This window comes from Enterobacter sp. Y17, assembly GCF_019730495.1.
Lineage (GTDB): Bacteria > Pseudomonadota > Gammaproteobacteria > Enterobacterales > Enterobacteriaceae > Enterobacter > Enterobacter asburiae_B.
This window is the reverse complement of sequence record NZ_JAASKP010000001.1, coordinates 912856-1143027: the sequence shown is the minus strand read 5'-3', so window position 1 is coordinate 1143027 and position 230172 is coordinate 912856. Positions and strand designations below refer to the sequence as shown.

The following is a 230172-nucleotide window of genomic DNA, read 5'->3' as shown; positions in this document are numbered from 1 at the left end:
TGGAGGGGCGGGATAAATTCAACTGGCTTCGGTAAATCAGAGTCGTCAGCACAAAAATGGGTTCCGATGAGAAAGAGAGGTGCCTTGAAGCTACTATTTAACATACTTAATCAATGCGACCTAACATATTCACACCGCAGGGGAACGTTACTTTTCCCCGTTGCCAATTCGGCTGTCTATCCTCTCCTGCATATAGTCGTAGAACGGGTTCGAGGTGACCCGCATAAGCGCCTCTTTCCCGACGCTCAACACGGAGGTTTCGCCCCAGAGCGCAATCGTCTCCAGGCTGATACCGTAGCGGTTTTTCACCCGAGGCTCACGGCCATAGAGATCGTCATCCGGCGGGAACGGCACCGCAATATGCGACAGGGAATAGACATCCTGCGGCCAGGACTGCGCGAGCGGCACGACCGTCTCCCGGGTGCTGCCTGCCGGAGTGATTTTCGCTACCGTCGAGAAACTGTGTGCGTCCGCATTTGTGATAATCGTGACACCGTAACGTCTCTGCGCAACCGGCAGCAGCGCCGAAGTTGCCGTCCACGACGACGGTTTGAACAGCGGACGGAAGCTGGCTGCCTGATTGATGTCAAACACCACCAGATCGCTGCCGTTTGCCGGAAGCTGGTCAAACAGGCCGGTCACCACCGCACGGGTGCTGACCGTGGAATCCATCACCGACTGGAACGCCAGCACCGGCGGCAAATTCGCCAGCCTGTTGTCACGCGCCTCGCGGCCGATTTGCTCCTGCAGGGCCTTCGTCAGCAGCCATGACTGGCGGGCGGCGTTCACCGGGAACGAGTTATATTTGTACGGGTTATATTCCGGAGAGATATTCAGCCACGCCGCTTTGGCAAACGCCGGCAGCAGCGCCGGTAACCCGGCGAAACCGGCAAACCGCGCAAAGGCCGTCACGCCGATCATCGGTGAGAGCAGTATCACCTGCTGCGGTTTACGCAGCGCAGGCGCGTCCAGCGCATCGAGGGCATATTTCATCGCCAGCGCCCCGCCGTTGGAGTAACCCACCAGATGCAAAGGCGCAGCCTCGCCCGCCAGACGCGTCGCCTCCCGCACCGCAAGACGCGTCGCCGCGAGCCACATCTCCCAGTCGACGTCCGTCAGCGCGCCGGGCGCGGTGCCGTGCCCGGGCAGGCGCGGGACCACGGCCACAAAGCCGTGCTGTTGATAGTTCACGGCAAGGCGTCGGACGCTGTAAGGCGAGTCCGTCAGACCGTGCAGCAGCACCACCGCGCCGCGCGGCTTTCCGGCAGGCATCAGCACAAAGGAGCGGTTGGCATCGGGCGTAAACTGTCCCGGCCACACCAGGCTCTGGCGATAATAGCGGTTTAACGGCGTGCGTTCCTCGCCCTCTGTTTTCGCCGTCACCGCATTATCAAGATCGGCGAAAATGGCGTTTTCCCGGGCGATATACCGGGCAAAATCGGCGTTATCCATTTCGCGCACGGACATCTCATCGGCCCGCCAGGTATGCCACAGGTGCAGTTCCGGTCCCTTCTGTGAGAGATAGACCCGAACCGCCAGCAGGACGACCAGCACGATCCCTACGACCATCCCTATTTTCTTTGCAAGCGCCATCAGGCGCACGCTGACTCGCCAGGGCAGATTTGCCATGCCGGGATCCCTTTTATATTCACAGTACATCTATCTTATCAAAAATGTGAACGGACTGACGTATTCACCAAATTCATACCTGCCGCGTCAGACAGTGCACCAAAAGTGAACTACGCTGCACAAATGTTGATCATTGGTTAACTAAATATTGCATGAAGTTTACCGCGCAGCGGGTTTACGCTCTCCTGCAGACATGGCACGCGTCATGCATTGTTAACCAGGTAACAAAAATTCGGCCTTTGACAGCCTGTTAACAGCGAGGCGGTATGACGACGAAACCTGAGATGTTGAGCCGTATCGAAGCGACGTTCAGCCAGCTCACGCCCAGCGAAAAGCGGGTCGGAAGCTGGCTGCTGGCGCACGCGGCGCAAATCCCGTTTGAAACGGCGGAGAGCATCGGTCAGGCGAGCGGGACCAGCGGAATTACCGTCGGACGCTTCCTGCGCAAGCTGGGGTATCGCAACCTGGAAGATGCCAAAAAGAGCCTGCGCGATCCGTATCAGCCCTGGGGCATGAACGAGAGGCTGGACTCCTGGCAGCAGCAGCGCCCCCTTTCCAGCCGCCTTCAGCACGCCCTGTCGCTGGAAGTGGATGCCATCACGCAGGTGTACCAGCTGGCGCAAACGGACGCCTTTCGTCAGGTGGTGCACAACCTCGCCCACGCCGACGCGGTGTTTGTGCTGGGGATCCAGTCCACGCGCGGGATTGCCAACGCCTTCTTCAGCCACCTCGAGTACCTCCGCCCGCGCGTGAGCTATTCGGAGGGGGCTTCCGGCAGCTGGGTGGAATCCCTCAACTCGGGGTTTTCGCACCCGTACGTCGTGCTGACCGACACGCGCACCTACTCCGCGATGGCCCGCCAGTACTGCCGCGTCGCCAGCGAAAAAGGCATTCCGCTGGCCTTGATCACCGACATCTGGTGCCCGTGGGCGCGGGATTACCCGATGGATTTACTGCAGGTGAAAACCGATACCGGTCACTTCTGGGATTCACTTGCCCCCGTGAGCTGTCTGTTCAACCTGCTGCTGTCGGGCGTGGTGGAGGCGCTGGGTGAGGCGCTCCCGGCGCGTCTGGCGGTAAACCGGCAATTACAACAAGAGTTTGGTCAATTCGAACGCTAAAGGAGCGGAGCTATGCCCGAAGAGAGTGAACTGATTGATGTGGCGAAGACGTTTCCCACGCTGCATATCGATCTGAAGTACGCCACCGCCGACAACATCACCGGCCGTCCGATCTATCAGGAGGCGCTATGCCTGCTGCATACCGACGCGGCCACCGCGCTGGCAAAAGCCATTAGCATTGCCGCGCTGGCCGGGCTGAAGCTGGTGGTGTACGACGCCTATCGGCCGCAGCAGGCGCAGGCCCAGCTGTGGGATGCCTGCCCGAACCCGGAATACGTGGTCGACGTGGCGATTGGCTCCAATCACAGCCGCGGTACGGCCATCGACGTCACCCTGATGGATGAACATAACGCCGTGCTGGATATGGGTGCCGGTTTTGACGAAATGCACGACCGCTCGCATCCGTATCACCCTTCCGTGCCGCCGCACGCCCAGCGCAACCGTCTGCTGTTGAACGCCATCATGTTCGGCGGTGGTTTTGTGGGTATCAGCAGCGAATGGTGGCACTTCGAACTGCCGAACGCCGCCAGCTACCCGCTGCTTGACGACCGTTTTGCCTGTTTTCCCCTGACGCACACTTCTCTCTAAACCCGGAGCACTGCCATGAAAACATCGCTTCTCTCGACGCTGATCGCCGCCACGCTGGCCCTGAGCGCACCGCTGGCGCTGGCTGCCGTCCCGAAAGATATGCTGGCGATCGGTAAAGCCGCCGACCCGCAAACGCTCGATCCTGCCATCACCATTGATAACAACGACTGGACCGTCACCTATCCGTCCTACCAGCGTCTGGTCAAGTACAAGCCAGGCTCTACCGAGGTGGAAGGCGATCTGTCGACGGGCTGGAAGGCGTCTGAAGACCAGAAAGAGTGGACCTTTACCCTGGCGGATAACGCGAAATTTTCCGACGGCACGCCGGTCACCGCCGAGGCGGTAAAGCTCTCCTTTGAGCGCCTGCTGAAGCTCGGCCAGGGGCCGTCTGAAGCCTTCCCGAAAGACCTGAAAATTGATGCCGTCGATGACCATACGGTGAAGTTCACCCTCAGCCAGCCTTTCGCACCGTTCCTCTACACGCTGGCAAACGACGGGGCGTCCATCATTAACCCGGCGGTGCTGAAGGCCAACGCGGCAGACGATGCTCGCGGTTTTCTGGCGCAAAACACCGCCGGTTCCGGGCCGTTTATGCTGAAAAGCTGGCAGAAAGGCCAGCAGCTGATCCTGGTGCCTAACCCCCACTGGCAGGGTGAAAAGCCGCACTTTAAGCGCGTATCGGTGAAAATTATCGGTGAGAGCGCCTCGCGCCGACTGCAGCTTTCCCGCGGCGATCTGGACATTGCCGACTCCCTGCCGGTCGATCAGCTTGCGGCCCTGAAGCAGGAAGGTAAAGTCGCCGTCGCGGAATACCCGTCCCTGCGCGTGACTTACCTCTATCTCAACAACAGCAAAGCGCCGCTCAATCAGGTGGATTTACGCCGGGCCATCTCCTGGGCGACGGATTACCAGGGGATGGTGAAAGGCATTCTGAGCGGCAACGGCAAGCAGATGCGCGGCCCGATCCCGGAAGGCATGTGGGGCTTTGACGCCACGGCAATGCAGTACAGCTTTGACGAGGCCAAAGCTAAAGCCGCGCTGGAGAAGGTCAAAGACAAACCCGCCAGCCTGACCTTCCTCTACTCGGACAACGATCCGAACTGGGAGCCTATCGCCCTCTCCACTCAGGCCAGCCTCGGCAAGATCGGCATTAGCGTCAAGCTGGAAAAACTGGCCAACGCCACCATGCGCGACCGCGTCGGAAAAGGCGATTACGACATTGCCATCGGCAACTGGAGCCCGGATTTTGCCGACCCGTACATGTTCATGAACTACTGGTTCGAATCGGACAAAAAAGGGCTGCCGGGCAACCGCTCGTTCTATGAGAACAAAGAGGTTGATTCGCTGCTGCAGGCCGCGCTGAAAACCACCGACCAGGCGGAACGCACCAAAGATTACCAGCAGGCGCAAAAGGTGGTTATCGACGAGGCGGCCTACGTTTATCTGTTCCAGAAAAACTACCAGCTGGCGATGAACAAAGAGGTCAAAGGCTTCACCTTTAATCCGATGCTCGAGCAGGTGTTCAACATCGCCACCATGAGCAAATAACGGTTCTCGCCGGGGGAAAGCGTATGACGTTCTGGAGCATAGTGCGCCAGCGCTGCTGGGGGTTAATCCTGGTGGTGGCCGGTGTCTGTATTATCACCTTTATTATTTCACACCTGATCCCCGGCGATCCGGCCCGTCTGCTGGCCGGCGACCGCGCCAGCGACGAAATCGTGCAGAACATCCGCCAGCAGCTAGGGCTGGACCAGCCCCTGTATGTTCAGTTTGGCCGCTACGTGGACGCTCTGGCGCACGGTGATTTAGGCACGTCCATCCGCACCGGACGCCCGGTAGCGGAAGACCTGAAGGCCTTTTTCCCCGCCACGCTGGAGCTGGCCTTTTGTTCTCTGCTGCTGGCGCTGGTCATCGGCGTGCCGCTGGGGATTTTATCGGCGGTGTACCGCAACCGCTGGCTGGATCACCTGGTGCGTTTAATGGCGATGACCGGGATCTCCACGCCGGCCTTCTGGCTTGGGCTGGGCGTCATTGTGCTGTTCTACGGGAACCTGCAGATCCTGCCGGGCGGCGGCAGGCTGGACGACTGGCTCGATCCGCCGACGCACGTCACCGGCTTTTATCTGCTGGACGCGCTGCTGGAGGGCAACGGTGAGGTGTTCTTCAACGCGCTTCAGCACCTGATTTTACCCTCGCTGACGCTGGCGTTTGTTCACCTGGGGATCGTGGCGCGCCAGGTTCGCTCGGCGATGCTGGAGCAGCTTAGCGAGGATTACATCCGCACCGCGCGCGCCAGCGGCCTGCCCGGCTGGTACATCGTCCTGCGCTACGCCCTGCCCAATGCGATGATCCCGTCCATCACCGTCCTCGGGCTGGCGCTGGGCGATCTGCTTTACGGCGCCGTGCTGACCGAAACCGTCTTTGCCTGGCCGGGCATGGGCGCCTGGGTGGTGACGTCCATTCAGGCGCTCGATTTCCCTGCCGTGATGGGCTTTGCCGTCGTCGTTTCGCTGGCCTACGTGCTGGTTAATCTGGTGGTCGATCTGCTTTACCTGTGGATTGACCCGCGAATCGGGCGCGGAGGTGCCGAATGATGTTAACGCAGGAAACGCCCGTCCCGGCTAAAACCGCCGGACAACGCATCAACTGGGCAAAGCTGTTCTGGATGCTGCGTCAAAGCCCGCTCACGATCGTTGGCGGCGTCATTATGATTGCGATGCTCTTTCTGATGGTGGCCTCACCGTGGATTGTGCCGCATGACCCGAACGCGCTGGATTTGACCGCCCGCCTGCAGGCGCCGTCTGCGCAACACTGGTTTGGTACCGATGAGGTGGGACGCGACCTGTTCAGCCGCGTGCTGACGGGCAGCCAGCAGTCGATTACCGCCGGGCTGGCGGTGGTGGCGATTGCGGGCGGCATAGGCTCACTGCTGGGCTGTTTTTCCGGCGTGCTGGGCGGGCGCGGCGACGCCATCATCATGCGGGTGATGGACATAATGCTCTCCATTCCCTCCCTGGTGCTGACCATGGCGCTGGCCGCCGCGCTCGGTCCGAGCCTGTTCAACGCCATGCTGGCGATTGCGATTGTCCGCATCCCGTTTTACGTCCGCCTGGCGCGCGGGCAAACCCTGGTGGTGCGCCAGTTTACCTACGTCCAGGCCGCCCGCACCTTTGGCGCGTCCCGCTGGCATTTGATCCGCTGGCATATCCTGCGCAACGCCCTGCCGCCGCTGATTGTGCAGGCTTCGCTGGATATCGGCAGCGCCATTCTGATGGCCGCCACGCTGGGGTTTATTGGCCTGGGCGCGCAGCAGCCCACCGCCGAATGGGGCGCGATGGTGGCCGTGGGCCGTAACTACGTCCTGGACCAGTGGTGGTACTGCGCCTTTCCCGGTGCGGCGATTTTGATTACCGCCGTGGGCTTTAACCTGTTTGGCGACGGTATCCGCGATCTGCTGGATCCAAAATCGGGAGGAAAACAGTAATGACCGAACCGGTATTACGTATTGAGGACCTGCACCTGAGCTTCCCGATTTTTCGCGGAGAGGTCCACGCGCTGAACCACGTCTCGCTGGAGATCGGCAGGGGCGAAATTGTCGGCGTGGTGGGCGAGTCGGGTTCGGGCAAATCCGTGACCGCCATGCTCGCCATGCGGCTGCTGCCGGAAGGAAGCTACCGCATTCATCATGGTCAGGTGAAGTTACTCGGTGAAAACGTCCTGACGGCGTCCGAGAAGCAGCTTCGCCAGTGGCGCGGTGCCCGAGTGGCGATGATTTTTCAGGAGCCCATGACCGCCCTCAACCCGACGCGGCGGATTGGCAAACAGATGGTGGAGGTGATCCGCCAGCATCAGCCGCTTTCGCGGCGCGAGGCGCAGCAGAAGGCGATTACCCTGCTGGAAGAGATGCAAATCCCGGACGCGAAGCAGGTCATGGAGCGTTATCCGTTTGAACTCTCCGGCGGCATGCGTCAGCGGGTGATGATCGCCCTTGCCTTCTCCTGCGAGCCGGAGCTGATCATCGCCGACGAACCGACCACCGCGCTGGACGTTACCGTCCAGCTCCAGGTGCTGCGCCTGCTGAAGCATAAGGCGCGGGCCAGCGGGACCTCGGTGCTGTTTATCAGCCATGATATGGCCGTGGTGTCGCAGCTTTGCGACAGAATGTACGTGATGTATGCCGGGAGCGTGATCGAGAGCGGTGCCACGCAAACGCTGATCCACCGACCCGTGCATCCCTACTCCATCGGCCTGCTGCGGTGCGCACCGGAAAACGGCCAGCCGCGCGACCTGCTTCCCGCCATCCCCGGCACGGTGCCCAACCTCAGCCAGCTTCCGCAGGGATGTGCCTTCCGCGAGCGCTGCTTTGCCGCCGGGGCGAAATGCAGCGAAACGCCGCGCTTAGCGTCGAGTGGCGCAGAAGGCCAACAGGCCGCCTGCTGGTATCCACAACGGGAGAAACACCATGTCTGATGTACTGCTGGAACTGGATAGCGTGCACGTGAACTTTGCGGCGCGCAAAAACTGGCTGGGCCGCGTGACGGAACAGGTCCATGCCCTCAACGGGCTCGATCTGCAGATCCGTCGCGGGGAAACGCTGGGCATTGTCGGTGAGTCCGGCTGCGGGAAAAGCACGCTGGCCCAGCTGCTGATGGGCATGCTTAAGCCCAGCACCGGCGCGTGCCAGCGGGCGCACCACGCGGGCGGCATGCAGATGGTGTTTCAGGATCCGCTCTCCTCGCTCGACCCGCGATTGCCGGTCTGGCGCATCATCACCGAGCCGGTGTGGGTGCAAAAACGCAGCAGCGAGCGCGAGCGCCGCCAGCTGGCAGAAAACCTGGCGCTGCAGGTGGGCATTCGCCCGGAATATCTCGACAGGCTTCCGCACGCCTTCTCCGGCGGGCAGCGCCAGCGCATCGCCATCGCCCGGGCGCTCTCCTCCAACCCCGATATTATCGTGCTTGATGAACCCACCAGCGCGCTGGATATCTCCGTGCAGGCGCAAATCCTCAACCTGCTGGTGAACCTGCAACAGCAGCGTAATCTGACCTACGTGTTAATCTCGCATAACGTCTCGGTGGTCAGACACATGAGCGACCGCGTGGCGGTGATGTACCTCGGGCAGATTGTGGAGCTGGGCAGCGCCGCGCAGGTGCTTGGCGAGCCGCGCCATCCCTATACCCGTCTGCTGCTCGACTCGGTTCCCCGCACCGGTGAACCGCTGGATGAAAATCTGGCGTTGCGCAAAACGGAGCTTCCCGGCAATCGTCATCTGCCCGAAGGCTGTTTTTTCCGCGACCGTTGTCCGATAGCAGCGCAGGGGTGTGAACAGCCGCAGCCGCTACAGCCCTCACGCGAGGGCCGTAACGTGCGCTGCTGGCGCAGTCTGGGTTAGATTTGCGCCATCCCGCCGTCCACAAACAGCTCGGTGGCGTTAATAAAGCTGGCCGCGTCGGAGGCCAGAAACGCCACCGCTTTACCCACCTCGCCCGGCGCGCCTAAACGCCCCAGCGGTACCTGCGCGGCCAGCGCGTCGTACAGCCCCTGACGATGTTCTTCCGGCACCAGATCGCCGAGACCTGGCGTTTTGATCGGGCCCGGGCTCACCACGTTGACGCGGATCCCGCGGCCCTGCAAATCCAGCGCCCAGGAGCGGGCAAAGTTGCGCACGGCGGCCTTGCTGGCGCTGTAGACGCTGAAGTTGGCCGTCCCTTTAATGGACACCGTCGATCCGGTCAGAATAATCGACGATCCGGCGGACAGCAGCGGCAGCGCCTTCTGCACCGTGAACAGCACTCCGCGCACGTTGGTGCCAAAAATCCGGTCAAACTGCTCTTCGGTGATCGCGCCCAGCGGCAGCATATCGCCGCCACCGGCATTGGCGAACAGGATATCAAGACGGCCTTCTTCTTTGGCTATCCGGGCATAAACCTCATCCAGATCGGCAAGCTTTGAGGCGTCCGCGCGAATGCCCACTGCGGTTGAAGCAATTTCCGCCACCGCCGCGTCCAGCTCGGCCTGGCGACGACCGGTGATGTAGACCTTTGCGCCCTGTGCCGCCAGCTCCTGCGCCGTGGCAAGACCAATGCCGGTGCTGCCGCCGGTGACCAGTGCAATTTTTCCTGAGAGAGTCGTGTTCATGTCATTTACCTTTTGTTGGGTTTGCGGTGCGCGCTTTCGCTCGCGTTGGACAAACTTTAGCCCTTGCGGCATTTGTGAAAAACGGGCAAAAATGAAAATGACTATTCACATACAGAAATAATCCGAGGTCATCATGGACCAGCTCATGGCGATGCGCGCCTTTACGCGGGTCGTGGAATCCGGCAGCTTTACCCGTGCGGCGGACTCGCTGAATATGCCGATCGCCACGCTGAGCAAGCTGGTCAAATCGCTTGAGTCGCACCTGGAGATACGCCTTCTGCACCGCACCACTCGACGGGTGGTCGCGACGCCTGAAGGGATGGAATACTATGAAAAAGCGCTCAGGGTCTTGATAGATATCGAAGATATCGACACCTCGTTTCGCGTTTCCCGCGCGACGCCAAAAGGGCATTTGCGGGTTGACGTGGGCGGCTCCACCGCCCGGGACGTGCTCATCCCCCTGCTTCCGGAATTTATGCAGCGCTACCCGGAGATCCGCATCGACCTTGGCGTGGCCGACCGGCCGGTCGATCTCATCAGCGGTAACGTAGACTGCGTGATCCGCGGCGGTCCGCTGGACGACTCGACCCTCATTGCCCGTCATCTCGGTAACGCCGAAATGGTCACCTGCGCGACGCCGGGTTACCTGAAAAATCACGGCGTCCCGGCCTATCCGCAGGAGCTGCGCAACGGCCACAAGCTGATTAGCTATCTCTCGCCCGTCACCGGACGGCCGTTTCCGTTTCGCTTCCGGCAGAACGGCGAGGCGCTTGAAATCAACATTCCGCACTATCTCGGCGTCAATGAAAGTAATGCCCATCTGGCGGCTGCCGCGGCGGGGCTGGGGATCGTTCAGACCTTTGAGTATTCGGCAAAGGCGTATTTGCAGGCGGGCACGCTGGCGGCGATCCTGGGCGACTGGCGCCCTGCCGCGTATCCGTTTCATGTGGTTTACCCGCAGAACCGGCATTTGACGCACAGACTGAAGGTGTTTATTGCCTGGCTGGCGGAGGTGTTCCCCGCCGCGCTGAAGGGATAGCCGGGCGCAAACCCGGCTGCGGTTTAATTAAGCTTATAGTCCAGCGTAATCTCAGCTTTCAGAAGCTGCGAGACCGGACAGCCGGCTTTTGCTTTCTGAATAATGCCGTCGAACTGCTGCGGGGCGATGCCGGGAACGGTCACCTTGCTTTTCAGGGCAACCTTAGTGATGGCAAAGCCGCCGTCGGTTTTATCCAGAGAGACGTCCGCCGTGGTATCAATGGAATCGGCGGTATAGCCCGCTTCACCGAGCATCAGCGACAGCGCCATCGAGAAGCAGGCCGCATGTGCCGCGCCAATCAGCTCTTCGGGGTTGGTCCCCTTTTCGCCCTCAAAGCGGGTATTGAAACCATAAGGCTGCTGATTGAGAACGCCGCTCTCGGTGGAAACCGTTCCTTTTCCGCGCTTAATGTCGCCAGACCAGTGTGCCGAACCGTGCTTATGAATAGTCATTCTTGCTCTCCTTTTGGCTTACAAAGGGTTAAGTATAGACTACGCATCTGCCCGACCCTGGAACACAGACAATTCCAGGACTTTCACCTGCTGTACCGACAAAAAGGATAATGATATGGCCCTAAAAATCAGGATGGCCGTTGCCGTAACCACGCTGGCTCTGTCGCTCTCTTCACTGGCGAAAACGCCGGAGAACTTTATCTATACCAGCTCGGGCGATCTCGACGCGGCGTTCCCGCTTGTTGCGCGAAGCGATATCGGCGGCGTGCAGATCGTTTACAACTGGCGCCTGCTGGAACCCGAGAAGGACAGCTATGACTTCTCGCGGATTGAACAGGATCTGGCGCGCGTTAAGGCCGCCGGAAAAAAACTCTTTATTCAAATCCAGGACCGTTTCTTTGAGCCGGACGCCCGATACGTGCCGGACTATCTCATGCGCGACACACAATACGGTGGCGGGATTGCGCCGCAGTTCGATAACCCCGGCGAAGGCAAGCCGGTCGGTTCAGGATGGGTGGCGCGTCAGTGGGATCCCGCCGTGCGCCAGCGCTACCAGGCACTGCTGGCCGCACTCGCGAAACGCTTTGATGGCGAGGTGTATGGGGTAAACCTGCCCGAAACCGCCATTGATCTCGACGAAAAAAATCCGCCCGTCGGGTTTACCTGCGACGGCTATTTCGCGGGTGAAATGGAAAACCTGGCCTTTGCGCGAAAGGCTTTTCAGAAATCACACGTGGTGCAGTACGTGAACTTCTGGCCGTGCGAATGGGATAATGACCACAACTACATGGGGCGACTGTTTGCGTATGCCAGCGCCAACAATATCGGCCTGGGTGGGCCGGACATTGTTCCCAACCGCAAGGCCCACATGAAGAACGCCTATCCCTTCTTCAATAAAAATAAACAGACGCTGCCGCTCATCGCCATGGCGGTTCAGGAGCCGACCCTGACCTATAAGGATCCTCAGACCGGAAAACCGTTCACCAAAGCGGAATTTGTCCGCTTCGGCGAAAGTTATCTCGGTGCCGATATTATTTTCTGGAGCACGACGTCTCCCTGGCTAAAGGCGAAGTAATCCTTTCTTATGCCAGGTAGCGCGACAGTTCGTCAAGGAACACGCGCAGCGCGGCAGGCTGGTATTCCCGGGACTGATAAATGCCATGGATGGCAAGCGGTTTCGGCTCAAGCGCCTCCAGCACCGGCACCAGCAATCCCTTCTCCAGCGCGGCAGACGCTTCGCGCTCCGGCAGCATGGCGATACCGCAGTGCTTAATCGCCGCGTCCATCAACAGCGAAGAGATGCTGGCGCTCAGGTTGCCGCTGACGGCCACGCTCAGGCTTTCCCCTCCCGGCGTCACGAAGTGCCAGGACTGCCCGGCAAAAAAGCTGTAGTGCAGACAGTTGTGCTGCGCTAATTCTTCAGGGCTGACGGGGATACCGTGCTGTGCCAGGTACTCCGGCGAGGCGCAAAGCACCGAGCGACACTCCCCCAGCCGGCGGGCAATCATGCCGGGTTCGGGGTTGTCGGTAATGCGCACGGCGACATCAATGCGCTCTCCCACCAGGCTGACCGGGTGGTTATTCACGTCCAGCTCGATGCGCAGCTGCGGGTAGCGCGAGAGCAGACCGGGCAGGACCGGTGCAATCAGGTGCATGGCGGTAAAATGGGCGCAGGCCACCCGCAGCGTGCCGGACGGCAGATCTTTCTCCGACTGGCCTTCGATTTCCTGCGAAATCTGCGAGAGCGTCCGCGTTTTTTGCAGCACCTTTTCCCCTGCCGCGGTCAGCGTAAGCTTGCGCGTGGAGCGGTTTACCAGCCGCGTTCCCGCCCACTTCTCCATTTGTTCAAGGTAGCGGCTCACCATCGGTCGGGAAATGCCCAACGCGCGGGCCGCCGCGCTCAAACTGCCCAGCTCGCATATCCGGTTGTAGACCTGAGCGGCGATAACGCGATCCATATAAGCTCCATTTGCTCGATTTATGAAACTAAGCATGTCTTGTTTCAGGAATTCTGGCAAATGAGAATATCCGTACAATAGACACATTCCTGAACAACAGAGACAACAGCATGAAATTCACTCACCTTGCCCTGCTTTCCACCCTTTTCACTCCGGCGGTTTTTGCCGCGCCGTTGACCATTGATACCTATAACCCGCAGGAAAAAGGCATTTTCCCGGTCTCCTCCACGCTGGTTTCCGGCCCGAAAGAGGCGGTGCTGTTTGACGCGCAGTTCAGCGTGAAGGATGGCGAAGCGCTGGTAGAGAAAATTCGCCGCAGCGGTAAAACCCTGAACAAGATTGTGATCACCTCCGGCGATCCGGATTTCTATTTTGGCCTGCAGCCGCTGGTCAAAGCCTTCCCGAATGCCAAAGTGGTGGCCACACAGCATGTGGTTGACCATATTAAAGCCACCAAAGATGCCAAGCTCGCCTTCTGGGGGCCGCAGATGAAGGACGGCGCGCCAACGGAGCTGGTCGTTCCGCAGGTGCTTGCCTCCACCACGTTTATGGTTGACGGGGAAAAGATCGACATCGAACAGCCAGACAGCTATGCGGCCTATGTGTGGATCCCGTCGGCAAAAACGATCCTCGGCGGCACCGGGGTAGCCTGGGGTATTCACGTCTGGACGGCAGACACCCAGACGCCGGAAAGCCGCAAGCAGTGGCAGGAAACGCTGGAGAATATGGCCGCGCACAAACCTGAACGCGTGATCCCGGGCCACTACCTGGGCACTCCTCCAGCGGGCACTGGCGCGATTGAGTTTACCCGCGACTATCTGCAGCGCTTTGAAAAGGCTTTAGCCGCGCATAAAGATTCCGCAGGCGTTATCAGCACCCTGAAAAAACAGTATCCGGGCCTGGCGGATGAAAGCTCGCTGGAATTAAGCGCCAAAGTGAATACTGGCGAAATGAAGTGGTAATTTAAAAACGGCTCCTGCTATATTTCCGCGATAGCAGGAGCTCCACCAAAATATCCCCGCCGTTACCCGTCGATATAGCCACACCTTTTAAAAGCGCATAAAAGCATGCACTTATGTCATTTTTATTTCTAAGATGAATCTGAACCACAACCGGGAAAATATTTGCCATTCTGTTTATGAATTAAATTTTTTGCGAGCCGTACCATTAAACAGACAACGACACGGAGGCAGCATGTTTACTTATTACCCGGCTAATACTGCAGCAGCACAACCTGAACTCGTTAACGCGATTGCGCAGGGTCTTCACGCCGAGCACGGTGCTGTGACTGAAGATGACATTTTGATGGAACTGACCAAGTGGGTGGAATCCACGGATAATGACATCCTCAGTGACATCTACCAGCAGACCATTAACTACGTCGTCAGCGGGCAAAACGCACCCTTGTAAAAACCTGCTAAGCTGGATCTGCAACCTAAGGGGTTACATTTCGTTTGCGTGAGCAAACTGGTCCTTAAAACTATCAACAGGATTGAGGAGTTAACATGAAATCGAACCGTCAGGCACGCCATATTCTGGGACTGAATTACAAGCTTTCAAATCAGCGTAAAGTGGTGATTGAAGGCGACCACGAAACGCAGGTCACTCACGCCACCGGCAGAAAACGCCACGCCGGCAAGTAAGTTCCAGACTGAGATCCAGAACACCATCGGTAATCCCGATGGTGTTTTTGTTTATGTGTTGCGGTAATTAATATTTAGCTCCTTTATAATACCGCCTGACCGCACCCCATCGCACAGGCCAGAAAGATGACAAACAGCAGTGTCAGGGACGGATCTTCATAAAAAGAGTGAGTGACATGGACAACAAACTGAAAAAACATCGTTCCTTATACATCCCATACGCCGGACCGGTTTTACTCGAATTCCCCCTGCTCAACAAAGGCAGCGCCTTCAGCATGGAAGAGCGCAGCAGCTTTAACCTGCTGGGTTTACTGCCCGAAGTGGTTGAAACCATTGAAGAACAGGCGGAGCGCGCGTGGATCCAGTATCAGGGTTTCAAAACCGAAATCGACAAGCACATCTACCTGCGCAACATTCAGGACACCAATGAAACCCTCTTCTATCGCCTGGTGCAGAACCATCTCGAAGAGATGATGCCGGTGATCTACACCCCGACGGTGGGTGCGGCCTGCGAGCGTTTCTCAGAGATCTACCGTCGTTCACGCGGGGTATTCATCTCCTATCAGAACCGTCACAACATGGACGATATTCTGCAGAACGTGCCAAACCACAATATCAAAGTGATTGTGGTGACCGACGGCGAACGTATTCTCGGCCTCGGCGACCAGGGCATTGGCGGGATGGGGATCCCAATCGGTAAACTCTCTCTCTACACCGCCTGCGGCGGCATCAGCCCGGCGTATACCCTGCCGGTGGTGCTGGACGTCGGTACCAATAACCAGCAGTTGCTCAACGATCCGCTCTATATGGGCTGGCGCCATCCGCGCATTACCGACGACGAGTACTATCAGTTTGTCGACGACTTCATTCAGGCCGTGAAGCACCGCTGGCCGGACGTTCTGCTGCAGTTTGAAGACTTCGCGCAGAAAAACGCGATGCCGCTGCTGAACCGCTATCGCGATGAGATCTGCTCTTTTAACGACGACATCCAGGGCACCGCAGCCGTGACCGTGGGTACGCTTATCGCTGCCAGCCGCGCAGCCGGCAGCCAGCTGAGCTACCAGAAAATCGTCTTCCTGGGCGCAGGCTCTGCGGGCTGTGGTATCGCCGAGCAGATCATCGCCCAGACGCAGCGCGAAGGCTTAAGCGAAGAGCTGGCCCGCTCCCGCGTCTTTATGGTTGACCGTTTCGGCCTGCTGACCGACGCTATGCCGAACCTGCTGCCGTTCCAGAACAAGCTGGTGCAGAAGCGCGAGAACCTGAAAAACTGGGATACCGACAACGAAGTCCTTTCCCTGCTGGACGTGGTGCGCAACGTGAAGCCGGATATTCTGATCGGCGTTTCCGGGCAAACTGGCCTCTTCACCGAAGAGATCATTCGCGAGATGCACAAGCACTGCGAACGCCCTATCGTGATGCCGCTTTCCAACCCGACCTCCCGCGTGGAGGCGACGCCGCAGGACATCATCGCCTGGACCGAAGGTAACGCGCTGGTCGCGACCGGCAGCCCGTTCGACCCGGTGGTGTGGAAGGATAAAACCTATCCGATCGCCCAGTGCAACAACTCTTACATCTTCCCGGGCATTGGGCTGGGCGTGATCGCCTCCGGCGCGTCCCGCATTACCGATGAGATGCTGATGTCGGCGAGCGAAACCCTCGCGGGCTACTCGCCGCTGGTCAACAACGGTGAAGGGCTGGTGCTGCCGGAGCTGAAAGACATTCACAAGGTGTCGCGCGCGATCGCGTTCGCGGTAGGTAAAATGGCGCAGCAGCAGGGCGTGGCGGTGAAAACCTCTGCCGACGCGCTGCAGCAGGCCATCGACGACAACTTCTGGAAACCTGAATACCGCAGCTATCGTCGTACCTCGATTTAATCCGCTCCGACCGGTCCCTCTCCCTTCGGGAGAGGGACTTTCAATAAATTCATTAACCAGTAGCGATTCAGATTCTCAAAGCGAAATGATTAACTTGCAGCCACGCCCTGGTCCGGCTGTAAATCGCCGAGGCGTTTCCTGCAGGCCGGGGCGAGGCGCAGGGATGCGCCGAGAGGGCGGGCTTTACAGGGATGTTACCTCCGCCCATCCCCGATAAGCCGGAAGGAATAAGCCGAGGGCACCGCGAAGCGGCGATTTACCGCCGGGAGCCCGGGTCGCCAGGGTGGTGGCGACTGAGCCACCCTGGCACGTTCACAGGTCATGTCGTTACAGAGTAGCAAGGAACATAAAGTGAACGGAATGACCACTACAGCCGTATGTTCCCCTCACCCTAACCCTCTCCCAAAGGGAGAGGGAATTAGATTCGCCCCCCACTAGCCAAACCCCCTTTCCCCCGCTACACTCCCTTCATCCATTAACCTACTGAATATATAAGGAGGCCAATTATGCTGTACTGTGAAATTTTCAATGTTTCACATACATTTGGTGATCGCACCAGCTCAAGCGTTATCGGTATCGTGCTGCGATAACTTCTGCTTGAGCGAAGACACCAACCCCTGAAATCCCTTCTCTCGGGCTTACTGAGTTATCGTCAGCGATGTTTGACGAGGCATAAACATGCCTGTAACTCTTGGGTAAGCAACAATGAGCACTTTACTCACTGCACAATCTTTACGCGTTGATACGGCGTTTGGCACGCTCTTCGACTCACTCTCCTTTACGCTGAAAAAAGGCGACCGCATTGGCCTGCTGGGCGACAACGGCTGCGGCAAAAGCACGCTGCTGAAGGTGCTGGACGGCACTGACTCCCCCGCCGCCGGAACGGTTTCGCTGGCCGGGCACTGCCTGATGGCGCGCGTGGAACAACATCTTCCGGACGCCATTTTCCCGTTGACCATGCTGGATGCCGTACTCGCACAGCTGCCTTTAGCCGAGCGCGATAGCCTGCGCTGGAAAGCCGAAACGCTGCTGGCAGGCATGGGCTTCACGTCGCAGGATATGGCGCTGCAATCCGCCACGCTGAGCGGCGGGCAGCACACCCGCCTGCTGCTGGCGCGGGCGCTGATTCACGACCCGGATCTGCTCCTGCTCGATGAACCCAGCAACCACCTTGATTTGCCGACCATGCTCTGGCTGGAACACTTTCTGCAGAACTGGTCAGGCAGCTTCGTGCTGGTCTCGCACGACCGACAGCTGCTGGATGCCGTCACTAACGGCAGCTGGATCCTGCGCGATAAAACGCTGCACTACTTCGCCCTTCCCTGCACGGCCGCCCGCAAGGCGCTTGAAGCAAAGGATGAAAGCGACGCGCAGCGCCACAAGGCGGAGCAAAAGGAGATCGACCGCGTGACCGCCAGCGCGAAGCGGCTGGCGACCTGGGGCAAGGTTTACGACAACGAAGACCTGGCCCGCAAAGCCAAACAGATGGAAAAACAGGTCGAACGGCTGAAGGAGAGCCAGACGGCGCTCACGGCAGGCAGCCCGTGGACGTTAACCCTGCGCGGCGACGCGCTGCGGGCCGACCGTTTGCTGGAAATGGAAAACCTCGACGTGCCTCCTGCACCTGGCCTGCCGGCGTTGTTCAGCATCGAAATGGCGCGGCTAAAAAGCGGCGATCGCGTGGCGATTGTCGGTCGTAACGGCTGCGGCAAATCGTCGCTGATGAGGCTTATCTGGCAACAGTTTGCCGATGAGTCCACAGACAGCGGGTTGAAAATCCATCCGCGCGTGTCGCCAGGCTATTACGACCAGACGCTTCACCAGCTTGCGGACAACGCCACGCTGCTCGACGCGCTGGAGCCTTTCGCGCCGGATCCGCAGAACCGCAAAATGGCGCTGATAAGCGCGGGTTTCCCGTGGTCGCGTCACGGGCAAACGGTCAGCACGCTCAGCGGCGGAGAGCGCTCGCGCCTGCTGTTCGTTGGCCTGACGCTTGCCCGCTACAGCCTGCTGATGCTGGATGAGCCGACCAACCACCTCGACATGGAAGGCAAAGAGGCGCTGGCGCAAACCCTTCAGCAGTTTGAAGGCGGCGTTCTGCTGGTCAGCCACGACCGTCAGTTAATTAGCCAAAGCTGCAACCGTTTTTGGCTGATTGAAGAGGGAAAGCTGAGCGAGTGGCACGATGCAGAAGCGGTGTTTGAGCGCCTGCGTGAAAGCGCGGGGCTGGCGACATCCACCGCGCCCGCCATCGACGCTGCGACGGTTCAACCCTCGCCGTATGACGATCTGCTCGAACGGCTGGTCGCGCTGGAAACCCTGCTGGAAGACGATCTGGCGCGTAAGCCGAAGCATCAAAAGCCGCAGCTGCAGGCGCAATGGCGTAAAGAGATTGAGGAGATAGAGGCACAGCTGTAAGTCTGCGCCCGGCGAGTCTCTCGTCGGGCCAGTATTTTCCCCCTAAATTATTAGAGGAACGCCGTATTCTTATTCTGAAAATGGATTAAATAATGACATTATGTTGCCGTTGCCTTGCATTACAGCGCCAAACCACTAATCCTTGAGGGGTATTACACCTGCTATGCAGATACTCATCATGAACAAGGAGATACACATGAAGGCTGCTGTTGTCACTCAGGATCATCAGGTCAATATCACCGAAAAAACCTTACGCCCGCTAAAGCACGGGGAGGCCCTGCTGAAGATGGAATGCTGTGGCGTATGCCATACCGATCTCCACGTGAAGAACGGTGATTTCGGCGATAAAACCGGGGTTATCCTGGGCCACGAAGGGATTGGTATCGTAAAAGAAGTCGGCCCTGGCGTGAAGTCGCTGAAAGTCGGCGACCGCGCAAGCGTGGCCTGGTTTTTTGAAGGCTGTGGTCACTGCGAATACTGTAATACCGGCAACGAAACCCTGTGCCGCGACGTGAAAAACGCCGGTTACTCCGTTGACGGCGGCATGGCGGAAGAGTGCATCGTCACCGCGGATTACGCCGTAAAAGTGCCGGACGGTCTGGAATCCGCTGCGGCCAGCAGCATCACCTGCGCCGGCGTTACTACCTACAAAGCGGTGAAGGTGTCCGAAATCAAACCAGGCCAGTGGATCGCGATTTACGGTCTGGGCGGGCTGGGCAACCTCGCGCTGCAGTACGCCAAAAACGTCTTTAACGCCAAAGTCATCGCTCTCGACGTTAACGACGAACAGCTGAAGCTGGCTGCCAGCATGGGTGCAGATTTAACCATCAACTCCCGCAGCGAAGACGCCGCGAAAATTGTGCAGGAGAAAACCGGCGGCGCGCATGCCGCAGTCGTTACTGCCGTCGCAAAAGCCGCATTCAACTCAGCCGTTGACGCCGTGCGTGCCGGTGGCCGCGTGGTCGCCGTTGGCCTGCCGCCGGAAGCGATGAGCCTCGACATTCCGCGTCTGGTGCTGGACGGCATCCAGGTGGTGGGTTCCCTGGTCGGCACCCGTCAGGATCTGCAGGAAGCCTTCCAGTTCGCCGCTGAAGGTAAGGTGGTGCCGAAAGTCACGATGCGTCCAATCGAGGACATCAACGCCATCTTTAAAGAGATGGAACAGGGCCAGATCCGCGGCCGTATGGTGATCGACCTACGTTCATAATCGTTCATCTTTCATTACCGCTCCTCGCTGGGGCGGTTTTTTTATAGCCATTTTCCGGCAATCCTTATCTTAATTCCTTTGTTCCCTTGTTTTCCCCCGCGCCCGATGATGAATCCGACGCTAACAAGAAGATAACAAAGGAATTCACCATGCAAACCCCATTTCGTCTGCCGCTGCTGACGGCGCTGATTCTGGCGACAACCGCAGCCTGGGCCGCAGATGCGCCCGTCAAAGGCGGCACGCTGATTTATCTGGAGCAACAGGCGCACACCAACCTCTATCCGCCTGCCGGTGGCTTTTACCCGAACGGCGGCATTCTGAATCAAATCACCGACAAACTGACGTGGCAGAACCCAAAAACGCTGCAGGTGGAACCCTGGGTGGCCGAAAGCTGGACCACCAACGCCGATAAAACCGAATACACCTTTAAGCTTCGTCCCGGCATCACCTTCTCCGACGGCACGCCGCTGGACGCCAACGCCGTGGCGAAAAACTTTGATACCTACGGTTCAGGCAATAAGGCGCAGCGCCTGCCGGTGTCAGAAGTGATCAATAACTACGATCGCAGCGAAGTCATCGACCCGCTGACCGTGAAGTTCTACTTCAAAAAACCGTCGCCGGGGTTCCTGCAGGGCACCGCCACCATTGGCTCCGGTCTGGTCTCGCTCAGCACGCTGAAGCGCAACTTCGAAGAGCTGGGAGATGCCCGCCACATCATTGGTTCCGGCCCGTTTGTGGTGAAGGACGAGAAGCTGGGTCGTGAAGTGACGCTCGAAGCGCGCAAAGACTACCAGTGGGGGCCGAAAAATCTGGCGCAGCAGGGGCCAGCCAATCTCGACGGCATCAAGTTTATCGTGACCCAGGAAGACAGCGTGCGCGTGGGCGCCCTGCTGGCGGGTCAGGCCGACTTTATTCGCCAGGTGCAGGCGTATGACGAAAAGCAGGCGACCGATCAGGGCTATAAGATCTACGCCGCCCCGACGCGCGGGGTGAACGACAGCATCAGCTTCCGCCCGGATAACCCGCTGGTCTCCGATATTCGCGTTCGCCAGGCGCTGCTGCATGCCACCAATGCAAAACAGGTGGTCGAGACCCTCTTCTCGGCCAACTATCCGCAGGCGAAATCCGTGATTGCCGGTTCCGCCGCAGGCTTTGTCGATCTCAGCGACAAATTGACCTTTGACCCGGCAAAAGCCAACCAGCTGCTGGACGACGCGGGCTGGAAAGCAGGCGGCGACGGGATCCGCGCCAAAGACGGCCAACGTCTGGCGCTGACGGTGTATGAATCCCTGCCGCAGCCGCAAAACAAAGAGGTGCTGCAGCTGGTTGCCCAGCAGTGGCGCCAGGTGGGCGTGGCGCTGAGCGTCAAAGCCGGAGACGCAGGCAGCCGCACGCTGGATAACCTTGACCCGCTGAAAACCCCGTTAACCGTCTCCGAAGTGGGCCGCGCCGATCCGGACGTGGTGAAAAGCATGTTCTACCCGGCTAACCGCGACGCGCTGCTGCAAAAAGGCGGATCCAGCGACAAGGTCAAAAACTTCCGTGACGACAGGCTGAATGCGCTGCTGGTGAACATTTCGGCTGAGGTCGACCCGCAAAAACGCCTGCAGCTGACGGGAGACGCCCAGCGCTACCTGCTGGATAACGCCTACGTCATTCCGATTTTCGAGGAGCCGCAGGTCTTCGCCGGTGCGCCGTGGCTGAAAGGCGTCAATTTTGAAGCGGTAGGCCGCCCGTCGTTCTACGGCGCGTGGATTGAGAAACACTGAGGAGCTGACGATGCGCCACGCACTTCTTCAACGCTTTGGGCACGGGCTGCTGGTACTGTGGGCCGCCTTTACCCTCTCGTTCGTGTTGCTCCAGGTGCTGCCGGGCGACGCGGTGCTGATTAAATTTCAGAACCCGGACCTGGGCTTAAGCCCGGCGCAAATCGAGGAGATGCGCGTGGCCTACGGCGCGGACAGCCCGCTGTGGCAACAATACGGCCACACGCTGCTGGCGATGCTGCGCGGGGATTTCGGCTATTCGCTACAGGCAGGCGTGCCGGTCAGCGAGCTGATTGCCAGCAATCTGCCGGATACCCTGAGCCTCGCCCTGCCCGCGTTTGTACTCGCGGTCCTGCTGGCCTTTGCGCTGGCCTTTGCATCGCGTCTGCCGGGTCTGCGCTGGCTGAGCAATACCCTTCAGTCTCTGCCGGTCCTGTTTATCTCCTTACCGACGTTCTGGCTGGGGATTGCCCTCATCCAGCTCTTTTCTTTTCAGCTGCGGCTGATCCCGGTGATTAACCCGACGCCGCTGCAGGGGCTGATCCTGCCGATCGTGACCGTCGCGATCCCGATCTCCGCCCCGCTGGCGCAAATTCTGATGCGCAGTCTGGACCAGGTGGCGACGCAGCCTTTTGTCGCCGTCGCCCGTGCCAAAGGGCTGAGTGAAACCGCCGTCCTGTGGCGTCACGTGACCGGCAACGCCCTGCTGCCGGTCCTGAACATTGCCGGGCTGCTGCTGGGCGAGCTGATTGCCGGGGCGCTGATCACCGAAACCGTTTTTGGCCGCAGCGGGCTCGGACAGCTGACCCAGCAGGCGGTGAATAACCAGGATATCGCCGTACTTCAGGCGGTAGTGATGATTTCCGCCCTCGGTTTTGTCCTGATCAATCTGCTGGTGGATCTGCTGATGCCGCTGCTGGATCCCCGTCTGCAAACCGTTACCGGAGGTGCATCATGAGTCTGGTCGATTACGCGGCCGCCGCGCGAAAACGCGTTCCTGCCTGGCAGGGCGTGGAATGGCAGCCGGGACTGTGGCTGGCATGGGGGGTGATTATTCTCGCCGCTTTTGCCGCCGTAGCGCCCGGCCTGTTAACCCACTACAGCCCGATTGAGGGCATCGCCGGGGCACAGCGCCTGGCACCGCAGGCCGGTCACTGGCTCGGCACAGATCAGCTCGGCCGCGATGTTTATACGCGTATCGTTTATGGCGCGTCACACTCCCTGAGCGCGGCGCTGGCCGCCGTGACGATGGGGCTGGTGGTCGGTACCGGTTTAGGGGTGATCGCCGGGACGTTCGCCGGGCGCGTCGAGTCTCTGCTGATGCGCTTCGTCGACGTGTTGCTCTCCATCCCGTCTCTGCTGCTCTCGCTGACGGTGATTATTCTGCTCGGGTTTGGCACCTTTAACGCCGCGATTGCCGTCGGCGTTGCCTCCATTGCCAGCTTCGCCCGCCTCGCGCGCGGTGAAGTGGTGCGTATCCGCCATACGGATTACGTCGAGGCGGCGTTTGGCAGCGGCGGGACGTTTTTCGCCGTGCTGTGGCGACACATCCTGCCCAACGCGTTAACCGCCGTCCTGGCCTTTGCCACGCTGCAGTTTGGTCAGGCAATCCTGGCGCTCTCCACGCTGAGCTTTCTCGGCTACGGCACCCCGCCGCCCGTGCCGGAATGGGGCTTACTGATTGCCGAAGGCCGTAACTATCTCTCTACCGCCTGGTGGCTCACCACCTTCCCCGGCGTGGTCGTCATCGCCGTGGTGCTGGCCACCAACCACATCAGCCAACAGTTCAGCGGAGGTCGCTAATGACCGTTCTCTCAGTGGAAAATTTGACGATTAGCTACCGTACCGCGCGCCAGTGGCGAGAGGTGGTGCATAACGTCAGCTTCACGCTCGGACGAGGGGAAATGCTGGCGTTCGTCGGCGAATCCGGATCCGGCAAGACGACCACGGCGCAGGCGATCATTGGCCTGCTGGCCGATAACGCCCGGCGCGATGCGGGAAAAATATCGCTCAACGGCGAGGAGATTAGCCGATGGTCCGCGAAGCGCCTCGATACCCTTCGCGGCGCGCGAATTAGCCTGGTACCGCAGGATCCGGGTAATTCGCTCAACCCGGTGAAGACCATCGGGGCGCAGGTCGGAGAGATCGTTCAGCTCCACCAGAAGGTGACCCGCGCCGAGCGCGACGAGCAGGTGCTCGCCCTGCTGACAAAGGTCGGCCTGAGCCACCCCGAACAGCGCATGACGCAGTATCCCCATCAGCTCTCCGGCGGGATGAAACAGCGCGTGCTGATTGCCATCGCGATAGCGCTGCGCCCGGACGTGATCGTTGCCGATGAGCCCACCAGCGCGCTGGATGTGACGGTGCAAAAACGTATTCTCGATCTGCTGGATATCCTGCGCCGGGAGTCGGGTACCGCCGTTCTGTTTGTCACCCACGATCTGGCGCTGGCCGCACAGCGTGCGGACAGGCTGCTGGTGTTTCGCGATGGCGAGGTTCAGGAACAGGGCAACACCGCCGATATCGTCCGCACGCCGCAGCACGCCTACACCCGCCAGCTGTTGAGCGATCTCCAGGGCCAGCGCCTGACCATCGCCCCGGTAGCCGGTCTCCCGCTCGCGTCCCCGGCCATTCGCGCCCGCGCCATCAGCAAGCAATTCTCCCTGGGCAAAGGTCATCAGCTTCAGGCGCTGGATCGGGTGACGTTTGACGTCAGGCGCGGCAGCACGAATGCGCTGGTCGGGGAATCCGGCTCCGGGAAAACCACCCTCGCCCGTATTTTGCTCGGTTTTGAACAGGCAGACAGCGGACAGGTCATCATTGATGATATTGATGCCACCGCGCTCAGCCGCGAGGCCCGCCGTCAGCTGCGCCAGAAGATCCAGTTCGTCTACCAGAACCCGTTTGCCTCTCTCGACCCGCGTCAGACGCTGTTCGAGATCATCGAGGAGCCCCTGAAGAACTTTTCTCGCCTCAGTAAGGCGGAGCGAAAGCTCCAGGTGGAGACGGTGGCGCAGCGGGTTGCCCTGCCCGTCGAACTCCTGACCCGCACCGCCCGGGAGCTTTCAGGCGGACAGCGGCAGCGCGTTGCCATTGCCCGGGCGCTGATCCTGGAGCCGACCATTCTGGTGCTGGACGAAGCCACCTCCGCGCTGGACGTCACCGTGCAGGCGCAGATCCTGGCTCTGCTTCAGCAGCTGCAGCAGCAGCTGGGATTGACCTACCTCTTTATCACGCACGATCTGTCTACCGTCCGCCGGATCGCTCACAGCGTCACGGTGCTGCGCGGCGGTCAGGTGGTCGAACAGGGCGACGTCGGAACCTTATTCGCGTCGCCGCAGAACGACTATACCCGCGAGCTGATTGACGCTATTCCCCATTTTTCACCCGCTACGGAGGAGTTCGCATGACGCGAAAACGCCTGGGATTTTTCACCCGCCTGCTTGACGACGCTGCGCCAAAGGAGCGCTATCGTCTGGCAACTGAACAGATCCGCCACGCCGAACGCCACGGTTTTGACAGCGCCTGGATTGCCCAGCACCACTTCCACGAAAGTGAAGGTGGCCTGCCGTCGCCGCTGCTGTTTCTGGCGCACGTAGCCGCGCATACCGAAACCATCCGGCTGGGCACGGCCATCATCACCCTGCCAATGGAAAACCCGCTGCGCGTCGCGGAAGATGCCGCCGTGCTCGATTTACTCGCCGATGGCCGTCTTGAGGTCGGTTTTGGTTCGGGCGGCACACCGACCTCATTTCTGCCGTTCGGACTGACGTTCGAGGAGCGCGGCGCGGCGTTTGCTGACCATTTGCATGTGATCCAAAGCGCCTGGCGCGGGGATTCGCTTACCCATCCGGATAACCACCTTTACCCGCCTGCGCCACAGCTGGCCGATCGTATCTGGATTGCCACCTTCTCTGTTGACGGAGCCGTTCGCGCCGCCCGGGCCGGACACGGTTTAATGCTCTCCCGCACGCAGCCGCGCCCGGCAGATCGGCTGGATTTAACGCTCGACGAGATCCAGAACCCGATTGTGGATGCCTACCTTGAGGCGCTGCCTGCGGGCATCGCACCGCGCATTCTGGCCTCCCGTACGGCGTTCGTCGCCGACAGCGACGACTATGCGCTCAGGGTCGCAACGCCGGGCCTCACGAAACAGGCCCAGCAGCATCGCGCTGCCGGGCACGTGGTTAAAGGTGACAACGTCACCGATTATCGCCGCCAGTTTGACGCCCATATTGGTTCGCCCGATACGGTGCTGCATTCGCTGAATGCCGACTCCATTCTCAGGCGCGCCACGGATATCTCATTCCAGGTCCATTCGGTCGAACCCTCGCATCGCGACACGCTGCGGTCCATCGAACTGATCGCCGAACGTATTGCCCCCCACATCCTTTGAGGAGACACCTATGTCGTTAAGTCAGGACATTCTCGCCGAGCTGGCGGAAATTAAACCCGGTTCCCCTCTGGCAGAGGCGCGCGCCACGCGTGATGCCGCCACGCGCCACGCGCAGGGCAGCTACGAAATTCTCTTTAGCCAGCAGAATGCTGATTTTGCACTCGACGAGCGTTTCGCCGTGGCGGCAAAAGTCGCCAGGTGGCACAGCGCGGAGGCGCTGGCCGCGCACTATGCGGGGTTTGGCCTGGCCGACCCCACCTCAGAACGCCTGACCCCGGCGCTGAATTTCGCGCGGCTGCTGACGTTCTCCCCCGTCGAAGCGACGCCCGCAGCGTTAAGGGCGCTGACCCAGGCGGGATGGAGCAAGGAAGGCATTGTTACCCTGGCGCAGCTTATTGCGTTTGTGAGCTTCCAGAGCCGACTCATCACCGGGCTGCGGCTGCTGAATGACAGGCCTGTCGCCAAAAGCGATGCGCCGGTGGCGGCAGGCATCTGGCACACGACCGCAACAACGGTCACCGGAAAGGCGGCCCCCGTCGCGTTCACCCAGCAGGAGCTGGGATGGGAACCGTGGATAGCGGCCAAACCGCTGGCGGATTTCAGTGACGATGAGGTTGCCATCCTGGCGAAATTTGGCCATACCGATTCCGAGTACTTCCGCCTGCTGGCGCGCAACCTGCCGGTGCTTGAACAGCGCACGTTAACGGATAAAGGCATTTTTTATACATCGGGGGGATTGCCGCGCGCCGAGCGCGAGCTGGCCGCAACGGTCGCCAGTAAAATCAACGGCTGCATTTACTGCGCATCTGTCCATGCGCGTAAAGCCAGCCAGCTGTCAAAGGATGACGCGGCGGTAGAGGCCCTGCTGGCCGTGCGGCCGGGGCGGTCCCTGAGCGAGGGGCAATCCGCACGCTGGCAGGCGGAAATCGATTTTGCGGCGGCGCTGTCGGTCACGCCGCCTGCCGCCACGCCGCTGCACCTGGCCGCGCTGGAAAAAGAGGGGCTGGATACCTTAGCGCAGCTCGATCTGGTGCAGTCCGCCGCGTTCTTCGCCTGGGCCAACCGCCTGATGCTGACCCTGGGTGAGCCCTGGCTTGCCTGAAGCCTGTCAGGCTAGCGCGCGAGCGTTAGCCTGAGCCCGTCTGGCCCGCAGGTGACCGTAGATCAGCAGTGCACTCATGGCTGAGAAAGAGAGTATTGCCGCCGGCAGCGTGACGTAACGCCAGCTAAAGCCGAGGACGATCGTCATCCCGCCAAAGTACGCGCCAATCGCACTGCCGAGATTAAACGCCATCTGTCCCCCTGCCGCCCCCAGCATCTCACCGCCCTTCGCATTTTGCAGAAGCAGAATTTGTAGCGGCGCAGAGAGCGCGAACAGCCCGGCACAGCAGATAAAGCCCATGATCAGCGAGGCCGTTTTCAGTTCACCAAAGGCGAAAAGCAGCAGCAGCGAGGCGACAATCACCATGTCGGTGGTGGCCGCAATGCACAGAGGGCTAAAACGCCCCGAGAGCTTACCGCTCAATAGATTGCCCAACACCATGCCAAGCCCCATCAGCATCATGATGGCCGTCATCATCCCTTCTGAATAACCGGAGACGTTGACCATAAACGGCTTAACGAAGCTGAACCACGCGAACACCCCGGCGTTGCCAAACATGGTGGCGGCAAAGATCAGCCAGGGTTCTGGTTTTTTCAGAAAGTGGAACTGCTCGGTTAATTTGATTTCTGATGTGTCGCGGATGTCCGGCACCCAGAGCAGAACCGAAAGGATCACCAGCGCATCGAACACGGCAATCAGAAAAAAGGTATAGCGCCAGCTGAACTGGTGCCCGAGCCAGGTCCCCAGCGGAACGCCCATCAGGTTGGCCACGGTCATACCGGCGATCATCCCAGCCACCGCGACCGTCACCTTACCCGGAGGCGCAATTTTAGACAGGATAATCGCCCCGACGCCAAAAATAGCCCCGTGCGGAAAGCCGGAAATCAGCCGCCCCACCGCCAGCCAGAAATAGGACGTGGAAAACGTAAACAGGGCATTGCCGACAGCGGACATCGCCACCAGAAACAGCAGCGTGGTCTTTAACGAAAACTTGCCTGAGAACAGCGCCACAATCGGGGCGCCAATCACCACGCCGAACGCATAAAACGAGATCATATTCCCGCCGGAGGGAATCGAAATACCGGTGTCATGTGCCAGCTCGGTTAACACGCCCATAATGCCAAATTCGGCCATTCCGAGGCCAAATGTGCCAAGCGCCAACGAAAAAATTGTCTTTTTCATACTTCAACCACTGGTTAATCACACGCGACGGACATTATTGAATAATCTTGTATGGTGAGCCAGTTCAAATCCGTTGGCTGGCAGGTTAATCCATTAATTCAGGAGTTTTCTCCAATTGCTACGCGGCGGGAATGGCAAACAAAAAGCCCCGACTGGTGTCAGGGCTACAAAGGTTTTAAGGTTTAGCTTTTACAGTTCGCTTTCTGCCGCTGATTTAACGCGTGTAATAGCGCCAGCATTGAAAATTGGGTGCTCGTGATTGTTCGTTATGTCACGAACACGGTAGATTTTCCATGCATCACCTTCACGACGAAGAAAGACTTCAAGATGTATGCTTCTTCCATCACCCGCCCCCTCAATGACCTGGACTACTTCACCGTTTAAAAATGGTCTTGCGTTCCCCACTCGCAACGCAGGTATCCATTCGCGAGAGTAATCCTGGGTATACGTAAAATAATCAGATTCGATTAACTCTTGTTCAGAGATTTCCTGAATGGTGTTAATGCGAGCAATAGTATCAGCAGAAACATATTTACGCAGTGCGTCGGCAGGATAAGGTCTGGCTTCATCGCTGCCGAATGCGGAAAGATAGGATTTATAAAATGATTCGGTAGCGTCTTGCGCACTCTGATCTTGACTGACAGCCGAACTACATCCCACCAGCAGCATAACGAATGATAAAAATATCCTTTTCATCAGTGCATCCTGTAAATTTTAAAGGATGGTTGCATTTTGCGGTATCCAGGCCCCGGATACATGCTTTTTTGAACAAAGTCAGAAATCCACTGTGTACCGTCATACATAGTCATGTGACCTATGCCATTTCCGCCAGGATACGGCTGTATCACAGCCACATCGCCAGAAATTAAAGTAGAACCGGGCGGCAGTTCACTGAACCCAGCACGTAATAACTGCACCCCATAATCTTTTGCATAATCTGTGTTCGGCACCTTAACGCCTCCAGCCAGAATGGCCAGGCGGGTAAACTTAGCACATTCACTATGAGAGTGCCCCAGAGCGTGTGAACGGAGATACGAAACCGCAGCTTCTTTATTCCAACTCATTCTTAGTTCCTTTAAGTAAATAAGAACGAAATTATCACGATAACCACATTTAGCGTGTGGGATTAAACGTGCTGATTTTTCGCATCCGTGACGTTCTAAAAGGGGAACGGGTGCTAAGCACCTTCGTGAATACCTAAGTAACTGCTTGAAAAAGTGTTGTTAAATTAATTACCTAAAAACAATACGTATAATATCAGGTGGATTACACTTCATAGTGCGGCCTCGCTTTTTTCCGCGCCGGACAATCTGAGGATGACCATCATGGGAAGCAAAAAGAAAACCAGTGTCGCTGTTGATGTCGTAAAGAATGCTCCGTTAAAGACCAAAGAGTATGAACAAGAGCTACGTCGCCTCCACGTTGAACTGGTTAAGCTCCAGCAGTGGGTCGTCGCCAAAGGGCTAAAAGTGTGTATTGTTTTTGAAGGACGCGACGGAGCGGGTAAAGGCGGCACCATTAAAGCGATCACCGAACGCGTCAGCCCTCGCGTGTTTCGCGTTGTTGCCCTCCCTGCACCCACCGAGAAAGAGAAAACCCAGCTCTATTTTCAGCGTTATGTTCCCCATCTGCCTGCCGCCGGGGAGATCGTCATTTTCGACCGCAGCTGGTACAACCGCGCGGGTGTCGAGCGGGTAATGGGATTCTGCACCCCCGAGCAGGTTGAGAAGTTTCTTGATGGTGCGCCGGTGATGGAAAAAGCGATGGTGGATGCCGGGATTATCCTGCTGAAGTACTGGCTGGAGGTCACGCCTAAAGAGCAGGAGCGCCGCCTGCGCGACCGTATTAACGATGGTCGTAAAATATGGAAGCTATCGCCGATGGATATTAAGTCCTTTAACTTGTGGGACGAGTATACTCTCGCGCGCGACGCCATGTTTGAAGCGACAGATACCGCCTGGGCGCCGTGGTTTGTAGCGCGTTCAGAAGATAAAAAACGCGTGCGTCTGAATATTATTTCTCACCTGCTCACCCAAATCCACTATAAAGAAATTCACGTCGAAAAAGTGGATTTACCGAAACGTAAAATTGGTAAAGTCAAACCCACAAAATATCCGTTCCGGTATGTGGAGGAGCGGTTCTGAAATTACTGGAATACGCCTCGCAGAATGTAGATTACCAGGGGATACGGTATTGTTTTTTGTTGGCTGCGGTTGATAATGACCGCACCAACAAAGGAGATACTATGACATACCCAGCAGAGCACACACCCTCCCAACGCATAAAATCGGCAAAACCGTCGAGCAACACCGCACCAGACTCCGCTGACCCGCGTCAGCCATCAGAAGCGGATCGTTCATTTATTCGCTCAATGAATGAGTTTGTCGAAAAACATGGAACCATTACTGATGATGAGTTTTTCAGGGTGCTTTAATGCTGAGACAATTTAATGTTTTCCGAAATACATCTGCGGCCACCCGGGATAAGCTTCCCTATTATATGCTCATTCAGGATGATTGTTATGATGATCTTGCCACGCGCGTCATTGTGCCACTCGCGAGAAATAATAAATTACCGTTATGGCAGAGCCATCTGGCTCCAGGCGTAAATATCGATTTTGAAACATTTCTGATTTATTCGCCAATGATAACCAACCTTAACAATAACAAAATAAATCCTAAAGACTTTGTTTGTAACTTACGCCACGCACGTCATGACGTTATAGCGGCAGTTGATCGTTTATTGACTAACACATGACGCCAGCCGGTCAGGCATTTGCCCTGTCCGCGCAAGCGCAGCGCCGCCGGGCAAAGCCGACGGCGCAGGTCTTACTTCATTCCTTCCGTGCTTTCCTGTTTCGCTTCCAGTCGTTCCACATCACGATACCAGCGCGGGTGGTGTTTCTGCGCCCAGCGGCGGCTCACCTTCCCTTCAATCATCCCTTTAATCGATCCCTTTACCCAGAACGCCATATACATATGGATCAGGATGGCGTGGATCAGAATGATGGCCGAGGTGGCGTGGATCAGCAGCGCGTAGCGAATCACCTGAATCGGGAAATAGTGCGCAAAATACGGACGCCAGATAATCACGCCGGTCACCAGCAGCACAAAAATCATGCTCATGATGGTCCAGAACATCATCTTCTGCCCGGCGTTGTATTTTCCCACCTTCGCGACCTTATGCTCGTTGCCCTTCAGGACTTCGACGATCCCTTTCACCCACGGGATATCCTGCTTGTCCGGGATGTTGTGGTGGACAAAGCGCACGAACATAAACATCAGCACCACGAAAATCAGCACGCCAAAGAACGGGTGCAGAATGCGCCCCATCTGCGGCGTGCCGAAGGTTTCGGTCAGCCACTGCAGCGTCGGGAAGAAGAACGAGATCCCCGACACCGCCACCAGGAAGAAGCAGATCACCACCGTCCAGTGACAGGCGCGGTCAACAAACTTCGTGCGCACGATCGTTTTCGACTTACTCATGATGCTCCTCCTCGTCCTCATCCACCTCTTTGTTTGGCCCGATACCGATGTAGTGATAAATCAGCCCGGCAAAGGTGGCGATAAAGCCCGCCGCCGAGAGCGGCTTAAGCGCCCCTTTCCACAGGTTGATGGAGGTATCGATCGCCGGATCCTTCGGCAGGTTGTGGTACAGCTCCGGCTGGTCGTTATGGTGCAGCACATACATCACGTGCGTACCGCCCACGCCCTGCGGGTTATAAATGCCCGCATTCTCGTAGCCGCGCGCTTTCAGCTTGTCCACGCGTTGTTGCGCCACGTCCAGCATCTCTTTTTTGGTGCCGAAGTGGATCGCCCCGGTCGGACATGTTTTCACGCACGCAGGCTCCTGCCCGACGCTGACGCGGTCCACGCACAGGGTGCATTTATATACCCGGTTATCCTCTTTATTGAGGCGCGGGATATTAAACGGACAGCCCGCGATGCAGTATCCGCAGCCGATACAGTTGTCCTGCTGGAAGTCGACGATCCCGTTGGCGTACTGGATAATTGCGCCGGCAGACGGGCACGCCTTCAGGCAGCCCGGATCTTCACAGTGCATACAGCCGTCTTTACGGATGAGCCATTCCAGCCTGCCGTTCTGGTCGGTTTCGCTAAAGCGCATCACCGTCCAGGATTTGGCGCTCAGATCCGCTGGATTGTCGTAGACCCCAACGCAGTGCCCCACCTCGTCGCGGATATCGTTCCACTCCGAGCAGGCCACCTGGCAGGCCTTACAGCCCACGCAGGAGGAGACGTCGATAAGCTTGGCGACCTCTGCCTTGTAGTCCCGAGCGCGGGGCGCGGGGGTAATCGGGTTGGTCGCGGAGCGTTTGATAACGTCTTGTGTTTCCATCGCCATTTAATCGCTCCTTACGCTTTCTCGATGTTGACCAGAAACGCCTTGTACTCCGGCGTTTGCGAGTTGGAATCGCCGACGTTTGGCGTCAGGGTATTGGCGATGTAGCCTTTCTGCGCCACGCCCTCAAAGCCCCAGTGCAGTGGGATCCCGACGGTTTCCACCTGCTGGCCGTGCACGTTCAGGCATTGAAGACGACGGGTCACCACCGCCACCGCGCGAATAAAGCCGCGCTTACTGCTTACCTTCACGCGGTCGCCGTTGGCGATGCCTTTCGCCTTCGCCAGCGTCTCGCTGATCTCCACAAACTGTTCCGGCTGCGCGATGGCGTTAAGCCGCGCGTGCTTGGTCCAGGTGTGGAAATGCTCGGTCAGGCGATAGGTCGTCCCTACGTACGGGAACTTGTCCTTTTTGCCTAAGCGCAGGACGTCGTCTTCGTAGATACGCACCACCGGGCTGGAGACCACGTTCGGATGCAGCGGGTTGGTGCCGAGCGGCGTTTCCATCGGCTCGTAGTGTTCCGGGAACGGCCCTTCCGCCAGCTTGTTGAGGGCAAACAGGCGTCCCAGCCCTTCCGGCTGCATGATGAATGGCCCGGTGTTGCTGCCCGGCGCGGCGGTGTTGTAGTCCGGGATATCGTTCCCTGCCCACTTCGCCCCGTTCCACTGGATCAGCATGCGTTTCGGATCCCACGGCTTGCCGTTTACGTCTGCAGACGCGCGGTTGTACAGCACGCGACGGTTCAGCGGCCACGCCCATGCCCAGCCCAGCGTATTGCCCAGCCCGGACGGGTCGGCGTTGTCGCGGTTGGCCATCTGGTTGCCCTGCTCCGTCCAGCTGCCGGTGTAGATCCAGCAGGACGACGCCGTCGTGCCGTCATCACGCAGCAGCGCGAAGCTGTTCAGCAGCTGGCCTTTCTTCGCCACCAGGTTGCCGCTGGCGTCATAGAGATCCGCCAGCGCCACGCCGTTGTTCTCTTTGGCGACTTCCTCTGACTCAGGATGGTCAGGCTGCTTGTAGCTCCAGCCCATCTTCAGCAGCGGCTCAGCGCCCTTGCCGCCTTCGGTGCGGTACATTTCGCGCAGGCGATGGTAAATCCCGGCCAGGATTTCGCCGTCGTTACGCGCTTCGCCCGGCGCATCCTGGCCTTTCCAGTGCCACTGCAGCCAGCGGCCGGAGTTGGCAATCGAACCGTCCTCTTCCGCAAAGCAGGTGGACGGCAGGCGGAACACTTCTGTCTGAATCGACGCCGGATCGACATCGTTCGATTCCCCGTGGTTCTGCCAGAAGGTGGACGTTTCGGTCACCAGCGGATCGATAACCACCATGTACTTCAGCTTGCTCAGGCTGCGAACGACTTTGTTCTTGTCCGGGAAGGAGGCCACCGGGTTAAAGCCCTGGCAGATATAGCCCGTGACGTCGCCCTTATCCATCATGTTGAAGTACTTGATGACGTCGTACGCCTGGTCCCACTTCGGCAGCCACTCAAAGCCCCAGTCGTTCTCCTTCTGCGCCGCGTCGCCGTAGAAGGATTTCATCAGGCTGACGTAGAACTTCGGATAGTTGCTCCAGTAGTTCACCTGGTCCGGCAGCGTCGCTTTCGGCGTATTGGCCTCAAGATACGTTTGCAGGTCGGCCTGCTTTTCCGACGGCAGCGTCAGGTAGCCCGGCAGGCTGGTGGAGAGCAGACCGAGGTCGGTCAGCCCCTGAATGTTGGAGTGACCGCGCAGCGCGTTTACGCCGCCTCCCGCCATGCCCATGTTGCCGAGCAGCAGCTGGATCATCGCCATGGTGCGGATGTTCTGCGCGCCAACGGTGTGCTGCGTCCAGCCCAGCGCGTACAGGAACGTGGTGGTTCTGTCGGCGGCGCTGGTGGAGGCCAGTACTTCACACACCTTCAGGAAGTCCGCTTTCGGCGTGCCGCAGATGTTTTCCACCACCTCCGGCGTATAGCGGGAAACGTGCTGTTTCAGCAGGTTCCACACGCAGCGCGGGTGCGTCAGGGTTTCATCACGCAGCGCGTAGCCGTTTTCATCGAACTGATAGTTCCAGGACGTTTTATCGTACTGGCGTTTTTCGGCGTCATAGCCGCTAAACAGCCCGTCATCGAAGGCAAAATCATCCCGCACCAGCAGGTTCGCGTTGGTGTAGTGCTTAACGTATTCCGCGTTAATTTTGTTGTTTTCGATCAGGTACAGCAGCACGCCGGACAGGAACGTAATGTCCGTACCGGAGCGGATTGGCGCATAGATATCGGCCACCGATGCCGTACGCGTAAAGCGCGGATCGACGACGATAAGCGTCGCATCGTTGTTGTTTTTCGCTTCCATCGCCCAGCGGAACCCCACCGGATGGGCTTCCGCGGCGTTACCGCCCATCACCACCACGACGTTAGCGTTTTTGATATCAACCCAGTGGTTGGTCATCGCACCGCGACCAAATGTTGGAGCAAGACTTGCTACCGTTGGTCCGTGTCAGACGCGCGCCTGGTTGTCTACCGCCAGCATGCCGAGAGAGCGCACAAATTTTTGCGTCAGCATGCCGGTTTCATTACTCGCCGCAGAGGCGCACAGCATCCCGGTGGAAAGCCAGCGGTTAACCGTTACGCCCTGGGCGTTCTTTTCAATAAAGTTGGCGTCGCGGTCGGCTTTCATTAATTTGGCAATACGGGAGAAGGCCTCATCCCAGGAGATACGCTGCCATTTATCAGAACCCGGCGCGCGGTATTCCGGGTAGCGCAGGCGATTTTCGCTGTGTACATAGTCCAGCAGCCCCGCCCCTTTCGGGCAAAGCGCTCCGCGGCTCACCGGATGATCCGGATCCCCTTCAATATGGTATATCGCTTCTCTGGCGTTCTTCGCGCCATCGCCCAGGCTATACATCAAAAGCCCACAACCTACGGAGCAGTATGTGCAGGTGTTACGGATCTCTTTCGCGCGCAGCAGCTTATAGTTGCGTGCCTGAGCCAGCGCCATTTTGGGAACAAATCCCAGCATGGCTGCCGTTGTTCCGGCCATACCGCCCGCGCAGATTTTAAAAAATTGTCTGCGGCTGACGTCCATTGTTGTCCTCGTGTTCGAATAAGACTTCGCGCCGCAAACTAACAGCAAAGCCCCTGTTTTTTTTGCGTCAAATCAAGGTCATCTGCCTTCACCCCCTTAATAGTCACCCCCGGAACCTTTAAATACTCCTTTTTGATTAACGGTTTAAGAGAATAATTGGCGACAGCGTCAGGATGAATGCGATACATTTTTCCTCTGATTTTTATTGCAATGGCGAAGTAATGGACAGAAAGAGAGCAACGCTTATTGGGCTGGCGGCAATACTGTTATGGAGCACCATGGTCGGCCTTATTCGCAGCGTGAGTGAGGGACTGGGCCCGGTAGGCGGTGCGGCGATGATCTACACCCTCAGCGGATTACTGTGTCTGGTGACGGTAGGATTTCCTGATATCAGGCGGTTTTCACCCCGCTATCTTATTGCCGGCAGCGTTTTATTTGTCAGCTACGAAATATGCCTGGCGCTGTCGCTGGGCTATGCCGCAACGCGATCGCAGGCGATTGAAGTGGGCATGGTCAATTACCTTTGGCCAAGCCTGACCATTGTGTTTGCCATCTTGTTCAACGGGCAGAAATCGACCCTGTGGGTGATCCCCGGCTTAGCCGTCTCATTGCTGGGCGTATGCTGGGTATTGGGCGGTGAACAGGGTTTACATCTCGATGAAATAACCCGCAATATCGTCTCCAGCCCGCTGAGCTACGCGCTGGCGTTTGCCGGGGCATTTATCTGGGCCGCCTACTGCACGGTCACAAGTAAATTTGCGAAAGGACAAAACGGCATTACGCTGTTTGTTTTGCTGACCGCGCTGAGCCTGTGGGTGAAATATTTCCTGAGCGATCAGCCCGAGATGGTGTTCACGCTTCCGGTGATGGTGAAACTGGTCATGTGCGGTATTGCGCTTGGGTTTGGTTACGCCGCATGGAATATTGGCATCCTTCACGGTAACGTCACGGTACTCGCTGCCGTATCCTATTTTACCCCTGTCCTCTCCGCCGCGCTTGCCGCCGCAGTGCTGAGTTCGCCCCTCTCATTCTCGTTCTGGCAAGGCGCGCTGATGGTCTGCGCCGGGTCGTTGCTCTGCTGGTACGCAACAAGAAAATAATGCTTCTCTAACGGCCGGGCGAATTTCAGCCCGGCAACATAATTAACATAAATTTAAAGTGTGATCGCTCCTCGGAATATTTATCATAATTATCGCATTTCCGTTTAAATTCGGTTTATATTTGCCGTCTTCTGTAAACGGCCGAAAAGATAATTGACACAAACTGACAACACCATGAAATTAATTAACTGCGAATATTAACGTCATGGATAGCATTAAATGCAATAATTCATTTCTGACTGTTCATGGCAATATTCGCAATATACGTCGTGATTTACCCCTAACCTACTGTTCTTAAGTCAAAACAATAATAATAACCCTCTCAAAGCATCGACAATACCGAAATCTAACGCAATAGACTAAAACACGCAGAAATTATAGCGATAGCAATAGTCCCGCAGAATACACAATTATTAATCGTATGAAATTCGGTCGCATTGTTTGAATAATCGCCTTTTTGCACGATCGAGATCACACTAATTGAAATTATCTATAATATTTTGAAACTTATTATTGAAATAAGACTACGAGATTTTTAAAAATAGCATGCCATTGACGAACAGCCTCGTTTAGAAATCGTTTACAGTGGTTCAGGAAATACTCAAAAAAAAATTATAAGGAACATTTAAGATGAAACTTAAATTAGTTGCAGTGGCAGTCACTTCCATGCTGGCAGCAGGCGTTGTTAACGCTGCCGAAATTTACAACAAAGACGGTAACAAGCTGGATCTGTACGGTAAAGTAACAGGTCTGCACTATTTCTCTGATGACGCTGGCGCAGATGGCGATAAAACCTACATGCGTATCGGCTTCAAGGGCGAAACTCAGGTTAACGACCAGCTGTCCGGCTACGGCCAGTGGGAATACCAGATTCAGGGTAACAAAGACGAAGGCGACAACCAGTCCTGGACCCGTGTGGCGTTTGCCGGTCTAAAGTTTGCTGAAGCAGGCTCCTTTGATTACGGTCGTAACTACGGCGTAATTTACGACGTGACCTCCTGGACCGACGTTCTGCCAGAATTCGGCGGCGACACCTACGGTGCCGACAACTTCCTGCAGTCTCGTGCAAACGGCGTTGCGACATACCGTAACCAGGACTTCTTTGGTCTGGTTGACGGCCTGAACTTTGCTCTGCAGTATCAGGGCAAAAACGGCAGCGTAAGCGGTGAAAACACCAGCGGTCGCAGCCTGCTGAACCAGAACGGCGACGGTTACGGCGCGTCCCTGACTTACGATCTGGGTGAAGGCTTCAGCGTGGGTGGCGCAATGTCCTCTTCACGTCGTACCGCTGACCAGAATGCGGCTGGCGTATACGGTGAAGGCGACCGCGCTGAAGTGTACAGCGGTGGTGTGAAATACGACGCGAACAACATTTACCTTGCTGCACAGTACTCTCAGACCTATAACGCAACCCGCTTCGGTACCTCTAACGGTAATCGCAGCGACATCTACGGTTTTGCAAACAAGGCGCAAAACTTCGAAGTTGTGGCTCAGTATCAGTTCGACTTTGGCCTGCGCCCATCCATCGCTTACCTGCAGTCCAAAGGTAAAGACATCGAAAACTTCGGCGACCAGGATCTGGTTAAATACATCGATGTTGGCACGACCTACTATTTTAACAAAAACATGTCCACCTACGTGGATTACAAAATCAACCTGCTCGACGACAACCAGTTCACTCGCCAGGCAGGCATCGGTACCGACAACATCGTTGCGCTGGGTCTGACCTACCAGTTCTAAATCTTGTCTGTACAAAAGCCAGCTGAATAAGCTGGCTTTTTTTTATCCGTCACTTTTACCCGGATGACGGCTCCCCGCTCGCCGCCCGGCGCAGCCAGTTTTGCAGCAGCTTACCGTCCTCGGTCATCTCCGAATCCGAACGCACGCAGAGGTGATAGTCGCGCCCGTCATCGATGGGTAAGTCAAATATCTTCACCAGCTCGCCGCTCTCAAGATAAGGCGCGATCAGCGGCTCGCGCATCAGCGCGCAGCCCAGCCCGGCCTGCACGCCCGCCAGCGTTAACAGCCCGTCTTCAAACAGGGGGCCGCTGCGCCGCAGAGCTCGTTTTACCCCCTGCAGCAGAAACCACTGCGGCCACGTGGTGCGCTCTTCATCATGCAGCAGCGGCATTTGCAGCAGTTGCTCAGGCGTGTCGATATGGCCATGAATGCGCAAAAACGCGCGGCTGCACACCGGCACCATCTGTCCGGAAATCAGCTTTTCGCTCTGATAGCCCGCCCACTGGCCGTTACCAAAACGAATCGACATATCCGACGCATCGCTCAGATAGTTACGGTGGTTGGCATACACTACGTTGATCTCGGTCTGCGGATTGGCACGCATAAAATCAGGCAGACGCGGGATAAACCACCCCATGCCAAAAAGCGGGATCAGGCTGATGGTGACCTGACGCGTTTGCGCCTGCTCGGCCAGATGCTCCGTTGCCTGGCGCAGCACGTTAAACGCCGCACGGATCGAACGGTAATATTCCCGTCCGTGCTGGCTCAGCACCAGCCTGCGCCCCTGACGCGCCGTCAGCGGCATTTGCAGATACCCTTCGAGCACCTTGAGCTGATGGCTGACCGCCGACGGTGAGATATCCAGCTCCTGCGCGGCCAGCGTAACGCTGCCCAGCCGGGCGATGGCCTCAAAGGCACGGACGGCCCGAAGCGGCGGATCGTTTGCCAGGCGACTGTCTGCATACGCAGGCAAACCCGCCGATTGTTCTGTTTTATTCATATATTGATTTCTTTAGGCTTTTCACCAGAGAACGCGATTACATTATCTTTATATAAATCATTAAGATAAAACAATAGCGGTTTATCATAAGAAATAATATATGTGTATTTTACAATTAAATTCATTTATCGGATGGTAGCCGCAGAAAGAAGACTTTGCGGGAACAGACGTTGGATACACTCATACAACAATTGATCAACGGTGTGATGCTGGGCAGCATTTACGCGCTAATCGCGCTGGGCTATACCATGGTGTATGGCATCTTGCGCATTATTAACTTTGCTCACGGCGATATTCTGATGGTCGGTGCGCTCACCACCCTTTCCGCCATTAACGCCCTGAACACTACCTTTCCTCACATGCCGCTGCTGTTGCAGCTTGGCGTTGCCCTGGCGATTGCCATGGCCGTTTGCGCCCTGCTGGCAATGGCCGTAGAGCGCTTTGCCTACCGTCGACTGCGCAACGCCCCGCGCCTGGCACCGCTTATCTCAGGTATCGGCGTCTCGGTCCTGCTGCAAACCGTGGCGATGATTATCTGGACGCGCAATCCGCTGATGTTCCCGCAGATCCTGCCCATGGAACCGATCGCCGTAACGTCGGGAAGTGAAATGCATCCCCCCGCCATTGTGACCGTCACCGGCATTGTTACCGTGGCGCTGGCGCTTGCGGTGATGACGGGGCTATGGCTGCTGGTGGAATACACCCGCCTGGGCCGCGGCATGCGCGCCGTGGCGGAAAACCCGCGCGTTGCCACGCTGATGGGGGTTAACCCCAATGCCATTATTACCCTGACGTTCGCCATTGGCGGCGTGTTCGCCGCGCTGGCAGGCGTCATGATGGCCAGCAACTACGGCAACGCCAGCTTCTCGATGGGCTTTTTGCCCGGGATCAAAGCCTTTACCGCCGCCGTGCTGGGAGGTATTGGTAACATTCGTGGCGCCATGATTGGCGGGATCCTGCTCGGCATTATCGAAGCGCTGGGCGCAGGTTACCTGGGTGAACTGACCCACGGCGTCTTTGGCAGCAACTATCAGGACGTTTTTGCCTTCATGGTCCTGATTCTGGTGCTGGTTTTCCGTCCGGCAGGCCTGCTGGGCGAGCGCGTAGCGCACAGGGCGTGAGGGAAACAATGACAACGCTTCAACTACAAACCCCGGCGGCGACGCGCAAATTCTGGTCAGGCATGGTCCTGTTCTGCCTCGCGCTGCTGATTGCTCCCGTGGTGGCCACGCAGCTTGGCGGCAACTACTGGGTGCGCGTTATCGACTTCGCCCTGCTCTACATCATGCTGGCGCTGGGGCTTAACATTGTGGTGGGCTATACCGGCCTGCTGGATATGGGGTTTATCGCCTTTTACGCGGTCGGCGCCTACCTCGCAGCACTGATGGCCTCGCCACACCTGCTTGAGGTTTTCCCGATCCTCAATGTCTGGTTCCCGGACGGGCTGCACACCTCATATCTGCTGATTATTCCGCTGGCGGCGCTCGTCGCTGCGGTCTGCGGCATTTTACTGGGTGCTCCCACGCTGAAGCTGCGCGGGGACTACCTGGCGATAGTGACCCTCGGCTTTGGCGAAATCATCCGCATCCTGATGCGCAACCTCGACCGTCCGGTGAACATCACCAACGGTGCAAAGGGCATTACCGGGGTGGATACGCTGAATCTGTTCGGCCTGAAGTTCAGCGGCGTATACCACTGGTTTGGTTTCAAAGTGCCCGCCCTGTGGCTGTGGTACTACCTGCTGATGCTGGTGATTGTGGCGATTATTTTTGTCTGCCTGCGCCTGCAGCATTCCCGTATTGGCCGCGCCTGGCACGCCATCCGTGAAGATGAGGATGTGGCCCGCGCGATGGGCATCAACGTGCGTAACTATAAGCTGCTGGCCTTTGCGATGGGTGCCTCTTTTGGCGGCGTGGCGGGTGCCCTGTTCGGCGCGTTCCAGGGCTTTGTCTCCCCGGAATCCTTCACGTTACAGGAATCCATTGCCGTACTGGCGATGGTGGTGCTGGGCGGGATGGGACACATTCCGGGCGTGATCCTCGGCGCGATACTGCTTACCGCCCTGCCGGAACTGTTGCGCAGTCAGGCAGCTCCGGTTCAGCAGGCGCTGTTCGGTACGGTACTGATTGACCCGGAAGTGCTGCGTCAGCTGTTCTACGGCCTGGCGCTGGTGCTGGTCATGCTGGTGCGTCCTGCCGGGATCTGGCCGGTACGCCACAAGGAGGTGAATACATGAGTCTGTTAACCGTACGCAACATGTCCAAACGCTTCGGCGGGCTTACCGCCGTGGATGACGTTTCGATCGCCGTGAACAAGGGCGAGATCTACGGCCTGATTGGTCCTAACGGGGCGGGAAAAACCACCTGTTTTAACCTGATCACCGGGCTTTATCCGGCGGACAGCGGTGAATTTTCCATTGCAGATAAGCCCTATTTCCCAAAGCACATTGAGAAAGTCACCGCCGCCGGGATCGCGCGCACCTTCCAGAACGTGCGCCTCTTTAACGACATGTCGGTGCTGGAAAACGTGATGGTGGGCCGCCACGTGCGCACCCGCAACGGCCTGTGGGCCGCGCTGAGCCGTCACAAACGCGCTCGCGAAGAAGAGAAACAGACCCGGGAGCTGGCCTGGCACTGGCTGGAGTACACCGGCATTGCGAAGTTCGCCCACTACCGCGCCTGCGATCTGGCGTATGGCCATCAGCGACGTCTGGAGATTGCCCGCGCGCTGGCAACGGATCCGCTGCTGCTGGCGCTGGACGAACCCGCCGCCGGGATGAACGCTGCTGAAAAAGTGGCGCTCGGCGAGCTGCTTATCCGCCTTCGCGATGACGGCAAAACCCTGCTGATGATTGAACATGACGTCAAGCTGGTGATGGGCATCTGCGATCGCCTGACGGTGCTTGATTACGGCAAAACGCTCGCCAGCGGCACGCCGGAGAGCGTGCGTCGCGACCCGGCGGTGATCGCCGCCTGGCTTGGAGGCAACGCCCATGTCTGAATTACTGAAGGTGGAACGTCTGGACGTGCATTACGGCGGCATTCAGGCCGTACGCGATGTCTCTTTTACCCTGCGCGAGGGCGAACAGGCTACGCTGATCGGCGCTAACGGCGCGGGGAAAAGCTCCACCGTGCGCGCCATTACCGGGCTGGAAAGCTTTAGCGGCCGTATTGAATTCAACGGTAAAGCGGTGCGTAAGCACAGGCCCGAAACCCTGCTCCGTGACGGTCTGGTGATGGTCCCGGAAGGCCGGGGGATCTTCTCCCGAATGACGGTGCTGGAAAACCTGCAGATGGGCGCCTGGCTCAGGCGTGACACTGTCACCGTTAAGCGTGAGATGAACGAGACCTTCGAGCGCTTCCCGCGCCTGGGAGAACGCCAGCATCAGCTCGCTGGCCTGCTGTCCGGCGGTGAGCAACAGCTGCTGGCCCTTAACCGCGCCCTGCTCAGCCGCCCGCGCCTGCTGATCCTCGACGAACCCTCGATGGGCCTCGCCCCGAAGATGGTAGAAAACATTTTTGCCGTCATTGCCGGCCTGCGCGAGCGCGGCGTTGCCCTGCTGCTCATCGAACAAAACGCCCGTCTCGCGCTGGAGGTGACCGACAGCGCGTGGGTGATGGACAGCGGCAGCATTGTTCATCATGGCGAATCGAAAGCGCTGCTCAATGACGACCAGATTGCACAGATTTATTTGGGCGAAATGCCCGTTTAACAACACCAGCCAACATCAGGGAAATACAATGAAAACAGTAAAAATCAGTGCGCTTAGCGCCGCTATCCTCCTCGGCAGCTTTGCCTCGACGGCCGCGTGGGCAGCCGACGGTGAAACCGTGGTTATCGGCCTGGCAGGCCCGCTCACCGGCCCGTCTGCCCGTATCGGTAAGGATCTGGAGAACGGCGCGCAGCTGGCCATTGACGACATTAACAAGCAGCACCCGACCATCGGTGGCAAAGCGGTGACCTTCAAACTGCAGTCCGAAGACGATCAGTCCGACCCGCGCACCGCCGTGGCCGTGGCGCAGCGTCTGGTGGATAGCGGCGTGGCGGGCGTTGTCGGTCACTGGAACACCGGTACCAGCATTCCTGCCGCACGTATCTATCACGATGCGGGCATCGCACAGGTGGCACCGGTCGCGACCGGTCACGCCTATACCAGGCAGGGTTTTGATACCAGCTTCCGCGTGATGGGCCACGACGACGACGGCGGTCAGTTTGCCGGTCAGTACGCGGTCAATACGCTGAAAGCCAAACGCATTGCGGTGATCGACGACCGTACCGCCTTTGGTCAGGGACTGGCGGACCAGTTCATTAAATCCCTTGAAGCGCAGGGCGTGAAGGTTGTCGATCGTCAGTACGTGGATGACAAAACGGTGGACTTCAGCGCCGTGCTGACCGCCATCCGGAGTAAAAACGCCGATCTGATCTTCTTCGGCGGCGTCGACAGCCAGGCCGCACCGCTGGCGCGTCGTATCAAACAGCTGGGCATGAACGCCACCCTGATGGGCGCAGGCGGATTTGTCAGCCAGACCTTCCTGCAGCTGGCGCAGAAAGAAGGCGAAGGCGTGGTGGCGCTGGAGCCGGGTCTGCCCGTTGACCAGATGCCGGGTGGAAAGGCATTCGAACAGGCCTATCAGTCCCGCTACCACACCCATATCGAACTGCACGCCCCGTTCGCCTATGACGCCACCCGCGTGCTGGTTGCGGCGATGGAAAAAGCAGACTCCGTTGAGCCGTCCGACTATCTGCCCGCCCTGCGCGCCATCAGCTACTCCGGCGTCACCGGCCAGATCGCGTTTGATAAAGAAGGTAACCTGAAATCGCCGTCGTTCACCGTTTACAAAGTTGTCGACGGCAAATGGCAGCCGCAGACCGTGCTGGGTGGCGCAAAAGCGAAGTAACGCAGCGAGGGCAATGTGATGAGTGATAATAACGAGCTGGGCATTCTCGCCCGCCGCAAAATTGAAGCAGAAATTATTAAGCCAATTTATGAAATCCTGGTGCGCGAGATAGGGAAATCCCGCGCCCAGGCGGTCATTGGCGAGGCCATTGAGCAGGCCGCGATTGACGCTGGCAAAGCGTTTGCCAGGAAAGAACCCAACGGCGCGGACGTCAAGAGCTTCATCGCCCTGCAGTATCTGTGGGAGAAAGATAACGCCCTGGACGTGAAGGTGATCGACGCCGACGACCAGCAGTACAACTACAACGTAACCCGCTGTCGCTACGCGGAGATGTATCACGAAATGGGGCTGGGCGAGATTGGTCATCTGCTCTCCTGCGCGCGCGATGAAAAATTCATCGTTGGCTATGCGCCTGACGTGAAGCTGACCCGCACGACCACCATCATGCAGGGCGGTTCGTGCTGTGATTTCCGCTACCGCAGCAGTAAGGACAAAACATGATCCGCGTCAACGCCGAACGGCTGTGGTCAACGCTAGAGATGATGGCGCAGATCGGCGGCACGCCCGCCGGCGGCGTGACCCGCCTGGCGCTGAGCGAGGAAGACCGGATTGCCCGTAACCTGCTGCGCGACTGGGCGCTGGACGCGGGTTTCACCTGCGAGGTCGACAGCATGGGCAATATGTTTATCCGTCGCGCGGGGAAAAACCCGCAGCTTGCCCCGGTCATGACGGGTTCACATTTGGATACCCAGCCGCTGGGCGGTAACTACGACGGTGTTTACGGCGTGCTGGCCGGGCTGGAGCTACTGCGCACCCTTAACGATCATAACGTTGAGACCGAGCGTGACGTTGTGCTGGTGAACTGGACTAACGAAGAAGGCGCGCGCTTTGCGCCAGCTATGCTCTCTTCAGGGGTCTGGACGGGACAGTTTAGCGAAGCGTACGCCCATGCCCGCGCGGATAACGATGGCATCACCGTGGGCGAAGCGCTGGATAGCATTGGCTACCGGGGTGAAACCCCTGCCCGCGCGTTTCAGGTTCACGCCTGCTACGAACTGCACATCGAACAGGGCCCGATCCTGGAAGATGAAGCCATTGATATCGGGTTAGTCCGCGCGGCAATGGGCCAGCGCTGGTTTACCCTGACGCTGGACGGATTCGCCGCCCACGCGGGCACGACGCCGATGCACAGCCGCCGCGACGCGCTGACCGCCTTCGCAGAGCTGGCGCTGAAGGTGGAAGAGATTGGCTACCGGCATGCGCCGGACGGACGCGCGACGATCGGTATGGCGAAGGTTACGCCAAACTCGCGCAACGTCGTGCCGTCTCGCGTGGAATGCAGCGTTGAGTTTCGCCATCCTATGCAGCAGGCGCTGGAAGCCATGGAAGCTGCGCTGCATAAGGTGGCTGAAAGCCTCAGCCTGCGCGGCGTCGCGGCTGCCGTTGAGCGTATTTTCGACTACGCGCCCATCGCGTTTGACGCCGAATGCCTGGCGCGTTCGGAGAAGGCCGTGGCGGAACTGGGCTATTCGTCGAAACCGATGGTCTCCGGTGCGGGACATGACGCCTGCTATGTCAGCAAAATGGCGCCCGCCAGCATGATCTTTATCCCCTGCGTGAAAGGCATCAGCCATAACGAAGCGGAAAGGATCCTGCCAGAGTGGGCGGAGAAAGGGGCGAACGTGTTATTGCATAGCGTCCTGTCCGCGTCCCTTGAGAGATAGAACGGTGCGAAAGCAGAGGACCTCTGCTTTCGCCAGAATCTACACGGCAACGCGTCGGCTGATTTCGACAACCCGATCGCTGGGAAGGTGATAGTGGTTGATGACGTGCGTGCAGTTGCGCTTCATGAACGCAAAGATGTGCCGTTGCCAGGCCGCCATCCCTGCCTCACCCTCGCCTGCCACAATGGTTTCATGCCCGACATACCAGGTGGCGTCATCCGTGGCGAAAAGCGCGTTAATCTCGCTGACACCCTGCAGCAAACGCGGGATGTCCGGATGTTCCATAAAGCCATACTGGGCCACGCCGTGCCAGTAGCCCGGCGCGCGCTGCTCTACCCTGATGCGTTGTTCTTCCCCCACGTAGGGCACATTCAGAATATCAATGGTAAGCGACAACACATCCTGCTGGAGCGCCCGGTTTCGCGCGACGTGCCAGCGCATGACCGGCGGGATATTGTTCTGCGTACGGGTCAAAAAGACGGCGGAGCCCGCCACTCTGGGCACCGTTTTTTGCTGAAGCTGGGCAAAGAACGCATCCACGCTGACGCCCTTCTCGCCCACCGATGCGGATACCGCCTTAATGCCGCGGTGCCAGATCAGCATCACCGTACAAATAGCGGCGGCCATCAGCAGCGGAATATAGCCGCCCTCCAGGACCTTAATCAGATTGGCAAACAAGAAGGTGGCATCAATCACCAGAAAACAGAGGGCAATCACCGCGCTGCTGGCGAGGCTCCAGCGCCACACTTCGCGCATTGCCACAAACAGCAGCCCCGTGGTCATCAGCATGGTTAACGACACGGCAATGCCGTACGCGGCGGCGAGCTTATCGGAGGATTTAAAGAACACCACCAGCCCGATGGTCACCCCCATCAGCAGCCAGTTGATTATCCCGATATAAATCTGGCCGTAGCTTTCCGCCGCCGTCTGCTTGATGCGCAATCGGGGTAACCAGCCAAGCTGTATGGCCTGGCGCGTCATGGAAAAAGCGCCGGTAATAATCGCCTGACTGGCGATGATCGTCGCCAGCGCGGCAAGAATGATGAGCGGAACCTGCAGCACCGGCGGACAGAGCGTATAGAAAAGGTTTTGTTTGCTGTCGGCACCGGCCAGAATCAGCGCTGACTGGCCGGCATAGTTGAGCAGCAGCGAAGGAAAGACGATGCCGTACCAGGCAAGCCAGATGGGCTTTTTGCCAAAATGCCCCATGTCTGCATACAGGGCCTCGGCCCCCGTCACGCAGAGAAAAACGCCGCCCAGGACCAGGAAACTGGTGTACCCGTTCGAAAACAAAAACGCGATGCCGTACGCAGGGTTGAGGGCCAGCAATACCGAGGGGTGTTGTACGATCCCCCGCACGCCCAGGGCAGCAATCGCCAAAAACCAAACCGCCATGACCGGGCCAAATATTTTCCCTATTCGCGCAGTGCCAAAAGGCTGAAGAAGAAACAGCCCCAGCAGAACCGCCACCGTCAGGGGTAATATGTACGGCTGAGATTCAGGAATGACCATCTCCAGCCCTTCAAGGGCAGAAAGCACGGAGATAGCCGGGGTTATCGCGCCGTCACCGTAAATTAAAGCGGCGCCGATAAGGGCGGAAAAAATAACCCAGCGCCCGCCTTTGCCTTTCTCCACCAGAAGCGACATTAAGGCCATGATGCCTCCCTCGCCATGATTATCAATTCGCATGGCGAAGGCGGCATATTTTATGGACGTTACCAGGATGAGTGTCCAGGTAATCAGGGAGAGCAGGCCCAGTATGACGCCGGGCGTAGGGTCATGCTCAGAGAGCGACAGCACCGTGCGGAAGGTATAAAGCGGGCTGGTGCCGATATCACCAAAAACTACGCCCAGCGCGCCCCCTGCAAGCAGGGTTAACCGGGAGAGCGGTTGGGACGGTTCACTGCTGTGGCGAGGGCTCATATTTTCCAGCAAGAGTCAGATAATCCTTTAAAAAACATAGCCCATCTGCCCCACCCGTGCCAACCGCGCGCCCTGTATTACTGCGGCTTGACCCTCGCCAGGCTGAACCAGATCCCCACTGCCAGCAACAGCAGCATTCCGCCCGCGCTGCCCAGCGCCACGCTGTGCGAGGTGATAAACGCGCTTTTCGCCGCCTCAATCACCGACTCCGCCAGCGTCGGGGTCAGATCCTGCGCCACCTTCATCGCCTCACCAATGGATGACGAGGCTTTATCTGCGAGCGAGGCGTTCAGCCCCTGCGGCAGGTCAATCGACGCCGAGAAGCTGCGGGTCAACAGCAGACCAAAGATGGCGATCCCCAGCCCGGCGCCCAGTTCATAGGACATGGTTTCAATGGCCCCCGCGGCGGCGGCTTTCTCTTTCGGCGCAGCGGCCATAATCGCCGAGGTCGAGGCCAGCAGCGCGCTGGCGGCGCTGAAGCCGAGCAGCACCATCAGGGCAGAAGCCAGCAGCTGCTGCGTGCTGAAATCAAGCATCGACAGGCCGATAAAGCTAACGGCGCTGAGCCCCATTCCGCCAGCCGCGACGATGCGTAGCCCTAATCGCCCGACCAGCACGCCCGCGATCGGACCGCTAAACCCGCTCGCCACCATCAGCGGCAGCATGAACATTCCCGCTTCAAACGGCGTAAAGCCATGAACAAACTGCAGCTCCTGGGCCATCAGCAGCTCAAACCCGACCAGGGCAATCATGGCGGTCATCGCCATCACCACGCCGCTCAAAATGATGCGATGGCAGAACAGACGCATGTCGATCATCGGCACGCGGGCGCGGAGCTGAATACGCACGAAGATAAACAGCAGCACCGAGCCGGTAACCAGCGCGGACGCGACCACCCACGGCGACAGTGCGCCTTTGAGGGCTGTTTTTGCGCTGTAGACCAGCAGCAAAATCGCCACAATCAGCATAATGGCATGGCTGATATTCAGCGGCTGCTCCGGGCGTCCCTGCTGAGGAGGCACAAAACGCGCCGCCAGCGAAACCACCACCAGCACGATCGGTACGTTGATTAAAAACACCGAGCCCCAGTAGAAATGCTCGAGCAGCATACCGCCAATCAGCGGGCCAAACGCCGCGCCACCGGACCCCACCGCGGCCCAGACGCCGAGCGCAATATTACGATCCCGCGCGTTGATAAACAGCGTGCGGATCCCAGCCAGCGTAGCCGGAATAATCATCGCCGCGCCGATTGCCAGCGAGGCGCGCGCCGCAATCAGCCACCCTGCTGACGGGGCAAACGCTGCCGCCAGCGACGACAGGCCAAACAGCGTGCTGCCAATCATGAGCAGTCGTTTAAAGCCAATGCGGTCACCCAGGGCGCCCATCGGCAGCACCATTCCCGCCATCACCAGCGAGTAAATATCGATGATCCACAGCAATTCATTGCCGCTGGCGCCCAGCGTCATGCTCAATGTCGGCGCCGCCACGTGCAGCACCGTCGCGTCGATCGCCACCGGGATATACACCAGCACGATAATCACTAACGCTAACCACTGACGAAACATAAATTTCCTTTTCTTTTAAAACATGGACACATGTCCAGGATGCGATCCTACGTAAAGTTGAACGCATGTCCAGCTTTTTGTTACACTCGTTTCATTCCCATTGAGAGTGAGTAAACATGCGATATCTGAGCAAGGATGAACGGCGGGAAGCCATCTTACAGGCTGCCATGCGCGTGGCGCTGGCTGAAGGACTGGCGGCAATGACGGTACGCCGTATTGCCGCCGAAGCCGGAGTCGCCACCGGCCAGGTGCATCATCATTTTACGTCCGGCGGCGAGCTAAAATCGCTGGCCTTCGTACGGCTAATTCGCGAGCTGCTGGATGCGGATGTCGCGGGTAGACAGGCCGGCTGGCGGGAACAGCTTCATGCCATGCTCGGCAGCGATGACGGGAGGTTTGAGCCCTATATTCGCCTGTGGCGTGAGGCGCAGATCCTCGCCAGCCGCGATGCCGATATCAAAGGCGCCTATGTGATGACCATGGAGATGTGGCACCAGGAAACGGTGGCGCTTATCAAAGCGGGAACGGAGGCCGGGGCATTAAATCCGGGCGATCGGGCGGAAAATATTGCCTGGCGCTTGATTGGTCTGGTGTGCGGTCTTGACGGAATGTATATCTTAAACATGCCCGAAATGGACGAAGCCGCCTTTAATAACCATCTTGATAAATTAATCACGCTCGAGTTGTTTAATACGCCGTCTAAGCAGTGATGTTGCCGGGTAGCGGCGACGCCTTACCCGGCCTGCGTATTATTTCCCGGCCTGAGGATGTGTATCAAAGCCCGCCATTACCGCCGTCAGCTCCGCCAGTGAAAATCCGTGTTTTGCATCGTCAACGCCCAGCCCAAAGCGTTCCTGCATCAGCTGGTAAAGCGCCTCAGCATCCGGCAAATGGATCTGCTCTTCTACGTGACCGTTCTGCCAGTGGGTAAAGTTGAAGTTGGTTAGCGTCAGCTTGCCGCCGTCCGGCAGATGGCGACACATCAACAGATGATGACGAAAATGCGACTGCGGCCAGTGCGCCGACCAGAAATTCCCCATCACGTAATCGCTGAAATACTGCGTCGTCAGGTCAAACTGGTACATCGACTGCCAGTGCTCGTGGTGACGGAACTGCAGCACCCAGTCGTTCCCCTCGCTCAGCAGACGATACAGCCCGTGCGGCGTCTCCTGTTCTTCATTAGCGAGCAGTCGAATCGGCGCCGTCAGCGTCTGGCCGCCAAACCCCACATCGGCAATCCAGCGCTCACCGTTAAGCTCAACCAGCAGCAGACGGTGCGTGCGCGGAGGCATTTGCGGCGGATTCGCTAATACCACGCGCCCCAGCACGCTACGCACCGTAAACCCGACTTCACGCAGGACGCGCTCGAACAGACCGTTTTGCTCAAAGCAGTACCCTCCGCGACGTGCGGTGACCAGCTTGTCGACCAGACACCGATCGTCAAGCTGGATTTCGCGTGGCAGAACGACATCAATATTCTCAAAAGGGATGGCACAGTTGTGATGTAAATGCAGCGCGCGCAGGGTATCGATATCCACCCGCGTCGGTTGCGCCCAGCCGATGCGGGCAAAATAGGCGGTCAGAAATGGGGACATGCATCAGTTTCCTTTGATTGAGATGTTCTGTTTATAAACTAATTTTACGCATCCACTTTGATTTACGTGCTTTTTCGTCATACTACATCGGTGTAGATGAGGAGATCCTATGAGCCACTTTCGCCCCGTTGAATTACGTCATGCCAGCCGTCTGCTGAACCACGGCCCAACTGTGCTTATCACCAGTCGGGATGAAAGCCTCGACAGACGCAACGTGATGGCCGCCGCATGGTCAATGCCCGTTGAGTTTGAACCGCCGCGCATCGCGATAGTCGTGGATAAAAGTACCTGGTCACGCGAGCTGATTGAGCGCAGCGGGAAGTTTGGCATCGTCATTCCCGGCGTGGCGGCGGCCAACTGGACATACGCGGTCGGTAGCGTCAGCGGGCGCGATGAGGACAAATTCAACTGCTACGGGATCCCGGTCGTGAACGGTCCTGAACTTGGCCTGCCGGTAATTGAAGAGAAATGTCTGGCGTGGATGGAGTGTCGGTTATTACCCGTGACCTCCGCGGCTGAGAAATACGATACCCTGTTTGGGGAAGTGGTTTCAGCGGCAGCCGATGAACGCGCGTTTATCGCCGGGCGCTGGCAGTTTGACGGGGATAAGCTGAATACGCTGCATCATCTTGGTGCCGGGACGTTTGTCGCGAGCGGGAAGATGGTGAAGGCGCTGGATTGAGAAAACCCTCCCCCTACAGGGAGAGGGTAACCGTATTACTTCGCACGTCGTGAAATAATCTCATCCGCAACATTCCGCGGGGCTTCCGCAAAATGATGGAACTCCATCGTATACGTCGCGCGTCCCTGGGACATCGAGCGCAATGTCGTGGCATAACCAAACATCTCTGCCAGCGGCACGTCAGCGCGAATAATCTGACTTCCGTACTGCTCTGCCATCCCCTGCACCATGCCGCGGCGGGAAGAAAGATCGCCCATAATGTTACCGGCATACTCCTCCGGCGTTTCCACCTCCACGTGCATGATCGGCTCGAGAATCACCGGATCCGCCCTGCGGGCGCCCTCTTTGAAGCCGAGGATCGCCGCCATGCGGAACGCCATCTCAGACGAGTCGACGTCGTGATACGAGCCAAACGTCAGCGTCGCTTTGACATCAACGACCGGATAGCCCGCCAGCACGCCGCTGTTCATCGCTTCCCGCAGCCCTTTCTCAACGGACGGGATATACTCGCGCGGCACCACGCCGCCCTTGGTGGCATCTTCAAATTTAAAGCCACTCCCGGGCTCCAGCGGCTCCAGGCTCAGCACCACATGGCCGTACTGCCCTTTACCGCCGGACTGACGAACAAATTTACCTTCGATATCCTTCACCGTTTTACGCAGGGTTTCACGGTAGGTTACCTGTGGGCGGCCAATGTTCGCCTCAACGCCAAACTCACGCTTCATGCGGTCGACGATGATCTCAAGGTGTAGCTCACCCATCCCGGAGATAATGGTCTGGCCGGACTCTTCGTCAGTATGCAGGCGGAAAGACGGATCTTCCGCCGCCAGACGCTGCAGCGCGATCCCCATTTTCTCCTGATCGCCTTTGGTTTTCGGCTCGATCGCCAGCGAGATAACCGGATCCGGGAACTCCATGCGTTCAAGCGTGATCACGGCATTCGGATCGGTGAGCGTGTCGCCGGTAGTCACATCCTTCAGCCCAACGCAGGCCGCAATGTCTCCGGCGCGCAGTTCGTCCACCTCGTGGCGATCGTTGGCATGCATCAGCACGATACGCCCGATGCGCTCTTTCTTCCCTTTAACCGGGTTGTACACCGCGTCGCCTTTGCGCAGCACGCCAGAGTACACGCGGATAAAGGTCAGTTGACCGACGTACGGGTCGCTCATCAGCTTGAATGCCAGGGCCGAGAACGGCTCATCATCGCTTGGATGACGCTCCGCGTGCTGCCCTTTTTCATCCACGCCATCAATGGCAGGCACGTCCAGCGGCGACGGCATGAGCTCAATGACCGCATCGAGCATGCGCTGCACGCCTTTATTTTTGAACGCGCTGCCGCACAGCATCGGCTGAATTTCACCCGAGATGGTGCGAATACGCAGCCCTTTGATAATTTCCGCTTCCGTCAGGTCGCCGGTTTCCAGGTATTTGTCCATCAGCTCGTCGCTGGCTTCCGCCGCCGCAGAGACCATTTTTTCCCGCCATTCCAGGGCGGTACTGACCAAATCGTCCGGCACGGGCGCATAGGTAAACACCATGCCCTGCGTCGCGTCGTCCCACAGAATGGTGCGCATCTTGATGAGATCCACCACGCCGGTGAAATGATCTTCTGCCCCCACCGGGATGACAATCGGCACCGGATTGGCCTTCAGGCGCTCCTGCATCATCCGCACGACGCGGAAGAAATCGGCACCCGGCCGGTCCATTTTGTTGACGAAGGCCAGACGCGGAACGTGATATTTATTGGCCTGACGCCAGACGGTTTCCGACTGCGGCTGCACGCCGCCCACGGAGTCATACACCATCACGGCGCCGTCGAGCACGCGCATGGAACGTTCCACCTCAATGGTGAAATCCACGTGCCCCGGGGTGTCAATGATGTTGATCCGGTGCGGCTCATAGCCTCTGTCCATACCCGGCCAGAAGCAGCTGACGGCCGCGGAGGTAATCGTGATCCCGCGCTCTTGCTCCTGCGCCATCCAGTCAGTGGTTGCCGCGCCATCGTGTACTTCACCCAGCTTGTGGCTCATCCCGGTGTAAAACAGGATGCGCTCAGTGGTGGTGGTTTTACCGGCATCGATATGCGCGGAGATACCGATGTTGCGATAACGTTCGAGAGGGATGGGTCGGGGCATGATATTTCCTTAGTCACTATGACTTGTCTGTGACGACCAGGATGGTCGTGCATTCGTTCGTTTGCTATAATAGTCCTATTGTACGAGTATTATCGAACTATTTTTTAACGGTTGACCTATTGTTGATATAGCTCAATCTGACGCCAAACGCAGGAAAACGATGATCCCAAACCACCCTGAAACTGAACAAATACTGCTGGAAAATGTGCTGTTTGCCCTCGGCAACCCGCTCCGGCTTGCGATCATTCGCCGTCTGGCCGATGGTAGCGAACTCAGCTGTAACGCGCTGCGCCCGGAGGATGTAGTGAAATCGACAATGACCCACCACTGGCGCGTACTGCGCGACAGCGGCGTTATCTGGCAGCGCCCGCAGGGGCGGGAGAACATGATTTCGTTGCGAAGAGAGGATCTGGATGCCCGTTTTCCAGGGCTGATGGAGATACTTTTACAAGCTAAATCATAAGGATATACCTATTACCCCCTGAAAAATGCCCCGTAAAGATGTAAGGGGCATAATGTCAGCAGAGGGGTTTATCTTACGTGCATACGATATTCAATCATTCCACTTTTCTTCGCAATCCAGTCGTACAATCGTTGCCCGCGATAGTTGGCTTCATGCGTATGCCAGTAAAGGTGACTGGCATGATGTTTTCTGGCTTCTCTCTGAACATATTCTATTAACTGTTTGCCAATGTGTTTGCCCCTTACGGCTTCGCAGACGTATAAATCTTCGAGGTAGCAGTAATCGCTCTCAGCCCATGTCGAACGGTGAAAAAGATAATGCGCAAAACCCACTACGTCTCCATTACATCGTGCCACCACGCAGAATAGCGGCTCAACGGGGCTGAAAAATCGTTGCCAGGTTCGTTCAGTAATTGCCCCGGACAGATCGACGTTGTAAAACGCCTGATATTTTCCCCATAGCGGCATCCAGCTTTCAAAATCACGTTCTTTAACTGCCTCAATTATCACACTCGTATTATTCATATTGCCTCTTTGCTTATCCGTTTATTCGTTTCAGGAAGAGTGTATTCGCTGAATGGCACGTTTTGCCCCGCCAATTCTCGCCATCAAGGCAGACCAATTTTTCATCCTGCTGCGTGCACTATTGCTTTAGAATCAAGAGATACAGAGGGAAAGTGGACAACGTAATGTTTAAGCACGCGCAGCTAGAAACGGTTAAGGCATGGATTAACGACCCCGCTAACGGATCGCTACCGCTTCATGAAAGGATCCAGAGAGCAATACGAATGCTGATACTGGAAGGGATATTATCTCACGGTAAGGCCCTTCCTGCTTCACGCGCGCTGGCGGCTTCTCTCAGCGTTTCCCGGGACACCATTGAAGCGGCCTACTCCAGCCTGCATGCCGAAGGTTTTATTGAGAGACAAACAGGCAGAGGGAGCTTCGTCTCTTCCAGCGCGCGTTTTTTAAAACCCCGTCCTCGACAGCATCAGCCAACCGCTGAGATACGAAAAGCAAAACTCAGCGTCCGGGGAAAGATCGTTTATGAAAGCGGCGGGATCCGCGAGTTTTCTTCACCTCGCCCCCTTGCGCCCGGCATTCCTGAAACCCGCATGTTTCCCCTTCCGATCTGGGAGCGTCTTCAGCGACAGGTACTGAAGGAGTTTCAGCACCAGGCGTTAGAGCAAAGTCCACCCCAGGGTATAGAGCGCCTGCGACGGGCAATTGCGGAATATGTCAACCTTGAGCGCGGAACGCGTGCGAGGGCAGAACAGGTCATCGTTCTGACAAGTTCTCAACAGGCGCTTGCGCTCTGTTCCCACGTGCTGATGGACGCCGGGGATGGCATTGTCATTGAAGATCCCTCCTATCAAGGGGCACACAAAGCGTTCAACGCTGCAGGGCTTCGCTGTATTCCGGTTCCTCTTGATGAAAAAGGCATCTCGGTTGACGGGCTTAATTCTCTGACCGAGCCTGCCAGGGCGATCTACCTTACGCCTTCTCATCAGTACCCCACCGGGGTGACGCTCTCTCTTGACCGACGACTGGCAATTGTTAAATGGGCAAACCGTTACGGAGCCTGGATTATTGAGGATGACTATGACAGCGAGTTTCACTACGAAGGTAAGCCTATGGCCAGTCTTCAGGGGCTTGATACGTATAACCGGACAATTTATATCGGCACGTTCACCAAGTCTCTGTTCCCTGGGCTACGTATTGCCTACATGATCGTTCCCTCAGAATTGACAGAGCCCTTTACCATGGCGAGGACGTTAATGGATGGTCACACCGCCTCAATAACCCAGCTGACGCTGGCTAAATTTCTGGAGGGAGGCCATTTTGGCGCCTATGTTCGTAAGATGCGGAGTATTTATGTTGCTCGTCGCGACACGCTGGCAAGCATGATGGACGAATATCTCTCCGAATATGTTACCTGTGAAACGCCTGCGGGGGGAATGCAAATGCCTTGTCACCTGAAGCACGGCATATCCGAGAAAGAAATAGCCACCGCCGCCCGACGCGCGGGTGTTGATATACTTGGTCTTACCAATTTATATGCAGGTCCCCCCGCGTCCACCGGTTTTTTGATGGGATTTGCTGCTTACACGGAAAGGGAAATAGAAGACGCTGTAAAAAAACTGGCCGCAATTTTCCGTCATGTTTGATGCCGTCGACCGGTCAGCGGCGAATACTCATTCCGGGCGAGCAAGGCTATAAACAGGGATCCGCCGGGTTGTTTTGGTGAGCGTATCAAACACCTCGGCGTCGGACGTCACGATCCTCATCCCCGTTTTGCGTAATCTCTGCACATCGGCCGCGATGCGCTGAATGCCAAACCAGAAAAGCCCGTCGAGTGCCGTCACCGACAGCCCGTTTTCCAGCGCCAGCCTGAGGCGTTCCTTCGGGGCTTTAACCTGCTGGGCAATTTGCCGGTAAGGCAGTTCATTGCATCCTGTCGCGTCACTGCGCTGGATACGCGTTTTCAGCTGATAGGTAAATTCGTCAGGTATTCCGCCGAGATCCGTTTTAAGGCTATAGACGCAGCCAAAGCGCTTGCCGTTAAACAGAACATTTTTCTGACTGAGCTGCAGCTCTTTTCTAACAACGTCTATCAGCTGGGGCGCACGGGTAAGGAGCAGCCTGAAGGGCAGCTCGAAGCTGGTGACGTAATCCACATTGAGCAACGCGAGGCGCAGCCGCTCCTCTGCACCGGACTGTTGCTCACGACACTCCTCCATCACCTCTGCCCACTGGCGCGTCAGGCGCTCCGGTTCGGCGGCTTCGGTAAGGAGGTATTTTTCAATCTGATAATCAACTCTTCCGGTCATCGTGTGGTATCCCGTCGCTGTGGGTGCGGTAATTCTATACAGCGCGGTGAGTTTTATAAAGGACTGAACCGCAGCGGCACCCTGAAAATGTCGTTGCGATTCAGCATCCTGACGTTTCGGATCAGTGCGCCATTATCCAGCCCATCAGCAGCGTGGCGAAAATCACCGTCGACGCGCCGCCGATGCGGGTGGCGATCTGCGCGAACGGCATCAGCGACATCCGGTTAGACGCGGACAAAATGGCCACGTCCCCCGTTCCGCCCAGCCCGCTGTGGCAGCAGGTCACAATGGCCGCTTCCACAGGATACATATTCAGACGCGAGGCGATAAAGTAGCCGCTCAGCGCCATCGCAATCACGACCGAACCGCACACCACCACGTATCCCACCGAGAAGACCGACACCACGCTTTCAAGCGGCACGTATAACATCCCGAGGCCGATCATCAGCGGCCAGACCAGCGCAGCCGAGACGAATTTATAGCAACTGTGCGCGCCCTGCTCCATTGAGGCCGGGATAACCCTGAAGTATTTACACAGGACGGCAATCAGGATCATCAGCACCGGGCCGGGAATGTGTACCAGTTTTTCAAACAATCCGCCGACGATGAAAAACGCGCACACCATCAGCAATCCGCCCCCCATCAGATGAAAATCCGTCTGCTGCGTGCTTTGCGCCCCGGCAAAAAGGCTGGCGTCGTCTTTACTCCGCGTAAGCATGCCATTTCCCGAAAGCGCAGGGCGTTTCGCGCCGAGACGCGCCAGCGAGCCCGCACAAATAATGGCGAAGATATTCCCGACGACCGCAGCGGGTGCCAGCTGTGCAACGTAGACGTCCGGCGTCTGCCCCAGTATTGCCGAATAGGCCAGGGACAGCGGCAAAATCCCCTCGCCAATCCCGCCGCCGATGATGGGCACAATGATGAAGAAGAAGGTGTGGTAAGGCGTATAACCAAACAGTGAGCCCACAATGAGGCCGCTCAGCACGGCCATGCATGTTCCGGCCACCAGCGGAACAAACATGCGCATCATCCCCTGGATCAGCAGCACCCGGTTCATCCCCAGAATGCTGCCGACCACCAGGCAGGCGATGACGAAATAGAGCAGATTCGCCTCTTTCATCAGCAGATGCACGGTATCAAGGGTATGTTTCCCGAATACGCCAAAATAGACCAGCACGGAGGGGACCATCAGGCACAGGATCGCCGGGCCGCCGATATCTTTCAGCACCGGGATTTGACGCCCTACCTTGGCAAACGCGAAGCCGAGGGTCATGATGACCGCGAGTCCACCAATCATATTTTTTGGCAGCAGCCCTGCCCAGGCGGACGTCGCCACAATCGCGGCAATCCCGACGAACAGCATCAACGGGACCGTGCCCACCTCGGTATTGTTGAGCCCAAAGGCAAAACGCGAGGTCGACAGTTCAGAAGTGGGTACAGGATTATCTTTCATATAATCACCTGAATTTGTGTTCGGATAAACAGAGAAAGGAATAACTGAAACTATTCCTGATACGAATAAATGTTTTTAAATATAAATAAAGACTTAGATGGCCTTTTCTAAAATCAGGCTCAACATGAAATTAGCACGGGCCTGCCGGGAGAAATGTGAACAATTCGGCTCTTTGCGTTTAAATAACTTAATTCAGCATTAAGTAACTAAAGTTATTTATGGCGACCATTGTCGCTTTCTTGCGTCTTATCAATATTTGACGAAAGTATTAGTTATCCAACTAATGCAATCTTTTTGAAATTAATAAAACCAGAGAGAGTGTGACCCTTGTCACTCCTGCCCTGCTTTCTAAGCGCTAGATTAGCGCTGCAATAAAACACATAAAATACCCTACAGGAAATACTATGCCTTCATTACTATTACAGTCACTGTTTCCGCTCGTCTTTATAATGTTACTTGGATGGCTAAGTGGAAAGCTGGGATATTCCCGGCGTGAAGATGCAAACGTTATGGCAACCGTGGTGATTCGTTTCGCCCTTCCTTTCCATCTTTTTATAGGCGCATTGCATACCGACCCGAATAAAATTAAGAACCTGACCTTTATGGCCGTTTTAGTTGTCGGTTTAATGGGGTCGTATTTACTGACGCTATTTATTTCACGCTACGTTTTTCGCCACGATATCAAAACCAGCGCCATTCAGTCTCTGGTTTGCGCCTTTCCCGATATGGCCTACTTTGGCGCACCGGTCCTGGCGGTCTTGATTGGGCCGGAAGGATTTATCGGCGTGCTGATTGGCAATATTATTACCAGCGTTATCATGATCCCTCTGACTATCGTCCTGATTCGTATGGGTGATAAAAACGGTCAAGATGGCCTGGAGGCGCTGCACCCGGGCGCGATGATCGTACAAAACCTCATCAAGGCGGCGCGCAATCCTATCGTCTGGATCCCGGTCTCCGGCGTATTGCTCAGTCTGGCAGGCGTGCAAATTCCTTCTATTCTCAGCATGCCTATTGAGATGGTTGGAAAGGTTTCAGGCGGGCTGTCCCTGTTTGCCCTCGGCCTGTTGTTTTACGGTGAACGTCCAAAACTGAACGTGCAGACGTTTACCAACATCAGTATTAAAAACCTTATTCAGCCGGCAATGATGGCCGCCGCGGGGATCGCCTTTGGCCTGAGCCATACCTTACTGCAGCAGGTCGTCATTATTGGCGCAACGCCTTCCGCGATTGCCGCGGGGATGTTTGCCTTACGCAGCGATACCTATATTGATACCGCATCCTCTTCCATATTAATTGGCACTGCCGTCGGGGTCGTGACCGAAGGCATTATGATCTATTTTATTTCTTAATCTGCTTTATATAAAAAATTCAGGAGTTAACCATGTCCCGGAAAGAAGTTCTGTACACCCCCTATAACGGGGCCGTATTGCTGGAAAACCCGCTGTTAAATAAAGGGCTCGCATTTATTAAAGAAGAGCGTGACAATTTTAATCTGCACGGGTTATTGCCGCACAACGTTGAAACCATTGAAGAACAAACCGAGCGCGCCTGGGTGCAGTTCTGCCATTTTAAAAGCGATATTTCGCGTCATGTTTACCTGCGAAATATTCAGGACACCAATGAAACGCTCTTTTATAACCTCCTGCGTTCGCATCTCAAAGAGACGTTACCGATTATCTATACCCCGACGGTCGGTGAAGCCTGCGAGCATTTCTCCACGATTTATCGACGCGCGCGCGGCCTGTTTATTTCATGGCCGAATCGCCATCGTATTGATGAAATGCTGCAAAGCTTTTCGCGCAACGACGTTCGCGTGATTGTGGTGACGGACGGGGAACGTATTTTAGGGCTTGGCGATCAGGGTATCGGCGGAATGGGTATCCCAATTGGTAAGCTGTCGCTGTATACCGCCTGCGGAGGGATCCATCCGGCCTCTACCCTGCCGATTATGCTGGATGTCGGCACCAATAATCAGCAGCACCTCGACGACCCGATGTATATGGGCTGGCGCCACCCGCGCATCAGCGACGACCAGTACGCTGAGTTTATGGATATGTTTGTCAGCACCGTTAAAGCGCGCTGGCCCAATGTGCTCCTGCAATTTGAGGACTTTGCGCAGAAAAACGCCACCAGGCTGCTTCAGCGCTACCGCGACCAGCTGTGCTGCTTCAATGATGATATCCAGGGCACGGCCGCCGTGACCGCCGGTACGCTGATGGCGGCGGCCCATGCCGCGGGCACGCGCATTCGCGACCAGCGCGTGGTATTCCTGGGCAGCGGCTCTGCCGGATGCGGAATAGCTGAAAAAATTGTGGCGCTAATGGTGGATGACGGCCTGGCCGAGCCGGAAGCGCGCAGCCGGATCTTTATGGTCGATCGCTTCGGCCTGCTGACCGACGACATGACCAACCTGCTCGATTTCCAGAAAAACCTGCTTACCGCGCGCGACGCCGTATGCAGCTGGCAGGTTGACGCGAAGAACATGTCCCTGCTGGACGTGGTGAAGAACGCGCATCCCACGGTGATGATCGGCGTTTCGGGCCAGCCGGGGCTGTTCAGCGAAGAGATTGTCAAAGAGATGCATCGCCACTGTCCGCGCCCGATCATCATGCCGCTCTCGAACCCGACCTCGCGGGCGGAAGCCCAGCCGCAGGATCTTATCGCCTGGACCCAGGGTGCCGCGCTGGTGGCCACCGGCAGCCCGTTCGCCCCGGTATTCTGGGAGAATGAACACTACGAGATCGCCCAGTGTAACAACGCCTATATTTTCCCGGGCCTGGGGCTGGGCGTGCTGGCCTGTAACGCGCGCCGGGTGACGGAAGAGATGCTGATGGCAGCAAGCCGCAGCCTGGCCGCGCAGTCTCCGCTGGTCACCACGGAAAAAGGCGGATTGCTGCCGCCGGTAGATCAGATTGAAACGGTTTCACGCCAGATTGCCGTTGCCGTCGCCCGGGCCGCGATTGAACAGGGCGTGGCTCCGGCGATAGATGATGAGACGCTGATGGCGCGTATTGAGAAGACCTGGTGGCAGGCGGACTATGCGCCGTACCGCAGGTCTGCGCTGTAAGCCTCGATCCAGCCCTCACTGCACGGTGAGGGCTGGATTGCTGCCTTAGTGCTGGACGCCCGACCGGTCGGAAAGATCGGCGGCGGACAGGATATCAGCCCGTGGTGCCACGCTCTTGCGGCGGGCATACCGGTCAGGCTGACCTTCAGGACGCGTTTTGAAGCGCCGGTGCAGCCACATATACTGTTCTGGCGCCACCCGTACCGCCTGCTCAATCGCCCTGTTCATCTGCGTCGCAACAGATTCTTTATCGCCCCCCTGCAGCGACTCGCTGATATCCTCCAGAATAATCAGTTCGTAGCCGGTACCGTCCGCCCGGCGGCGCGGCACAAAGGGAATGACGGCAGGCTTAGCGCTTTTGACCAGCATATAGCTTCCAGCGGTCGTGGCGGCATCCGCAACCGCAAAGAACGGCACAAAGACGCTATTGGTTTTGCCATAGTCATGGTCCGGGGCGTACCACAAAATTTCATTCTGCTTCAGCGAGCGGATCATGCCCTTTAAATCATGACGATCGAGCATGGTTTTATTGGAGCGCAGGCGCCCGCGCGTCTGAAGCCAGTCCAGCAGCGCGTTATTATTCGGACGATACACCCCAATGCCGGGGTTGAGCATGCCAAAGATCCGCGCGCCCAGCTCAAGGGTGAGAAAATGCATGCCAACGAGCACCACGCCATTTCCCTTTGCCCGCGCCTTTTCCATGTGCTCATAACCCGTCACGGTAAAGCATTTCTTCACCCGCCACGCAGGCCAGAACCATGCCATCCCGGTTTCGATTACCCCCATTCCTACCGATTCAAAATTACGCTGCAGCAGTGACTCTCGCTCCGCCTTTTTCATCTCCGGAAAACAGAGTTCCAGGTTGCGGCGGGCAATCTCAACGCGGCGCGGAAGCAGGCGCATCGCCAGCCGTCCAAGACTGTGGCCGATTCGGAACAGCAGCGGATAAGGGAGCAGCATGATGAGCCACAGCGCGGCGATGCCAGCCCAGCTTAGCCAGTAACGAGGGTGAAGAAAGGCGAGTGAAAAACGGGGTAATTTTGTCATGAGAAAATTATCCTTTAGCGTGTCTGTCCTTAACTGATTCTGTTTGAGATCTTTCCTAAGGATTGATGGGCTGTCAGCCAGAAACGTAAAGTGTAACGGATAAGATAAAACGCATTTTTATCGATTTTTGCGAAAAAGCGGGAAGACGAGGCGGGGAAAAACCGGGGAGAAGAGTTCCCCCCGGCAATTGCGCTTACATTGAATAGCCTGGCTTTTTGATTAATTCGTCCAGCTTCGGTCCTATTTCGGTATCCCAGACCTGCGCTTTCCAGTCCTCCTGGTTCACCTGATTCAACGCAACGGACACCGAGCTGTCTTTGCTGTTGAAATGGCGAATAATGACCTCAGCAATATCCTCGGCCAGTGCGGTTTTTTGTTCGTCGTTCAAATCGCGGGGAAAACATTTGATATCTACGTGTGGCATATGCAGGCTTCCAGTTGTGAGTCAGGGCTCCACGTTATCAGATAATACCGTTGGCCTTTAACACCTTGTGCAGTTCCGGCAGCTGACATACGGTGTCCGCAATAGCCGTAAACCTCAGCGTATTGGTTGCAAACCAGTCATGGCGTGGCCCCCAGGTGCGCGCCACCGCGATATACACGTCCAGCAGCGACAGCCGTTCCCCCAGCGCAAACGGGGCGGCCTTGAGCTGAGTTTCGAACCACAAATAGAGGGACTTCCGGTATTCGATGCAGTTTTTCTGCAGCTGTTCAGGCGCATCCGGCGCCCAGCGTTCGGGATAGTCCGCATACGTAAACGTGGGATAGACGTTGGCCACAAACCAGATCAGCAAGCGCTGAAACTGCTGGCGTTCGGCCTGCCCCACGGGCGGCGCGAGATCGGGACATCTGTCGAGCACCATCAGGGCAATCGCCGCCGTTTCGGTCATGATGGCGCCATTTTCCAGCTCCAGCGTGGGCACCTGACACAGCGGGTTAAGCTTTTGCAGCAGCTCACGCTGCGGACCGGGCTGGTCAAACCCGTCCACGTTGATAAATTGATAAGGGATATCGGCCAGGGTTAGCATCACTTCACCGATTGCCGAGCCCCAGCCGGGTACGCCATAGAGTTTAATCATGTTGCCCCCTGCGGGATGAAAACCCTAAGTGTAGAGCACCATTAGTAGGTTATCCCAGGCGGGTTGACCTCCGACTGCGCCACCGCTTCGCCCTGCTCGCCCCAGCGCGCCAGCACCTTCTGGTAATCACCCCGCTTAATCGCGCCGTCCAGCGCGGCCTGCAGCGCGTACACCAGCTCATTGCCTTTTTTGGTGGTGGTCGCGACATAGGCTTTTTTCGGCCCTAAACCGACCACGCGGGTTTTGCCCGTGAGCGCCGCTTTGTAGGCTGAAACCGACTGAGGGCCAAAGAACACATCCGCCCTGCCGGACTGAATATAGAGATTGCCCGAGGCATCGTCGTGGAGATAGACCGGCAGCGCAGGCGCCCTTCCCGCCTTTTTGTTCTCTTCGTTCCAGCCTAGCAGAATGCGCTCCTGATTCGTACCGGAGCCGACGATCACCTTTTTCCCGGCCAGATCTTCCGCGCTTTTGATTGACTGAATCTCGCTGGTGGATTTCACCGAAAACGCCAGCGAATCGACGCGGTAGGTCGCAAAATCAAACTTCTCTTTACGCTGTTCGGTCACCGCAATGTTCACCAGCGCCACGTCGTAGCGCCCGGAGGCGATCCCGAGCGGCCAGTCTTCCCACGCCGTCGGCACCAGCTTCAGCTTTAGCCCCAGGCTGCCCGCCAGCAGGCGGGCGATATCCGGGTCGCTGCCGATGCGCGTGCGGTTATCGCTGGCCAGCAGCGCCAGCGGCGGAGAATTCAGCGCCGAAACGGCAACCGTCAGCGTACCCGGCTCAACGAATTTGTAATTGGCGGGGATCTTCGCCACGGCCTGCCTATCCACCGTCACCGGCAGCGGCTGCTCGTTGGCTTTCAAATCAATGCTGGCGTGGCTCGCCGTCGTGAAGACCAGCCCCGCCAGAAGTCCATATTTCATTGGCACTCCTTACAAGACTTTGGAGAGAAACTGGCGCGTTCGCGCATGTGACGGACGGTTTAATACCTCGTCACTGCTTCCCTGCTCGACGATTTTTCCGTCGACCATAAACACCACCTGATCCGCCACTTCCCGGGCAAAGCCGATCTCGTGGGTCACTACCACCAGCGTGGTGCCGGACCGGGCCAGCTTTTTGATCACGTCTAACACTTCCCCCACCAGCTCCGGATCGAGCGCCGAGGTGGGCTCATCAAACAGCATCACGCGGGGACGCAGCGCCAGCGCGCGGGCAATGGCAATACGCTGCTGCTGCCCGCCGGAGAGATGACGAGACCAGGCATCGGCTTTATCCCGCAGCCCGACCACGTCCAGCAGGCTGTACGCCCTTTCCACTGCCTCTTTTTTGCTGAGCTTTTTATGCGCGATGGGCGCCTCAATCAGGTTTTCCAGCACCGTGAGGTGGGGAAAGAGATTGAAGTTCTGAAACACGTAGCCCACGTTGACGCGCTGCTTGAGGATCTCCTTCTCCTTCAGCTCATACAGCCTGTCGCCCTCACGGCGATAGCCGATGTAGTCTCCGTCGATCTGAATAAAACCTTCATCGACGCGCTCCAGGTGGTTAATGGTGCGCAGCAGCGTCGATTTGCCGGAGCCGGACGGCCCGAGGATCACCGTCACGGACCCGGGCGGGATCTCAAGCGAAACGTTGTCGAGCGCCTTATGGCGACCGAAATACTTGCTGACGCCGGTAATCGAAATATGTCCTTCAGGAGAGGCTTGCATGGACGGGCTCCTGTGCTGGCGTGGTGGTGACAGAACGGGTGCGACGGACAGCACGGTTCTGGTTAACGGCAGAGCGGCGTTCGCTGCGGGCAAGCGCGCGCTCGACGCCATACTGGATAGCGGACAGGACGGTGGTGATCGCCAGATACCATGCGGCACCGACCATCAGCAGCGGGATCACCTCCTGCGTGCGGTTGTAGATCATCTGGATGGTATAGAACAGCTCCGGCATCGCCAGGACGTATACCATCGCCGTACCCTTGGCGAGGCTGATGATTTCATTGAACCCCGACGGCAGAATGGTGCGCAGCGCCTGAGGCAAAATGATGCGCACCGTGCGTCGCCAGGCCGGCAGACCGAGCGCGGCGGCGGCCTCATACTGGCCGTGATCGACCCCGAGGAATCCGCCGCGAACGATCTCGGCGGTATAGGCGCTCTGCACCAGGGTGAGCCCCACCACGGCGGTAGAAAACTGACCCAGCACGTTGATGGTTTCAAAGCTGCCCCAGGTGATGCCGGTGAACGGCACGCCGAGCGAGAGCGTGTCGTAGAGATAGGAGAAGTTGTAGAGAATGATCAGCACCACGATCAGCGGCAGCGACCGAAACAGCCAGATGTAGGCCCACGCCAGGCTGCTCAGCAGCCAGGATGAAGAGAGTCTCGCCAGCGCCAGCATGCCGCCAAGCACCACGCTCAGCGCGGTGCCGATCAGCGTCAGCAGCAGGGTCTGCCCGACACCTTCGAGGATCACCGGGTCAAAGAACCAGCGGGCAAACACCGTCCACTCCCAGCGCGGGTTAAAGGCCACGGACTGAATCACGACCGCCAGGACAAACAGCGCCACCGCGGCGCCGACGGCCCGCAGCGGATAACGCGCCGGGACCACCTTAATGGTTTCAACGTTGCTCATCGTCGTTCCTCATGCGGTTTTACTGAACGCTTCGCGTACCAGCGTTTTGGTGAAGCGCAGCCGACCATCAAACGGCGGCTGGCTGTACTCTTCCGGATCGCGGTTCAGATCGAACTGCGCCTGATAGCCCTGGCTGAGATAGAGCCTGACCGCTTCCGGCTGGCGAAAACCGGTTGTCAGGTAAATTTGGCTGTATCCTGCCAGCACCGCCCTGCGCTCAAGCTCCTGCACCACGCGCCCGGCAAGCCCCTGCTGACGCAGGGTTTTGTCCGTCCAGATGCGTTTGATTTCCGCGGTGCGTTCGTCGAAAGGTTTGTACGCGCCGGTGGCGATAATCTTCCCGTCGCGCTCCAGTACGATAAACAGCCCCTGCGGCGCTAAATACCACTCTGTAAGCTCAACTTCCGCGTCTTTGGAGAAGTAGTCCCCGTAGCGGGCGGCATATTCACCGAACAGCCCTTCGATAATGGGCTGAAGCTCGGCGTCTTCCGGTGAAACATCACGAAATCGTTCGCTCATCACGCCTCCTTAATCGCCCAGGCCAGCCGGGTTCACTTCTGACTGAGGAATACGCTCAACGCCTTCCCCCCAGCGGTTCAGCACTTTGTCGTAGTCGCCGTTTTTGATCACGCCGTTCAGCGCGGTTTGCACCGGCTCAACCAGCCCGCTGCCTTTCTTCAGCGTAACCGCAATGTGCGCCGCCTTCGGCCAGCCGCCGTCGACGCTACCCACCAGTTTGGTTTTCCCGTTCAGCGCCGCTTTCCAGGCGCCAATCACGTTCGGGCCAAAGTAGGCATCCGCGCGCCCGGACTGCAGGGCCAGCGTTTGTGCCGCATCGTCTTTGGTGTAGATCGGGGTAAAGGGCTTCAGCCCCTTCTTGAGGTTTTCGGCATTCCAGGCCAGGAGGATGGCCTCCTGGTTGGTGCCGGAGCCGACGATAATCCGCAGCCCGGCGATGTCCTCAGCCTTTTGCAACGACTTGATCGGGCTGGTTGATTTCACGTAGAACCCGAGGGAATCTTTGCGGTAGGTGGCAAAGTCAAACTTCTCTTTACGCTCTTTGGTGACGGTGATGTTGCTGATGGCCGCGTCATATTTTCCGGAAGCCACGCCCAGCGGCCAGTCTTCCCAGGAGGTTGGCACCACGTTTAGCTCCAGCCCGAGGCTGTCAGCGACCAGACGGGCGACGTCAACCTCGCTTCCCAGCAGCGTTTTGTTGTCGTCGGAAAACACCGTCAGCGGCGGTTGATTGAGGCCCGCCACCGCCACGGTAAATTTCCCCGGCACGGCAAAGCGATAATCTTTCGGCAGCTGTGCCACCGCCTCGCTGTTTTTGACGGTATTAACCGGCGTTTTATTGGCCTCGATGCTCACGCCGGTGCCGTTAATATTCACATTCTCTGCCCAGACGGCAGGGGTAAAGGCCAGCGCGAGCGCCAGAATAAGCGTTGTTTTCTGCATAGCGGGGTTCTCTTTTATTGTTGTGTGTATTGGTTTTTAGGTTCGTCTAAGCCGAGGCTTTCGCGCAGCGTGGTGCCCGGGTAGTCGGTACGGAACAGGCCGCGCGCCTGTAAAACGGGCACCACCTGGTCAACAAAGCGCGGGAAGGTGTCCGGCGTGCCGCCCTGAATGATGAAGCCGTCTGCGGCATAGCCTTCAAACCAGGCCTGCAGACCGTCGGCCACCTCTTCCGGCGTACCGGAAAAGCGCGGTCGCGGCGAGGCGGCTTCCAGCGCCACCTGACGCAGGGTTAAGCTGCGCTCGCGGGCATTACGCTTAATTTCATCAGTGGTGCTGCGGAAGCTGTTTTTGCCTAAGTCGCCGATATCCGGGAACGGTTCGTCGAGCGGGTACTGGCTGAAATCGTGATGTTCGAAATAGCGTCCGAGGTAGTTGAGGGCATCGTTAATCGACACCAGCGCCGCCGTGGTTTGATACTGGTTTTCCACGTCATCGGCGTCTTTACCCACAATCACGCTGACGCCCTGGAAAATATGTAAATCTGACGCGCGGCGTCCGTTACTTTCCAGCTGCTGCTTCACGTCGCGATAAAACGCTTTTGCCTCATCGAGGGTCTCGTGATGGGTAAAAATGGCATCGGCATGTTTCGCCGCCAGCTTTTTCCCGTCGTCCGACGCGCCTGCCTGAAAGACAATCGGCCGCCCCTGCGGCGTTCGACCAATATTCAGAGGACCGGCGACCTGGAAGAAATCACCGTGGTGGTCCAGGGTATGCAATTTTGCCGGGTCAAAAAACTGACCGCTCTCTTTGTTGCGCACAAAGGCGTCGCCTTCCCAGGAATCCCACAGCCCTTTCACCACGTCGAGATATTCATCCGCAATGCGATAGCGCAGAGCGTGCTCGGGATGTTTTTCACGGGAAAAGTTCTTCGCTGACCCTTCCAGCGGCGAAGTCACCACGTTCCAGCCCGCGCGTCCGTTGCTGAGGTGGTCGAGGCTGGCGAACTGGCGCGCCGTAGTGAAAGGCTCGCTGTAGGAGGTGGATAAGGTTCCTACCAGCCCCAGGCGCGAGGTGATGCTGGCGAGAGCGGATAACACCGTCAGCGGTTCAAAGCGGTTTAAAAAATGCGGGATCGATTTCTCGTTGATATAGAGACCGTCGGCAACGAATAAAAAATCGAGTTTGCCCTCCTCCGCCTTTAACGCCGTCGCTTTGACGAAATCAAAATTGATGCTGGCATCGGCGACGGCCTCAGGGTGACGCCAGGCGGACATATTTCCCGATGCACCATGCAAAATGGTCCCGAGCCGCAGTTGACGATGTGCAGACATATTCACCTCTCCAGAATTAAACGTGTTGCAGGGCTTTTTCCGCAAGCTGTGCAAAATAGCGGGCAGCGGGCTCAATTAATGCCTCATCCGGGTTGAATGCCGGATGATGTAAACCATACGGGCTGTTGCTGCCGATGCTGACAAACGCCCCCGGGATCTGCTGCAGATAGACCGCGAAATCTTCCCCGCCCATATGCAGCTCGGCGTGCCGGGTTTCGTAGCCTGCTTCTCTGGCGACCGAGGTGGCGAAATCGGCCCAGCGCTCGTCGTTCACCAGCGCGGTGGGCCCGGCATACCAGGTAATGTCAATCTGCGCGCTGAAGGCGCTGGCAAACCCGGCGGCGATTTCGCCCACGCGGGCTTTCACGTTCTGCTGTACTTCCGTGCGATGGGTGCGCAGCGTGCCTTCCAGCTCGACGCTTTCCGGCAGCACGTTCCAGGTGTTACCGCCTGCAATGCGCGTCACGCTCAGCACCACCGAGTCCAGCGTATTGACGTTGCGGCTGGCGACGCTTTGCAGCGCCGTCACCAGCTGGCTCGCCAGCACGATGGCGTCATTACCTTCGTGCGGACGTGCGGCGTGCGCGCCCTTACCGGTAATGCGGATCACGAAGCGATCGACGTTGGCATAAAACGGCCCGCCGCGGGTAGCGAACTCACCGACCGGCAGGCCGGGCTCGTTGTGCATGCCGAAGATGGCGCTGACGTCACGCAGGGCACCGGCCCGCACCATGCTCTTCGCACCGCCAAAGTTCTCTTCGGCAGGCTGAAACAGGATCCGCACCCGGCCGTTAAGCGAGGCTTCCCGCTCTTTCAGCTTTAACGCGGCGCCGAGGATCACGCTGGTGTGGATATCGTGTCCGCAGGCATGCATTACGCCTGCACGCTGGGAGCTAAACGGCACGCCGCTGCGCTCTTCAATCGGCAGGGCGTCGATATCCGCGCGCAGCGCAATCAGTTTGTTGCCCGAGCCGATTTCCGCCACCAGCCCGGTCGACAGGTCGTAAGGCTGCGGGGTAATCCCGGCATTCGTCAGCCACTGGCGCAGACGCGTTGTGGTCTCCACTTCCTGGCCGGAGAGCTCCGGGTTCTGGTGCAGCTCGCGGCGCCAGGCAATCAGCTGTTCGCCAAAGCTCATACGGTGACCTCCTTGTTAAGACGCGCCTCGGCAAGCAGGCGCAGCGACGCGACGCGCGTTGCCCCCTCCGCTACCGGCGTGTCGATGATAAATTCGTCAATGCCCCACTTTTCATGCAGGGCGTTAAGCTGTTCGAGCACCGACTCAGCCGTACCCGCCAGCAGCGACTGCGCCCGACGTGCAATGCGCACCGGCTCGCTGCCCGCCTGGCGCGCAAAGGCGTAGGCCTGCTCTTCGCTTGCCACGGTGACACGCTGGCCGTTTGCCAGCTCAACGCCCCACACTTCGACCTTCTGCGCCAGGGCTTCCGCCTCGGCCTGCGTCGGCGCAACAATCGCCTGTACCGCCACAATCACGTCCCGTGCGCTGTGCTTACGCCAGGTCGAAACCACCTCGCGCAGCAGGTCCGGGTCACCGTTCAGATGCGCGGCAAAGACAAAGTGCCAGCCGAGCCCGGCGGCCAGCAGCGCGCTATCGATACTCGCGCCCAGCAGGAAACCCTCGGCAGGCAGCGGCGGCAGCGGCGTGGCGCGAACGGCCTCTTCATGAGACTGATGCTCAGGACGGATCCAGCGATCGAGCTGGGCCAGCTGTTCGGCGAAGCTGCCCTTTTCCTGTTGATTCAGCCCCTGCTGCAGCGCGCGGGTTGAGAGCGGCAGCCCGCCGGGGGCTTTTCCGACGCCGAGATCCACGCGGCCGGGCGCCAGCGCCGCCAGCACGTTGAAATTCTCGGCGACTTTATAAGGGCTGTAGTGCTGGAGCATCACGCCGCCGGATCCGACGCGGATGCGCGTGGTTTGCCCGAGAATCCAGGCAATCAGCAGCTCCGGCGAGGGGCTGGCAAGGTGGGGAGTGTTGTGGTGTTCGGCAATCCAGAAGCGGTGATAGCCCAGATTTTCTGCCTGCTGCGCCAGCGCCAGCGTACGCGCCAGCGCATCGGCAGCCGTTTCGTTTTCAGCGATGGGGCTTTTATCCAGAATGCTGATTCGCCATGACATGTTGCGTTCTCGTTTGACTTAACATGTCGACATTATTAAAGGCGCATTTCACCACTGAGAAACAATTAATTTACATTTAGTTTGCCGGAAATCAGATATATAAAACCATGCTAAGATAAGGCTTTAAGTCGGCAATCAGCGTTTTCCCCTGCCCGCGCCGGGTAATGCGGACGAAGCGAATATGTCCATACTGCGGGTTTTGCAGATCGGCTTCATAACGCGCGCGGTTGTTACGCCAGGTTTTCATCGTCCAGATGAGAATGGACTCTCTGCTGAAGAACGCGCGCCGGAAACTCTCTTTGTTCCCGGTGCCGGGCCAGAGCTCGTGCTTATGCCAGGCCCGTTTGATTGCCCTGATGACGGCCTGCCAGAGGGTGCGGGCAAAGCCATAATCGACCCACACCACAACGTCGACATTACGCCATTTCACCGGCCGCGTGCGGTTATAGTTGCCGTCAAGCACCCAGTCTGGCGAAGCCTGTAGCGCCTGCTCCAGCTTTTCCTGAAACACATCGTCCGGCGTTCCCTGCCAGTCAGGTCGCCAGTAGAGTCTGTCCATCTCGATATAGGGAATAGCCAGTTCGGTCGCAATCTGCTTCGCCAGCGTGCTTTTTCCGCTCCCGCTGGTCCCGATGACGTTAATTTTCACCTCAGCCTCACTGTAATAACGAAAACTGACCAAATGATAGCGTTTTCATCCTGTTAACGAAACGCTATTTCAGCATGGCAATTTTTCCAGAGAGACGATCTCCCTCTTTCAGTTTGGGTTATGTCGTTTATTTGCAGCGACTCCAGAATACACCCCTGAAAATATTTTCATTTTTATTACATTCGAGAACATTAGCAGATTAAAAATAATGAACAACGGGTATTTCAGGCAGTCAGAATTTCAGACAGAATATGCAGCAGTTCTTTATATAAAAATAATCACATTAATCTTGCCGGAGCATTTTCCGGGCATTTTTTATTCTTGCACATCATCATGGAGTTACTCATGAGGCGTAACAGTCCCGTTACACAAAACGAGTATTTACTTAACGATGGTTCGACGTTAATGTCGACCACCGATACCAAAAGCCATATTACCTATGCTAATTCCGCTTTTATCGAAGCCAGCGGATATAAAGAAGAACATCTTCTGGGTGAGCCGCATAACCTCATCCGCCATCCCGACATGCCTGCCGAAGCGTTTGGCGACATGTGGTATACCCTGCAGCAGGGTGAGACCTGGACGGGGCTGGTGAAGAACCGTCGTCATAATGGCGACCACTACTGGGTGCGGGCAAACGTGACGCCTGTCTGGCAGGGTGGATCCCTGACGGGGTATATTTCCGTGCGAAATATACCCGCACGGGAAGAGATTGCGGCCAGTGAAAAACTGTATGCAAAAGTGCGTAATAACGAATTAAAACATTACCGCTTTTATAAAGGGTTACTGGTTCGGCGCGGTTTATTTTCGTTTATGTCGCTCTTTAAATGTCTTAGCACCAGTAAACGCATCCATCTGGGTATTGCGACGACGGCGTTACTCTCCTGCCTGGCGGTGTATTTATTCCCTGATAAACTTGTGCAGTCGGGAAGTCTGGCGCTGCTGTTTATTGCCCTGACCTATTATCTTCATGCGCAGATCGCCCGTCCGGTAAAATCTATTGTGCAACAGATGCAGCGCGTGGTTTCAGGACGTAAAACGGACTATTACCATTTTGACAGGATCGACGACATCGGGCTGATGATGCGTCTGGTAAATCAATCAGGCTTGAACCTCAATTCGCTGGTTGACGACGTCGGGGCGCAAATCAGCGGGATTGGCACCATCAGCCAGCAGGTCGCGAAAGAAGGTGCGGCGCTGCAGACGCGTTCAGAAGAGACCGCAGACTTCCTGCAGCAAACCGCGTCGGCGGTGGAAGAGATCGCCAGCGCGGTGGAGCAGACGGCAGAAACCGCGAAAGAAGCCACGGAGATGGCGGATCGCACCCGCGACAGCGCCCACCGCGGTGAAGCGATGATGAAAGAAACCATCGGTATGATGCAATCCGTGTCGCAGGATAACAGCCAGATCGTCGATATTATCAGCGTTATCGATCGTATTGCCTTCCAGACCAACATTCTTGCGCTGAATGCTGCCGTGGAAGCGGCGCGCGCAGGTGAAGCCGGGCGCGGTTTTGCCGTGGTGGCGGCCGAGGTGCGCAATCTTGCGCAGCACTCCGCGACGGCGGCGAAAGAGATCAAAGCGCTGATTGAGAAAAACGTCGCCAGCGTCAACGCTGGCGTGGAGAAGGTAGAACAAACCGAAACGCAGCTGACGGTTATGATCGACAACGTGCTGCGGGTCTCCTCCCTGATTAAGGAGATCGGCCACGCCACGCAGGAGCAAACCCAGGCGCTGACGCTCATCAACGCCTCCATCTCCCGTATCGGCGCAATGACCCACAACAATACGGGGATGGTGGATAACGTCACTCACGCGGCGAATCACCTGACGCAGCGCACCACGCGCCTGCAGCAGGCGATTGCCGTTTTTGGCGGTTAGCCGTTCGGATACTGCTCGTCGGTGACTTTTTCCAGCCATGCAACCGGGCTGCCGTTAACGGATTCGGCGATGGCAATATGCGTCATCGCCGTTTGCGCGCTTGCGCCGTGCCAGTGCTTTACGCCGGGTGGGATCCAGGCGATATCGCCCTGATTCAATATTTCCGCCGCTTTGCCCCACTCCTGTAACCAGCCGCGACCCTGCGTCACAATCAGCGTTTGCCCAAGGGGATGCGTATGCCACGCGGTGCGCGCGCCCGGCTCAAAGGTCACGGTTGCCCCGCCGACGCTGGCAGGTTCGCTCGCCTGAAATGGTGCGTCAATGCGGACGGTGCCGGTGAACCAGGCTTCCGGTCCTTTTGCTGAAGGTAATGATCCGCTGCGGATAATTTTCATCTTATGCTCCTCGTTTACTGTTGCGTTAACAGTAGCGCAAAGCAATCCGGAGCATTAGTGTGCATAATCAGATAGGAAATATGATTGAAATTCATAAATAGAGGCAATCGCGATGCTAAAAGATAATTTCAACGACCTGCTCTCTTTTATGGTAGTCGCCCGCGAGCGCAGCTTTACGCGCGCGGCGGCGCAGCTGGGCGTCTCGCAATCGGCGCTGAGTCATGCCATGCGCAAGCTTGAAGCGCGGCTCGACGTTCGCCTTTTAACCCGCACAACCCGCAGCGTTGTTCCCACCCAAGCGGGTGAGCAGCTCTTTACGCGCTTAAGCCCGCATTTGATGGAGATTGAGCAGGAGCTCACGACGCTTCGCAGCGCACGCAACAAACCCGCAGGTTCTGTTCGCATCGCCGCCGGCGAGCATGCGATGGACGCCGTGCTCTGGCCGGTACTGAAGGCGTTTATGGTGCAGTATCCTGAGATTAACGTCGAAGTGACGGTAGATAACGGCCTGACGGATATCGTGGATGGCCGTTTCGACGCGGGAGTACGCCTGGGTGAACAGGTGGCAAAAGATATGATTGCGGTACGGATAGCGCCGGATATGCGCATGGCCGTGGTCGGTTCCATGGATTATCTGGCTCGCTTTGGCGTGCCGCAGACGCCGGAGCAGCTTGCTGAACACCGCTGCATCAACATGCGCCTGCCCACGCGCGGCGGACTGTATCACTGGGAATTTGAACGCGACGGGCGCGAGCTTCGCGTTCGGGTTGAGGGGCAGCTTACGCTGAGCAGCCTGTCGCAGCGCATCGACGCCGCTGAGAATGGCCTCGGATTAGCCTACGTGCCGGAGGCGTCGGTTCTGGGGGCGCTTAATCACGGACGGCTCGTCAGGGTCCTTGAATCGTGGTGCCCTACTTTCGAGGGGTATCACCTTTATTATCCGAGCCGTCGCCAGCACACTACCGCTTTCAGGTTACTGTTAGATGCTCTCCAGCAGTCAAAATCTTGACCACCTGGTAATAATTAAGAAAATCTGATGATTAAATAATCAACCCGCCAAATGTTTTGTCTAAAAACTCACCATGATTCAGCGTGTTGTGATCGCCGTCTGCTCTGACCACACGATTTCCTTCGACGCGCATCACTTTCGGCACGGTTATATTTTGCGTCGCTTATGAATTGCAGGTAGGATGCCTCGCCATGTTTCGCCTTATCCATACGCAGAATGACTGGGAAGGCGACATGTGTTTGCGCAGAAGCAATCGTTTGTATTGCGCTCTGCCAGGCAGGACTATCACGATAATGGTTCAGACAGGCAAACAGGTAACTCAATGAAAACAAGCAATAAAAGCGCAGCCGATCATCATGCTGCTAAACGTCGCTGGTTGAACTCCCACGAAGAGGGCTACCACAAAGCGATGGGCAACCGTCAGGTTCAAATGATCGCCATCGGCGGCGCTATCGGAACGGGGCTGTTTTTAGGTGCGGGTGCGCGTCTGCAAATGGCTGGCCCGGCTCTCGCCCTGGTCTATCTGGTGTGCGGGATCTTCTCTTTCTTCATTCTACGTGCGCTGGGCGAACTGGTACTGCATCGCCCTTCCAGCGGAAGCTTCGTCTCTTACGCCCGTGAATTCCTCGGTGAAAAAGCGGCCTACGTTGCGGGCTGGATGTACTTCGTCAACTGGGCGATGACCGGTATTGTCGATATCACCGCCGTTGCGCTGTATATGCACTACTGGGGCGCGTTTGGCGATGTGCCGCAGTGGGTCTTTGCGCTTGGCGCGCTGGCGATTGTCGGCACCATGAACATGATCGGCGTGAAGTGGTTCGCGGAGATGGAGTTCTGGTTTGCGCTGGTAAAAGTGCTGGCCATCGTGGTGTTCCTGGTCGTGGGTACCGTCTTCCTCGGCAGCGGCAAGCCGCTGGACGGCAATGCCACCGGCTTCCATCTGATAACCGATAACGGCGGATTCTTCCCACACGGTCTGCTGCCTGCGCTGGTTCTGGTTCAGGGCGTGGTGTTCGCCTTCGCCTCTATCGAACTGGTGGGCACCGCAGCAGGTGAATGTAAAGATCCGCAGACCATGGTGCCAAAAGCCATTAACAGCGTGATCTGGCGTATCGGTCTGTTCTACGTCGGTTCCGTGGTGCTGCTGGTTCTGCTGCTCCCGTGGACTGCCTATCAGGCAGGTCAGAGTCCGTTTGTGACCTTCTTCTCTAAGCTCGGCGTGCCTTACGTTGGCAGCATCATGAACATCGTGGTCCTGACGGCGGCGCTCTCCAGCCTGAACTCCGGTCTTTATTCTACCGGTCGTATCCTGCGCTCCATGTCGATGGGCGGTTCTGCGCCGAAGTTCATGTCGAAGATGAGCAAGCAGCAGGTTCCCTATGCGGGGATTCTGGCAACGCTGGTGGTTTACGTCTTTGGCGTGTTCCTGAACTATCTGGTGCCGTCCCGCGTATTTGAGATCGTTCTGAACGTGGCTGCACTGGGGATTATCGCCTCCTGGGCCTTCATCGTGGTCTGCCAGATGCGTCTGCGCAAAGCGATCAAAGAAGGCAAAGCGGCTGATGTGAGCTTCAAGATGCCGGGCGCACCGGTGACCTCCTGGCTCACCCTGCTGTTCCTGTTCAGCGTGCTGGTGCTGATGGCGTTTGACTACCCGAACGGTACTTACACCATTGCGACCATTCCGCTGCTGGCGGTACTGCTGATTGCCGGCTGGTTTGGCGTGCGTAAGCGCGTTCACGAGATCCACAGCACCGCGCCGGTTCATCACGACGATGAAAAACACGACGCACCGCTGGTGGAAGAAACCTCGCGTTAAGCGTCCGTAAGCATCAAAAAGGGAAGGCAAATGCCTTCCCTTTTTTATTTACAGCGCGATACGAATGACGTCGTCAGGCTGGGTGGCTTCCTGCTGGCGAGTCGATTTTTGTTTCACCGTCACGTACAGGGTTTTGCCATCCGCAGAGAGCGCCAGGCTGTTCGGGTAGACCGGCGTGTCGAAGGTTTTTGTGACCTTATACGTTTTCGCGTCGATCACGCTCACCTTGCCGGCTTCACGGTGCGTCACATAGGCTTCATTGCGGGCCGGGTTAAACAGGACCGCCAGTGATTCCGGCGCGGCGATTTTCTCAATCACGCTACCGTCTTTCAGGCTCACCACCAGCACTTCCGGCTGTTTTGAATCGGTCAGGAACGCGCGCTGGCCGGCGGTATCGAGGCTGAGGTTCAGGTAGAAGTGCTCTTTACCGTCATCCTGCACCTTTTTGCGGCTCAGGATTTTATTGGTGGCCGTATCTATGGTTACCAGCTCGCCGTCCGCATTCGTGGTATAGAGGCGTTTCGCCTGCGCATCCAGCGCCAGACCGGTGCTGTACGTACCGGTATTGGCAATGGTCTCTTTCAGCTTCAGCGTGGCGCCATCCACCACCCAAATCACGCTCTCTTTGCCGACGCCGGTGATGTAAATCGTGTTGCTCGCGTCATCCGCCACCAGCTGGCGCGGCTGCAGCGGTTTCACGGTTTCACTGCGCTGGCGATTATCAAGCACCAGACGCCCTTTCACGTCGCCCGTTTTCGCATCGATGGCCGTCACAGCGCCGTTGATGGTGTTGCCAAACCACAGGGTTTGCGTCGCGCCGTCGAGCGTGGCGCCAAAGGGTTTGAGATCGCTATGAATCGCCTGCGTCACGTCCAGCGTGACCGGGTCAAGTCGATAGATAACTCCGCCCTTATCGGTTTTGCGGCTTTGCGAGGTCGCCACCCACAGCGCATTCTCCTGCTGGCTGACCGCCATTTCATACGCCCCTTTGCCCACCGCTTTACGCAGCACCTCTTCGGCGGCATGCACCTGGAACGTCCCGGCAAGCAGTAAAGTGGCAGACAGCAGTGACAGGCTCAGACTCGGCGAGCACAGATGACGTAAAGACATAACAATTCCTTTTCTGAAAAGAGGGGTTTGGGCTGACATCACTTCCGGCAGGCAACGTCATGGCATTGCCTTTTGATAATGAGAATAGTAATCATTAATGAACTGAATGTGGAGTTTTTCTTTCGCGCTTCGCCTTTCATTAACGCAATGTGCGGTTATAGTTTTCAAAACATTTACAAAACCTTTAACATGTATGGACATGTTCCATTTGGTTCGTTTATACACCACAACCGGTTTTATTCATGAAAATCATTTCTGCCCGTAAGGCTTCTCTCCCGCTGCTGCTGGTTCCCGTTATTTTCGCGCCGCTAACCGCAATGAGCGCGGAGGAACAGACCATGATCGTCAGCGCCACGCCGCAAACCGTATCGGAACTGGATACCCCGGCCGCGGTCAGCGTCGTCAATGGCGATGACATGCGCCACGCCGCGCCGCGCATCAACCTGTCTGAATCTCTTGGCAGCGTCCCGGGACTGCAAATTCAGAACCGCCAGAACTATGCCCAGGATCTCCAGCTTTCAATGCGTGGGTTTGGTGCCCGCTCAACGTTTGGCGTGCGCGGTATCCGTATGTATGTCGACGGTATCCCTGCCACCATGCCGGACGGACAGGGCCAGACCTCTAACATCGATCTCTCCAGCGTGGAGAGCGTTGAAGTGCTGCGCGGCCCCTTCTCTGCCCTGTACGGCAACGCCTCCGGCGGCGTGATTAACATCAACACCCAGACCGGTCAGCAGCCGCCGACCATTGAAGCCAGCAGCTATTACGGCAGCTACGGTACCTGGCGCTACGGCATGAAAGCCACCGGCGCGATGGGTGACGGCACCCACGCGGGCGATGTGGATTACACCATTTCCACCACCCGCTTCACCACCAAAGGCTACCGCGACCACAGCGGCGCGCGCAAAAACCTCGCTAACGCCAAACTGGGCGTGCGCATTGACGACGTCAGCAAGCTGACGCTGATTTTTAACAGCGTGGACATGAAGGCCAACGATCCGGGCGGGCTGAGCTATCAGGAGTGGCAGAACAATCCGCGTCAGTCTCCGCGCGGCGATCAGTACAACACCCGCAAGACCATCAAGCAGACCCAGGCCGGCCTGCGCTACGATCGTCAGCTCAGCACCCAGGACGATCTCAGCGTGATGATGTACGCCGGCGAGCGTGAAATGACGCAGTACCAGTCGATTCCGTATCAGCCGCAGCTGAAAGCCTCCCACTCCGGCGGCGTGATTGATATGCAGCGACACTATCAGGGCGTGGATACCCGCTGGACACACCGTGGCGAGCTGCTGGTGCCGGTGACCTTTACCACCGGTCTGAACTACGAAAACCTGAGCGAAGACCGTCGCGGATACGAAAACTTCGTGATGAACAACGGCGTGCCGGATTACGGCGTGAAGGGTGACAAGCGTCGAAACGAACGTAACCTGATGTGGAACGTTGACCCTTACCTGCAAACCAGCTGGCAGCTGACGCAGAAACTGTCGGTGGATGCGGGGGTGCGCTACAGCTCGGTCTGGTTTGATTCCAACGACCATTACGTTACGCCGGGCAACGGCGATGACAGCGGTGACGCGAGCTATCACAAGTGGCTCCCGGCCGGTTCCGTGAAGTATGCGGTGACGGACGCATGGAACCTCTACGCTGCCGCAGGTCGTGGATTCGAAACGCCGACCATCAACGAGCTTTCCTATCGCGCCGATAACCAGGGCGGCCTGAACATCGGCCTGCAGCCGTCCACCAACAACACGTATGAAGTGGGCAGCAAAACCCGCATCGGCAATGGCCTGCTGACCGCGGCGCTGTTCCGCACCGATACGGATGATGAGATCGTGGTGGATGCCAGCTCTGGCGGGCGTACCAGCTATAAAAATGCCGGTAAAACCCGTCGTCAGGGGGTGGAAGTCTCCCTCGACCAGCAGTTTGCCGAGAACTGGAAGCTGAAGATGGCGTGGACTTACCTGGATGCCACCTACCGGACTAACGTCTGCAGCGACGCAGACTGTAACGGTAACCGGATGCCGGGCATTGCCCGCAACATGGGTTACGCCTCGTTTGGCTGGCAGCCGGAGGAAGGCTGGTACGCGGGCTCTGACGTGCGCTACATGAGCGATATCATGGCCGACGACGAGAATACGGCGAAAGCGCCGTCGTATACGGTGGTCGGGCTGAACACCGGGTATAAATTCAACTACGGCAGTTGGGGCATGGACGTCTTTGGCCGCGTCGATAACCTGTTCGATAAAGAGTACGCGGGCTCGGTTATTGTCAACGAGTCTAACGGTCGTTATTACGAGCCTGCACCAGGCCGTAACTACGGGGTCGGGCTGTCGGTCTCTTATCGCTTCGAGTAAGCGATAAGAAAAGTTTATTTAATTAATGAAATAACGCTCCTGATGGCAATAAACCATCAGGAGTTATTCACCAGATAAATAATTAGGGGCGAAATATAGTCGCTCTGCTAAATAATCTCTTAGTTAAAATATTGTCGCTGTAAAAGCAAATTCGCTTCATCAATCACCTTATCAATCGCCTTCTGGCAGGCAACAACATCTCTTCGCTCCAGGGCGGAAAGCAGTTCGTCATAGTGATATGTCGAGGCTTTGATGTCGTTAAGCTCCTGATGCAGATAGTTCATACAGGGCCCGATGCGCACCCAGAGCTGCTCAATTAATGCATTAAGCGTAGGCATTTCCGCATACTGATAAAGCGTAAATCGGAAGACGCGATTCGCATGCAATGCCTGCTGGACGTTCCCGTTGCGCATGGCCTCATGAAAGGCATCCGACAATTTGCGCAACGCCTCCAGTTTGCTATCAGACATATTCTGACAGGCCGCGGCGACCGCCATCGGCTCAAGCTGCTTGCGGATAGCGTTAATCTCGTTATAGCGCTCCAGCGTGACCTCCGGAACCAGAAATGCCTGCGCCGGCGTGGCGTGTAGCGCCCCTGATGACACCAGGCGCAACAGCGCCTCGCGAACAGGGGTAATACTGGTTCCTAATTTATCGGCAATCTCTTTCGTAATCAGTCGTGCCCCAGGTTTGAGTGAGCCTGTAATTAACGCTCCTTTCAAACTGTGTTCAACTTGCATGGTAAGACTGACCCTTTGGGCTTTTTCTAAGTGGTCCAAATCAAGCATGTTCAATTCCTGTAGCTAAAACTTAATGCTATTTTTAAACGCCAGTTTTAATAAAACGACGCTGGTCCGATATATCCTGTATCGTCATGCCTGGTGGTGGGAAGTACGTAAAAACATCAAAAAAGTAAAGTTTGTTTTTTTATTGGTTCCGGGCCCATCCGGGATGCGGGCGCGAAATGCCATGTCCATTAATTAAAGACAATATATCGTATCTTCACAAATAAATATGGCGGGAAACCCCGCCATAATGCTGTTTATTTATTGTCACTCGCGACGCGAATCACGACTTTGCCGAAGTTACGCCCTTCGAGCAGGCCAATCAGCGCCTCGGGCGCGTTCTCCAGCCCGTCCGTTATCTGTTCACGATAGTGAATTTTGCCCTCCTGCACCCAGCGTCCCATTGCTTCCTGGAACTCCTTAATGCGGTGACCGTAATCCTGGCCGATGATAAAGCCCTGCATACGAATGCGTTTCTTCAGGATGGTCGCCATCAGGAGCGGCAGGCGATCCGGCCCCTCGGGCAGGCCCGTCGCATTGTAGCCGCTCACCAGGCCGCACACCGGCACGCGCGCGGAGGTATTCAGTAACGGCAGCACGGCGTCAAATACTTTCCCGCCGACGTTTTCATAATAGACGTCAATTCCTTGCGGACAGGCGCGTTTCAGCTGTTCGGCAAAGTCGGCCGCGTGATGATCCAGACACAGGTCAAACCCGAGGACCTCAACGGCATGGCGGCATTTTTCAGCCCCACCGGCGACGCCGACCACCCGGCAACCTTTGATTTTACCGATCTGCCCGACGGTCGCGCCAACCGGGCCTGTCGCCGCGGCGACCACCAGCGTTTCGCCCGCTTTTGGCTGCCCGATATCCAGCAATCCCATATAGGCGGTAAAGCCCGGCATACCCAGAATACCCAGCGCCCAGGAAGGATGTGACGGATTTTCGCCCAGCTTCACCAGGCCGCTGCCGTCCGAGAGTTCATATTCCTGCCAGCCGCTGTAGCCCAGCACCCACTCCCCGGCTTTGAAGTCGGGATGATTTGACTGCTCAACGCGGCTGACCGTTCCCCCCACCATCACAGCGCCCAGCTCAACCGGTGGTGAATAGGATGGCGCATCGCTCATGCGCCCCCGCATGTAAGGGTCCAGCGACAGCCAGACGGTGCGCAGCAAAAGCTGTCCCTCAGCCGGGGCGGGAACAGGCTGCGTTTCGAGACGAAAATTTTCCGCCACCGGCGCACCCTGAGGACGGGAGGCCAGTACCCAGCGGCGATTTTGCGAAACAGGTTGATTCATCGGGATCTCCTTCTGGTACAAATGTCATTACAGCCTGGCTCACGATCGGCGTTATCGCATTAGCATTACGAGGCAGACTGGTTAAGCCGTACGACCAGATAGATGCAGGTTTCATTCGTTTCGTTGATGAACCGGCAGTCATTTGGCGGCCCCAGCTCGAGGCAGTCTCCGGCGTGCATTTCGTGGCGCGTATCGCCCTCCTGAAACACCAGCTCGCCGGACTGAAGCCAGATAAGCTGACGTGCCAGCGCGTAAGAAGATGCAGGCATCGGAACATCGCTGCCCGCGGGCAGTTCAACCTGAACAAGGTCGATAGGCAGATCGGTGCGGGGAGAAACATGGCGGCGGAGGTAGTGCGTCTGTGGGTCGCGCCAGACGGGCTGGTTTGCAAGGCGCAGCAGCTTGCCCTCCTGCATTTCGGCCCGGGCAATGAGCGTGGACATGCTGATGCCAAACGCACCGGACAGACGGGCCAGCAAGGTGGCTGTCGGGCTGCTGTCTCCGCGTTCTATCTTATGGATCATCGCGCGCGATACCCCGGCCCGGTCAGCAAGCTCGCTCAGGGACCATCCGCGAGACTCGCGTTCAAGGCGAATTCTTGCGCTAATCCGTTGATTCATTGTGTCTGTTATGGTGTTCATGACGTCATACTATAGTGTATGAACGGCATTTCAATGGGCTTTTGATAACAAAAAAATATGGCTTATGCCGTAGCGATCGGGCGATACGATTGTGTAATATCGTAGGAATAACGTAATACTATAGTAAACAACACACAGAGGGTTAATCATGATCGTTCGTCATGCCTGCAAGGAAGACTGCGCTGCGATAGGCGAAATCTACAACCACGCGGTGCTGCATACTGCCGCGATCTGGAACGATAAAACCGTCGATACCGATAACCGAATCGCCTGGTTTGAGGCGCGCACGCTCGCGGGTTACCCGGTTCTGGTGAGTGAGGAAGACGGCGTTATCACCGGTTACGCCTCTTTCGGTGACTGGCGCGCCTTCGACGGTTTCCGTCATACGGTTGAGCATTCGGTCTACGTCCACCCGGACCATCAGGGAAAAGGCATTGGCCGCACGCTGATGATCGCGCTGATTAACGAGGCCCGCGCCATCGGCAAACACGTGATGGTGGCCGGTATTGAAGCGCAAAACCATGCTTCGATTCACCTCCACGAAACGCTTGGTTTTGTCACCACGGGGCAGATGCCGCAGGTGGGAACCAAGTTTGGCCGCTGGCTGGACTTAACCTTTATGCAGCTGCAGCTGGACGAGCGCAGCGATCCGGACGCCATCCCATGAATCAATCCCTGACCCTGGCGTTTCTGGTGGCGGCGGGAATTGGTCTGGTGGTGCAAAACACCTTAATGGTGCGCATCACCCAGTCCTCCTCCACGATCCTTATCGCGATGCTGCTGAACTCCCTGGTCGGCATTGTGCTGTTTGTCAGCATTCTGCTGCTGAAACAGGGCGCAGCCGGATTCAGCGAGCTGGCCGCAACGGTGCGCTGGTGGACGCTTATCCCGGGGCTGCTGGGGTCATTTTTCGTGTTTGCCAGCATCAGCGGATATCAGAACGTTGGCGCGGCCACGACTATCGCCGTGCTGGTGGCAAGCCAGCTGATTGGCGGGCTGGTGATGGACGTGCTGAGGAGCAACGGCATTCCGCTGCGCGCCCTGATTGGCCCGGTGTGCGGCGCGGTGATGCTGGTCGTCGGGGCCTGGCTGGTGGCGCGACGCCAGTTTTGAACGTTACAGTATGGTGCCGCCTTTGGTCAGCTGTTCCTCACGCGCGTCCAACTCCTCTTTATGCTGCTTACCGTGGTGCGAAATCGCGGTACGCAGACGCTGCTGCTGGGTGTAGCGTTCTTCACGGCTAAGATCTGCATCATCGCTTAATTCGATCAGCAGTTCATTCATATGGGTAATGACGCCCTCTTCAATGGCGGCATCGACACGGGCGGTAACTTCATTTAAATGTGACATTGTCACTCCTTGTGAATCGCCGGGTGGCGGCTGCGCCTTGCCCGGCCTACAGGGGAACCGTAGGCCCGGTAAGCGCAGCGCCACCGGGCAACATATTAGTTCAGCTTCGCCTTAGAGAAATCGCTGCCCATCAGGCTCACGCTGTATCCGGTCACGTTGCTGCGGGTCGCATAGAACGTTTTCCCGTTTGCCAGTGCGATCCACGGCGCCTGCTGGTAGTAGATCTCCTGCGCCTGGCCGTAGAGTTTCGCGCGCTCGGCCGGGCTGCTGGTCAGCTTCGCTTTTTGCACCAGATCATCATAACCCTTATCACACCAGCGCGCGGCGTTTGATCCGGTTTTAATGCTGTTGCAGCCCAGCAGCACGTCGGCAAAGTTGTCCGGGTCGCCGTTATCGGACATCCAGCCAAACAGCGCGGAGTCATGTTCGCCTTTACGCATTCCGGAGAGATATTCACCCCACTCGTAAGAGACAATTTTGGCCTTCACGCCGACTTTCGCCCAGTCGCTCTGGATCATCTCCGCGATACGACGCGAGTTCGGGTTGTACGGACGCTGAACCGGCATTGACCACAGCGTGACTTCCGCCCCCTTCTCCAGCCCCGCCTGCTTCAGCAGCGCTTTCGCTTTTTCAGGATCGTAGCTGTAGTCCTTCAGGTCTTTATTAAAGCCCAGCATATTTGGCGGGATCGGCGATTTTGCCACCGTACCGGAACCCATAAAGACCGCATTGACGATAGCTTTCTTATCGGTCGCGTAGTTAAGCGCCTGACGCACCAGCACGTTATCAAACGGTTTTTTCTCGGTGTTAAACGCCAGATAGCCGACGTTCAGGGCATCGACCGAGTGCAGCGTCAGGTCTTTGTTGTTCTTGATCGCGTCAAACTGAACCGGGGACGGCGCAGGAATGATCTGGCACTCGTTGGTCTGCAGCTTCGCCAGGCGGGTTTCCACGTTTGGCGTGATGGAGAAGATGAGATGTTTCGTCGGTACGTTGCCTTCCCAGTAGTTCGGGTTAGCAACATAGCGGATCAGCGAATCCACCTTGTACTGCTGCAGGACATAAGGCCCGGTGCCAATCGGCCAGGTGTCCACGTTTTCAGGCGTGCCTTTTTTCAGCATCGCGTCGGCGTATTCGGCGGAAAGAATCGAGGCGAAATCCATCCCCCAGTCGGCCAGAAACGCGGCGTTAGGCTCGCTGAGGGTGAACTGAACGTGATAGTCGTCGACCTTTTTCACGTCCTGAATCAGCTTATCGAGCCCGACGTCGTTAAAGTATTCGTAGTTGCCCTGCGACACGTTGTGATAAGGGTGTTTAGGGTCTTTCTGACGCAGAACCGAGAAAATAACGTCATCGGCGTTAAAATCGCGCGTCGGTTTGAAGTATTTATTGCTGTTGAACTTCACCCCTTTACGCAGGGCAAAGGTATAGGTCTTGCCGTCAGGCGAAATCGTCCAGGACTCCGCCAGCGACGGGACCGGGGTGTTTTTCACCGGGTCAAAATTGATCAGGCGGTTGTACAGTACCTGAGAGCTGGCCACAAAAGACGGGCCAGAGCTGGCGATTTGCGGGTTGAAGGACTCGGGGGACGCTTCAGAACAGTAAATAAGGGTGTCGTTGTTTGCCGCCCATGCGGCACCGGCCGGTAACAGCGCGCTCAGCGCAAGGGCGAGCAGTGTTTTCCCTGTAGACATGGTTATAACCCTGACAGTTTTATTATATAAGACAGTAATAACAGCACAGGCGATATGACCTGGCAAATAACGAAACACTATCAGGTTATTCTAAAGCCGCGTTTTTTGCTGTTTTAACAGCCAGCGCCCGAAAAGGTGATTTGCCTTAAGGGCCATTATTCGTCAAGCACAACCGTCACTTTCTATGCCGCAAGAAATCGGTCCTTTTAGCGTCTCTTCCCCCGTTTGGTTGCTTCCTCGTTTCGTTAAAGTAACGGTGTGAAGAAGTATATGGGATCAAATCGTGGCAAAAACTCTTTTACGCAGCGGTAACCTGGATGACTTTCAGGCCGTGGGCGGCGGCGGACAAGCCGTTTTTGAATCAGCGTTACAAATCCGGGAAGCGCTCCGGTTGCGCAAACAACAGGCCATCGTCGACTGTCTGGCTATTCCGCAGGTCAACGACAGCGGTGACCGCGTGGACTGGTATTCCCCCGTTGAAGGGAGCGTAACCAGCTGGAAAGCGGCCGATGAAGATGACCGTTATCGCGCCCTGCGCTACCTGGAAAACACGCTAGCCAGCGTTGAGTCGTTAAGCAAGAAATGCCTCCTGTCGCCCAAAACCGCGCAGCAGCTTTTTGGGTCTCTGCTGTCAAAGGCGTTTCAGTTCCCGGGTGAAAACTTCCTCTTCCTGGTGGACGGAAAGCCGGTCATCAGCTTCTGGGGGTTTGTAAACCTGAACGAAAATGCGCGCGACGATGTCCTCGACTGCCTGCGTGAATCGCTGGTCCCTGAGCCCGCCCCCGTTGTGATTGAAGATCCTGAACCCGAGCCTGAGCCAGAACCGGTGGTGGCCTTTGAACATGCCGACGAGCCGCTGATCGCCCCTTCCACGGTGGTGCGCATCACGCCGGAAGATCTGTATGAGCCTGAACCGGCCCCGGCCGTTGCGCAACCCGTTCAGGAACCGGCTGTGCCGATCGTCGCGAAAAAGCGCCGCGTTCCCCTGTGGACGCTGCCGGTTGCCGTCGCGATCGTTGCCGCCGTTGCCGCACCGCTGCTGTGGCCAAAACAGTCGCCTTCCGCTGAGCCCGCCCCGGTGCCCGCACCCCAGCCCGTAGAGATAGCACCAAAGCCGATCAAAGCGGTTGAGCCGCTGGCCATGAAATTACCGCTGCATCAGGCAGAGGTCCTGGCAAGCAAAGAAAAAGAGCCTACTCTGGCGCCTGCGCCACAGCCTGCCCCGGTGGTAATTGTCGCCATCCCGAAAGATGCCATGGTGATGGAAGCGAATCAGGTGAAAGCGGGATCGACGCGTTTCCTGAACGGCACCTGGCGTGCGGTTCTCGACGTGAAAGATCCAGTCACCGGCAAGCCGCCGTCAATGCGCTATCAGATCCAGAACAATAAGGGCTTCGCCCGGGTTGTCCATGGCGACAACGTTGTCTGCCGCGCGGAAGTGTTCTCCGGCCTGCACAGCAACGGCGAGCTGATGATTAAAAGTCGCGGTACTGCCCGCTGCACCGACGGCTCCCGCTACCCGATGCCGGAGGTTGCCTGTAAAGCAGGCGCCAGCGATATCGCAGAATGTCGCGCCCGTTATGATGCCAATACCGTCGTTCCCCTGACGTTCAAGAAAGCAGGTGCCTGATCCTATGCTGGTTAATCTTTGCGACTATAAACAAAGCGTCACGCTTATTGCCAACAGCGGCGTGCAGTTCCTTGATTTCGGTCTGACGCCGCAGGACACCGCCAGCAACGGGCGCTTCGTACGTAAAACCGCGAACGGCCCGCTTCTGCGGCTCGATTTCGACCTGGTTAACGGGCGCTATACCGTGCCGGGAACGAACGGCGGGCAGCCTGAAGTGGTTAAGCCGGAAACCACCATCCCGCTGCATCAGTCCCTGGCGGTGCTGGACGGCGTCTGGCTTCCGGTTCCGTTCCTGCGCTTCAATCCGCCGCGAACCTTTGTTGAGGGGCCGGATAACTGGGCCCGCGTTCAGGTGCGCAGGCTGGATACACCCGATACGGCAGGCAATACGCACCGCGTCACGCTCGCCCTTGACAGCCAGATTGCAGAACACGCCACGTCCGCCCTGTCCCCGGTTGAAAACGATATTCTGAACGGGACCCGATTCGCGCTGGCCTGGCGAGACAATGAGGTTGAAAGTTTCCTCGATCAGACCTGGATTGACGGCTGGCTGCGCGAGGCATTTACCCAGTATGCCGACGGCGTTGAAAACCGCTCAGAACGCGACCTCCAGCAGGCGATGCGCGGGTTTGAATATCAGGCCCACTGGCTTAACCTGCTGACCATGCTCGGTGAACAGCTCACCGTGCCGGAAGTGAAATTTGTTACCCATACGCTCAGCACGCCTGCCATTCCGGTCGACCTGATCCTCGACGTGGGCAATACCCACACCTGCGGCGTCATTATCGAAGACCACGGCGACGCCAACGATGGCCTGCGCCAGACCGCCGAGCTGCAGGTACGCTCATTAAGCGAGCCGCAGTTCCTGAATGCGCCGCTGTTTACCAGCCGTCTCGAGTTTTCGGAAGCGCGTTTTGGCAAGCAGCACTTCTCGGTTGAAAGCGGTCGCGAAGATGCCTTTGTCTGGCCGTCGATTGTTCGCGTGGGCGATGAAGCCCGCAAGCTGGCGATGCAGCGTCTGGGGACCGAAGGCAACAGCGGCATCTCCAGCCCGCGTCGCTACCTGTGGGATGAAACGCCGGTCGTGCAGGACTGGCGCTTTAGCCAGATGAACAGCAAAACCCAGCGTGAGCCGCTTGCCACCGCGTTTCCGCTGATGAACCTGATGAACGATGACGGCGAACCGCTCTTCACGCTGCCGCAGGACGAGCGGCTGCCGGTCTTCTCGCCGCAGTACAGCCGCAGTACGCTGATGACGCACATGCTGTGCGAGCTGCTGGCGCAGGCGCTGGGGCAGATCAACAGCGTCGCCACGCGCCTGCGTCTGGGCTTCCCCGCGTCACCGCGCCAGCTACGCACCCTGATCCTGACCCTGCCCTCGGCCATGCCAAAGCAGGAGCGCGAGATTTTCCGTCGCCGCATGTTTGAAGCCATCGCCATCGTCTGGAAAGCGATGGGCTGGCACCCGCAGGATGAGGATTTTGTCACCCGTAAACAGCAGGATAAAAGCGTGGTGCCGGTTCCTGAAATCCAGATGGAGTGGGATGAAGCCAGCTGCGGTCAGCTGGTCTGGCTGTATAACGAAGCGATCTCCCGCTTTGGCGGTCAGACCGAAGCCTTCTTCGCCTCCCTGGCCCGCCCGGACCGTGAGCCTGAGCCGGGTAGCCAGCCGGGCCGCGCGCTGCGCGTCGCGTCCATCGACATCGGCGGCGGCACAACGGATATGGCGATCACCCATTATCAGCTGGATGACGGTTCCGGCAATAACGTCAAAATCACCCCGCAGCTGCTGTTCCGTGAAGGCTTTAAGGTCGCGGGCGACGATACGCTTCTGGACGTGATTCAGCGCTACGTGTTGCCTGCCCTGCAAACGCAGCTGCAGAAATCCGGTATCGCGGACGCCTCGCTGCTGATGGCGTCACTCTTCGGCGACTCCGGGCGTATTGACACCCAGGCCGTACTCCGCCAGCAAACGGCGCTTCAGCTGTTTATGCCGATTGGCCATGCCATTCTTGCCGCGTGGGAATCGAGCGACGTTGACGATCCGCTGGCCGGTCTGCATGCCACCTTTGGCGATCTCCTGCCGCAGAAACCGACCCGCAACGTCATGAATTACCTGCAGCAGGCGATCGACCATGCCTTGCCTGCGGGATCAGACGCGTTTGACCTGTTCGCGATGCCGCTGCACGTGAACTTCCGCGAAATGCAGGATGCGATGCTGGCCGGGCAGTTTACGCTGGCCTCGCCGCTTCACGCGGTGTGCGAGGCGATATCCCATTACAGCTGCGATATTCTGCTGATCACCGGACGCCCCGGCTGCCTGCCTGGCGTTCAGGCGCTGATTCGCCATCTGCAGCCGGTGCCGGTCAACCGCATCGTCTGGCTGGATAAATACCAGGTGCACGAGTGGTATCCGTTCAGCCAGCAGGGGCGCATTGGCAACCCGAAATCAACGGCCGCGGTGGGGGCCATGCTCTGCAGCCTGGCGCTCGACCTGCGTCTGCCGCGCTTCAACTTTAAAGCCGCGGACATTGGCGCGTATTCAACCGTGCGGTATCTCGGCGTGCTGGATAACACCGTTAATACCCTGCGCGAGGAAAACGTCTGGTATCAGGATATCGACCTCGATAAGCCCGGCGCGAAGCTCGACGCGCGTCTGCACTTCCCGCTGCGCGGTAACGTCACACTCGGCTTCCGCCAGCTGGCGAACGCGCGCTGGCCCGCCACGCCGCTCTACACGCTCAGCATCAACTCGGCTGAACTGGCGAAAGCCATTGCCGGTGACGGCGTGCTGAACGTGCGGCTGAAGCTCTGCGGCGGCAGCAAGCAGGAAGGTCCTGAGGCCTTCGAGCTGAGCGATGCCTGGCTGCAGGACGGCACGCCGGTTGCCCCTGACGCATTAACCTTCAAACTGAATACCTTGGCCGATCGCCGACACAGCGGTAGCCACTACTGGATCGACAGCGGGAGCGTATACCTGAAATGACAGCGACGACGACCACCACTCAGGCCTTAATCGGGTGGATTAATGAGACGCGCCTGAACGCCCCTGTGCTGGATAACGATGCTGACGCCCTGCTTGCTCGCATCAACGCGGCGCAGGCGCGGGAGCAGGCCATTGAACGCGCCATGACCCGCCAGAGCAGCATTGGGCTTTACGGTCATTCGCAGAGCGCGAAAGCCCATCTGCTGTTATCCCTGTGCGGCAGCGGTAATGGACGCCTGAACGTGACGCCGGGCCAGCGCACCTTTGACTATTTTTCGCATATCAATCCGGGACATGCCCTGACCAACATGGCCGTCCGCTTCACGCCGGAAAGCCCGGAGGTGGCGGATGAGGCGTTCCCGCTGCGTCTGAGCCTGGTCACCGAGGCCGAGCTGGTACAGCTGTTTATTGCCCGCACGACGCTGCATCCGCAGATGCGCGCGGTGGATAAGGCGGTCATTGAGACACGTCTGGAGAAATGGCGCGGGCTGCGCCAGCCGCAGGGCGTGCCCGGCATAACGGCTCAGGAAGTGGGTACGATTGCCCGCTTCTGGCAAAGCACCGTACCCGCCGCTAAGCAGCAAATCGATGATGCCCTGTGGCATGAGTTCGCCCGGCTGGTGCCTTCTCTCGATCTCAGCACGCGGGCCAGCGTCTGGTCGCTGCTGTGGGGCGAGCAGCAGGAGTTGACCCAGCAGTGGTTAAAACTGGCCCATGTGCTGCACCAGACCAGCCATGCCGGCGAGCTTGCTGCCCCGCTTAGCCTGCTGGTGGACAGCTTTGGCCTGCCGGGTGAAGGGTTCCTGACGCACGACGGCACGTTAGATCTTCAGGACGCGCAGGAGACGCTGCTTCATCCGCTAAATAGCGGTGAAATGCTTAACGCCATCAGCATCCCCGTCGACGTGCTGGCCTTCCTGACCCGCGAGCTGGTGCTGCCGGTTGAGAACGGCGCGCTGGATAACGTCGATATTATTGATATTCCTGTTTTTGAAGATAACCGTGCCGACCCGCTACGCCAGGCGAAGTCCCAGTGGCTGCTCGAGCATTATCGTCAACAGCTTCAGCCGGATGTGCTGGTGATTTGCAATGCGACGGCGCAGCACGAACAGACGGCCAAAAAAGCAAAAGTGCTGATGAACTGGGTCAAGGAGACGCAGCCTGCTGAAGAATCTGCCCTGCCGGGGCTGGTATGGGCGATTACGCCACACGACGCCCGCTTTACCACCCGACAGAATCTCGATGAAGCCGTACAGCATCTGCTCGGAAAGCCGGGTTTACGCTGGGGCACGCTTCAGGCGCTGGACAGCCACAGCATGCAGCGCGTCATCGAATGGCTGTCTCAGGCCACGTTACCCGCCCAGCGACAGAAGCGTCTCGGCACGCTGAAAGGCTTGCTGCGACAGGAGCTCTCATCGCTGATGCAGAGCTATCTGGCACCGCTGGTTGAAGAGCCGGGGAAAAGACGCGCTCAGGCCGAAAATATGGTGCGCACGCTGCAAAGCAGCGCCGCCCGCCACGGCGAACTGCTTGAAGGCCTGCTGCCGCCGCTGAAAGCCTATGAAACGCTGCTCGCCGTTCAGCAGCCGCGCGAGGAGCAGGTGAACGGGCTGTTTACGGACACTATTGACCTGTTTGCCGAGAATACCCAGGAAAGCACCGGCCTGTTCCAGACAAAAGACAAAGCGCGCCTGGCGCACAGAGTCTGGATAAATCATCTGCGTCAGTGGAGCCGCAATGAGGCCACGGCCGCGCGCCTCGGGCTGGAGCCTTCGGTATTACAGCAAATCGCGGATGTGCTGGTGGTCACCAGCTACCGGCTTAATCTGCCTCAACAGCTTCAGCGTATCGTCGAAGCGGATAAAAGCAGCGCGGCACAGCTGCATGCCGTGATGGGCAATTTCATTGGCTGGCTGGGTTATGACCAGACGCCCGTGGCTACACGTCCGGCAAGCCGCATCCGCAAGGGGCAGGCAATCTTCGTCACGCCAGTGGTCAGCAGCGCGGAGCCTCGATTGACGCGCCTGGGGGAACAGCCTGTGCATGCGGCCACCGCATACGTTTACGACTGGCTGGTCGCCCTCTATAGCCGCGCGATAGAGAACATTGATTACCAGCATCCGCATGATGTTCAGCCTGACGCACGTCAGGCACTACGGGCTTTGATAAAGTAGCCGCCTTTGTTGCCGGGTGGCGCTGCGCTTACCCGGCCTACATTTCGCAACGATGATAAATTGCACAATAATCACATCGTCATACACCCGGCTAACGTCTGTGCCAGCGCAGACGGATTCTCCCACGACATCGAATGCCCCGCCGCTGGGATAATTTTTACCTCAACGCCCTTTTGCTTCAGATCGTCCACATCGTCATCCGGCAGAGACAGCTCGCCGAAAATCAACGTTACCGGGCAAGGAAGTGACAGGAACTGCGCTTCCCATTCGGGCTCAACGCCCGCCACCAGGCTCGATGCGCCCCGCCAGACGGCATATGGCGCATTGCTCTGCAGACACCCTGCCCACGCCGTTTTTTCCGCACTGAGCATGGCGTCATAGCCCTGCGTCAGAAACTGCTGCTCGGTTTGCGCTGCAATAGACCGGCTAAACATCCCCCCACCCGCATGAAAATTGGGCTCTGACACCATCAGCCCCTTCACGCGCGACGCCAGCAGCCCCGCCGTTTCGATAGCAATGCTGCCGCCCATGCTGTGGCCGTATAACCAGAAGGCATCCAGCTTAAGGTGGTCAATCAGCTCCGCCACAACGTGGGCCTGGTCGGTGGTTTTATAGCTGTAGCGTTCAGGCTTGTCGCTGTAGCCGCTGCCGGGCAAGTCGATGAGAATCGCTCTGCGCGTGCCAAACAGCGGGTCATGAACGACACGGGGATATTCATAGGAAGAGGCGCAGCCCAGCCCGTGAATGAACACCACGGGATCGCCGGTGCCGGGCAGGTCATGCCAGCGCACGGTACAGCCGGCCTGCTGCGAGTAAAAACTGTTCATAAGCACTCCTTTTACGATGCACTGTTTATTTATACAGTTACCGTATCGGGAATGCCATATTCATCTTTTAAAAATGGAAGCGTGCTTCAGAAAAGCGAGACCAGCAGCGCAACGGGAAAGCTCATTGGCCAGGTTGACCCCACCAGAAAAGCGCTGAGCAGGCGGATACGTTTGCGGTCTTTAGAGAGGAACCAGGTAATTAATGCGCAGATGGAAGCCATGATTGCGTAAAAAACCAACATCTTTTGATACAACGTCATTCTGTATACCAGAGCCGAAAAAATAACCGCACGCAATATGCGTCATATGTTGATACAGATCAAGTTTTTTCGTTACAGAATAACCACTTAAAGATTACGGATAATAACAATTGAGTATCTTGCGTAACACTCATGGCGGGCGCGGGAAACGCCTGGCCGCGCATGCGACCAGGCAGGGCGGGCTTAGTGTTTGATCATGACATGCCGCACGACCGTATAATCCTCAAGCCCGTAGACCGACATATCTTTGCCGTAGCCGGATAATTTCATGCCGCCGTGCGGCATTTCGCTCACCAGCATAAAGTGCGTATTCACCCAGGTGCAGCCGTACTGCAGGCGCGCGCTCAGGCGATGGGCGCGGCCCACGTCTTTGGTCCAGACCGATGACGCCAGGCCATACTGCGAATCGTTCGCCCAGGCCAGCACCTGCGCCTCGTCGTCAAATTCGGTGACGCTCACCACCGGGCCAAACACCTCCCGCTGAACGATGGCGTCGTCCTGTTTTGCCCCCGCCAGCAGGGTTGGCTGGAAGTAGTAGCCTGCCCCCTCTTTTTTGCTCCCGCCGGTGACAACGCGGATATGACCGAGCGCTTTCGCCTCATCGACCGCCTGACAGACGCGTGAAAGATGGGCGGCCGAGCTGAGCGGGCCCAGTTCGGTTGAGGCATCCTCCGGCGCACCCATTTTAAGGCTGGCGACCGCTGCGCCCAGCTTTTCCACCAGCGCGGCATAAATGCCCTTCTGGGCATAAATCCGGCAGGCCGCCGTACAGTCCTGTCCGGCATTATAGAAACCAAACGTCCGCACCCCTTCGACAACCGCATCCAGGTCGGCATCATCAAAGACGATAACCGGCGCTTTACCGCCCAGCTCCATGTGGGTGCGTTTAATGGAGGACGCGGTATGGCCGATGATATGTTCCCCGGTAGCAATCGAACCGGTCAGCGAGACCATACGGACTTTTTCATGCCCGGTAAGCGGGTCACCGACCGTTTTCCCCCGGCCAAACAGGACGTTCAGAACGCCTGCCGGGAAGATGTCTTTTGCCAGCTCTCCCAGCTTCAGCGCGGTCAGCGGCGTGATCTCTGAGGGCTTAATCACCACGCAGTTCCCTGCCGCCAGCGCGGGGGCTAGCTTCCAGGCCGCCATCATCAGCGGATAGTTCCAGGGGGCAATAGAGGCAACCACGCCCACCGGATCGCGGCGGATCATCGACGTGTGGCCGTCAAGGTACTCCCCGGCGGCCAGCCCGTTCAGACAGCGGGCGGCCCCGGCAAAGAAACGGAAAACGTCGACCACCGCCGGAATTTCATCACCCAGAGCACAGTGCAGCGGCTTGCCGCAGTTGAGGGATTCGAGCCGGGCAAAGTCCTCCCCATGCGCTTCAATCGCATCCGCCAGCTTCAGCAGGCACTCGGCGCGGGTTTTCGGCGTGGTTTGCCCCCACTCCGCAAAAGCACGGTCGGCCGCCTGAACCGCCGCGTCGACCTGAGCCGCTGACGCCTCGGCAATCTCCAGCAGGAGTTCTCCAGTGGCCGGGTTATAGACCGGCTGTTTTTCTCCCTCTCCGGTTACCAGTTTTCCCTCTATCAGCAGTTGTGTTTGCATAGCATTTTCCTGTTGAATTCACTGTTATTTCCCGCTGCCGGCGATGTTCTCGCCGTCGCGGGTTAGCCACCAGGCTCCCAGAATGGGGATAGTTGTCACCAGCATCACCAGCAGTGCTACAACGTTGGTGACCGGCACGTCGCGCGGACGACCGAGCTGATTGAGCAACCACAGCGGTAACGTGCGCTCGTGTCCCGCCGTAAACGTTGTGACGATTATCTCGTCAAACGACAGGGCAAACGCCAGCATTCCCCCGGCCAGCAGCGCGGAACCCAGATTGGGCAGCACCACATAGCGGAAGGTTTGCCATCCGTCGGCCCCGAGGTCCATCGACGCTTCCACCAGGCTCCAGGAGGTGCGTCTGAACCGGGCAATGACGTTGTTAAACACCACCACCACGCAAAAGGTGGCGTGTCCCACCACGATGGTGAAAAACCCAGGTTCAAGGTCAATCGTTTTGAATGCCGTCAGCAGCGCCAGACCGGTGATGATCCCCGGTAACGCAATCGGCAACAGCAGCAACAGCGAGATCGCATTCTTGCCAAAAAACTCGCTTCGCCACAGCGCCGCTGCAGCAAGCGTGCCAAGCACAAGGGCAATCGCGGTGGAGAGCGTGGCAATCTGAAGTGACAACGTCACGGACTCAATAATATCGCCGCGCCCTGCTGCCACGCTGAACCACTTCAGCGTCAGCCCCTGCGGCGGAAAGCTGAAGGCAGCGTCTTCGGTATTAAAGGCATAGGTCGCGATAATCAGCAGCGGGAAGTGCAGGAAGATAACGCCTCCCCAGGCTGCCACTTTAAGGAACAGCGGTGCGCGTTCAGAGTGCATCGAATGCTCCCAGACGTTTCACGAACGCCAGATAGAGTGAAATCAGCACGATGGGCACCAGCGTGAACGCGGCGGCCATGGGCATATTGCCAATGGCACCCTGCTGCGAGTAGACCATGTTACCGATGAAGTAACCCGGCGGCCCCACCAGCTGTGGAACGATGAAATCCCCCAGCGTCAGGGAAAAGGTGAATATTGAGCCCGCGGCAATACCCGGGATCGCCAGCGGCAGAACGACGTAGCGAAAGGTCTGACGAGGGCGCGCGCCGAGGTCGGCTGAGGCCTGCAATAGCGAGGCAGGCAGGCGTTCCAGCGCCGCCTGGACGGGCAGGATCATAAACGGCAGCCAGATATAGACGAAGACCAGAAACCGTCCCAGCCCGGAGGTGGACAAGGTGTTGCCGCCAATCGCCGGGAGCGTAAGGAGTGAGGTCAGGATCGGCCCCAGCCCCATATGGTTGAGAAACCACTGCGCCACCCCGTCCTTCGCCAGCAGCAGCGTCCAGGCGTAGGCTTTGACGATGTAGCTCGCCCACATTGGCAGCATCACGGCGATATAGAAAAACGCTTTCCACTTGCCGCGGGTGTATCGCGCCATGTACCAGGCCATCGGGAATGCCAGGATGGCGCTGGCTATCGTCACCGCAATCGCCATGGTTAACGTGCGCAGGATGATGTCGTAGTTTGCCGGGTTGAAAAGCGCCTGAATGTTCGCCAGGGTCAGATCCGGCGTGACGGCCATGGTGAAATCGTCAAAGGTGTAAAAACCTTGCCACAGCAGGGTCAGAAGCGATCCTAAATAGACGATGCCAAACCACATGAGCGGCGCGAGCAGAAGCAGGAACAGGCCGAGCGACGGTTTACGCCAGAACAGCGCCGTCATGCGGCTTAAGCGCCCGTGCGAGGCGGGAGGATGCGCGACACTCATAGACATTTCACCTCTCCTCGTGCAGGCGAATCATCGCCTCGCGTGACCACGACGCCATCACCGCCTGCCCCGGCGCAATGCCGCTCAGCGACGAGGTTTCACTGAGATTGGCCTGGCTCACCAGCAGTTTGGCGCCATCGGCGAGCTTCAGCTCCAGCCGCGTGGCCGCTCCCTGATACTGAACGGCCTGCACGATGCCCTGAACCTGAACGTCTCCGCCCTCATTAAGGCGAATATGTTCCGGGCGCAGGGAATAGCTGCCTTCCATACCGCAAATTTTCTGCGCAAGGCCCGCATCAAAGACGTTGGACGTGCCGACAAAACCGGCGACAAACGGCGTGCGCGGACGCATGTAGAGATCGCGCGGGGTATCCACCTGCTCGATGCGCCCGTTATTGAACACCGCCACCCGGTCTGACATGGAAAGGGCCTCGCCCTGATCGTGGGTGACAAAAATAAAGGTGATGCCGAGTTCCTGCTGAAGCTTCTTCAGCTCGAACTGCATCTGTTCACGCAGTTTGAGATCGAGCGCACCTAAGGGCTCATCCAACAGCAGGACGCGCGGCTCATTGACCAGCGCCCGGGCGATGGCGACACGCTGTCGCTGGCCGCCGGAAAGTTGCGAGGGTTTGCGGGCAACGGCAAAGCTCAGGCCCACTTTTTCCAGGGCATCACGGGCCTGCGCATGGCGTTTTTTCTTGTCGATGCCTTTGACCATCAGCCCGTAGGCAACATTGTCGAGAATCGACATATGCGGGAACAGCGCGTAGTCCTGAAAGACGGTGTTCACATCCCGCTCCCAGGGAGGCAGTTCGCTCGCCTCTTTGCCGAAGATAGAAATCGTGCCGCCTGACAGCTGTTCAAAACCCGCTATCAGACGCAGGCAGGTGGTTTTGCCGGAGCCCGAAGGCCCCAGCATGGAGAAAAATTCTCCGTCACGAATAGCAATGGTGACCCCATCCACCGCCCGTACGTCGCCGTACAGACGGGAAACGTTGTTAAACTCTACCGCGTACGTCATGTTCTGCTCCCGGGCAATTAACGACCGCCCATGATGGCGATGTAATCCTGCGTCCAGCGGCTATAAGGGACAAATTTGCCGCCTTCTGCGATGGGGGTTTTCCAGAACATGATTTTGTCGAACTCGTTATAACCGTTTGTTTCGCAGCCTTTATCACCCAGCAGCGTGCTGGCCTTACACCCTTCTGCAACCACGGGCAGGGAGCCAAACCAGGCCGCCAGATCGCCCTGCACTTTCGGCGTCAGCGACCAGTTCATCCACTTATAGGCGCACATCGGGTGTTTTGCCTGCGCGTGCAGCATGGTGGTATCCGCCCAGCCGGTCACCCCCTCTTTCGGGAAGACGGTAGCAACGGGCTGGTTCTCAGCCTTCAGGGCATTCGCCTGATACGGCCAGGCGCTGGAGGCCACGACGCCTTCATTTTTAAAGTCGCTCATCTGAACGGTGGTGTCGTGCCAGTAGCGGTGGATCAGCGCGTGCTGATCGCGAAGCACCTTGAGCACGGCGGCATACTGTTTTTCGGTGAGCTGGTACGGGTCTTTGATACCCAGCTGCGGCTGAGTGGCTTTGACGAACAGCGCGGCATCGGCGATATAAATCGGGCCGTCATACGCCTGCACGCGTCCCTGATTGGTTTTACCGTCCGGCAGATCCTGTTTGGTAAAGACCACGCTCCAGCTGTCCGGCGGCGTCGGGAAGGTTTTGGTGTTGTACATCAGCAGGTTTGGCCCCCACTGATACGGCGTGCCGTAGACTTTCCCGCCGACGTTAAACCATTCCCCTTTTACAATCCGCGCGTCGAGCGTTTTCCAGTTGGGGATGAGCTCGGGGTTAATGGGCTGAACGCGTTTACCCATTATCAGGCGCAGGGAGGCGTCACCCGAGGCGGTGACCAGGTCATAGCCCCCTTTCGCCATCAGGCTGACCATTTCATCCGACGTGGCCGCCGTTTTGACGTTGACCGCACACCCGGTCTCTTTTTCAAACTGGGTGACCCAGTCATAATTTTTATCCGTCTGTCCGCGTTCGATGTATCCCGGCCAGGCGATAATATCCAGCCGACCTTCCCCGTCGCCGATGGCCTTTGGAGGTTCTGCGGCTTGCGCTGTCATGATAGTCATGCCGAGCGCGCACAGGCTGCTGCGGGCAAAATGTTTGCTCATAAGAGTTACTCCTGTCGCAATGAAATTTAGCGGCAGCCGTGCCGTAAAAATATCTCCCTTATTAAACGTAGACCGCGCAAATGCGCCGCACCGTACGGCTTCAGGAAATTTCATCAAGGTGTGACCGAGGGCGCATTCCCCGTTAACTGGATTATAGACAAGGAGTTAGCCGCGAGAGACGGTATGCAGATTTCCTATGACAGGGCACCGCGAAATATTCGCAGCGCCGTCATCAGGATAAGAATTGATTATTTAAATAACGGAGAAAAGTTTATTCCAGCATCGTGCTAATTAATTTTCCTAACTGAATGACCGCCTGCTCTTCTCGCTCTCCCCAGGCCCAGGAGGTATTAAACCGGAAGAACGGTGTCCATGCGTCGGAGGTGGAAAACATCTTTCCGGGCGCAATGCTGATGTGGTGCGTTAAGGCTTTTTCGCTGAGCAGACCCGCATCCAGCTGCGCCGGAAGCTCCAGCCATAAAAAGTAGCCGCTGTCGTTATGGTGGATTTTGACGCCGGCAGGCATATGGCGCAAAAGGGACTGCCAGGCCTGCTGTTTTCGCTCGGCGAGGGTACGCCGCAGGCGGCGCAGATGGGCGTCGTAGCGTTTCGTCGCCAGGTAATCCACCAGCGCCAGCTGCACGGGTGAGCTGGTTGAGAGCGTGCTCATCAGCTGCAGCTGCTGAATGCGTCTCGCGTGTTTTCCTGCCGCAACCCAGCCGATGCGAAAACCGGCCACCAGACATTTTGAAAAAGACGAGCAGTGCAGCGTCATGTCCTGACGATCCCATGCTTTCGCCGGGAGCGGCTTTTCGCGGCCAAAATAGAGCTCGCTGTAGACATCGTCTTCAATCAGGGTGACGTTGTGCTGCGTTAACAGCGCGACAAGCTGCGCTTTTTTCTCCGCGCTCAGCGTGAAGCCAAGCGGGTTCTGACTGTTGGTCATGATCCAGCAGGCTTTAACCGGGTACTCCTTCAGCGCCTGTTCAAGGGCATTCAGATCAATCCCCTCGCGGACATCCGTCGCAATCGACAACGCTTTGAGCTTCAGGCGTTCAAGCGCCTGCAGCGCGCCGTAGAAACACGGGTTTTCGACTATCACCCAGTCGCCCGGCTCGGTTACCGCCTGCAGGCTGAGATTGAGCGCTTCAAGCGCGCCTGCGGTGATCACAATCTCTTCCGGGGAGATGTTCATCCCCTGCTGCGCGTAGCGACGGGCAATGGCGTGGCGGAGATCGACGTTACCCGGCGGCAGGTTCTCAATCACGCTCATCGCCGTCGCGGTTTTGCTGACGTTCGCCAGCGAGCGGTTGAGCTGCTGCAGCGGGAAAAGTCGGGGATCGGGAAACGCGGAGGCAAAAGGAACAACGGACGGGTCGCGGCTGGCCTGTAAGACGTCGAATATGTAGGTATTAATATCCACCACTTCGTCACGCATCACTTGGGCAGGTGGAGCAGGCTGATGGGCGGTCGGGCGCGAGGCAACGTAATAGCCCGACTGCGGTCTGGCGACAATGCGCCCCTGACTTTCCAGCATCTGATACGCGTGGCCAACGGTCATAAAACTCATGCCGCTGCTCGCCACCTGCTCTCGCAGCGAAGGCAGCTTATCGCCCGGCAGCCATACGCCAAGCTCAATCTGCGAGATAATTTGTTGCGCCAGACGCTGGTATTTTTTCATCAAATTCTCCTTGTGACCGACAGTGTATATCAGCAGGAGAAAAAGAGAAGATTTAGCTAACTGTTATAGTTCGTGAAACGAATTACTTACGGTACTCGGTAACGTGGCTTTGCGCCTGACGCGCGGCGGCCAGGTGATCGAGCGTGATCATCGACGATTTGCAAAAGATGCATTTCGCGCCGAGTGGGTTTTTCTCAGACATATCAAAGACTGAGGTACGGTACTGCGAGCCATGACAGCATGGGCAGCGGAAATGAATATAAGAAGTCATAGGATTCTCCTGTGAACGTAAAAACGTAAATTACTAATGGGCCGATTGGGCAATAATGGTTTTAAACAAAACGAATCGGAAAGTAGATAAAGACCCAAGAGAGGCTGCGGAGAGGCACAACGTGATGAGAACTGCTTTATAAAACTACGTCAGATATTTATTTGGACTCAAAACCAGAGGACCATTAACGCACGGCGCAGACGACAAGGCAAGCAGTTTTATGCATAAAATTCATAAAAAGACGGTTTTTATTCCTCACGCGAGGTATATCAGATGCCTAAAGCATGAGCTTTAAGCCAACTGTTATGGTTAAAAATCACTTTTCTGCGTCTGATAGTCCGAACGTTGCCCCTATACCATAACAGCACACCGTTTGACATTGAGGCTGTGCATGTTTGGTTTAGATGCTTTTCACCTTGCACGGATACAGTTTGCCTTTACCGTATCCTTTCACATTATTTTCCCGGCGATCACCATCGGCCTGGCAAGCTATCTTGCCGTACTCGAAGGGCTGTGGCTGAAAACCAAAAATCCGGTCTGGCGCTCGCTGTACCATTTCTGGTCGAAGATTTTTGCCGTCAACTTTGGCATGGGCGTGGTCTCCGGGCTGGTGATGGCCTACCAGTTCGGCACCAACTGGAGCGGATTTTCACAGTTTGCGGGCAGCATTACCGGCCCGCTGCTGACCTATGAAGTGCTGACCGCCTTCTTCCTCGAAGCCGGATTCCTCGGCGTGATGCTGTTCGGCTGGAACAAAGTCGGGCCGGGTCTGCACTTCTTCTCCACCTGCATGGTGGCGTTGGGCACTATTATTTCTACCTTCTGGATCCTCTCGTCGAACAGCTGGATGCAGACCCCGCAGGGCTATGAGATCGTCAACGGTCAGGTCGTGCCGGTGGACTGGTTCGCCGTGGTGTTTAACCCCTCCTTCCCTTACCGCCTGCTGCATATGTCGATAGCCGCATTCCTAAGCAGCGCCCTGTTTGTGGCCGCATCCGCGGCATGGCATCTGCTGCGCGGCAATAATACCCCTGCCATACGGGCAATGTTTTCGATGGCGCTGTGGATGACGCTGATTGTCGCCCCCATCCAGGTCATGGTTGGCGATATGCACGGGTTGAACACCTTAAAGCACCAGCCCGCCAAGATTGCCGCCATTGAAGGCCACTGGGAAAATCCGCCGGGTGAGCCTACCCCGCTGCTGCTGTTTGGCTGGCCGGATATGGAGCAGGAGCGCACCCGCTTTGGGCTGGAGATCCCGGCGCTGGGGAGTCTTATCCTGACGCACAGTCTTGATAAACAGGTTCCGGCTCTCAAAGAGTTCCCGAAGGAAGACCGTCCGAATTCCACCATCGTGTTCTGGTCATTCCGCATTATGGCGGGCCTGGGCATGCTGATGCTGCTGCTCGGGGTGATGGCTCTCTGGCTGCGCTACAAAAAACGCGTGTATTCGTCTCGCCCCTTCCTGTGGTTTGCGCTGCTGATGGGGCCAACCGGGCTGATTGCCATCCTGGCCGGGTGGATCACCACCGAAGTGGGCCGCCAGCCGTGGGTGGTCTACGGACTCCAGCGAACGAAGGATGCGGTTTCTGCCCACGGTGACCTGCATATGAGCGTAAGCCTGCTGGCCTTCTTCGTCGTCTATACCTCGGTATTCGGCGTGGGTTACAGCTATATGGTGCGCCTCATCCGAAAAGGCCCGCAGCCGCATGAAACTTTCGCCACCGAGTCCGACGGACGTCCGGCGCGCCCGCTTTCTGCCGTCACAACTGAACATAAGGAGCAGCCATAATGGGTATCGACCTTTCCATTATCTGGTTTGTGATCATCGTCTTCGCCACGCTGATGTATATCGTGATGGACGGTTTTGATCTGGGGATTGGCATTCTGTTCCCGGCCACGCAGAACGCCGACGATCGCGACGTGATGGTCAACAGCGTCGCGCCGGTCTGGGACGGAAATGAAACCTGGCTGGTGCTTGGCGGTGCCGCCCTGTTCGGCGCATTCCCGCTGGCCTATGCGGTGATCGTTGATGCCCTGACCATTCCGCTAACATTAATGCTGATCGGACTTATTTTCCGCGGAGTGGCATTTGAGTTTCGCTTTAAAGCCACGCCGGCCCACCGCCCCTTCTGGGATAAGGCGTTTATTGGCGGTTCAATTCTGGCAACGTTCACCCAGGGCGTGACGGTAGGCGCCGTCATTAACGGCTTTACCGTCACCGGCCGGGCCTATACCGGCGGCCCCTTTGACTGGTTTACCGCGTTTAACCTGTTTTGCGGCGCGGGGCTGGTGGTGGCTTATGCGCTGTTAGGCTCTACCTGGCTGGTGATGAAAAGTGAAAACGCGCTGCAGGAGCGGATGCGTGAGGTGTCGAAAACGCTGTTAATCGTGCTGCTGGCATTTATTGCGGCGATCAGCCTCTGGACGCCGCTGGCGCAACCGGCCATCGCTGCGCGCTGGTTTACGCTACCGAATCTGTTTTATCTGCTGCCGGTCCCTGCTCTGGTGGTGATTTTTAGCCTGTACCAGTGGCGCTGCCTGAATAATCCCGCCAGCCATAGCCGTCCGTTTATTCTGACGCTGGGACTGATATTCCTCGGCTTTAGCGGGCTTGGGATCAGCATCTGGCCGCATATTATTCCACCGTCGATCACCCTGTGGCAGGCCGCCGCCCCGACGCAAAGCCAGGGCTTTATGCTGGTGGGCGCGCTGTTGATCATTCCCGTTATTCTGGTCTACACCTTCTGGAGCTACTACGTGTTTCGCGGCAAAGTTCAGCATGGGGAGGGTTATCACTGATGCAACAACCGGTATGGAAAAGATTGCTGTGGCTGGCCATTATCTGGGGCGGCAGCGTACTGGCGCTGGCTGCTGTCAGTATGCTCTTCCGCATGCTGATGACGGCGGCAGGATTTAAATCTCATTAACGTTATTCCGGGCAACCGCTGCGTTGCCCGCTCCTCCCAGCACTTTCAGATAAACCCCATTAACGCACGGCAGAGTATCGTTACACTGGAAAAAGATTCACGGTATTTATAGTTTGAGAAGAAAAATGAAAAAGCTCATTGCGTTAAGCGTTATTAGTCTTGTCCTTTCCGGCTGCGTTAATCCGGGCAAAGCCTCCGTACAGCCGGAGCAACTTAAAAACCACCGCTTTGTGCTGGAAAATGTCAACGGTAAGGCCGTGAAGACCGCGACAACGCAACCTGAGCTCAGCTTTGGCGCGCTGCCAGATATCAGCCTGGTGAATAACATCAGCGTTTCTGGCCAGATGTGTAACCGCTTCAACGGACAGGGGAAATTGTCCGAAGGCGAGCTGAAGGTTAAAACGCTGGCCATGACGCGCAAGCTCTGTACTGAGCCGCAGCTGAATGAGCTGGATCAGACCATCGGCGACATGCTGCGCCAAGGGGCGCAGGTCGACCTGACTGAGGACCAGTTAACCCTGGCGACAGCCGATAAAACGCTGATGTTTAAGCGTGTAGAATAATCAGTAGTTACCGCAGCTTCCAACGGCAAGCGACTGTTCGCTACAGCGTTTGCCGTTTGGCAAGGCGCACATCCCAATAGCAGAACCATCAAGCTGGCGGGCAACAGACAGCGAACCGCCAATCATCGCGCAGTTGGCCTGACCTGAACTGGACATTGCCGCTTTCATTCCCGGCGCCACGTGGGCTGCCGTTGCCTGCTGGACTGGTTCACTGCTACATGCCGACAACAATAACGCGGCACACCCTACCCAAAATGCTGAGCGCATGCTCTCTCCCCCATGAATAATGCGAAACCTATGCATAATAGGCATCACATCCCTTGTCGTCGAGAGCGGAAGTGCGTATTTATGCGCTCCGGAAACAATTTCTCGCAATTTTTTCGCCAAAAGTTTGATCTACTCATTGATGGCAGGAATACCAAGGACACAAAAGCGAAAATCGTAAATTCCCCCGTTTGCTAGAATACACAGATAATATTCAGGGTTTGTTGCCGTAATACAGACCCCTATTTTTTTGCGCAATGTAAGGGTGTTGTCCTATGCAAACTATTGACGGTAATGGTGCAGTTGCCTCAGTCGCGTTTCGCACCAGTGAAGTTATCGCCATCTACCCGATTACGCCAAGTTCTACCATGGCCGAGCAGGCGGATGCCTGGGCGGGTAACGGGTTAAAAAACGTCTGGGGCGATGTCCCGAGAGTGGTTGAGATGCAGTCTGAAGCCGGTGCGATTGCCACGGTTCACGGCGCGCTTCAGACCGGCGCGCTTTCCACGTCGTTTACCTCTTCTCAGGGATTGCTATTAATGATCCCTACGCTTTACAAACTCGCCGGTCAGCTGACCCCCTTCGTTCTGCACGTTGCCGCGCGTACCGTTGCCACCCACGCGCTCTCTATCTTTGGCGACCACTCCGACGTGATGGCCGTGCGCCAGACCGGCTGCGCGATGCTATGCGCCAGCAGCGTTCAGGAAGCGCAGGACTTTGCCTTAATTTCGCATATCGCCACGCTTAAAAGCCGCGTGCCGTTTATTCACTTCTTTGATGGTTTCCGCACCTCTCACGAAATCAACAAAATCGTCCCGCTGGCCGACGATACTATCCTGAATCTGCTGCCGCAGGCGGAAATCGACGCGCATCGTGCCCGGGCTCTGAATCCTGAACACCCGGTTATTCGCGGGACATCGGCGAACCCGGATACCTATTTCCAGTCCCGCGAGGCCACTAATCCCTGGTACAACGCGGTTTACGACCATGTTGAACAGGCAATGGATGACTTTGCCGCCGCAACCGGCCGGCAGTACAAACCGTTTGAGTACTACGGCCATCCGCAGGCGGAACGGGTAATTGTGCTGATGGGGTCAGCCATTGGGACCTGTGAAGAGGTAGTAGACGAGCTGCTGACGCGCGGTGAAAAAGTTGGCGTGCTTAAGGTGCGTCTCTATCGCCCGTTCTCGGCCAAACATCTGCTTTCGGCTCTGCCTGAAAGCGCGCGCGCTGTGGCGGTGCTCGACCGTACCAAAGAGCCGGGCGCGCAGGCGGAACCCCTCTATCTGGATGTGATGACCGCCCTGGCAGAAGCCTTTAATCAGGGCGAACGTGAAACGCTGCCGCGCGTGATTGGCGGTCGCTATGGCTTGTCCTCCAAGGAGTTTGGGCCGGACTGCGTGCTGGCGGTATTCAACGAGTTAAGCGAAGCGAAACCCAAACCGCGCTTTACCGTCGGCATTTATGATGATGTGACGAATCTTTCCCTGTCGTTGCCGGAAAACACCCTGCCCTCGACCGCCAAACTTGAGGCGCTGTTCTACGGTCTGGGCAGCGACGGCAGCGTCTCCGCGACCAAAAACAACATCAAAATCATCGGTAACTCCACGCCGTGGTACGCCCAGGGGTACTTCGTCTACGACTCCAAAAAAGCAGGCGGCCTGACCGTTTCCCACCTGCGCGTGAGCGAGCAGCCCATCCGCTCCGCGTATCTTATTTCTCAGGCCGATTTTGTTGGCTGCCACCAGCTGCAGTTTATCGATAAATACCAGATGGCCGAGCGCCTGAAGCCCGGCGGCATTTTCCTCCTCAATACGCCGTACAGCGCGGACGAAGTCTGGGCGCGGCTGCCGCAGGAAGTTCAGGCGGTGCTGAACCAGAAAAAAGCCCGTTTCTACGTGGTCAACGCTGCAAAAATTGCCCGCGAATGTGGCCTGGCTGCGCGTATTAATACCGTTATGCAGATGGCCTTCTTCCATCTGACCAATATTCTCCCGGGCGACAGCGCGCTGGTGGAACTGCAGGGTGCGATTGCCAAAAGCTACAGCAGCAAGGGTCAGGAACTGGTCGAACGAAACTGGCAGGCGCTGGCGCTGGCACGCGAATCGCTGTTTGAGGTACCGCTGCAGCCGGTGAATGCCGCAAGCCCGAACCGCCCTCCGGTGGTGTCCGATGCGGCACCCGATTTCGTGAAGACCGTGACGGCGGCGATGCTGGCCGGCCTGGGCGATGCCCTGCCCGTCTCCGCGCTACCGCCGGATGGCACCTGGCCGATGGGCACCACGCGCTGGGAAAAACGTAACATTGCCGAAGCGATCCCCATCTGGAAAGAAGAGCTGTGTACCCAGTGCAACCACTGCGTTGCGGCCTGCCCGCACTCTGCTATTCGTGCCAAAGTGGTTTCACCGGAAGAGATGGAAGCCGCGCCGGCAAGCCTGCATTCGCTGGATGTGAAATCTCGCGATATGCGCGGACAGAAATACGTTCTGCAGGTCGCGCCGGAAGATTGCACCGGCTGTAACCTGTGCGTCGAGGTCTGTCCGGCGAAAGACAGGCAGGATCCGGAGATCAAAGCCATCAATATGATGTCGCGTCTGGAGCACGTCGAAGAGGAGAAGGTCAACTATGACTTCTTCCTGAATCTGCCGGAAATCGATCGCAGCAAACTGGAACGTATTGATATTCGTACGTCACAGCTGATTACGCCGCTGTTTGAGTACTCTGGCGCCTGCTCCGGCTGCGGTGAAACGCCGTATATCAAGCTGCTTACCCAGCTATACGGTGACCGGATGTTGATTGCCAACGCAACCGGCTGTTCATCCATCTACGGGGGCAATTTGCCTTCTACGCCGTACACCACCGACGCGAATGGTCGCGGTCCGGCGTGGGCAAACTCGCTATTCGAGGACAACGCCGAATTCGGCCTGGGCTTCCGCCTGACCGTCGACCAGCACCGCGCGCGCGTGATGCGCCTGCTGGAGCAGTTTGCCGGGCAGATCCCCGCTCAGCTCAATGACGCGCTTCATGCGGACGCGACGCCAGAAGAACGTCGTGAGCAGGTTGCTGAGCTGCGCCGCGCGCTGCAGGGCGTTGCGGGGGCTGAACAGCTGCTGACCGACGCTGACGCTCTGGTCGAAAAATCAATCTGGCTGATTGGCGGTGACGGCTGGGCTTACGATATCGGCTTTGGCGGGCTGGATCACGTGTTGAGCCTGACCGAGAACGTCAACATCCTGGTTCTGGATACGCAGTGTTATTCCAATACCGGCGGCCAGGCGTCGAAAGCGACGCCGTTAGGCGCGGTAACGAAATTCGGCGAACACGGTAAACGCAAGGCGCGCAAAGATCTCGGCGTGAGCATGATGATGTACGGTCACGTTTATGTTGCGCAAATCTCGCTGGGTGCCCAGCTTAACCAGACGGTGAAAGCGATTCAGGAAGCGGAAGCGTATCCTGGCCCGTCGCTGATCATTGCCTACAGCCCTTGCGAAGAGCATGGCTACGATCTGGCCCTCAGCCACGACCAGATGCGTCAGCTGACCGCGACCGGCTTCTGGCCGCTGTACCGGTTCGACCCGCGTCGTGCAGACGAGGGTAAATTACCGCTGGCGCTGGATTCGCGTCCGCCGTCGGATGCCCTGGCCGAGACGTTAATGCAGGAACAGCGCTTCCGTCGCCTTAACGCCCAGCAGCCGGAAGTGGCCGGGCAGCTCTGGAAAGATGCCGCTGCTGACCTGCAAAAACGCTATGACTTCCTGGCGCAGATGGCGGGTAAAGCCGAAAAACCAACCAGCGACTAGTTCCCCTGCCCGGCTTGTCCAGGCATTTTTTTTCCATAAAAAAAGCCCGGCGTATTCACACCGGGCGAATCCAGATAATCATTGAATATCTATTTAGTTTCCTTAATAGCATTCATGTTAATTATGGATGAATCATCTTACAGGCATATAACGCCGGCCAGATTACCTTAATTAACGCCTGATTAATAATTTCAATTTAATATAGTTACTTTTAAATCATTCATCAAACCAATGATCATTTCTACCGATTTATTCGGTTTAGATTTTACTTAGTTCGTAACAATTATATTTTATTACTCTTACACGGGAGTGATTTAGCATGAGACAACTTTCTCATTCTGAAAGTTCAACAGGTAATTAAATAAAAACAACTGCAAAGGAATATCACAATGCAAAGAAAAGTACTGGCTCTGATGATTCCGGCTCTGTTAATAGCTGGTTCTGCTCAAGCAGCAGAAATTTATAATAAAGACGGTAACAAATTAGATCTGTACGGAAAAGTAGATGGTCTGCACTACTTTTCCGATAACAAAGGTGCTGACGGCGATCAAACCTATATGCGTCTGGGTTTCAAGGGTGAAACGCAGATCAACAACACGATGACCGGCTATGCGCAGTGGGAATACAACATTCAGGCCAATAACACGGAAGGGTCTGATAATCAGTCCTGGACGCGTCTGGCCTTCGCCGGTGTAAAAGTGGGTGACTACGGCTCCTTCGATTACGGTCGTAACTACGGTGTCCTGTACGACGTGGAAGGCTGGACCGATATGCTGCCTGAGTTCGGTGGCGACTCCTACACCAAAGCCGACAACTTCATGACCGGCCGCGCCAACGGTGTGGCAACCTACCGTAACACCGACTTCTATGGTCTGGTGCAGGACCTGAACTTTGCGCTGCAGTACCAGGGCAAAAATGAAGACGCCAGCAACAACCAGGAAGGCACCAACAACGGTCGCGACACGCGTCACGAGAACGGTGACGGCTTTGGTATCTCTACTACCTATGACTTCGGCATGGGGATTACTGCGGGTGCCGCGTATACCTCTTCTGACCGCACCAACGAGCAGGTCATGAATACCACAGCAGGTGGAGACAAGGCGGATGCCTGGACGGCGGGCCTGAAGTATGACGCCAATAACATCTATCTGGCGGCAATGTATTCTGAAACCCGCAATATGACACCGTATGGTGATAATACCGACGCCGTGGCGAACAAAACCCAGAACTTCGAAGTGACCGCGCAGTACCAGTTCGACTTCGGCCTGCGTCCGTCTCTTTCCTACCTGCAGTCGAAAGGTAAGGATCTGGGCAACGGCCAGGGCGATCAGGATCTGGTTAAATACGCTGACGTAGGGGTCACCTATTACTTCAACAAAAACATGTCCACCTACGTTGATTACAAAATCAACCTGCTGGATGAAGATGACAACTTCTACAAAGACAACGGCATCAGCACCGATGATGTTGTAGCGTTAGGTCTGGTTTACCAGTTCTGATTGTCAGAGCCCGCATAATCATGCGGGCTCACTTGTTTTTTGAAGTTCGTCACATAAGACAGTTTAAGAAAGGGGTTGGTTGAGGGAAAGTTGAAAGTAAGCTGGTTAAACTGCGGTGATAGCCCTTTCATCACTAAGGATAACAGCGTTGTTTGGTCGTGTATCCCTTGCCTTACTTACCCTTTTAGCATTGCTGTGGATGGCGTTAATTTTTGATTTTGGTGATATCGTCGGGCATCTCGGCGCGCTATTAAACCATCTGGATGGCAGTTAACTATTGTCCCTGGAAATAAAAAGCCACCAGCGGTGCCGGTGGCGGGTAAACTCGTATGTCGCGTTATTTTTTCACAGGTTGAGGCTTTTTATCACCTGATTCAGGGGCCTCACGCGGATCGTCTTTTTCAACACAGAGCATAGTTTCTCCTGTTTCAGTTACCCACTGCCAACTATAGCCGGAGGAGTAAAAGAGTGGCCAGGCGGCAATCATGCCTGCTCTTCCCCTTTCTCGCGAAAAGAGAGATATCCAAATACCCCACTATCCCCATCCATGGGATGGTTAACGCCGTCCATCACCTTCACCTCTGGAAAATCAAAAGGTGAAACGTTTTCAAAACAGGCGACATTAACGCCATATTCGTTTGGGTTAGAACGCCGCTGATGGAACGTGTAGATCCCGCATACCGAGCAGAAGAAATGCCGTGCCGTTCCCGTGTTAAAGCGGTACTCGGTGAGCTTATCTTCACCTTTGGTCACCTTAATGCCTGACAGCGGCGCAGAGACGACGACAGCGCCCCGCATACGACAAAAGGAACAGCTGCAGCGCCGCGCGGTATTCAGACCATCAGTGAGCTCAACGGTGAACGCCACCGCGCCGCAATGGCACTTCGCGTTTCGTCTTTCAGCCATGGGCTATACCCCTTTTCTCACCAGCTCGGCAGCCTTAACGAAAACCTCATCTTCTACGCCATCGCCTTTTTGCCTGCCGAGCCTGACCAGTTCATCGACAATACTGTTGCGATGGATCGGTTTTTGCGCTGAAACCAGCCCAATAACGGCGGCCCCAATCGCCAGCCCCACTAATCCGGTTTGTTCATCTTTGTTCATCATGCTTACGCTCCTGGTCCAACCAACAAGCTTAGCAGGATTTTTAAAAACGCGGCGTCAAACCGTATTTTGGCGTTTTGATGTTTGCAGCCCAAATCTTGATATCGTTTTGCAGGAGGATCGTGAAATCGGATTTTAAATGCGTCACCATGCCATTGACGCTGTCCGCATCAACCACGGAAAAATGTTCAATTCTGTTCTGTCCTACCTGAACGCAATAATATTTGGCGGGCAGTACTTTGCCATTCACATTTAGCGGCAGGTTATTCTCACCGCAACGGCCTTCAGTAATATATGACACCAGTAAATTAGCGGATTTTCTCCCAGGCTGGGAGACGCTCACCATGACCGGGAAACCTTCCGATGTCTGTGTCATATCATAAAGGACCGCATTTTTTATATACCAGGTATTATATTCCCGCTCCTGAAAAGCAGACCAGGAAGGCGCAGAAAAGAGCACCAGCACTGCCAGGATAAGAGATTCTATTTTTATGGGATGTTGTCGTCCGTGTTGTTGCACGTATTATTCAGATTGTGCAAAAAACAGCAACCACTTAAGAATAGTCCTACTACTATTGGCAGTGACGGAGGAATAAATTAAAGATATGCCTTACCGTCAGCAGTCCCAGCCAACGCTCATAAAAGAGAATAAGAAGAAAAATGGTAAACCGCAGCCATCATGGCGATGCTGACGACGACGCTGATGAAAAAGTAGCTTTTGAAGGGCTGCTTTTGGGTTTTATGGCGAAAGAGTTGTTGGCCCACAATGGCGCCAGGCCAGCCACCTGTCACGCCAAATACCAGCAATGTCGCTTCCGGAACCCTGCGCATCCCCTTCCGCGCCGCCATTTTATCGGCGCCATACATGACCAACGTCATCACGTTGATCGCCAGAAACCACATGACCAGAGGATGGGTAGCAAGAAGGCTGCCGATCGCAGCGATAATCAGGAGTAAATAACAAAAGCGATTAAGGGTCATAGCACGAGTCACGGAGTGTTTAGCGGTTTTGGATGACGCATTATACGCTAACTGACGAAAATCTCAGAATGAGACAGCTATTCTAAATGCAAACTGCGCCCCGGCCTTTACTGGTTAATATTTAAACTGCGGTAATAAGTAAGCATTATTTCATTATGCTATGGCCGCTAGCATTTTTTTCTTAAAAAATTAACCTGAAGCAACTTACGTCGAAAACACAGCGTAAGTGCATTGTTTTAACAAAACAATAATCATTGCATCCATCATTCTTAAGAGGATGCGACAATTTTGATTAAAGTCAAATTAACCGTTAGACAGCTAATATTCCAAATCACCCATTTGCTTGAGAATCCCAAAGAGAATGTTGAAAACAATTAATTTGACCATCCGGTCAATACATAACAAAATATTACCGTGGTTAAAACAATAATGGTCTGCATTTTTGGGGGATGATGTCCCCCCTTTTTATTTCCTCAGAAACAACCGAATAAACATTATTCCACCCTGACCTTAACTTTTGGCTTCGACAAGACAACTTTGACCAGTTCCTTGAAAGGAAGAGGTTTGTAAAAGAAAAAACCCTGTAAAAACCGGATATGATTGCGTGTGAGGTAATCGAGCTGCTCTTCAGTTTCAACGCCTTCCGCCACGATGCTAATTGAGAGTTTTTTGGCCAACTCCAGTACCGAATCAAGGATTAGCGTTGAGTCCTCATTCGCGTTAACCCTGGCAACAAAGCTCTGGTCGATTTTAATGTAATCAATATGCAGATCCTGCAGATAGGACAGACCGGAATAACCCGTACCAAAGTCATCCAGCGCAATGGCAAATCCGTTGTTATGTAGCTCATTCAATATATTAACGAGATGTTCATCAATGTCGAGTGGTTCACGCTCCGTCACCTCAACGACGAGGTTAAGATCCTGTTGAGTGAAGCTGCGCTTGTAGTGGAGACACTCTTCAACAAAGGTGGGCGCAACGATATGAGAAGCGCTGAAGTTAATCCCTACGTGAAACCCTTCCGGCAGCAATGTCGCAATAGCATTCATGTGTATTGCAACCTGCCTCATTAAGCTTTGAGTCAAAGGAATAATTAAACCGGATTTCTCCGCAAGAGGAATGAAGGATGCGGGGGAAATAAACCCTGATTGAGGATGCATCCATCTGGCCAGCACCTCCACACCCCGTAAGGTTCCCTCTTTGCCGCTCACAACGGGTTGGTAATACGGAATAATTTCATTTCTGTAAATGGCGATGCGCAGTGACTCTTCGGGTGAGACATCCTTAGAAATATAGCGTTGAAGAATATAAGCAGAGAGAGACGATATTATCAGCAGGAATAACACTACGCCTCCGGCTCGATTGAATAATCTCTTAAGGCTAAAAAGAGGTGGAGAGTTAAATTGTACCGAGAAAGGATAACCAGAGGCTTTTACCGTTAACACCTCTTTCTTCGTAGGGTCTGCCGCCGTCACATCGCCTGTCAGACCTAAAAGGGTATTGCCTACTCTCAGGGAATATTCTACGCCATTTAATGGCATATCCAGCGCATCCCGGATATGGCTATCGCTGATGCTAACGATGATTCGGCTTCCGGCGTGAATTGTCTGGTATAAGAGAACCGGAAGACCGTTGACGGTACTGGCCGAAGGGACGAGGAGCAATGATGACTCAGGCAGCACTGAGCTGTTGACCAACAATACGCGGTTTCCCGGTAACGAGGAGCACCAGACCGCATCATTTTTCAGAATAACGATCGTTCTCAGGTGAGGCTGTAATGCCGCCTCGGTGCCCAGCCGATATTGCCCTTCAGCATCACACTCATTCTCGGCAAGTTGCATTGCCATCTCAGTCGCATGACGAGCTTCTTTAAGAATAACATTCATGTTCCGCACGACGTAGTGCGCCTCTGCCAGGCTATCGCCCCGTGCAGAATACCAGACCTGTAAATTGATGATAAAAACGCCGAGCAAAAACATTGTCGTGGCTGCAGCTACGGGGATAGATGCATGGCGCATTTAGGGTTCTCGATTTAAGTGAAGTAGCCGCTTCAAGGATGCTGAAGTGATTGAATTGTCATTGTCTTAAGCATGGTCGATAACGTAATAAATGCCAGGCGTCAGAAAAGTTCTCGTAAACCAGATTCCGGGGAAACAAAAGGCCGCCGAACGGCAGCCCTGGTGGATAAGTGTCTATTAATATCGCTTTATTGTATTGATCGGGGTTCTTTCTGACCAGTCTGGCCGCTCGCCGGCCATGATTGCACGCTGTTGCGTTGGCGTCACAGACTGAGTTATTTCAGGCATTGACTTGTATTCGGGTTGTTTAGGTGGACTGAGAACCAGATCGGAGCTACAGCCTGACAGCAGGAAAATGGCCAGTAGAGATGAACTAAGCTTGAACACGTTAAACCCTTCCAATGGGATAATATTTAAAGAAAAAGCGTGGTGCTGAACATACATAGCCTAATCAAAATATATTCACAAGGTCAATGCGCGCAACCCTTTTTCCTGCCCCGGATTCGCAAATGCGAACATCAAGCCGACGACTTTTTATCAAGAATTGATACCAGATTCAACGTGACCGGAAACGCGCCACGAAAGCCATCCGGATGGCTAAAATAACGTTTGCTTATCAGCACAGTCCATGCCTTAATGATTTAGTTGGTTCGATGCAATACCGAATACAATGTTTTACCACGCAGTCCTCATAACCAGGCGCTATCGCTGATATCCCCTCCTTTTGAGTCCATACGTTTTAGTCATTTCTTATCATTTAAAGAGTCTTTAAAGGAGTATTTATGTCTTCACGAATTCAAGGTCTGGTTAAGTGGTTTAATGAAGATAAAGGCTTTGGCTTTATCTCCCCTCTTGATGGCAGTAAAGATGTTCTTGTTCGTTTCTCTGCCCTGCAGGGAGAAAGCTTTAATACACTATTTGAAGGTCAGAAAGTCGAATTTGCGATTCTCAGCGGCGATAAAGGTCCTGCTGCTGCAAATGTCATTCTTCTGGATAGATAATATTATCAATGGCCCGTGATTACCAACAAGGTTTTCTGAGTAAACGGGTCCTGGATTATATGACTGTTATTCATATCAACAGCCGACATATTTTCTTAACGAGTGCGCTAACTAATGTGATGAAGTGCAGAACTGGTGCACAAGTAATCTAAACTCAAAGCTAACTCATTTTTCCACTACTTTGATTTATAATCGTTGAGTGGTTTTAAACAAAGCGTGGCAGTACGGGCAGACAAGTTGAGCGCCCTTTTGTACGCGATTAAAGCTATGCTCTGAATCTTTAGAACAATTTGGACATGGGCATTTGACTAAATGATTTCGACGGGATTGTGTATTTTTACGTCCAGACATAGGCATCTCCTGATTTTACGGACTGCCACCATACACGTTAAAGCTAAAAAATGCTTGCTTTAGTTTTGGAAAGATCTCAAAAACACAGGGTGGTTTATGAAGAATGTAATCGTTTTTTTCAATGGGAAACCTGGTAAAGTTGTCACAGTGCAACAAGCAACTACGTCCGTAAGACAAGAATATCCGGACGGTGAAGAAATACACCTTCAGATTATGTCTGCTGGTTTCCCATCTTTAACCGGAGATCGCAGCTTTCTTTATGTTGCCTCTGATACAGAACTCACCTCTCAGAAGATACTTGATGCTGCAAAAATCCATTTATGATCAGCATTTCCGGCTAAATCTCAGTACTTCACAAAAGGAAAGATAAAACCTCAGTAAAATCACCAGTATTTTCAGTGAGCGTTTTAGGCTTTATCTTTTGAATTAAAATAATAAAAATGCCTTACTTTTAAAGCCTGCTAAATGCAGGCATTTTTTTATAAAACCTGCAAATACACCCTCTCATTTTTATTAAAATAACACTGACTAAAACTCGACACTTCTTTTCATTAAAATTTTGCTCTTTGCAGGAACTAATGCAAAAGAAATGAGTCAAATGAAGACTCTTACCAGAAAAGATTATTTTATGACATCTTATATTGTAGTAACCACTGTTGCCGTTGTTATGGGGTTGATAACGTTGAGTCTGATTAAAGTTTGGATCAGCACGTCGAACAATCCTGACAATCAATAACCTTATCGCAATTCGTTATTTTTAATGATTTTTACTACAAGCGGCCTAAAGTTGAGCCACCTCCGTTTCTGGTAAATCTATGATAACCAGTGTGCCAAAACTGCCTGTTTCTACAGTATGGGGAGCGCCAGCTTTAGCGATATAGAGCTGTCCAGGCGTTACAGAGATTTTTTTACCATCCACGCTCAACTCCAGACGTCCATCAATGACAAGTAACCCCTCGTCATACTCATGAACCTCTTCAATCACTGAGCGTTCATCCATTCGTAAAACTTTGAGATTTGCAGTTCCAATGCGGCCCAATACACGAGAGTACCAGGTCTCCGGTAAGGCAAGTGCTTCTGTTTTGAGGTCATAAAGCGACATAAAGTCATTCCTTTTGATGTTCATTTAACGCTCTTATGCCATATAAGTTCCCTGCGGTCATATAACAAATATGGAAAACTAACACGAGTAAGATGCTATATGAGATCCTGAAATCGCAGAGCACGCTGACAGCGTTGCAGCGCCAGATATAACCCCGCTGTAAAACGTGCTGGTATTCGTCGCCGGAATCCGTACCATACGCGGCATACAATGTTTGCCCCTGCTGGCTCCGAAGGTAGTACTAAATGCAACAGAATCAAGAAATTAACAAAAAAGAGCAATACAACCTGAATAAGCTACGCTGATTTTTCCAACTCATTGATATCATTTGTTTTTTATTTTAAATCAATTAGTTATAGTATTATAGTTTCTCCCTAAAGCTACCCAGAACTACAACTTTAGTGCCCTTTTTTTGCCCCTATTTCGCATTTTTGCCCCTAAATTTGCCCCTAACTTTAGCCAGTGCGCCCCCCTTATTCTCCCTGCCCTATACTTTAAGTCTGACATCTGGTTCGAGGTTTCTATGTGTGGACGCTTTGCACAAGCTCAAACGCGTGAAGAATATCTGGCTTACCTGGCCGATGAAGCCGATCGCGACATCGCATACGACCCTGAGCCTATTGGACGTTACAACGTGGCGCCAGGTACCAAAGTTCTGTTGCTGAGCGAACATGACGAGCAGCTGCATCTCGATCCGGTCCTGTGGTCTTACGCGCCCGGATGGTGGGATAAAACACCATTGATAAACGCGCGTGTCGAGACAGCGGCCACCAGCAGGATGTTCAAACCTCTCTGGCAGCATGGCCGGGCAATCTGCTTTGCTGATGGATGGTTCGAGTGGAAGAAGGAAGGCGACAAAAAGCAGCCATATTTTATTCACCGGGCAGACGGTCAGCCGATATTTATGGCCGCGATCGGCAGTACGCCATTCGAACGCGGCGATGAATCGGAAGGTTTCCTCATAGTGACATCTGCAGCTGACAAAGGCCTGGTGGATATTCATGACCGCCGGCCACTGGTTTTGTCAGCAGTAGCAGCAAGGGAATGGATGCGTCAGGACGTTGGAGGGAAAGAAGCTCAAGAGATAGCGGCCGACGGCGCTGTACCAACCGACAAGTTTATCTGGCATGCGGTGGCCCGTGATGTTGGAAATGGAAAAATCAGGGGAGAAAAATGATAGAACACGCAGATATATAATCTGTAGTTCTTTTGATGCGCACTTTATATTTGGCTAAATATTATCTTACTTTAAGAAAGAAATATATTTGCAGCCATCGGACCACTAAGTCCATTTATACGATAAAATTCAACACGAACACCTGGCTTTAACGTTTGGCTTTCACTATTACTTAACGCAGAAACATGCAAAAAAACATCTTTTCTGCCATCTGATGGGATAATCAATCCCTTTCCGCTCTTGAAGTCAAAACTTTTGACAATTCCTGTCATTTTACGAGACAAATATTTTCCTAATGGTAATCCAGATTTCACTATACAGGATCAGTTAATAATAGCTAACACTATTTTAACGGCCTTCTAGAAGGCTAAGATAAAATTTGCTTAATCATTCAACACGTGCCTTAATGGTTTGGCTGATTCGGTGCGATGATGAATCTAACTTTTCCAAAAGCCGTTCTCATAACTAGGTGTTATCTCTGATATCCCTCCTCTTGAGTCCATACATATACCAGCATACGTTTCTTATCATGAGCTTGCTTGTCAGTTTGAAATGTTCAAACGGAGTTTGTATGTCATCTAAAATCATAGGTCTTGTTAAGTGGTTTAACGAAGATAAGGGGTTTGGCTTTATCTCCCCACTCGATGGAAGTAAAGATGTTCTTGTTCACACTTCTTCCCTGCTGGGAGAAACATTTAATACTCTTTTTGAAGGACAAAAAGTCAAATTCGCTATCATAGCTGGAACTAAAGGTCCAATCGCTGCCAATGTAACACTTTGCGATAGATAATTTTTAGATGGTTTGCTTAAGCCAGCATGACTTTATCAGTGAAAGGTGATGTTCGGTTACTCACATCATTACAACAGGCCAGCATATTTACTTACCATCAAGTTTGCTGACCGATGTGATGAAATGCAGGACTGCTGCATGAACAGTCTCAAAGCAGAAGCTAACTGCTTATAAAATACTAAAGTGCGTAAGAGGTTAGGCAGCCTCCAAAAGCATCACTTCTTATTTTTTTAATATTTTTTTTAGAAGCGCTGGGAAGATTTGAACAAAGCACAGCAGTATGGGCACACCAACTGAGCCCCCTTTTGTACACGATTATAACTATGTTCGGAATCTTTTGAGCAGTTTGGACAAGGACATTTTACTAAATAATTTCGGCGGAATTGAGTGTTTTTACGTGCAGACATAGACTTCTCCAGTTCAAATGGACCGTTACAGTACACGTTAAGAAAGTATAATGCTTGTTTTAATTTCGAAAGAGGCAAAAAAAATGAACAAACAGAACCCTTTCGACCACCTGCAGGGGCTAGAAACCCTCAAAATACATGGTGATATATGAAAAAAGTAATCATTTTTTTTAATGGTAAGCCAAGTAAAGTTATCACTGTGCTTAAAGGTGTGACATCAATACGCGAAGAATATCCTAATGGAGAAGTGATAAACCTTCAGATAATGTCAGCAGGTTTTCCCTCTTTAACAGGTGACCATGAAGTGGTCCATGTGGCATCAGATCGAGAGCTTACCTCTCAGGAAATATTAGATGCGGCGCAGAAGTATCTTTGACGCTAGGGATTCAACGCAGACATTCATGAAATCATTATTATAACTACGTTTAATTATTATAGCCTGCTTAACGCAGGCTTTTTTTACCCCCACACAAACATTTATAATTAAGACATGTACATCCAACACCATGGCAATATGACTTTATTGCTGAGGCAATCATAAGGCTTCCATGAAAATCCTGCATTATACAGTATTAATAGTTCTTGAAGCCCCATTCTCAGATAATAATATCAACCCTCTTATCTTGGGTCTCTTGCATGACCGAAACTATTCAAGTAAGTCAAACCGAGGTGTCAAACTTCCATCTCATGCATTCATTGGTTCAGAGGGTCAGGCAGTTTTAGAGTGGGAGTCTGAAAAAGATGGAGCAGAAAAACTAAAAAAAAGACTCTACCAGATGCTGCATGGAATTACACGTTTAGAAAAATCTCCCACAGCAATTTTTCTAATGATTTGCCCAGAAGATAAAACCTTAACCTTTGTCTCAAGACTTAAAGTAAAGAAATAAACATCGATATTTTAACCTTCACCATCTGAAAATTCCGTGACCGTGAAAACTGCGAAAGAAAATCATGAGGCACATCAGTAAATATTGTATCATTTGCTAAGCATTGCTGTTACATTCGGTTTAATGATGAATCCTCCTCAGCGGCAGGGCTAATTAACCTGATGATTTGTATATCCAGCGGCTCATCCTGAATTTCTGAAGCAGCGAGTCACGAGTGGTTAGTTCAATGACTCACCGGGAGGCACCCGGCATCATACCCATAAGCCCCTGTATAATTGCAGGGGCTTATTTACATTACAAAAGCATAGTAGTAGACATATTAATCTTAATACTCATAGCCGATAATTAGGTTAGAATGAATATACCGTTTAAAGGATCATCTAACTTTTATTAGGTCTGAATACCTCGTAGTATACCGTGGAGATAACATATCCCGTTTCATCTGCCACTGCTGCTGTATGCCCTGCCCGGCAAAATAAAGCGTTCCCTTTCCATCTTTCCCGTTCAGATAATCCAGAACTTCCATCAACCTCTCGCTACCAGCACGCGGCGCGTTCTCATCGAACAGGTTGAGCTGGGCCACGCCTTGGCTGAAAAAATCCCCAAGCATGATCCCTGCCTTCTGGTACCGGTGGCCATCCTTCCAAATTTTGTCCAGACACTTTACAGCGGTGTTGATGATGTCGCGAGAATCCTGAGTGGGGGTGAGAAGCTTCATGGACGCACTGTTACCGTAATACGGCTCGTTAAGCGCAAAGGGAGAGGTTTTCACGAACGTAGAGATAAAGCGGCAGTACTGATGTTCACCCCGCAGTTTTTCAGCACCACGGGCGGCATAGCTGCAAATAGCCTGGCGCATCTGTTCATACTCAGTAACGCGTTCGCCGAATGACCGGCTGCAGACGATTTCCTGCTTAGCTGGTGCAAACTCCTCCAGATCCAGACATGGTTCGCCGCGCAGTTCCCGGACAGTTCGCTCCAGGACGACATTGAAGTGCTTTCGAATAATCCACGTACTCTGCTCTGAGAGGTCGAGAGCCGTTTTGATGCCCATGGCGTTCAGCTTCTTACTGATGCGCCTGCCGACGCCCCAGACGTCCTCCACCGGAACCAGAGCAAGCAGTCGGCGCTGGCGATCAAGATTGGATAGGTCCACTACCCCGCCCGTTTGCCGCTGCCATTTTTTGGCGGCATGGTTTGCGAGCTTAGCGAGGGTTTTGGTCTGCGCGATGCCGACCCCAACTGTCAGGTGCGTACGCTTTTGAACCGTAGCGCGGATCTCTTTCCCGAAGTCAGTCAGGTCCCGGCAGTTGCGAACGCCAGTCAGGTCGCAAAAAGCTTCATCGATACTGTAAATTTCGACGCGGGGGCTCATTTCCTCAAGCGTCGTCATTACCCGGTTCGACATGTCTGCGTACAGCTCGTAGTTGCTGCTGAAGCAAACAACCCCAGCGCGCCGAAATAAGTCTTTTTGCTTGAAGAAAGGCTCTCCCATTGTAATTCCAGCGGCCTTGGCCTCGGCGCTGCGTGCGATTACACAGCCATCGTTATTCGAGAGAACGACAACCGGCCGCCCTTTCAAATCGGGCCGAAACACCGTCTCGCATGATGCGTAGAACGAATTCACATCACAGAGCGCAAACATACTCAGCTCGCCGATTTGACGATGAAAGTAACAACGCCGAAAACGTCGAGCGTATCTTCGCTGCCTACAACAATCGGGCTATAGGCGCTATTCATTGGGATGAGTTGGACAGTTGGACGTAGCTGCAGGCGTTTAACAGTAAATTCCCCTTCCACCGCGGCGATGACAATGTCACCGTGCTCAGCTGTGCGCGAACTGTCCACCACCAGCAAATCACCGTCGCTGATCCCGGCCTCGATCATTGAATCGCCAGCGGCTTTAACGAAGTATGTGGAGCTCGGGTGAGCGACAAGTAACTCATTGAGATCGATACGCTGTTCAACGTAATCAGCTGCGGGACTTGGGAAACCACACTGAACTAAGTCACTGAAAAGCGGGAGAGCGATAATTTCTCGCAGTTCTGCAGGCCTGATAAATTCCATATTGCACACCTCAAACACTGTTTTTATATACAGTAGTTTTATTTGTAAGTGTCCGCAAGATACAGGCCCTACCCTCACTGCTTAAAGCTTCGCCGTTTCGTTTCTAAGTTTCTCTCTCGTTTCGAATTATGACTTTTGTAAATTATTCGATTCAAACTCCAATTGAGTAGTTTTAATCCAACGCCCCTACATCCAGTTCTTTGATTAGCCTTTTGATGCAACTAACTTCTTCCATTAGAGCAAGGATTGCTTCATGGTGAAGGGCGGCGGCCACACCGAAGGTATCTACTGATTTTACATCCTCAATTTCTGAGCCATCTCGTAAGGTTGTTTTTCCATATGATTTAACTGCTTCAGGAAAAACCTTCTCGACTTCCTGAGCTATGAAGCCATACCCGTGCGCAGGAGTATCGAGGCGGTCCCATTCAACGCCTCGAAGCTGCTGCATTTTCATAAGCGGATCAGCTATTACCGTTATATTTTCTTTAATGCGCTCATCGGAAGAAGTTACCCAATTGCCTATCGCAGCGCCATTTGAATGGAATACCCATGCAACAAGTCCTTCCTGATCAGACCCTTTCAGGCCCAATGTCACGTTATCAAAATTAGCCCCGCCGCCACGGGCCCCCCCGAATGTCCATTCCCCTGTATACCAGGTTCCTCTAAGAATGTTGACATAATTTCCTGTATTTGGGTTATACCCATTGGCAACGATCAGGCTGATTCCGTTATTCATCAAACCACCGCCACCATTATCTCCTGAACTGATGGCAAATCCGGGATTACCGCCTACGCCGGGCTGGACTGTAATTGGGCTCGTGATTTTCCCACCCGCTTTCTGATCGACGGAATTTAATCGTGAATCGTTACCAGCGGCCACTGTTCCCGCTGCTGTTCCAACATCCCTGGTAGAGCTGTTTCCTAAACCGAGGTTTGTGCGAGCGCCTGATACCGTTGTCGAACCGGTACCGCCCTGTTCTACAGATAGCGCTGTCGTAAGTCCGCTGAGAGAGGTGATGTCGCGGTTTGCACCTTTTGCCGCCTTGCCTGAAAGTGATGTTGTAATGCTATTCCAGGCTGGGCCCGTCCATGTTGTGCCATCTGGCAGGGTTACCGTTACATTTCCGGTTCCAGAAAAAATACTTTGCCAGTTCTGTTTGTCGTAATTCAGTCCACGCAGCGCTTCAGCACTTTGCGCCACCAGCGCAGCAGTGACCATGTTCAGCGCCACGCGCGGGACCGCTGACCAGGCCGCGCCAGATTGCGTTGGCCCGGTAAAGTTGCTGACCAGTATCAGTTGGGTATCACTATCTACCGTTTTTACTGGTAACGTGTACGGAACGCCGCCCACAGTAGAGACAATGAAGTCACCTGCGGCAAGTTCGGTAGTAAAAGAGGTTCCGGAACCGCCAACAATAGCGGATCCATTTGTCAGGGTGAGGGTACCTGCCGACATAAAAGACTCCTGAGTGCAGATAATAAAAAACCCGCCGAAGCGGGTTCTTGTTTTGTTCACTTTGAACAGGTCGACCTGGTGAAGTTATTTTTGCTTACCCATCGCCAATTGAAGGGGTAGCCTGCCCTATATTCTGTCTGATTGGCTACTTTGCGCACATCGTAAATCTGTACCGACAGAACCTGACCTCCAATAAGTGCTTCTGCCTCGCATAATGGCTTTTGCTTTTGCAGAACTGAACCAGAGCAAGCAGAAAGAAACAGGCAAAATGCCATCGCTAACATTATTTTCGTCATTTCACACCTTGATTAGTTTTTATTAAGTGAAAACTAACGCAGCGGTACTGAAATATAAAATAGATATAACAGATCAATTAAGTGAATTTGATCGCTTAAAACGATCAATCATAGGCGGCGGTGTTGATAGCCGTCAAAGCTATTCCAGTCGTTGTCCCACCCGCAGCAGAACCGGTAGCCGTTGTCGAGGGCGCGGCATTAATTCTGGTTGATGAACCATTAAACCGACATCCTGAGTAGGCTGTGATATTCACAATAGTGGGTGGTTTAGTGTTATTGTTCTGGATGATCTGGGAGCCAAGAATAGCGGGTGCCACCGCATAACTACCAGGCAGAGTGACGTCAATATTAATTCCACCTGTCGTAGCTCCAGGCGTCCCAACAGTCACAAGGTCACTCAATATCCGACTCTCGTTTGTCAGAACCAACTTCCCGGTGGCATCCCAGATAGCAAATCCCCATTTTGGCAATGTCTGAGGATAAATAGCAAAGATGTAAGCCGTTAATGTATGTGCCTGTCCATAGGCATTGCTTGATCCAACAAGAATATTTCCTCCTGATCTGGCTGCAGTAACCACAGTAGGCTGAGCAGTATCACTCGTTTTGCAAAAAACCATCGCCGGATAAGAAACGTCCAGAGCTATTGTTGCAGATGCACCGTGATATGCCCCGCTTGCTACTGAGTTAACCACTACCCTCCTGTAGAGACAAAATGGCGTGGACTGAGGCGTAATAAAGGGATTTCCATTATCCAGAGCTATCAGTGCGCCATAATCTGCCATTATGCTTTCTCCACAAAAACTACGAGCTCACATTCAGAGGCTGGATAGTTTCCAATCCCAACGCTGTTTGCCGCGCCAAGAGTTATCGTATTTCCGCTGGCGACGATACTGCGCCCTACCGAGACCGCCCCCTTATCCAGAGAAACGACAAATCCGACCTTCATTCCTGCCGGAATGGTAAACGACCAGCTTCCAGAGTTTTGCCCCTCAGAAAGTTGAATACGTCCGACCACTGAAACTGGCTTAATACCATAATTGTTCGGATTGCCATTGGCATCCCATGTCTGAATGCCCCACGTCATTAAAATACTCCTGTAAGTTTACCAATCTGTACGCGGAGGACACCATTCGCATCCCTGATGCTGTCAGTAACGTTCGTGGTCTTTCTTGCGCCCTGCCCATCGCTGCCGTAGTTTTCCCAGGTACCGCCTTTGTCCAGTTTCCACCCGGACTGCCCTGGTACGTAATTGTTGGACTGGATGAAGTTGCCAATTTTAGCATTGGTGATCGTGCCATCCTGAATAAACGCTGAGCTAATAAAGACCTGACCATTAACCACTGCGAACGGTGAATACTGGGTATCACCACTGCCACTCATCAGCACGAACTGATTAGCGTTAAAGCCAACCCTGGTTACTACCGGTTTCCCGGCCTCAGCAAGCACAGCAATCGACATCCCGGCGTTGTAAATCACCCCGTTTATCCTCACGCCTGTTTTGAGGGTGTAGATTGCCGAAGCACCAGAGGCATCGACGACGGCTGTGAGCTTGTCTTCCAGGGAAGCGTTGACGTTATCGATCTGCGCCTGCACCTGTGTCGACATTTCGGCCATTGCCCTGTCCACCTCAGCAATAGTCGTTTTCACAACCAAGATATCGGCGCGTACCTCTCCGTATTGCGCCCATTGATGTTCAACTGTTCCGTGGTTGGCCAGCGCGTTCTGCATTGCAGCTTCAAGATTGGTATCAATATCGCTGGTCAGGCGGTCGCCGTCGGCCGAGGTAAGGAAATCGTCTGCGATTTCACCCAGATAATCATCAGCATTATCGTTAGACATTCCCCTGATCCAGTCGGTATAGCCGGACTCGTTACCCGTTCTGTCAACCAGCTGCGCGCGATACCAGAATTCCTGCCCGGCTTTCAGCCCGAGCTGAGTATATTCAACTGATGGATAAGGTACGTCCGATAGCAGCAACGGTTCGGAGAAGTCGCTGTTGGCCGTGTACTGGATTTCTGTTTTGAGGGTATCTCCGGTGTTTCCCGGGAACCCCCAGTTCAGACGAATACCCCAGTTAATGCCTGTAGCCATGAAGCCCACTGGCTTGGGCGGATTGCCCACTTTGCCGGTCAACGTCTTCTCTTCTGAATATCCCCACCCGGAAGAAATTTCCGTTGCGTTGATAGCTCGCACGCGTACCAGGTACCGTCCGGCGTAGATGCCGGAAACGTCAAAGGAAGTGGTGGAGCTGCGAGGCACGTTAACCCAGTTCCCGTCGTTGCGGCGCCACTGCGCCTCATAGGCGATGGCATTTTGTGCCTGGTCCCAGCTCACTCGCATGGTTTCGACGCTGATATTCTGCTGAACCACCGAAAACGAGCTGATCGCGATGTTAGCTGGCGGCGACTGGTTACCTGGAGGAATGACACTCACCGGCCGCTGATCAATGATGGCACCCGTATCGATTCGGGCATATTTATCCGGATCGTGATTTGCCCCCGTGATGGTATATGTCCCGTCACTGTTATCGGTGACACTAATTACCCTGTACTGCTGCGCATAGAGTTCATCAGATTCAATTACCCATACAGCCTCAGCCTGCGGAAGTTCACTAAAGGAAGTTGTTACGGTGACCATTTCACCGGACAGGGACTGAATCGTCCGGGATTGGGTAATACCCGACGGCAGGTTTACCATTATCCTGTCACCGACCTTAGCACTTGGCACCCGGTCAAGTTTGAGTACACGACCATTAACCGCGGATAATCGACCGCCTAAATCTCGACCAGAGAGACTGCGATCAGAAACAGCAATTATGTAGCCCGGCTGAGGAATATTGCCGTCCAGACCAACGTCAAACGTTACAACCCTGTCTTTATTGTTGGTCAGGATCCCCCAGCGCCCTTTCCTGTTTGCCTCAGACTGTCGGGTGCACCCGATGGCGGTGATCTCAAGCTGGTTGAAACCATAGCGCGCCACCAGCGCCTGCTCGAAGACGGGCTCCATTGCATCAGCATAGCCATTTGCCGGATCAGACCAGGATACAAGAGCGTTTGTGTAGCGACTTTTGGTTGTGCTGCTGGAATATACGAATTTGCCGTCGACAACGTTAGCATGCGTGTAGGTAAAATCGACATCTCTGGGCATGTCCGCAAGGGCAACAATCTGATCGTCTCCCCAGTAGGTCATGCCTCGAAAAATGGCGGCGAAGTCACGCAGGACGGTGTAAGCGTCATTTCGATCCTGAATGTATACGTTGCAGGTGTAACGAGGTTCAGTTCCGCTACCACCCTTACCATCCGGTACCGGTTGATCACAATATTGAGCGACCTGATAAAGCGTCCATTTGTCGATATTGGCTGCCGTTAGCCGATTACCAAGGCCGAAGCGGTCAGTGACCACCAGATCGTAAAATATCCACGCAGGGTTATCTGTCCATGCCCACTTAAAAGCGCCCGTCCAGATGCCGCTGTACGTTCGTGTTTCTGGGTCATAGTTATCGGGCACACGGATAACACGTCCGCGAGGCTCGCAGGATATTTGCGGTATCGAGCCATTGAACTGGCTCGAATCAAATTCGATGTACAGTAGCGCGGTATTCGGATAGCGCAGTTTGGCGTCGATTACTTCTGTGAAGCTTTGCAGCGTCATCGTGTCGCCAATCTTCGCGCTATTTGCGTCAGCTGTAATCTTGCGCACCCTGATGGTCCAGGTGCTGCCTGCCTGAGGTAAATCAATACGGTGGCTGCGTTCATAACCAGAGGTGGTTTTCCCTGTCACGCTGGTATTTAGCACCGTCTGCCAGGTGCCGCCATCTGTCTGCAGGTCAATTGCGTAGTTGACCGAATAGCCAACCAGATCGCCATCATCCTCCTGTTTGAAGAGAGAAGCCCATTTTAGACGCAGGCGAACAGCTGAAAGCTGCGTATTGGTGAACGTGCGCGTCCACGCTGTAGAGCTGGAAACTTCGGAACCTACATTAATTTCATTTTCGGTACCCGGGATCCCTTGAATGTATTTTTGCGCCTGAGTTCCAGAACGAAACTCCCACGCCACACCGCTGAAGTTCTGTGAACCATCTATGTTCTCAAGTGCGGTGCCATCGAGATAAATATCGCGCGCAGTAAGGCCACCAGCAAACTCCCCCTCTCCCAGCGCGAGAAGGATTTTTGCCTTGGCTACTGACTGCAGATCGTCTGGCTGTTCTGTAGGAGTTCTTGAACTAGAGCTGCCGCCCTTGCGGCCTTTAATAGCGGTTGCTGTAGCCATATTGCGCCCATAAAAAAAGCCACCGGGAGGTGGCTTATTGATAAATCTGTTTACTGTTGGTCTTCTACATAGATACCGGCGGAGATGATCGCTCCACCGATGCGGCGTTTGCCGTAAAGGAGCGGCACAGGATTACCTTGGGCTGTCGTATTGGTTACTCCACCAAATGCGTAGCTGGCCTTATTGTCTGCCGATTGCTTGCTGGCTAGTCCTGTTGTCTGTGGAGAAAGCATTTGAACGACACCGCCAAGGGCCATCGCAGCGCCAAATTGCATTAGAGGAACGCCGACAGCACCACCGCCAAAGTATGACGCCACAGCACCAACTGCGACCAAAGCCACGCCTAAGATGGTCTGGAATACTCCACCACGTTTACTCCCGAGGATAACCGGCGCAATACGGATGTCAGCTGTACTCTGATCCATAGAGAGCTCATCATCGTTCAGGTTACGCTTACCGCTGAAAACAGCGTAGGTTAGGCCGCGCTGCTTGCTGGTATTCAAAAAACGCTCAAAGCCTGGCACGATAACGCACAATGCGCGGATGGCTTCTTTTGGTGAGGCTACCGAAAGTTGGAATTCGCGGCCAAACGTAGTACCCAAAACACCATATAGACGAACAGTACGGACGGATTCGCACATTATCCCTCCTGCATGATTAGGCTTTTATGCCTGACAATTTTCATGGTTCTCTCCATCCAGTAACCTCCATATGGCACACGTTGACTGAGGTGACCATAAAGATGATGGAGAAGCATGTTCCCCTCCAGCAAGATCCCTGAATGGTTCCACTTATTCGATTCCACCTGCATGATGATCAAATCGCCCGGGATTGGTGATCCACTGAATTCTCGGAACCCACATTCGTACCAGCAATCCTGATAGAAATTATCCGGATAGGAGTCCTCCCACCACGGATAATCAACACGGTAATCCTGAAGTTCGACATCATGCTCCTGCCGGAAATAGCTCATCACCAGCCCCCAACAGTCGTAGTGTCCGAGCACAAACGGGCGCCCGAGCAGCGGCAATTCTCCGCGGGGAGTAATGGTACGAAAGTCTCCTTCCGGCCAACTGACAATATGCCAGGGCAGCAACGTTGCATCGCATTGAGCCTTGTCCAGTTCACTTGGTTGGGTCGTCGCATCAGGGTGACTATGTACGATTCCCGTTATCGTCCCCCAGTCTTCAGCAGCAGCGTAATCCTCTGGCGCAAGGTGAAACTGTTCAGTTGGTTCGACAGCCAGATTACGGCATGGGAAATAGCGTTCCACCCGGCTTTTCTGCGCTATCACGCCGCAGCATTCGTGGGGATAGTCTTTCGCAGCATGCGCCAGGATGTCCTGAATTGTTTTCTGACGCATGTTAACTCCTGATCAAAGATGTTCCTGGAAAACCACCGAAAGGAAGTTCATTGTGTTCACCAAACCGAAGCTTGCATGCGGTGAGCGTGCCGTTGCATTCATCCAATGAGGGATCGCTTACCGGATTGTTGTTTCTGTCGAAGTAAAGCGTGCCGGCATAATCGCACCCATCGCCGGTGCGGTACCTATTCCGGATGCACCATGTGCAAAGGGAATGCAGCTGTCTGGTCGGAATCATCAATCCCTGCAGATCCATCGGGCTTGTAAGAACAAACTCGATACTTTCACCGGGAAGCTCGCTATTTTTACCGTCGATATAGAAAACCCGCTTCCTCACCTGCAAGGGATCTGCTGTTGGATTTCCATCAGGGAAATTACGCGCATCCAGGTAATGCGCAAAAGTGTCATGAATCGTAACTTTGGCCTGCAGCATATCGTCATAGGCCAGACAGAGCGCAGTGATAGAGCTGTCAACGTTGGCAACGGTGAGCGTCGGCTGGGCGCTACTGCCATCGGTTGAAGCTTCCAGTCCCTCGAGCTTATATGGCCAGACACCATACTCTTCGCCCTGCCACCAGATACTCTTCGCCTTTAACTTTGATTCGTCGCCACCAGCAGCCGCAATCTCTTCTTCAGTATGCGGGAGGTTATAAGCGTGAAAGCGCAGAACGTCGTCCAGACCAAACGCAGAACCGTCTACCTCAAGAAGACGTATTTTTTCACCCGGTTCGAGGCGTTGATAATCTTCAGTAATCATGGTGCGTATGCCTGTTTGAAGGTTGCTTTTATGGTCATCACTTTGCTGGATAGCGGCTGGGCTTTAATGGAATCAGCTTCAATCCGGTATAAACCGGTTTCGCCAACAGGAGACGTCCAGATAAAGGATTTTGTGATGTGCTTGCGGCAAAAACTCAGCGCATCGAGCATCTCTGCCTTTTTTCCCGTTAAGGTCATTGGCCATGACTGTTTTCCAGGATTGATGCCTTCACCGGCGATCTGTTCAAAGCCGTCTCCGAAGGATGCAGAGCGTGTTGCGTAAGTGAACTCCCCTTCCATTCCCGCTTGAATCTGGGTTCGCCAGGTAAATTTTTCGATCGCCACCTTTCCTCCGGGCATAAAAAAACCCAGCGAAGGCTGGGTTAATCACGTGAGATCCTATTTATTATTAAAACGATTCCACAGTCGAAATTCGGTAGACATAAGGCCCACGTTGCGATCCGTTCTCGTCAATTTCGTTGTATGTAATGATGCCGTCAACATTTAGAGGGACATCCAATACATCAATTGTGGCTATGTTTTTGTGGATTGTTGACCCCCAATCAAGAAGGGCTAAACCTTTCCCAAATTCTTCCATTACAAATGGGTATCGTTCGACTCCCCATGTCTCGTAGTTTTCTACAACGCCAAAACCGAAGGAAGCATTGTCATAATTGAGTTTTTTGTCATTCAGAACTGGAGAAACGAATGAAATACTCGATTTTTCATCCCCGACCCACAGAGCCGTCACCTTAACTAAAGCCATTTCGTGTCCCTTAAGCCATTAATTTCAGTGACATAATCATACCAGTCAAAATGCCCGGATGGTGGTTATTTGTGACACGATTACCAAAAAGGGATATAACAAATAACGGTCACTATTCATCATCTCGATCTCGTCGCATTCCAGATTAGACCACCAGGCTGAAGCTGTTTGGCAATTCCAGTACGAACAGACTGATCGATGGTCTGTTTGTAAGCCCGAGAAATAGCATCGTTATTGCCGGAAGTCTGCTGGTGTGTGTTCTGGTTTTGAACGACCACGGAAGTTTGAACGGTTACGCCACCAGCTGCATTCGATTGCAGCCCATACATTGGGGCTGTGCCAACATAACCGCCGTTTGCATACCCCTGAGCTCCACGCATAAGCGCATAGAGATTGCCGACACCCAGTGCACGGGTCGCTTCCTTCGTAAACACAAACTCACCGCCGTGTACTACGCCTTTCGGTTGGTACTTACCCCCATCTCCCGTGTAGCCGCCTCCATCAAAACCGGGGACCAAACCACCACCTGAAAAACCAAAGAACGCGCCGATACCGGTTCCACCAAACGCAGACTTCATTCCATTAACCAGAGCCAGTTGGGTCAGCATCTGGGCGATGCCCTTGAGGAAAGTGGAAAAGAAATCTGAGAAGTTAGATTTACCTGTTGTGAAGAAATCAGTCAGGGTGCTGGCCATGCCGGTGAATGCGTTGCTGGTAACCGTCTGCACCTGGGAGTAGACATTGGTCGCGCTGTCTTCGAAATCAGCCCAGCCCTTTTTCGCGCCGGTCAACCAGTCGCCACGCAACCTGTCCTCTGCATCATAGTAATCATTCGCCGCTTTAAGCTGCTTCTGATATCCGCCATCATCCAGCGAACCACCTGAATTTTTCCAGCCGGCGGCGAGCTGGCTCTTTGCCAGCTCTCGCTGCGCCTGGCGGTCACTCATCCCCGCGCCACCCAGTAATGCGGCCTGTTTCTCAGCCATCTGCGTGACGTATTTCTGCGAGGTATCCATGCGCTTGTTCAGCTGTTCCTGCGCGGAAATCTGATCACCTAACAGGGCTTTCTGCCGTGCCAACTGAAGCACGTGGTCTTTACTCGCCAGCAGGGATTGTTCCTGCTTTGTCAGTGAACGTGAACGCAAGGCCTCCTCCAGCACCTGAAATTTCGCTTCAGTCGTCCACAGACCTTTGCGCTGCTGGCTGATGGTGTCGTTCAACCCTTTATGCTGCTGCAGCGCGCGTAACTGTGCCTGAAGCGCCAGTAACTCGGCCTGAGCAGCATCCGTGCTGCGATCGCCAGCCGATATAGTGCCCTGCTTTCCGGTTTTCGACTTTTTGCCAAAAGCAGCAATATCTTCCCGATCCTTTTGGGTGGTTGCGGTACTTATCTTTCTGGTCGTATCGAGGTATTTACCTGCACTGATATCAGCGGCATCCCAGTCTTTTTTCAGTTGAGAGACGCTGTTGCCATAAGCACCGGCCATTTGTTCGTTGTAGTCCTGCCATCCCTGCAAAGTATCTGTTTTCGCCCAGTCGGGAACGAGGTTAATCGCGGCGGCGATAGAGGATGAAATGTTCTGGTTCAGCTTCTGGAAAACGATCGCAACGCTGTAATAAATTGCGTTAAATTCCTTCAGTGTGTTTGATGCCAGCTCAGCTACCCACTGACCGATACTCTGCATGCTCTCAGACGCCCAGCCTTTGATATCCAGCCACAGGCGACCAAACGGTGTCAGCGAGTCGTAAGCCTGCTCCCCACGTTTTGCCATCGTATCGCCAAACAGGTCCATAGCCTGCGTAACGGCCGCGGTCTGGTCCTTTTGCTTTATCAGATCGTCAACATGCTTAAGTTGTGAAACGGTCAGGAAATTATATTGTTCGTTGAGACTCTGCAGCGCTTTAACAGGGTCTTTTTCGATGTCCTTATAGGCTTTGGCAATGTCCTGCGCCGAGACTATACCGGTCTGAACCGCCAGCGCCGTGGAGCCCGCCGCTTTTTCAAGTTGCTGCTGTGTCAGCAATCCCATGCCAACCAGCTCAGTCATCAAACTCTGAACGGTTCCTACAGTAGCGCCAGTAGAGGCAGCAATAGACTGAGAGGAAGCCATGATCTGGAGCGCTGACGTGCCGGCAATGTTGCCAGTCCTGATAACAGCCTTGTTAATTTCGTCGTAAGCTGTGAAGTAGTCCGAGCCCGCTTTTGCCGCAATCAGAACGGCACCAGCCAAGCCACCAATGGCCACTCGGGCAGGAGTCACCATCGACAGCATCGCTTTCAGAGCATTGCCTACACCGCCAAACGAATCTCGCAGCTGGCCGCCCTGCTGAATGGCTACCATATAAACCGGCATACCGGACGCCAATGAAGTTACGATGTCAGTCATTTGCATTGGTAGATAACGCATTGCGTTGCGGTATTGCCCCGCGCTGATCGCTCCTGACTTCCACGCTTCCTCCTGCTCTTTCAGTCGGGCGATCATCGGTGCAGCACGATCGGACACGCCAAGTTGGGCTGCTTTTAGCTCTAACAGTTCTGCGCGAGTTTTTCCGATTGCTGTGACCTGCTCTTCCAGCGAATCGATAAAGGTTTTGCCCGCCGCAGCTGCACGCTGCGCTGCCTGTGCCTGTTCAATGCGAGCCCGCCCCTCTGCGGTCTCAGACTCCATGACCTGCGCCAGTTTAGCTCGGGTCGTCTCAAGCACGCTGTTGTAGCGAGTAAAGTCCTCGTCTCCCACCAGCCCTTTACCGCGAAACTTCGCCAGGCTCTCCTGGATCGTGTCCAGTTCATCCAGCGCCTTGTTGACCGGGCTGATTTTATTCAACAGGTTCTGCAGCTCCTGGCGCTGTTGCTTCAGGCTTTCGCTGTTCTTCTTCTGGTTGTCGATACCGGTGCGGAACGTACTGTTCAGGTCATCCGCTTTACCTGCCGCGGCGGTCGCGGTTTCCTGAAAGCGATCCAGTGCCTGATTACCGCGCTCCAGCTCACTGGTATTTACACGCAGGGAAATCGTGGCGATATCGTTACTCATTCCGCCCTCTCTTTATGCATAATTTTTAGCGCAGCACTTTCCATCACCCGGATGTCCGAAAGCGCGGTTGCCTCGTCGTCGACGTTGTGCAAACGCATCACCCAGGGCAGCACGTTATAATCAAGCCCTGATGCGCCTCCCATACCCGTGCGCCACTGCGTACTGACAGCCTGAAACACCAGGAATGAAGGCCATACATCTGGCCAGACGTAGATGTATTGATCGTCGTAGTCATCCGGCGTAAGCCCGTAAGGTGCCAGGTCTGCCGCTGTGGGTTCAGGCGTATAGAACGCAGAGGCAACCGCTATCAGTTTTTTTCACGCTGCCCCAAGAGCTCACGGTAGTAGGTTTCCGGGATGGCCTTCATCGCCGCCGGATAGTTTTCCAAAAGCACCGACAGGTTTTCCGCGTTGAATGCATCGGGAAGTGCCCAGCCAGCAATGATTTCCATCAGAAAATCAGTGGCGGTTTTACCTTCGAGTTTTTCCAGGTCAGCCAGCTCTTTAAGTGGCTTGTGGTTGAACGTGAACGTCAGCACGCCATCCTCATCGCCAGCGCGGGGGATCGAGACATTGGCCTTGAATGTAGGTTTGGGCTGAAGGGTGAATTTGGTCGCCATCGATACCTCTTTACGAAAAAAAGCCTCCGTTATGGGAGGCATGGAATAGTGAAAGCGCTGACGGGTCAGGCAGCAGTGTCAGTCACCTTGTAGAACGTCATCGCCGGTGACTGCAGGTTCAGCACCACACTTACTGTCTCTACCTCGTTTACCGCAGTAGTTGGCGTGTCGTCAAAGGACGCCGTGGCCGCCCAGTAACGGTTTTCCTTCGCCTTCGGCACGTACATGTAAGCCGCAACCGTCTCTTCGTCTTCGTCCAGTTGGCGAAGCAGCGGATATACGGGGAGCGAGGAGTCATGCGCGATCGAATAGGTCTGGGAGACTGCGGATTTATAGGTGTTCAGGTTTCGCTGGCGGTCGTCGCTCAGGAACTGAATCTGTGTGGTGTTCTGATCGCCACCAGATTTCGACACCTCAGTAATTTGCGGCAGCTCGGTCCATTCAAGCACCTTACGGATCGAACCGGTACCGCCACCAGCGACATATTTGTTTTTGTTGGTGGTATTGATGTTGCGAAGAGTTACGGCGCTTTCGGCAATCGCATCAATTTTTGCAATGACGTTATCAACACCGGACCAGTTGCAGTTCACATGGACAATATCATCCACCTTGAGTTTGTCAGCTTCACTCACGGTGATAACCATGTTTTCGGCGTTCGTCGCCCCGGTGAAAGTAATGGCTGGGCCATAACCCGATGCCAGATAGACGTGAGCGCCGTTAGGCAATGCAAAGCCCATATTGGTTACTCCTTTAGAAACGGGAAAACCGGCAAAGAGCCGGTCAGGTTTAGAAGGTTGTGAGGATTAGCTGGAGATATCAGCTCGGTAATTGAGACTAACGGGAACGGTATAAGAAACAGATGTAGTGATACCGCGGAAAACACTAGGCGTTTGATCTATCCAGCATGTAAAGCCCCTGCCTTCAATCTCCTGCCCCTCTTGGAACAATTCAGCCACGCGGTCTGCCAGGGCCACAACATCGGTACGGCCTATGCCGACTGGGGCCACAACGTTTATTTGGTATACACCTGAATAAATGCGGCAGCGCAAACCAAGGTCCAGCGTACGCGGTGTGGCGGGCATGTCATGGACAGCAAGATAGAGCCCATCAGATGGCGGTGTGAAAGGCACGTTTTCCCAGGCAACTGGGATCCCTTCAGCATCAGCCCACTCGCCGAGCCTGGCGGCCAGCGCCGCCGCGATATCGGGAATCATTTAGTCACCTCCCTTACTGCTTCCTCAAAAAATCGCTGAAACTCAGCAGCAGTAATGCGTACCATCCCTCCCGGAGCCTGGGAAGAGTGCCCCATCTCTAGGCGATACGCGTAAGGGACGTTGTTGCAGAAATAAATAGCCTTCATCCCGACTTTGAACAGCGACAGCGTGTAACTGCCGGCGGCTTTTGTCAGATTTCCGGTTTTATCGACACGGCCCGTTTCATCTGTGGTCGGTGCATCAAAAGACACCTGCCAGTTGCCCCGAAACCGTCCACCGGTATATCCGGGCGGCGCTTTGATATCCATCCCATCCACCAGCCGAGCCTTCTTCTTAAGCCGTCCGGTTTTAGTCAGATTGGCAGGGTCCGATTTTTGCGCTTCGTTATGGTCATATACCGCCTGATTGTAAGAAGCTGCCGTCTGGTTGATGCCCCAGAGTTCGGGGTTGCCGACAGGTGACGTCATCACCAGTTGATTAAGGATCCGAATGCCGACAGCACGTACGACCGCTTCCTGATTCGCTTTGGCTTTGTCCACGAACGCGGTGATGGCAGCCGTGAACGCCTTATTATCGTCCATGTTATGCCCTTAACTGAGATTTGTAGCAGAGCACCACACCGCCCGGTTTCACCGGATTAGGCTTAACCACGCGATGCCTTACGCCGTCCATGTCGATAAGATCGCCGGTTTTAATTTCCTTCTCAGCGGTGAAGACAATCCGAACATCGCCGTTTTCAATGACGGTTCCATCAATTTCGCCTGGCGCGTAATCCGTCTTCACTCCTGTGGCGGTGAACTGGATATCCTCGGAACGATGCTCCACACCACCGATGACGATTAACGTGCCCTTACGCGTGACGTCGTAAGCAATGCCGTTCTGCTCGAGCATACGAGTCGTTGTCGCATGCATTCGCTGATAGTTGATGGCCATTACGCGCGCTCCGCGAAAGTATTGATTGCATATCCACGCCCACCAGCCAGGTCGCCGAGAATAGCCATTACCGCCGGGTAAGATGGTGTGAACACCTCACCATCGGCAACCGCATAGGTCATGGTAACGGCGCCTTCGACACGTTCGGTTTTAACCGCGGCCTCACGAACGCTTGAAAGCAAATCGCCCTCAATCGCCTCGATAGCCAGCATGCATTGTGCGGTGATAACCTGCCGCGGCACCTGGTCGGATGGGAAGTCGTGTCCATCCAGAATGACATTTGCGCGTGGCCATGCCAGCGGCTGTCGAGGGTCTGCTTTGGAACCTACCCAATCAAGCCCTTCCAGATAGTCCATCGCCTTAATCAGTAACGGCGCGAGCTTTTCAGGCAGCTCAACTCCTCTCAGCGCGGCAAATGACACCAGTTCATCTTCACTGGCGTAACTGTTAACGTCAGAGGCGGTGATATCAGTAATAATCATCTGAGCATCCGTAGAATGGGGCTTACGCCCCATCGGTTAGCCTGCAGCAGGTGCGGTGAAGGTGATTTCCTCACTCGATTTAGCAATACCATCAACAGTACCAGTGACTGTGAAAGTACCTGCCGTATCAGAGGTAAGTTTGACCGTCGCCCCACCAGCAGAGCCGGTTTGAGAACTGGCAGTGCTGAGCGTGCCGCCGGTTGAATTCCAGGTAACGGTTTTGCCGGAAACACCTGCGCCGTTTAGCGTGTACTTCAGGGAAATGGTGACCGCATCGGTGCTGTCAGCGGTTGCGGAGGTTTTATCCGCTGACAGCGTTACTCCCCCGCTGCGGATCCCAGCTTAATCAGCACGCCAGCAGTAGATTTGTTACTGGTGAAGTGCTTCTTCCAGTTACCAGCGGTGCCGATTTTGGTGAGGTCCGGGTTGTCACCTTTGGAGGTATCCCAGCTGTAACCCAGCAAGTCGACATTCACCACACCTTCAGCACGGTAGCCGATCGCCAGGTTTTCCTGATCGTTGATGTCGTAAGAACGGAACCCCGGCGCCTGAGACTCGGTGACGGTAACCGCTCCAGCTACCAGCCCAAGGATCGCATCAGCGTCCATGGTGTCGGTCACCAGCACAGGCTTACCCAGCGTGCCCGGCTGCCCGCCGTAAACCACCACGCCCGCTTCTTCGTAGATTTTGTTGGCGATCGCCTCATCCACGATGTCGAAGTAAGTGGCGGAGTGCATAACGAAGAGCACCACGCGGTTGAACTTGTCCCCATATTTGCGCAGGCCGCGCGTGAGGGTCTTCTTGCCGTCTGTTTCGATATCGGCTGTTACCACCATGTCCGCATTTGCGCCAATAGCAGCCGTCAGCGCCTTCAGGCCATATTTCACATAGCCTTCCAGAGTCGCGTCAGCCACGTCAGTGCCGATCACTTCGGAGAACTCGTCAACCGAGCGGCCGCGGCGTTTGAACGCTTCTTCAGTAGTTTCGTATGGACCGTATTTCCACGGCGCTTTGACGGATACGGCTTCACCGGCGCCAATCTTCTTACCCGTCACTTTTTCGGTGGAGTTAACGTCACGCGATTCGATAGAGCCGCCCACCTTGTAGAATGCACGCTTGCGGAAGTCGCCTTCAATCAGCTCGTTATCCAGCAGGATCGCTCCGTTGGAGGACGCGTTGAAAATAGCCAGGTTGTCCTGGCGGCGCTCGAGGAAAGCGGTCTGCGCCAGGTCGTCATAAATGATCAGGTCACTATTAACAGTGGTAGACATGAGTTAATCCCTTATTTCGGAAGTTTGAGGAAGGCCTGCTGGCCATGCTTGCGGATGTAGTCCGCCTTGTCGCTGGCGCTCATTTCGGAACGTTTCAGGTTGCCACCACCGTTTGGTTTGTGTCCGCCCGCGCCGGTGCCTTCCGCGCGAGGGAACAGATGCGGAGCCGTCTCCTTAAGAGACTCCGCCCACTCAAGCGGGCTTAGTGGGGTTTTACCGTCTTTTCCGAACAGAACATCGCCATTTGCATCAACTGCTACGGCCTCGCCTTCGTCGTTGAGCTGGAATGTGCCTTTGGCACGCAGAATCAGATCGTCCGATGCTTCCGGCAGCGCGCCAGCTTTTGACGCTGCTGCACGGATTGCATCGCCCAGAACTCGATCCCGGAATTTGTTGGAGAACGCTTCGGCTTTGTCCGCGCGTTCATTTGCGGCTTTGATTTGCTTATCAACGTCAGCGCGCAGACGCTCGGTGCGCTTATCGAGCACCTCATCGATTTTTCCGGCGGCAATCAGCTTTGCCTCTTCGTCGTCGGAAAAACGCTGCAGGATCCCGCGCACTGCATCAGGGTCGATACCATCGAAGCGAGACAGGTTTTCTTTTTGCTGCTTAATGGTACCCAGCAGCTCAGAGTTTTTCGATTTCAGGCCAGTGACTTCGCTGGTCACGCGCTCATCTATCAGCTTCTGGATTTCAGGGGTGATTTCGATACCACCGGCACCGCTGACCTCGCCGCCGTTTTCTGGTGCATAGAATTTCAGAAGCATGTTTCGAATTAACATATTTTCCCCTCGGGATTTTGCCGGGCCTCGCCCATAAAAAAGCCCCAGCGGATGCCAGGGCGTGAAGAAAGTAATGGTTGTTAGTTGTCAGTACCTGATAGCTGCTTAAGACGTTCGAGGGAGATCCACTCGCCTTTGTCAGTGAACATATCAGCCAGGTTGATTTCACCGGCTCGGAACAGACGGCCGCGCTCGACGCCTAACACCTGGTCCTGTCTTTGAGCGGGCTGACGTTCGAGCCATTCCAGATACGTGGTTTTAGCGGGTACTTGTCCATCCATGCTGGCACGAGTGCTCTCGTCCATCTCATCAATATCGATGCCGAGCTCGCGCCACGATTTGAGAATCAGAGTTTCAGTAGAACGGCAGCAGAAGTGAATCTTCCCGGGTCCCTGCAGGTAAGGCACCTTATGCCCGACCGGTTTGTTATCCAGGGTATAACGCAACAGGTCACGAATAATGCAGTCATGACTTGTTTTATTGTCCAGCGTAGACAGCCACTGTTTACCTTTCACGATATCGCTGTTGGTGCTGGTGAAGCTGTTGCGCGCTGTGGCAGCCAGATGATTCACAGCTGTTTTAGCGATGCTGGCGGCATTTGCCCTGCTCATCTGCAGTGCACCGTCGCGATAATCTTTGTTGGCGTGGCCGCGAACACTGCGCGCGATTGTTTCTACCGTGTCGCCGGCAAGATACCCCCTGCGAACGGCGTTCACGATCCGCGCCAGCCTGTCCGATTCCAGATTCTCCGCCCACTCACTCAGCAGCCGCCCCTGAAAGGGCTGCGCCATCGCCGCGGCATACACCATATCGGCTGTGATGCCCTGCAGCGGATAGTGAGACAAGACCTGTGATGGCAGAAGGGAATCGAACAGGCTCAGCTGATAACTGGCTTCGTTCTTTGCCAGTGCCACCAGCTCACTCTCGAGCCCTGCCTGCATGGTGGCTACGGTCTGATGGTTAAGCTCACGCACGCTGCCCAGTAAACTCTGCAGACGGCTAACGGTGAAGCTCTCAGGAGGCAATCTGTCCAGCGTATCCAGTAGACGTGCCGACAAGTCAGCATCCGTCTCGTTAAGCAACTTCACCATCCGGTTTGCCACGCCCGTAGCGTAGCGGCTTAACCAAACGGAATGTGCGATAGATTCATCACGCAGGCTTTCGTTAATGGTGGGCATATCAGCCTCCCGTCAACGTTGGTGCCTGATTGCGAAGCACATCAATAACCTCGTCCGGACTGTCCGCCGGGTCTATAAGGTCAAGCTTCTGCAGTGCGCGAATCATATCGCTATCGCGTAACGCACCGGACTGCCAGGCGTTGACGATTGCCGTCACCATGCCCGACTCAGCAACCTTCGTGATGAATTCCTGATTGATGGTGTAACTCGTCGTTTCGCCCTTAACGCCGAGGTATTTCGCACACCAACCAAGCGCCAGCGTATAGGCTTCAGAAACGTTTGATACGCAGATACCGAGCACCGACGTTGAGGATGTTTGCTCCCCGCTCGCCTGGGTTGCCGTCTTCGCCGTGGCGTTCTGCTCAATCAATCGGGCGCCCAGCTGCACCATGTAATCGCGCTTACTGTCCATGGCCTCTTTAGCCAGCATGTTCGGCTGCGCCTGGGCATAACCAAACGAGCCCTCCTTAGGAAGCAAAAGCGGTGATCGGGAACCAATTTTCACGCCCTTCTTCTCGAGGTGATCGCGCCAGTTGGTATCGAGTCCGGTCATATACGGCTGCACCTGGCCACAAAACCATACGCTGTCTTCATAGTCAGCGCTGTTTCGGTAATGTCCGTGGTTTATCTCCACCAGCGCGGCCAGGGGAGAATCATCGATAGTGGGATCGTTGTTCTGAGCACCGACAAAGGTGAACGGGATTTCGTCCCAGTAGTCCTGCCCTTTGGGCTTAGGACGGTATTCACTGTCAACGGTGTATGTTCCGCTTGCTGTGCTACCAGCCCGGCGCCATACCCGGCAGATGAAACGCCCTTCTTCCAGCGCCAGCTCGCGGTACTGTATTTCGTCCTTGTAAGCGTAACCATCCGGTTCTTCTACGCATTCCCGCAGTACCACCAGAACCAGCTGATCGCGCCCGTTAATACGCTTTGTTCGCCAGTTAATGATGTTCTCTGCCGGGTAGCGGAGGATAATTGCTTCGTCGGATTCTTCAGCGTAATCGACATAAATGCCCTCTCGCGCGACCTCCAGCACGTTCTCTGCCACCAGTTGCGACTGCTGATAGATGCTGGTACCGGCTCCGTCCGCATTGTCCAACAGGTACTTCAGCTTCTCCGGACCGTTAAACGTGGGGTCCTTGCGATACGCCATCCCAAGCATGCCGATCTTCGTATTGCCGGCAATGGCTTAGAACACCGCGCGGCTCAGATAGTCTTCGTTACGCTTACGGTTGCGCATGGATTTATCGGTTGGGTCGAGATAAGGCAGATATTTATTACCCGCCGCTTTTACGGCCCCAGCCCCTTTGCAGAAGTCCCTGTATTTCCTCCAGGCAGCAGAAGCCGCCCGGTGTTCTGGTCGAACCCAGGTGATGTCGTCGTTTGCCATATCAGAAAGTGGTGTCCATGGTGATTGAATATGCCGGTTTCACGATCGGGTAATCCTTCACGATGAAGTACCCACCTGCATCATTGGGGTGATCGTTATCTGCTGATTTGTCTGGTTCGCCATTTGCCGCCCAGATTTGTTGTTCAAGGCTTTCGGTATAGACCGGGCAGTTTTGCACGTTAACCAGATAGCGGCGTTCGCCGTTGGCGTTGCAGAACATGGCGTTCATCGAGTTGATGCGGTCTTTAACCGGCGGGTTGGCATCATCTACAATGACGCTGAATCCGGCATCGTTGAGCTGAGCAATATCGGTCTTGCTGGCGTTCTGGGATTTGCGTGAGTCCCCTGATGCATCCGGATAGATGTAAATCTCCCGGTTTTTAACGTAGCGACCATCCTCGTAGCGCCAGAACTCTTCCTGAATGCGCTTAATCATCGCCGGCGTGTCATAGATCTTAACCAGCTCACGAACCGCACGCGGCAGGCCATTACGCTTAACGTGAACAATCGCGGCCATTTTTCCCACGTTGAAGTCCATACCAATGAACAGCGGATCCCCATCCTGAATCTCGTCAGAACAGTTATTTAGCTTACGGTTGAAGGTGTGGTAAATGGTCCCGCTGTTAAGGTTGGTGAACTTCCCGCGCAGATAGGCCTGAATCAGTTCGTCAGGGTAAGAGCTCAGCAGCGATGGGATGTAATCAGGCGGTAGATTCTTCGCATTGTCGAACGTGCTGGCCTGAATCAGTCCGTATAGAGCCGCAAGCTCTGGCTTTTCACGCACAGCCTTCACGAACTGCTGGTAGACGAATTTGAAGCCTTCCGGCGTTGTCGTGACGTCAATTCCATTTCTCAGACCGGGAATGTTGTAACGCATACGGGCGATGATTTTTCGCCAGGCCTGCTGCGCTTTGGCAGCCGCCATAACGTCCAGCTCATCCACCATCGCATTACCAATTTTGAAGCCGACTATCGAGCCGGGCTTCTCCATCGAGCGGCAGATGGTTGTCCCGCGGTAGCGCCGCCCCTCGTAGAAGTGAACCTCTTTGTTCCCCTCGTTGATTTTGACGCTCAGCCCCCAGTCAAAGGCCACCTCCTCTATCGTCGGGTAGAAGATGTCACGAATCTGCGGGTACGTCGGCGCGAAATAACCCTGGTTGATTTTAGGATGCTCCCACATCCCTTTGCAGATGCCCCCACAACCCACCCACGTCTTACCGGAACCGAACCCAGCAACGTAGGCTTTGAATTTGTGCTGCATCGCGAGGAAGCGCGCCTGAGGAATGTTAAGTGTCGGGCTGATCCCCATCGTCTGCCCTCGCATCCACTACGTTGATATTGATCTGCACTGGGGTTGGTACATCGTCCTCACCATCACCGGCCAACTCTTTACGAAGCTTTTCTACCTCCAACTGCCGGCGCTCGATTTCAATCTGCTGCAGGCGCTGCGCGAACTCGCTATCAGCTAGGCCAAGGCGCTTCATTACCGCTTCGAACATCCGTTCGCGACTTATCGCTGTGATTTCGACGCCATTTTTGCCGACCTTCACGCCGGAGTAAGCGAGCCGTGAGACTGGAGGGAGTTTGCGGGTATCAGGGAAGTAAGGCTGGCCGATGCCGTCACCATTGCAGCGCGGGCATTCAGGGTTAGGCTTACGGTTGTGGTCGTAACCGTAACCGCCGGAATCTTCGGGTTCACGTCTGTCAAGCTCAACAGCCTCGAGTCTTTTCTCCTCAAACTCCACGGCATCACGCCACTGGTAGTGGTGACTGAACCCCCAGCAGTATCGACACGCGCCGCGACGATATTGTGAGAGCTGGTTTGCATCGAAGGTGGCGAGCTGCCACATCTGCGCAAGGACTTCATCGGCACTGCCAAGCGTGCGAACAATGGAGGCTTTTTGCTGCTGCGCAATTGCCTGCGCAACGTTAGGATTCGCTATAAGCTGACGACCGTAGTTTGGGTCACTATAACCAGCACGTGCAGCGGCGGCTGTGGCGTTGTTGTCCTTCAGGTACTCCGCTACAAATAAGCGCTGCTGAGCGGTAAGCCCATCATCATCCACCAGCTCATTTGCGCTTTTATCCTTTTGCGCAGTGCGCATTTTTTTCTGCGCAGGTTTTTGCGCAGTTTGCGCAGTAGGCTTTTTGATGTATCGGCGGGCGGTAGCGTAATTAAGTCCCTGCGCTTCACACCATTCCTTCGGTGATACGCCTGTTTTGGCATGTTCGGACAGGAACCGTTGCTGAAGCTCGCCCCAGTCCGGTTTTGCCATATTTTTTCCTTGCGTCACTCACTTTCAAATAGCAATAAAAAAGGCCGCATGAGCGACCTTGTTTTGTGAAGTTACGATTAAAGGAGTTTGATTTTGACCTCGTACCCTTCAAGACCTGTCATCGCTTCACGAGCGATAAACTCAATTTCGGAAACTTCATGGCCTGTTTTTTTTCGTAACTCTGAAATTTTTTTTGATATGAGGGCAGAAATTTCTTCCTCTGCCTTGTGCGTCAGTTCTTCAATTTTCATTATTACCTCTTTTGGCCGTTTACTATTTCCACTATCAAGTAAGGCGACAGTTATAGATAAGCTGCCTTTAACCTAACTGTATGTAAATAGTAGACTACCTGTGTTACAGATGCTGAATGGGCTAACGTTCAGCTTGTCCCCTATGGGGTCCCAAGCGTCAGTGATGCCCCAAATAATGATAAAAAAAGCTCCTTCATCATTACAAGAGCTTTTGCCACATGGTGCAGGGTACATCCTTGTGAATCGTCGCTTAGTCACCGGAAGCCCGCAGCCTCATTTGTTCAAAATTGGCGCATGACAAGAAGAACAATCAGACACATCACTGCCGCTATGAACAGGGCAATTCAAAACCTTCCGCTACAGTGAAGCCAGCTATTAATGATTGCCGTTTCCGCCTGAGATTGATAGCGCAAGATGAGGGGCTTCACGTTATTGCATTTAAAAGTGCATTTAATTTGCAATATCTGAGTGAGATGTTATTTTGCCTAAGCCTTAGAGCAAGAAGCACATAAACATAACAAAAGATTCAACTCATAATTGCCCCTCACAAGGGGCATTTTTTATGGCAGAACGCAGTTCTACCCATTCCTATTTGTGCATGTAATTTCGAGTAAAAATCAATCTGATTATTGGGAATATCATGTGAAGCATATGCAACAGGTAAGTACTATTAAAGGCTGCCAGCCTGAGGAAATTCCTAATACTTTTCGCTTACGCTTGTTGATTATTGGTTAACTGCCAGGCTATCCAAGACTCTGATGCGGAGAATGCCAACTCCAGGGAATCATCGATAAAAAGAGCATGTGAAACTGAGACTCCTGTAGCCCTCCTTGTGGGGGCTTTTTTTGGAATTGATGCGCTTCCCTTGTGAAATATTGAGTCTTTTCTAGAATTTAAAGGTGCTTTGCTATGTCAGGTAAAGCCGTCGTTAAGAAATACCCGTGTGCTCAAGGATGAGCCATCCCTAGTTTTTCCTTTCCAGCTCTATCTGCCGTATACCAGCCAGGTTATTGTTGCCCTTCTCAATCACGGCCAGCAGCGGCTTGATCCAGAGCACTGCCTGGCAGTACGTCATTGAGCTGGCGGCAGCGGCACGATCATCGGCTGTGTCAGGTCTGTGGGTATCGGAGTACAAGGCGCTGGCACGTAAACGGTGCGCGTATTCGAGCAACCCACCAGCAATGTCAGCAGGAACAGGCAGATTACAGGTTTTTTCACGACGGAGAATCTCCCGGTATTCGATTATGGTTTCTTCTGTACTGATGTCGATCAGGGAATTCAGCCTGTTGGCTTGTTCCGCAACCTGATTGAACCGGTTGAAGTTGAATGCTTGGGTGGCGATTATCTGCTCCTGCAGAGCATTGTCACTGCGCAGAACCTCGTTATCACGCTGCAGGCCGTTGGCGTCTGAGCAACTTTTAACGAGTGCGACTGAGAGACCAGCAATAACCACAACCGCGATTGGTAAAAGATAAAAGTTCACTGGTCTATCCCCCAGCACGCCAACGCACTTTCCTGGTCTCGCCGTTCTACCTGACCGTAGCAGCCGTTCTTCTGGCCTTTAGTCAGGCGGCAGTCGCGGCCACCGTCTCTAATCCACCAGCGAATTGCCTCGCATGCTCCGCGGCGGTCACCGGCATTAATGCGCTTATAAAAGGAGGACGGGAAGCACTTACCCGGCCCGATGTTGTACGGACAGAAAGAGGCGATCCCAGCTTTCTGCGGTTCGGTAAGCGGTACCGAAATATTGCGGTCAACCCATGCCAGAGCCTTATTGCGTTCGATAGCATTCACCTGATTGCATTTGGCCTGTGTCAATTTCATGCCCTGCACAACCGGTTTACCATCAACCATCGTTGCGCCTCGGCAAATAGTCCAAATACCACCGCCATCTTTGTACGCCGTAAGGCTGTTACCCTCTTTCTCATTCAGAAACTGATCGAGAATGACTGATGCTGGCGCTCCAGCAAGTACCAGCCCCAGAACTGCAGTACTAAGCTTTGCTCTGGTTCCCATCACTCAGCTTCCTTTTGTAATGCCTCAACGACCACGCTTGCAGCAGCAGGACGCTCGTGAAGGGGTTTATCACATACGCCTTTCAGGTAGTCATTGACCATTTTTGTTCGCTTCTCATCCTCTCTACGCCTGCGGTTTGCATCCACCCGCCCGTTAATGTAGGAGGCAAGCGAGATAAGCAGACCAGCAGCGCCAAAAAACATGAACACCAGATCCTGAGTGGTAAACCCAATTGCTGACGCCAGAGCTGCTACCCACGCGAAGAACTGCGTGAAGATGTTCCCTGAATCATTCATTTTCATGGTCTCTCACCTCGCTTTGTGCGGGTGCTATTGCTAGAAATAAAAAAGGCCGCCATATGGCAGCCTTGTGAGGGTTGTAACCTGCTGGAGCTTCCCTCTTCTGAGGAATGCAATAAATTAAATAATCCTTAAGAAGAACTATTTAAAGCTTTAAAACAATTAACTATTCGCATAGTTTTTAGATGTTATCATTTGCGTTAAGTTAAAAACTTATCCTCAAAGGGATATAAGAAATACAAGCGGGTAGCACTGGCATTATTAATGCGGAGAAGATTGATGTCGTTCTCCGCACTTTTTAGTGCACTGAGCAAGCTATCAAATATCTACCTGCCACTACATCAGTGCCAGAAACATGATCAGACATTCAGCCCCCTCTTGCTCTGCCTCCCCATACAGAAAATTTGAGTGGATAGATAAAAAAAGCCCGCTCTTTTGGAGCGGGCCAATCAGTTGACTATTTGTAAGGTAGGTGTGATTGAAACCAATGACTCAGTAGTGAAGCTGTATCGGCTGATTCACATAAGGTTCAGGAGAACCACCGAGCATTCAGTAACTTCTCACGACTTAAAGCGTAGCAGTAGTTTTCCAAGTCATAAAAAAAGGCCTGCGTTTTATGGCAGGCTCTCAAGGAATTTGAAACTTGTGTTGTTGTTTTCATGGTGCCGGGTGCCTCCCGGTGACTCTACCCCAGTCAGCAAAGACGCGCGCATACCTGCAGACAGCAGTTGACTGGTACGCCCTTTCGCATAGAAAGGATTCACCACGTGAATAAATTACGATGAATTCATTCGCATGGTCAATATGTCTTGCTATGGGCACTCTTAAAACGAGGGATAACAAAAAAAGCCGCCGATAGGCAGCTTTGAAAAATGTTTGGCTCAGTTTTCATCAGGAAAGAAGATAGTTTGTTGCGCCGGGTGCCTCCCGGTGAGAATGACACCAGTAAACATTCCCGCGTCTGAGAGGTTTCCTTTTCAGGTAACTACTGGAACGCCCCACCGCAGAGGGGGATTCGCAACACTCACAGTATAGACATAGAAACTTAAAAAGCCCCACGGGGTTAACCGCGGGGCTTTAAACGAAGGCAATAACCCATCGTTAGAGGAAAACTACCACAGATTCGGGAAAAGTAAATAGCTCACGATAAAATAATGCCCTATTTTGTTATCTGCTTAAGCTGCGCATCAGCCCAAGCCTCTTCGATATCAAACTTGGTGATTAGCTGATCGTAAAATGGCTTAACAGACTTTTTCCAAGTATCGAGGCTGATTGCATCCGTTATCTGACACACCGCGGCGTAAGCCTCAGTTGATGGAATTCTTTCATACCCCCGCCCACTGCAGCGTTTGCAATCAGCCAGAACCGGAACGCCCTGCTGTTTTGTAAGAGCCTGATTAATGGCTTTCCCGCGTCCATGACAGTCATTACAAGCACAACTAACGACCCTCTTCCCCTTACACTGTGGACATAGAACTCGAGTGACTTCCCTAACCTGCCTGTGCACCTCATAGTCGGAAGGACGAATATCTTCGATGCCCATTTGCAAAGACATCTTCACGAACCTCTTCTCTCTTGCCGGAGTGTGAGACTTCATGCTGAAAACCTCAGCGTCAATAAACCCTTCCCCATTGCATCCATCGCACTGCTTTACGCTGGCGGCGCTGCGGGAATAATCCTCGAAAGCGAAGCTGGCCAACCGATGCATCACCAGTGGCTTAACCCTGGCATCCAGTTTGCGCAGAGCAGCCACCCGATCGCACTTGGTCAGCGCATACTGAGCCAGCAACGCAATCGCCCTCGCCCGATCGTTGTAACTGATTCCCATCTTTCCGAGAAAGGCGCTGTAGCCCATGGCGGCATGTTCTTGGGTCATGCCCATAGCGGCCATGATATCCGTCCCGGTTAATGAGTCTGACGCCGTTGCACGCGGAGAGTCGCTGATTATTGTCGATTTGGCGAAGTGATATTTGAGGGTGTTTTCAAGGTTCATGCGGTCTCCATCTCAGTAATGGTGAGTTCTAATTTCCCGCCTTTAACGACAGGCATTTTCACAACGCGATAGTCGACAACCTGGCAGTCATCCAGCCAGAACCCCGCCTTGGTTAAAGCGTCGAATACAGCTTTCTGCAGGTTATCCAGATCGCGGCGCCGGCGGTCGGGCATATGACATTCAATGCGGATTTTGAGTGGTTCAGCCGTTCGGATATTTAGCCGGGCGCTTCGAATGACACTGGCCACGGCATAGCGGTACGCGACGCCATCAGCACTAATGTGTGTACGCCCGCGGTTGTGCCGGTAATACCGGTTGTTGCTCGGCGGCCAGGGCAAAGTGATTTGATATGTTTTCACGTTCACCCCCACATCCGGTTTCGCCAGCGGCTGTCCGGGCGCGCTGGTGTATTTGAGGTCGGCAAGAATGCACTGACAGTCCAAGTCACGTAATCCAGGTTAAGGCTGCGCTCAACCCGAACGCCGCGCGCTTTGTAACGCTTAACCAGTTCGTCAGCCTGTTCGGTGCTGCAGTCGGTATGATGGAACCATGTCTTCTTCATTCCATCACCCCGCGAAGCCAAGCAGCTGCGCGGCGACATTCTCAGCCTCATCACGACTGCGGAATGAACGGGACAAGACCCAGCGCCATAGAACATCGAGCGCAGCTCTATAGAGCTGCTGAAACTCGAGCTCGTCCATGTTGGCAAACGAGATGCTTCGAGGATGTTTTTTGAGTGTTCCGTCTGGCAGTTGAATGGCATCAAAGTGCCCCGCCTCAACGATCACCCAGGAGCGGTAAGCGTCAAAGGATTTGCACAGACTAATGCCATTCGTGACGCGCCGGTAAGCAACCTGCTCAAGATACTGCTCAGCAGCATCGATCAGCGCGCCCTCATTCCCGCCATAAGAAGCAAGGAATTTTGCGTAGCCGGTGATCAGCTTCCGCTCGTTACTTGAGATGGCCCCGCCGGTTGGTTCCCAGTATTCAAAACCGAGATTGAGTAGCGCGAAAAAACGCCGATGGAACGCCGGGTTACGTACCCGCCTGAACTCGGCAACAAGAACATCGCCGAGCCGGGTTTTGGATTGCAGGATATAGCTGGTCTCGGGAGTAGCCGGGATCAGTATTCCTGAATGGTGTTTGATAAGTTGTAATTCTAGCGCCATGGTTCTCTCCGTGGCGCATCAGGTATAGGGCGTTCAGGCCTATGAAAGAATAATATCAGACGGTGGTGTAACTCGGTACCCCAGTCGTTTTGCAAATTGCATAAACCCGTTGAGAGTGAAGATTTCTTCCTCGTCGAGTAACGGTCGTAATGAAACTATTCCATTTACTCGATAAACCAGATATCTCCCTTCCGCCGGGAAGCTATAGATAACTGCTTTATCGGCCCTTCTGACCACGTCGTACCATTGATCATCTGCATTAAAGGCATCTGCACTACACACTATTTTCCCCCAGAGCGACTTATTGACACGGTAAACAGTAATCGGGAACAGCCAGGGGAGCGCAAACAGCAATACTCTTTGAAACTGCTCCAGTGAAATTCACGCGATTAATTAAACCACTCGTCAGCGCTTTCCCAGGTCTCCTGCACGATATGTTCGACCTCTTTCTTGTCACCCCCGAAAACAGTCAGCCCATCATGGCTGGCACGCTTAATCGTAAGCTGGCAATCATCAAACTGCTTGCTGAGCCTTTTCAGCAGTTCTGACTCGAGCGCAGGTATAGATCCATCAGGAAGTTTCTTCATGCGATCAATGGTTAACTCGATTTTCATTTTTCCCTCCGCAATGAATTACTGTATGTATATACAGTATATTTATAAACATATCTTACGGGTTTTGCAACGCTTTCAGAACATCGAATTTGAATCAACCGATTTTTCTTGTAGAACAAATCAAGTGTTCAATCCAGGCGGCAACCTAGATAAAACTGATCTCGCGTCGCAAAATAACATAAGGATTTTAAAAGGTTGGAATTCATTCGCTTCTAAATCGGACATGAAAGCGATGTGCTAGAAAAGAGAAAAAAACATCACTTATGTTAAAAAATTGGGTGACTTTTAAATTGGTTTAATTTTAGCCAGATGTGATAGAGTGAAATACATTCATTGAGAGGCTAATCATCATGTCTGTTATCGATTACGCAATGAAACTTTTTGGAAGCGTATTAACCACCACCGTCACCTGCCCTGTTTGCGGATTAAAATCCGCTCAGTCTTCCTCTAAACTGCGTCTAAAAAGCCCCATGCTCTGTCCGGGGTGTAAAGCACTTTTTATCTCTCCGCGCTAGCTTCACAGCCGATGTTCTACACTTAATATAATATCAGCAGTTGTCAAAATCCCCGATGCCTTACGCCCATCCTGAGAGAACGTTTCTGAACTGATTTCGCATCTGCTCCTGCGCGTTAACGTAGCAAAAGAGCAACCCTATGAAAATGAAACATATCGCGTGGTTTAAGCGATCTCGTATTCTGCCCGAAGGCAGCGCACACATATCAGCCACAGTCAACGATTGGGGAGGAGAAAACTATTTACGTTCGGAACTGTTTTCTACCCCTCAGTTGGAACGCTTTGGAAAAAAACTGGCTCGTACGCACAAATTGTCTCCGGAAATACTACCGTACTACCTTCTTAAACGACTAACTGACAATGAAACGATAATTACGCGATGTTGCTATCTACTCAATGCAGGAAAAAAAACGAGTATCATGCCCGCAGGTGAGTGGCTGCTGGACAACTATTACCTGATTGAAGAGCAGATTCGCATGGTACGCCAGCACTTACCGAAAAGCTTTGGTAAGGGTCTTCCGCTACTAGCCTACCCGCATAGATGTCCCAGAATTTATGACTTAGCCTCAGAGGCCATAGCGCATGGCGACGGACGCTGGGACACCAGCAGTCTTACCAGTTATATTTCCGCCTATCAAGAGGTGACACCTCTGACGTTGGGGGAGATATGGGCTTTGCCAGGAATGCTGCGTCTAGCGCTGATTGAAAACCTGCGTCGTGTGAGCAACGAAGTGACCCAAGCCCAGCAGGAGCGAAATCTTGCAGATATGTGGATAACGCGGATTTTTGATTGTGCAGAGAATGCTCCCGCCGACCTAATTATGATTGTTGCCGATATGGCGCGTACTCACCCTCCGCTGAGCAGTGCCTTTGTCGCTGAAATGGTTCGTCGTCTGCAGGGACATGGCAATGCTCTTGCACTCCCTCTGAATTGGATTGAACAACGTCTTGCAGAGCAAGGTGTTACAACTGAGGTCCTGATTCATCGCTTCAATCAGCAGCTTGCCGCCAGCCAGCTTTCCGTCAGTAACAGTATTTCGGGTTTACGTCTGCTGAATGAAACGAACTGGTCTGATTTTGCAGAGACCATCAGCGTAGTCGAGCAAACATTACGCCTTGACCCAGCTGGTATATATCCTCACATGCACTTCGACACCCGAGATCATTATCGCCATGTGATTGAAACGCTTGCCAGGGATGCGATCTTAAGTGAGCCGGAAGTTGCAAACCGTGTGATGGCAATGTCTTGCGAACCGAGTCTAGATCCTGAGCACCGACATATCGGTTATTTTCTGCTTGGGGGTGGAAGGCCACAACTTGAAAAACTGTTGTCAGCTGAAAGGTCTCTATTGAAACGGCTGCGGCAGAGTATGAATAAATCGCCCCTTCTGTCATGGCTTGGTAGCCTGAGTCTTTTGACCACGGCCGCTTCAGCTACCATATTGTATGAAACTGCACTACAGGGTATATTCTGGCTGCTCATCCCCCTAGCACTCCCCCTTATTGTTGCCATTAGTCAACTCGCCAGCGATATGCTTAGCGAAGCAACGACACGCTTTCGTATTCCCAGGCCTCTGCCGCGGATGGACTTTTCAAGTGGGATACCAGTTGAATATGCCACAATGGTTGCGATCCCTTGCATGCTGACAAGCTATGAAAGCCTCTGCAAACTTCTCTTCCGCCTGGAAGTCTGCAGCCTTGGCAATCAGGATGAAAATCTCTGCTTTGCACTTCTTACCGATTTTCCGGATTCATCAACTGAGGATACCGAGGAAAACACTGTCCTTTTAAGGCAAGCGATTGCTGAGATGCAGAGACTTAATCGGCGCAACCCTAGCGGCCGATCTCGATTTTATCTACTGCACCGCCAGCCGGAGTGGAACGATTCGCAGAGAATCTGGATGGGATATGAACGCAAGCGGGGCAAACTAGCTCTTCTTAACAGCTGGTTACGCCAACCGGGAACCCAGTTTTCGAGCGTTGCAGACCTTCCCTCGCAGGCTTTGCCCGGACGGATTAAATATGTCATCACTCTTGACAGTGATACGCTCCTGCCTCGTGATACAGCCCATAAACTGGTGGCCACAATGGCGCATCCGCTGAACAAACCAGTATATGATCCAACGTTCCAACGAGTCGTTAAAGGGTACGGAATTTTACAGCCAGGCTTAGCAGAGGAAATGCCTCTTTACGGTCAGGGGCGCTACGCCGCCATGCGCAGCAGCGTCCCGGGTAATAATCCCTATTCGATGATGTCTTCAGATATATATCAGGATCTTTTCGGCGAGGGATCGTTCGTAGGCAAAGGTATCTATGACGTAGATATTTTTGTCCAGTCCACTGCCAACGTCTGTCCGGAAAATCTCGTACTCAGTCACGACCTGCTGGAAGGATGTTACGCCCGCTCTGGTCTGCTGAGCAACGTTTTACTTTACGAACAATATCCAACTAATTATCTCTCAGACGTCGCACGTCGTACGCGCTGGATCCGAGGAGATTGGCAACTGCTCAATTGGCTGAGGGTTCGGGTCAGAAAAGCTGACGGAAGTAGGGAAAAAAATCCATTGTCCATCCTTTCTCGCTGGAAGTTATTGGATAATCTCCGACGCAGCCTGGTAGCGCCGTCGATCATGCTGCTTGTATTTAGCACGCTGCTCTGGCTCCCCAACCCTTTATACTGGTTTAGCGTGCTAACGCTAATATGGTTTCTTCCTGCGGCGCTTAGCATAGCATGGGATCTCGTTCATAAACCGCACCGCCGTCCCCTTAAACAACATCTGCAACTGGTTTCAGCTGGAGCCTTGAAGCGCGTTTCACGTATCGGTCTCACATTTATGATACTACCCCACGAGGCCGGTTACTCATTATACGCTATTGGAGTTACGCTTTGGCGACTAGGTATAAGCCAGCGTAACCTCAACCAATGGGTAAGCTATAACCCAGATAACTACCAATCCAGTATCTCTGTTTTAGGTTTTTATCGGGCAATGTGGCTGAATGTTGCCTGCGGTCTGAGTCTCGCATCACTAGCATTGGTGTTTGATCCGCTGATGATGTTCATTGCATTGCCCATTAGCGTCGGGTGGTGCATATCTCCCATTATTATGGCTTGGCTGAGCCGCCAACCCGCGTGTAAGCCCTTTTTGCCAGATCAGAAACAGAAACTTCTGCTGAGACAGACAAGCCGAGAAATATGGTCTTTTTTTGAGACCTTCGCCACAGCGAAAGAAAATTGGCTCCCCCCTGATAATTACCAGGAAATACCGCAGCCGACGATCGCGCACCGTACATCTCCAACCAACATTGGGTTATCACTACTGGCTAACCTTACTGCTTGGGATTTTGGCTATTTGCCAGGCGGTAGCGTCTTACAACGCATAACGCTCACGCTCGACTCTCTTGATAATATGGAACATTTTCGTGGTCATTTATATAACTGGTATGACACTCGAACGCTTGCGCCGCTGAGTCCACGTTACGTATCAAGCGTGGACAGCGGTAATATGGCCGGACATTTGTTAACTCTGCGTGAAGGGTTATTAGCCATGCGAAACCAGCCCATTTTGAATGTCGAAAGAATACTTGCAGGGTTAATCGATACATTATTACTTCTTGAAAAACACTGGGGGCCGGGGGCACCGGATTCGCTTAAAGAGCTTCAAAAGCAGTGTTTCAGCTCAGCGGAACTACCTCCGGGAGCTCTTTACAGCGAACTTAAAAAGATGCGAACTCAGTGCAAACATCTCACCGCTGCGAGTCAGCAGGAAGGCGATCTTGTGGTGCGCTGGGCCGAACATCTGGAGCATCAGTTGGTTGAATTATGCCACGAATGGTCACATCTGCTCGCGTGGATACCCCCTACATACCAAAGCGAGACACTGCCAACACTAAGCTGGTTGGCGCAGAGTACCGATACCGGAGAAGGAACGCCTCCTGCACCAGTAATTACTCACGCCCGTTTGCGGCTGGATATCATCAGCGAACTTGAAAAGAGATTAAATGACCATGCACGAATGGATTTTGCCTTTCTCTACAGCGAAGCTACCAGCCTACTGAGTGTCGGATATAACTGCGACACAAATACCGCCGATAAAAGCCACTATGACCTTCTGCCCTCTGAAATCAGGCTGACAAGTTATCTCGCTATCGCGACAAATCAGCTTCCGATGAAAAGCTGGTATGCGTTGGGAAGGTTGTTCACCAATATCGACAATGAAACCGCGTTGATGTCATGGAGCGGCTCGATGTTTGAATACCTGATGCCGAATCTGGTGATGCCAAACTGGCGCGGCAGTTTGCTTGATGAAATGGGCAAATCCGCAGTGACACGCCAGATTAACTGGGGCAAGGAACGTGGCGTACCATGGGGCGTCTCTGAGTCCGGCTATCATGCATTTGATGTCCAGAGTAATTATCAGTATCAGGCATTTGGGGTACCTGGACTCGGTCTTCGCCGAGGACTTGCGGACGATATGGTTGTCGCGCCGTATGCAACACTACTGGCTCTGCTCGTTTCCCCCCAGAAGGCCTGTGAAAACTTGCTTAGACTGGAGCAGAGCGGCGCACATGGCGAATACGGGTTTTATGAAGCGCTGGACTACACGCCATCGCGGCTTGCTACCGGGCAACTGTACGCGGTTGTACAGTCCTGGATGGCACACCACCAGGGGATGGGATTCCAGGCGCTAGCGCATATCCTGCTTGATGCCCCAATGAGCGAGCGATTTATGACAAGCCCCACCTTTATGTCGGCGAATCTTCTTTTGCAGGAACGCGTCCCGGATTCAGTCGATCTTTACAGCCCTCGCCGTCATTTTGAATCCCATGAAGGAAGGGTTAAACCGGTGCGATATGAACCGAGAGTTTTCAGTCATGTAGACAGCCCTACTCCGGAAATACAACTGCTCTCAAATGGGCATTACCATTTGATGCTGACGCCAGGTGGTGGAGGGTACAGCCGTTGGAATTCGATTTCAGTTACCCGCTGGCGCAGCGATACAACCCGTGATAACTGGGGATCGTTCTGTTATATCCGTGATCCGCATACGAATGAGGTGTGGAGCAATACTTGGCAGCCCATGGGCGGAAATGCGAACAGCAGCGATGAGATAATCTTCACCGACGCAGGCGCAGAATTCAGGCGTACCTTGGGAGCCCTAAGCGTTAGGACACAGGTTGTGGTTTCCCCGGAAGATGATATAGAGCTGCGGCGTGTCACCCTGGTACACCATGGCCGTCTACCGCGAACGCTTGAGCTAACAACGTATGCTGAAGTAGTGATTGCTCCAGAAACCAGTGATCTAGCGCATCCGGCATTCAGTAATTTGTTCATTGAAACTGAGATTGATCACAGTCGGGACGCTATTCTTTGCCATCGACGACCGCGTTCTCAAGATGAACCGAGCCCATTTCTGTTTCACATGATGGTGGTGCATAGCAATGATCATAATGAAGCCTCGTTTGAAACAGACCGAGCTAAGTTTATTGGGAGGGGCAGAAGTCCGGCTGATGCCGCTGCTATCTATGCTAACGGGCCGCTCAGCAATACTTCCGGTGCCGTGCTGGATCCTGTACTAGCGATCCGACAAGTTGTGAGACTCATGCCAGGCATTCCGATAACGATTGATATCGTTTATGGCATCAGTGAGAGCCGTCAGCAAAGCAAGGCATTATTGGAAAAATACCGTGATTACCCAATCGCTGAGCGTGTTTTTGAGCTTGCCTGGTCGCACAGTCTGGTAGTGCTCAGGCAGATAAATGCTAGCGAAGATGACGCAACGCTGTTTAACCGACTCGCTAGCGCTGTGCTCTATTCCTGTCAGGAACTACGCGCCGACGTTCAAGTCATAAGCCGTAACCGCCGCGGTCAGTCCGGACTGTGGGGCTGGGGTATTTCAGGTGATCTACCGATTGTACTGCATAGCGTGACCAGCGATGAGAGTATGACCTCTATCACTACACTGATTCAAGCTCATCGTTACTGGCGACTAAAAGGGCTTGAAGTGGACCTTGTTATCCTCAATAACAGCGCCGGTGGCTATCAGCAGGCCCTACAAACACTGATTATGGATTTAATCTATGCCGGTTCAGAAGCCAGCCTGCTGGATAAACCTGGCGGCATTTTTGTCCGTAACGGGGAGCATTTGTCTTCCGAAGATAAGCAATTGTTGATGAGCGTTGCATGTATGCATCTTGACGATCGCGCCGGCGGGCTAAACGAGCAACTTAATCAGCGGCTCCACTCGTCAATTAAACCGCAAAGGCCATTTGTACCTTTTGTCACTGAGGGAAGCAATCGACACGAAGACTGGACGCCGCATATAGAACATATGTTCAACTTCAATGGGCATGGAGGGTTTTCTGAGGATGGACGGGAGTATCAGATTATCCTGAAGGAAAATGTTCCAACGCCGGCCCCTTGGTCAAATGTGCTGGCAAACTCCTGTTTTGGTAGCGTCATTTCAGAAGCCGGACAGGCTTACAGTTGGTATGAGAACGCTCATGAATATCGTTTAACCCCCTGGGAAAACGATCCAGTAAGCGACCGTAGCGGTGAGGTTTTTTATATTCGTGATGAAGAGAGCGGAACGGTATGGTCACCCACGACATTACCTGTGCGTGGCCGCGGGGATTATTTAACCCGTCATGGTTTTGGCTACAGCGTATTCGCGCACCGCGATAGTGGTATAGATAGCGAGTTGACAATACTGGTTAGCGAACACGATCCTGTTAAGTTGGCACTTCTGACGCTTAGTAACAATTCGGGCCGCACGCGCAAATTATCGGTCACAGGGTACGTAGAGTGGACGCTTGGGGAATCACGCTCGCGTTCTGCTCCCCATATCGTTACACATACGGTGATCGTGCCGGCTGGTAGTGGAGTTACAGCAAATAACTTTTACGGAGCTAACGGCGAAGGACGCATTGCATTTTTCGCTGTCAACGATCCTCATTGTTCGTTGACAGGTGATCGCCGAGAGTTTATTGGCCGCAATGGCTCTTTGCAAAAACCGGCCGCAATGAAGCTTCGCAGTTTATCGGGAAATACGGGCGCCGGTTTGGATCCATGCGGTGCAGTTCAGTCTGTTACCACCCTAATTGACGGTGATCAGAAGACCTTTATTTTTGTACTCGGCAGCGAGGAAAACTCCGCCCGGGCTCAGACTATACTCGCTCATTATTTGGATGAAAATATCGTTCGACAGGAGTTGGACAATGTCCATCGTCACTGGCACCGCATGCTGGATAAGATAGTGGTCAATACACCAGACCATTCAGTTGATAAGCTAGTTAACGGTTGGCTTCTGTATCAGACAATGGCCTGTCGACTCATGGCGCGCAGTGGTTATTATCAATCGGGTGGCGCATTTGGTTTTCGGGATCAACTCCAGGATACATTAGCACTGACCCACGCTGCACCGGAACGCCTGCGCGACCAAATAGTACTATGTGCGTCAAGACAGTTTATTGAAGGCGATGTGCAGCACTGGTGGCATCCACCTCACGGTAACGGCGTACGCACGCGATGTTCAGATGATTTTCTCTGGCTCCCGCTCGCCGTCTGTCACTACGTCGACACTTCTGAGGATATCGGAATACTAGAGCAGATGATTCCTTATCTGGAAGGACGTCAGCTCCAGCCTGGAGAAGAGTCCGTTTACGATACACCACTAATCAGCCACACCGAAGAGACGCTATGGCAACACTGCGTTAAAGCCATTAAGCATGGGCTTCGTTTTGGACAACATGGTCTGCCGCTAATGGGCGCTGGCGACTGGAACGATGGGATGAACCGGGTCGGCATCGAAGGAAAAGGTGAAAGCGTTTGGCTCGGGTTCTTCCTGTTCGACATTTTAAAGCGTTTCGCGACGCTCGCTGATCGTCAGCAAGATAAGCTTGTAGCATCGCTGTGTCGCACGGAGGCGGAACACTTGCAGAAAAATCTGAATGCGACAGCCTGGGACGGGGAATGGTTTCGGCGTGGATATTTTGACGATGGAACGCCTTTAGGCTCCAAAAGTTCTCAAGACTGCCGGATTGATGCAATAGCTCAAAGTTGGTCCGTTTTATCCGGTGCGACTGACTGTGGACGTGCCGGTAAATCAATGCAGGCTCTGGACAAGCATTTGGTAAATTCCGAATCCAGGTTGATAAAGCTACTTTCGCCTCCATTCGATGGACACGGACCAAATCCCGGTTACATTCAGGGTTATGTGCCTGGTGTGCGTGAAAATGGCGGGCAATATACTCATGGTGCTATCTGGGCCGTGATGGCATTTGCCCGAATGGGAAATGCAGAGCGTGCGTGGCAACTCTGGTCACTGATCAATCCAATAAACCACGCGTCTACTGACGAAGAAGTTGCGATTTACAGAGCAGAACCATACGTAATGAGTGCAGATGTTTACAGCATCGCGCCACATACTGGACGTGCAGGTTGGAGTTGGTACACCGGATCAGCGGGTTGGGCCTATCGTCTTCTTACAGAAGAATTGATGGGCATAAAACGTTCCGGTGATATCTTGACCATACATGCCCTGTTACCAGCAGAGTGGGAGTCTTTTTCTCTGACATATCAGCATGACGAAAGTCATTACGAGATTACCATTACACGTGGCAACGGGGAGTATCAGGTCATACTAGATGGTATCGAACTGTCTGATGACCGAATACCTTTAAAGCAGGATGGTCAAAGACACATAGTAGAGATCACTCAGAACTAAGGGATCTTAAGAGCGCATTAACGCCTACCGTTAATGCGCTGATTGTCTCTAAGCACTTCAATCGCAGTCTGCATAGCAACTTTATCATCACGTCTTTTTTGCTTACCTTGCATGACTTGAAGATACTCGAGCAAGGTCCGGGTATTAATCGGCCTTCCCTGTTTACCCACAGCAAGCACTGCTTCACCTAAAATAATTTTTACTGGCGGCAACTGCGCTGGGTACCAGTCAAGAGTGTCTTCTGATTTCATCATAAATTTCTCATGGAAGGATATTGTAACATAAATCAAACTGTTGTTTTCTAAAAGCTCATATTTTATTCAGCAATAAATATTCATAACTTAACCCGACAATTTATATTTTAAAGCGTATAATAAATATTATATTTTTCAGAGGTTATTTTATGTCATTTACAGAGGGACTTAGACATTTTAAAGAAAGACCGGTCCATGTTGCTTGCCCGGTATGCGCATACAGAGCCAATCAGAAAGCAGGTAAACTAAGAAAAAATGCTGTTCTGGAATGTCCTGCCTGCGGACTGTTGTTCAGGCCATCAGAATGCTGGTGCATCGGCGGCTGAACAGTTCCTGCAACTTAACTGATATCTGTAAATGCCAACATTCCTTTTATAGTATAGTGGTAGAGGGCATTATGATGAAAGATAAAAAATCTGTTTTTATTGAAGGAGATATACTTTCGAACAGCTGTCATGGACAGATCGGTCAACATTTCTATATCCACAGAGTGAAATTTAGCAATGGTAAATATGCAATTGTTCGGGAAGCATCAGGGATATGTTTCAAGCCAGGCGAAGTTATTCAACGAAATGATTGCTATTGGTTTTATAACTTAATCCCAATTCGTCTTCTATCTTTTGAGTATGTTGGGGAGGATGAATCCAGAAGGCAATTCCTCGAATATCGTTAATAACCCATTGAGTCTTATAGAAAAAGAATTTTTTTCGCCTCACTAAACCATTTAGTGAGCATCCACTCCCACACGCAATCTGTCCCCCTGAATTCAGAAAAAAACTCAATTATCTAAATGAAACGTTCCGCTGAAAAACAAATTTTCAAATTATCCATGTGCATTACAACCTTCATTAGCTTAGGGAAATTTATGTCACAACTCTTTACATACAAATTACTTCATCCCCGCCACTGGTTTTCCTGGGCAGGCTTGGCACTTCTGTGGGTTATAGTCCAACTTCCTTATCCGGTTTTATATACTCTTGGTTCCGGTCTTGGAAAAATCTCCAGGCCCTTTTTAAAACGTAGAGAAAGTATAGCGGTTAGGAATATTGAACTCTGTTTTCCCGATATGACTCCGATTGCCCGAAGCCAGATGATAAATAATAACTTTGTTTCTCTCGGGCTGGGACTGATGGAAACTGGCATGGCCTGGTTCTGGAGCGATGCGAGAGTCAAAAAGTGGTTTGACGTAGAAGGGATTGAAAACTTGGCTAACGCAACCGGAGGGGTAATGGTTGTCGGGATTCATTTCATGTCGCTTGAACTATGCGGAAGAGTAATGGGGTTATGCCATCCAATGATGGCAACATATCGGCCGCACAACAATCCATTGATGGAATGGGTTCAGACAAAAGGACGTATGCGTTCAAATAAAGCTATGATTGATCGACGTAATCTATCTCGCTTAGTTCATGCACTCAAGGCCGGTGAAGCTGTGTGGTTTGCACCAGATCAGGATTACGGGCCTAAGGGGAGCGTTTTCGCACCCTTTTTCTCGGTAAAAAAAGCAGCCACAACGAACGGAACGTACGCACTTTCAAAACTCGCTGGAGCAAATTTGATCACACTTAGCATGATTCGACGGAGCGATAAAAAAGGTTATCATATGTATATCAGTAATCCATTGTTAGGATATCCGGAGGACGATAATATCGCTGCAGCTGCTTATATGAATAAAATCATCGAGCGTGAAATCCTCCGCGCCCCTGAGCAATACCTGTGGATGCATCGAAGGTTCAAAACGCGCCCAGAAGGAGAAGACTCTTTATACAAATGAATTTTTCACAGAATTATTCAAATGATTGTCCAGTGGACCTTTCTCAACACCACTCGCACCTCATGCTAGCTTTCATCCGTTCATATTCCGTCCTTAGCAGTTCAGAGGTGTAGGATCCAATAGAGCGGCCAAAGCTAGGATTTCGTACTGCCTAATCCTCAAGATAAAAAAGGTACCATGGGAAAAGTGATTAATATGATTGAGTTATTAGACAACTATTTCTCCGCGCATCACTCAGTCAGCATCAGTCACTTCAGCTACGCTTTATGTGTTCAGCAATGAGCATGTGGTATAAAAAATCTCTTTCGGCTCAATAGCAGTAGCGCTCACGCTTGCATCCCCTTTCCCCTTGCCAGGTTGATTCTGTCAACGCATTCCCTCAATGCTTTGACTTGCTCCGAAGAGAGTTCAGTTTCATCAATTGTGGCCAGAAGCGCGTTGAGGGAGCGCTCAATATCGTTTTTAGTCAACCGTAAACAGATAACCTTAACCCAACGTGGCGAGAACTTGCTGAGGCCGATTGCTCTTGTGATTCGTAATTTCATGCCATGCCTCTTTGTCGCCAGAGGAGGCGACTTGTAACTTGTTTATAACACGTTGTGGAAACAAAGCCTTCTACTCATTCGCTGTATGGTACGAATCTGAAGAATCTTTGCTCGCACAGTTAAACTCTCCCTTCATCTTTTAGGCGCGCGTATTTAGCCTTCAGAAGTTCAGCTGGCGTTGGCCCCCTCGGAGCCACTGGTGCTGCCAACGCACGACGAACAGGCGGGATTGGTTTCCCGGCCAGCACCCGCTTTTCCCACATATCCAGAATGTCGCCGGCTTCATGCTCGAGTTCTTTGTGGCACAGTTGACCATCAGTTCCCCGGCGCCGCAGCTCGAGGCAGATGTGATAGTAAATGGGTTTAGGCCAGGGATACTGCTCACTGCTCGGATACCGGAACACCAGCTTGCGCCACTTCCAGTATTCAGCCATCACGTCTGCGGTGGTGATCCCCAGAACACAACGCCCTTCCCTGCACCACTTGATGAACTGACCTGGCGACGGCAAAAACGGGCGTTCCTGGCGACGCACCGCGCGCATGCCGGCCTCTACCTGCTCCATGCTGGTGATCCCGTTTTCTTTGAAGGCCAGCACCCACTGACGGCGGATCTCGTTCACGTCTTCTTGGCTGCGATTAACTAGGCTTGCCGGGAACGCGGCCGCCAGCTGTACGAACAGCCCGTTGATAATCTGCGCCACCTGCTGCGTTTGTTCGCGCTCGGTGTGCTGCTCAGACAGGTTATGCGCCACACGGCGAGCCTGTTCCCGGTCAAAATTGCGAATGTTCTCTGCGAGGTTTTTCATTCCAGCACCCCGTCAATCCAGTCGGTGTTATGCAGGTCAATGCCGCCCCGGGAAGGTTTTACCGTTCCGGTTGCACGCAACCGCTTGGTAGTGAGCTGATCCCACTGTTTGCGCAGACTCGAGGGGCTCAGGATATTGTCTTTCCAGAACTCGTCCCGGTTGGCCCACTGGAACAGGTCACAAATTTCGTAGTGAGTGCGTTTGTCCTGGACACGCATCAGCCTGATGGTGTTTGCCCATTCAGCCCAGTTTGGTTCGGATAGCGATGCGTTGACGGTGAGAAGCCTGTCGTAAATCCAGCGTGCGGCCTTGAGGTCGTCAGCGGATCCCCATGATTTACCTGCCGGGGTGTATATCCCGGCGGCAGCTTCAGGATGGCGAGAGAGAAATTTTTGAGTTTTCTGGTTTCGGGATTCGTCAGAATTCCGAGACGAGGATATTTTAATATTGTTCTTGTTATAGTCTTGGGTGTCTACCGTTTCCGGGAAGGTTTTTCCCGTTTTCGGTAACACTTTTCCCGATTTCGGGAAGGTTTTTCCCGTTTTCGGTTTGTCTAAAATCCAGGCAGAAAGGTCAGTATTTATACCGACGATTTTCATCACGCCCTGCTTCTGACTGAAGATAATTTTGCGTTCTGTGAGCGATTTGAGCGCATCAGAAACATGCGAATCACTCAGCCCTGTAAGCTCAGAGATCACCGTGTTCGTAACGCGGTCTTGTTTCTTGTTCCAGCCGTAGGTAAGCCAGATCACCGCCTCAAAACACTGCCACTCCCGGCCTGACATTCTCAGACGAGGCTTGAGCTGTTGGATCTCGTTAGCAACCTTGGTATACCCGTTCGACAGGTCGGCCATACGACCTCCCGGTTGTTCGGTTCTGTGGGGGAAATTGATAATTTCAGCTGTGTTTGACATACTTAGCTCCGCAATTACACTCCGTTTTTGCACCTGAAAGTCGGTTCTGTTCGCGCAGACCGGCTTTCGCCTTTTCTGAAGTCTTCATATCGCCCCCAGCATGGTTGTGACCATCGCCAGCAGCGGCGCTGTAAGATCCGGATCGACTCTGAACATTTCGAAAATCCCCTCGCCTAACTCCTTAAGCTTTTCCTTCTTCGGTGCATCGAGCATCAAAGCTTGCTTCGCCTCACTTACCTCTTTTTCTAATCTGGCCATGCGATGTGCAAAGGAGTCGTTCTTTACGACACGGTCGCGGTATCGAAGCGGTAATACGGACATGATCGCTGGCACCAGCAGTTCAACGTTCTTTCGGTACGATGCGGAGTCTTCTTTGTTGTCGAGCCAGCGGAACAGCTTCACGTTCCAGACATCGGCCTGGCCAGAAAAATCTACGCCATCAAGTTGAAGTTCTTCCGCCGCTTCTTGGATTTGAAGCGCAACAGCTACGCGCCCTTCTGCCGCTGCCCACGCCCTGACTGCAGAACAAATATCTCGATGATCAAGATCCTGCTCTGCCGATTCGCTTTGATGACACGGGAATATCATTGGATTAGAGGAAGCTCTGCTACTCTGTTGAAATGAAACAGTTTGCATAGTTAAGGATCCTGTTTAGGTAAACCGTCTGTTGGGTTTGGGTAGAGATCTGGGCGCAGCTCGTGCGGAGTTACGCCGGTAACCCCATAAATTTGCAAAACTCGATCTGCCGGTACGACACCCTGATATCGATTTCGCCAATGACTAACAGTCATGGCGCTTACGGTTAGCAGTTGGGCTAAGCGCGTAGCATTTCCTGCTTTGGTAGTTGCTTTATCAATTGCTTTCATAAATAGCTCCTGTAACAACAACGCAATTAAACATATTGTTTATGTTTGTGTCAACATTTTGAATATTGAGCTAATAAACATTTGGTTTAGAATTCGTCCATGAAAGAAAAAACTCATCAGATTAACCACCCCCAAGTTCAGCGGCTTAACGAGGTTCTTGAGCTCAAGAAGCTGACCAAATCAGACATGGCCCGTATATGCGGCGTCAGTGCTCAGTCGGTCAATAACTGGTTTGTTCGTGGGACGATTGGTAAAAGTTCAGCGATTAAGCTGGCGGATGCGCTTGGGGTGAGCCTTGAGTGGCTGCTTGGCCAAGATGTTGGCAAAAAAGATGGACTGAAGCCGGACGAACAACGGCTGTTGGAACTTTACCGTCAGCTTCCCGAAGAAGAGCAACAGAACATGCTTCGCATCTTCGCACTTCGCCTGAAAGAGCTGGACGAACTATATGATAAGTATATGAAAGGCCGGATTCGTTCGCAGGATGATTGAGTAATCCTTTCAGCAATGAATCGTAAAGATCCACCATAAGAAATGGCCATGAAGTGGCCTTTTTTTTATGCCCCTCTAATAACTAGCACATCTTTTGTAGTAAGCGACCATTCCGCGGACTTCCGGCACGCACCATTTCGTCGAATTTTTTTCCTCCAAAGGACAAAATTTCACTCTCCATAAGCACCACATAAACATTTTGTTTATCTAAAATTACTCATTTTGTTGACTACGACTTAAACTTTGTGTTTAATCTAACTCACTAAGACGCACTACGAACCACCAAGGCAGGACGCCCACGAAGTAGCCGCCGACGGCATACGAATAGTCGGATGAGGTGGAGAGATTAACGCGCATCAGGTTTAAACGTTCCGCTGGCCGGCGTTACAGGCGCATATAGGGGGAAAAATTGTGGATGACACGGTCATAAGAAAGAGTGAGCTTTATGCACATTGCAACAGCTCACTCTGGAGAAATAGGTCTAGCTGGGGAAGCATATAACCCTATTTCCATTCGTCTTCTGAGAGTTTCTGGTCAAGAAAGACTTCGAATTTTGCATAGATTTTTTCTATCTCTTCCACCGGATCGTGGGGGTCAGAAAGATTCCGGCCAGAAGAGATTTGAGCAGAACGGTAAGAGTTATATGTATCAACCGCTAAGCGAGTTAAATACAAGACTTTCTCTTCTTTTTCCACAGTTAACTCCCTCATTAGAGTGCGGGAATAACCACAATAGCACTGAAGTTAGGACCGCGATACGACAGTCAGAATTAAAAGGAAAGATAAATGATCGACTTTGCACGAACACCTTCAAGACAACAAGCTATCCGCCTCAGTGCGGCGGAAGTATGGATTCGCAAGCTTTGCTACTTACTGGCGCAAAAAGGCAATCCAGAGCTAAAAGCATGAGCTCGTTCTTTGCCCTGATCGTTACCGTCTGCGCCCTCACCGGGGAATGCTCAGACATCATGCTCGGTGTATACCAAACCGAAGCTGGCTGTGATGCAGCTGCCAAAGAACAGCACGTAAAAGGAGAGTGTTACCCATATAGACCGGCTGACGACCACCAGCCTGCTTTCAAATTTTAATCGAGTTATGACCAATGGCTGTTACCAGCCCCTAAAAGCACAAAACCCGCGCAAGGCGGGTTAAGTACCCGGTCAGCCGACCAAAGCTTTCCGGAATCGAGTTTTGACCAATGACCACTACCCAAGGCGGCAATCATTAGCTGCGGGTATCTTACAACCAAAATTAAGGACCCGATATGGAATTCTTTCATTTTATCAAGGCAACCCAGAAATCCGGCAAAGAAGATGCCGTTATCTGGTTCACGGCTAAATCAGAAGCACGAGCCAATTTGCAGCTGGATGTAGAGCTAGAAGATGCTGGCATTGAAACCGGCCGGGGCACGGATTATGCCAAACCAGTTCGGACCGATTTCCCCGTGTATAACGACCTGCCGGAAGAAAGTGCGGTGGATTACACCTGGTGCAAACGCTACGAACTGCAGGAAGATGGACGCACCTGGCTGCCAAAGGCTGGTGCTGAGTTGACTGGACCTGTGGACACCACTGCCGCACCGGAAACGTCCGTTAATGTCGAAACTACCGTCGAGAGTGTCCCGCTTGAAAACCGCACTCCAGCGGTCCGTTTTGCCGTCCACCTGACCAGCGACAAATACCAGTCACACATCACTAAAGAGCAGCAGCTGTCTGCCAGCGAAATGTCACTGGATGAAGGCAACACCTATCTCCAGAACCTGCTGCTGGCGAAGAACGACATCCCTGAAGTTGCCGATCTCAGCCTGAACGCTGAGTGGAAACTGGTTCAGGCGATTAAGCAGGTATTCACGCCAGATGAAGCACACGAAACCGAAATTATCGCTGCATTCATGGCTGACTGGGCGAGAGCAGATGCCAGCGACCGCAATCAGTTAGTTGAAGAGTGGAGAAGCGGAAAGCTTTCTCTTCTCAAATCAGAAAGCACCAGCAACTCCGACGTTACAACCGTTCAGGTTCTGGAACCTGATAACGGTATCCAGATTGACGAGAATGATGACGAAACCACTCGTTATCCAGTCGTGCGTATGCCGTTCCGGAAGCAGCTACTCGCCCAGTTCACCGCCAACGAACTGCGCCACCACTTAACCCGCCAAGAATACGAAGGTATCAGCGCTCTGGAGATGGACACTGACAACAGCTATGTCCAGAACCTGCTGCTGGCGGCAGAAAACTGCGAAGAGGTTAAGGGTTACGACACCAAAGACCTGTGGCGCTATACCGACGCCATTCGCAAGGTGTTCAGCCAGGAGAAGCGCCACGAACTCGCTTTGGTTCTCCGTTTCACCCGAATCTGGGCGGCGACTGATTACATTGACCGCGGCATCCTGGCGCGCGAATGGGCTGCCGGAAACCGCATCAGTAATGTTCAGCGCAGCAATTCTGGTACCAATGCCGACGGTGGCTATGTAACGGATCGCGGCGAAGGCGCGCATCACACTCTGGACACCCTCGATCTTGAGATCGCATGCGCCCTACTGCCTATGGACTTCCACCACTTCGAAATTCCTTCGAGCGTATTACGACGTGCCAAAGAAATCGTGGCTAAGAAAGAAGAACCATGGAAATCATGGGGCGCCATCTTGCGTAATCAGCCGGGTGTACTGGCGGTGAACCGTGCGGCAATCTTCAATCTGATCCGCATCGCTCCCGAGAACATTCATCACACGCCAGCGGCTCATCTTGAGTTCGTTAATAAAACCATGACGGCTGAGTTTAACTCTGCTGTGGAGTTACTGCCGTTGCCTACCCATGCAGTTGAGACAAAAGCCCCAGATGAACAACCGCAGGTTGAAAATCTCGGTAGCGGCGTGTTCTCCATCGATGGCCTGATGGATGGAAATACCGAACCGGTCATCAATACCTCCTCAAATGAAGTCGAAAAAACGGAAAAAATAGCGGAGACCATCAGCGATGTGCAGATGGAAACGGTTAAGCCAGAGAAAGACGAAGATGTTGGTTCGGTACCACCGGGCGAAAGCACTGATGCAGCTAATTCGCAGACAGATTCCGTAGCGTTGGAGGAACAGCAAGCAGAACCGGTAATTGTATACCCGGCTTACTTCGAGCCTGGCCGCTACGAATGCCTACCGAATGACGTTTATCACGCAGCAAACGGTATTAGCTCAACCCAAGTGAAAGATGCCCGCGTCAGCCTGATGTACTTTAACGCGCGCCATGTGGCTAAAACCATCCCGCGAACAGCATCCAAAGTACTGGATATGGGAAACCTAGTGCACGCCCTTGCATTGCAGCCGGAAAACCTCGTAGCAGAGTTCAGCGTAGAACCGGAGATCCCGGAGGGTGCTTTCACCACCACCGCAACTCTGCGCGAGTTCATCGATGCGTACAACGCCAGCCTACCGGCGCTGCTAAGCGCTGACGAGATTAAAGCGTTGCTTGAAGAACATAACGCATCCCTTCCCGCTCCAGTGCCGCTTGGCGCGAGCCTGGAAGAAACGGCTCAAAGCTATATGGCTCTCCCTGCTGAGTACCAGCGTATTGAAGAAGGCCAGAAGCAAACAGCAACAGTAATGAAGGCATGTATTAAAGAGTACAACGCCACCCTGCCCGCGCCAGTTAAAACCAGCGGCAGCCGTGATGCGCTACTCGAGCAATTAGCGATCATCAATCCTGATCTGGTGGCGCAAGAAGCGCAGAAACCGACGCCGCTGAAAGTGTCCGGTACCAAAGCAGATATGATCCAGACAATTAAATCAGTTAAGCCCGATGCCATATTCGCCGACGAACTGCTGGATGCCTGGCGCGACAACCCTGGTGAAAAGATTCTGGTTACCCGCCAGCAACTGGCCACAGCGCGGGCAATTCAGTCCGCACTACTGGCGCACCCGACCGCGGGCATGCTGCTGACACATCCAAGCCGCGCCGTTGAGGTGAGCTATTTCGGTTTCGACGACGAAACCGGATTAGAAGTGCGTGTACGCCCTGACCTCGAGATTGAACTGGACGGCGTGCGCATCGGTGCTGACCTGAAAACCATCAGCATGTGGAATGTGAAGCAGGAAAGCCTGCGCGCCAGGCTGCACCGGGAAATCATAGACCGTGACTATCACCTCAGCGCGGCTATGTATTGCGAGACCGCGGCGCTGGATCAGTTCTTCTGGATTTTCGTCAACAAAGACGAGAACTACCACTGGATCGCCATCATTGAGGCATCCACCGAACTGCTGGAACTGGGCATGCTCGAGTACCGCAAAACAATGCGCGCCATCGCCACAGGTTTCGACACGGGCGACTGGCCAGCGCCGATCACTACCGATTACACCGATGAACTGAACGACTTCGACCTGCGCCGCCTCGAAGCGCTGCGCGCTCAGGCTTAAGGGGGATTTATGCATAACACTAACGTTACCGTTGCTGACCAGAACACCGTTATTAACTCCAACGTGGCTTTGTTCGATTCCCAGTATCTGAACGCCATCAGCACGTTCGCGCAGATTATGGCCCAGGGCACCGCTACTGTTCCTAAGCACCTGCAGGGCAATCAGGCCGACTGCATGGCTGTAGCGATGCAAGCGGCTCAGTGGCAGATGAATCCCTTTGCCGTGGCGCAGAAGACGCACCTGATTAACGGTGTGCTCGGGTATGAAGCGCAGCTGGTTAATGCCGTCATTTCACGAAGCGGTGTGCTGGCCAGCCGCTTTGAATATGAATGGTACGGACCATGGGAAAAGGTTGTTGGGAAATTCCATATCCGTAAAGGCGACAAAGGCGAGTACCGAGTCCCGGGCTGGACCCTGGCTGACGAAGCAGGGATCGGCATCATTATCAGCGCAACCCTGAAAGGCGAAGATCAGCCGAGAGAACTAGATTTACTGCTGGCTCAGGCCCGTACCCGAAACTCTACCCTCTGGGCTGACGACCCTCGCCAGCAACTGGCGTACCTGGCCGTCAAACGCTGGGCGAGACTGTTCTGCCCCGATGTGATTCTGGGCGTCTACACCCCGGATGAACTGGATGATCGCCGTGAAGAACGAGAGGTAAACCCAGCACCGGCGCAGCACGTAAGTCTTGCAGACATTTCAGGTGACAACGTCACTGCCACTCAAACGGCTCAGGAATCAGCTCAAAACATCGATGCACTTGCTGATGATTTTCGTGACCGCATCGAGGCGGCTCAGGATGTGGATAGCGCTAAAGCTCTGCGCGCAGATATTGAAACCGTGAAAGCAACGCTGGGTTCTGCCCTGTTCACTGAGCTGAAAAACAAGGCCGTGAAGCGTTATTACCTGGTTGATGCACGGAACAAAGTCGAAGCAGCCATCAATTCCTTGCCGCCATCAGATGAACCCGATGCAGCTGCGCGGTTCGCAGAGGTAGAGCGCGTTCTTGCATCGTCTAAACGCCATCTGGGCGACGAATTGCATGGTCAGTTCAGCATCACCCTGGCGGATATGAAACCGGAATACGTGGACTAACGAGATCGGGAGGGGAAACCCTCCCTCAAGGAGAAGAAATGCGACTGATTAATCGAGGCAGTAAGCAATCCCCTTTGGCTCGCCGGGCATGTGAAATCGCACTCGCAGCCCACCAGCAAAGATACGGCGACTATGGGCGCAGCAAGATGAAAGAGACCTATACGGTGAGAGTGGAAGGCGTGAAGGTCTGGGTTGAAGTGATCAACTGCAAGGCAAGCTACGTGGCCACCGCAATGACCGGCATGCGCCGACTGCGTTCCCTGCCCGGCCAGGCAAACTGAAACTGAAATATCAACGACTACAGACCGGCATATCTATACTCATGCCGGTTACCTGAGGTGAACCATGTCGCAGGTAATTTTTAACGAAGAATGGGTTGTTGGCGCAAGACTCACAGAAAAAACAGGCCTGACCGAACGACAAATTGAGAAGTATCGCCAGGGCTGTTGGGTGGAAGGTGTCCATTTTAAACGGGTTTCTCCTTCCGGAGAAAAAACCTTGCGTGGCACAACCTGGTACAACTATCCGAGAATTAATCAGTTAATAAGGGATGCGTAAGATGGCAGCTTTGCCTACAGGTGTCGAAATCAGAAACAATAAGATTTGTATCTGGTTTATGTACCGGGGAAAGCGTTGCCGCGAAATTCTCAAAGGTTGGATTAACACCCCGGCGAACATCAAAAAAGCCGGGAATCTTCGGGCTGTGATCGTTAGTGAGATCAACCTTGGAGAGTTTGATTACCACCAGCGCTTTCCTTCATCGTCCAGAGCAAAAAAAACCGTAACCACTGTTTCAGTTCAAACCTTTTCAGAGCTGTGTGAACTGTGGACGAGCATTAAAGAAACCGAAATTAGCGCGAATACCATGCGTAAGACTCGCTCACAACTCGGTACGTTAATGCACATCATTAACGGAGATACGCCTGTTTCAACTATACGCCACAGCGACATTCTGAAATACAGAAAGGAGCTGTTGAACGGTGAGACACTTTATCTGGCAAATCCCAGAAGCAACAAACAGGGACGCACTGTGCGTACCGTGAACAACTATATATCGCTACTGTGTTCCCTGCTTCGGTTTGCACACAAATCTGGCTTTATCAGTGGCAAGCCCTTTGAAGGGATCAAGAAACTACACAAAGGGAAAGTAAAACCGGATCCTTTAACGAAGCAGGAGTTTAGTTTGCTTGCGGAATCCGAGCGTGGCCAAAGCCTCAATATGTGGACGTTCGCAGTTTATACTGGTGTCCGTCATGGAGAGCTTGCAGCTCTTGCCTGGGAAGATATCGACTGGGAAAAAGGTACGGCTCACATACAGCGCAATCTTAATGCGCTAGGAATGTTCGTCCCACCAAAAACCGATGCAGGTGATCGAGTTATCACGCTATTAGAGCCAGCACTAGCGGCCTTGAAGGCACAGCGTAAACTGACTTCGTTACAGCCCAAAACCGAGATTGTGTTTCATCACCGTGAGTATGGTGCGATGGAATATCAAAACCTGCGATTTGTTTTCATGCCCAGGATGCGCAAGGGCATACAGAAGGCCTACTACTCTTTATCGAGTATCGGCTCCAGATTTAACGCAGCTGTAAAACGTGCTGGTATTCGCCGCCGGAATCCGTACCATACGCGGCATACTTTTGCCTGCTGGCTTTTATCTGCCGGCGCTAACCCGTCTTTCATAGCCAGCCAGATGGGGCATGAAAACGCGCAAATGGTTTATGAAGTCTACGGTGCGTGGATTGAAGAAATGAATGGCGAACAGGTGCTGATGCTTAACGATAAGCTGGCACGCTGAAAAATTTTTGCCCCTATTATGCCCCTATTGGCTCCGAAGGTAGTAATAAATGCAAGAAAATCAAGAGATTAACAAAAAAGAGCAATACAACCTGAATAAACTGCAAAAGCGACTGCGCCGTAACGTGGGCGAAGCCATTGCAGACTTCAACATGATTGAAGAAGGTGACCGCATCATGGTCTGCCTGTCAGGGGGTAAAGACAGCTATACCATGCTGGAGATCCTGCGTAATCTTCAGCAAAGCGCACCGGTGAAATTTTCCCTGGTGGCGGTCAACCTTGACCAGAAACAGCCGGGCTTCCCGGAGCACATTCTGCCGGAATACCTCGAGAAGCTGGGCGTTGAGTACAAAATCGTCGAAGAAAATACCTACGGCATTGTGAAAGAGAAAATCCCGGAAGGGAAAACCACCTGCTCACTCTGCTCTCGTCTGCGCCGCGGCATTCTGTATCGTACCGCGACGGAGCTGGGCGCGACCAAAATTGCGCTGGGCCATCACCGCGACGATATCCTGCAAACGCTGTTCCTCAATATGTTCTACGGCGGCAAGATGAAAGGCATGCCGCCTAAGCTGATGAGCGATGACGGCAAGCACATTGTGATCCGCCCTCTCGCCTACTGCCGCGAAAAAGACATTGAGCGTTTTTCTCAGGCTAAAGGTTTCCCGATCATTCCATGTAACCTGTGCGGCTCTCAGCCGAACCTGCAGCGTCAGGTAATTGGCGACATGCTGCGCGACTGGGATAAGCGTTATCCAGGGCGTATCGAAACCATGTTCAGCGCGATGCAAAACGTTGTCCCTTCCCATCTCGCGGATGTGGAGCTGTTCGACTTTAAAGGCATCAACCACGAGTCAGAAGTTGTGAACGGCGGAGACCTGGCGTTTGATCGGGAAGATATTCCCATGCAGCCAGCGGGCTGGCAGCCGGAAGAAGATGACAATCAGTTTGAAGAGCTGCGTCTCAACGTGCTTGAAGTGAAGTAAGCGATTAGCGTCTCAGAAACACCTTCTGAGACGCTTCATTCTTCATTTCAGCAGACGTACGCGACAGGTTTTACCCTTAATTTTCCCGTTTTGCAGCTGCTTCCATGCCTTATGGGCAACCGCCTGGCGAACCGCTACGTAGACATGCGCCGGATGGACCGCAATCTTGCCGATATCCGCCCCGTCCAGACCCACATCCCCGGTCAGCGCCCCTAATACGTCACCTGGACGCATCTTGGCTTTTTTACCGCCATCAATGCACAGCGTCGCCATTTCAGCCTCCAGCGGCACAATGCTGGCGCTGGCCGGTGCATTCATCCAGTTCAGCTTAATCTGCAGCATCTCAGAGAGAATGTTGGCGCGCTGCGCCTCTTCCGGCGCGCAGAAGCTGATCGCCAGACCGCTGTTTCCCGCGCGCGCGGTACGGCCAATACGGTGCACGTGCACTTCAGGGTCCCACGCCAGCTCAAAGTTCACCACCAGCTCCAGGGATTTAATATCCAGACCGCGCGCAGCGACGTCGGTTGCGACAAGAACGCGGGCGCTGCCGTTAGCGAAGCGGACCAGCGTCTGATCGCGATCGCGCTGCTCCAGATCGCCATGCAGCGACAATGCGCTCTGGCCGGCGGCATTCAGGGCATCACAGACCGACTGACAGTCTTTTTTGGTATTACAGAACACCACGCAGGACGCAGGCTGATGCTGGCTCAGCAATTTCTGCAGGAGCGAAATTTTCCCCTGCTGCGAAGTTTCAAAGAACTGCTGCTCGATAGCGGGCAGCGCATCTACGCTGTCGATTTCAATGGTGAGCGGATTTTTCTGCACGCGCCCGCTGATGGCGGCGATGGCCTCCGGCCAGGTCGCGGAGAACAGCAGCGTCTGACGATCGGCCGGGGCGAAACGGATCACCTCGTCAATCGCATCGCTGAAGCCCATATCCAGCATCCTGTCTGCCTCATCCATCACCAGCGTTTGTAACGCATCCAGCGAGACGGTGCCTTTTTGCAGGTGATCCAGCAGGCGGCCGGGCGTTGCGACAATAATGTGCGGCGCATGCTGGAGTGAATCACGCTGCGCGCCGAACGGCTGTCCGCCGCAGAGGGTTAAAATCTTGGTGTTGGGCAGGAAACGCGCCAGGCGACGCAGTTCACCCGCGACCTGGTCTGCCAGTTCGCGGGTTGGGCACAGCACCAGAGACTGGGTCTGAAAAAGCGCCGCATCGATGTGCTGCAACAGGCCAAGGCCAAATGCCGCCGTTTTCCCGCTGCCCGTTTTCGCCTGCACGCGCACGTCACGGCCCTCAAGGATGGCGGGCAACGCGGCCGCCTGAACAGGCGTCATCGTGAGGTAACCCAACTCGTTGAGGTTATCGAGCTGGGCGGCGGGCAGAACATTCAGGGTAGAAAAAGCGGTCACAGTAGTCTCTCGTGGTCATCTTTGCGGTCAGATGGCGCGTATCCTCGCAGATCTCGCGGTTCGATGCGACAATTTAATCGGTTCTTGATCTGGCGGCGGGTCGGGCATCGGCTGCGGACGCGGGATGGGATCGGGCATTGGCACCGGATCGGTGGGGACGGGATCGGATTGACGCGATTGTTGCAGTAGCAGAGCGTTCAGGATGCTCATCATTCCCTCCAGAATTTGCTGTCGTCCCTTTTAGGGTAGACGCTGAGAATCAGGAGGCAAAAAAAAGCCGACTATGAAGTCGGCGTCGTACGAATCAATTGTGCTATGCAGTAATTCAAAAAAGGAAGTAAGACAATATGGAGCGCAACGCCCATCGCTTGACGTTGCATTCACCTGCGGGAGTAATATTGCACCTTACGGGGTAGATGTTTATTGACTTCGCTCAATTAAAAGAGCGTTTTGATCCCGTTGAAAGCTGAAAAAAGCGTAAATTTACAGCCATTTACTACGATGCAACCACCATGCAACACCACCAATCAAAACAACTAACATCACGCAAAAGGCGGTAAAGCCGTAGCGATAGGCGCCACCCGGAATTCCACCCAGATTCACGCCAAACAGCCCGGTAAGAAACGTGCTGGGTAAAAACACCATCGCCATCAGGGACATCGTATAGGTTCTTCTCGACAGCGACTCCTGCATCACCTGCGCGATTTCGTCCGCCATCACCGCCGTTCTGGCAATACAGGAATCAATCTCGTCAAGCCCTCGCCCCAGCCTGTCGGCAATATCCTGCATTCTGCGTCGCTGATCGTCATTCATCCAGGCGAGCCTTTCGCTAGCAAGACGCGCATACACGTCGCGCTGCGGCGTCATGTAGCGGCGCATCACAATCAACTGCTTACGCAATAAGGCCAGAAAACCGCGCGGCGGGATCTGCTGATCGAGCAGGTTATCTTCGAGGTCGATGATTTTGTCGTGCAGCTCTTCAATAAATTCACTCGCATGATCGGTAAGGGCGTCGCAGACGTCCACCAGCCAGCTGCCGCAGTCGACCGGCCCGGTGCCCTCTTTCAGATCGTTGACGATGTCATCCAGCGCCAGAACTTTACGCTGGCGGGTGGAGACAATCAGCCCGTCGTCCATGTAGACACGCATCGCAACCAGCTGATCCGGGCGTTCATCCGTGCTGCCGTTAATGCAGCGCAGGGTGATCAGCGTCCCGTCACCCATTCTGCTCACGCGGGGCCGCAGGCTTTCACCCGCCAGCGCATCGCGCACGTTATTGGGCAAGAGCGGCGTCGAGGCCAGCCAGTCAGCGCTGTCCGGGTGGGTGTAGTTCAGATGTAGCCAGCAGGGATGCGCACTATCGATCACATCATTATCTTCCAGCGGTCGCGCACCGCCGCGACCATCCAGCACCCACGCAAAAACTGCGTCTGGAACGTTTAGTTCAGATCCTTTAATGCTTTCCACAGCGCCTCCACCTTTTTAGCTCTTCGGTGTCAGTCTAGCTTTCATCAGGTGTTAAGCAACAACTATGTATCCCATCGCGCTGAAATCGCTCAGGAATTGTACATACCAGGCGGAGGCATGAAAAAAGCCTGGCATGCCAGGCTTTGAGGTGCTGTCAGAGAGAGTGCTCTGGCCGCTGGAGGAAGGATGGCGAACCGCCAGGTGATGAGGACAAGGATGACTGATCGAGCCTGAAATTACGCGTCCGGGTTTGCAGCTCAATCACCTGATTACGCAGTACATCAGACGAACCGTTGAGTTCCTCTGCCATTGCCACGTTACTTTGCGTAACCCGCTCCAGCTCCGATAGCGCCAGGGTAATCTGAGAAATGCCTTTCTCCTGCTCTGAGGTTGACGCGGAAATGTCGTCCATTAAGCGGCTTACATTTCCCGAGCCGGTCACGATTTCATGCATGTTTTTCTCTGCCTGTGACACAACGCTGGCTCCCTGCGTGACGTTACTGCTGGTGACTTCAATCAGCGTTTTGATATTCTTCGCGGCCTCCGCGCTGCGGTGTGCCAGGTTTCTTACCTCTTCCGCAACGACAGAAAAACCCTTGCCATGATCGCCCGCCCTTGCCGCCTCCACGGCCGCGTTGAGCGCCAGGATATTTGTCTGGAACGCAATGCCGTCAATGAGCGAAATAATCTCCGTCATCTGTTGCGCGCATTCGGTAATGGACTGCATATTGCTGGCGACCTGCCCCATCAGCTCGCCGCCCTTACGCGCCTGTAACGTCGCCACATTTGCCTGCTCGCTCGCCAGGCGGGTGTTATCGGCATTGTTTTTGGTGCTCGCGGCCATTTGCTCCATGCTGGCTGCGGTTTGCACCAAAGACGCTGACTGCTGCTCGGTTTTCACCGATAGCTGAGCGCTGCGTGCCGAAAGTTGGTCCGATAAGGTCATGGCGGTTTGCGATGACGCCCTGATCTCACGCACCAGCGTCGCAATATTGCCGGAAAGGCTGTTTATGCCGGGGATGAGTCGGCCCGCGCAGTTATTGCCAAATTCAGGGATAGATACGCCAAGGTTACCTGCGGTCACCTCCTCAATACTTCTCTTCACCGTATTGATCGGCGTCACAAGATACTTCGTCATATAGACCCAGAGCAAAAATAGCGCAACGAAATTGATGACATTAAGCGAAATAAAGAGAGACGTATTGCTGGAAAATAGAACAACGACACCTGCACTTACCAAAAAAAGAGAGAAAATGAACCCGATAATAAAGGTCCTTACACTAATATTTTTTAGCATGATAATACCCACATTTTATATTTTGGCCGGCACTTAGACTTATAGCATTGGCCCGGAAGTTTTTCATCGCAAACAACGCTTGTTTTTTGTTTCGCCGTTAGTATCCTGAGATTTACGTTAAGTCAGATAAAAAGAGCGTATTAGTGAAAATGTTTTGCTCAGCATGCTGTGATACTGGTCTCCAGCCATGTTAAGCGATAGTATCGCCCGCGGTGAGACGACACGATCGCCCTCATATTTAAGGAGCTTTGCTACTGCTATTCGTTCTTGTTTAGCAATGCTTAATATATTAACGAGAGAATATATTTTATATTCTTAATAAGTTTTAGAGTATTAATATGACTGGTCATTTTTCACGATAAATAACTAATATGGTTTGAATGCGCATGTTCGTTGCCCGATAAAGATGTATCCGGCAGGCGAAATCGGTAACCCTCTCAGGCGTGGGATTGCATAATGCTCAATATATCGTGGGACCCTGTGTTAATCGCTATCTCTTATCTGGTGGCGTTTATCGCCTCCTTTGTGGCGCTGGACAGCGCCGGAAAGATCCCCCTCTCCAGCCGAAAGGCTGCCCTGTTCTGGCGCATTGCCGGTGGGGTCACGCTGGGCATTGGCATTTGGTCGATGCACTTTATCGGCATGCTGTCGATGCAAATGCCCATGATGATGAGCTACGACCTCTGGTTAACCCTTGCGTCACTGGGCGTCGCGGTGGTTGCATCGGCCACGGCACTTAATATTGCCGTCGCGGGCAAAAAACTTTCTCCCTTTCGACTGATCTTTGCCACGGCGATCCTGAGCGCTGGCGTGGTGTCGATGCACTACATCGGTATGGCGGCCCTGATGCTGGATGACAGCATCATCTGGGATCGCCGCCTCGTGGGGTTGTCCGTGGTTATTGCGGTTGTTGCCTCCGGCACGGCGTTGTGGCTGGCTTTCCGCCTGCGGGATAAACACAAAGGCGTCTTTATCAATCGCATTCTCGCGGCCTTCGTCATGGGTGCCGCCATTTGTGCGATGCACTATACCGGCATGAGTGCCGCGCGGTTTCAGGAAATGGCGCATACCCTCCCGGGCGGGATCGGCGAGCTGGGGTTATCCATCTGGGTTTCGGTCACCACGCTCTGCCTGCTCGGCGTGATGTTAATCATTTCGCTGATCGATTCCCACCGGCGCACCATCCGGCTGACGGATAATCTGCATCAGCTCAACCGCCAGCTTGAGCTACAGGCGCGTTTTGACGCGCTCACCGGGCTCGCAAACCGCCACCAGATGGATCTCCGCATGCAGGATTGTCTGCGCAGCGCGCTGCTGAGCAAGAAGCCATTTGCGGTTATTTTCCTGAACGTCGATCACTTCAAACGCGTTAACGATACGTGGGGTCACAGCGTCGGTGATGAGCTATTGATCGCGGTCGCGCAGCGCATCACGGCCCGGCTCACGCGAGAGATGACCCTGGCAAGGCTGGGAGGCGACGCCTTTATCCTGCTGGTGCCGGAATGTGACGACGACAGGCTCAACGCCCTGGTCACCGCGCTGCTTGAAGACGTGCGACGTCCTCTGTCTGTCTGTGGGCACACGTTGAGCACTACGATCAGCGCGGGCGTCAGCCTCTATCCTCAGGACGGCGAAACGCTGCACGAGCTGAAGCTCAAGGCGGATGCAGCATTACATCGCGTCAAGGAAGAGGGCCGCAACGGCTGGGCGATTTACCGGGCCGAGATGTCAACGGCGATCCCGGCGAAACCCGGTTTCCTGCAGGAGCTTTCTCAGGCGCTTGAGCGCGATCAGTTTGAACTGTGGTACCAGCCAACCTGGCATGCGGGAGAGAAAACCATTCACGGTTTTGAAGCCCTTCTGCGCTGGCGGCATCCTGAGCAAGGGGTTGTGCTGCCTAATCTGTTTATCCCTTCTCTGGAGCAAACGGGCTTAATTATTCCGGTAGGTAACTGGGCCATTGAAGCGGCATGCCGACAGCTTCATTTCTGGACAGAGCAAGGTTTCAGCCAGTGGACGCTGTCTCTCAACCTATCCCCCATCCAGTTTGAACAGCCGGATATTTTCCAGATCATCTCGTCGATGCTGGAAAAATATAGCTTGTCTCCGTCCCGGCTGATCCTTGAGGTAACGGAAAGCACCGCGCTTAAAAATCTTGACCGCAGCATTGAGTTGCTCAATGCGTTTAATCACGCGGGGATCGTTGTCTCGATTGATGATTTTGGGACGGGCTATTCCAACCTTTTGATGCTGAGCGTGCTGCCAGCAAAAGAACTCAAGATCGACAGAAGCTTTGTCACGTCGATGCTGGAAAATGAAAAAAGCTACAAGCTGGTTGAAACCATTATCAGTATCTCCCGGACCATGGAGATGAATGTGGTGGCAGAAGGGATCGAGACGGAAGAACAGCAGGCGGTTCTCACCCGACTCGGCTGCGATTACCTGCAGGGATATCTTTTCTCCCGCCCCTTACCTGCCGAACAGGTACCGTGGCTACTGCTGCAGATAAACTCAGACAAACAGATTATACCCATTAATAAAATTCAAACGGACCCCGCATTTATTTCTCAAAAAAATCATGCCTGACGGGGTTAAGTGGAGTATGTTTCAAGGGAGTACACGCGAGTCAATTCTGTCATGATTGTCAGGCACATGTTGTCGATGAACAGGAAACGCCTATGTCGCAACCTTGTTTTGATGCGTTGAATGTAATTAAAACACCCGTGTGGCTCGTTTCACCCGTGTCGGAAAAGATCATTTTTGCGAATGTGGCCGCAACGCAGATCATGGGAGATAAAACGCTTGATGACCTGCGCAAAGGGATCTATTCAGCCAGTGCGCAAACCGTCCTGTCGATGTATGTATCTGAACTGAAAACAGAGCAGGAGATCGTCGAAATCTGGACAACGAACCGGGATGGACAGGATACGCCGTTAAGCTGTCGCCTCTCGCTTGCCCACTACGCGCCCTGGGGCGATGTGATTGTTTTCGAGGGCATCTCCCAACAAATACTCTCAGGATTGAAGGCCAGCCGTTCCGCTACCTACCGGCGGAAAAAACAGGGTTTTTATGCGCGCTTTTTTCTGACCAACAGCGCCCCGATGCTGTTAATCGATCCGGCCCGCGACGGCCAAATCGTCGATGCAAATCTGGCCGCACTCAATTTTTATGGTTATTCACATGATGACATGTGCAGTAAGCATACCTGGGAAATCAATACGCTGGGGCGAGATGTGATGCCCATTATGACTGCGATTGCCGCGCTGCCCGGTGGTCACAAGCCGCTCAATTTTGTTCACCGCCTTGCCGATGGATCCACCCGCCACGTTCAGACGTATGCCGGGCCCATTGAGATCTACGGTGACAAGCTGATGCTGTGCATCATCCACGATATCACCGAGCAAAAAAGGCTGGAGCAGGAGCTGGAACATGCGGCGTTACGTGACTCCATGACGGGGTTACTCAACCGGCGCCAGTTCTACGCGATTACCGATCAAAGCAATCTGAATAAACTTCCCGCGCAGCAGCAATTTAGCCTGCTGCTGGTGGATACCGACCATTTCAAAAACATTAATGACCTGTTCGGCCATCTGAAAGGCGATGAGGTGCTTATCGCCCTTTCCCGGACGCTGGAAGCCTGTAGTCGGGAGGGCGATATGGTGTTCCGCTGGGGTGGCGAAGAGTTCGTTATCCTGCTGCCGCGCACCTCTCTCGACACTGCGATGCAGATTGCCGAGTCAGTCCGTGCAGCCGTTGCCCGCATTACGATTCCAGGCTTGCCGCGGTTTACCGTCAGCATCGGCGTAGCGCGGCACAATCAGGGTGAAAGTATTGACGAGCTGTTTAAGCGTGTGGACGATGCGCTGTATCGCGCTAAAAATGACGGACGCAATAAAGTCCTTGCGGCATGAAACTGGAGTATCCGGAAAAGCCCCGCTACAATGCCCACCTCGAAACAATTAGCGTCAGGTGGGTAAAAGCCGCAATGGGAAAAACAGAAATAATACTCACCTTAATTATTGTACTCCTTATTATATTTGGCTTCTGGTTTATTTTTAGCGGTGAGATCTGGTATCTCGTCGAGTTCCTGGAAAATAGCCTTTACCCGACCTTCGATGCACCGTAACGCACGTTTAATCGCTTGTTTCACCTACCGAATATGTAAGGTATCTGCTTCCGTTACAGCCGCGTAAAATACGCGGCGTTATCCTCCAACAACGTTGATAACGAATCACTTATTCATTTGCTTATGTTGCCCGTGCTCTGACGGGCTTTTTTATTTCCGGCAATTCACCCACGCCAGGCTATATCTTAATCATCTTTATTGATAGAGGTGAGGAAAGATGAGCAAGAAGATCCTGATGCTGGTTGGCGATTACGCCGAAGATTACGAAACCATGGTGCCTTTTCAGGCGTTGCAGATGATTGGTCATCAGGTGGACGCGGTCTGCCCCGACAAACCGAAGGGCGACTACATCATGACGGCAATTCATGACTTTGACGGCGCCCAGACCTACAGCGAAAAGCCCGGTCACCGCTTTACCCTCAACGCCGATTTTTCAGCCGTAAAGGAGCAGGACTACGACGCGCTGCTCATCCCCGGCGGGAGAGCGCCCGAGTATCTGCGGTTAAATGAGGACGTCTTAAAGCTGGTACAGGCATTTGACGCCGCGCGTAAGCCGATTGCCGCAGTGTGCCACGGACCACAGCTGCTTGCTGCCGCGGAGATTCTGAAAGGACGAACCTGTAGCGCCTACCCGGCCTGCGCGCCTGAAGTCCGTCTCAGCGGCGGACACTACGCCGCTATCGGCATCGATCAGGCCCATGTAGACGGTAACCTGGTGACGGCTCCCGCATGGCCCGCACATCCGCAGTGGCTGGCGAAGTTTAATGCGCTGTTAGAATAACAGAGACCAGGTATCGGGCCACGCATAGCGAATGAAGCGGTACCGAGTTTTGCAGACCTGGCGCATTCTCGCGCCAGGCCTCATAAAACATCAGTGCTTCTCGATAAACATCGTCCGGCTATACGCCACGTCTTCCGGGTTATTGATGGGGTAGCCTTTCACCCAGGGCTTAATAAGACGACCATTGGTGTACTGGTAAATGGGCGCGATAGGCGCTTTCTCCAGGAGGATTTTCTCCGCCATGTTGTAGTCCGTATTACGCGCTTTCGCCGTGGTTTCCAGCGTTGCCTGGTGGATAATTTTATCGTAGGCCGGTTCATTGAAACGCGAGATATTACCGCTGTGGGTTGAGGTCAGCAGGGACAGGAAGGTCGACGGCTCGTTGTAATCGCCTACCCATGACGCGCGGATCACATCAAAATTGCCGGTATTACGGCTGTCGATATAGGTTTTCCACTCCTGGTTTTGCAGTTTGACGTCCACACCGAGATTTTTCTTCCACATGGACGCCACCGCAATGGCGATTTTCTGGTGGTTTTCCGAGGTGTTGTACAGCAGGGTCAACTTCAGCGGACGCTGAGGACCGTAACCTGCGGCCTGGAGCAACGTTTTCGCCTGAGCGTTCAGCTCCTGCTGGGACATCTGCTCGAACGGTGAAGGCTCAGGGGTGAAGCCCGCCGTCACGTCAGGGGTGAAATGCCAGGCCGGCTTCTCGCCTGTACCTAATACCTTTTCCGCCATAATGCGGCGATCGATAGTCATGCTCAGCGCAAGACGAACCCGGGCATCGGCCGTCGGGCCCTTTTGCGTGTTAAACGCATAGTAATAGGTCCCGAGCTGAGGCGGCGTATACACCTGTCCCGGAATGTCCTTCAGGAGCTTCTGATACATGTTTTTCGGGAACGATTCGGTGATATCAATATCCCCCGCCAGATAGCGCTTAGTGGCGGACGATTCCTGATTAATCGGAATGAAGGTCACTTTTTGCAGGACAGTTTTCGCGTTGTCCCAGTAGTGCGTATTCGGCACGACAACCAGTTTTTCATTCACCACGCGGTCGTTCAGGACGTACGCGCCGTTACCCACCAGAGCGCCAGGACGCGTCCACTCTTTCCCGCTTTCAACGTTCGCTTTTTGCACCGGATAGAAGGCGAAGTTTGCCGTCAGGTTGCTAAACCACGGGAGCGGTTTGTCCAGCTGGACGCGTAAGGTTCTGGCATCCACCGCCGTCACGCCCAGGGTATCTGGCGCCGCTTTGCCATCGATAATGGCCTGCGCGTTATTGATGCCCGCCAGCGCCGCAAACCAGGCAAACGGAGACGTGGTTTTCGGGTCAACCAGACGCTGCCAGCTGTAGACAAAATCCTGCGCGGTGACGGGCGTACCGTCAGACCATTTCGCGTTATCGCGCAGGGTGAACGTCCAGATACGGTTATCGTTGCTCTGCCAGCGCGTCGCCACGCCGGGGGTCAGCTCCCCTTTCTCGTTCTGATTCACCAGCCCTTCGAAAAGATCGCGAATTACCTGAATCTCGGGTAATCCCACCGCTTTTGCCGGATCGAGCGAAGCCGGCTCGTCTTTAATATGCCTGACCAGCTCCTGTTTTTGCGCCAGTACCGTGCCCTGGGGCACATCAGCAGCGTACGAGAGTGTAGAGAGTCCGCACAGGTACAGTGCAGCGCAGAGACGCGAAACAGGATGCTTCATAAGATCCCCTTTGATGAATTCAGGTAACAAGCAGATGCGTAATTATTTGTTTCGAAACAGAGAAATGCAAATACCTTACGCCTGAATAGTGATTTAAGGCAATTCTCAAGCGTTACGGAAACTATTTGATTAACAGCGGGTTTTGCACAACACTGCCAGTAGAGACTTCTTTATCAGGATTTCGTATGGCAATCACCCGACCACGAGCGGAGCGCGGGGCCTTTCCGCCGGGCGCTGAGCAATATGGCCGCTCATTTTTAGGCGCATCGCTGATCTGGTTCCCGGCGCCCGATGCCGATCGCAGCAGCGGTTTGATCATTGCCGGCACGCACGGAGACGAGAACTCGTCCATCGTCACGCTTTCCTGCGCGCTGCGGACGCTGACGCCTTCATTGCGCCGTCACCACGTAATTCTTGCCGTCAATCCGGACGGCTGTCAGCTTGGATTACGGGCGAATGCGAGGGGCGTTGACCTGAACCGTAATTTCCCGGCGGCAAACTGGCGCGCCGGAGAAACGGTTTATCGCTGGAACAGCTCCGCCGAGGAGCGGGACGTGGTGCTGCTGACGGGAGACAAGCCTGGCTCGGAGCCGGAAACGCAGGCGCTGTGCCAGCTTATCCATAAGATCCACCCCGCCTGGGTTGTCTCCTTCCACGATCCGCTGGCCTGCATTGAAGATCCGCGTCACTCCGAACTGGGCGCGTGGCTGGCGCAGGCTTTCGCCCTGCCGCTCGTCACCAGCGTCGGCTATGAAACACCCGGATCGTTCGGTAGCTGGTGCGCCGATTTGAGCCTGCCCTGTATTACCGCTGAATTCCCGCCAATTTCCTCCGACGAAGCCAGCGAAAAATACTTAAACGCGATGATGGAGCTACTGCGCTGGCAGCCTCAAAGATGAAGCACGCCGCTGGTAAAATTAAGCGCCGGTGAAACGTCAACCGCCAGCCACGTCGGGCCGTCCAGATCGGCGAAACGGACCTGATTGACCAGCGGTAGCGCCGCGCCGATCGCCCGGGATGTGCAGAGCATGCATCCCAGCATCAGGGAAAAGCCCTGCGCCTGCGCTTCCGCCGCCAGGGCCAGCGCTTCTGTCAGCCCGCCGGTCTTGTCGAGCTTGATATTGACCATCTCATAGCTGCCCTTAAGCGCGCTCAAATTCTCGCGGGTATGACAGCTTTCATCCGCACAGACGGGCAGCGGATGGATAAAATTCTTCAGCGCCGCATCATCCTTCGCTGGCAGAGGCTGTTCCAGCATCGCCACGCCCAGGTCAGCCAGCAGCTGGCATCGCGCGGCAAGCCCCTCGGGATGCCACGACTCGTTGGCGTCAACAATCAGAGTGGCCGAGGGAACCGCCGAGCGAATGGCGACCATCCGCTCGCTGATCAGGCGATCGTCGAGCTTCACTTTTAGCACCGTGGCCCCGGCGTCATAGAGCGCTTTTGCGCTGGCAGCCATCTGCTCCGGCTCACCAATCACGACCGTTTGCGCCGTCACGACGGACTCCGGCAGCGCCACCCCCAGCAAGGACGTCAGCGATTGTTGCTGCCTGGCGGCCTCAAGGCTCCAGAGCGCACAGTCGATGGCGTTGCGCGCAGCCCCGGCGGGTAAACGCTGCTGTAACGCCTCGCGCGTGAGCCCTTTTTGCAGGTCAGGCACCAGGGTCATGATATGCGCCATCACCGACGCAGGACTTTCTCCATAGCGCGGGTAAGGCGTACATTCCCCAACGCCTTTAACCCCCTCTTCTTCAATTTCAACCACGACCACGCTGGCTTCACTTCGACTGCCGCGGGAGATCACAAACGGGGTATGCAATGGCCAGGCTTCTTCATAGACCTTAACGCTTCTCATCACTGACTCCTTGCGGCCCGGAAAGGCGAAAAATTTGGTTTGCCGTGTTATCCGCTGATGGCATACACTAGCCCCGACGTTAACTATATGTAAACAGGAAGATATCTATGTCACAACTCGTTCATTTCCAGGGCAACCCGGTTGCTGTTGCAGGTTCCATTCCGCAGGCTGGCAGCAAAGCGCAGGCTTTTACTCTGGTGGCTAAAGATCTGTCTGACGTCACACTGGCTCAGTTTGCGGGTAAACGCAAAGTACTGAACATTTTCCCAAGCATTGATACCGGCGTTTGTGCCGCGTCCGTGCGTAAATTCAACCAGCTGGCGACTGAAATGGACAACACCGTTGTGCTGTGCATTTCCGCTGACCTGCCGTTTGCCCAGTCCCGTTTCTGTGGTGCTGAAGGCCTGAGCAACGTTATCACCCTCTCCACCCTGCGCAGCGCAGATTTCCTCGAGAAATACGGCGTCAGCATCGCGGAAGGCCCACTGAAAGGTCTGGCGGCACGTGCCGTACTGGTTCTGGATGAAAACGACACCGTTGTCTTCAGCGAACTGGTTAACGAAATCACCACCGAGCCGGATTACACTGCCGCGCTGGACGTGCTGAAAGCATAATAAGTACTTAGCATTCTATACAACTTATTCTCAACCTCGCCGCGGCGGGGTTTTTTATTATAATAAAGCTGAATCGTTAAAGCATAAATGCTCACAAATCACATTAGTCATGCAATAAAAACGTCGACGCGTAACATTAACGTGATCAATAACGCATAATAATCGTTAAAATTCTCTATTTTCGACCGCAGTGAAGCACATCACATTTCCCTTTTTGCCTAAACATTAGATTTGCTTACGAAAGAAAATAATCGTTTCAGCAAAAAGGATAAAATATGAAAATTAAATTCGCTTTTACGCTCCTTGCGGTACTGATTTCTGGCCATGCAGCGGCCAAAACCTGGGTGCTGACAAGCGCTGAAAGCAGCGTAGAGAAAGGAAACTGGAAGATTTCCAGTGATGAGCTGAAAGTTAAAGATCAAACGTTCAGCATTGAGCAAAAAGTCTTGCACGGTGGTAAACAGGAAGGCAGCAAAGTCATCATAATCAGCAGTAAAGACGGCCTGACGATTACCCTGAGCCCGACCCGCGGGATGAACCTTCTGCATGTAGAAGGCTTTGGCACCCGACTGGGGTGGAATTCGCCCGTTAAAGAAGTCGTTAATCCGGCATATATCAATCTTGAGAGCCGCAACGGTCTCGGCTGGCTGGATGGTTTCAACGAGATGATGGTGCGCTGTGGCTATGAGTGGACAGGACATCCGGTCACCGCTGACGGGCAAATTTACACCCTGCACGGCAGGGCCGGTAATACCCCCGTTTCGCAGGTCGAGGTTGAAATCGCGGATGCCGCCCCGCATGAGATCCACGTTCGCGGTTTGATCAAAGAGAGCACGTTTAAAAAATCGGATCTGCAAACCATGACCGAACTGCGTTACGTTCCCGGAACCAACCAGTTCAGCCTGCACGATGTTCTGACCAACCATGCGGATTACCCTCATGATTACCAAATCATCTATCACAGCAACTTCGGCACGCCGATCCTCGAAGAAGGCGCCCGCTTCCTTGCGCCGGCGGCGAGCGTGAGCCCGTTCAATGACTACGCCAAGGCGGGCGTTAACGACTGGCAAACCTATGCCAGGCCGACAAAAGGCTTTGATGAGATGGTCTTTAACATTAAACCGCTCGCGGACAATAACCACGAAACGCTTGCGGCGGTGGTCAATAAAGCCGGAGATAAAGGCGCGTCAATCCAGTTTGATACCCGCCAGCTGCCCGTGCTGACCTTATGGAAGAACACCGATACGCTGAAGCAGGGCTACGTCACGGGCATTGAGCCGGGCACCAGCTACGCCTACCCCGTTACGATTGAACGCGAGCAGAAGCGGGTTAAGCAGCTACAGCCCGGTGCCAGCGCGCAGTTTGACCTGACCTATACCCTGCTGCACAGCCCGCAGCAGGTGAAAGAGGTCGAAAACAGGATTGCATCGATTCAGGGAGAGACAAAAACAGAAATTGTTAACACGCCGATGGCGAAGGAATAAACGCAAAGTAAAAAGCCTCTTTACAGAGGCTTTTTGTTATTCGTCGCCTTTCTTATGATTCAACCCATACTCACGCAGCTTGTTCGCGATCGCGGTATGCGAGACGCCAAGGCGTTTTGCCAGCTTGCGGGTGCTGGGATAGCTGCGGTACAGCTGCGTCAGCACTGAACGCTCAAAACGGCTGGTGATATCGTCCAGCGAACCTTCCATCGCCTCTTCGCCAACCGATACCGTCCCCGCGTCGTAATCAGGCAACAGAATATCCTGCGGACGCAGTTCATAGCCTTCCAGCTGGGTCAGCGCACGATAAACGGCGTTTTTGAGCTGGCGAATGTTGCCCGGCCAGCCGTAGCGCATCAGCACCGTGCCGAGATCGGCAGACAGCTTCGGACGCGGCACCCCCTGCTCGTCGGCAAAGCGGGCGACGAACAGCTCCGTTAGCGGCATGATGTCCTGCGGACAATCGCGCAGCGGGGGAATATTCAGCGTCAGGACGTTGAGGCGGTAATAGAGATCTTCGCGGAAGATCCCCTTTTGCACCAGTTCCACCAGGTTTTTCTGGGTGGCGCAAATGACGCGCACGTCCACATGCACTTCGTGATCCTCACCGACGCGGCGGAAGGTTCCGTCGTTCAGGAAACGCAGCAGCTTAGCCTGCATGCGCGGCGACATTTCGCCGATTTCGTCCAGCAGCACGGAGCCGCCGTTAGCCTGCTCGAAGAACCCTTTCTTGCCTTCCGGCGCGTGGCCAAACAGCTCGCTTTCAACGGCGTCTTCCGGAATAGAGGCGCAGTTAAGTGCCAGATAAGGCTTAGCCGCACGCGGGCTCGCCAGATGCACGGCGTGAGCCAGCAGGTCTTTCCCGGTGCCGGTATCCCCGGTAATCAGCAGCGGCGCGGTCAGGCTTGCAAGCTTGCGCGCCTGGTCAACCACATGGCGCATTTTCGGGCTGACGGCAATAATCTGGCTGAACGCGCCAACATCCTGGCTGGAAATGTTCTGCAGCTGGCGACCCATGCGTAACGTCGAGCGCAGCATGATCACCGCCCCGGTCAACACGCGGGTATTCCCTTCCCCTTTCAGATAGACCGGCGTGATCTCCATCAGGAAATTCTGCCCGTTAATCACCACATGCTCGCTAAGCGTGTTCTGCGGATTGCTGTCCAGCCAGCGCTGGAAGTTAAAGCCGGGGATCAGCTGCGCGGCGTTATGATTGCTGAGCTTCTCCTGGCTCTGCGCGAAAAGCTGGCAGCTCGCGTGGTTAACGCGCTCAACTTTGCTTTTCAAATCCAGGGAGAGGAACGGCTCTGGCATGGCTTCCAGCAGCGCGCTCAGCGCCAGGTGCTCACGCTCAGAGGGCATCCAGGGAATGGTGCGTACATCCGTAACGCCAGCGATACGGCGGATTTCCGCCATCAGGCTGCTGAAGGTATTAAATTCAATTTCGGCAAAATTGAGGTAAATTCGCCCAACAGGATCGATCTCAATGCCACGTAAATCAATGCTACGTAAAACAAGAAGATCGAGTAATTCGCGGGTCAGACCGAGACGGTCTTCACAGAAGACTTCAAGACGCATGGGAAATTCACCGTTTTAAGCCAATAACAGTAAAATGATATGTCAGAACACGGTGATCCGGAAGATGGCTGTCAACAAATATTGACAGCCAGCACGATTAGTGAACAAAACCTCACGGAGCCGGTTTTTTATTGAGCGTCTCTTTGAGCTGGCCGATCAGCTCGCGCCTGAAATCCCCCAGCCGGGGCTTATCGCCATCAATCCACGGCAGCGGACGGCAGACCTCCATCGCTTTAATACCCAACCGCGCCGTCAATAATCCCGCGCCGATACCCTGGGCGGCACGCGCAGAAAGACGCGCCGCCAGATCTTGCGACATCCAGTCCATGCCCACTTCGCGCACCAGCTCACTCGCCCCGGCAAACGCGATGTTGAGCAGGACCAGTTTGAACAGTCTGAGCCGACTGTAGTAACCCAGCTCTATGCCGTAAAGGTTTGCAATACGGTTGATCAGGCGCAGGTTGCGCCAGGCGATAAAGGCCATATCGACCAGCGCCAGCGGGCTGACGGCAATCATCAGGGTGGATTCCGCCGCAGAACGGCTGATCTCGCGTCGCGCCTGGGCATCCAGCACTGGCTGAACCATATGGGAATAGAGCGTCACCACTTCCCGATCATTCTGGGTTTCATGGATGGCGGCATACCAGCGCTGAAGCGCCGGATGCGACTGATCGATTCCGGCCTGGCTGGCCAGCTTTTCACAGAACGCGCGGCCTTTCCCGGTACCATGGCTGTGGAGCAGATCCCGCGCTTCATCGCGCTCGTGCGCGCGCTGGCGCAATCGCCAGAGCCGCCGCCACTCGGTGGCAACCGACCCGATGCCCGCCCCCACAATCAGCGCGCCCGCGGCACATCCGCCCAGCGCGACCCAGTCCTGAGTATGCCAGGCATTCATCGTCCACTGCACGCCCTGCCCAACCACGCTTACGCCAAACAGCGCCAGACCGGCGGTGACCATCCTGCGCCACAGGCTGCGTTTTGGACGCAGGGCGGCTTCCACAACGGCCTCAGCAGGACCTTCCTCGACGCCGGGCTCCTCGGTCAGGGCCGGGGCAAAGTTATCAGCCTGCGTGCCGCTGAACGTCTGCGCGGTTTTAAACGCCTCCTGAGGATCCTGCTCAAGCGTTCCGGTAAAGTCTATGCGCGGTTTTAACGGTTCCGTCATCGCAATTTATCTCCAATCAAAAACTCCAGCGCCGCATCCAGACGGATGTGTGGTAATGGCCGATCGACGCTCATTGCCTGCGGGCGGAAGGCTTCAAACTGGAAGCCCTGGTTATGCCAGAAGGCCTGACCCGGCAGCCGCGCAGGCACTTCGCCCGGATAGACGGTAAGCGGTTCACCGTCGCTGAGCCGGTTCCCGCGTAATGCCGGTATTTTCTCGCCGTTAAGATCAATCAGCCCGCTTTGCGTTGCCTGCACGGACGCAAGCCCAAGGCAATCCATGCCGATCCCTTCGAAGGCGGCGTTTTGCCAGGCGTCCTGCACCAGCTGCTGCAGCAGCGATACCATATTGGCATGCTGGTCGACCGTGACGTGATCGGCCTTGGTGGCCGCAAAGAGCAGTTTATCGATCACCGGTGAGAACAGACGGCGAAACAGCGTCCGCTGCCCGTAGTGAAAACTTTGCATCAGCTGCGTCAGCGCCAGGCGCATATCGTTGAAGGCCTGCGGCCCGCTGTTGAGCGGCTGCAGACAATCCACCAGCACAATCTGACGGTCAAATCGCAAGAAATGGTTTTTATAGAATCCCTTGACCACTTTTTCACAGTAGTAATTGTAACGCTCGCGCAGCATCCCGGCGTTAGTGTGCCTGTCGGCCTGCGCCAGCTTCGACTCGCCCACCCTATCCACGTCCGGCCAGGGGAAGAACTGAAGCGCAGGGGCGCCCGCTAAATCACCCGGCAGGACAAAGCGACCCGGCTGAATGAAGTGCAACCCTTCCTGCTTGCACTGGTGCAGATACGCCGTCCAGGCTTCGGCAATGGCCGCCAGACGATTTTCATCGGCCGGTGCAAGCGGGTCCAGGCCTTCGCACAGCTGTCGCCATTTGGCCGACCACCCGGCGCGCTGCCCCTGCAACAGCCCCGTCATCTGGCGGGACCAGCTGAGGTAATCCTGCGCCAGCATCGGCAGGTCGAGCAACCATTCACCGGGGTAATCGACGATTTCAAGGTACAGCGTAGAGGTATCCTTGAAGTGGCGCATCAGGGATTCATTCGAGCGAAAGCGGAGCGCGAGGCGAATTTCACTCACCCCTCGCGTCGGCGTCGGCCACATGGGCGGATCGCCATAGAGCTGCGCCAGCCCTTCGTCATAGGTAAAACGTGGAATCCCAAAATCACGCTGAGGAACGCGCTTCACGCCCAGCAGGCGTTCTTCCCGCACCGCGCTGAGCAGCGGCAGACGCGCCCCGGCGTGCAGGTTCAGGAGCTGGTTCACCATCGCGGTGATAAACGCCGTCTTACCGCTGCGGCTCAGCCCCGTCACGGCCAGACGCAGATGACGGTCAACGCCGCGGTTCACCAGTGAATTGATTTCGTTTTTAAGTCGCTTCATCGCCGTCCTTCGTTGCCTGGAAGCCTTGAATGCATGGCTTCAGAATACAATAAATGGGGGCAGATCGTTGATTATCAATTCTTATTTATTGCTATTGCCGTTTTCTCTCCAGTAAGATGAACGGTATTGCTGTCAGTCCGGAGTGAGTAAGGTGTATGTCACCCACCATCTATGATATCGCACGGGTTGCGGGCGTATCGAAATCAACCGTTTCCCGCGTTCTGAATAAACAAACGAATATTTCTCCCGAAGCGCGTGAAAAAGTGCTGAAGGCGATTGACGAATTAAATTATCAGCCCAACAAACTGGCCCGCGCCCTGACCTCTTCAGGCTTCGATGCCATTATGGTTATTTCGACCCGTTCAACCAAAACCACTGCCGGTAATCCTTTTTTCTCCGATGTCCTGCATGCCATTACGGCAAAAGCGGAAGAAGAAGGATTTGACGTTATTTTACAAACGTCAAAAAGCAGCGAAGATGATTTGCTGAAATGCGTGAGTAAAATAAAACAGAAGATGATCAAAGGGATCATTATGCTGAGCTCACCGGCAAATGAATCCTTTTTCACCACGCTGGATGAGTATGGCGTACCGGTAGTGGTTATCGGTAAAGTGGAAGGTGAGTATCAAAATATCTATTCCGTCGACACGGATAATTTCCATGACAGCGCCACGCTGACCGAAACCTTTATTAAAAACGGACGCCGTAAAATTGCCTGTCTGCATGCCCCGCTTGATTATCATGTTTCGATCGATCGCCTTGCGGGCTATAAAGCCAGTCTGGAAAAGCACCATATTGCCCTTAACCCGGACTGGATCAGGGATGGCGGTTATACCCATGAGAGTGCGCTTACGGCAGCGCTGGAATTGTTGTCTTCACCCACGCCGCCTGATGCAGTATTCGCTACCGACAGCATGAAGTTACTTAGCCTCTATCGCGCGGCGGATGAGTTGAACCTGATGATCCCGGAGCAGGTGGTGATAGCCGGATACAGTGACCCGATGCTGTCTCTCATTTTAACTCCCTCGCCTGGCGGCTTTGATATCCCCACCCGAAAGCTGGGGGAAGAGAGCTGCGATCTTCTTTTCAGGCGTATTGCGGGTCATCCCGCCCCGCAAAAAGTGCTGGTTGATACCCACTTTTTGTTGGCTGCTTCCCTTCGCTAAAGCCAGGGGCGAAGTGCCCCTGGCGTGCAGTCGGTCAGAACGCGTAGTTTACGCCAACCCCCGCATAGTGGAAGCGGTCGCTTTCGCCTTCATCGTGGTTTTCCCACTCATAGGCGTATTCCAGCGTCATGGATAAACCATTGTTGAAATCGTAAGCGTAGAGGAGACCGAGTCGGTTGAAATCGTGTCCTTCACGCTCAGGATCGTCCTGCCAGTCCCAGTTCGACCAGCGATCGAGCCCCAGGCGGGTATAAGGCGTTAAGGTGGTCTGACCTAACGAAATGGGCAGATAGGCACGAATTTCCTGAGTAGAGAACTCGCCGTTATTACGGGAACTGTCCATATTGAAGCCGCGCTCTAAATAATAATTCACTTTAGCCGCAAAGGTTTCGTTAATGGTCCAGGTAAAGCCCGTTTCGGTTTCAACGCGGCTGTCAGCATAGCCGGTTTTTTGCAGATCGTTAGCAAACTGATACATGGCAAACCAGCCGCCAAAACGCCAGTCGTCGGTTAATTTAATATCCCAGTCAGGCTGAACTTTGTAGCGCTGCATATTAGCGCTGCCGTCTTTGGCACCGTGCTCATCTTTAAAGTGATAACCATAATTACGGAAACCGCCGGTCAGACCGAAGGTGAAATTATCTGTTCCGATAAAGCGATAGCGTAATTGAAATTCAGGACGATCGAAATAGGTTCCACGGGTCATACTGCTGTAATCAACCGGCCCCTCCTGATACATCGCCAGCGAAATAGTCCACGCATCCCAGGTTGCATTAAACCACACGGAAGGTTCATATAATCCATCTTTATCGTCGCCCTGCCCCTCAACGTTTTCGATTTCATACATTGCGCCAATATTAAATTCCCACTGTTTAGCTGCTTCTGATGCTTGTGCACAGCTAACTCCTGCGCACAGAACGAGCGCAGCACTTCTTAGTAGAGTACTCATTTAATTTTCCCTTTATAAGTAACAAACAAAAAAACCGGAAATTTGCATTTCCGGCGAACACCTTTCTTATCTAATAGCCGCTTCGGTTTCAGCGTCGAAGAAATGGCACTTATTCATATCGAACTGGATGTTGATATTATCCCCTGCGGCATAATCATTCGCCGCGCCAGCGCGAACCACCAGCTCATGACCGCCAACGGTGGCGTAAAGCATAAATTCTGCGCCGGTCAGTTCGGCTACGCTGACTTTCGCCGCGATATTATTACCACTGCTCTGCAGAGTGAGAATATCTTCCGGGCGGATCCCAAACACCACCGCTTTGCGCTGATACCCTGCGGCATTCAGTGAAGCGAGCTTGTCTTCCGGGATCGCCAGACGCAGCGTTTCCGTGACGAAATAGCGATCGTCGATAGCACCGCGAATAAAGTTCATGGCTGGCGATCCAATAAACCCAGCAACAAACATGTTTGCCGGTTCGTTGTATACCTGCTTCGGAGCGCCGACCTGCTGAATAATGCCGTCTTTTAAGATCACGATGCGGGTCGCCATCGTCATGGCTTCCGTCTGGTCGTGGGTCACGTAAATCATCGTGGTGTTGAGCTTCTGGTGCAGCTTGCTGATTTCAGCCCGCATCTGCACGCGAAGCTTGGCATCAAGGTTGGAGAGCGGTTCATCCATCAGGAACACGCCCGCTTCGCGCACGATCGCCCTGCCCAACGCCACGCGCTGTCGCTGGCCGCCGGACAGCGCGCCCGGTTTACGCTTGAGGTACTCGCGTAATCCGAGGATCTGTGCCGCCCAGTTAACACGCTCGTCGATAACCACAGGCGCAATTTTTTGCATCTTCAGGCCGAACGCCATGTTGTCGTAGACCGTCATATGCGGATAAAGCGCATAGTTCTGGAACACCATCGCGATATCGCGTGACTTGGCGGGCACGTCATTCATGCACACCCCGTCAATAATCAGTTCACCCGCGCTGATCTCCTCCAGACCGGCAATCATGCGCAGCGTCGTGGATTTCCCGCAGCCCGAAGGCCCGACGAAGACGATGAACTCCTTGTCTTCGATTTCGAGACTGAAATCCTTAACCACGTGGACCTGGTTATCATAGATTTTCTGAATGTGTTTCAGGGACAGTTGAGCCATTGTTAATTCCTTATCAATACGTCCGGGATGCCCAAAACTCGGTCAGGCATTTCCAGGTCAGTTCCCGCGTTGAATGAAGTTGTAAACCCGCATGGTTCAGGCCAGATCCAATCCCAACCGATAGCATTCCCGCCGCGTTGATCGCCTCAACGCCTGCAGGTGCATCTTCGATACCTATAGCCTCGTCAGGACGCACATTCAGGCCTGCACAGGCAGCAAGGAAGATCTCCGGGTCTGGCTTTGAGCGGCGAATACGGGAAGCATCGGCGCAAAAATCGAAGGCCTGACGAATGCCCAGCGCGTGCAGGATCCCCGGGGCATTCAGGGATACGGAGGCGAGCCCAATTTTGACCTTCGCCGCACGGATATCCGCCAGGACGTCGCGAATACCCGGAAGCAGTGAATCCTCCGTCAGCGACGCCAGAGACTGGACATAGAGCGCGTTCTTTTTCGTCGCCAGCGCGAGGCCCTGCTCATGGCTGAACATCCCCTCTTTCCCGCCATGCTTCAGGATGCGCTGCAGGGAATCCATGCGGCTAATGCCCTTCAGCTGTTCGTTAAATACTTCGTCGAAGGTGATGCCGATTTCATCCGCCACTGCACGCCAGGCCAGAAAATGGAGGTGTGCGGTATCGGTGATCACACCGTCCAGATCGAATACAACCGCCTTAAGCGTCATGGCGCCCCTCCGTGGTAGCGGTCCCATCAACAGGTGCAAGAAAATCCTTATAAGCGCAAACTGTCCGCCCCGATACGTGTAGCGTCTTGCCCCACAGCGTCAACATGGAAGGTGCCGAAGCTTCAATGGTTAACACCTCGTTTTCACAGGTGAAGTGCAGCGTTGCATTTCGCCAGCGCAGCGGGAATGCCAGTCTTCGCCAGTGGGCCGGCAACCTGGGCGAAAGATGCAGCTCCCCATCCACTATCTGCATACCGGCAAAGCCCTGAATGACGCCGGACCAGATAGCGCCGGTCGCAGCGGCGTGAATTCCGTCATCGCAGCTGTGCGGGTCGTCCCCAAGATCGATAGCGACGCCATCGCGCCAGAAGGCGTAGGCACCTTCGACGTCACCACAGCGGGCAGTCACAATGCCGTGAATGGCCTTGCTCAGCGAAGAGTCATGGATCGTGCGGGGCTCATAGAACGCCAGATTGGCGGCACACTGCTGCGGGGTAAACCGCTCCGGCAACAGGTAGGTAAGCATCACCACATCAGCCTGCTTAAGGATCTGCATGTCGTTGACTTCCGCGCGGGAATAATCGAGCAGAATGGTCTGCTTACCCGCTTTGGCTTTGTAGCGGCTGAGATCGATGGCCGGTTTGGCCATGAAGGTATCATCCTGCGGGATCACACCGTCTGGATTGGCCTCCGGCAGCCATAAGCACGTCAGGAACCGTGTCGCTTTCTGCGTAAAACCTTCATCCTCGCGCCCAAACATCGCCATAAACTGGCGAGCGCAGGCGACGTTGTGCCAGGCCAGATAGTTGGTATACGCGTTGTTGTTCACATGCTCGGTGTATTCGTCCGGTCCGATAACGTCATGGATTTCGAGACGACCATTAATTTCCGTCGCGCGGCCCATCCAGAACACGGCGGTTTCCATCAGCAGCGTCAGGCCTTCGTTTCGCATAAAGGTCTCATCCTGCGTCGCCTGCCAGTAAGCGACGACGGCCCAGGCAATGTCCGCCACGATGTGGTGTTCCGCCAGCGCGGAGGCCACCTTCTGGCGCGTGCCGGTTCGGATGTTGATAGCCGCGAACTCCGGCGTCTCTTCCAGCCCGCTGGCGGCGCTTTCCCATGGGAACAACGCGCCGGGCCAGCCGTTGCGACGGGCTTTTTCCCGCGCCCCGGCCAGGTTGAGCCAACGATAGCGCAGCAGACTACGAGCGATTTGAGGTCGCGTGAAGAGATGGAAAGGCAGCAGGAAAATTTCGGTATCCCAGAAGACGTGGCCTTTATACCCCTCTCCCGTCAGCCCTTTGGCGGCGATACTGCTTCGCTCATCATGGGTTGGCGTCATGGTCGTCAAATGCCAGACGGCGTAATCCAGCGCCATCTGATCCTGATGTTCCGTAGACTCCACCTCCACCCGAGCATCGCACCAGACCTCTTGCCAGGCACACGCCGAACTCTCAAGCAAGGCGTCGTAGCCTCTTGCCGCACAGACCTTAAGATCGGCCAGCGCGTTTCGGGCGAACGAGGCCTGCGACAGTGCTTTATCACTGCGATGTGCCACCCAGACGATTTTTTCAAGCGTGACAGTGTCACCCTTAGCAATCGTCAGCGAATGATGAACGCTGAGACGACGATTTTTGGCGGTGAAACAGCTATCGCTCTTCGCGGAGAGCTGACAATATGCTGAAACAACAATCTCAGACGCGCGGTCCTGCGTTTCATACACGCCCTGCATATATTGCTGGTCGAACACTCTGACCGACATTTCATCCAGATGCTGTCTGCCGCTGTTCGTTTGCGTTGCGTCAATGCCGGTTTGCAGCACGGCCTGCGTGGCGGCATCGAGCGGTGTAATCGAAAGCTGCATGGCCACTAAGGGCAACTGGTTTAGCGACACAAAACGACGGCTCTCCAGACGATAGCGTTTCCCGTCAGGCGAGCGCCAGACGACGCTGCGACGAAGCTCCCCATTAGCAAACGCCAGCTCGCGCTGCCACTCGAGGATTTCGCCTGACAGGAGCGTGAAATTGACGCCATCCAGCTCAACATCGATACCGATGATATCCGGCAGATTGATCAGCTCAGTGGTCTCGTTGCGACCAGCACGATGATAGAGGCCCGCAAGATACATGCCTCTGGTTTGCTGGGTGTAATCTTCTTCGTGCGCAGCGCGGATCCCCATGTAGCCATTACCGCAGGCCATGATGGAGGCGTATTTATTCAGGCTGTGTGGACAAAAGCCCGGGTCGGTTAATACAGACACGTTTAGCATAACGTCACGCTTTCCCCTGTTTCTGCTGATTCATACAGCGCGGCGACGAGCTGCTGGATAACCAGCCCCTGCTCCGCATCAGCGATCATGACGGGTTCTCCCTGCACATGCCGTACGAAGGCATCCATACTGCGCATATGACGCCGATCGTCAGCCTCTTCACGCTGCGTGAGGGTGACTAAAGTACCGGCTTCGTCGTTGTAGATGTGCGCCGGAAACAGCATGGCGCCAGCCTTTTCGCCGCAGAATGCGACGTTCATGATGGATTGTTCACGGATATTGAGCGCAAACGACGTGTCCAGACGCAAAATGCCGCCGTTGCAGAACTCAATGGTGCCAAACAGGGCATCTTCAACGGTAAACTGCGTGGGATCCCACTCGCCAAACTGGCCGCTGCTTTTACGGTTTCCCAGCCTCTGGAAGCTGTGTGCCGTCACCTTTTTTACCGCCGGGAACCCCAGCACGTACATCGCGGCATCGAGCATATGGATGCCGATATCAATCAGCGGCCCACCGCCCTGAAGCGTTTTGTTGGTAAAGACGCCCCAGCCGGGAACCCCGCAGCGGCGTAACGCCTGCGCCGTGGTGTAATAAATTTCTCCCAGCGCCCCCTTCATCACAGCTTCACGCAGCAGTTGCGTATCGAGAGCAAAACGATGGTGAAAATCATACGCCAGCACTTTTCCCGCCTTGCGCGCGGCCATGCGCATCCGATCGGCTTCCTGCGGCGTCATAGCTGGCGGTTTTTCACACATCACGTGGCAGCCTGCTTCCAGCGCGGCCATGACGTGCCCGAAATGGAACCGGTTAGGCGAACAGACGCTCACCATATCCGGCTTAACCGCCTCGAGCATCTCTCGCGCATCCTGCCATACCGAGGGAATACCATGACGTTCCGCAAACGCCCGAGCCTGTTCAGGATGGCTGTCCATGACAGCCACCATCTGAACATCACTGCGCGTGGCGTAATACGAGGCATGCACTTTATCCGCGACCTGTCCGGCACCAATGATGGCGACGCGCAGAGGCGAAGGTGTAGAAGCACTCATCACGCTCGACATCCTTAGCATTTACGCAAGTAAGTGAGCGAGTCCCGGTATGCCTGAGCCGGATCCTCGGCGCGAACACGGCACTCATACACCACGTAACCCCGGTAGTTATCCGCACGCAGCTGAGCGAACAGGCTGGCAAAATCGAGGCTGCCGCTGCCCGGCTGGTAGCGGTGGTTATCTGCAATGTGCACATGGCCCAGCAGATCGCGGTGCTGATGCAGCGCATCCGTCAGCGAGTCTTCTTCGATGTTCATATGATAGAAATCGCCGATGATCTGCACGTGCTTCAGGCCGTTCTCTTCGATATAGCGGCGCGCGTCAGCCAGGGTGTTGATCATGTGATCCTGATAGCGGTTCAGCGGCTCCAGATAGACGGTCGTTCCGGTGCGCGCCGCCACCTCATCCAGACAGCGCAGGGAGGCGCTTACGGCTTTGCGGTCACCGTCCAGGCTGCGTGGGGAGGTCATTGGCGGCAGACGGAAGGTAAACATCCCCCAGGCAGCAGGCACGATAATGCCCTTGCCGCCCACTTCCGCCAGCGCTTCCAGGATACGTTCAATCTGCTTTAACCCGTTCAGACGACGTTCTTCGATGAAGTCGCCGATCCAGCCATCGTATCCGCCGCAGGCCGTCGTCACCGGCAGACCGGTGGCTTTAATCGCCGCTTTTACCTCGGCGAGGTTTTCCACCAGCAGCTTGCCGTCAATTTCGTAGCCATCAAAACCCATCGCTTTGATGTACTCGAATTTCTCCTTGATATTGACCGGGAAAAAGGCCTGATTTTGTGTTGCGATTTTCATGTTTTGCTTTCCTTAGCTTAAAAAGTGACGCCCATTTTGATGCTCAGTTCCGGGTGCTGATCGACATACTTCATGTAGCTTTCCGGGCTGGTGGTGAAGGTGACTACCGGATCGATGAGATCTTCACAATTTAGATAGCCGTTCATCAGCAGTTCCCAGCAGGTCTCTTCAATACGTTTACGGTTCCAGCGCGGGTAATCCGGGTTGGGTTCGCTGCAGGCGCGGGAGAAGACAATCTTCGCGTTATTGAAATGCGCTTCGCGGCCGAGGTTAAAGCCTTCCGCGAACGGTTTCGCGAAGGCTACGTAGGAGATAGTGCCGCCATAGGCGAGCCCGCGCAGCGCGGACTGCAGCGCATCTGCAAAGCCGCTGGTTTCGATGATCACGTCCGCGCCCTGCTTCCCGGTCAGCTTTTTGATTTCCAGACCGACATCGGTGCCTATTGGGTTCAGACAGTGGTCTGCCCCATGACGACGGGCGATCTCACAGCGGTGCTCGATTGGATCAACACCGATAACCACTGACGCACCGGCTTTTTTCGCCAGCTGGATCGCAATCTGCCCAATGGCTCCCAGACCGACCACGACAACAAAGTCGCCGACCCGAACGTTGGCATCACGCACGCCGCTCATGGCGAACTGCGCCGGATCGTAGCAAACGGCGTTTTTCCAGGAGGCGCCCTGCGGCATTTTGCGCAGCTTATAGTTATTCACCGCGTTAACGATCACCGTTTCCTGCAGCGGTGCGTAGCAGCAGACGCTGTCGCCGATCTGGTATTCCGTGACGTCAGCACCGCATTCGATAATCTCGCCAACAATCATATTGCCCAGCTGGAACTTACCGAATTCGATCCCGCGGGCCGCCCCCTCTTCACGTGGGGTGAACATCTGCCACTCCGCGTTGAACTCTTCGTCAATAAACGGACTGGCGGCGCGGAAATCCACCACTTCGGTACCGTGTTTCGGCGCGCCAAAGCGGGCGCGAATTTTCACTTCATGGACGGCAACCGGACGATCTTCATATTCCACCAGCGCCGCCACGCGTGGCGCTGTCGCAACTAATTTTTTCATGACTGACTCCTTGTTAAAATTGGCCGCCTCAGCCCTTCACGCCACCGGCGGTCAAACCACTTTTAATAAAACGTTCAGACAGGGCGTACATGATGACCACCGGAAGCGCCGTCACCAGCGATGCCGCCATCATGCGACCCCAGATGTAATCTGGCGTGCTAAAGAGCGTGTTCAGCCCAACCGGCAAGGTGAAATGGCTGGCGCTGGACAGGAAAATGGACGCAAACAGGTAGTCGTTCCACGCCACCATGAAGCAGTAGACAAACACCGACACGAGCCCGGAAATCGCCAGCGGCACGGTGATGCGAAAGATGATTTGCAGGCGGTTCAGGCCGTCCATCATCGCGGCTTCTTCGATTTCGTCCGGGATGGTGTCGAAATAGCTGCGCAGCATGAACACCGCTGTCGGTAACGTTTGGGTCACCATGGTGATAATCAGCGCCAGCTCGGTGTCGTAGATCCCAAGAGCAGTGATGATTTTGAACAGCGGCACCACCAGCAATATTCCGGAGAACATGTACACGGTGTAAAAACTCGCGTTGATCGTCGTGCGGCCCTTAAAACGCAGTTTGGACAAGGCGTAAGCCCCCAGCGTGCCGAGAAATACGGCAATCACCGAGGAGGTCAGCGACACCATCATGCTGTTTTTGAAATAGTCCACGAACGGGAAAATCAGCGGATTAAAGATGTCGACGTAATGCTGCAGCGTCCACGCCTGCGGCAATATGGTCGGGTTAAGCGATATCGCCTCTTTCGCACTCTTAAACGACGTCATCAGCATCACGAAGAACGGGAACAGCGTGATGACCAGGAACACCGCCAGACCGAGATAAAAACCAATACGGCTCAGTACGCGTTTATTTGTTGCCATTGAGGTTTACCCTTTTTCTGGTCAGCAGAATCACCGCGAAGATGATCACAAACAGCACGACGGAGATCGCCGCAGCCTTACCCAAATCATTGAAAGCAAATGCCGTTTTGTAGAGGTAGACGCCCAAAATATCGACCTTGGTCGTCAACAGGTAGACATCCGCAAACATGTAGAACATCCAGATAGTGCGGAGCGTCACCACCGTTGCCAGCACCGGCATAATCGCGGGCAGCGTAACGATTCGAAAACGCTGCCAGGCATTCGCGCCGTCCATTTCCGCCGCTTCATACAGCGACTTATCAATGGTCTGCAAAATCGCGAGGAACGAAATGAACGCGTACGGGAAGTAGCGCCAGATGGCGAACAGCACCACCAGCACAAAGCTGCTGCCAGGATTGTCGAACCACAGCGGCGCCTGGTCATACAGATGCAGCAGGTCAACGCCCAGATAGTTCACAATGCCGTAGCCGTTGTTGAACATGTATTTCCATGCAAACACCAGCGAAATGGACGGGGTGACGTAGGACAAAATCACCAGTGAACGTGCCGTTTTCCGCAGACGGAATTCACGGTTAAAGAAGATCGCCACCGCCAGCCCCAACCCCGTGCTGCCGATCACCACCAGCGCGGTGTACCAGAACGTCATCCACAGGGAGTGCCAGAATGCTGCATCACTGAGAATGCGAATGTAATTATCCAGCCCGACAAACACAGCGCTAATGCGCGGGTTAAGCGGCAGACGTAAGAAACTGATTTCAATATTGGAAATCATTGGCCAGGCCACCAGGCCCCCCAGCAAAATCAGGCTGGGGGCCAACAGCAGCATGGCGAAAGGCATATCTGAACGACCAGAAAACAACGTCTTCATAATTTCCTTCCGCAGAGCGCTCCTATCGTTGTGAAATCAGATCGGTCAAACGCTTCTGGCTGTTACTAAGCGTGTTGCTGAGATCTTTTTTCCCCACCGTGACGTTATGCACCATGGAACTGATGATGCCGGACCCGGTAACATCGCCCATGCGTGTGAAGTTTTTGTCGCCCACGGCGCCAAACACCTGCACATTCGGGAACTGCGCAATAAGTTCGTAAGGCAGTTGCCCAAACGCTTTAATCACATCGTTGTTTTTCCAGGTATCGGTGCCCACCACCAGCTTGTTCACCGGCAGTGCCGCGCCGGGCGACATCATGACCCAGTCGGTTGCGTTTTGAGCCTGCTCCATCCAGGTCACAAACTTTTCAGCCGCCTGGGTCTCATCTTCGGTTTGACCGGTGGTAATCGTCAGCGACGTGACCATGCCGTAAACGGCAGAAGAGGTTTCTGTTGGGACGACGAAGCCCAGGTTGGCAGGGTTTCCGTCCTGGAATACCGCCGGAAGGATGTAGGTGGAGTAAACCGCCATCGGCGCAGAACCGTTCATGAAGGCATCTTTGATCTCCATGACGTCGTTTGAACCCGGCATGGTGGTCGCGGCCAGATCTTTATAAAACGCCAGGGCTTTTGCCATTTCAGGGGTATCGATGTTGACGTTCCCTTTGGCATCAAAAACGTTCGCGCCGCCGGAAAGCGCAAACTGGGAGAATGCCTGCTCCGTCATCACGCTTTCGGCGGTGGGCAGCGCAATGCCGTAATGTTTTTTGGCCGGGTCGTTAAGGCTCTGGCTGGCTTTCAGCAGCTGCGCCCAGTTATGCGGCTCCTGGATACCCGCCGCAGCCAGTGCATCTTTGTGATACCAGACGCCGGATAGCCAGGCGCTGACTGGCACACCCGTCCAGGCAGAACCGTCTTCCGTACGAACAACACGCAAGATGCCGTCATAGAAGGTGTCCTCGCCTACCGCTTTAATGGCTTCGCCGATAGCTTTGCGATCCAGCAGCTGTTCCTTGTCCATGACTTTCGCGTAGTCATGGCTGACTTCAATCACCTCTGGCAGCGCGCCCGTTCTGGCGAGCGTAATAACCTTGGTGTTGTAGGCATCCTCTTCGACCGGCACCTGTTTCACCGTGATGCCAGGGTTCTCTTTCTCGAACTTTTCGATAAGCTTCGTGATAACCGCCTGGCGCTCCTGCTCGACTGACGAGTGCATAAACTCAATAGTGACAGCAGACTTTTTGTCGTCCTTGCACCCTGATAACAAGGCGCACGAAACCAGTGCTGAAATCAGCACAATTCTGGGCATTTTCATTTTTAAGGTCCTTTTTAGTTTTCTTTAATCCACAACACCTGCCATGGATATAGGGTCAGCGTTTTATCTGTAATATCTTTCCCGGAAATCAATTCCGTTCCGGAATGAATATCGGATTCTACCGTTTGAATGCCATCAGTGAAATTAAACAGCGCCGTTACTTTCTCACCACAATCCGCGACGCGAACGATTTTTAAAACATGTCTACCTAACGTACTGAAATAAGCTTCACTGTCAGGATGGAATGCTTTCTCCGCCCGACGCAGCGTGATTAACTGGCTTAACGAGCGATAGACCTGAGAACGCAGGCTATTTTTATCTTCAAGCAGGCCATCAATTTTTCCTGCCGTGTATTTCTCACGATTAATCGCACGGTTATATCCCAGTCGTTCAACACCTGCATAATCATTACGCGAGCCGAGAATGCTCTGGATATAAACCGCAGGCACGCCGGGGAAGCTTAAAAGGACGGCATGCGCCAGAATAAACCGGGCAATTCGATCGCTATCAAGACTGTCACGCGTACTTAAAGCATCCAGATAGGTCACATTAATTTCATAAGGACTGCGTGTACCATCTGGGTTATTTTTCCAGTTAACCAACGCCCCTTCAGCCTGAAGTTTTTCCACAAGCGAGAGGATTTCCGACTCGGGTAAAATTCCGCGTAACGGATTCAGACCAATCCCGTCATGCGAGGCCAGGAAGTTAAACCAGGTGGTTTTCGTGGAAGGCAACGTCAGCGACGCTGCCCACTGGCTCAGCGTCCCGACGTCCTGAGAATGCACCGCATGCAGCACCAGCGGGGGCAAAGAGAACTGATAAACCATCTGCGCTTCATTTTCGCCGTCACCGAAGTAAGCAACGTTATCTTTATGCGGAACGTTCGTCTCGGTAACAATCACCGTTCCAGGGGCGACAGCCTCGGTAATCGCGCGGAAAAGCTGGATGAGCTGGTGGGTTTGCTCAAGGTGGATGCAGTTTGTTCCGGGTATTTTCCACATGAATCCCACCGCATCCAGACGAATGTATCGCGCCCCTTCAATCAGGTAATGCAGCAGCACGTCAACCATCGCGATCAGCACCTGCGGAGAGGCGAAATTGAGATCGACCTGGTCCTCGCTGAAGGTGGTCCATAGGTGTCGCACGCTGCCGTCATGCAGCGTGAAAGGCGTAAGAAGCGGTAAGGCACGCGGACGCGTCACCGCGGATAAGTCTGTTTCAGGATCGACAGAAATAAAGAAATCTTCATATCCTGGCATTTGCTTCAGGTAATTAGCGAACCATTTGCTTTTGGCTGACATATGGTTGCATACGAAATCGAACATTAAACTGGCTGACTGTTTTAATTCGGCAACGTCTCGCCACGTTCCGGTTTCCGGTGCAACCTCGTGATAATCAATAACCGAAAACCCGTCGTCCGAAGACCATGGATAAAAAGGCAAGAGATGAACATGAGAAAAAGAACGAGAAAGCCACCTGTTATAAAAACGTGTAAACACCGGTAGCGCCTTATCCCCTTTCGCTGAAAACTGATCGGCATAGGTAATCAGGACAACGTCTTTTTCATCCCAACCCGTTTTACGTTTTTCCGTAATAACAGAAGCGGCATTTCCAATATTTTCCAGCAGCACATTAAGATGGGCGTCAGAAAACGTTCCCCCGTAAACAAGATTAATGAGTTCTTTAATTTTTGTATTCATTTCATTTTCCATGGTAGCGGTCCCACGGAGTGGCAATCTACTCCCATGAAAAATATCTGTCAACGGACCAGAAAGGAGAAAAAGGTGATTGCAAAGCAGCTCAGCGCAATATTGTGAGCTGCCGCAAAGAAAGAACCGGGAAAAGAGGAAATGCGGTTAACCGTCGCCAGTCCCTCCCCCGTCAGGGAAAGGGCTAACGCCAGCAGGAATTATTGGGATAAGTAACGGCGAGAAAGCCTTTTTGCCACCTTTTGCAGCAGCGGTTCGAGCGCCACGGCCAGCACCATTCTGACCGGTTTGCGGGCAACGGATTTGATCGCCCAACCCGCCACACCTGCCGGGCCGAACCGTAACGCGGTCAGCAGGACCAGTTTACCTGCGATTTTCAGGCCGGGTTTTACCTTCTGACCGGCCTGTTGCCAGTGTTGTTTCATCTCATCTCTCTCTTAAAGCTGACGAAAGCGACTTCTCAGCGTAAAGGTATCCGACGTGACATAGCGTTCCATTTCCCGTAGCCGCTTCTCACCGGCGGCGAGTTGCTCATCAACCGCATTGAGAAGATCGCTGCTGGTCGGAGCTCCCTCCGCAGCCAGTTCTCCTTCTGGCATCGGGTCAAGAACAAACGACAGGACGATGTATGCCACCAGGGTAATAAACGCCAGGCCGAAGAATATCGATAGCACCGCGACCACGCGGACAAGTTTGACCGGGACATCAAGATAGTGAGCCAGCCCGGCACAAACGCCGCGCACCATGCCCTGCTGTGGAATACGCCACAACTTTTTGTTCAGATTCAGTCCAGACATTAACGGTCCCTCCAGTTTGGATGCTCAGCATCCAGGATGGCTTCCAGCGCCTGAATGCGTTCGCGCATTTTGTTCGCCTCGTCGGAGAGCTGTACCAGACGCTGTTGTTCACTCTGGGAGAGTTCGCCCCGAGAAGAACGGTTGCTGTAGTGCAGCCATAGCCAAATCGGCAAAACGAACAGCACGAAAATTGTCAGGGGAATGGCCAGAAAAAGCGCGCTCATGTGTACTCCTTGTCTTATGATGCGGCACGCTCAGGTGCCGCAGGAATTATTATTGGTTGTCTTGCTTCATTTTGGCTTTCAGTGCCGCCAGCTGCTCGCTGATTTCATCATCAGCCTTCAGATCGGCGAACTGTTGATCCAGCGACTTCTGCTTGCCGATGCCGTGGCTTTCGGCTTCCGCTTCCATGTGGTCGATACGACGTTCAAACGATTCAAAACGCGCCATCGCTTCATCAAGCTTACCGCTGTCCAGCTGACGACGCACGTCGCGGGAAGAGCTTGCCGCCTGGTGACGCAGGGTAAGCGCCTGCTGACGCGCGCGGGTTTCGTTAAGTTTATTTTCAAGCTCACCAATCTCTTTCTTCATACGGGTGAGCGTGTCATCCACCAGCGTGACTTCATGCTCGAGCGTCGCGACCATATCAGCCAGCTTCTGTTTTTCGATCAGCGCCGCACGGGCCAGATCCTCTTTGTCTTTACGCAGCGCCAGCTCCGCTTTTTCCTGCCATTCGTTCAGCTGAGCGGTTGCCTGTTCAATACGACGCGTAAGCTGTTTTTTCTCCGCCAGCGCGCGGGCAGAGGTTGAACGCACTTCAACCAGCGTGTCTTCCATCTCCTGAATCATCAGACGTACCAGCTTCTGCGGATCTTCCGCTTTCTCAAGCAGTGAGTTGATGTTGGCGTTCACGATGTCGGCAAAACGAGAAAAAATACCCATAATCTAATCCTCATAGTTCTGTTATCGGGCTATGCCCTGCTGTACTGATAATACAAACATCATGCCAGGTTTTTATCTTATTGATTTCACTGAGTCTGATTGATTTTTACGCAGTGAAGAACTATTCTTCCCTGGTGAATATCGCTAAGGAGTGGTTAATTTCATCATGCCCGGATACAAAGACAATTTACTCGGCGAAGCAAACAGCTTTCTCGAAGTGCTGGAACAGGTCTCTCGCCTAGCGCCGCTCAATAAACCGGTGCTGATCGTCGGTGAACGCGGAACGGGGAAAGAGCTGATAGCCAACCGTCTGCATTACCTCTCCGGGCGCTGGGATGGCCCCTTCATTTCCCTTAACTGCGCGGCGCTGAATGAAAACCTGCTCGACACCGAGCTCTTCGGCCATGAAGCGGGCGCGTTTACCGGTGCACAGAAACGCCATCCCGGACGCTTTGAGCGCGCTGACGGCGGTACGCTGTTTCTGGATGAGCTGGCCACCGCGCCCATGCTGGTGCAGGAAAAACTGCTGCGCGTGATTGAGTACGGCGAGCTGGAGCGCGTCGGCGGCAGCCAGCCGCTGCAGGTTAACGTACGCCTGGTGTGCGCCACGAACGCCAACCTGCCGGAGATGGTGGCGGAGGAGAAATTCCGTGCCGACCTGCTTGACCGCCTGGCCTTTGACGTCGTTCAGCTTCCTCCCCTGCGCGAGCGCAGAAGCGACATCATGCTGCTGGCAGACCAGTTTGCGATTCAGATGTGCCGCGAGCTCGGACTGCCGCTGTTCCCCGGCTTCAGCGATTATGCGCAGGAAACGCTGCTGGCTTACCACTGGCCGGGAAATATCCGTGAACTGAAAAACGTCGTGGAGCGCTCCGTCTATCGCCACGGCAGCAGCGAGACGGAGCTGGACAATATCATTATCGATCCTTTTCAGCGCAGCGCAGCGCCACTGTCCGCACCAGCGCCTTCAGGCGATCTCCCTACTCTCCCCCTTGATTTACGCCAGTTCCAGAACGATCAGGAGAAACAGTTGCTGGAGCAAAGCCTGAAGACGGCAAAATATAACCAGAAACGGGCGGCTGAACTGCTGGGTCTGACCTACCATCAGTTAAGGGCATTGCTCAAAAAGCATCAAATGCGCTGACAATATCAGCACTTACCTGCAGACATTTTTACGAAGCAGGCGTAAGTGCGATACACTTTGCAGATCGAACCTAAAAACCTTAAAAATTATGCGTCTGGTTTTATCGTCCTTTTTAGCACTCGGTCTGTTTAGCAGCCTGGCCTTTGCCGCGCCCGGGCAAACTCCCCAGCCTGACATTCGTGACAGCGGCTTTGTCTATTGCGTAAGCGGCCAGGTGGATACCTTCAACCCGCAAAAAGCGGGCAGCGGCCTGATCGTGGATACCCTGGCCGCGCAGCTTTACGACCGTCTGCTTGATGTTGACCCATACACCTACCGTCTGGTGCCTGAGCTGGCGGAAAGCTGGGAAGTGCTGGATAACGGCGCAACCTACCGTTTTCACCTGCGCGATGACGTCGCGTTTCAGCGCACGCCTTGGTTTACCCCCACGCGCAAGCTGAACGCAGATGACGTGGTCTTTACCTTCCAGCGCATCTTTAACCGCAACCACCCGTGGCATAACGTTAACGGGGATAATTTCCCCTATTTCGACAGCCTGCAGTTTGCTGACACCGTCAAAAGCGTGCGCAAGCTGGACAACCGGACGGTTGAATTTACGCTGACGCGCCCGGATGCCTCCTTCCTCTGGCACCTGGCGACCCACTATGCGTCAGTCATGTCCGCTGAATACGCGGCAAACCTGACGAAAAAAGATCGTCAGGAGTTGCTCGATCGTCAGCCGGTCGGCACCGGTCCGTTCCAGCTCGCTGAATACCGCGCCGGGCAGTATATTCGTCTGCAGCGTCATGAGCATTTCTGGCGCGGCACCCCGCTGATGCCGCAGGTGGTGGTCGATCTCGGTTCAGGCGGAACGGGACGTCTGTCAAAACTGCTCACCGGGGAGTGCGACGTGCTCGCCTGGCCCGCGGCCAGCCAGCTCACCATTTTGCGTGACGATCCGCGCCTGCGCCTGACGTTACGCCCCGGCATGAATATCGCTTATCTGGCCTTTAACACGGATAAGCCGCCGTTGAATAACCCTGCCGTACGCCACGCTCTGGCGCTGGCGATTAACAACCAGCGTTTGATGCAGTCGATCTACTACGGCACGGCGGAAACCGCCGCCTCAATTTTACCGCGCGCCTCGTGGGCCTATGACGGTGAAGCTAAAATTACGGAATACAATCCGGCAAAAGCGCGTGAACAGCTGAAGGCGCTGGGGGCGGAAAACCTCACGCTGCAGCTTTGGGTGCCAACCAGCTCCCAGGCGTGGAACCCGAGCCCGCTCAAGACCGCCGAACTGCTGCAGGCAGATATGGCGCAGGTGGGCGTTAAGGTGATCATCGTACCGGTTGAGGGCCGTTTCCAGGAGGCGCGCCTGATGGACATGAATCATGATTTAACCCTGACCGGCTGGGCCACCGACAGTAACGATCCGGACAGCTTCTTCCGGCCGCTGCTAAGCTGTGCGGCGATAAACTCGCAGACCAACTACGCCCACTGGTGTAACCGTGAGTTTGACGCCGTGCTGCAAAAAGCGCTGGCTTCCCAACAGCTGGCCTCACGCATCGACGCCTATGATGAAGCGCAGAAGATCCTTGCCCAGGAGCTGCCGGTGCTGCCGCTGGCCTCTTCCCTGCGTCTTCAGGCCTATCGTTACGATATTAAAGGCCTGGTGCTGAGTCCGTTCGGCAACGCCTCGTTCGCCGGCGTGTCGCGTGAAAAAGAACAAGAGGTGAAAAAACCATGATTATTTTTACCTTACGTCGGCTCCTTTTGCTGCTGGTGACGCTCTTTTTCCTGAACTTTGTCGGCTTCAGCCTGAGCTATTTCACGCCCCACGCCCCGCTCCAGGGGTCGTCGCTGTGGGATGCCTGGCTGTTCTGGTTTAACGGGCTGCTGCACTGGGATTTCGGCGTGTCCAGCATCAACGGGCAGCTGATTTCCCAGCAGCTGAAAGAGGTTTTCCCGGCCACGATGGAGCTGTGCATTCTGGCCTTCGGCTTTGCCCTGATGGTCGGCATCCCCGTGGGCATGCTGGCCGGGATCTATCGCAACAAATGGCAGGATAAGTTTATCAGCGCCCTCGCCCTGTTCGGCTTTTCCATCCCGGTATTCTGGCTGGCGCTGCTGCTGACGCTGTTCTTCTCGCTGACGATGGGCTGGCTGCCGGTTTCGGGTCGTTTTGACCTGCTCTATACGGTTAAAACGGTGACGGGTTTTGCCATCATTGACGCATGGCTGTCCGATTCGGTGTGGCGCCATGAGATGATCGTCAGCGCCGTGCGCCATATGGTATTGCCGGTGCTGACGCTGGCGGTTGCGCCAACAACCGAAGTGATCCGCCTGATGCGCCTGAGCACTATCGAGGTGTTTGACCAGAACTACGTCAAAGCCGCGGCCACGCGCGGGTTGTCCCGCCTGACCATACTTCGCCGCAATGTCCTGCACAACGCGCTGCCGCCGGTTATTCCGCGTCTGGGATTACAGTTTTCCACCATGCTGACGCTGGCGATGATTACCGAGATGGTCTTTAGCTGGCCAGGCCTGGGGCGATGGCTGATTAACGCCATCCGCCAGCAGGACTACGCCGCTATTTCTGCGGGCGTGATGGTGATTGGTTCGCTGGTGATTATTGTTAACGTGTTGTCCGATATTCTGGGTGCCATGGCTAACCCATTGAAGCATAAGGAATGGTATGCCTTACGATAGCGTATACAGTGAAAAGCGCACGCCCGGCGTGCTGCGTACCGTGTGGCGTAAATTCTATGGTGACACCACGGCGATGATCGGCCTTTACGGCTGCGCCGGCCTGGTGTTGCTTTGCGTCTTTGGCTCGTGGTTCGCGCCGTACGGCATCGACCAGCAGTTCCTTGGCTATCAGCTGCTGCCGCCGTCCTGGTCGCGCTACGGTGAAGTCTCTTTCTTCCTGGGAACGGACGACCTCGGACGTGACGTGTTGAGCCGCCTGTTGAGCGGTGCAGCCCCGACGGTGGGCGGCGCATTTGTGGTGACGCTCGCGGCTACGATCTGCGGGCTGGCGCTCGGTATTTTTGCGGGATCCACCCATGGCCTGCGTTCGGCGGTCCTTAACCACATTCTGGATACGCTGCTGTCGATTCCGTCCCTGCTGCTGGCAATCATTGTTGTTGCCTTTGCCGGTCCGCACCTGTCGCACGCCATGTTCGCCGTCTGGCTGGCTATCCTGCCCCGCATCGTGCGCTCGGTTTACAGCATGGTGCATGATGAGCTGGAAAAAGAGTACGTCGTCGCCGCGCGTCTGGACGGCGCGACGACCTTCAACATTCTGTGGTTTGCCGTGCTGCCCAACATCGCCGCCGGGCTGGTCACTGAGATCACCCGCGCCCTGTCGATGGCGATCCTGGACATCGCGGCGCTCGGCTTCCTCGATCTCGGTGCACAGCTGCCGTCGCCCGAATGGGGTGCGATGCTCGGCGATGCGCTGGAGTTGATCTACGTAGCACCCTGGACGGTCATGCTGCCGGGTGCGGCCATTATGGTGAGCGTGCTGCTTATCAACCTGCTGGGCGACGGTATTCGCCGTGCAATTAACGCGGGGGTGCAATAATGCCGCTTCTTGATATTCGCAACCTCACCATCGAATTCAAAACCGGTGAAGGCTGGGTTAAAGCCGTCGATCGCATCAGCATCACCCTTGCAGAGGGTGAAATACGCGGGCTGGTGGGGGAATCCGGCTCGGGAAAAAGCCTGATTGCCAAGGCTATCTGCGGCGTGGCGAAAGACAACTGGCGCGTGACGGCAGACCGTATGCGTTTTGACGATATCGATCTGCTGCGCCTCTCCCCCCGCGAGCGGAGAAAGCTTGTCGGGCATAACGTCTCGATGATTTTCCAGGAGCCGCAGTCCTGTCTCGACCCGTCCGAACGCGTGGGTAAACAGCTCATGCAGAACATTCCCGGCTGGACCTATAAAGGCCGCTGGTGGCAACGCGTTGGCTGGCGCAAGCGCCGCGCCATCGAGCTTTTACACCGCGTTGGGATTAAAGATCACAAAGATGCGATGCGCAGCTTCCCCTATGAGCTGACCGACGGCGAATGTCAGAAAGTGATGATTGCCATCGCGCTGGCAAATCAGCCGCGTTTGCTGATTGCGGATGAGCCCACCAACGCGATGGAACCCACCACGCAGGCGCAAATTTTCCGCCTGCTGTCGCGTCTCAACCAGAATAACAACACCACCATTTTGCTGATCAGCCATGACCTGCAAATGCTCAGCAAATGGGCGGATAAAATTGACGTCATGTACTGCGGGCAAACGGTCGAAACCGCGCCGAGTGAAGATCTGATCGGCGCGCCGCATCATCCGTATACGCAGGCGCTTATCCGCGCCATTCCGGATTTTGGCAGCGCGATGCCGCATAAGAGCCGCCTGAATACCCTGCCGGGGGCGATTCCGCTGCTGGAATCCCTGCCGATAGGCTGTCGTCTGGGGCCAAGGTGCCCCTATGCTCAGCGTAAATGTATCGAGACGCCACGCCTGACCGGGGCCAAGAATCATCTGTACGCCTGTCATTTCCCGCTGAACATGGAGAGAGAGTGAAATGGTCGAAACCTTACTGGAAGTTCGCAACCTGAGTAAGACCTTTCGCTACCGCACGGGGCTGTTTCATCGTCAAACTGTCGACGCGGTGAAGCCGCTGAGCTTTACGCTGCGTGAAAAACAGACCCTGGCGATCATCGGCGAGAACGGTTCCGGGAAATCCACCCTGGCGAAAATGCTCGCCGGCATGGTTGAACCGACTGCAGGCGAAGTGTTGATTGACGATCATCCTCTGACGTTCGGCGATTACTCTTTCCGCAGCCAGCGCATCCGCATGATTTTCCAGGATCCCTCGACCTCGCTTAACCCGCGCCAGCGCATCTCTCAGATCCTCGATTTTCCGCTGCGTCTGAACACCGACCTGGAGCCAGAGGCGCGCCGTAAGCGCGTATTTGAAACCCTGCGCATGGTTGGGCTGTTGCCGGATCACGAAAGCTACTACCCGCATATGCTGGCCCCCGGCCAGAAACAGCGTCTGGGCCTGGCGCGTGCGTTGATTTTGCGGCCAAAAGTGATCATTGCGGATGAAGCGCTTGCCTCGCTGGATATGTCGATGCGCTCGCAGCTGATTAACCTGATGCTGGAATTGCAGGAAAAACAGGGGATCTCGTATATCTACGTCACCCAGCATCTGGGAATGATGAAGCACATCAGCGATCAGGTGATGGTCATGCACCAGGGCGAAGTTGTCGAGCGCGGCAGCACGGCGGATGTGATGGCCTCCCCGCTTCATGAGCTGACAAAACGACTGATTGCCGGTCATTTTGGTGAAGCATTGACCGCCGATGCGTGGAGAAAAGACCGCTAAGCGCGACGCTCAACACAAATTGCCCCACTAAATTAAGGATTAAATAGCCTGCGTGCGCTATTTAATCCTTTAATTTTTCGTCTCCATCCCTGCTCCATATTTTAAGCAATATCAATCAACAGTTCTTCTCCAGAATATCCGGACATTACGGAGGAGAAGAAATGAACACCGCCACTTACATTTTAAAATACACAGAGTATCTCATCAGAAAATGCCGCTCATTTTTAATGACGGACCTGCATTTTCATACCGTGAGGCTTAAGAGAACAACCGGGGAAACCCCTGACATTAACTCGCCCACGACGTTGAGTGAAAAAATATGTCATCGACTGGTCTATGACCATAATAACTTCTACACGATGCTTGCCGATAAACTCGCCGTTCGGGCATACGTTTCCTCCAGAACAACGCGCGTGAAAACGGTGCCATTAATCGGCGTTTATACCAGGCCGTCGCAGATTGATTTTTCAGTTCTTCCTGACAAATTCGTCCTTAAGTGCAACCATGACAGCGGCAGCACAATAATATGTACAAACAAAGCGCAATTTAATGAAAAAGAAGCGTGTAAAAAGCTGAGCCTCGCGTTAAAGAAAAATCTTTACTACACCACGCGCGAATGGCAGTACAAAAACATTACGCCGAGTATACTTTGCGAGCCGTTTGTCGATCTCTTCGACGATGCTGACAGGAACACAACGCCCGAAATGCTGAGGATCCATTGTTTTCACGGCGTTGCCCACTATGTAGAAGCGGATTTTACGGATGATAACGGCAAAGGGTTTATCAACGTTTATGACAGGTACTGGAACTTACAACCCTTCCGGATGGAATATCCAAATACTTCAGCAGAACCAGGCGAACCGCTCTTATTCCGCCAGGCTTTGTTGGCCTCCCAGGAGCTGGCGGATGGAATTGACTACTGCCGCGTTGACCTTATGCTAAAAAAAGATGAAATCTATTTCAGCGAAATAACCTTAAGCCCGAGACGCGGTAAGCTGACGATTACCCCGCAGGAGTGGGATGCTAAGTTAGGAAAAATATGGCATTTATCGCCGGCAGGCACATTTGACCTGCCGCTGAAGCTCACGAGTCGGGCCAGGTGAGTTTAAATATCGAGTGGTTTTGCGTCGATAAGGTATAGGTAACATCGCCACCATGAGCCAGCATGATGGCTTTTACCACCGACAAGCCCAAACCACAGCCTTCCGGGTTCACATGTCTGGCGCCATTATCGCGCTGAAAGGGCTGAAACAGGAAATCATGAAACTCTCTGGGGATGCCCGGTCCCCCGTCCTGAATAAGGATAAAATTGCCTTTATCAGAAACGCCATTTTTCACGATGAGCGTGCGCGAGGTTGAATAGTGTAAGGCATTATCAAATAAAACGGTCAAACACTGATTGATGCGCAATGGATCGAATACGCACTGCTGCTCCCTCAGGTCTGTATTGACGGTAAAAGCCTTACGGCTGAACTCGGGCATGAACGTATCGAGTGCGTTCTGTATTGTCCCTTTTAGATCCGTTCTTGACTGGCATAACGTGTATCCCGCCCCGCCATCCGAACTGATAACCCGGAGATCTTCAATCAGGCGGGTTAACCCTTCCGTCTGTTTGAGAAGATTATTAAACAGCACCGGATCCGGGGTAAAAACGCCGTCAACCAACCCCTGAAGCCGTCCGCGTAAGATCGTGACAGGGGTTCTCAGCTCATGCGCAATAGCGGCATTCCAGGATTTCCTCTGAATATCCAGCGTCTGTAGTTTTTCCGCCATTTCATTGAAATCCGTCACCAGGTGATTGATCTCACCCAGCCGGGAACTGGCGCAGAATGCCCGGGCGTCCAGATCGCCCTGAGAAATCTTTTTCAGGCTGGACGCTACCGCGTTTAGCGGGGTGAGGATCCGCGATGACAGTTTGACCGTGAAAAAGAGGGCAATAATCATACTGATCGTAGTCGCGGTCCCAATCCATACCCAGTCCCACATCGTCATCTGCTCGTCATCGCCCGCAGCAGGGCCGCCCGGGAGGTGATCCAGAATAAAGGAGTAAAAAAACCAGGAGCCGAGTATGGCGATGGCAATGATCGTAAACGTCAGCAACAGCATATACGTTAAGATCTGACGGCTCAGGACAGACTCTTTGTTCATTTCTTTTCCCCAAGCCGGTAGCCCATGCCTCTGATGCTCTCGGGAACACCATAGAGGCCGGCAAGCTCCAGTTTTTTACGCAACTTGCTCATATGGCTGTCGACCGTTCTGTCGAGCGTATCCCCTTCCGGCAGACACGCGTTGAGCAGCTCTTCGCGGGAGCAGACCTTTCGCGGATATCTCACCAGGTATGTGAGCAATTTAAATTCGGTCGTCGTTAATACCGGGGAGACAACCTCTGCGCCCACGGTGACTTCCACGTAGAAGTCATCCGGATAGACCGTAATAAATGGCGTTCTGAGCGGCTGGGAACCCGCCTGCTGAAGCGCGGGTTTTGTCCTGCGCAGCACTGCCTCAACCCGTGCGACAACTTCAGAAGGGTTGAAAGGTTTGATCACGTAATCATCCGCGCCCAGCCTCAGCCCCATGAGCTTATCGACATCCTGATCGAGAGCGGAAACCATAATGACGGGGACAGCACTTTCCTGACGAAGCGTGGTAAGTACGCTCCAGCCGTCACATACGGGCAGGTGAATGTCCAGCAATATGAGATCCGGTTTATGGAGGCGATCGAGCGCTATGGCCTGTTCGCCCTGCCTGGCTCGGAGCGTTTTCATTCCCGAACGCTCCAGGTAGCTCATCAGTATATCGGCGATTTCGTCTTCATCTTCAACAACAAGGATCAGCGTATTTTTGTGCATTTTATCTCCGCGGGTGAAATCCCTTTGAGCTCGCTATTAGATATCTTTAGCACAATAAGACACAGCCTCCGCGAAAAAGTGCCGTGGTCACGAAAATTTCCCGGTTGATTTAAATGCCCCGTTATTTCTCCACATAGCCTACACATTCAGTCAATAAAGACTCGACAATGTCCGCGCATAATCGCTATTGAGGCATAGCCCTTTGTGCATTGCGCGTTACAAATTACCACTGTTTCTTAAAGATTTTATGAAGTTGGCTGAAATAATGAACATGGAACTTTCTAAATATTTCTCTCCTAAAAAACTGGGTATATATTCCCTGTTCCTGCTGCTGTCCTGGGGATTACTTTATACCTGGCTGATGCTGGTACACAAAATGGATGAAAAAGTCGCCTCAACGCTGCTCTCTTCACCCATCATCTATGGCTGCATTGCATTGTCGGTTGTCTCTCTGATAATCCAGAATAAAGCCGGCGCGTTGACTGAGCTACTCGTCGTCGCCTTCTGGCTGATGGTGATTTTTGTTTATCTCATTATTACGTTCACCGTTCTGTTAAACGCGATGCCCGATATAGAAGATCTTATCTTTTACTACGAGTGTTATTTGATCATTTTTTTTGGTGGAGCCCCGCTGTACCTTATTATGAGAATGATTTGAGCCGTTGCTCCACATAGCCTCCACAAACCGCCCATTTCCGCTAAACAGGCGCGCGGTAGACTCTCCCTCACGCTATTTTGTACAAAAATAACTCACCTAAGAATCTGATAAAACTTATCCATAATGATGAACCGTAATAATCTTCGTTCTTCTGAACCTGTCGGAGTGATGCACTCGCTAAAAAAACTCGCGATACGGCACCGGAAAAAACTGGTTGTCACTTTTTTCCTGGTGGTGGCCGAAAACGTGACGTTTTTACTTTATCCCGTTCTGGCTGGCATCGCGATAAATGCCATCCTCGCCGGTGAAACGCTTAACGCCGCGCTGTATGGCCTGATGGTACTTTGCATGTGGTTCATCGGAGCAGCCAGACGAAGCGTAGACACGCGCACGTTTGCACGCATTTATGCCGGACTCGCGGTTTCCGTCGTCCTGGCACAGCGCAAATATCAGCTTAACCATTCGGCGATCGCCGCCAGGGTAACGCTCTCGCGCGAATATGTGGATTTCTTTGAAATGCACCTTCCCCTGCTTATTACCTCGCTGAGCTCACTTTTTGGTGCCGCAATCATGTTGCTGTTTATTGAATTTTGGGCCGGCGTCATGTGCTTTGCGATTGTATTTATCCTGCTCGGATTTGTCTCAGGATATGCCCGTAAAAATGAATGGCTGTTCATGCGCCTGAATAATCGGCTGGAAAAAGAAGTGGATTATGTTCATAAGGCGGGCACGGCTACCCTTCACCGCCATTACTCCACGCTGGCGCGTTTGCGTATCGCATTATCTGACCGCGAGGCGTGGGGTTATTTGTGGGTCGGCGTGCTTGTTGCCGCGCTTTTTACGCTGACCATCGTCTGGATGACGCGCTCAACCGGCATTACCGCCGGACATATTTACTCGGTGATGACCTATATGTGGATGTTCGCGACGAGCCTCGATGACGCGCCGCAGCTTCTTGAGAAATTTTCGCAGCTCAGGGATATCGGCAAGCGCGTATCCACTGATGATGAAATTCACGTAACCGGACGTTAATTTAATGCCGCATTTTTTTATCGAACGCCCCGTTTTCGCCTGGGTAGTGGCGCTTTTTATCGTTCTGGCAGGGCTCCTGTCTATTCCCCGTTTGCCGGTTGCGCAGTATCCGGCGGTGGCGCCGCCTGGAATCATTATTTCCGTCAGTTACCCGGGGGCCAGCCCCGATATCATGAACACGTCGGTGGTATCGTTAATCGAGCGCGAAATCTCCGGCGTAGATAATTTGCTCTACTTTGAATCATCCAGTGACACAACCGGTTCGGCATCGATTACCGTCACCTTTAAACCGGGCACGGACATCAAGCTGGCGCAGATGGATCTGCAGAATCAGATTAAGATCGTCGAGCCTCGTCTGCCTCAGGCGGTAAGGCAAAACGGCATTAACGTCGAGGCCGCTAACTCTGGCTTTTTAATGATGGTGGGGCTGAAATCCGCGACGGGTCAATTTGAGGAAGCCGATTTAAGCGACTATTTTGCCAGAAACGTCAGTGACGAGCTTCGTCGCGTGCCCGGCGTAGGGAAAGTTCAGCTGTTTGGCGGCGAAAAAGCGCTGCGCATCTGGCTGGATCCCATGAAGCTCCACGGCTACGGGCTTTCGGTGAGCGATGTTCTTACCGCCGTTGGCCAGCAAAATGCCCTTGTTTCGCCCGGCAAAACGGGAGATGAGCCAGCCTCTGCAGGACAAGGGGTGACGTATCCCATCACCGTGAAGGGACAGCTCTCCTCGGTAGAGGCGTTCAGGAATATCACCCTGAAATCTGACGCATCCGGTGCCCGCCTGAAACTGTCCGACATTGCGCGGATTGAATCTGGCCTGCAAAGCTACGCCTTTGGCATCCGTGAAAATGGCGTGCCCGCAACGGCGGCAGCAATCCAGCTCTCGCCTGGCGCGAATGCGATGAGCACGGCTTCCGGCGTACGGGCGCGCATCGACGAGCTTTCCCGGGTGTTACCCGACGGAATGGCGTTTACGATCCCCTTCGATACCGCGCCGTTTGTGAAACTTTCTATTATGAAGGTTGTTCAGACATTTGTGGAAGCGATGGTCCTCGTCTTCCTGGTTATGCTGCTGTTTCTGCACAAGATACGCTGTACGCTTATCCCGGCGATTGTTGCTCCCGTCGCGCTTCTTGGCACCTTCACGGTGATGCTATTGAGCGGCTACTCCATCAATATTCTGACGATGTTCGGCATGGTGCTGGCAATAGGGATTATCGTTGATGATGCCATCGTGGTCGTGGAGAACGTTGAACGACTGATGGAGGAAAAAAGCCTGTCCCCGCGTGACGCCACGCGGCAAGCCATGCAGGAAATCACTCCGGCGATTATTGGCATCACGCTGGTGCTGACCGCCGTCTTTATCCCCATGGGGTTTGCGGAAGGATCCGTCGGGATTATCTACCGACAATTTTGTATTTCCATGGCGGTCTCCATACTGCTGTCCGCGTTTCTTGCCCTGACGCTGACGCCTGCCCTGTGCGCAACGTTACTCAAGCCGCACAAGGCAGGAAAGAGCGGAGGCGGAAGGTTCGCGATCGGGTTTAACGCGCGCTTTCGTTCGCTCACTGCCAGTTACGAAGCCGGGCTGGGTGCCGTTCTGAAGCGAACCGGGCGTATGCTGTTCCTTTACGCTGCGCTTTGTGCTGCGCTGTTTTTGGGATTGTCTTCGCTACCGTCGTCCTTTCTGCCGGATGAAGATCAGGGCTACTTTATGTCCTCAATCCAGCTGCCTTCAGATGCCACGATGCAGCGTACCCTCAACGTGGTTAAAAAATTTGAAGAGGAAATTGCGGCCCGGCCGGATATTGAAAGCAACATTATGATCCTGGGGTTTGGATTTTCAGGTTCAGGACCTAACTCGGCTATGGCCTTCACCACGCTGAAGGACTGGAAAGATCGGCAGGGCTCGACGGCCCAGGGGGAAGCCGACCGGATTCAGGCCAGCATGGCAAACGTCTCTGATGCCGTCACGATGAGCCTGCTCCCGCCGGCCATTTCGGATATGGGCACCTCGTCGGGCTTCACCTGGTACGTGCAGGACAGAGCGGGACTGGGCTACGAGGCGTTAAAGCGCGCTGCCGACGCTCTGGTCCTGCAGGCCAACCAGCGCCCTGAACTGAGTGACGTGTATATAGACGGTCTGCCGGAAGGAACAAGCCTTGCGCTCCAGGTGGACAGAGAAAAGGCGGAAGCGATGGGCGTCGCATTTGATGAAATCAACCAGACGCTCTCCGTCACCCTGGGCTCAAATTACGTCAATGACTATACGAACAACGGCCGCGTCCAGCAGGTGATTATTCAGGCCGATGCGCCTTACCGAATGCAGCCTGAGCAGATACTGACATTATCAGTGAAAAACCGGATGGGACAGATGGTGCCGGTATCGACGTTTGCCACGCTTTCCTGGCACGTTGCGCCCCAGCAGTTGACGCGTTATCAGGGATATTCGGCTATTCGCATTACCGGAAATGCGGCGCCGGGAGAGTCCAGCGGCACCGCAATGAAGGTTATGGAGGACGTGTCCATGAGTCTGCCTCAGGGCATGGCTGGCGAGTGGGCCGGGAGTTCATTGCAGGAGAGAAAATCGGAATCTCAGCTTCCGGGCCTTATCGTCCTGTCGATACTGGTCGTGTTTATGGTGCTGGCCGCCCTGTATGAGAGCTGGTCTATTCCATTTGCGGTCATGCTGGTCGTTCCGCTGGGTCTTATCGGCGCGGTGATCGCGGTGTCCGTTGCCGGCATGACGAATGACGTTTTCTTCAAGGTCGGCCTGATTACGCTTATTGGCCTGTCGGCCAAGAACGCCATTCTGATTGTTGAATTTGCGAGGCAGCTCCATCGCCAGGGGCAGCCCCTGCTGGCGGCAACCATTCATGCCGCCGGCCAGCGCCTGCGCCCTATTTTGATGACGTCGTTAGCCTTCACCTTAGGGGTTGTTCCGTTGATGCTGGCCAATGGTGCGAGCGACAGTACGCAGCATGCCATCGGTACCGGCGTATTTGGCGGCATGATTAGCGGTACGCTTCTCGCCATTTTCTTCGTACCGGTTTTCTTTATCGTCATCGCGCGCTTCATCGACAACCTCAGGAAAGCGTGAATACCCTCGCGGGATCGCGCTTCCTCGCTGGTTGGATGAGGTGAACCTGTTGCCGGGTGATATACTGGACGAATGCTGAAATTTTGAGCCCCCGCGAGTCCGCGGCGCATTCTTCGGGACAGGCGTCTTCGGAGAACAGCGAGAAATATCGTGACACAAGGGGCTGTGAGTGGGCTATAATTTCGAGCTAATTTCGAATGATTTTGAAATACTGCCTGTAACGCTATGAATTACAAGGCAAAATTAGCAATGAATATAAGGATTAAAGCTATGGGTTTTCTTTCCGGTAAGCGCATTCTGGTGACTGGCGTTGCCAGCAAACTGTCCATCGCATACGGCATCGCACAGGCAATGCATCGCGAAGGCGCTGAGCTGGCGTTCACCTACCAGAACGACAAGCTGAAAGGCCGTGTTGAAGAGTTTGCCGCGCAGCTGGGTTCCAGCATTGTTCTGGAATGTGACGTTGCACAAGACGAAAGCATCGACGGCATGTTTGCTGAACTGGCAAAAGCATGGCCGAAATTCGACGGTTTCGTTCACTCCATTGGCTTCGCTCCTGGCGACCAGCTGGACGGCGACTACGTGAACGCGGTTACCCGTGATGGCTTCAAAATCGCTCACGACATCAGCTCCTACAGCTTCGTTGCGATGGCGAAATCCTGCCGAGCGATGCTGAACCCGGGCGCAGCCCTGCTGACCCTGTCCTACCTGGGCGCGGAGCGTGCTATCCCTAACTACAACGTTATGGGCCTGGCGAAAGCCTCTCTGGAAGCCAACGTACGCTACATGGCGAACGCAATGGGTCCTGAAGGCGTGCGCGTTAACGCCATCTCTGCAGGTCCTATCCGCACCCTGGCAGCTTCCGGTATTAAAGATTTCCGTAAAATGCTGGCACACTGCGAAGCGGTTACCCCGATTCGTCGTACCGTTACCATTGAAGATGTGGGTAACTCTGCAGCATTCCTGTGCTCTGACCTTTCCGCTGGTATCTCCGGCGAAGTGGTTCACGTTGACGGCGGCTTCAACATCGCTGCAATGAACGAGCTGGAAATTAAATAAGCTGTGACTCTCTTCCCGCACGGGAAGAGAGTTTTCCCCCCGCACCACCCCTTCGTTATTCCGTTCTGCTATTTGTTATCACCTAACAATATTTTTCCCTTTATCTGCCTTACGCCAGGATATTGATCGCCATTTTGAGATCAAGGAACGCACATGGAACAACGCCGTTTTTCCGGCAAAGGCCACTGGTATCACGAGACCCAGTCGAACCACGCGCAGACAGATGTTCTGCCTCTGGTGCCCGAAGCCGCTAACGTCGACGATCGTTTTTTGCTCGATTTAGCCCTGCCTGATGAGATTGTCGCCGCCTGTTCTGGCTGGCTTACCCCTGCCAGAGCCTTGTGCCACCAGCTGTTTCCGCTCTCGATTCCCGTGAACCGCCTGCATACGCTCAGCGCCTACGATCGGCTCAGCACCGCGCTAACGGTCGCCCAGGCCTGTGGCGTTCAGCGGCTCTGTAACCATTACGCCGCCCTCCTCGCCCCGCTTCCCGGCCCCGACTCCTCGCGTGAAAGCAACCGACGTCTGGCGCAAATTACGCAGTATGCCCGCCAGCTCGCCAGCTCTCCTGATGTGATTGATGATAAAGCGCAGAACCAGCTTGATGAGGTTGGCCTGTCAATCTATGACATTGTGGTGATTAACCAGATTATCGGGTTTATTGGTTTTCAGGCGCGCGTGGTCGCGGTTTTTCAGGCGCTGTTAGGACACCCCGTTCGCTGGTTGCCAGGCCATCATATTCAGCCGCACACGCTGCCCGCGAGCCACGCCGCCTGGGTGCCGCTGTTGCCCGTCGTCGAGCTGCGCTATGCGAGTGCGCATCAGCTTGAGTCGCTGTCCCGCTGGCAGGCAGAACCCGCGCTGGAGGCGCTGACGCCGGTCCTTTGCCACGAGCCGTCGCTGCTCGACCTGACCGGAGAAATCCTGTTAAACACCCGCGAAGCGATCCCGCTGACGTCCCCCGCACTTTCGGCGGCGGTCGAACTGCTGACGCGCTCTCCGGACCGCTTCAGCGCCGCGCAGTTTACCCCGCTCACGGATCAAGGACTCCCCGGCGAACATGCCATCACGCTGCTTACCCGGAGCGCGTTTGATGGCTGGCTCAATCGTCTGAAAGTCGCGTTTGGTAAAGAGGAATAACCATACTAATTACCCAAAGAGCGCTTGCTGAGACAGTGAGAATCGCGTAAAACTGTCAGCCGCTCAATGGCTACGAAAATAGAACATTATGTTTCAGGACAACCCGCTGCTAGCGCAGCTTAAACAGCAACTGCATTCCCAGACGCCGCGTGCAGAAGGGGTCGTAAAAGCCACGGAAAAGGGCTTTGGCTTCCTTGAGGTTGACGCGCAGAAAAGCTACTTCATTCCGCCTCCGCAGATGAAGAAAGTGATGCATGGCGATCGCGTCATGGCCGTCATTCATACCGAGAAGGATCGCGAGTCTGCCGAGCCGGAAGAACTGATCGAACCGTTCCTGACCCGCTTTGTGGGCAAGGTGCAGAGAAAAGACGATCGTCTTGCTATCGTGCCGGATCATCCCCTGCTGAAAGATGCTATTCCCTGCCGCGCCGCCCGTGGCGTTGAGCATGATTTTAAAGAAGGTGACTGGGCCGTAGCAGAAATGCGCCGTCATCCTCTGAAAGGCGATCGCGGTTTTTATGCTGAGCTGACCCAGTTCATCACCTTTGGCGCCGACCATTTCGTACCATGGTGGGTCACGCTGGCACGCCACAATCTTGAAAAAGAAGCGCCGAACGGCGTAGCGACCGAGATGCAGGACGAAGGTTTGACGCGCCGCGATCTCACCGCGCTGGAGTTTGTCACCATCGACAGCGCCAGCACGGAAGATATGGATGACGCGCTGTACGCTGAAGAGAGCGCCGATGGCAAACTGCATCTGACCGTCGCCATTGCCGATCCAACCGCCTGGATTGCCGAAGGCAGCAAGCTGGATGACGCGGCGAAAATCCGTGCGTTCACCAACTACCTGCCGGGCTTCAATATTCCGATGCTGCCGCGCGAATTGTCAGACGATCTCTGCTCGCTGCGTCCAAATGAAGTGCGCCCGGTCCTTGCCTGCCGCATGACTATCGCCGCAGATGGCGCGATTGAAGACGATATCGAGTTCTTTGCCGCTACCATCGAATCGAAAGCCAAGCTGGCCTACGATAACGTCTCCGACTGGCTTGAAAATACCGGTAGCTGGAAACCTGAATCAGACGCCATTGCCGCGCAAATCCGTCTGCTGCATCGCATCTGCCTGAACCGCGGCGAGTGGCGTAAAACCCACGCGCTGGTGTTCAAAGACCGCCCGGATTATCGCTTTGTTCTGGGCGAGAAAGGCGAAGTGCTGGACATCGTGGCCGAACCGCGACGCATTGCGAACCGCATCGTTGAAGAGGCGATGATTTCCGCCAACATCTGTGCCGCACGCGTGCTGCGCGACAGGCTGGGCTTTGGCATTTACAACGTCCACACTGGGTTTGATCCGGCGAATACCGAAGCGCTGGCGGCCCTGCTGAAAAATCACGATGTGCACGTTGATCCGGAAGAAGTGCTGACGCTGCCGGGCTTCTGCAAGCTTCGCCGCGAGCTGGACGCGCAGCCGTCGGGCTTCCTGGACAGCCGCATTCGTCGCTTCCAGTCCTTCGCTGAAATCAGCACCGAGCCTGGCCCGCACTTTGGCCTTGGCCTCGAAGCTTACGCCACCTGGACATCGCCGATCCGTAAGTATGGCGATATGGTTAACCACCGCCTGCTGAAAGCGATTATCAAAGGTGAAACCATTGCCCGTCCTCAGGAGGACACCACGCTGCAGATGGCCGATCGTCGCCGTCTGAACCGCATGGCCGAGCGTGACGTTGGTGACTGGCTGTATGCACGCTTCCTGCAGGATAAAGCCGGTACGGATACCCGTTTCGCCGCAGAGATCATCGATATCAGCCGGGGGGGCATGCGCGTCCGTCTGGTCGATAACGGTGCTGTCGCGTTTATTCCTGCGCCGTTCCTGCATGCGGTTCGTGACGAAATGGTCTGTAGCCAGGAAAACGGTACCGTGCAAATTAAAGGTGAAACAGTTTACAAAGTCACCGACGTGATTGACGTTACTATCGCCGAAGTTCGCATGGAAACCCGCAGTATTATCGCGCGCCCTGTCGCCTGATAACCGGTTCAATTGTCGGCCATTTCCTCTCCGGAAGGGCCGACAATTTTTCTTTTTATCCCCGCCACAAAATCATTATTTTTCCTTACTATTTTCAGTACCCCTTCGCCCAAAACCGCCATAATTATCTACAGTAAAAGAGTGTTGTTATATTCGGTTACGTGAATTTCTATACGCTCAGTATCCTTTTTAACCTGACTCGTTTTATTATAAGAAAGCAGGGAAAAACAACAGGTTCACTTCGGTTTTGCCGCTGTTTCTCAACGGAAAAGTCGACAGCAAATGAATAATTTGTGCGCTAATGAACAGCTGCGGGAGAAAACATGATGGACGATCTGGAGCAGAATTTGCTGTTTCGCTACATGGGAACTCACAGCCCGTGGTGGCGCCTGTCAGCTGACAGCAACGCTCTGCACCTTTCCACCAGCGAAAATGCCGATGTCACTCAGGTCGTGGCGCTGGACGATGAACAGGCCGATCTCATCCGTCATTTAACCGTTATTACCTCCAGCATTTCCATGTCGCTCTCCCTGTACGGAGAAGATGTCCCGGTTCATCTTGTGGGCCGTAAAATTACCCGCAACGAGTGGGCAGGCACCGCTTCCGCCTGGAACGATACGCCCTCCGTGGCGCGCGATCTGGCTCAGGGGCTCTCTTTCGCGGAACAGGTTGTCTCTGAGGCCAACTCCGTCATTGTTATTCTCGATCAGCACGGCAATATTCAGCGTTTTAACCGGCTTAGCGAAGAGTACACCGGCCTGAAAGAGCAAGAAGTGATTGGGCAGAACGTGTTTAAGCTGTTTATGAGCCGCAGCGAAGCGGCAGCCTCAAAGCGCAATATTACCGGTTTTTTTCGCAACGGCAGTTCCTACGAAGTCGAACGCTGGATCAAAACGCGTAAAGGGCAGCGGCTGTTTCTGTTCAGAAACAAATTCGTGCACAGCGGCAGCGGTAAAAATGAAATTTTCCTTATCTGTTCCGGGACAGATATTACCGAGGAGCGCCGCGCTCAGGAGCGGCTGCGCGTGCTGGCCAACACCGATACCATCACCGGCCTGCCAAACCGCAATGCGATCCACGATCTGATTTCTGACGCCATCGACAACCGCGGCGACACGCAGGTGGGCGTGGTGTATCTCGATCTGGATAATTTTAAAAAGGTCAATGACGCTTACGGGCATATGTTTGGCGATCAGCTGTTGCAGGCTGTCGCCCTCGCCATCTTGAGCTGTCTGGACGAGGAACAGGTGCTGGCGCGTCTTGGCGGCGATGAGTTTATCGTCATGGCCACCAATACCTCTCAGGGCTCTCTGGAGGCGATGGCGTCGCGCATTTTAACCCGTCTGCGCCAGCCGTTCCGAATCGGTCTGATTGAGATTTATACCGGCTGCTCTCTGGGTATCGCCCTCGCCCCGCAGCACGGGAACGACCGGGAAAGCGTTATTCGCAACGCCGATACCGCCATGTACACCGCCAAAGAGAACGGCCGGGGCAAGTTCTGCGTCTTCTCACCCGAGATGAACCAGCGCGTGTTTGAGTATCTCTGGCTGGATACCAACCTGCGCAAGGCACTGGATAACGATCAGCTTCTGATCCACTATCAGCCGAAAATAACCTGGCGTGGAGAAGTCAGAAGCCTTGAAGCGCTGGTCCGCTGGCAATCACCAGAACGCGGCCTGATCCCGCCGCTGGAGTTTATCTCTTATGCCGAAGAGTCGGGGTTGATTGTGCCGCTGGGCCGCTGGGTGATGCTCGATGTGGTTCGCCAGGTGGCAAAATGGCGCGATAAGGGAATAAACCTGCGCGTGGCGGTGAACGTCTCTGCACGCCAGCTGGCCGACCAGACCATCTTCAGCGACTTAAAGCAAGCGCTGAAGGATCTGAATTTTGAATACTGCCCGGTCGACGTTGAGTTGACCGAAAGCTGTCTTATCGAAAATGAAGAGCTGGCGCTGTCCGTGATCCAGCAGTTCAGCAGACTCGGGGCGCAAATTCATCTGGATGATTTTGGCACCGGCTACTCTTCCCTTTCTCAGCTGGCCCGCTTCCCTATCGACGCCATTAAGCTCGATCAATCTTTCGTCAGGGATATTCATAAGCAGTCTATTTCCCAGTCGCTGGTGCGCGCTATCGTCGCGGTGGCGCAGGCGTTAAATCTGCAGGTGATTGCCGAGGGTGTGGAGAATGCAAAAGAAGACGCCTTTCTGACCAAGAACGGCGTCAACGAACGGCAGGGTTTTCTGTTTGCTAAGCCGATGCCCGCTGCCGCATTCGAGCGATGGCTAAAACGATATCAAGCGCGAAATCAACGTTAACTGGCTTTACGCAGGCCCGCCGCGTGATGGCGGTTTTGCAGCGTGACCAGACGTTCCATGTAGGCGATATCTTTCGGCTCCAGGCAGAAAGCGGCATCAACCCAGTCTTCCGTGATGTCCATCAGTTCACTGCGGGGCAATTGCAGAACGCGCGTACGGGCGCGCAGCATCGCCCTTACGCCATTCAGTTTTGGCCGCAGCGTATCGATGAAGGTTCGTGTAGAGACATAGCTTTGTCCCGGTTCAAACAGGACATCCACCAGCCCGTGCTGCTC

223 protein-coding genes and 3 pseudogenes (2 of these 226 cut by a window edge) are annotated in these 230172 nt (G+C 54.6%); 97 read left to right on the top strand and 129 right to left on the bottom strand.

Annotation, left to right across the window (positions count from 1 at the left end):
- Positions 1-52 carry the 5' portion of a diguanylate phosphodiesterase gene (locus HCH49_RS05275; RefSeq protein WP_219939671.1) on the bottom strand. Its footprint begins 1160 nt before the window's first position, so only the first 52 of its 1212 coding nucleotides appear in the window; the start codon lies at positions 50-52; its stop codon lies beyond the left edge, outside the window.
- 95 nt (positions 53-147) lie between these two features.
- Complete coding sequence (locus tag HCH49_RS05270) at positions 148-1629, bottom strand: alpha/beta hydrolase (RefSeq protein WP_221702311.1); 1482 nt, start codon at positions 1627-1629, stop codon at positions 148-150.
- Between the two features lie 266 nt (positions 1630-1895).
- Between HCH49_RS05270 and HCH49_RS05265 the strand changes: the two genes are divergently transcribed.
- The 7 genes from HCH49_RS05265 to HCH49_RS05235 are packed head-to-tail and all read left to right on the top strand — an operon-like array spanning position 1896 to position 8730.
- Positions 1896-2750, top strand: coding sequence for a MurR/RpiR family transcriptional regulator (locus tag HCH49_RS05265; protein ID WP_033145617.1), 855 nt, complete (start codon positions 1896-1898; stop codon positions 2748-2750).
- A 12-nt stretch (positions 2751-2762) separates the two neighbouring features.
- Entirely contained in the window at positions 2763-3338 is a 576-nt protein-coding gene (ddpX, locus tag HCH49_RS05260) for a D-alanyl-D-alanine dipeptidase (RefSeq protein WP_096151083.1), read from the top strand.
- A 15-nt stretch (positions 3339-3353) separates the two neighbouring features.
- A complete protein-coding gene (locus tag HCH49_RS05255) occupies positions 3354-4886 on the top strand; it encodes an ABC transporter substrate-binding protein (protein WP_039262806.1) in 1533 nt (510 codons plus the stop codon).
- Positions 4887-4909: 23 nt separating this feature from the next.
- Complete coding sequence (locus HCH49_RS05250) at positions 4910-5932, top strand: ABC transporter permease (RefSeq protein ID WP_069302864.1); 1023 nt, start codon at positions 4910-4912, stop codon at positions 5930-5932.
- Positions 5929-6822 (top strand): D,D-dipeptide ABC transporter permease, encoded by an 894-nt coding sequence (ddpC, locus tag HCH49_RS05245; protein WP_029740902.1) that lies wholly within the window; start codon positions 5929-5931, stop codon positions 6820-6822. The genes HCH49_RS05250 and ddpC overlap by 4 nt, the downstream gene beginning before the upstream one ends.
- Positions 6822-7808: an ABC transporter ATP-binding protein gene (locus tag HCH49_RS05240; RefSeq protein WP_221702310.1), complete on the top strand. Its 987-nt coding sequence runs from the start codon at positions 6822-6824 to the stop codon at positions 7806-7808. The genes ddpC and HCH49_RS05240 overlap by 1 nt, the downstream gene beginning before the upstream one ends.
- Positions 7801-8730, top strand: a complete 930-nt coding sequence (locus HCH49_RS05235) for an ABC transporter ATP-binding protein (protein ID WP_064672583.1) — start codon at positions 7801-7803, stop codon at positions 8728-8730. The genes HCH49_RS05240 and HCH49_RS05235 overlap by 8 nt, the downstream gene beginning before the upstream one ends.
- On the opposite strand, the gene HCH49_RS05230 is transcribed toward HCH49_RS05235, so the two are convergent.
- The gene (locus HCH49_RS05230) at positions 8727-9476 is read right to left on the bottom strand and encodes an SDR family NAD(P)-dependent oxidoreductase (RefSeq protein ID WP_058840956.1); all 750 of its coding nucleotides are present in this window, start codon (positions 9474-9476) and stop codon (positions 8727-8729) included. The genes HCH49_RS05235 and HCH49_RS05230 overlap by 4 nt on opposite strands.
- A gap of 133 nt (positions 9477-9609) precedes the next feature.
- Between HCH49_RS05230 and HCH49_RS05225 the strand changes: the two genes are divergently transcribed.
- The gene (locus tag HCH49_RS05225) at positions 9610-10515 is read left to right on the top strand and encodes a LysR family transcriptional regulator (protein ID WP_221702309.1); all 906 of its coding nucleotides are present in this window, start codon (positions 9610-9612) and stop codon (positions 10513-10515) included.
- 23 nt (positions 10516-10538) lie between these two features.
- Here the strand turns inward: HCH49_RS05225 and HCH49_RS05220 are convergent, their stop codons facing one another.
- Positions 10539-10967 (bottom strand): OsmC family protein, encoded by a 429-nt coding sequence (locus HCH49_RS05220; RefSeq protein ID WP_023311893.1) that lies wholly within the window; start codon positions 10965-10967, stop codon positions 10539-10541.
- 115 nt (positions 10968-11082) lie between these two features.
- On the opposite strand from HCH49_RS05220, the gene HCH49_RS05215 reads away from it, so the two are divergent.
- Positions 11083-12042 carry a hypothetical protein gene (locus tag HCH49_RS05215; protein WP_221702308.1) on the top strand — a complete coding sequence of 320 codons (960 nt, stop codon included), beginning with the start codon at positions 11083-11085 and terminating at the stop codon, positions 12040-12042.
- Between the two features lie 7 nt (positions 12043-12049).
- Here HCH49_RS05215 and HCH49_RS05210 read toward each other — a convergent pair whose 3' ends face one another.
- Positions 12050-12925 (bottom strand): LysR family transcriptional regulator, encoded by an 876-nt coding sequence (locus HCH49_RS05210; RefSeq protein ID WP_221702307.1) that lies wholly within the window; start codon positions 12923-12925, stop codon positions 12050-12052.
- 110 nt (positions 12926-13035) lie between these two features.
- Between HCH49_RS05210 and HCH49_RS05205 the strand changes: the two genes are divergently transcribed.
- The 12 genes from HCH49_RS05205 (at position 13036) to HCH49_RS05150 (ending at position 27331) form a co-directional block, all read left to right on the top strand.
- Positions 13036-13887, top strand: a complete 852-nt coding sequence (locus HCH49_RS05205) for a Vmh family MBL fold metallo-hydrolase (RefSeq protein ID WP_048981277.1) — start codon at positions 13036-13038, stop codon at positions 13885-13887.
- Between the two features lie 232 nt (positions 13888-14119).
- Positions 14120-14335, top strand: coding sequence for a biofilm-dependent modulation protein (gene bdm / locus HCH49_RS05200; protein WP_013096534.1), 216 nt, complete (start codon positions 14120-14122; stop codon positions 14333-14335).
- 95 nt (positions 14336-14430) lie between these two features.
- A complete protein-coding gene (gene sra, locus HCH49_RS05195) occupies positions 14431-14568 on the top strand; it encodes a stationary-phase-induced ribosome-associated protein (protein ID WP_008501714.1) in 138 nt (45 codons plus the stop codon).
- Positions 14569-14744: 176 nt separating this feature from the next.
- Positions 14745-16442, top strand: coding sequence for an NAD-dependent malic enzyme (locus tag HCH49_RS05190; RefSeq protein ID WP_023311897.1), 1698 nt, complete (start codon positions 14745-14747; stop codon positions 16440-16442).
- 705 nt (positions 16443-17147) lie between these two features.
- Positions 17148-18860 carry an ABC-F family ATP-binding cassette domain-containing protein gene (locus HCH49_RS05185; RefSeq protein WP_221702306.1) on the top strand — a complete coding sequence of 571 codons (1713 nt, stop codon included), beginning with the start codon at positions 17148-17150 and terminating at the stop codon, positions 18858-18860.
- 196 nt (positions 18861-19056) lie between these two features.
- Positions 19057-20067, top strand: coding sequence for an alcohol dehydrogenase AdhP (gene adhP / locus HCH49_RS05180; RefSeq protein WP_039262822.1), 1011 nt, complete (start codon positions 19057-19059; stop codon positions 20065-20067).
- Positions 20068-20216: 149 nt separating this feature from the next.
- A complete protein-coding gene (locus tag HCH49_RS05175) occupies positions 20217-21836 on the top strand; it encodes a TIGR04028 family ABC transporter substrate-binding protein (RefSeq protein WP_221702305.1) in 1620 nt (539 codons plus the stop codon).
- Positions 21837-21846: 10 nt separating this feature from the next.
- Positions 21847-22791 (top strand): ABC transporter permease, encoded by a 945-nt coding sequence (locus HCH49_RS05170; RefSeq protein WP_024909556.1) that lies wholly within the window; start codon positions 21847-21849, stop codon positions 22789-22791.
- Positions 22788-23636, top strand: a complete 849-nt coding sequence (locus HCH49_RS05165) for an ABC transporter permease (RefSeq protein WP_221702304.1) — start codon at positions 22788-22790, stop codon at positions 23634-23636. The genes HCH49_RS05170 and HCH49_RS05165 overlap by 4 nt, the downstream gene beginning before the upstream one ends.
- Positions 23636-25243 (top strand): dipeptide ABC transporter ATP-binding protein, encoded by a 1608-nt coding sequence (locus tag HCH49_RS05160; protein WP_221702303.1) that lies wholly within the window; start codon positions 23636-23638, stop codon positions 25241-25243. Before HCH49_RS05165 ends, HCH49_RS05160 begins: the two co-directional genes overlap by 1 nt.
- A complete protein-coding gene (locus HCH49_RS05155; protein WP_126327653.1) occupies positions 25240-26229 on the top strand; it encodes a putative FMN-dependent luciferase-like monooxygenase in 990 nt (329 codons plus the stop codon). Before HCH49_RS05160 ends, HCH49_RS05155 begins: the two co-directional genes overlap by 4 nt.
- Before the next feature lie 10 nt (positions 26230-26239).
- A complete protein-coding gene (locus tag HCH49_RS05150; protein ID WP_221702302.1) occupies positions 26240-27331 on the top strand; it encodes an alkylhydroperoxidase domain protein in 1092 nt (363 codons plus the stop codon).
- Between the two features lie 6 nt (positions 27332-27337).
- Here the strand turns inward: HCH49_RS05150 and araJ are convergent, their stop codons facing one another.
- The 3 genes from araJ to HCH49_RS05135 form a co-directional block, all read right to left on the bottom strand.
- A complete protein-coding gene (araJ, locus tag HCH49_RS05145; RefSeq protein ID WP_221702301.1) occupies positions 27338-28513 on the bottom strand; it encodes an MFS transporter AraJ in 1176 nt (391 codons plus the stop codon).
- 189 nt (positions 28514-28702) lie between these two features.
- Positions 28703-29209 carry a YbjP/YqhG family protein gene (locus HCH49_RS05140; RefSeq protein ID WP_221702300.1) on the bottom strand — a complete coding sequence of 169 codons (507 nt, stop codon included), beginning with the start codon at positions 29207-29209 and terminating at the stop codon, positions 28703-28705.
- On the bottom strand, positions 29209-29577 hold the full coding sequence (locus tag HCH49_RS05135) for a hypothetical protein (RefSeq protein ID WP_221702299.1): 369 nt from the start codon (positions 29575-29577) through the stop codon (positions 29209-29211). The genes HCH49_RS05140 and HCH49_RS05135 overlap by 1 nt, the downstream gene beginning before the upstream one ends.
- Positions 29578-29838: 261 nt before the next feature.
- On the opposite strand from HCH49_RS05135, the gene ppk2 reads away from it, so the two are divergent.
- The 3 genes from ppk2 to HCH49_RS05120 all read left to right on the top strand — a co-directional run bounded on the left by ppk2 (position 29839) and on the right by HCH49_RS05120 (position 31270).
- Positions 29839-30657 (top strand): polyphosphate kinase 2, encoded by an 819-nt coding sequence (gene ppk2, locus HCH49_RS05130; protein WP_221702298.1) that lies wholly within the window; start codon positions 29839-29841, stop codon positions 30655-30657.
- 101 nt (positions 30658-30758) lie between these two features.
- Positions 30759-30947, top strand: a complete 189-nt coding sequence (locus tag HCH49_RS05125) for a hypothetical protein (RefSeq protein ID WP_048976763.1) — start codon at positions 30759-30761, stop codon at positions 30945-30947.
- Entirely contained in the window at positions 30947-31270 is a 324-nt protein-coding gene (locus HCH49_RS05120) for a CcdB family protein (RefSeq protein ID WP_072057726.1), read from the top strand. The genes HCH49_RS05125 and HCH49_RS05120 overlap by 1 nt, the downstream gene beginning before the upstream one ends.
- A 71-nt stretch (positions 31271-31341) precedes the next feature.
- Here the strand turns inward: HCH49_RS05120 and fdnI are convergent, their stop codons facing one another.
- Genes fdnI through fdnG form a run of 3 tightly spaced genes read right to left on the bottom strand, consistent with a single transcriptional unit; the run spans position 31342 to position 35934 of the window.
- Entirely contained in the window at positions 31342-31998 is a 657-nt protein-coding gene (gene fdnI / locus HCH49_RS05115; protein WP_126786925.1) for a formate dehydrogenase-N subunit gamma, read from the bottom strand.
- Positions 31991-32875, bottom strand: coding sequence for a formate dehydrogenase subunit beta (gene fdxH / locus HCH49_RS05110; protein WP_045888248.1), 885 nt, complete (start codon positions 32873-32875; stop codon positions 31991-31993). Before fdxH ends, fdnI begins: the two co-directional genes overlap by 8 nt.
- Positions 32876-32886: 11 nt before the next feature.
- Entirely contained in the window at positions 32887-35934 is a 3048-nt protein-coding gene (gene fdnG, locus HCH49_RS05105; RefSeq protein WP_221702297.1) for a formate dehydrogenase-N subunit alpha, read from the bottom strand.
- A gap of 221 nt (positions 35935-36155) precedes the next feature.
- On the opposite strand from fdnG, the gene yddG reads away from it, so the two are divergent.
- Complete coding sequence (gene yddG, locus HCH49_RS05100) at positions 36156-37034, top strand: aromatic amino acid DMT transporter YddG (protein ID WP_047060943.1); 879 nt, start codon at positions 36156-36158, stop codon at positions 37032-37034.
- A 630-nt stretch (positions 37035-37664) separates the two neighbouring features.
- A complete protein-coding gene (locus HCH49_RS05095) occupies positions 37665-38774 on the top strand; it encodes a porin OmpC (protein WP_033145646.1) in 1110 nt (369 codons plus the stop codon).
- A 55-nt stretch (positions 38775-38829) separates the two neighbouring features.
- Here the strand turns inward: HCH49_RS05095 and HCH49_RS05090 are convergent, their stop codons facing one another.
- The gene (locus HCH49_RS05090; protein WP_221702296.1) at positions 38830-39774 is read right to left on the bottom strand and encodes a LysR substrate-binding domain-containing protein; all 945 of its coding nucleotides are present in this window, start codon (positions 39772-39774) and stop codon (positions 38830-38832) included.
- Positions 39775-39944: 170 nt separating this feature from the next.
- On the opposite strand from HCH49_RS05090, the gene HCH49_RS05085 reads away from it, so the two are divergent.
- Genes HCH49_RS05085 through HCH49_RS05055 form a run of 7 tightly spaced genes read left to right on the top strand, consistent with a single transcriptional unit; the run spans position 39945 to position 46396 of the window.
- Positions 39945-40895: a branched-chain amino acid ABC transporter permease gene (locus HCH49_RS05085; RefSeq protein WP_069302874.1), complete on the top strand. Its 951-nt coding sequence runs from the start codon at positions 39945-39947 to the stop codon at positions 40893-40895.
- A gap of 8 nt (positions 40896-40903) precedes the next feature.
- Positions 40904-42010, top strand: a complete 1107-nt coding sequence (locus HCH49_RS05080; protein WP_221702295.1) for a branched-chain amino acid ABC transporter permease — start codon at positions 40904-40906, stop codon at positions 42008-42010.
- On the top strand, positions 42007-42774 hold the full coding sequence (locus HCH49_RS05075) for an ABC transporter ATP-binding protein (protein WP_039262838.1): 768 nt from the start codon (positions 42007-42009) through the stop codon (positions 42772-42774). Before HCH49_RS05080 ends, HCH49_RS05075 begins: the two co-directional genes overlap by 4 nt.
- Positions 42767-43486 carry an ABC transporter ATP-binding protein gene (locus HCH49_RS05070; protein WP_221702294.1) on the top strand — a complete coding sequence of 240 codons (720 nt, stop codon included), beginning with the start codon at positions 42767-42769 and terminating at the stop codon, positions 43484-43486. Before HCH49_RS05075 ends, HCH49_RS05070 begins: the two co-directional genes overlap by 8 nt.
- A 28-nt stretch (positions 43487-43514) precedes the next feature.
- Positions 43515-44672 carry a branched-chain amino acid ABC transporter substrate-binding protein gene (locus HCH49_RS05065; protein ID WP_048977578.1) on the top strand — a complete coding sequence of 386 codons (1158 nt, stop codon included), beginning with the start codon at positions 43515-43517 and terminating at the stop codon, positions 44670-44672.
- Between the two features lie 18 nt (positions 44673-44690).
- The gene (locus tag HCH49_RS05060; protein WP_210867165.1) at positions 44691-45173 is read left to right on the top strand and encodes an L-2-amino-thiazoline-4-carboxylic acid hydrolase; all 483 of its coding nucleotides are present in this window, start codon (positions 44691-44693) and stop codon (positions 45171-45173) included.
- Positions 45170-46396 (top strand): Zn-dependent hydrolase, encoded by a 1227-nt coding sequence (locus HCH49_RS05055; protein WP_221702293.1) that lies wholly within the window; start codon positions 45170-45172, stop codon positions 46394-46396. Before HCH49_RS05060 ends, HCH49_RS05055 begins: the two co-directional genes overlap by 4 nt.
- 39 nt (positions 46397-46435) lie before the next feature.
- Here the strand turns inward: HCH49_RS05055 and HCH49_RS05050 are convergent, their stop codons facing one another.
- Positions 46436-48319, bottom strand: coding sequence for a potassium transporter Kup (locus HCH49_RS05050; protein ID WP_087822862.1), 1884 nt, complete (start codon positions 48317-48319; stop codon positions 46436-46438).
- Between the two features lie 77 nt (positions 48320-48396).
- On the bottom strand, positions 48397-49884 hold the full coding sequence (locus HCH49_RS05045) for an MFS transporter (RefSeq protein ID WP_064672602.1): 1488 nt from the start codon (positions 49882-49884) through the stop codon (positions 48397-48399).
- 116 nt (positions 49885-50000) lie between these two features.
- On the opposite strand from HCH49_RS05045, the gene HCH49_RS05040 reads away from it, so the two are divergent.
- Positions 50001-50594 (top strand): TetR family transcriptional regulator, encoded by a 594-nt coding sequence (locus HCH49_RS05040; protein ID WP_221702292.1) that lies wholly within the window; start codon positions 50001-50003, stop codon positions 50592-50594.
- Between the two features lie 39 nt (positions 50595-50633).
- Here HCH49_RS05040 and nhoA read toward each other — a convergent pair whose 3' ends face one another.
- Entirely contained in the window at positions 50634-51479 is an 846-nt protein-coding gene (gene nhoA / locus HCH49_RS05035) for an N-hydroxyarylamine O-acetyltransferase (protein WP_048978826.1), read from the bottom strand.
- A gap of 109 nt (positions 51480-51588) precedes the next feature.
- On the opposite strand from nhoA, the gene HCH49_RS05030 reads away from it, so the two are divergent.
- On the top strand, positions 51589-52161 hold the full coding sequence (locus HCH49_RS05030) for a flavin reductase family protein (protein ID WP_033145657.1): 573 nt from the start codon (positions 51589-51591) through the stop codon (positions 52159-52161).
- A 35-nt stretch (positions 52162-52196) separates the two neighbouring features.
- On the opposite strand, the gene fusA is transcribed toward HCH49_RS05030, so the two are convergent.
- Complete coding sequence (gene fusA, locus HCH49_RS05025; protein ID WP_167818605.1) at positions 52197-54296, bottom strand: elongation factor G; 2100 nt, start codon at positions 54294-54296, stop codon at positions 52197-52199.
- A 160-nt stretch (positions 54297-54456) separates the two neighbouring features.
- Between fusA and HCH49_RS05020 the strand changes: the two genes are divergently transcribed.
- Positions 54457-54759: an ArsR/SmtB family transcription factor gene (locus HCH49_RS05020; RefSeq protein ID WP_033145659.1), complete on the top strand. Its 303-nt coding sequence runs from the start codon at positions 54457-54459 to the stop codon at positions 54757-54759.
- Between the two features lie 68 nt (positions 54760-54827).
- Here HCH49_RS05020 and HCH49_RS05015 read toward each other — a convergent pair whose 3' ends face one another.
- Positions 54828-55283, bottom strand: coding sequence for a GNAT family N-acetyltransferase (locus tag HCH49_RS05015; RefSeq protein ID WP_087822649.1), 456 nt, complete (start codon positions 55281-55283; stop codon positions 54828-54830).
- A gap of 164 nt (positions 55284-55447) precedes the next feature.
- Here HCH49_RS05015 and HCH49_RS05010 point away from each other — a divergent pair, with 164 nt between their 5' ends.
- Positions 55448-56926: a PLP-dependent aminotransferase family protein gene (locus tag HCH49_RS05010; protein ID WP_221702291.1), complete on the top strand. Its 1479-nt coding sequence runs from the start codon at positions 55448-55450 to the stop codon at positions 56924-56926.
- 27 nt (positions 56927-56953) lie between these two features.
- On the opposite strand, the gene HCH49_RS05005 is transcribed toward HCH49_RS05010, so the two are convergent.
- The gene (locus tag HCH49_RS05005; protein WP_167818607.1) at positions 56954-57589 is read right to left on the bottom strand and encodes a helix-turn-helix domain-containing protein; all 636 of its coding nucleotides are present in this window, start codon (positions 57587-57589) and stop codon (positions 56954-56956) included.
- A gap of 121 nt (positions 57590-57710) precedes the next feature.
- A complete protein-coding gene (locus tag HCH49_RS05000; RefSeq protein ID WP_033145663.1) occupies positions 57711-59042 on the bottom strand; it encodes a 2-hydroxycarboxylate transporter family protein in 1332 nt (443 codons plus the stop codon).
- A gap of 404 nt (positions 59043-59446) precedes the next feature.
- Between HCH49_RS05000 and HCH49_RS04995 the strand changes: the two genes are divergently transcribed.
- On the top strand, positions 59447-60394 hold the full coding sequence (locus tag HCH49_RS04995) for an AEC family transporter (protein ID WP_023311961.1): 948 nt from the start codon (positions 59447-59449) through the stop codon (positions 60392-60394).
- Positions 60395-60426: 32 nt separating this feature from the next.
- A complete protein-coding gene (locus HCH49_RS04990; RefSeq protein WP_221702290.1) occupies positions 60427-62112 on the top strand; it encodes an NAD-dependent malic enzyme in 1686 nt (561 codons plus the stop codon).
- A gap of 45 nt (positions 62113-62157) precedes the next feature.
- Here the strand turns inward: HCH49_RS04990 and HCH49_RS04985 are convergent, their stop codons facing one another.
- The 11 genes and pseudogenes from HCH49_RS04985 to HCH49_RS04930 all read right to left on the bottom strand — a co-directional run bounded on the left by HCH49_RS04985 (position 62158) and on the right by HCH49_RS04930 (position 72437).
- Positions 62158-63159, bottom strand: coding sequence for a Kdo(2)-lipid IV(A) acyltransferase (locus HCH49_RS04985; protein ID WP_221702289.1), 1002 nt, complete (start codon positions 63157-63159; stop codon positions 62158-62160).
- A 193-nt stretch (positions 63160-63352) separates the two neighbouring features.
- Positions 63353-63583 carry a tautomerase PptA gene (gene pptA, locus HCH49_RS04980; protein ID WP_023335848.1) on the bottom strand — a complete coding sequence of 77 codons (231 nt, stop codon included), beginning with the start codon at positions 63581-63583 and terminating at the stop codon, positions 63353-63355.
- Between the two features lie 37 nt (positions 63584-63620).
- Complete coding sequence (locus tag HCH49_RS04975) at positions 63621-64238, bottom strand: glutathione S-transferase family protein (RefSeq protein ID WP_167818610.1); 618 nt, start codon at positions 64236-64238, stop codon at positions 63621-63623.
- Between the two features lie 41 nt (positions 64239-64279).
- Positions 64280-65167, bottom strand: a complete 888-nt coding sequence (locus HCH49_RS04970; protein WP_023311966.1) for an ABC transporter substrate-binding protein — start codon at positions 65165-65167, stop codon at positions 64280-64282.
- Between the two features lie 9 nt (positions 65168-65176).
- Positions 65177-65950 (bottom strand): amino acid ABC transporter ATP-binding protein, encoded by a 774-nt coding sequence (locus HCH49_RS04965; RefSeq protein WP_033145669.1) that lies wholly within the window; start codon positions 65948-65950, stop codon positions 65177-65179.
- Positions 65934-66860: an amino acid ABC transporter permease gene (locus HCH49_RS04960; RefSeq protein ID WP_087822655.1), complete on the bottom strand. Its 927-nt coding sequence runs from the start codon at positions 66858-66860 to the stop codon at positions 65934-65936. The genes HCH49_RS04965 and HCH49_RS04960 overlap by 17 nt, the downstream gene beginning before the upstream one ends.
- A gap of 9 nt (positions 66861-66869) precedes the next feature.
- Positions 66870-67379: a GNAT family N-acetyltransferase gene (locus HCH49_RS04955; protein WP_032656866.1), complete on the bottom strand. Its 510-nt coding sequence runs from the start codon at positions 67377-67379 to the stop codon at positions 66870-66872.
- 9 nt (positions 67380-67388) lie between these two features.
- Positions 67389-69652: pseudogene (locus HCH49_RS22195) on the bottom strand (NtaA/DmoA family FMN-dependent monooxygenase).
- Positions 69653-69668: 16 nt separating this feature from the next.
- The gene (locus HCH49_RS04940; protein WP_039262859.1) at positions 69669-70790 is read right to left on the bottom strand and encodes a M20 peptidase aminoacylase family protein; all 1122 of its coding nucleotides are present in this window, start codon (positions 70788-70790) and stop codon (positions 69669-69671) included.
- Positions 70787-71788, bottom strand: coding sequence for an LLM class flavin-dependent oxidoreductase (locus HCH49_RS04935; RefSeq protein ID WP_221702288.1), 1002 nt, complete (start codon positions 71786-71788; stop codon positions 70787-70789). Before HCH49_RS04935 ends, HCH49_RS04940 begins: the two co-directional genes overlap by 4 nt.
- Positions 71789-71879: 91 nt before the next feature.
- Positions 71880-72437: an AAA family ATPase gene (locus HCH49_RS04930; protein ID WP_221702287.1), complete on the bottom strand. Its 558-nt coding sequence runs from the start codon at positions 72435-72437 to the stop codon at positions 71880-71882.
- Between the two features lie 345 nt (positions 72438-72782).
- On the opposite strand from HCH49_RS04930, the gene HCH49_RS04925 reads away from it, so the two are divergent.
- The gene (locus HCH49_RS04925; RefSeq protein ID WP_039262861.1) at positions 72783-74318 is read left to right on the top strand and encodes a methyl-accepting chemotaxis protein; all 1536 of its coding nucleotides are present in this window, start codon (positions 72783-72785) and stop codon (positions 74316-74318) included.
- Here HCH49_RS04925 and HCH49_RS04920 read toward each other — a convergent pair.
- A complete protein-coding gene (locus HCH49_RS04920; RefSeq protein WP_023311976.1) occupies positions 74315-74713 on the bottom strand; it encodes a cupin domain-containing protein in 399 nt (132 codons plus the stop codon). The genes HCH49_RS04925 and HCH49_RS04920 overlap by 4 nt on opposite strands.
- 112 nt (positions 74714-74825) lie before the next feature.
- Here HCH49_RS04920 and HCH49_RS04915 point away from each other — a divergent pair, with 112 nt between their 5' ends.
- Positions 74826-75722, top strand: a complete 897-nt coding sequence (locus tag HCH49_RS04915) for a LysR family transcriptional regulator (RefSeq protein ID WP_221702286.1) — start codon at positions 74826-74828, stop codon at positions 75720-75722.
- A gap of 322 nt (positions 75723-76044) precedes the next feature.
- Entirely contained in the window at positions 76045-77541 is a 1497-nt protein-coding gene (gene ansP / locus HCH49_RS04910) for an L-asparagine permease (RefSeq protein ID WP_023311978.1), read from the top strand.
- Between the two features lie 48 nt (positions 77542-77589).
- On the opposite strand, the gene HCH49_RS04905 is transcribed toward ansP, so the two are convergent.
- A complete protein-coding gene (locus HCH49_RS04905) occupies positions 77590-78651 on the bottom strand; it encodes a YncE family protein (RefSeq protein ID WP_047060969.1) in 1062 nt (353 codons plus the stop codon).
- A gap of 242 nt (positions 78652-78893) precedes the next feature.
- Here HCH49_RS04905 and pqqU point away from each other — a divergent pair, with 242 nt between their 5' ends.
- On the top strand, positions 78894-81008 hold the full coding sequence (gene pqqU, locus HCH49_RS04900) for a TonB-dependent receptor PqqU (protein WP_047060970.1): 2115 nt from the start codon (positions 78894-78896) through the stop codon (positions 81006-81008).
- Positions 81009-81127: 119 nt separating this feature from the next.
- On the opposite strand, the gene HCH49_RS04895 is transcribed toward pqqU, so the two are convergent.
- The 3 genes from HCH49_RS04895 to HCH49_RS04885 all read right to left on the bottom strand — a co-directional run bounded on the left by HCH49_RS04895 (position 81128) and on the right by HCH49_RS04885 (position 83732).
- Positions 81128-81796, bottom strand: a complete 669-nt coding sequence (locus HCH49_RS04895) for a GntR family transcriptional regulator (protein ID WP_023311981.1) — start codon at positions 81794-81796, stop codon at positions 81128-81130.
- Between the two features lie 254 nt (positions 81797-82050).
- A complete protein-coding gene (locus tag HCH49_RS04890) occupies positions 82051-83091 on the bottom strand; it encodes an NADP-dependent oxidoreductase (protein WP_033145679.1) in 1041 nt (346 codons plus the stop codon).
- Between the two features lie 65 nt (positions 83092-83156).
- On the bottom strand, positions 83157-83732 hold the full coding sequence (locus HCH49_RS04885) for a helix-turn-helix domain-containing protein (protein ID WP_023311983.1): 576 nt from the start codon (positions 83730-83732) through the stop codon (positions 83157-83159).
- 148 nt (positions 83733-83880) lie between these two features.
- Between HCH49_RS04885 and HCH49_RS04880 the strand changes: the two genes are divergently transcribed.
- Positions 83881-84399 carry a GNAT family N-acetyltransferase gene (locus HCH49_RS04880; RefSeq protein ID WP_033145680.1) on the top strand — a complete coding sequence of 173 codons (519 nt, stop codon included), beginning with the start codon at positions 83881-83883 and terminating at the stop codon, positions 84397-84399.
- A complete protein-coding gene (locus HCH49_RS04875) occupies positions 84396-84845 on the top strand; it encodes a DMT family transporter (protein WP_033145681.1) in 450 nt (149 codons plus the stop codon). The genes HCH49_RS04880 and HCH49_RS04875 overlap by 4 nt, the downstream gene beginning before the upstream one ends.
- 3 nt (positions 84846-84848) lie before the next feature.
- Here HCH49_RS04875 and HCH49_RS04870 read toward each other — a convergent pair whose 3' ends face one another.
- Entirely contained in the window at positions 84849-85082 is a 234-nt protein-coding gene (locus HCH49_RS04870) for a YdcY family protein (protein WP_126795571.1), read from the bottom strand.
- Between the two features lie 95 nt (positions 85083-85177).
- Positions 85178-86776, bottom strand: a complete 1599-nt coding sequence (locus HCH49_RS04865) for an ABC transporter substrate-binding protein (protein WP_221702285.1) — start codon at positions 86774-86776, stop codon at positions 85178-85180.
- Between the two features lie 283 nt (positions 86777-87059).
- Here HCH49_RS04865 and HCH49_RS04860 point away from each other — a divergent pair, with 283 nt between their 5' ends.
- From HCH49_RS04860 to HCH49_RS04850, 3 genes are read left to right on the top strand one after another with little or no spacing between them, the layout of a single operon-like run.
- Positions 87060-88406, top strand: coding sequence for an SrfA family protein (locus HCH49_RS04860; RefSeq protein WP_047060973.1), 1347 nt, complete (start codon positions 87060-87062; stop codon positions 88404-88406).
- A 4-nt stretch (positions 88407-88410) separates the two neighbouring features.
- Positions 88411-91392: a virulence factor SrfB gene (locus HCH49_RS04855; RefSeq protein WP_221702284.1), complete on the top strand. Its 2982-nt coding sequence runs from the start codon at positions 88411-88413 to the stop codon at positions 91390-91392.
- Positions 91389-93566, top strand: a complete 2178-nt coding sequence (locus HCH49_RS04850) for a virulence factor SrfC family protein (RefSeq protein WP_221702283.1) — start codon at positions 91389-91391, stop codon at positions 93564-93566. Before HCH49_RS04855 ends, HCH49_RS04850 begins: the two co-directional genes overlap by 4 nt.
- A 71-nt stretch (positions 93567-93637) precedes the next feature.
- Here the strand turns inward: HCH49_RS04850 and HCH49_RS04845 are convergent, their stop codons facing one another.
- The 9 genes from HCH49_RS04845 to HCH49_RS04805 all read right to left on the bottom strand — a co-directional run bounded on the left by HCH49_RS04845 (position 93638) and on the right by HCH49_RS04805 (position 102156).
- Positions 93638-94393, bottom strand: coding sequence for an alpha/beta fold hydrolase (locus tag HCH49_RS04845; protein WP_221702282.1), 756 nt, complete (start codon positions 94391-94393; stop codon positions 93638-93640).
- An 86-nt stretch (positions 94394-94479) separates the two neighbouring features.
- Positions 94480-94653 carry a GhoT/OrtT family toxin gene (locus HCH49_RS04840; RefSeq protein WP_013096478.1) on the bottom strand — a complete coding sequence of 58 codons (174 nt, stop codon included), beginning with the start codon at positions 94651-94653 and terminating at the stop codon, positions 94480-94482.
- A gap of 183 nt (positions 94654-94836) precedes the next feature.
- On the bottom strand, positions 94837-96261 hold the full coding sequence (patD, locus tag HCH49_RS04835; protein WP_032656831.1) for an aminobutyraldehyde dehydrogenase: 1425 nt from the start codon (positions 96259-96261) through the stop codon (positions 94837-94839).
- 24 nt (positions 96262-96285) lie between these two features.
- On the bottom strand, positions 96286-97092 hold the full coding sequence (locus HCH49_RS04830) for an ABC transporter permease (protein WP_221702281.1): 807 nt from the start codon (positions 97090-97092) through the stop codon (positions 96286-96288).
- Positions 97082-98026, bottom strand: a complete 945-nt coding sequence (locus HCH49_RS04825) for an ABC transporter permease (protein ID WP_221702280.1) — start codon at positions 98024-98026, stop codon at positions 97082-97084. The genes HCH49_RS04830 and HCH49_RS04825 overlap by 11 nt, the downstream gene beginning before the upstream one ends.
- Before the next feature lies 1 nt (position 98027).
- Entirely contained in the window at positions 98028-99041 is a 1014-nt protein-coding gene (locus tag HCH49_RS04820; RefSeq protein WP_064672621.1) for an ABC transporter ATP-binding protein, read from the bottom strand.
- A gap of 17 nt (positions 99042-99058) precedes the next feature.
- Entirely contained in the window at positions 99059-100204 is a 1146-nt protein-coding gene (gene ydcS, locus HCH49_RS04815; protein ID WP_221702279.1) for a putative ABC transporter substrate-binding protein YdcS, read from the bottom strand.
- Between the two features lie 271 nt (positions 100205-100475).
- A complete protein-coding gene (locus tag HCH49_RS04810) occupies positions 100476-101885 on the bottom strand; it encodes a PLP-dependent aminotransferase family protein (protein WP_039262881.1) in 1410 nt (469 codons plus the stop codon).
- A gap of 82 nt (positions 101886-101967) precedes the next feature.
- Positions 101968-102156 (bottom strand): hypothetical protein, encoded by a 189-nt coding sequence (locus HCH49_RS04805; RefSeq protein ID WP_023335881.1) that lies wholly within the window; start codon positions 102154-102156, stop codon positions 101968-101970.
- A 391-nt stretch (positions 102157-102547) separates the two neighbouring features.
- On the opposite strand from HCH49_RS04805, the gene HCH49_RS04800 reads away from it, so the two are divergent.
- From HCH49_RS04800 to hslJ, 4 genes are all read left to right on the top strand, one after another.
- The gene (locus tag HCH49_RS04800) at positions 102548-103948 is read left to right on the top strand and encodes a cytochrome ubiquinol oxidase subunit I (protein ID WP_221702278.1); all 1401 of its coding nucleotides are present in this window, start codon (positions 102548-102550) and stop codon (positions 103946-103948) included.
- Positions 103948-104958 (top strand): cytochrome d ubiquinol oxidase subunit II, encoded by a 1011-nt coding sequence (gene cydB / locus HCH49_RS04795; RefSeq protein ID WP_033145694.1) that lies wholly within the window; start codon positions 103948-103950, stop codon positions 104956-104958. The genes HCH49_RS04800 and cydB overlap by 1 nt, the downstream gene beginning before the upstream one ends.
- Positions 104958-105086: a DUF2474 domain-containing protein gene (locus HCH49_RS04790; protein ID WP_008501283.1), complete on the top strand. Its 129-nt coding sequence runs from the start codon at positions 104958-104960 to the stop codon at positions 105084-105086. The genes cydB and HCH49_RS04790 overlap by 1 nt, the downstream gene beginning before the upstream one ends.
- Positions 105087-105211: 125 nt before the next feature.
- The gene (gene hslJ / locus HCH49_RS04785) at positions 105212-105649 is read left to right on the top strand and encodes a heat shock protein HslJ (RefSeq protein WP_033145695.1); all 438 of its coding nucleotides are present in this window, start codon (positions 105212-105214) and stop codon (positions 105647-105649) included.
- Here hslJ and HCH49_RS04780 read toward each other — a convergent pair whose 3' ends face one another.
- Positions 105650-105916, bottom strand: a complete 267-nt coding sequence (locus HCH49_RS04780; RefSeq protein WP_023312003.1) for a DUF333 domain-containing protein — start codon at positions 105914-105916, stop codon at positions 105650-105652. It abuts the gene before it with no gap.
- Positions 105917-106188: 272 nt separating this feature from the next.
- On the opposite strand from HCH49_RS04780, the gene nifJ reads away from it, so the two are divergent.
- Positions 106189-109713, top strand: a complete 3525-nt coding sequence (gene nifJ, locus HCH49_RS04775; RefSeq protein WP_221702277.1) for a pyruvate:ferredoxin (flavodoxin) oxidoreductase — start codon at positions 106189-106191, stop codon at positions 109711-109713.
- A gap of 389 nt (positions 109714-110102) precedes the next feature.
- On the top strand, positions 110103-111212 hold the full coding sequence (gene ompC / locus HCH49_RS04770) for a porin OmpC (RefSeq protein ID WP_221702276.1): 1110 nt from the start codon (positions 110103-110105) through the stop codon (positions 111210-111212).
- Positions 111213-111549: 337 nt separating this feature from the next.
- Here the strand turns inward: ompC and HCH49_RS22190 are convergent, their stop codons facing one another.
- The 6 genes from HCH49_RS22190 to HCH49_RS04740 all read right to left on the bottom strand — a co-directional run bounded on the left by HCH49_RS22190 (position 111550) and on the right by HCH49_RS04740 (position 115315).
- A complete protein-coding gene (locus HCH49_RS22190; protein WP_223239581.1) occupies positions 111550-111627 on the bottom strand; it encodes a hypothetical protein in 78 nt (25 codons plus the stop codon).
- A 68-nt stretch (positions 111628-111695) separates the two neighbouring features.
- Complete coding sequence (locus HCH49_RS04760) at positions 111696-112118, bottom strand: GFA family protein (RefSeq protein WP_033145698.1); 423 nt, start codon at positions 112116-112118, stop codon at positions 111696-111698.
- Positions 112119-112121: 3 nt separating this feature from the next.
- Positions 112122-112319, bottom strand: a complete 198-nt coding sequence (locus HCH49_RS04755) for a hypothetical protein (RefSeq protein WP_023616678.1) — start codon at positions 112317-112319, stop codon at positions 112122-112124.
- A 40-nt stretch (positions 112320-112359) separates the two neighbouring features.
- On the bottom strand, positions 112360-112809 hold the full coding sequence (locus HCH49_RS04750; RefSeq protein WP_063439760.1) for a hypothetical protein: 450 nt from the start codon (positions 112807-112809) through the stop codon (positions 112360-112362).
- A 143-nt stretch (positions 112810-112952) separates the two neighbouring features.
- A complete protein-coding gene (locus HCH49_RS04745) occupies positions 112953-113297 on the bottom strand; it encodes a DUF1294 domain-containing protein (protein WP_048979167.1) in 345 nt (114 codons plus the stop codon).
- A 494-nt stretch (positions 113298-113791) separates the two neighbouring features.
- Positions 113792-115315, bottom strand: coding sequence for a cyclic diguanylate phosphodiesterase (locus HCH49_RS04740; RefSeq protein WP_221702275.1), 1524 nt, complete (start codon positions 115313-115315; stop codon positions 113792-113794).
- A 782-nt stretch (positions 115316-116097) separates the two neighbouring features.
- On the opposite strand from HCH49_RS04740, the gene HCH49_RS04735 reads away from it, so the two are divergent.
- The gene (locus HCH49_RS04735; protein ID WP_032656808.1) at positions 116098-116316 is read left to right on the top strand and encodes a cold shock domain-containing protein; all 219 of its coding nucleotides are present in this window, start codon (positions 116098-116100) and stop codon (positions 116314-116316) included.
- A gap of 186 nt (positions 116317-116502) precedes the next feature.
- Here HCH49_RS04735 and HCH49_RS04730 read toward each other — a convergent pair whose 3' ends face one another.
- Positions 116503-116667: a YnfU family zinc-binding protein gene (locus HCH49_RS04730; RefSeq protein ID WP_216786936.1), complete on the bottom strand. Its 165-nt coding sequence runs from the start codon at positions 116665-116667 to the stop codon at positions 116503-116505.
- Positions 116668-116763: 96 nt separating this feature from the next.
- Here HCH49_RS04730 and HCH49_RS04725 point away from each other — a divergent pair, with 96 nt between their 5' ends.
- Both HCH49_RS04725 and HCH49_RS22370 read left to right on the top strand, forming a co-directional pair.
- Positions 116764-116991, top strand: coding sequence for a hypothetical protein (locus tag HCH49_RS04725; protein ID WP_048976582.1), 228 nt, complete (start codon positions 116764-116766; stop codon positions 116989-116991).
- Positions 116992-117256: 265 nt separating this feature from the next.
- On the top strand, positions 117257-117403 hold the full coding sequence (locus HCH49_RS22370; RefSeq protein WP_350223650.1) for a YnaM/YnfT family protein: 147 nt from the start codon (positions 117257-117259) through the stop codon (positions 117401-117403).
- A 45-nt stretch (positions 117404-117448) separates the two neighbouring features.
- On the opposite strand, the gene HCH49_RS04720 is transcribed toward HCH49_RS22370, so the two are convergent.
- The gene (locus tag HCH49_RS04720; protein ID WP_221702274.1) at positions 117449-117769 is read right to left on the bottom strand and encodes a cupin domain-containing protein; all 321 of its coding nucleotides are present in this window, start codon (positions 117767-117769) and stop codon (positions 117449-117451) included.
- Between the two features lie 141 nt (positions 117770-117910).
- Here HCH49_RS04720 and HCH49_RS22365 point away from each other — a divergent pair.
- Both HCH49_RS22365 and HCH49_RS04715 read left to right on the top strand, forming a co-directional pair.
- A pseudogene (locus HCH49_RS22365) lies at positions 117911-117979 on the top strand (hypothetical protein); the annotation flags it as partial.
- Positions 117980-118292: 313 nt separating this feature from the next.
- Positions 118293-118966, top strand: a pseudogene (locus tag HCH49_RS04715) (SOS response-associated peptidase).
- Positions 118967-119017: 51 nt separating this feature from the next.
- Here HCH49_RS04715 and cspF read toward each other — a convergent pair.
- The gene (cspF, locus tag HCH49_RS04710; protein WP_072058474.1) at positions 119018-119230 is read right to left on the bottom strand and encodes a cold shock-like protein CspF; all 213 of its coding nucleotides are present in this window, start codon (positions 119228-119230) and stop codon (positions 119018-119020) included.
- A gap of 287 nt (positions 119231-119517) precedes the next feature.
- Here cspF and HCH49_RS04705 point away from each other — a divergent pair, with 287 nt between their 5' ends.
- The gene (locus HCH49_RS04705) at positions 119518-119736 is read left to right on the top strand and encodes a cold shock domain-containing protein (protein WP_042719078.1); all 219 of its coding nucleotides are present in this window, start codon (positions 119518-119520) and stop codon (positions 119734-119736) included.
- Between the two features lie 242 nt (positions 119737-119978).
- Here the strand turns inward: HCH49_RS04705 and HCH49_RS04700 are convergent, their stop codons facing one another.
- Positions 119979-120143, bottom strand: a complete 165-nt coding sequence (locus tag HCH49_RS04700) for a YnfU family zinc-binding protein (protein WP_213729873.1) — start codon at positions 120141-120143, stop codon at positions 119979-119981.
- A 148-nt stretch (positions 120144-120291) separates the two neighbouring features.
- Between HCH49_RS04700 and HCH49_RS04695 the strand changes: the two genes are divergently transcribed.
- Together HCH49_RS04695 and HCH49_RS04690 are read left to right on the top strand one after the other, a co-directional pair.
- Positions 120292-120519: a phage protein gene (locus HCH49_RS04695; RefSeq protein ID WP_047652164.1), complete on the top strand. Its 228-nt coding sequence runs from the start codon at positions 120292-120294 to the stop codon at positions 120517-120519.
- A 172-nt stretch (positions 120520-120691) separates the two neighbouring features.
- Complete coding sequence (locus HCH49_RS04690; protein ID WP_126327659.1) at positions 120692-121030, top strand: hypothetical protein; 339 nt, start codon at positions 120692-120694, stop codon at positions 121028-121030.
- A gap of 376 nt (positions 121031-121406) precedes the next feature.
- Here HCH49_RS04690 and HCH49_RS04685 read toward each other — a convergent pair whose 3' ends face one another.
- From HCH49_RS04685 to HCH49_RS04510, 38 genes are all read right to left on the bottom strand, one after another.
- On the bottom strand, positions 121407-122675 hold the full coding sequence (locus HCH49_RS04685) for a Y-family DNA polymerase (RefSeq protein ID WP_221702272.1): 1269 nt from the start codon (positions 122673-122675) through the stop codon (positions 121407-121409).
- 2 nt (positions 122676-122677) lie between these two features.
- A complete protein-coding gene (locus tag HCH49_RS04680; RefSeq protein WP_047652162.1) occupies positions 122678-123097 on the bottom strand; it encodes a translesion error-prone DNA polymerase V autoproteolytic subunit in 420 nt (139 codons plus the stop codon).
- 172 nt (positions 123098-123269) lie between these two features.
- A complete protein-coding gene (locus tag HCH49_RS04675; protein ID WP_221702271.1) occupies positions 123270-124553 on the bottom strand; it encodes a tail fiber domain-containing protein in 1284 nt (427 codons plus the stop codon).
- A 56-nt stretch (positions 124554-124609) separates the two neighbouring features.
- Positions 124610-124849, bottom strand: a complete 240-nt coding sequence (locus HCH49_RS22185; protein WP_126328655.1) for a cor protein — start codon at positions 124847-124849, stop codon at positions 124610-124612.
- A gap of 104 nt (positions 124850-124953) precedes the next feature.
- Positions 124954-125631 (bottom strand): hypothetical protein, encoded by a 678-nt coding sequence (locus HCH49_RS04670; RefSeq protein ID WP_126328656.1) that lies wholly within the window; start codon positions 125629-125631, stop codon positions 124954-124956.
- A complete protein-coding gene (locus tag HCH49_RS04665) occupies positions 125631-125933 on the bottom strand; it encodes a hypothetical protein (protein ID WP_063440020.1) in 303 nt (100 codons plus the stop codon). The genes HCH49_RS04670 and HCH49_RS04665 overlap by 1 nt, the downstream gene beginning before the upstream one ends.
- A complete protein-coding gene (locus HCH49_RS04660) occupies positions 125933-129118 on the bottom strand; it encodes a host specificity protein J (protein WP_221702270.1) in 3186 nt (1061 codons plus the stop codon). Before HCH49_RS04660 ends, HCH49_RS04665 begins: the two co-directional genes overlap by 1 nt.
- 50 nt (positions 129119-129168) lie before the next feature.
- Positions 129169-129759 (bottom strand): tail assembly protein, encoded by a 591-nt coding sequence (locus HCH49_RS04655; RefSeq protein WP_087822681.1) that lies wholly within the window; start codon positions 129757-129759, stop codon positions 129169-129171.
- The gene (locus tag HCH49_RS04650; RefSeq protein WP_221702269.1) at positions 129759-130481 is read right to left on the bottom strand and encodes a C40 family peptidase; all 723 of its coding nucleotides are present in this window, start codon (positions 130479-130481) and stop codon (positions 129759-129761) included. The genes HCH49_RS04655 and HCH49_RS04650 overlap by 1 nt, the downstream gene beginning before the upstream one ends.
- A gap of 1 nt (position 130482) precedes the next feature.
- The gene (locus tag HCH49_RS04645; protein WP_221702268.1) at positions 130483-131238 is read right to left on the bottom strand and encodes a phage minor tail protein L; all 756 of its coding nucleotides are present in this window, start codon (positions 131236-131238) and stop codon (positions 130483-130485) included.
- Entirely contained in the window at positions 131235-131582 is a 348-nt protein-coding gene (locus HCH49_RS04640; protein WP_213730120.1) for a phage tail protein, read from the bottom strand. The genes HCH49_RS04645 and HCH49_RS04640 overlap by 4 nt, the downstream gene beginning before the upstream one ends.
- Before the next feature lie 64 nt (positions 131583-131646).
- On the bottom strand, positions 131647-132003 hold the full coding sequence (locus tag HCH49_RS04635) for a hypothetical protein (RefSeq protein ID WP_221702267.1): 357 nt from the start codon (positions 132001-132003) through the stop codon (positions 131647-131649).
- 119 nt (positions 132004-132122) lie between these two features.
- Complete coding sequence (locus HCH49_RS04630) at positions 132123-135035, bottom strand: phage tail tape measure protein (protein WP_221702266.1); 2913 nt, start codon at positions 135033-135035, stop codon at positions 132123-132125.
- Positions 135032-135295 (bottom strand): DUF1799 domain-containing protein, encoded by a 264-nt coding sequence (locus HCH49_RS04625; RefSeq protein WP_311775748.1) that lies wholly within the window; start codon positions 135293-135295, stop codon positions 135032-135034. The genes HCH49_RS04630 and HCH49_RS04625 overlap by 4 nt, the downstream gene beginning before the upstream one ends.
- 47 nt (positions 135296-135342) lie before the next feature.
- Complete coding sequence (locus HCH49_RS04620; protein ID WP_047652150.1) at positions 135343-135654, bottom strand: phage tail assembly chaperone; 312 nt, start codon at positions 135652-135654, stop codon at positions 135343-135345.
- A gap of 65 nt (positions 135655-135719) precedes the next feature.
- A complete protein-coding gene (locus HCH49_RS04615) occupies positions 135720-136391 on the bottom strand; it encodes a phage tail protein (RefSeq protein WP_221702265.1) in 672 nt (223 codons plus the stop codon).
- Between the two features lie 66 nt (positions 136392-136457).
- Positions 136458-136868, bottom strand: coding sequence for a DUF4128 domain-containing protein (locus HCH49_RS04610; RefSeq protein WP_221702264.1), 411 nt, complete (start codon positions 136866-136868; stop codon positions 136458-136460).
- Positions 136865-137449, bottom strand: coding sequence for a hypothetical protein (locus HCH49_RS04605; protein ID WP_221702263.1), 585 nt, complete (start codon positions 137447-137449; stop codon positions 136865-136867). Before HCH49_RS04605 ends, HCH49_RS04610 begins: the two co-directional genes overlap by 4 nt.
- Position 137450: 1 nt before the next feature.
- Positions 137451-137801, bottom strand: coding sequence for a hypothetical protein (locus tag HCH49_RS04600; protein WP_221702262.1), 351 nt, complete (start codon positions 137799-137801; stop codon positions 137451-137453).
- Complete coding sequence (locus HCH49_RS04595; protein WP_221702261.1) at positions 137801-138283, bottom strand: DnaT-like ssDNA-binding protein; 483 nt, start codon at positions 138281-138283, stop codon at positions 137801-137803. Before HCH49_RS04595 ends, HCH49_RS04600 begins: the two co-directional genes overlap by 1 nt.
- 36 nt (positions 138284-138319) lie before the next feature.
- Positions 138320-138547, bottom strand: a complete 228-nt coding sequence (locus HCH49_RS22360) for an Ig-like domain-containing protein (RefSeq protein ID WP_409410441.1) — start codon at positions 138545-138547, stop codon at positions 138320-138322.
- A gap of 53 nt (positions 138548-138600) precedes the next feature.
- Positions 138601-139554, bottom strand: coding sequence for a major capsid protein (locus HCH49_RS04585; protein WP_046092056.1), 954 nt, complete (start codon positions 139552-139554; stop codon positions 138601-138603).
- An 11-nt stretch (positions 139555-139565) separates the two neighbouring features.
- Positions 139566-140336 (bottom strand): hypothetical protein, encoded by a 771-nt coding sequence (locus HCH49_RS04580; RefSeq protein ID WP_221702260.1) that lies wholly within the window; start codon positions 140334-140336, stop codon positions 139566-139568.
- A gap of 80 nt (positions 140337-140416) precedes the next feature.
- Positions 140417-141514, bottom strand: a complete 1098-nt coding sequence (locus tag HCH49_RS04575; RefSeq protein WP_221702259.1) for a hypothetical protein — start codon at positions 141512-141514, stop codon at positions 140417-140419.
- 1 nt (position 141515) lies between these two features.
- Positions 141516-142160, bottom strand: coding sequence for a DUF4055 domain-containing protein (locus HCH49_RS22310; RefSeq protein WP_221702883.1), 645 nt, complete (start codon positions 142158-142160; stop codon positions 141516-141518).
- A gap of 543 nt (positions 142161-142703) precedes the next feature.
- Positions 142704-142904 (bottom strand): hypothetical protein, encoded by a 201-nt coding sequence (locus tag HCH49_RS22175; protein ID WP_260454024.1) that lies wholly within the window; start codon positions 142902-142904, stop codon positions 142704-142706.
- Between the two features lies 1 nt (position 142905).
- A complete protein-coding gene (locus tag HCH49_RS04560; RefSeq protein WP_221702258.1) occupies positions 142906-144213 on the bottom strand; it encodes a terminase large subunit domain-containing protein in 1308 nt (435 codons plus the stop codon).
- Positions 144191-145180: a terminase small subunit gene (locus tag HCH49_RS04555; protein ID WP_221702257.1), complete on the bottom strand. Its 990-nt coding sequence runs from the start codon at positions 145178-145180 to the stop codon at positions 144191-144193. The genes HCH49_RS04560 and HCH49_RS04555 overlap by 23 nt, the downstream gene beginning before the upstream one ends.
- Before the next feature lie 77 nt (positions 145181-145257).
- Positions 145258-145431, bottom strand: a complete 174-nt coding sequence (locus tag HCH49_RS04550) for a GnsA/GnsB family addiction module toxin (RefSeq protein WP_065419808.1) — start codon at positions 145429-145431, stop codon at positions 145258-145260.
- A gap of 964 nt (positions 145432-146395) precedes the next feature.
- Positions 146396-146914: a hypothetical protein gene (locus HCH49_RS04545; RefSeq protein WP_221702256.1), complete on the bottom strand. Its 519-nt coding sequence runs from the start codon at positions 146912-146914 to the stop codon at positions 146396-146398.
- Positions 146911-147447, bottom strand: coding sequence for a lysozyme (locus tag HCH49_RS04540; RefSeq protein WP_221702255.1), 537 nt, complete (start codon positions 147445-147447; stop codon positions 146911-146913). Before HCH49_RS04540 ends, HCH49_RS04545 begins: the two co-directional genes overlap by 4 nt.
- Entirely contained in the window at positions 147447-147749 is a 303-nt protein-coding gene (locus tag HCH49_RS04535; protein ID WP_221702254.1) for a hypothetical protein, read from the bottom strand. The genes HCH49_RS04540 and HCH49_RS04535 overlap by 1 nt, the downstream gene beginning before the upstream one ends.
- 1156 nt (positions 147750-148905) lie before the next feature.
- Positions 148906-149739, bottom strand: a complete 834-nt coding sequence (locus tag HCH49_RS04530) for an antitermination protein (protein ID WP_221702253.1) — start codon at positions 149737-149739, stop codon at positions 148906-148908.
- A complete protein-coding gene (gene rusA / locus HCH49_RS04525; RefSeq protein WP_221702252.1) occupies positions 149736-150098 on the bottom strand; it encodes a crossover junction endodeoxyribonuclease RusA in 363 nt (120 codons plus the stop codon). The genes HCH49_RS04530 and rusA overlap by 4 nt, the downstream gene beginning before the upstream one ends.
- Positions 150099-150100: 2 nt before the next feature.
- Positions 150101-150301 (bottom strand): hypothetical protein, encoded by a 201-nt coding sequence (locus HCH49_RS04520; RefSeq protein WP_221702251.1) that lies wholly within the window; start codon positions 150299-150301, stop codon positions 150101-150103.
- Between the two features lie 4 nt (positions 150302-150305).
- Positions 150306-150908, bottom strand: a complete 603-nt coding sequence (locus tag HCH49_RS04515; RefSeq protein WP_221702250.1) for a DUF1367 family protein — start codon at positions 150906-150908, stop codon at positions 150306-150308.
- Between the two features lie 39 nt (positions 150909-150947).
- On the bottom strand, positions 150948-151190 hold the full coding sequence (locus HCH49_RS22170) for a hypothetical protein (RefSeq protein WP_248180792.1): 243 nt from the start codon (positions 151188-151190) through the stop codon (positions 150948-150950).
- 107 nt (positions 151191-151297) lie between these two features.
- Positions 151298-151522 (bottom strand): DinI family protein, encoded by a 225-nt coding sequence (locus HCH49_RS04510; RefSeq protein ID WP_063441146.1) that lies wholly within the window; start codon positions 151520-151522, stop codon positions 151298-151300.
- A 350-nt stretch (positions 151523-151872) separates the two neighbouring features.
- Between HCH49_RS04510 and HCH49_RS04505 the strand changes: the two genes are divergently transcribed.
- Together HCH49_RS04505 and HCH49_RS04500 are read left to right on the top strand one after the other, a co-directional pair.
- The gene (locus tag HCH49_RS04505) at positions 151873-152037 is read left to right on the top strand and encodes a YnfU family zinc-binding protein (RefSeq protein ID WP_213730115.1); all 165 of its coding nucleotides are present in this window, start codon (positions 151873-151875) and stop codon (positions 152035-152037) included.
- A gap of 139 nt (positions 152038-152176) precedes the next feature.
- Positions 152177-160759 (top strand): GH36-type glycosyl hydrolase domain-containing protein, encoded by an 8583-nt coding sequence (locus HCH49_RS04500; RefSeq protein WP_221702249.1) that lies wholly within the window; start codon positions 152177-152179, stop codon positions 160757-160759.
- Positions 160760-160776: 17 nt separating this feature from the next.
- On the opposite strand, the gene HCH49_RS04495 is transcribed toward HCH49_RS04500, so the two are convergent.
- Positions 160777-161010 (bottom strand): hypothetical protein, encoded by a 234-nt coding sequence (locus HCH49_RS04495; protein WP_039262743.1) that lies wholly within the window; start codon positions 161008-161010, stop codon positions 160777-160779.
- A 152-nt stretch (positions 161011-161162) separates the two neighbouring features.
- Between HCH49_RS04495 and HCH49_RS22355 the strand changes: the two genes are divergently transcribed.
- Together HCH49_RS22355 and lpxP are read left to right on the top strand one after the other, a co-directional pair.
- Complete coding sequence (locus tag HCH49_RS22355; protein WP_213730113.1) at positions 161163-161339, top strand: YnfU family zinc-binding protein; 177 nt, start codon at positions 161163-161165, stop codon at positions 161337-161339.
- 539 nt (positions 161340-161878) lie between these two features.
- On the top strand, positions 161879-162787 hold the full coding sequence (gene lpxP / locus HCH49_RS04485) for a kdo(2)-lipid IV(A) palmitoleoyltransferase (RefSeq protein ID WP_047647981.1): 909 nt from the start codon (positions 161879-161881) through the stop codon (positions 162785-162787).
- Positions 162788-163113: 326 nt separating this feature from the next.
- Here lpxP and HCH49_RS04480 read toward each other — a convergent pair whose 3' ends face one another.
- The 5 genes from HCH49_RS04480 to HCH49_RS04460 all read right to left on the bottom strand — a co-directional run bounded on the left by HCH49_RS04480 (position 163114) and on the right by HCH49_RS04460 (position 165918).
- A complete protein-coding gene (locus HCH49_RS04480) occupies positions 163114-163332 on the bottom strand; it encodes a hypothetical protein (protein ID WP_047647982.1) in 219 nt (72 codons plus the stop codon).
- 119 nt (positions 163333-163451) lie between these two features.
- Positions 163452-164138: a replication protein P gene (locus HCH49_RS04475; protein ID WP_063441150.1), complete on the bottom strand. Its 687-nt coding sequence runs from the start codon at positions 164136-164138 to the stop codon at positions 163452-163454.
- A complete protein-coding gene (locus HCH49_RS04470) occupies positions 164135-165052 on the bottom strand; it encodes a replication protein (RefSeq protein WP_221702248.1) in 918 nt (305 codons plus the stop codon). Before HCH49_RS04470 ends, HCH49_RS04475 begins: the two co-directional genes overlap by 4 nt.
- An 84-nt stretch (positions 165053-165136) precedes the next feature.
- On the bottom strand, positions 165137-165688 hold the full coding sequence (locus HCH49_RS04465; RefSeq protein WP_073001176.1) for a toxin YdaT family protein: 552 nt from the start codon (positions 165686-165688) through the stop codon (positions 165137-165139).
- 2 nt (positions 165689-165690) lie between these two features.
- On the bottom strand, positions 165691-165918 hold the full coding sequence (locus HCH49_RS04460) for a transcriptional regulator (RefSeq protein ID WP_221702247.1): 228 nt from the start codon (positions 165916-165918) through the stop codon (positions 165691-165693).
- A 99-nt stretch (positions 165919-166017) separates the two neighbouring features.
- On the opposite strand from HCH49_RS04460, the gene HCH49_RS04455 reads away from it, so the two are divergent.
- The gene (locus HCH49_RS04455) at positions 166018-166410 is read left to right on the top strand and encodes a helix-turn-helix domain-containing protein (protein WP_059311998.1); all 393 of its coding nucleotides are present in this window, start codon (positions 166018-166020) and stop codon (positions 166408-166410) included.
- A 503-nt stretch (positions 166411-166913) separates the two neighbouring features.
- Here the strand turns inward: HCH49_RS04455 and HCH49_RS04450 are convergent.
- Positions 166914-167105, bottom strand: coding sequence for a hypothetical protein (locus tag HCH49_RS04450; protein WP_059311999.1), 192 nt, complete (start codon positions 167103-167105; stop codon positions 166914-166916).
- Between the two features lie 90 nt (positions 167106-167195).
- Between HCH49_RS04450 and HCH49_RS22165 the strand changes: the two genes are divergently transcribed.
- From HCH49_RS22165 to ttcA, 8 genes are all read left to right on the top strand, one after another.
- Complete coding sequence (locus HCH49_RS22165) at positions 167196-167318, top strand: hypothetical protein (protein WP_258321457.1); 123 nt, start codon at positions 167196-167198, stop codon at positions 167316-167318.
- Positions 167315-167497 (top strand): DUF1482 family protein, encoded by a 183-nt coding sequence (locus HCH49_RS04445; RefSeq protein ID WP_059312023.1) that lies wholly within the window; start codon positions 167315-167317, stop codon positions 167495-167497. Before HCH49_RS22165 ends, HCH49_RS04445 begins: the two co-directional genes overlap by 4 nt.
- 176 nt (positions 167498-167673) lie before the next feature.
- Positions 167674-170811 (top strand): RecE family exodeoxyribonuclease, encoded by a 3138-nt coding sequence (locus HCH49_RS04440; RefSeq protein ID WP_221702246.1) that lies wholly within the window; start codon positions 167674-167676, stop codon positions 170809-170811.
- 9 nt (positions 170812-170820) lie between these two features.
- Positions 170821-171906: a RecT family recombinase gene (locus HCH49_RS04435; protein ID WP_221702245.1), complete on the top strand. Its 1086-nt coding sequence runs from the start codon at positions 170821-170823 to the stop codon at positions 171904-171906.
- Between the two features lie 38 nt (positions 171907-171944).
- Entirely contained in the window at positions 171945-172187 is a 243-nt protein-coding gene (locus HCH49_RS04430) for a DUF4060 family protein (protein WP_182930758.1), read from the top strand.
- Positions 172188-172251: 64 nt separating this feature from the next.
- Positions 172252-172464 carry an excisionase family protein gene (gene xisR, locus HCH49_RS04425; protein ID WP_014884030.1) on the top strand — a complete coding sequence of 71 codons (213 nt, stop codon included), beginning with the start codon at positions 172252-172254 and terminating at the stop codon, positions 172462-172464.
- 1 nt (position 172465) lies between these two features.
- Positions 172466-173704 carry a site-specific integrase gene (locus tag HCH49_RS04420; protein ID WP_221702244.1) on the top strand — a complete coding sequence of 413 codons (1239 nt, stop codon included), beginning with the start codon at positions 172466-172468 and terminating at the stop codon, positions 173702-173704.
- A gap of 49 nt (positions 173705-173753) precedes the next feature.
- Complete coding sequence (ttcA, locus tag HCH49_RS04415) at positions 173754-174689, top strand: tRNA 2-thiocytidine(32) synthetase TtcA (protein WP_023312015.1); 936 nt, start codon at positions 173754-173756, stop codon at positions 174687-174689.
- Positions 174690-174731: 42 nt separating this feature from the next.
- Here the strand turns inward: ttcA and dbpA are convergent, their stop codons facing one another.
- The 4 genes from dbpA to HCH49_RS04400 form a co-directional block, all read right to left on the bottom strand.
- Complete coding sequence (gene dbpA, locus HCH49_RS04410; protein WP_033145704.1) at positions 174732-176105, bottom strand: ATP-dependent RNA helicase DbpA; 1374 nt, start codon at positions 176103-176105, stop codon at positions 174732-174734.
- A gap of 27 nt (positions 176106-176132) precedes the next feature.
- On the bottom strand, positions 176133-176306 hold the full coding sequence (locus tag HCH49_RS22305) for a hypothetical protein (RefSeq protein WP_305089335.1): 174 nt from the start codon (positions 176304-176306) through the stop codon (positions 176133-176135).
- Between the two features lie 282 nt (positions 176307-176588).
- The gene (gene zntB / locus HCH49_RS04405; protein WP_033145705.1) at positions 176589-177572 is read right to left on the bottom strand and encodes a zinc transporter ZntB; all 984 of its coding nucleotides are present in this window, start codon (positions 177570-177572) and stop codon (positions 176589-176591) included.
- Positions 177573-177726: 154 nt separating this feature from the next.
- Positions 177727-178869, bottom strand: a complete 1143-nt coding sequence (locus HCH49_RS04400) for a methyl-accepting chemotaxis protein (RefSeq protein ID WP_221702243.1) — start codon at positions 178867-178869, stop codon at positions 177727-177729.
- A gap of 456 nt (positions 178870-179325) precedes the next feature.
- On the opposite strand from HCH49_RS04400, the gene HCH49_RS04395 reads away from it, so the two are divergent.
- The 4 genes from HCH49_RS04395 (at position 179326) to HCH49_RS04380 (ending at position 183776) form a co-directional block, all read left to right on the top strand.
- Positions 179326-181455 (top strand): bifunctional diguanylate cyclase/phosphodiesterase, encoded by a 2130-nt coding sequence (locus HCH49_RS04395; RefSeq protein WP_221702242.1) that lies wholly within the window; start codon positions 179326-179328, stop codon positions 181453-181455.
- Between the two features lie 92 nt (positions 181456-181547).
- A complete protein-coding gene (locus tag HCH49_RS04390) occupies positions 181548-182780 on the top strand; it encodes a sensor domain-containing diguanylate cyclase (RefSeq protein ID WP_214579778.1) in 1233 nt (410 codons plus the stop codon).
- The gene (locus HCH49_RS22350) at positions 182777-182995 is read left to right on the top strand and encodes an Ecr family regulatory small membrane protein (protein WP_409410428.1); all 219 of its coding nucleotides are present in this window, start codon (positions 182777-182779) and stop codon (positions 182993-182995) included. The genes HCH49_RS04390 and HCH49_RS22350 overlap by 4 nt, the downstream gene beginning before the upstream one ends.
- Before the next feature lie 217 nt (positions 182996-183212).
- Entirely contained in the window at positions 183213-183776 is a 564-nt protein-coding gene (locus HCH49_RS04380; protein ID WP_221702241.1) for a DJ-1/PfpI family protein, read from the top strand.
- Positions 183777-183866: 90 nt separating this feature from the next.
- Here the strand turns inward: HCH49_RS04380 and HCH49_RS04375 are convergent, their stop codons facing one another.
- Entirely contained in the window at positions 183867-185483 is a 1617-nt protein-coding gene (locus HCH49_RS04375) for an ABC transporter substrate-binding protein (RefSeq protein ID WP_121931721.1), read from the bottom strand.
- Positions 185484-185668: 185 nt separating this feature from the next.
- Between HCH49_RS04375 and mpaA the strand changes: the two genes are divergently transcribed.
- Positions 185669-186382: a murein tripeptide amidase MpaA gene (gene mpaA, locus HCH49_RS04370; RefSeq protein WP_045889286.1), complete on the top strand. Its 714-nt coding sequence runs from the start codon at positions 185669-185671 to the stop codon at positions 186380-186382.
- On the opposite strand, the gene ycjG is transcribed toward mpaA, so the two are convergent.
- On the bottom strand, positions 186373-187338 hold the full coding sequence (gene ycjG / locus HCH49_RS04365) for an L-Ala-D/L-Glu epimerase (RefSeq protein WP_033145712.1): 966 nt from the start codon (positions 187336-187338) through the stop codon (positions 186373-186375). The genes mpaA and ycjG overlap by 10 nt on opposite strands.
- Positions 187339-187445: 107 nt before the next feature.
- Between ycjG and tpx the strand changes: the two genes are divergently transcribed.
- Together tpx and HCH49_RS04355 are read left to right on the top strand one after the other, a co-directional pair.
- Positions 187446-187952 (top strand): thiol peroxidase, encoded by a 507-nt coding sequence (gene tpx, locus HCH49_RS04360; RefSeq protein ID WP_023335907.1) that lies wholly within the window; start codon positions 187446-187448, stop codon positions 187950-187952.
- A gap of 275 nt (positions 187953-188227) precedes the next feature.
- The gene (locus tag HCH49_RS04355; protein WP_221702240.1) at positions 188228-189436 is read left to right on the top strand and encodes an aldose 1-epimerase family protein; all 1209 of its coding nucleotides are present in this window, start codon (positions 188228-188230) and stop codon (positions 189434-189436) included.
- Between the two features lie 36 nt (positions 189437-189472).
- Here the strand turns inward: HCH49_RS04355 and tyrR are convergent, their stop codons facing one another.
- From tyrR to HCH49_RS04340, 3 genes are all read right to left on the bottom strand, one after another.
- A complete protein-coding gene (tyrR, locus tag HCH49_RS04350; protein ID WP_023335909.1) occupies positions 189473-191014 on the bottom strand; it encodes a transcriptional regulator TyrR in 1542 nt (513 codons plus the stop codon).
- Positions 191015-191126: 112 nt separating this feature from the next.
- Positions 191127-192179 (bottom strand): YcjF family protein, encoded by a 1053-nt coding sequence (locus tag HCH49_RS04345; RefSeq protein WP_032656773.1) that lies wholly within the window; start codon positions 192177-192179, stop codon positions 191127-191129.
- A complete protein-coding gene (locus HCH49_RS04340) occupies positions 192176-193573 on the bottom strand; it encodes a YcjX family protein (RefSeq protein WP_221702239.1) in 1398 nt (465 codons plus the stop codon). The genes HCH49_RS04345 and HCH49_RS04340 overlap by 4 nt, the downstream gene beginning before the upstream one ends.
- 155 nt (positions 193574-193728) lie before the next feature.
- Between HCH49_RS04340 and HCH49_RS04335 the strand changes: the two genes are divergently transcribed.
- On the top strand, positions 193729-194739 hold the full coding sequence (locus tag HCH49_RS04335) for a LacI family DNA-binding transcriptional regulator (protein ID WP_221702238.1): 1011 nt from the start codon (positions 193729-193731) through the stop codon (positions 194737-194739).
- 34 nt (positions 194740-194773) lie between these two features.
- Here HCH49_RS04335 and HCH49_RS04330 read toward each other — a convergent pair whose 3' ends face one another.
- From HCH49_RS04330 to pspA, 15 genes are all read right to left on the bottom strand, one after another.
- Positions 194774-195688, bottom strand: a complete 915-nt coding sequence (locus tag HCH49_RS04330; protein ID WP_047060998.1) for an OmpG family monomeric porin — start codon at positions 195686-195688, stop codon at positions 194774-194776.
- A 66-nt stretch (positions 195689-195754) separates the two neighbouring features.
- Entirely contained in the window at positions 195755-196837 is a 1083-nt protein-coding gene (locus HCH49_RS04325) for an ABC transporter ATP-binding protein (RefSeq protein WP_048979157.1), read from the bottom strand.
- 13 nt (positions 196838-196850) lie between these two features.
- Positions 196851-197516: a beta-phosphoglucomutase gene (gene pgmB / locus HCH49_RS04320; protein WP_221702237.1), complete on the bottom strand. Its 666-nt coding sequence runs from the start codon at positions 197514-197516 to the stop codon at positions 196851-196853.
- Positions 197506-199785 carry a glycoside hydrolase family 65 protein gene (locus HCH49_RS04315; protein WP_221702236.1) on the bottom strand — a complete coding sequence of 760 codons (2280 nt, stop codon included), beginning with the start codon at positions 199783-199785 and terminating at the stop codon, positions 197506-197508. Before HCH49_RS04315 ends, pgmB begins: the two co-directional genes overlap by 11 nt.
- Positions 199779-200837, bottom strand: a complete 1059-nt coding sequence (locus HCH49_RS04310) for a Gfo/Idh/MocA family protein (protein ID WP_221702235.1) — start codon at positions 200835-200837, stop codon at positions 199779-199781. Before HCH49_RS04310 ends, HCH49_RS04315 begins: the two co-directional genes overlap by 7 nt.
- Before the next feature lie 11 nt (positions 200838-200848).
- Positions 200849-201637: a sugar phosphate isomerase/epimerase gene (locus HCH49_RS04305; RefSeq protein ID WP_221702234.1), complete on the bottom strand. Its 789-nt coding sequence runs from the start codon at positions 201635-201637 to the stop codon at positions 200849-200851.
- A gap of 17 nt (positions 201638-201654) precedes the next feature.
- Positions 201655-202707 carry a zinc-binding alcohol dehydrogenase gene (locus HCH49_RS04300; protein ID WP_221702233.1) on the bottom strand — a complete coding sequence of 351 codons (1053 nt, stop codon included), beginning with the start codon at positions 202705-202707 and terminating at the stop codon, positions 201655-201657.
- Positions 202708-202735: 28 nt separating this feature from the next.
- Positions 202736-203578 (bottom strand): carbohydrate ABC transporter permease, encoded by an 843-nt coding sequence (locus HCH49_RS04295; protein WP_058841283.1) that lies wholly within the window; start codon positions 203576-203578, stop codon positions 202736-202738.
- On the bottom strand, positions 203565-204446 hold the full coding sequence (locus HCH49_RS04290; RefSeq protein ID WP_023312040.1) for a carbohydrate ABC transporter permease: 882 nt from the start codon (positions 204444-204446) through the stop codon (positions 203565-203567). The genes HCH49_RS04295 and HCH49_RS04290 overlap by 14 nt, the downstream gene beginning before the upstream one ends.
- Positions 204447-204468: 22 nt before the next feature.
- Complete coding sequence (locus HCH49_RS04285; RefSeq protein WP_033145727.1) at positions 204469-205761, bottom strand: ABC transporter substrate-binding protein; 1293 nt, start codon at positions 205759-205761, stop codon at positions 204469-204471.
- 14 nt (positions 205762-205775) lie between these two features.
- On the bottom strand, positions 205776-207473 hold the full coding sequence (locus HCH49_RS04280; protein WP_311775721.1) for a sugar phosphorylase: 1698 nt from the start codon (positions 207471-207473) through the stop codon (positions 205776-205778).
- 197 nt (positions 207474-207670) lie between these two features.
- Positions 207671-207895, bottom strand: coding sequence for a phage shock protein PspD (pspD, locus tag HCH49_RS04275; RefSeq protein WP_023312043.1), 225 nt, complete (start codon positions 207893-207895; stop codon positions 207671-207673).
- A gap of 12 nt (positions 207896-207907) precedes the next feature.
- A complete protein-coding gene (gene pspC, locus HCH49_RS04270; RefSeq protein WP_023312044.1) occupies positions 207908-208267 on the bottom strand; it encodes an envelope stress response membrane protein PspC in 360 nt (119 codons plus the stop codon).
- Positions 208267-208491 (bottom strand): envelope stress response membrane protein PspB, encoded by a 225-nt coding sequence (gene pspB, locus HCH49_RS04265; protein ID WP_023312045.1) that lies wholly within the window; start codon positions 208489-208491, stop codon positions 208267-208269. The genes pspC and pspB overlap by 1 nt, the downstream gene beginning before the upstream one ends.
- 49 nt (positions 208492-208540) lie before the next feature.
- On the bottom strand, positions 208541-209209 hold the full coding sequence (gene pspA / locus HCH49_RS04260; RefSeq protein WP_033145729.1) for a phage shock protein PspA: 669 nt from the start codon (positions 209207-209209) through the stop codon (positions 208541-208543).
- A gap of 166 nt (positions 209210-209375) precedes the next feature.
- Between pspA and pspF the strand changes: the two genes are divergently transcribed.
- From pspF to HCH49_RS04225, 7 genes are all read left to right on the top strand, one after another.
- Positions 209376-210353 carry a phage shock protein operon transcriptional activator gene (gene pspF / locus HCH49_RS04255; RefSeq protein ID WP_045889391.1) on the top strand — a complete coding sequence of 326 codons (978 nt, stop codon included), beginning with the start codon at positions 209376-209378 and terminating at the stop codon, positions 210351-210353.
- Between the two features lie 88 nt (positions 210354-210441).
- A complete protein-coding gene (sapA, locus tag HCH49_RS04250; RefSeq protein WP_048976563.1) occupies positions 210442-212082 on the top strand; it encodes an ABC transporter substrate-binding protein SapA in 1641 nt (546 codons plus the stop codon).
- Positions 212079-213044 (top strand): putrescine export ABC transporter permease SapB, encoded by a 966-nt coding sequence (gene sapB / locus HCH49_RS04245; RefSeq protein WP_023312049.1) that lies wholly within the window; start codon positions 212079-212081, stop codon positions 213042-213044. The genes sapA and sapB overlap by 4 nt, the downstream gene beginning before the upstream one ends.
- Entirely contained in the window at positions 213031-213921 is an 891-nt protein-coding gene (gene sapC, locus HCH49_RS04240) for a putrescine export ABC transporter permease SapC (protein WP_032656751.1), read from the top strand. Before sapB ends, sapC begins: the two co-directional genes overlap by 14 nt.
- Positions 213921-214913: a putrescine export ABC transporter ATP-binding protein SapD gene (sapD, locus tag HCH49_RS04235; RefSeq protein ID WP_033145732.1), complete on the top strand. Its 993-nt coding sequence runs from the start codon at positions 213921-213923 to the stop codon at positions 214911-214913. Before sapC ends, sapD begins: the two co-directional genes overlap by 1 nt.
- Position 214914: 1 nt before the next feature.
- The gene (gene sapF / locus HCH49_RS04230) at positions 214915-215721 is read left to right on the top strand and encodes a putrescine export ABC transporter ATP-binding protein SapF (RefSeq protein WP_023312051.1); all 807 of its coding nucleotides are present in this window, start codon (positions 214915-214917) and stop codon (positions 215719-215721) included.
- Positions 215722-215882: 161 nt separating this feature from the next.
- Entirely contained in the window at positions 215883-216824 is a 942-nt protein-coding gene (locus HCH49_RS04225) for an ATP-grasp fold amidoligase family protein (protein WP_033145733.1), read from the top strand.
- On the opposite strand, the gene HCH49_RS04220 is transcribed toward HCH49_RS04225, so the two are convergent.
- Positions 216805-217869 carry an ATP-binding protein gene (locus tag HCH49_RS04220; RefSeq protein WP_033145734.1) on the bottom strand — a complete coding sequence of 355 codons (1065 nt, stop codon included), beginning with the start codon at positions 217867-217869 and terminating at the stop codon, positions 216805-216807. The two genes, HCH49_RS04225 and HCH49_RS04220, sit on opposite strands and share 20 nt — an antisense overlap.
- Positions 217866-218570: a response regulator gene (locus tag HCH49_RS04215; RefSeq protein ID WP_143346894.1), complete on the bottom strand. Its 705-nt coding sequence runs from the start codon at positions 218568-218570 to the stop codon at positions 217866-217868. The genes HCH49_RS04220 and HCH49_RS04215 overlap by 4 nt, the downstream gene beginning before the upstream one ends.
- Before the next feature lie 247 nt (positions 218571-218817).
- On the opposite strand from HCH49_RS04215, the gene HCH49_RS04210 reads away from it, so the two are divergent.
- The 7 genes from HCH49_RS04210 (at position 218818) to pdeR (ending at position 229897) form a co-directional block, all read left to right on the top strand.
- A complete protein-coding gene (locus HCH49_RS04210) occupies positions 218818-219228 on the top strand; it encodes a transporter (RefSeq protein ID WP_082082939.1) in 411 nt (136 codons plus the stop codon).
- Positions 219229-219351: 123 nt separating this feature from the next.
- On the top strand, positions 219352-220260 hold the full coding sequence (locus HCH49_RS04205; RefSeq protein WP_039262920.1) for an ABC transporter six-transmembrane domain-containing protein: 909 nt from the start codon (positions 219352-219354) through the stop codon (positions 220258-220260).
- A 4-nt stretch (positions 220261-220264) separates the two neighbouring features.
- Positions 220265-223360 carry a multidrug efflux RND transporter permease subunit gene (locus HCH49_RS04200; protein ID WP_221702231.1) on the top strand — a complete coding sequence of 1032 codons (3096 nt, stop codon included), beginning with the start codon at positions 220265-220267 and terminating at the stop codon, positions 223358-223360.
- 270 nt (positions 223361-223630) lie between these two features.
- Positions 223631-224419, top strand: a complete 789-nt coding sequence (gene fabI, locus HCH49_RS04195) for an enoyl-ACP reductase FabI (protein WP_003856831.1) — start codon at positions 223631-223633, stop codon at positions 224417-224419.
- A 153-nt stretch (positions 224420-224572) separates the two neighbouring features.
- A complete protein-coding gene (locus HCH49_RS04190) occupies positions 224573-225559 on the top strand; it encodes a CMD domain-containing protein (protein ID WP_045143074.1) in 987 nt (328 codons plus the stop codon).
- Between the two features lie 88 nt (positions 225560-225647).
- Positions 225648-227582 (top strand): exoribonuclease II, encoded by a 1935-nt coding sequence (locus HCH49_RS04185; protein WP_087822726.1) that lies wholly within the window; start codon positions 225648-225650, stop codon positions 227580-227582.
- Between the two features lie 323 nt (positions 227583-227905).
- Positions 227906-229897: a cyclic di-GMP phosphodiesterase gene (pdeR, locus tag HCH49_RS04180; RefSeq protein ID WP_029740520.1), complete on the top strand. Its 1992-nt coding sequence runs from the start codon at positions 227906-227908 to the stop codon at positions 229895-229897.
- On the opposite strand, the gene HCH49_RS04175 is transcribed toward pdeR, so the two are convergent.
- Positions 229894-230172 carry the end of a crotonase/enoyl-CoA hydratase family protein gene (locus tag HCH49_RS04175; protein ID WP_039263551.1) on the bottom strand. Its footprint extends 591 nt past the window's final position, so only the last 279 of its 870 coding nucleotides appear in the window; the start codon falls outside the window, past its right edge — the gene reads right to left on this strand; the stop codon is at positions 229894-229896. The genes pdeR and HCH49_RS04175 overlap by 4 nt on opposite strands.

Bases quoted from the DNA above. Each gene is read 5' to 3' on its own strand.
- HCH49_RS05270 (WP_221702311.1), bottom strand. From the start codon at position 1,629: ATGGCAAATCTGCCCTGGCGAGTCAGCGTGCGCCTGATGGCGCTTGCA.
- HCH49_RS04550 (WP_065419808.1), bottom strand. From the start codon at position 145,431: ATGAAAATTGAAGAACTGACGCACAAGGCAGAGGAAGAAATTTCTGCC.
- HCH49_RS04390 (WP_214579778.1), top strand. From the start codon at position 181,548: ATGTCGCAACCTTGTTTTGATGCGTTGAATGTAATTAAAACACCCGTG.
- pptA (WP_023335848.1), bottom strand. From the start codon at position 63,583: ATGCCACACGTAGATATCAAATGTTTTCCCCGCGATTTGAACGACGAA.
- HCH49_RS05175 (WP_221702305.1), top strand. From the start codon at position 20,217: ATGCAAACCCCATTTCGTCTGCCGCTGCTGACGGCGCTGATTCTGGCG.
- HCH49_RS05235 (WP_064672583.1), top strand. From the start codon at position 7,801: ATGTCTGATGTACTGCTGGAACTGGATAGCGTGCACGTGAACTTTGCG.
- HCH49_RS04465 (WP_073001176.1), bottom strand. From the start codon at position 165,688: ATGCAAACTGTTTCATTTCAACAGAGTAGCAGAGCTTCCTCTAATCCA.
- ddpX (WP_096151083.1), top strand. From the start codon at position 2,763: ATGCCCGAAGAGAGTGAACTGATTGATGTGGCGAAGACGTTTCCCACG.
- HCH49_RS04705 (WP_042719078.1), top strand. From the start codon at position 119,518: ATGTCATCTAAAATCATAGGTCTTGTTAAGTGGTTTAACGAAGATAAG.
- lpxP (WP_047647981.1), top strand. From the start codon at position 161,879: ATGTCACAACTCTTTACATACAAATTACTTCATCCCCGCCACTGGTTT.
- HCH49_RS04925 (WP_039262861.1), top strand. From the start codon at position 72,783: ATGAGGCGTAACAGTCCCGTTACACAAAACGAGTATTTACTTAACGAT.
- HCH49_RS05135 (WP_221702299.1), bottom strand. From the start codon at position 29,577: ATGAGTTGGAATAAAGAAGCTGCGGTTTCGTATCTCCGTTCACACGCT.
- fabI (WP_003856831.1), top strand. From the start codon at position 223,631: ATGGGTTTTCTTTCCGGTAAGCGCATTCTGGTGACTGGCGTTGCCAGC.
- HCH49_RS04290 (WP_023312040.1), bottom strand. From the start codon at position 204,446: ATGAAGACGTTGTTTTCTGGTCGTTCAGATATGCCTTTCGCCATGCTG.
- HCH49_RS04840 (WP_013096478.1), bottom strand. From the start codon at position 94,653: ATGACGTTGTATCAAAAGATGTTGGTTTTTTACGCAATCATGGCTTCC.
- HCH49_RS04510 (WP_063441146.1), bottom strand. From the start codon at position 151,522: ATGAAAATCGAGTTAACCATTGATCGCATGAAGAAACTTCCTGATGGA.
- HCH49_RS04540 (WP_221702255.1), bottom strand. From the start codon at position 147,447: ATGGGAACCAGAGCAAAGCTTAGTACTGCAGTTCTGGGGCTGGTACTT.
- HCH49_RS04505 (WP_213730115.1), top strand. From the start codon at position 151,873: ATGTCTGTTATCGATTACGCAATGAAACTTTTTGGAAGCGTATTAACC.
- pspA (WP_033145729.1), bottom strand. From the start codon at position 209,209: ATGGGTATTTTTTCTCGTTTTGCCGACATCGTGAACGCCAACATCAAC.
- HCH49_RS04645 (WP_221702268.1), bottom strand. From the start codon at position 131,238: ATGATTACTGAAGATTATCAACGCCTCGAACCGGGTGAAAAAATACGT.
- pspB (WP_023312045.1), bottom strand. From the start codon at position 208,491: ATGAGCGCGCTTTTTCTGGCCATTCCCCTGACAATTTTCGTGCTGTTC.
- HCH49_RS04790 (WP_008501283.1), top strand. From the start codon at position 104,958: ATGCAACAACCGGTATGGAAAAGATTGCTGTGGCTGGCCATTATCTGG.
- HCH49_RS05225 (WP_221702309.1), top strand. From the start codon at position 9,610: ATGGACCAGCTCATGGCGATGCGCGCCTTTACGCGGGTCGTGGAATCC.
- HCH49_RS04890 (WP_033145679.1), bottom strand. From the start codon at position 83,091: ATGAATCAACCTGTTTCGCAAAATCGCCGCTGGGTACTGGCCTCCCGT.
- HCH49_RS04515 (WP_221702250.1), bottom strand. From the start codon at position 150,908: ATGGCGCTAGAATTACAACTTATCAAACACCATTCAGGAATACTGATC.
- HCH49_RS04330 (WP_047060998.1), bottom strand. From the start codon at position 195,688: ATGAGTACTCTACTAAGAAGTGCTGCGCTCGTTCTGTGCGCAGGAGTT.
- HCH49_RS04850 (WP_221702283.1), top strand. From the start codon at position 91,389: ATGACAGCGACGACGACCACCACTCAGGCCTTAATCGGGTGGATTAAT.
- HCH49_RS22165 (WP_258321457.1), top strand. From the start codon at position 167,196: ATGATCGACTTTGCACGAACACCTTCAAGACAACAAGCTATCCGCCTC.
- HCH49_RS05065 (WP_048977578.1), top strand. From the start codon at position 43,515: ATGAAAACAGTAAAAATCAGTGCGCTTAGCGCCGCTATCCTCCTCGGC.
- HCH49_RS04535 (WP_221702254.1), bottom strand. From the start codon at position 147,749: ATGAAAATGAATGATTCAGGGAACATCTTCACGCAGTTCTTCGCGTGG.
- HCH49_RS04855 (WP_221702284.1), top strand. From the start codon at position 88,411: ATGCTGGTTAATCTTTGCGACTATAAACAAAGCGTCACGCTTATTGCC.
- HCH49_RS04970 (WP_023311966.1), bottom strand. From the start codon at position 65,167: ATGAAATATGGACTTCTGGCGGGGCTGGTCTTCACGACGGCGAGCCAC.
- HCH49_RS04845 (WP_221702282.1), bottom strand. From the start codon at position 94,393: ATGAACAGTTTTTACTCGCAGCAGGCCGGCTGTACCGTGCGCTGGCAT.
- HCH49_RS05255 (WP_039262806.1), top strand. From the start codon at position 3,354: ATGAAAACATCGCTTCTCTCGACGCTGATCGCCGCCACGCTGGCCCTG.
- HCH49_RS04985 (WP_221702289.1), bottom strand. From the start codon at position 63,159: ATGACAAAATTACCCCGTTTTTCACTCGCCTTTCTTCACCCTCGTTAC.
- HCH49_RS04885 (WP_023311983.1), bottom strand. From the start codon at position 83,732: ATGAACACCATAACAGACACAATGAATCAACGGATTAGCGCAAGAATT.
- sapC (WP_032656751.1), top strand. From the start codon at position 213,031: ATGCCTTACGATAGCGTATACAGTGAAAAGCGCACGCCCGGCGTGCTG.
- HCH49_RS04585 (WP_046092056.1), bottom strand. From the start codon at position 139,554: ATGTCTACCACTGTTAATAGTGACCTGATCATTTATGACGACCTGGCG.
- HCH49_RS04810 (WP_039262881.1), bottom strand. From the start codon at position 101,885: ATGAAAAAATACCAGCGTCTGGCGCAACAAATTATCTCGCAGATTGAG.
- HCH49_RS04380 (WP_221702241.1), top strand. From the start codon at position 183,213: ATGAGCAAGAAGATCCTGATGCTGGTTGGCGATTACGCCGAAGATTAC.
- HCH49_RS04455 (WP_059311998.1), top strand. From the start codon at position 166,018: ATGAAAGAAAAAACTCATCAGATTAACCACCCCCAAGTTCAGCGGCTT.
- fdxH (WP_045888248.1), bottom strand. From the start codon at position 32,875: ATGGCGATGGAAACACAAGACGTTATCAAACGCTCCGCGACCAACCCG.
- HCH49_RS05165 (WP_221702304.1), top strand. From the start codon at position 22,788: ATGAGTCTGGTCGATTACGCGGCCGCCGCGCGAAAACGCGTTCCTGCC.
- HCH49_RS04650 (WP_221702269.1), bottom strand. From the start codon at position 130,481: ATGCGTCAGAAAACAATTCAGGACATCCTGGCGCATGCTGCGAAAGAC.
- HCH49_RS04940 (WP_039262859.1), bottom strand. From the start codon at position 70,790: ATGAGCTTTGGCGAACAGCTGATTGCCTGGCGCCGCGAGCTGCACCAG.
- HCH49_RS04225 (WP_033145733.1), top strand. From the start codon at position 215,883: ATGAACACCGCCACTTACATTTTAAAATACACAGAGTATCTCATCAGA.
- HCH49_RS05150 (WP_221702302.1), top strand. From the start codon at position 26,240: ATGTCGTTAAGTCAGGACATTCTCGCCGAGCTGGCGGAAATTAAACCC.
- fusA (WP_167818605.1), bottom strand. From the start codon at position 54,296: ATGCCCCGACCCATCCCTCTCGAACGTTATCGCAACATCGGTATCTCC.
- HCH49_RS04825 (WP_221702280.1), bottom strand. From the start codon at position 98,026: ATGTCTATGAGTGTCGCGCATCCTCCCGCCTCGCACGGGCGCTTAAGC.
- HCH49_RS04205 (WP_039262920.1), top strand. From the start codon at position 219,352: ATGATGAACCGTAATAATCTTCGTTCTTCTGAACCTGTCGGAGTGATG.
- pspD (WP_023312043.1), bottom strand. From the start codon at position 207,895: ATGAAACAACACTGGCAACAGGCCGGTCAGAAGGTAAAACCCGGCCTG.
- xisR (WP_014884030.1), top strand. From the start codon at position 172,252: ATGTCGCAGGTAATTTTTAACGAAGAATGGGTTGTTGGCGCAAGACTC.
- pspF (WP_045889391.1), top strand. From the start codon at position 209,376: ATGCCCGGATACAAAGACAATTTACTCGGCGAAGCAAACAGCTTTCTC.
- HCH49_RS04355 (WP_221702240.1), top strand. From the start codon at position 188,228: ATGAAAATTAAATTCGCTTTTACGCTCCTTGCGGTACTGATTTCTGGC.
- HCH49_RS04675 (WP_221702271.1), bottom strand. From the start codon at position 124,553: ATGTCGGCAGGTACCCTCACCCTGACAAATGGATCCGCTATTGTTGGC.
- HCH49_RS05005 (WP_167818607.1), bottom strand. From the start codon at position 57,589: ATGACCGGAAGAGTTGATTATCAGATTGAAAAATACCTCCTTACCGAA.
- HCH49_RS04665 (WP_063440020.1), bottom strand. From the start codon at position 125,933: ATGACGTGGGGCATTCAGACATGGGATGCCAATGGCAATCCGAACAAT.
- HCH49_RS04430 (WP_182930758.1), top strand. From the start codon at position 171,945: ATGCGACTGATTAATCGAGGCAGTAAGCAATCCCCTTTGGCTCGCCGG.
- HCH49_RS05095 (WP_033145646.1), top strand. From the start codon at position 37,665: ATGAAACTTAAATTAGTTGCAGTGGCAGTCACTTCCATGCTGGCAGCA.
- HCH49_RS04895 (WP_023311981.1), bottom strand. From the start codon at position 81,796: ATGCTTGATTTGGACCACTTAGAAAAAGCCCAAAGGGTCAGTCTTACC.
- HCH49_RS05160 (WP_221702303.1), top strand. From the start codon at position 23,636: ATGACCGTTCTCTCAGTGGAAAATTTGACGATTAGCTACCGTACCGCG.
- fdnI (WP_126786925.1), bottom strand. From the start codon at position 31,998: ATGAGTAAGTCGAAAACGATCGTGCGCACGAAGTTTGTTGACCGCGCC.
- HCH49_RS04960 (WP_087822655.1), bottom strand. From the start codon at position 66,860: ATGAGCAACGTTGAAACCATTAAGGTGGTCCCGGCGCGTTATCCGCTG.
- HCH49_RS04740 (WP_221702275.1), bottom strand. From the start codon at position 115,315: ATGCGCCATGCATCTATCCCCGTAGCTGCAGCCACGACAATGTTTTTG.
- hslJ (WP_033145695.1), top strand. From the start codon at position 105,212: ATGAAAAAGCTCATTGCGTTAAGCGTTATTAGTCTTGTCCTTTCCGGC.
- HCH49_RS04600 (WP_221702262.1), bottom strand. From the start codon at position 137,801: ATGGCCATCAACTATCAGCGAATGCATGCGACAACGACTCGTATGCTC.
- HCH49_RS05010 (WP_221702291.1), top strand. From the start codon at position 55,448: ATGTTTAAGCACGCGCAGCTAGAAACGGTTAAGGCATGGATTAACGAC.
- HCH49_RS22175 (WP_260454024.1), bottom strand. From the start codon at position 142,904: ATGGCAAACGACGACATCACCTGGGTTCGACCAGAACACCGGGCGGCT.
- HCH49_RS04920 (WP_023311976.1), bottom strand. From the start codon at position 74,713: ATGAAAATTATCCGCAGCGGATCATTACCTTCAGCAAAAGGACCGGAA.
- HCH49_RS04630 (WP_221702266.1), bottom strand. From the start codon at position 135,035: ATGAGTAACGATATCGCCACGATTTCCCTGCGTGTAAATACCAGTGAG.
- ompC (WP_221702276.1), top strand. From the start codon at position 110,103: ATGCAAAGAAAAGTACTGGCTCTGATGATTCCGGCTCTGTTAATAGCT.
- HCH49_RS04690 (WP_126327659.1), top strand. From the start codon at position 120,692: ATGAAAATCCTGCATTATACAGTATTAATAGTTCTTGAAGCCCCATTC.
- HCH49_RS05070 (WP_221702294.1), top strand. From the start codon at position 42,767: ATGTCTGAATTACTGAAGGTGGAACGTCTGGACGTGCATTACGGCGGC.
- HCH49_RS04190 (WP_045143074.1), top strand. From the start codon at position 224,573: ATGGAACAACGCCGTTTTTCCGGCAAAGGCCACTGGTATCACGAGACC.
- HCH49_RS04635 (WP_221702267.1), bottom strand. From the start codon at position 132,003: ATGGCTTTAGTTAAGGTGACGGCTCTGTGGGTCGGGGATGAAAAATCG.
- HCH49_RS04870 (WP_126795571.1), bottom strand. From the start codon at position 85,082: ATGTCACATTTAAATGAAGTTACCGCCCGTGTCGATGCCGCCATTGAA.
- ddpC (WP_029740902.1), top strand. From the start codon at position 5,929: ATGATGTTAACGCAGGAAACGCCCGTCCCGGCTAAAACCGCCGGACAA.
- HCH49_RS05040 (WP_221702292.1), top strand. From the start codon at position 50,001: ATGCGATATCTGAGCAAGGATGAACGGCGGGAAGCCATCTTACAGGCT.
- HCH49_RS05060 (WP_210867165.1), top strand. From the start codon at position 44,691: ATGAGTGATAATAACGAGCTGGGCATTCTCGCCCGCCGCAAAATTGAA.
- HCH49_RS05120 (WP_072057726.1), top strand. From the start codon at position 30,947: ATGCTGAGACAATTTAATGTTTTCCGAAATACATCTGCGGCCACCCGG.
- HCH49_RS05205 (WP_048981277.1), top strand. From the start codon at position 13,036: ATGAAATTCACTCACCTTGCCCTGCTTTCCACCCTTTTCACTCCGGCG.
- HCH49_RS05240 (WP_221702310.1), top strand. From the start codon at position 6,822: ATGACCGAACCGGTATTACGTATTGAGGACCTGCACCTGAGCTTCCCG.
- HCH49_RS04530 (WP_221702253.1), bottom strand. From the start codon at position 149,739: ATGAACCTTGAAAACACCCTCAAATATCACTTCGCCAAATCGACAATA.
- HCH49_RS04185 (WP_087822726.1), top strand. From the start codon at position 225,648: ATGTTTCAGGACAACCCGCTGCTAGCGCAGCTTAAACAGCAACTGCAT.
- HCH49_RS05015 (WP_087822649.1), bottom strand. From the start codon at position 55,283: ATGAATAATACGAGTGTGATAATTGAGGCAGTTAAAGAACGTGATTTT.
- sapA (WP_048976563.1), top strand. From the start codon at position 210,442: ATGCGTCTGGTTTTATCGTCCTTTTTAGCACTCGGTCTGTTTAGCAGC.
- HCH49_RS22185 (WP_126328655.1), bottom strand. From the start codon at position 124,849: ATGACGAAAATAATGTTAGCGATGGCATTTTGCCTGTTTCTTTCTGCT.
- tpx (WP_023335907.1), top strand. From the start codon at position 187,446: ATGTCACAACTCGTTCATTTCCAGGGCAACCCGGTTGCTGTTGCAGGT.
- HCH49_RS05170 (WP_024909556.1), top strand. From the start codon at position 21,847: ATGCGCCACGCACTTCTTCAACGCTTTGGGCACGGGCTGCTGGTACTG.
- nhoA (WP_048978826.1), bottom strand. From the start codon at position 51,479: ATGTCCCCATTTCTGACCGCCTATTTTGCCCGCATCGGCTGGGCGCAA.
- HCH49_RS05075 (WP_039262838.1), top strand. From the start codon at position 42,007: ATGAGTCTGTTAACCGTACGCAACATGTCCAAACGCTTCGGCGGGCTT.
- HCH49_RS05215 (WP_221702308.1), top strand. From the start codon at position 11,083: ATGGCCCTAAAAATCAGGATGGCCGTTGCCGTAACCACGCTGGCTCTG.
- HCH49_RS04480 (WP_047647982.1), bottom strand. From the start codon at position 163,332: ATGAAATTACGAATCACAAGAGCAATCGGCCTCAGCAAGTTCTCGCCA.
- adhP (WP_039262822.1), top strand. From the start codon at position 19,057: ATGAAGGCTGCTGTTGTCACTCAGGATCATCAGGTCAATATCACCGAA.
- HCH49_RS04345 (WP_032656773.1), bottom strand. From the start codon at position 192,179: ATGACGGAACCGTTAAAACCGCGCATAGACTTTACCGGAACGCTTGAG.
- HCH49_RS04340 (WP_221702239.1), bottom strand. From the start codon at position 193,573: ATGAAGCGACTTAAAAACGAAATCAATTCACTGGTGAACCGCGGCGTT.
- HCH49_RS04695 (WP_047652164.1), top strand. From the start codon at position 120,292: ATGAAAAAAGTAATCATTTTTTTTAATGGTAAGCCAAGTAAAGTTATC.
- HCH49_RS04435 (WP_221702245.1), top strand. From the start codon at position 170,821: ATGCATAACACTAACGTTACCGTTGCTGACCAGAACACCGTTATTAAC.
- pqqU (WP_047060970.1), top strand. From the start codon at position 78,894: ATGAAAATCATTTCTGCCCGTAAGGCTTCTCTCCCGCTGCTGCTGGTT.
- sra (WP_008501714.1), top strand. From the start codon at position 14,431: ATGAAATCGAACCGTCAGGCACGCCATATTCTGGGACTGAATTACAAG.
- tyrR (WP_023335909.1), bottom strand. From the start codon at position 191,014: ATGCGTCTTGAAGTCTTCTGTGAAGACCGTCTCGGTCTGACCCGCGAA.
- HCH49_RS05190 (WP_023311897.1), top strand. From the start codon at position 14,745: ATGGACAACAAACTGAAAAAACATCGTTCCTTATACATCCCATACGCC.
- HCH49_RS04335 (WP_221702238.1), top strand. From the start codon at position 193,729: ATGTCACCCACCATCTATGATATCGCACGGGTTGCGGGCGTATCGAAA.
- HCH49_RS04605 (WP_221702263.1), bottom strand. From the start codon at position 137,449: ATGGACGATAATAAGGCGTTCACGGCTGCCATCACCGCGTTCGTGGAC.
- HCH49_RS04375 (WP_121931721.1), bottom strand. From the start codon at position 185,483: ATGAAGCATCCTGTTTCGCGTCTCTGCGCTGCACTGTACCTGTGCGGA.
- HCH49_RS04475 (WP_063441150.1), bottom strand. From the start codon at position 164,138: ATGAAAAACCTCGCAGAGAACATTCGCAATTTTGACCGGGAACAGGCT.
- HCH49_RS04395 (WP_221702242.1), top strand. From the start codon at position 179,326: ATGCTCAATATATCGTGGGACCCTGTGTTAATCGCTATCTCTTATCTG.
- HCH49_RS04220 (WP_033145734.1), bottom strand. From the start codon at position 217,869: ATGAACAAAGAGTCTGTCCTGAGCCGTCAGATCTTAACGTATATGCTG.
- HCH49_RS05185 (WP_221702306.1), top strand. From the start codon at position 17,148: ATGAGCACTTTACTCACTGCACAATCTTTACGCGTTGATACGGCGTTT.
- HCH49_RS05230 (WP_058840956.1), bottom strand. From the start codon at position 9,476: ATGAACACGACTCTCTCAGGAAAAATTGCACTGGTCACCGGCGGCAGC.
- HCH49_RS05265 (WP_033145617.1), top strand. From the start codon at position 1,896: ATGACGACGAAACCTGAGATGTTGAGCCGTATCGAAGCGACGTTCAGC.
- HCH49_RS04400 (WP_221702243.1), bottom strand. From the start codon at position 178,869: ATGCTAAAAAATATTAGTGTAAGGACCTTTATTATCGGGTTCATTTTC.
- ppk2 (WP_221702298.1), top strand. From the start codon at position 29,839: ATGGGAAGCAAAAAGAAAACCAGTGTCGCTGTTGATGTCGTAAAGAAT.
- HCH49_RS05055 (WP_221702293.1), top strand. From the start codon at position 45,170: ATGATCCGCGTCAACGCCGAACGGCTGTGGTCAACGCTAGAGATGATG.
- HCH49_RS04470 (WP_221702248.1), bottom strand. From the start codon at position 165,052: ATGTCAAACACAGCTGAAATTATCAATTTCCCCCACAGAACCGAACAA.
- HCH49_RS05030 (WP_033145657.1), top strand. From the start codon at position 51,589: ATGAGCCACTTTCGCCCCGTTGAATTACGTCATGCCAGCCGTCTGCTG.
- HCH49_RS05050 (WP_087822862.1), bottom strand. From the start codon at position 48,319: ATGAGCCCTCGCCACAGCAGTGAACCGTCCCAACCGCTCTCCCGGTTA.
- HCH49_RS05000 (WP_033145663.1), bottom strand. From the start codon at position 59,042: ATGAAAGATAATCCTGTACCCACTTCTGAACTGTCGACCTCGCGTTTT.
- HCH49_RS04880 (WP_033145680.1), top strand. From the start codon at position 83,881: ATGATCGTTCGTCATGCCTGCAAGGAAGACTGCGCTGCGATAGGCGAA.
- HCH49_RS04680 (WP_047652162.1), bottom strand. From the start codon at position 123,097: ATGGAATTTATCAGGCCTGCAGAACTGCGAGAAATTATCGCTCTCCCG.
- cydB (WP_033145694.1), top strand. From the start codon at position 103,948: ATGGGTATCGACCTTTCCATTATCTGGTTTGTGATCATCGTCTTCGCC.
- HCH49_RS04735 (WP_032656808.1), top strand. From the start codon at position 116,098: ATGTCTTCACGAATTCAAGGTCTGGTTAAGTGGTTTAATGAAGATAAA.
- HCH49_RS04560 (WP_221702258.1), bottom strand. From the start codon at position 144,213: ATGGGGATCAGCCCGACACTTAACATTCCTCAGGCGCGCTTCCTCGCG.
- HCH49_RS04495 (WP_039262743.1), bottom strand. From the start codon at position 161,010: ATGAAATCAGAAGACACTCTTGACTGGTACCCAGCGCAGTTGCCGCCA.
- HCH49_RS04285 (WP_033145727.1), bottom strand. From the start codon at position 205,761: ATGAAAATGCCCAGAATTGTGCTGATTTCAGCACTGGTTTCGTGCGCC.
- HCH49_RS05250 (WP_069302864.1), top strand. From the start codon at position 4,910: ATGACGTTCTGGAGCATAGTGCGCCAGCGCTGCTGGGGGTTAATCCTG.
- ttcA (WP_023312015.1), top strand. From the start codon at position 173,754: ATGCAAGAAAATCAAGAGATTAACAAAAAAGAGCAATACAACCTGAAT.
- HCH49_RS05220 (WP_023311893.1), bottom strand. From the start codon at position 10,967: ATGACTATTCATAAGCACGGTTCGGCACACTGGTCTGGCGACATTAAG.
- HCH49_RS04200 (WP_221702231.1), top strand. From the start codon at position 220,265: ATGCCGCATTTTTTTATCGAACGCCCCGTTTTCGCCTGGGTAGTGGCG.
- HCH49_RS04865 (WP_221702285.1), bottom strand. From the start codon at position 86,776: ATGTCTACAGGGAAAACACTGCTCGCCCTTGCGCTGAGCGCGCTGTTA.
- HCH49_RS04305 (WP_221702234.1), bottom strand. From the start codon at position 201,637: ATGAAAATCGCAACACAAAATCAGGCCTTTTTCCCGGTCAATATCAAG.
- HCH49_RS04685 (WP_221702272.1), bottom strand. From the start codon at position 122,675: ATGTTTGCGCTCTGTGATGTGAATTCGTTCTACGCATCATGCGAGACG.
- HCH49_RS22370 (WP_350223650.1), top strand. From the start codon at position 117,257: ATGAGTCAAATGAAGACTCTTACCAGAAAAGATTATTTTATGACATCT.
- HCH49_RS04670 (WP_126328656.1), bottom strand. From the start codon at position 125,631: ATGGCAGATTATGGCGCACTGATAGCTCTGGATAATGGAAATCCCTTT.
- HCH49_RS05045 (WP_064672602.1), bottom strand. From the start codon at position 49,884: ATGTTTCGTCAGTGGTTAGCGTTAGTGATTATCGTGCTGGTGTATATC.
- HCH49_RS04595 (WP_221702261.1), bottom strand. From the start codon at position 138,283: ATGATTATTACTGATATCACCGCCTCTGACGTTAACAGTTACGCCAGT.
- yddG (WP_047060943.1), top strand. From the start codon at position 36,156: ATGGACAGAAAGAGAGCAACGCTTATTGGGCTGGCGGCAATACTGTTA.
- HCH49_RS04445 (WP_059312023.1), top strand. From the start codon at position 167,315: ATGAGCTCGTTCTTTGCCCTGATCGTTACCGTCTGCGCCCTCACCGGG.
- sapD (WP_033145732.1), top strand. From the start codon at position 213,921: ATGCCGCTTCTTGATATTCGCAACCTCACCATCGAATTCAAAACCGGT.
- HCH49_RS04520 (WP_221702251.1), bottom strand. From the start codon at position 150,301: ATGAAGAAGACATGGTTCCATCATACCGACTGCAGCACCGAACAGGCT.
- HCH49_RS22355 (WP_213730113.1), top strand. From the start codon at position 161,163: ATGTCATTTACAGAGGGACTTAGACATTTTAAAGAAAGACCGGTCCAT.
- HCH49_RS05125 (WP_048976763.1), top strand. From the start codon at position 30,759: ATGACATACCCAGCAGAGCACACACCCTCCCAACGCATAAAATCGGCA.
- HCH49_RS04725 (WP_048976582.1), top strand. From the start codon at position 116,764: ATGAAGAATGTAATCGTTTTTTTCAATGGGAAACCTGGTAAAGTTGTC.
- sapF (WP_023312051.1), top strand. From the start codon at position 214,915: ATGGTCGAAACCTTACTGGAAGTTCGCAACCTGAGTAAGACCTTTCGC.
- HCH49_RS04575 (WP_221702259.1), bottom strand. From the start codon at position 141,514: ATGCCCACCATTAACGAAAGCCTGCGTGATGAATCTATCGCACATTCC.
- HCH49_RS22190 (WP_223239581.1), bottom strand. From the start codon at position 111,627: ATGCTCTGTGTTGAAAAAGACGATCCGCGTGAGGCCCCTGAATCAGGT.
- ydcS (WP_221702279.1), bottom strand. From the start codon at position 100,204: ATGAGCAAACATTTTGCCCGCAGCAGCCTGTGCGCGCTCGGCATGACT.
- HCH49_RS04975 (WP_167818610.1), bottom strand. From the start codon at position 64,238: ATGATTAAACTCTATGGCGTACCCGGCTGGGGCTCGGCAATCGGTGAA.
- HCH49_RS04780 (WP_023312003.1), bottom strand. From the start codon at position 105,916: ATGCGCTCAGCATTTTGGGTAGGGTGTGCCGCGTTATTGTTGTCGGCA.
- HCH49_RS04915 (WP_221702286.1), top strand. From the start codon at position 74,826: ATGCTAAAAGATAATTTCAACGACCTGCTCTCTTTTATGGTAGTCGCC.
- HCH49_RS04660 (WP_221702270.1), bottom strand. From the start codon at position 129,118: ATGGCTACAGCAACCGCTATTAAAGGCCGCAAGGGCGGCAGCTCTAGT.
- patD (WP_032656831.1), bottom strand. From the start codon at position 96,261: ATGCAAACACAACTGCTGATAGAGGGAAAACTGGTAACCGGAGAGGGA.
- HCH49_RS04300 (WP_221702233.1), bottom strand. From the start codon at position 202,707: ATGAAAAAATTAGTTGCGACAGCGCCACGCGTGGCGGCGCTGGTGGAA.
- HCH49_RS04955 (WP_032656866.1), bottom strand. From the start codon at position 67,379: ATGAGCGAACGATTTCGTGATGTTTCACCGGAAGACGCCGAGCTTCAG.
- HCH49_RS04965 (WP_033145669.1), bottom strand. From the start codon at position 65,950: ATGCAAGCCTCTCCTGAAGGACATATTTCGATTACCGGCGTCAGCAAG.
- HCH49_RS05020 (WP_033145659.1), top strand. From the start codon at position 54,457: ATGATCCCAAACCACCCTGAAACTGAACAAATACTGCTGGAAAATGTG.
- HCH49_RS04620 (WP_047652150.1), bottom strand. From the start codon at position 135,654: ATGGCGACCAAATTCACCCTTCAGCCCAAACCTACATTCAAGGCCAAT.
- HCH49_RS22350 (WP_409410428.1), top strand. From the start codon at position 182,777: ATGAAACTGGAGTATCCGGAAAAGCCCCGCTACAATGCCCACCTCGAA.
- HCH49_RS04905 (WP_047060969.1), bottom strand. From the start codon at position 78,651: ATGTCTTTACGTCATCTGTGCTCGCCGAGTCTGAGCCTGTCACTGCTG.
- HCH49_RS04830 (WP_221702281.1), bottom strand. From the start codon at position 97,092: ATGCACTCTGAACGCGCACCGCTGTTCCTTAAAGTGGCAGCCTGGGGA.
- pspC (WP_023312044.1), bottom strand. From the start codon at position 208,267: ATGTCTGGACTGAATCTGAACAAAAAGTTGTGGCGTATTCCACAGCAG.
- nifJ (WP_221702277.1), top strand. From the start codon at position 106,189: ATGCAAACTATTGACGGTAATGGTGCAGTTGCCTCAGTCGCGTTTCGC.
- HCH49_RS04745 (WP_048979167.1), bottom strand. From the start codon at position 113,297: ATGACCCTTAATCGCTTTTGTTATTTACTCCTGATTATCGCTGCGATC.
- HCH49_RS04760 (WP_033145698.1), bottom strand. From the start codon at position 112,118: ATGGCTGAAAGACGAAACGCGAAGTGCCATTGCGGCGCGGTGGCGTTC.
- HCH49_RS04420 (WP_221702244.1), top strand. From the start codon at position 172,466: ATGGCAGCTTTGCCTACAGGTGTCGAAATCAGAAACAATAAGATTTGT.
- sapB (WP_023312049.1), top strand. From the start codon at position 212,079: ATGATTATTTTTACCTTACGTCGGCTCCTTTTGCTGCTGGTGACGCTC.
- HCH49_RS05210 (WP_221702307.1), bottom strand. From the start codon at position 12,925: ATGGATCGCGTTATCGCCGCTCAGGTCTACAACCGGATATGCGAGCTG.
- HCH49_RS05155 (WP_126327653.1), top strand. From the start codon at position 25,240: ATGACGCGAAAACGCCTGGGATTTTTCACCCGCCTGCTTGACGACGCT.
- HCH49_RS04210 (WP_082082939.1), top strand. From the start codon at position 218,818: ATGAAGTTGGCTGAAATAATGAACATGGAACTTTCTAAATATTTCTCT.
- HCH49_RS04875 (WP_033145681.1), top strand. From the start codon at position 84,396: ATGAATCAATCCCTGACCCTGGCGTTTCTGGTGGCGGCGGGAATTGGT.
- HCH49_RS04440 (WP_221702246.1), top strand. From the start codon at position 167,674: ATGGAATTCTTTCATTTTATCAAGGCAACCCAGAAATCCGGCAAAGAA.
- HCH49_RS04935 (WP_221702288.1), bottom strand. From the start codon at position 71,788: ATGTCATGGCGAATCAGCATTCTGGATAAAAGCCCCATCGCTGAAAAC.
- HCH49_RS04295 (WP_058841283.1), bottom strand. From the start codon at position 203,578: ATGGCAACAAATAAACGCGTACTGAGCCGTATTGGTTTTTATCTCGGT.
- araJ (WP_221702301.1), bottom strand. From the start codon at position 28,513: ATGAAAAAGACAATTTTTTCGTTGGCGCTTGGCACATTTGGCCTCGGA.
- pgmB (WP_221702237.1), bottom strand. From the start codon at position 197,516: ATGACGCTTAAGGCGGTTGTATTCGATCTGGACGGTGTGATCACCGAT.
- HCH49_RS04615 (WP_221702265.1), bottom strand. From the start codon at position 136,391: ATGGGCTTTGCATTGCCTAACGGCGCTCACGTCTATCTGGCATCGGGT.
- HCH49_RS04995 (WP_023311961.1), top strand. From the start codon at position 59,447: ATGCCTTCATTACTATTACAGTCACTGTTTCCGCTCGTCTTTATAATG.
- HCH49_RS04720 (WP_221702274.1), bottom strand. From the start codon at position 117,769: ATGTCGCTTTATGACCTCAAAACAGAAGCACTTGCCTTACCGGAGACC.
- HCH49_RS04610 (WP_221702264.1), bottom strand. From the start codon at position 136,868: ATGATTCCCGATATCGCGGCGGCGCTGGCCGCCAGGCTCGGCGAGTGG.
- bdm (WP_013096534.1), top strand. From the start codon at position 14,120: ATGTTTACTTATTACCCGGCTAATACTGCAGCAGCACAACCTGAACTC.
- HCH49_RS04700 (WP_213729873.1), bottom strand. From the start codon at position 120,143: ATGTCTGCACGTAAAAACACTCAATTCCGCCGAAATTATTTAGTAAAA.
- HCH49_RS05140 (WP_221702300.1), bottom strand. From the start codon at position 29,209: ATGAAAAGGATATTTTTATCATTCGTTATGCTGCTGGTGGGATGTAGT.
- mpaA (WP_045889286.1), top strand. From the start codon at position 185,669: ATGGCAATCACCCGACCACGAGCGGAGCGCGGGGCCTTTCCGCCGGGC.
- HCH49_RS04280 (WP_311775721.1), bottom strand. From the start codon at position 207,473: ATGGAAAATGAAATGAATACAAAAATTAAAGAACTCATTAATCTTGTT.
- HCH49_RS04800 (WP_221702278.1), top strand. From the start codon at position 102,548: ATGTTTGGTTTAGATGCTTTTCACCTTGCACGGATACAGTTTGCCTTT.
- HCH49_RS04655 (WP_087822681.1), bottom strand. From the start codon at position 129,759: ATGTGCGAATCCGTCCGTACTGTTCGTCTATATGGTGTTTTGGGTACT.
- ansP (WP_023311978.1), top strand. From the start codon at position 76,045: ATGAAAACAAGCAATAAAAGCGCAGCCGATCATCATGCTGCTAAACGT.
- HCH49_RS05090 (WP_221702296.1), bottom strand. From the start codon at position 39,774: ATGAATAAAACAGAACAATCGGCGGGTTTGCCTGCGTATGCAGACAGT.
- HCH49_RS04500 (WP_221702249.1), top strand. From the start codon at position 152,177: ATGAAAATGAAACATATCGCGTGGTTTAAGCGATCTCGTATTCTGCCC.
- HCH49_RS04805 (WP_023335881.1), bottom strand. From the start codon at position 102,156: ATGACTTCTTATATTCATTTCCGCTGCCCATGCTGTCATGGCTCGCAG.
- HCH49_RS04555 (WP_221702257.1), bottom strand. From the start codon at position 145,180: ATGGCAAAACCGGACTGGGGCGAGCTTCAGCAACGGTTCCTGTCCGAA.
- HCH49_RS05080 (WP_221702295.1), top strand. From the start codon at position 40,904: ATGACAACGCTTCAACTACAAACCCCGGCGGCGACGCGCAAATTCTGG.
- ycjG (WP_033145712.1), bottom strand. From the start codon at position 187,338: ATGAGAAGCGTTAAGGTCTATGAAGAAGCCTGGCCATTGCATACCCCG.
- HCH49_RS04990 (WP_221702290.1), top strand. From the start codon at position 60,427: ATGTCCCGGAAAGAAGTTCTGTACACCCCCTATAACGGGGCCGTATTG.
- HCH49_RS04820 (WP_064672621.1), bottom strand. From the start codon at position 99,041: ATGACGTACGCGGTAGAGTTTAACAACGTTTCCCGTCTGTACGGCGAC.
- HCH49_RS04215 (WP_143346894.1), bottom strand. From the start codon at position 218,570: ATGCACAAAAATACGCTGATCCTTGTTGTTGAAGATGAAGACGAAATC.
- HCH49_RS04755 (WP_023616678.1), bottom strand. From the start codon at position 112,319: ATGATGAACAAAGATGAACAAACCGGATTAGTGGGGCTGGCGATTGGG.
- HCH49_RS04730 (WP_216786936.1), bottom strand. From the start codon at position 116,667: ATGTCTGGACGTAAAAATACACAATCCCGTCGAAATCATTTAGTCAAA.
- pdeR (WP_029740520.1), top strand. From the start codon at position 227,906: ATGATGGACGATCTGGAGCAGAATTTGCTGTTTCGCTACATGGGAACT.
- HCH49_RS04460 (WP_221702247.1), bottom strand. From the start codon at position 165,918: ATGAAAGCAATTGATAAAGCAACTACCAAAGCAGGAAATGCTACGCGC.
- HCH49_RS04325 (WP_048979157.1), bottom strand. From the start codon at position 196,837: ATGGCTCAACTGTCCCTGAAACACATTCAGAAAATCTATGATAACCAG.
- HCH49_RS04315 (WP_221702236.1), bottom strand. From the start codon at position 199,785: ATGCTAAACGTGTCTGTATTAACCGACCCGGGCTTTTGTCCACACAGC.
- HCH49_RS04580 (WP_221702260.1), bottom strand. From the start codon at position 140,336: ATGTTAATTCGAAACATGCTTCTGAAATTCTATGCACCAGAAAACGGC.